The following is a 228,926-nucleotide window of genomic DNA, read 5'->3' on the forward strand; positions in this document are numbered from 1 at the left end:
TGCCGATCGCCGTCCAGACGTGGATGTTCAAGGCGGCGCCCCATTTGATGGAAGGCAGCAGCGCGCTGTTTGTCGCCATTGTGCAAGTATCGCTGGCGTCGGGCGCCTTGCTCGGCGGCATGGCCGTCGACCGGCTGGGCGTGTCGAGCGCGATGGTGGTGGGCGGCCTGTTCGCCCTCGGCTGCGCCTTGACGATCGCGCTGTTCGGCAAGCCGCAGGCCGCCGCCAAGGCCGGCGCGGCCTGCCCAGCGTCGTAGGACCGTGCCTTCAGATGCGGCCGCGGCGGAATTCGCCGAGGAATTTCGTCACTTCGGCCGGCGTCATGGGCACATCCGCATCGCCGTGATAGGCATACAGGAAAGGCGTGCCGCCCAGGCGGTCCGTCAGCTTGGCAAACAGTAAAAAGCGGCTGCCCAGCGGATAGCGCTGCAGGTCGACCAGGCGGCGCGAGCACTGCACGGCCAGTTCCGGCGAAAACGCCTGGCCCGGCACGGGGCGGATTTCCACGCGGCCATGAATCGCGCGCGATTCGACGGCAACATGCCGGTATGCATAAGTATCACGGGCCATGCCGCCACCTTAAATGAAATAAAGGCGCCATCTTAAGCGAAGACGGCGCCTGGCGTATTACCGCGGCACGATGCGCAGCAGGCGGCCATTGTCTTCGTCCGTCAGCGCATACAGGTAGCCATCCGGTCCCTGGCGCACGTCGCGCACGCGCGCGCCGATGTCCAGGCGGTCCTGCCCCGTCACCTTGCCGTTCGCATCGACGGCGATGCGGCGGATATCCTTGGCCGCCAGGCCGCCGCTGAAGATGCTGCCGCGCCAGGCGGCGATCTTGTCGCCCGTATAGACGGCCAGCCCCGACGGGGCCGGCGACGGCACCCAGGCCACGCTCGGATTGAGCATGCCGGGCACCTCATGCTTGCCGACGGGTTCATGCGTCTTGTAGTCGGCGCCGTAGCTTTGCAGGGGCCAGCCGTAGTTGCCGCCCGCCACCACCAGGTTCAGCTCGTCGCCGCCATACGGACCGTGTTCCGTGGCCCACACGCGGCCGGAAACAGGGTCGAGTGCCAGGCCCTGCACGTTGCGGTGGCCGTACGACCAGATTTCCGGCAAGGCCCCCTTGGCGGCCAGCGGATTGCCGGGCGCCGGTTTACCGTCTTGCGTCAGACGCAGGATGGAGCCCTGGTGCGTGGCGAGGTTTTGCGCCTGCTCGCGCGCCAGGCGGTCACCGATGCGCAGCGGCGGATTGCCGCCGTCGGCCACGCTCATCAGCAAAGTGCCGTCCGGCAGCCACAGCAGGCGCGAACCGAAATGCTGGCCGCCCCTCTTGTCGGTCGCCACCTTGAACAGGGTCTCGATGCCCGTCACCTTCTTGCCGTCGAACACGCCGCGCACCAGGGTCGTGCGATTCGCGTCATTCGTGCCCGTCGACACCGTCATGTAGACGCGCAGGTTCGGCTTGCCCGCATCCTGCGGATGCAGCACGATATCGAGCAGGCCGCCCTGCCCGCCCGTAAACACCTTGGGCATGCCTTCCAGCGCCACGTCCTCGAATGTCTTGCCAGTGAGCAGATGCAAGGTCCCCTGCTTGCTGGTGACGAGGGCGCGGCCCTCGCCCAGCCAGGCGATGCCCCACGGCTGGCGCACGCCCTGCGCGACGGTCTCGGCCTTCCAGCCCTGTCTGGCGGCGGGCGGCTCGCCCGTGGCTTGCAGTTCGGCCCAGGCCGCTGGTGCGGCAGTCAATGCCAGGGCAAGCAAGATGCTGCTACGGCGTAACTGGAACATGGCTACTCCTGTCGTTAATCGATCAATGGTTGGCGTCTCAGGCGCGCAGCAGCAGGGCCACCGCTTCTGCCGCGATGCCCTCTTCCCGCCCCAGGTAGCCCAGTTTTTCATTCGTCTTGGCCTTGATATTGACCTGGCCCACGGTCACACCGAGGTCTTCGGCCACGTTCGCGCACATGGCGGCGATGTGCGGCGCCATTTTCGGACGCTGGGCGATGATGGTGGCGTCGATATTGCCGATGATATAACCGGTCGCTTGCACGCGGCGCACGGCTTCGCGCAGCAGGGTGCGCGAATCGGCGCCTTTGAATTGCGCGTCCGTGTCGGGGAAGTGGCGGCCGATGTCGCCCAGGGCGGCGGCGCCGAAGATGGCGTCCGTAATCGCGTGCAGCAGCACGTCCGCGTCGGAGTGGCCGAGCAAGCCGAGGTGATGGGGAATTTTCACGCCGCCGATGATCAGGTCACGGTGCTCCACCAGCGCGTGGCAGTCATAGCCCTGGCCGATGCGAAATGGGAGGTCGGGAGTCGTTGTGTGCATGCAGGTCTTTCTGGAGTCAAGGATGGGCCAAATACAGCTCGGCCGTGTGGATGTCGCGCGGCAGGGTCACCTTCAGGTTGCGCGGATGGCCCTCGACCAGTTTCGGAGCCAGGCCCAGCGCTTCGACGGCGCTGGCGTCGTCCGTGATCGCCAGCGGATCGGGCGCTTCGGATAGTGCCCGGTGCAGCAGCGCATAGCTGAACATTTGCGGCGTCTGCGCCAGCCATAGATGATCGCGTGGCACCGTCTGCGCCGACAGGCTGCCCGGCCCGGCCCGCTTGACGGTATCGACCACGGGCAAGGCCAGCAAGCCACCGGCCGGGTGGTCGCCCACTTCCATGATCAGCTTTTCGATCAGCGCCGGCGTCAGACCGGGCCGGGCCGCGTCGTGCACCAGCACCTGGTCATGGGCATCGATGCTGCCGTGCACGGCGTGCAAGCCATTCAGGATGCTGTCCATGCGCGTGGCGCCGCCGCAGCGCAGCACGGTGACGCCATGCCCCGCGCCCTGCTCCGGCACGACGGCGTCGATCTGGCCATCCTCGGCGCTGACGACGACATACGTATGCGCGATCAGGGGGCTGGCGAGAAAGGCGTCGAGCGCGTGGCGCAGCATGGGTTTGCCGGCGATGGCCAAATATTGCTTGGGACTGCCCGCTTCCATGCGCGCACCCACGCCGGCGGCGGGGATCAGGGCAAAATAACGGACGGTGTTCGATGCTGCGGTCATGCCATTCCTTGTCTAGTTGGCGGGCGCTGTCTTGCCCGCCAGGATGTTCTGGATTTCGCCCTTGCACGCCTTGCCCAGGCGCGCATATTCTTGCGGCGAATCGATGGCGGCCTGCAAGGTTTCCACCTTGCGCATTTCCGCCTTGATATACGGCAACCAGCCCGTATCGATTTCGCGCGCCAGCGCCGCCTTGGCCGTGCCGCTGGGCGCGTACAGGGGCCGCGCCTCGAAGCGTCTGGCCAGCGCGGCGCGCACGGTCTTTTCCACGCGCGGCAGGTGTTCCATATAGGTTTTCATGTGCCGCAGCTCATGCGCGAGTATCTCATCATACGCGCACGTACCGGGGGCAAACTCGCGGCCGATATAGATCACCACGGGCGCATATGTCAGGCTCACGGTAATCTGCGGCGCCACGCATTCGTAGCCGCTGGCCGGGTCTTGCAGCATGGGACCGGCCAGCGCGATGGCCACGCGCGAATCCGTCTTCGTCAGGCCCAGCACCCAGGTGTTCGCGCGCGCCGTGCCCTTCATCACCGTCAGCGCCTTGTACGGCAGATGCGTGTCGATGCTGTAGCCGTTCTGCTGCACCGTCAGCACGGACACCGTCTTGCTGATCGTGTCTTCGCAGCGCACCTGGAACGGCGTGCGCGCCTGCGCCTGCGCACCCCAGGTGACACAGGCCAGCAGCAGAAAAAGCGCCGCGCGCATGTGCGGAATCAGGCCGCTTGCCAGGCGCCGCTGGTAATCTTGTCGAGCCAGAAGATACCGATGACGGTCTTCACGTCCGTGATCGTGCCATCCCTGACCCAGCCGAGCAGCTGCGGCACCGTGGCAGTAAACGTTTCCAGGAATTCACCCTCGTCGAGCTGGCGTTCGCCGGCCACGAGCCCGCGCGCCAGAAACAGTTCCAGGTGCTCGTCGGAATACGCGATGGCGTTGTGGATGGTGGAGACGAATTGCCAGTCGCTGGCCGTGTAGCCCGTTTCTTCCAGCAATTCGCGCTGGGCGCAGGCCAGGTGCGACTCGCCCGCATCGATTTTACCAGCAGGAAATTCGATGAAGACCCGGTCCAGCGGATAACGGTACTGGCGTTCCATCAGCACCGCGCCGTCGTCGAGCAGCGGCAGGATCACGACGGCGCCCGGATGCAAAACGAATTCGCGCGCCGTGATCTTGCCGTCCGGCAGTGCAACACGGTCGCGCTGCACGCGCAGGAAGCCGCCCTGGTAGACGAGTTCGCCGTCGACCTTGGTTTCAATCAGATTCGTATCCATGGAATTCCTTTATTCAATAAAAAACGGCGCCAGAGGCGCCGCTTTCGGTCGTTGTTGCTAACGGCGTTTGCGCAGGTAGCGTCCGACAAAGCCTGGGAAAGCCAGCACCAGGAACAGGCATCCCGTGATGGCATAGAACTCCCACGTCTGCGGGAAACCGTTGCCGATGCGCGCCTCGAGCGCGAACGCCACGGCGCCGACGATGAAGTACAGAATCACCATCTCCAGCAGGCGCAGCGCCAGCGGCTTGCGCCAGCCCTGCTCCGCTTGCGCCGCCTTTTTCAGCGGCACGGCGGCAAACAGTTTCTCGTTCAGGAAAGGCAGGTTGGCGCCCAGGATGCCCAGGGCGATCACCAGCCAGCTCGAGGCGGTGACATCCATCGATCAGGACGCCAGGGTCTTGGTGATGGCGGTCGCGCAGGCAGCCAGGATGCTGTTAGGCATCACACCAAGGGCCAGAACGAACACGCCGTTCAGGGCCAGCACGACGCGCATGTCGCCATGCACGACCAGCGCATTGCTGTCGGTCGGCTCGTCGAACCACATCATTTTCACGACGCGCAGGTAGTAGAACGCGCCGATCAGCGAGAACAGCACGGCGGCGATGGTCAGCCACAGCTGGCCCGTCGCCAATACCGAAGCGAGCACCGAGTACTTGGCCATGAAGCCCATCAGCGGCGGCACGCCGGCCAGCGAGAACATGAACAGGGTCATCACCAGCGCGAAGATCGGGCTGCGTTTGCCCAGGCCCTTGAAGTCGGCCAGTTCTTCTGCTTCGAAACCATTACGTGCCAACAACATGATCACGCCGAAGGTACCCAGGGTGGTAAACACGTAGGTGATGACGTAATACATCGAAGCGCCGTAGGCGGTGGCTGCGCCAGCCGCGTTCAGCGTGTTGTTCGGCGCGTCGACGGTACCGGACAGCAAGCCCAGCAGGACGAAGCCCATTTGCGCGATGGTCGAGTACGCCAACATGCGCTTCAAATTCGTTTGCGCGATGGCGGTGAAGTTACCGATGGCCAGCGACATCACGGCCAGCACCAGCAACATCTGCTGCCAGTCATGCGCCATCGGCAGCAAGCCTTCGGCCAGCAAGCGCAGGGTGATGGCGAAAGCGGCCAGTTTCGGGGCCGCGCCCAGCAGCAGGGTCACGGCCGTCGGCGAACCTTGATACACGTCAGGCACCCACATGTGGAATGGCACGACGCCCAGTTTGAAGGCCAGGCCGGCTACCAGGAACACCAGGCCGAAGACCATGATGGTGCCGTTGGTCTTGCCGTTTTCCAGCGCCACGCGCAATTCGCCCAGGTCCAGCGTGCCGGACGCGCCGTACAGCATCGAGATACCGTACAACATGAAACCGGAAGCCAGCGCGCCCAGGATGAAGTATTTCATGGCCGCTTCCGTGGCCTTGGCATTGTCACGGCGCAGAGCGATCAGCGCGTACAGCGACAGCGACATCAGTTCCAGACCCAGGTAGATGATCAGGAAGTTGTTGGCCGAGATCATGATCATCTGGCCCAGCAGTGCAAACAGGGCCAGCACGTAGAACTCGCCGCCCAGGTTACCCGACAGCATGCTGCGGTCGGTGGCATAGGCACGCGAGTAGATCAGGGTCAGCGCCACGGCGCCGTACGAGAACAGTTTCAGCAGCTGCGACATCGGGTCCGACACGAACATATTGTGGAACGTGTAGACAGTGGTGCCCGCGTTGAAGTCGCCCACGGTCAGCAAGGCGCAGCCGGCCAGGGTCAGCAAGGACAGCGCATAGGTGATCGAACGCTTCGCCGCAGGCAAGAACATATCGATCAGCAAGAGCGCCGACGTGGCGATCAGCAGAAAGATTTCCGCGTACAGCGGTACCAGATTAGGTGCATTAGTCATGTTATCGGTCTTCTATTTAAGGCAACTTGCTGATGGCGACATGCTGCAGCAGGTCGGCAACCGAAGTTTGCATCGTGTCGGTGAACGGGGCTGGGTACAGACCCATCACGAGCACGGCGATGGCCAGCACAGCAAGCATGAAGAATTCACGTTTGTTGATGTCGGTCAATTCGGCCACGTGCTTGTTCTTGATCTTGCCGAACACCACGCGCTTGGCCATCCACAGCGAGTACGCCGCGCCCCAGATCAGTGCCGTTGCAGCCAGCAGACCGATCCAGAAGTTGTATTTCACCGCGCCCAGGATCACCATGAACTCGCCGACGAAGCCGGACGTCGCTGGCAGACCGCAGTTGGCCATCGAAAACAGCACGAAGAAGGCGGCAAATTTCGGCATGCGGTTCACGACGCCGCCGTAGTCTGCGATGTTGCGGGTATGCATGCGGTCATACAGTACGCCGATGCACAGGAACATCGCGCCGGAGATGAAGCCGTGCGAGACCATCTGCACGATACCGCCCTGCACCGAAATGTCGTTGAACATGAAGAAGCCCAGGGTGACGAAACCCATGTGCGCGATCGACGAATAGGCGACCAGTTTTTTCATGTCGGTTTGCACCAGGGCAACCAGACCGATGTAGATGACGGCGATCAGCGACAAGGCGATCATGAAGCCCGACAGGTAGTGGCTGGCGTCCGGCGTGATCGGCAGCGAAAAACGCAGGAAACCATACGCGCCCAGTTTCAGCATGATGGCGGCCAGCACGGCGGAACCGCCCGTCGGCGCTTCCACGTGGACGTCCGGCAACCACGTGTGGACGGGGAACATCGGCACCTTGACGGCAAACGCCATCAGGAAGGCCAGGAAGATGAAGATCTGCTCGTTCATCGTCAGCTTGAACACATGCCAGGCCAGGATGTCGAAGGTACCCGTCACATTGCGCAGGTAGATGATGGCAACCAGGGTCAGCAGCGAACCGAAGAAGGTGTACAGGAAGAACTTGAACGACGCGTACACGCGGTTCGAGCCGCCCCAGATACCGATGATGATGAACATCGGGATCAGGGTTGCTTCAAAGAAGAAGTAGAACAGCAAGCCGTCCAGCGCGCAGAACACGCCGATCATCAGGCCCGACAGGATCAAAAACGAGCCCATGTACTGGGCGATGCGCTTCTCGATCACTTGCCAAGCCGAAATGACGACGATGACCGTGATGAATGCCGTCAGTGGCACGAACCACAGCGACAGGCCGTCGATACCCAGCGAGTACCAGATATTGAAGGTTGCTATCCACGGCGCTTTTTCGACGAATTGCATGCCGTGCGCGGCGTTGTCGAAATGCTGGATCAGCGGCAAGGTGCACAGCATGCTGAGCACGGCGCCAGCCAGCGACAGCCAGCGGGTAAAGCCCGCTTTGCTGTCACGGCCGAGAGCCAGGACCAGGACGCCGCAAATGATCGGCACCCAGATCGACAGACTCAGGTAAGGAGGTAGTGTAGAAATCGTAGACTGCATCATGGTTCTCAGTATTCTTTTATCAGGTCAGCTTACTTAGCGGGCCAGAATGGCAGGAAATAGATCAGGAAGCCCAGCACGCCCAGGATCATCACGAATGCATAGTGATAGATGTAGCCGGTCTGCAACACTCGCGACAGCGAGGACAGCCAGGCGACAACCTTGGCGCTGCCATTGACGACGAAACCGTCGATCAGCTTCTTGTCACCGAAGTTCCACAGGCCATTACCCAGCAAGCGGGCACCGCCGGCGAACACGACTTCATTGAACTTGTCCATGTAGTACTTGTTGTCCAGCAGGGTGTGGATCGCGTGGAACTTGGCAAAGAACCAGGCTGGTACGCGCGGGTTGACCATGTAGCAGTAGTAGGCTGCCACCACGCCGGACAATGCCAGCCAGAACGGTGCCGTCGACAGGCCGTGGATCGCCATCGCCATCGCGCCGTGGAATTCATGCGACAACTCTTCCATTGCCGGATGGTTTTCGCCGACAAAGATCACGCCCTTGAAGAAATCGCCATGCAGCATCGGGCCGATCGTCAGGTAACCGATGATCAAGGAAGGGATCGCCAGCATCACCAGCGGGAACCAGACGACGAACGGCGATTCATGCGGCTTCTGGCCAGGTTCCAGGCCGTGGTGCGCGTGGTCGTCTTCGTCTTCTTCATCGTGCGCGTCCGAATCATGCTTGGCAGCAGGCGCGTGATGGTCGTCATGACCGTGCGCATGTGCCTGGCCGAAACGTTCCTTGCCGTGGAAGACGAGGAAATACATGCGGAACGAGTAGAAGGCGGTGACGAACACGCCAGCCAGCACGGCGAACTGGGCAAAGCCAGCGCCCCAGATGTGCGTCGCTTCGACGGCTTCGATGATGCTGTCTTTCGAGTAGAAACCGGAGAACAGCGGCGTGCCGATCAGGGCCAGCGAACCGACCAGTGAGGTGATCCAGGTGATCGGCATGTACTTGCGCAGGCCGCCCATGTTGCGGATGTCCTGGTCATGGTGCATGCCGATGATGACGGAACCGGCGCCCAGGAACAGCAGTGCCTTGAAGAATGCGTGCGTCATCAGATGGAACACGGCCACGGAGTACGCGGACGAACCGAGCGCCACGGTCATGTAACCGAGCTGCGACAGGGTCGAGTAAGCGACGACGCGCTTGATGTCGTTCTGGATGATGCCCAAAAAGCCCATGAACAGCGCCGTGATGGAACCGATCACCAGGATGAAGGACAGTGCCGTGTCGGACAGTTCGAACAGCGGCGACATGCGCGAGACCATGAAGATACCGGCCGTCACCATCGTCGCGGCGTGAATCAGTGCCGAGATCGGGGTAGGACCTTCCATCGAGTCAGGCAGCCACACGTGCAGCGGGAACTGCGCCGACTTGCCCATCGCGCCGATGAACAGGCAGATGCAGGCCACGGTCAGCAGGGCCCAGTCGGTGCCCGGCATCGTCAGCAGTGCCAGTTCGTCTTTCTTGGCGAACACTTCCTGGTAGTTCATGGTGCCGGCGAATGCCAGCAGCAGGCCGATACCGAGGATGAAGCCGAAGTCGCCCACGCGGTTGACGAGGAAAGCCTTCATGTTGGCCACGATGGCCGTCGGACGCTGGTACCAGAAACCGATCAGCAGATAAGAGACCAGGCCCACGGCTTCCCAACCGAAGAACAGCTGCAGGAAGTTGTTGGCCATGACCAGCATCAACATCGAGAACGTGAACAGCGAGATGTAGGCGAAGAAGCGGTTGTAGCCTTCGTCGTCCTTCATGTAGCCGATCGTGTAGATATGCACCATCAGGGAGACGAAGGTGACCACGCACATCATCATCGCCGACAGCGAATCGATCTGGAAGCCCACTTCCATCTTCAGGGTGCCGATCGTCATCCAGTTATAGATCGTGCCATTGAATGTCGCGCCATCCATCACTGCCAGCAGTGTCTGCACGGACAGGATGAACGCAATCAGTACGCCCAGGATCGTCGCGGTATGCGACGTCTTGCGTCCGACCAAATTACCCAGGAACTGGGTGCCAAGCAAGCCTGCAATCGCGGCACCGGCCAGCGGCGCCAGCGGTACGGCAAGAAGGAGGTTAGGGTTGAGGAGTTGCCCCGCCATGATGAACCTTAATCGTTATTATTCGAGAGATCGAGTCTGAAAAACATCAGCCTTTGAGGCTGTCCAGGTCTTCGACGTTGATGGTATCCAGATTACGGAACATCACCACCAGAATAGCCAGACCGATAGCCGACTCAGCGGCGGCAACCGTCAGGATGAAGAAAACGAAGATCTGACCGGCCGCGTCGCCCATGAAATGGGAGAACGCGATGAAATTCATATTCACCGCCAGCAGCATCAATTCGATTGCCATCAGCAATACGATGATGTTCTTGCGGTTCAGGAAAATACCGACGATCGAGATTGCGAACAGGATCGCGCCCAGGACCAGAAAATGTGTGAGCGATAATGTCATGGTGCCTCCTTAACTTCCGGCTCAGCCGCAGGACGCTCGACGACCGCGTCCATCTTGATGATCTTCAGGCGGTCGTTGCGCTTGACGCGCACGGCATCGCCTGGAGCAAAATGCTTGGTGTCCTTGCGTTTGCGCAGGGTCAGTGCGACCGCGGCAACGATGGCCACCAGCAGCACGACGGCGGCGATCTCGAAGGCGAACACGTATTTCGTGTAGATCAGCAGGCCCAGTTCCTTGGTGCCGCCCAGGTTGACGTTCACCGGTGCGACGCTAGGCGCAAAGTTGCGGAAACCGTGCCACAGGACGGCGGCCATTTCCAGCACGATGATCACGCCCACCGTCACCGACAATGGCAGATAGCCCCAGAAGCCTTCGCGCATGCGGTCGATATTGATATCGAGCATCATGACCACGAACAGGAACAGCACCATCACGGCGCCGACATACACCAACACCAGCACGATGGCCAGGAATTCAGCTTGCAGCAGCATCCAGATGCCCGCTGCCGAGAAGAAGGACAGTACCAGGAACAGTACTGCGTGGACCGGATTACGGGCCGTGATGACGCGCGTCGCTGCCAGAATCAAGATCAGCGCGAAGGCGTAAAACAAAATTGTTTTAAAGTCCATAAAAAACCCAATAGACGTACAGATGAACGAGGGGCGCGCCGTAGCCTGGGGCTACGGCGCATCCATCAGCGATAAGGTGCGTCGGCGGCGCGCGCAGCGGCGATGTCATTTTCATAACGATCACCTACGGCCAGCAACATCTCTTTCGTGTAATACAAATCCCCGCGTTTCTCGCCGTGGTATTCCAGGATTTGCGTCTCGACGATCGAATCGACCGGGCAGGACTCTTCGCAGAAACCGCAGAAGATGCACTTGGTCAAGTCGATATCGTAACGCGTGGTACGGCGCGAACCGTCGTCACGCTGTTCCGATTCGATCGTGATGGCCATCGCCGGGCAAACCGCTTCGCACAGTTTGCAGGCGATGCAACGTTCCTCGCCGTTCGGGTAGCGGCGCAGCGCGTGCAAGCCACGGAAACGCGGCGAGATCGGTGTCTTCTCTTCCGGGAATTGCACCGTGATCTTGCGCGAAAACATGTACTTGCCTGTCAGCGCCATGCCCTTGATCAGCTCGCCTAACAAGAGGCTGCTGAAGAAATCTTTTACCTTATCCATTCGTATGCACTCTCTTACTTCCAAATATTCCAGGATGTCTGCATCCAGGCAGCGACGAAGACCAGGTAGACCAGCGTCAACGGGATAAACACTTTCCAGCCGAGGCGCATGATCTGGTCATAACGGTAGCGTGGGAAAGTACCGCGTACCCAGATGAACACCGACACGATGAAGAAGGTCTTGGCGAACAGCCAGAAGAAGCCGCCGAAACCACCCCAGAACTCAAGGAAAGCAAATGGTGCGGACCAGCCACCGAGGAACATGATCGAAGCCAAAGCGCCGATCAGGATCATGTTGGCGTATTCGGCCAGCATGAACATGGCGTAGGCCATGCCCGAGTACTCGACCATGTGGCCGGCGACGATTTCCGACTCGCCTTCGACGACGTCGAACGGGTGACGGTTGGCTTCAGCCAGACCCGACACCAGGTAGATGACGAACATCGGCAGCAGCGGCAGCCAGTTCCACGACATGAAATTGACGCCCTTGTCGGCGAAGAAGCCGATCTGCTGGCCGCCGACGATGTCGATGAAGTTCAGGCTGCCCGAGACCATCAGCACGATGACCATCACGAAGCCCATCGGGATTTCATACGAAATCATCTGTGCCGAAGCGCGCATGGCGCCCATGAACGAGTACTTCGAGTTCGAAGCCCAGCCGGCGATGATGATGCCGTAGACTTCCATCGAGGTAATCGCCAGCAGCATCAGCAGGCCGGCGTTGACGTTGGCCAGCACGGCTTGCGGACCGAACGGCACGACCGACCAGGCGGCCAGGGCAGGCATGATGGTCATGATCGGGCCGATCACGAACAGGCCTTTGGCGGCCTTGGACGGGATGATGATCTCTTTGAACAAGAGTTTCAGCGCATCGGCGATCGGCTGTAGCAAGCCCAGCGGACCCACGCGGTTCGGGCCCACGCGGATCTGGATCCAGCCGATCAGCTTGCGTTCCCACAAGGTCAGGTAGGCAACCAGGCCCATCAGCGGCAACAGCACGCACAGGATCTTGATCAGGGTCCAGAAGAACGGCCACGAGCCGCCCAGCAGATCCTGGCCGCTGCTGTTGATGACGTTTACAAATTCAGGCAGAGCCATCAGATTTTCCCCTCTGCTGTTTCAACTGTGATGTCACCGAACATGCCGCCCAGGCTGGCCGTCGAGGCATGCGCCGCCGACACTTTGACCACATTGGCTGGCAGGCCGGCATGAAGTGCCGCCACCAGGATGGCGCTGCCGGAGCCTTGCGCCACTTTGACCTTGTCGCCCGCCTTGATGCCCAGCTTCTCGGCCAATGCTGGCGACAGATGGGCTTGCGGCACGGCGCCGTCGACCGTGCGCAGCAGCGGTTCGGAGCGGCGGACCAGCGCGTCGGCGAAGTAGATCGGCACGTCGGCGATGCGTTGCAGCGCAGGCGATGCCGGTGCGTAGCTTGCCGCTTCCGGTACGTTCTTGGCGATATTGTTCAGCTGTGCCGACAGATCGGTCACGCCAGCGCCGAACGCTTCGTCGCGGATCGCTTCGGAGGTGTCGTAGTCGAAACCGGCCAGGCCCAGGATGTTGCCCAGGACGCGCAGCACTTTCCAGGCTGGACGGGTTTCCGCCAGCGGTTTCACGGTGCCGTTGAAGCTTTGCGCGCGGCCTTCGCAGTTGACGAAGGTGCCCGAGGTTTCAGCGAACGGAGCGATCGGCAGCAAGACATCGGCGTAATCCATGCCGTGCTTGAAGGCCGACATCGCCACGACCATGTCGGCGCCATCCAGGGCGGCGCGGGCCGCCTGCGGATTGGCGGCATCGAGTTCCGGCTCGGCGTGCAGCAGCACGTAGGCTTTTTTCGGCACGGCAAAGGCAGCTTGCACATTGGCGCGGGGCTTGGCGACCAGGTACGCGCCTACCGTGTTGGCCGCTTCCGTCAGGTAACCGAGCTTGGCGCCCGTCTGTTCGGCGATCCATTGCGCGGCAGCATGCAATTGCGACGCTTGCGGGTGTTGCGTTGCCGCGTTACCCAGCAGCACGGCGCCATGGTCGCCGGCCATCAGGCTGGCAGCGATGGCGACGGCCACGTCCGAAGCAACAACCGCTTCAAAACCGGCTGGCGCGGCGATTTCTTTCGCTTTAGCAACAGCGACGACCACTTCCGACAAGGCCGCCAGCCAATCGCTTGGCGCGACGATCATCTTGTTGGCGATGGTGATCAGCTGATCATCGTCGGAGGCGTGCAGGATCGACAGCTTGGCGCCGCCCTTGACGGACGCGCGCAAACGCGTGGCCAGCAATGGGTGATCCTTGCGCAGGAACGAGCCGATGACGAAGGCGCGCTTGATCTGGCCAAATTCGTTGATCGGCATGCCCAGCCATGGCTTCACGCTGGCGTCGAGCGCGAAGTCGGTCTGGCGCAGGCGGAAGTCGACGTTCTCGGAACCGAGGCCGTGGGCGACTTTTTGCAGCAGGACCAGCTCTTCGACGGTCGAATGCGGGGTGGCCAGCGCGGCGATGGCGTCAGCGCCATGCTCGTGTTTGATATTTTTCAAACCGTGCGCCACGTATTCCAGCGCGGTCTGCCAATCGACTTCTTTCCACTCGTTGCCTTGTTTCAGCATCGGGGACGTCAGGCGCTCGGCGCTGTCCAGCGCTTCGTACGAGAAACGGTCCTTGTCCGAGATCCAGCACTCGTTGACGGCTTCGTTTTCCAGCGGCAGTACGCGCTTGACCTTGCCAGCTTTCACTTGCACGATCAGGTTCGAGCCGAGGCCGTCATGCGGGCTGACCGATTTGCGGCGCGACAGTTCCCACGTACGGGCGCTGTAGCGGAACGGCTTCGAGGTCAGTGCGCCGACCGGGCACAGGTCGATCATATTGCCCGACAGTTCGGAGTCGACCGTCTGGCCGACAAACGACACGATTTCCGAGTGTTCGCCGCGGCCGATCATGCCCAGCTCCATCACGCCGGCCACTTCCTGGCCAAAGCGTACGCAGCGGGTGCACTGGATGCAGCGCGACATCTCTTGCATGGAGACCAGCGGACCGGCTTCCTTCGGCGTGACGACGCGCTTGTCTTCCTTGTAGCGCGATTCGCTCTTGCCGTAACCGACGGCCAAGTCTTGCAACTGGCATTCGCCGCCCTGATCGCAGATAGGGCAATCGAGCGGGTGGTTAATCAGCAAGAATTCCATGACCGACTTTTGCGCCTGCACAGCTTTATCGCTGGCGGAGCGCACGATCATGCCGGCACTGACCGGGGTCGCACAAGCGGGCAAAGGCTTGGGCGCCTTTTCCACTTCGACCAGGCACATGCGGCAGTTCGCTGCGATCGACAATTTCTTGTGATAGCAGAAGTGCGGAATGTAGGTTCCCAATTTGTTGGCGGCGTCCATCACCATGCTACCAGCAGGGACTTCGACTTTTTTGCCGTCTATTTCGATTTCAACCATGGTGATCGTTACCTGACGCAGCTTAGATATATGCGGGCACTAAGCAATGCTTGTGCTCGATATGATATTCAAATTCTTCACGGAAATTCTTAATGAAGGCCCGTACCGGCATGGCAGCCGCATCGCCCAGCGCGCAAATGGTGCGGCCCTGGATGTTGTCGGCGATCGAGTTGAGCATGTCCAGGTCGTCTGGACGACCCTGCCCCTGCTCGATGCGGTGCACCATGCGGTACATCCAGCCTGTGCCTTCACGGCAAGGCGTACACTGGCCGCACGATTCTTCAAAGTAGAAGTAGGACAGGCGTTCCAGCGCCTTTACCATGCAGCGTGTTTCGTCCATCACGATGACGGCGCCCGAACCCAACATCGAACCGGCTTTCGCGATCGAGTCATAGTCCAGGTCGGTCTGCATCATGATGTCGCCGCGGATCACCGGCGCGGACGAGCCGCCAGGAATCACGGCCTTGATCTTTTTGCCACCGCGCATGCCGCCTGCCAGTTCCAGCAGGGTCGCAAACGGGGTGCCGAGCGGCACTTCGTAGTTGCCCGGTTTTTCCACGTCGCCCGAGATCGAGAAGATCTTCGAACCGCCGTTGTTCGGCTTGCCCATCGCCAGGTATTTCTCTGGACCGATGTTCAGCACGAAAGGCACGGCCGCGAAGGTTTCCGTGTTGTTGATCGTTGTCGGCTTGCCGTACAGGCCGAACGAGGCGGGGAAAGGCGGCTTGAAGCGCGGCTGGCCTTTCTTGCCTTCCAGCGATTCGAGCAGGGCCGTTTCTTCGCCGCAGATGTAGGCGCCATAACCATGGTGCGCATGCAACTGGAACGAGAACTCGCTGCCCATGATCTTGTCGCCCAGGAAACCGGCGGCGCGCGCCTCTTCCAGCGCTTCTTCGAAACGCAGGTATTCCTGGAAGATTTCACCGTGGATATAGTTATAACCGACGGTGATGCCCATCGCATAAGCGCCAATGGCCATGCCTTCGATCAGGGCATGGGGATTGTAACGAATGATGTCGCGGTCCTTGAAAGTGCCCGGTTCGCCTTCATCTGTATTGCAGACGAGGTATTTCTGACCCGGGAACTGGCGCGGCATGAAGCTCCACTTCAAGCCGGTAGGAAAACCCGCGCCGCCACGGCCGCGCAAGGACGAGGCCTTGAGGTCGGCGATGATCTGTTCCGGCGTGATTTTCTCTTCCAAGATACGCCGCAGGGCCGAATAGCCGCCGCGGTTCACATAATCTTGCAAATGCCAGTTCTTGCCATCCAGATCCTTCAGGATCAATGGATCGATATGGCGGTTGTGAAGTGACGTCATTTCTTGAGTTCCTCCAGCATGGCGTCGATTTTCTCGTTCGACATCCAGCTGCACATGGTTTTATTACTGACCAGCAAGACCGGCGCATCGCCGCAAGCACCCATGCACTCGCCCTCAACCAGGGTGAACTGGCCATCTGCGGTGGTTTCGCGGAAATCGATACCGAGTTTCTGCTTCAGGTACTCTGCAGCGCGCACGCCGCCCGACAGGGCGCATGGCAGGTTGGTGCACACGGTGATCTTGTGCTTGCCCACGGGTTTCACGTTGTACATATTGTAGAACGTGGCCACTTCCTGCACGGCAATCGCCGGCATGCCGATGTAATCGGCCAGTTCCTTCATGGTTTCCGGTGCCAGCCAGCCCAGTTCATCCTGGGCATGGGCCAGCGCGGCCATGACGGCCGACTGACGCTGGTCGGCCGGGTACTTGGCCAGCTCGCGGTCAATTTTCTTATAGCATTGCTCTGATAACAACATACTTTTTGCCTCTTAGCGGTCAATACTGCCGAACACGATATCTTGCGTCCCGATGATGGTCACGGCGTCGGCAAGCATGTGCCCACGCGCCATCTCGTCGAGCGACTGCAAGTGGGCGTAGTCTGGCGCGCGCAGTTTCATGCGGTACGGCTTGTTGGCGCCATCGGACACCAGGTACACGCCGAACTCGCCCTTCGGATGCTCCACGGCGCTGTAGGCCTCGCCCGGCGGCACGTGGAAACCTTCCGTGAACAGCTTGAAGTGGTGAATCAGCGATTCCATGTTGGTCTTCATGTCGACGCGGCCCGGAGGCGCCACCTTGCGGTTGCTGGTCATGACAGGACCTTCATTGTTGCGCAGCCACTCCACGCATTGCTTGATGATGCGGTTCGACTGGCGCAGCTCTTCCACGCGGACCAGGTAGCGGTCGTAGCAATCGCCGTTGGTGCCGATAGGAATGTCGAAATCCATCAGGTCGTACACTTCGTACGGCTGTTTCTTGCGCAAGTCCCACTGCACGCCCGAGCCGCGCAGCATGGCGCCCGTAAAGCCCATGGCCAGCGCATCTTCCGGCGAGACCACGCCGATGCCGACGGTACGCTGTTTCCAGATACGGTTGTCGGTCAGCAGGGTTTCGTACTCGTCCACCGAGTTCGGGAAGCGGCGCGCGAAGTCTTCGATGAAGTCCAGCAGCGAACCCTGGCGGTTTTCGTTGAGCTTGCCGATGGCCTTGGCGTTGCGGATGATCGACGCCTTGTGCTGCGGCATCGCGTCCGGCAGGTCGCGGTACACGCCGCCCGGGCGGTAGTAGGCCGCGTGCATGCGCGCGCCCGAGACTGCCTCGTAGGCGTCGAACAAGTCTTCGCGGTCGCGGAAGCAATACAGGAACGGGCCCATGGCGCCGACGTCCAGCGCGTGGGTGCCGAGCCACATCAGGTGATTCAGGATGCGCGTCATCTCGTCGAACATGACGCGGATGTATTGCGCGCGCAGCGGCACTTCCAGACCCAGCATCTTTTCGATGGCCATCACGTACGCATGTTCATTGCACATCATCGACACATAGTCGAGACGGTCCATGTACGGCACGGATTGCAGATAGGTCTTCTGTTCGGCCAGCTTTTCGGTGGCGCGGTGCAGCAGGCCGATATGCGGGTCGGCGCGCTGGATGACTTCGCCATCCATCTCCAGCACCAGGCGCAGCACACCGTGCGCGGCCGGATGCTGTGGCCCAAAGTTCAGGGTGTAGTTCTTAATCTCAGCCATTATTTCATCCCGTAATGTTCTTCGCGGATCACGCGCGGCACGTTTTCCCGCGGCTCGATCGTCACGGGCTGGTAAATCACGCGCTTTTGTTCCGGATCGTAACGCATCTCGACATAGCCGGAGACGGGGAAATCCTTGCGGAACGGATGGCCGATGAAACCGTAGTCGGTCAGCAGGCGGCGCAAGTCGTTGTGGCCTTCGAAGAGGATGCCCAGCAGGTCGAATGCTTCGCGCTCGTACCAGTTGACGGCGCGCCAGATACCGACCACGGAAGGCAGCAGCGGCATGTCGTCGTCGGGCGCGAACACGCGCACGCGCACGCGCCAGTTGTGCTTGACCGACAGCAAGTGCGAAACGGCCGCGAAACGCAGGCCGTCCCAGCTGCCGTCGCCATAGGTCGAGTAGTCGACGCCGCACAGGTCGAGCAATTGCTCGAAATGCAGGCTCGGATCATCGCGCAAGGTCTGCATCACGGCCAGGTAGTCCTCGGCCTTGACCTGCAAGGTGACTTCGCCCAGCGCAACCGTCGTGCTAACGCGATCGCCCAGGGCAGTGCCGAGGGCGTTTTGCAATACTTCTAAATGTGTTGTCATAATCTGAAGCGGCCCGGTTAGCGTGCGATCGTGCTGGTACGCTTGATCTTGTTCTGCAACTGCATGATGCCGTACAACAAGGCTTCAGCGGTCGGCGGACAGCCAGGCACATACACGTCGACGGGCACGATGCGGTCGCAACCGCGCACCACGGAATAGGAGTAATGGTAGTACCCGCCGCCATTGGCGCAGGAACCCATCGAGATGACCCAGCGTGGCTCTGCCATCTGGTCGTAGACCTTGCGCAGGGCCGGCGCCATCTTGTTGCACAGGGTGCCGGCAACGATCATGACGTCGGACTGACGCGGCGACGGACGAAACACGACGCCGAAACGGTCCATATCGTAGCGGGCTGCGCCCACATGCATCATTTCGACCGCACAGCAGGCCAGACCGAACGTCATCGGGAACATAGACCCGGTGCGCGCCCAGTTGATCAGCTTGTCGGCCGAGGTGGTGATGAAACCTTCGCTTAATACGCCTTCAATAGCCATGGCTTATTCCCAGTCAAGGGCACCTTTCTTCCAAATGTACCAAAATCCGACCACGAATTCAGCGATGAACACCATCATCGTGACGAAACCGGCCCAGCCCAGGTCGCGCATTGCAACGCCCCATGGGAAAAAGAATGCCGTTTCCAGATCGAACAAAATAAACAGGATTGCGACCAGATAGTAGCGCACATCGAATTTCATGCGCGCGTCTTCGAATGCTTCAAAACCACATTCGTACGGGGAGAGTTTTGCTGCGTCAGGCTTGTTAGGACCTAACAGGCGCCCCAGGAGCTGGGGAGCGATACCGACACCGAGGCCGATAATAATGAACAGCAGGACGGGGAAGTAATTTTCGAGGTTCACGATTGATAAGCTTATATTGAACGATCGGTTAAATGAGGACGCTGCGATCATTTGCAGCGTATCTAACGCACGACCCCAATCAAAGCTAAGACCAGGATCGAACGACACATCCTCGTAAAAAAAGCCAGCAACTTTGTACGAGCCATGGCTCGTGCGCCGTTGCTGGCTTCTGATTTCTGGTGCCGACGACGAGACTCGAACTCGTACAGCTTGCGCCACTACCCCCTCAAGATAGCGTGTCTACCAATTTCACCACGTCGGCGGTAAGGCCCGTATTCTACTCTGCTTTGCCGCTAAAGTTAATGCACAAATGCATCAAAACACAGATAAAAACGATAAATTTTTACATCTTCCAGCGCGTCACGATTTTTTCCTGCCGCACTGCTGAAACATTGAGCAATAATCTGCCCGTAATGAGAATTACTCTCGATGAGGTATCGAGTTGCTACAGAATTACTTCGGAATCGCGCCTGCCGGGGTGCTGGCAACCGGTGCGGCCGCTGCCGGAGCACTGGCCGCCGGAGCTGCCGCAGGCACCGTCGTCGGGATCGCGCCCGCGCCGGTGACCGGCACTGGCTTGACGACTTTGTCCATCACGCCGCCGCCCACCGTGGTGGCGCGCTGATTGGCCATCAGCGACAGGGCCAGCGTGGCGCCGAAGAAGATCGCGGCGGCAACGCCCGTCGATTTCGACATGAAGTTCGACGAACCCGTCGCACCGAACAGGCTGCCCGAGGCGCCCGAACCGAAGGCGGCACCCATGTCGGCGCCCTTGCCGTGCTGCAGCAACACCAGCGCGATAATCGACAATGCCGAAATAACCTGTACTACCACTACCAGATTGAACATCATGTTCATTGCAATTCCATTCTCAGTTTAAATTAATTCAATCGGCGGCGTGAATAATCGCCAGGAAATCCGCCGCCTTCAATGCTGCTCCACCGATCAGACCGCCATCGATATCCGGCATCGCCATCAATTCTTTTGCGTTCTCCGGCTTCATGCTGCCGCCGTACAGGATCTGCACGCCGGCGGCCGCTACCGCATTCTTTTCTGCCAGCTGGGCGCGCAATACCTGATGCACGTCCTGCGCCATCTGCGGCGTGGCCGTCTTGCCCGTGCCGATGGCCCAGACCGGCTCGTAGGCCAGCACCAGCTTCGCCACGTCGTCGGCGGAAATGGCCGCCAGCACGGCACCCAGCTGCTGCGTCACGACCGCGTCGGTCTGGCCCGCTTCGCGCTGCGCCAGGGTCTCGCCGATGCAGACGATAGGCGTGATGCCTGCCGCCAGCGCGGCAACCGTCTTGGCCGCCACCTGCGCATCGCTCTCACCATGGTAGGCGCGGCGCTCGGAATGCCCGATCACCACATAGCCGCAGCCGAAATCCTGCAGCATGGCGGCCGAGATTTCGCCCGTGTAGGCGCCGCTGGCGTGCGCGGACACATCCTGCGCGCCCCAGCCCAGCGCCGTGCCTGCCAATTGCGCCTGGCACTGCGCCAGATACGGCGCAGGCACACAGACGGCGCTGGCGGCGCCAGAAGCAGCCAGGCCAGCCACTATTTCAGACAATAACACCGCGTTCGAGGTGCGACTGCCGTTCATTTTCCAATTTCCGACGACGAGTTTGCGACGCATAGTAGCCTAAATTCTTAATAACCCGTCATTCTAACTCCGGCACCGATGCCGGTCAAACAGGCAGTGCCCCGTTTCAGGCAACTTGCAACATGATCTTGCCCACGTGCGTGCTCGCTTCCATCAAGGCATGCGCCTCGTTGGCCTTTTCCAACGGGAAAGTTTGATAGATCACGGGCTTGATCTTGCCCGCCTCGATCAGCGGCCAGACGGTCGTGCGCAGGTGGTGCGCGATGGCCGCCTTGAAGGCGACGGAACGGGGGCGCAAGGTGGAACCTGTCACTGTCAGGCGGCGGCGCAGCAAGGCGCCCAGGTCCAGTTCCGCCTTGGTGCCGCCCTGCACGGCGATCAGGCCGATGCGGCCATCGTCGGCCAGGCAATCGATTTCACGCGGCAGGTAGTCGCCGCCCACCATGTCGAGGATGACGTCGACACCTTTGCCATCGGTCAATTCCTTGACGACGGCAACGAAATCCTCCGTGCGGTAATTGATACCGCGTTCGGCGCCCAGCGCCTCGCAGGCGCGCGCTTTCTCGTCGCTGCCCGCCGTGGCGAACACGCGGTGGCCGAGCGCGGCCGCCAATTGAATGGCCGTCACGCCGATGCCGGACGTGCCGCCCTGCACCAATAACGTTTCGCCATCGGCCAGCGCGCAGCGGTCGAACACATTGCTCCAGACGGTAAAGAAGTTTTCCGGCAGGGACGCGCCTTCCAGCGCCGTCAAGCCTTTCGGCAAGGGCAGGCACTGGCCGGCGGGTGCGGCGCAGTATTCGGCATAGCCGCCGCCCTGCACCAGCGCACAGACGAGGTCGCCCTTCTTGAATGCCGTGTTGCTGAAATCGCCATCGACGACTTCGCCCGCCACTTCCAGGCCAGGCAAGTCCGAGGCGCCCGCAGGCGGCGCATACTTGCCCAGGCGCTGCAGCACGTCGGGGCGGTTGATGCCGGCCGCATGCACCTTGATCAACAGTTCGCCCGCCTTATATTGCGGCGTGGGACGTTCGGCGATCTGCAAAACGTCGGCGGGACCTGGCTGGCTGATGGCAACTGCACGCATGGCGGGACTCTTTCAAGGGAAAACGGCGATTGTACGCCAAGCCATCCACCCTTGCAGGCCGCTACATAGCCTCTCAGCCACCGCCCGTTTTCGACTGGCGCGGCAAGGGCGTGCCCGGCTTCCATTGGGCCGACAGGGCCTGCCCTTCCTCGACCTGCTCATGCGTCATCTTGCGCACCACGGCGGCGCGCTGGTCGGCCGCATTCGCGTTGCCATTCGCGGCCGCCAGGTTCCACAGCATGTAGGCGATGACATTGTCCTGCTGCACGCCGCCCATGTGATAGCGGTACATCAGGCCCAGCACCTGCTGCGCCTCGGCATGGTTCTGCTCGGCCGCCTTGCGGAACCAGCTGACGGCCTGCTTGTGGTCCTGCAGCACGGCGTTGCCCGTGTAATACATGGCGCCCACCACGTACTGGGCGTCGGCCTTGCCCTGCTCGGCCGCCTTGCGGTGCCAGAACATGGCTTGCTTGTAATCCTGCGGCAAGCCCCGCCCCATGTAATACATCAAACCCAGCAAATGCTGGGCATCGGCATTGCCGGTCTTAGCAAGGGGCAATATTTCTTTGTAAGCCAGCGCGTAATTCTTGTTGTTGTAGGCGCTGGCGCCTTCGGCGAAGCCGGCCCGCGCGGGTAGCTGTATCGTCAACAGCATGAGTAATGTAATGATCAGTTTTTTCATCGGAATGGGATGTGGTCTGACAACTTATTCTTGTCCTGCAGAAGGCCTGCGGCAGGATGCTTTTACTTCCAGCTAACTTTGCCCAGGCCCTCGACGCTGACATCGCGATTGGCCGGCTTGCCGTACACCACCACCGAACCGAGTCCGCTCAGGTTCAGCTTGGCATTCGTATGGGCATTCACCGTAGCATTACCCAGGCCGCTCAATTCCAGGTTGACGGCATCGACTTCGAACTGCTGCGCGTTCAGGCTGCCCAGGCCGCCCAGGCTCGCTTTCAGCAGGCGTCCGCGTCCGCCCAGCACCACGGAACCGGCGCCCTGCAAGTCCAGCTCCGCGCGCTCATTGTTGCCGATCCACAGCTGCATGCTGCCCACGCCGCCCAGGCTGGCATTGAGCTTGCGGTAGTCGCCCACCAGCTTGATGCTGCCCGCCCCTTCCAGCGACAGGGTCAGTTCCTCGCCCTTGAAACCCGTGATGTCGGTGCTGCCGAAGCCTTCCGAGCTCAGTTCGCGCAGGTTCGGCAAGACCAGGTCGGCGCGGATCGACGAAGGGCCGAGCTTGAAGCCGCGCACTTCCGTTTCGATGTGCAGGGTGTCGCCGCTTTGCGCCGTGCTGACATCGGCGATGTAGCGCTTGTCGGCCGTGATGCTCAGCGAAGGCACGTTGCCCTGGCGGATGCGCACTTCCATTACGCCATCGAGCTTGACCCGCACCACGCGGGCGTCGACGTTGCGCATTTCCAGCAAGCGGGTCTCGGCGGCCACGCCGCGCACCAGGCCCAGTGTCGCCAGGAACAGCAGCGCCAGTTGCAGTATCTTTTTCATGTAGTGCATCCTCGGTATCTTGTTTTTATGTCTTGCGGCGCCCGCGTCGGGCGGCCGGCATTGCATCGCGCCTTGCACTCTAGCAGCGCGGAAAATGACTGGCAATCAATTATGCGAAACGGGCTTTTTCGGCCGCGTTCAGGCGCCTGGCCTTGACGACCACCACTTGCATGGCAGCCTTGTTTGCTGGCGCAGCCACGGTGGCCGTGGAACTGGCCACTTGCAGGGCCGGGGCGGCCGGAGCGATGGCGTAGCAGCCGGCGCCGAGCACGATGGCGGCGGCAATGGCGATGATTTCCATGTTTTTAGCGACGTTCATGTTGTTCTCCTCGGGTGTCTGGCAGTGGGCTTGCGGTATGGTGTCACTATAGCCATACCGCCCCCGCCAGACACGCCGATTGCGACGAACTGCGCTTTTGGCAGGCTGGCCTGACAAAAACGCGGATGAACGCGCAGATCGCTGCGCTTGCAGCTTAAAACTCTTCCCACTCGTCGGCGCCGGACTTGGCCGCCTTGACGGGCTTGGCCGGCGACAGCGCACGGGCCGGCGCGCGCGGCGCTGGCGCGGCCGGTTTCGCCTTGAGGCGCGCCACCGGTGCGGATGCCGCAGCAGGGCCAGCATCGCCCAAGCGGAACATGCCGACGGCTTGCGCCAGGTCCACGGCCTGTTCCTGCAGGCTTTCCGCGGCGGCCGCCGCTTGCTCGACGAGGGCCGCGTTCTGCTGCGTCATGGTGTCCATGTGCGTGACGGCCGTATTGATCTCGCCGATGCCGGCGCTCTGTTCGCGGCTGGCCACCGTGATCTCGCTCATGATGGTCGTCAGTTGCTGCACCGAGGCCACCACCTGGTCCATGGTCTGGCCCGCTTCATTGACGAGGCGGCCGCCCGCATCGACCTTCTCCACCGAATCGCCGATCAATTCCTTGATTTCCTTCGCCGCGCCAGCGGAGCGTTGTGCCAGGTTGCGCACTTCGGACGCGACCACGGCAAAGCCCCTGCCCTGCTCGCCCGCGCGCGCCGCCTCGACGGCCGCGTTCAGGGCCAGGATATTCGTCTGGAAGGCGATGCCGTCGATCACGCCGATGATGTCGACGATCTTGCGCGAGCTTTCCTGGATGCCGGCCATGGTGCCCACCACCTGCTGCACCACGCGGCCGCCCTTGGCCGCCACTTCCGAGGCGGACACGGCCAGTTCGTTGGCCGCATGCGCGTTTTCCGCATTCTGTTTCACCGTCGAGGTCAGCTCATCCATCGAGCTGGCTGTTTCCTCCAGCGCGCCCGCCTGTGCTTCCGTGCGCGAGGACAGGTCGGCATTGCCGGCGGCGATATCGGCCGATTCGCTGCGCACCAGGGTGCTGATGCTGCGGATCTGTACCAGCACGGTGGCGATCTTTTCGACGAACAAATTAAAGGCCTTGGCGATCTGCGCCAGCTCGTCCGAACCTTCCGCGTCAAGGCGGCTGGTCAGGTCGCCGTCGCCCGTGGCGATCGCTTCCATCGCATCACGGACCAGACCGAGGCGGCGCAAGGCGCGCGCGACCAGCACGCTCAAGACGGTGGCGGCCAGGGCCAGCACCAGCAAGGCCGTCAGGACCGAGGCGCGCAGCATGGAAGTCAATGCCTGCGTCGCTTCCGCCCGGTCGAGCACGGTAGCCAGCAGCCAGTCGCTGCCTGGCACTTTACTCACATGCAAGATGCCGTTACGGTCGCCCAGGCGGATGGCGGCGCCGTCGCCGCTCTTTTCGATATCGGCCAGCGCCTGCGCGCTCAGGCCCGGGTCGAGCTCGGCCAGCGGCTTCAGGGTCAGCTTGCCGTCCGGGTGGGCGATGATCTTGCCGCCGCCGTCGACAAGGAAGGCGTAGCTGGATGCCGTCGGCTTGATCGAAGCGACGTTTTGCACGACAGCATCCATCATCACATCGGCCGCCATCACGCCCGTCACGCTGCCCTTGCCGCCCAGCGGCTCGGCAAACGTCACCACCAGCTTGCCCGTGCTGGCGCCGATATACGGCGCCGTGATGATGGGGCCGCCCACTTCGGACGCCAGCTTGTACCAGGGCCGTGCCGTGGGATCGTAGTCGGCGGCGCGCTTGCGCTCCTGCGAAAAGACGGCGTGCTTGTCGGCAAAGCCGATATACGCCATGTCGAACGTGCCTGCCTGCTCGGCCGCCTTCAGCGCCGGCAAGGGATCGGCCGCCGTGGCGCCCTGCTTGAGCGAGCCCACGACGGCTTGCTTGGAACGCAGCCATTCGGCGATGGCTTGCGCATGGCTGTGCGACAACTGCAGCATCTGCGTGTCGAGCGCGGCCAGGGTACTTGCGCGCGTCGTGAAGAAATTGGCGATGGCGACGGCCAGCATGGCCAGCACGACGATGGAAACGGCGATGGCGATCAGCCGCGCCTTAAGGGAGGACAACATGGTGCATCCAATAAAAAAGAGAAAATCGGGAGGGATGCGCCATGGTCAGGGAATAAGATTTTGTCGTCAAGCAATACCGACTCTCGATTACCCATAAACAACAATTGATACCTTATATTAAGCACACGATAATAAAATACCAACTATATCTCGCCGCGCAGCTTGCGCAGAGCCGGCGAATCGCCGCCCGTCGCTTCGATGCGGAAGCGGGCAAACGCCTGCTCCAGCTCGGGGTACCGGCGCAAGCCGCCCTCCGTAAAATAGCGCCCGCCGGGGATATCGCCCCATGGCAGTGGTGCGCTCAAGGCGCCGCTGCCCGCCAGGGCCAGCAGCGGCTCGAGCGCGCTGCGCAGGTCGGCCACCTCGCCGTCGGCGCTCGCCAGGCGCGCCAGCAACTGCTCCAGTTCGGCGGCATGGGCTTGCAAACGCTGCTGATCCATCTTCTCTCCTCAATTCTTGATCGTGCCGATCAGCACGGGGGCCGACCACAAGCTGCGGTTGGGGAGCAAATACTGCTGCGCCCCGCCCTTGCGCCGCACCAGCCCGCCCAACTCTTCCGTCGGCGCGACCTGGCTGACGAACACGTTGACGGTGCCCTTGGGCATGATCTGATACACATCATACAGCGGCGCCTCGCTCTTCAAGGGCAAGCCGAAGCAGTCGGCCAGGGTGGCGCAGCGGCCCGATGCCAGCTGCAACTGCGCGCTGGTGGTGAAATATGGCGAATACGGCGACACATTCTGGCCATGCGGCACGATTTTTAACAGCGCGGCAGCCATGGGCTGCAGGTCCGGCAAGGTGCTGCCGGACGCGAGCTGCTCGACGGCCCGCGCATAGAGGGTGTCGGCCGAGGCGGCAGGATCGGCGGTGCGCAGTTCGCGCAAAAAATGCTGCCCTGGCCCGCTATCGAGATAGGAGTCGATAGCCTCACGCGGCAAGCCCGCCGTCCTGAAGGTGCTGAGGTCGTTGATTTCGCGCGCATGCACGGCGCGCAAGGCGTCGAGGTCTTGCGCCGGCATGGCCCCAGACGCGGCGGCGATGGGGATGGGCAGCGGCACCGGCGTGGGTGCGTTGTCCAGCTGTGCCCAGGCGCCGGGCGAAACGGCAAGCAGAAAGGCGGCGGCCAGCCCGCAGAATGTGCGCATGCTGCATCTCCTTGGAAGACTCGTTCGAGGGAAAATCCCACTTCGAATCTACAAGGCGCGGCAGCGGCCGATACGCGCTGGATCAAGGCCCGTGCACGCGTCGGCATACATCTTCGATACAGCGCAAACGCCGCGCATAAAAAAACCGCCAGGGCTTGCGCGCTGGCGGTTGTTGAGCATGCGGCCGAGGCCGCATTCAGGCGAACCCGAAGGAAATTAAGCGGCTGGCGCTTCGTTGCCTTCAGCAGCTTTCATCGACAGCTTCAAGCGGCCGCGGTCGTCCGTTTCCAGCACTTTGACGCGGACCAGCTGGCCTTCTTTCAGGTAGTCGGCCACGGCGTTGACGCGCTCGTTGGCGATCTGCGAGATGTGCAGCAAGCCGTCCTTGCCTGGCATGACTTGCACAATGGCGCCGAAGTCCAGCAGTTTCAGCACGGTGCCTTCGTAGGTCTTGCCCACTTCGACGGAGGCCGTCAGTTCTTCGATGCGGCGCTTGGCTTCCTGGCCGGCGGCAGCGTCAACGGAAGCGATGGTGACCACGCCTTCGTCGCTGATGTCGATCTGGGTGCCCGTCTCTTCGGTCAGCGCGCGGATCACGGCGCCGCCCTTGCCGATCACGTCACGGATTTTTTCCGGGTTGATCTTGATGGTGATCAGACGCGGTGCGAAATCGGACAGTTCGGTTTTGACGTGCGGCATGGCTTTTTGCATTTCACCCAGGATGTGCTCGCGGCCTTCCTTGGCTTGCGCCAGCGCCACTTGCATGATTTCCTTGGTGATGCCCATGATCTTGATGTCCATCTGCAGTGCCGTGATACCGTTGCGGGTACCGGCTACCTTGAAGTCCATGTCGCCCAGGTGATCTTCGTCGCCCAGGATGTCGGACAGCACGGCAAACTTGCCGCCTTCCTTGATCAGGCCCATGGCGATACCGGCCACGTGTTCTTTCATCGGCACGCCGGCGTCCATCAGTGCCAGGCAGCCGCCGCACACCGATGCCATCGACGAGGAACCGTTCGATTCCGTGATTTCCGATACCAGGCGCACCGAGTAGCTGAACTCTTCGGCTGCCGGCAGGGCGGCGATCAGCGCGCGCTTGGCCAGGCGGCCGTGGCCGATTTCGCGGCGTTTTGGCGTACCGACACGGCCCGTTTCGCCGGTGGCGAACGGAGGCATGTTGTAATGCAGCATGAACGAATCGGTGAACTCGCCCATCAGCGCATCGATCTTCTGGCTGTCGCGGGCGGTGCCCAACGTTGCCACGACCAGCGCCTGCGTTTCGCCGCGCGTAAACAGGGCCGAACCGTGGGTGCGTGGCAGCACGCTGGTGCGGATCGAGATCGGACGCACGGTGCGCGTGTCGCGGCCGTCGATGCGTGGCTCGCCGTCCAGGATCTGCGTACGCACGATCTTGGCTTCGATGTCGAACAGGATGTTGTTCACTTCAGCGCTGTCGATCGACGCGCCGCCGTTGGCAGCCGCTTCGGCCGACAGGTCGGCGATCACTTCCGACGTCGCTGCTTTCAGCTTGGCCGTACGCTCTTGCTTGTCCTTGGTTTGATACGCATCATTGATCTTGGCGTTGGCGAAATGCGCGACGCGGGCGATCAGTGCTTCGTTTTTCGGCGCAGGCGCCCATTCCACTTCCGGCTTGCCGCCGTCACGCACCAGGTCGTGAATCGCGTCGATGACGACTTTCATCTGGTCGTGGCCGAAGACCACGGCGCCCAGCATGATTTCTTCGGACAGCTGTTTCGCTTCCGATTCGACCATCAGCACGGCCGTTTCGGTACCGGCGACCACCAGGTCCATTTCCGACGTTTTCAGTTGCTGGACGGTCGGGTTCAGGATGTACTGGCCGTTGGCGTAACCGACGCGCGCGGCGCCGATAGGACCGTTGAAAGGCACGCCCGACACGCACAGGGCGGCGGAGGCGCCGATCATGGCGGCGATGTCCGGATCGATTTCAGGGTTGACCGACAACACGTGAATGATGACTTGCACTTCATTCAGGTAGCCTTCCGGGAACAGCGGACGGATAGGACGGTCGATCAGACGCGATGTCAGTGTTTCTTTTTCGGAAGGACGGCCTTCGCGCTTGAAAAAACCGCCCGGAATTTTACCGGCAGCATAGGTTTTTTCGACATAATCAACCGTCAAAGGGAAGAAATCCTGGCCTGGCTTGGCATCTTTGCGTGCCACCACCGTTGCCAGAACGACGGTATCTTCGATCGACACCAGCACTGCGCCGGATGCCTGACGCGCGATTTCGCCAGTTTCCAGGGTCACTTGATGTTGACCGTACTGGAAGGTTTTCGTAACTTTGTTAAACATGGGGTATCCCTTTTCTAATTGCCGACAGATTTTCAGGGGCTGTCGTTCACCTCACCACAGGCGGCGTAAAAATGCTGCCTTTACTTGTTACCACCTTTGCTACTTTACTTTTAAAACATGATATCGGTAGAGAATACTGTACTTCTCGACATAAATCCGGAATTCAAATGACAAAATGCCCGCGTCAGCGAACTGGCGCAGGCATTTCTGTATAAACCTTGTACGGCAAAAATTACTTGCGCAGACCAAGTTTAGCGATCAGGTCGCGATAACGGGTAGCGTCTTTAGCCTTCAGGTAGGACAACAGGCTCTTACGACGGTTGACCATCATGATCAGGCCGCGGCGGGAGTGGTGATCTTTCGAGTGGGCTTTGAAGTGGCCGTTCAGTTCGTTGATGCGAGCTGTCAGCAGTGCAACTTGCACTTCAGGGGAGCCGGTGTCGTTTTGACCACGTGCGTTGTCCGCGATAATAGCGGCTTTGTTGATGTTTTCTACTGTCATGATAAACCTTTCACATGCGGTGCACAGAGTCTGAACCCTATCCACCGTGAACTACGATTATTAAAATACTGGCCTAGGCTTCCAACCAGACGCGCAAGTATATCGGAAAAATGCCCGCCTGTATCCTGCCGTGCGGGCTTTTCTCGGTGCATGATAGGATTTTCCTGCATTTCAGGAGGTCCAACATGAAAAAAATGCTCAAATTAGCAACACCACTGCTGTTTGCCGTGCTGGCCGGCTGCGCCAGCTGGAACGTCCCGCCACCGCAGCCGGGCGAGCCGCGCAGCGCCGTGGAAGCACGCCTCGGCCGTCCGACGAATATCTACCAGTTGCCCACGGGGCCCGAACTCGAATACGCGACGGGGCCGTACGGCCAGTACACGTATATGGCCCGCTTCGGCCCCGACGACAAGCTCATTTCCTACGAACAGGTGCTCGACACGCCGGGCTTTGCCCGCATCAAGGTAGGCGTGTCGACGCAGCAAGACGTGCTGCACACCCTGGGCCGCCCGACGGAAACATCGTATCTGCCGCTGCCCAAGCTCCACGTCTGGTCCTACCGCTACAAGGAATCGGGCGTGTGGGATTCCATGATGCACGTGCACTTCGACCACGACGGCATCGTGCGCATGATGATGAACGGGCCCGATCCGGCCAAGGAAGAGCGGCGGTTTTTCTGGTGACGAGCGTCTTGCACCAAGACTAGCGCCTATCCCAAATGCAAATTCTGGGGTCAGACCCGGCGGGTCTGACCCCGGCTTACGGCTGCGGGTCGATGCGCTCGTCTTTCGCGTGTAATTTATTCAGCGCCGACAAATACGCCTTGGCCGACGCGACGATGATGTCGGGGTCGGCACCCACGCCGTTGACGATGCGCCCGTCGCGCGACAGGCGCATCGTCACTTCGCCCTGCGACTGCGTGCCCGTGCTGATGGCATTGACGGAGAACAAGACCAGTTCGGCACCGCTGGCGGCCGCGCTTTCGATGGCGTTGACGGTCGCGTCGACAGGGCCGTCGCCCTTGCCCTCGCAGCTGCGCTGTTCGCCGCCGACAAGAAATTCCACGCGCGCATGGGGCACGGCGCCCGTGGTCGACTGCTGGGCCAGGGAGATGAAACGGTAGTGCTCACTCTCCTGCGCCTGCTGCTCCTCGCTGACGAGGGCCATGATGTCTTCGTCGAAAATCTCGGATTTGCGGTCGGCCAGCTCCTTGAAGCGCAGGAAGGCGGCGTTGACTTCCGCCTCGGATTCGAGCGCGATGCCCAGCTCGTGCAGGCGCTGCTTGAAGGCATTGCGGCCCGACAGTTTGCCGAGGACGATCTTGTTGGCCGTCCAGCCCACGTCTTCGGCGCGCATGATTTCATACGTCTCGCGCGCCTTCAAAATGCCGTCCTGGTGGATGCCGGACGCGTGCGCAAAGGCGTTCGCGCCGACGACGGCCTTGTTCGGCTGCACGGCAAAGCCCGTAATTTGCGACACCATTTTCGAGGCGGCTACGATTTGCGTCGTATCGATACCCACCGTCAGGTTGTAATAGGCGGCGCGCGTGCGCAGCGCCATCACCACTTCTTCCAGCGCCGTGTTGCCGGCCCGCTCACCGAGGCCATTGACCGTGCATTCGATCTGCCGCGCGCCGCCGATCATGACGCCGGCCAGCGAATTGGCCACAGCCAGGCCCAGGTCGTTATGGCAATGGACGGACCAGATGGCTTTATCGGAATTCGGTATGCGTTCGCGCAAGCGCTTGATGGTATTGCCGAAGATTTCAGGCACGGCGTAGCCCACCGTGTCGGGGAAATTGATGGTGGTGGCGCCCTCGGCGATCACGCCCTCCAGCACGCGGCACAGGAAATCCTCGTCCGAGCGGCTGCCGTCTTCGGGGCTGAATTCGATGTCGTCCGTGAACTGGCGCGCGTAGCGCACGGCGTTCTGCGCCTGCAGCAGGACTTCCTCGGGCGTCATGCGCAGCTTCATCTGCATGTGCAGGGGCGAGGTGGCGATAAACGTGTGGATGCGCTTGCGCTCGGCGGGCGCCAGCGCTTCGGCGGCGCGGGCGATGTCGCGGTCGTTGGCGCGCGACAGCGAACAGATGGTCGATTCGCGCACGGCGCCGGCAATCGCCCGTATCGACTCGAAGTCGCCCTGCGAGGCGGCGGCGAAGCCCGCTTCGATCACGTCGACCTTCATGCGCTCGAGCTGCTTGGCGATGCGCAGCTTTTCCTCGCGCGTCATCGAGGCGCCCGGCGATTGCTCGCCGTCGCGCAAGGTGGTGTCAAAAATGATGAGTCGGTTGCTGGTGTTCATGGCTGCTCCTGGCTGGCTGAAGACTGGCGACGCTACCGACTCGCCGTATTAATGCTCGGGGTCGGTCTGGATGATGCTGACGGGCTTGCCCTTCGCCATGCGCCAGAAAAACACGGCGTAGCCGGACAAGCCATAGACGACAAAAATCGGGAACAGCACTTTCGGCGGATCGATGGAAATGAGCGCGAAGAACAATGCCAGCAGGAATACCACGATGAAAGGCACGGACTTGCGGAAATTCACATCCTTGAAACTGTAGAACGGCACGTTGGTGACCATGGTCAGGCCCGAGAACAGGGCGATCGTCCACGACACCCAGGCCAGCTGGTTGCCTGCAAATTCCAGGTCATTCATCAGCAGGATGAAACCGGCCACCATGGCCGCCGCCGCCGGGCTGGGCAAGCCCTGGAAGAAGCGCTTGTCGACCACGGCGATGTTCGTGTTGAAGCGGGCCAGGCGCAGGGCGGCGCCGGCGCAATACACGAAGGCGGCCAGCCAGCCCAGTTTACCCATGCCGCGCAGCGACCATTCGTAGATCACCAGCGCCGGCGCGGCGCCGAACGACACCATGTCGGACAGGCTGTCGTACTGGGCGCCGAATTCGCTCTGCGTATTCGTCAGGCGCGCGATGCGGCCATCGAGGCCGTCGAGGATCATGGCGATGAAGATGGCCCAGGCCGCGTGTTCGAATTTCTGGTTCATGGCCATGACGATGGCGTAGAAGCCGCAAAACAGGGCTGCCGTCGTGAAGGCGTTCGGCAACAGATAGATGCCGCGGCGGCGCAGGGTTTTCTTGCCAGTGCCATCGGTCACCGGCTGGCGCACGAATTTGCTGAAGCGGGACGCTTTGGATGCTGCGGGGGTGCCGTTCTTGCCTCTACGACGGGGGAAGTTTGCCATGTTGTTCCATATTTATGTACTGCGGGGGAATCGGTGCCAGATGGCAGGCGCATGACTGTCAGGGCATGCGCCTGCCGATGTTGTCATTATAGAGGAGCCGCCGCCAAAGAAAAGCGCGGCGGCGTCAAGCCGGCAATATTGACACCAATACTAGCCTTATTTGAACTTGACCTTGGCCACCAGGCCCATGTTGAGGGTCGTTTCGCCCGGTTCAAAGCTCGGTTCGGCCACCTGGCTGCCGCCGTAGCCCATGGAATCGGCGCTCATGGCGCGCGCGCCTGCCACGTTGGCGCGCTGCGCATAGTTGCCCGAACCTTCGAAATCGATGGTGTCGATCACGGCCTCATTGACGTTGCGGCCCATGGCGCCGGCGATGGCGGCCACGCGCTCGTTGAGGTTCTTGTAGGCGGCGGCGATGCGCTGGTCGTCGAGCTTGCGCACGGTGGCGGGCGCCAGGCCGAAGTTCAGGCGGTTCAGGGTCAGCACGCCTTGCGCGGCCGACACGGTTTTCGGCAAGGCGGCCAGGTTGGTCGTCGTCACCTGCAGGTACTGGCCTACGCGCCAGCCCGTCGGCACCCTTGGCTTGGCGGCGACGCCAGGCGGCAAGGGCGCCGTTTCCGGGTACACGGCATACGTGTAATAGCCCTGGGTCTTCAGCACGGCTTGCGGATCGGCTTTCTTGACGATGGCCGCGCCCTGGTTCATCTTCTGGTTGACGCGCGAGGCGGCGGCGGCCTTGTCCTTGTCCTGCTCTTCGATGGCCAGGGTGACGGTCACCTGGTCGTTCGCGTGCACCACTTCGCCATTGGCGGGCACCACCACGAGGGTGCCGGAGGTGGGCAAGGCCTGGGCTTGGGCGCCCAGGGCAACGGTAGCGACGGCTGCTGCCAGCAACGATTTCATGACGGTCATGGTGTTCTCCTGGAAAATAATGGGGCAAAAACGACCATGGGGCCAACAGCCCCATGATTTTTAAAACATGCTGACGCGGAAATTTTCCCGCCTCATTGATCAGCTTACTTCAGCTTACTTCAGCTTACTTGAACTTGACCTTGCCGACGACACGCATGTCGAGCGTGGTTTCGCCCGGCTCGAAGCTCGGTTCGGCGACGGTGCTGTCTTCGGCCATCTTGGCGCTGCGCATCATCATCGGCGCGGCGGCAGGACGGCTTTCCGTGGCGTAGTTGCCCGAACCTTCGAAGTCGACCGTATCGAGCACGGCGTCCGAGACGTTGCGGCCCATGGCCTTGGCGATGGCAGCCACGCGCTCGTTCAGGTTTTTATAGGTGGCGGCGATGCGCTGGTCGTCCAGCAAGCGGATGGTTTCCGGCTTCAGGCCGAAATTCAAGCCATTCAGGGTCAGCACGCCTTGCGCCGCCGACACGGTTTTTGGCAGGGACGCCAGGTTGGCCGTCGTCACTTCCAGGTACTGGCCGACGCGCCAGGCCGTCGGCAAACGCGGCTTGGCCACGGCGCCAGCCGGCAATGGACGCTCTTCCGGGTACACGGGATAGGTGTAGTAGCCGTACGATTTCAGTGCCGCCGACGGGTCGGCCTGCTTGACGATGGCGATACCCTTGTTCATCTTCTGGTTGACTCTCGACGCAGCGGCAGCCTTGTCCTTGTCCTGTTCTTCGACGGCCAGGGTAGCGACCACCTGGTCATTGACATGCTTGACTTCGCCAAATGCGGGTATGACCACCAGGGTGCCGGAAGTCGGCAAAGATTGGGCTTGCGCGCTCAGGGCAACGGTGGCTGCGGCGGCAACAAGGACGGATTTCATCACGGTCATGGGGGTACTCCTAGGTAGTTAATGTGGCTGACAGCCCGCGAAAGGGACGCTTTTGCCATCCCTTTCGCCTGAGAAACTTGTCAAACTGTGTAGATTCTAACGCCTCATTCATTCCCGTGGCGCAAATTAACAAATCGTCACAAAATGTGCTTGCCAGTCACATCTGCTCACATTTCAACACACTGTTATTCAAAATAACAATGTGTTAGTGACCCAGCACCGCGCCGCCGCTGCGCCGGCCCGGCTTGAAACTGTGGCGGTGCGCGCACCAGGCGATGGTCAAGGCCACCAGCAGCAAGGCCAGCATGGCCCACGGGAACGATGCCGCGCCATAGCCGTCGAGCAGCATGCCGCCCGCCAGGCCGCCGCCCGCGATGGCCACGTTCCAGATGGTCGCCACCATCGCTTGCGCCACATCCATGCCGTCGCCGGCCGCGTCCGCCGACGCCGTCTGCAGCAAGGTGCCGGCGCCGCCAAAGGTGATGCCCCAGATCGTCATGCTGACATAGATCACGGCGGGCGAGTCCATCGCCAGCCCCAGCGCCACCATCACGAGGGCAAAGGCGGCGATGCAGCCCAGCACGAGCGGGCGCAGCCAGCGGTCGATCAGCTGGCTGACCAGCCAGATGCCGGCCAAGGAGCCCACGCCATACACGAGCAGCACCAGGTCGACGCGGGGGCGCAAGCCGGACGGCGCCAGGAACGGCGCGATATAGGTATAGAGAATGTTATGCGCCAGCATCCAGGCGACGATCACCGCCAGAATCGGCCGCACGCCCGGCGTCATGAACACCTGGCGGATCGACAGACGTTCGCCGTTCTTTTGCCCCGGATAATCGGGCACGACCAGCAACACCCACGCGACCAGCACCACGGCCAGGCCGGACATGATGCCGAAGATGCTGCGCCAGCCCAGCACGCCACCCATCAGGGTGCCCAGCGGCACGCCCAGCGACAGGGCCAGCGGCGTGCCGATCATGGCGATGGCCATCGCCCTGCCCTGCTGCTCGACGGACACCATGCGGCGCGCGTAGCCGGCCATCAAGCCCCAGGCCAGGCCGGCCGCCATGCCCGTGACGAAGCGCGCGACCAGGGCGACGATGTAGCTGGGCGCCAGGGCCGTCGCCGTATTGAAGATCAGGAAGCCGATGATGGCCAGCAACAGGACATTGCGCCGGCGCCAGGTGCTGGTCAGCGCCGTCAGGGGGATCGCCGTCAGGATGGAACCGATGGCGTACACGGTCACAAGCTGGCCCGTCATGACTTCGGAAATATTCAGGTCGCGGGCAATCTGCGGCAGCAAGCCGGCCGGCAAGGTTTCCGACAGGAGGGCGAGAAACGCCGTCATGGCCAGGGCCAGCAAGGCCAGGATGGGAATGGAAGAGTCAACAGCAGCCTGCGAGGGCCCCGTGGCGGTGATACGGTCAGTCATGGAGGTCTTTCTGGTTGCGCAAGCGGCTAAAAAACTAGCGCCTGGCGTGCTACAAAAGCGGTGATGCGCGTTGCGGTCGGCAGATACCGAAACAGATGCAGTCCATGGGAAACTGCAAAGGAAGGGCGGGATTGTAAAGCAAACGCGCCAACAGCGTGTGCACGAAATCAACCGTGCTCAGGCTGGCGTCATGCAGGCATCATTGGCCGCCTTGCGTGGCGAAAACCAGGCATTCGATTTCGGACTGTACAGGAAGGCGCAGATAACGGCGAACATGAGCGCGCCAGGCAAGACGTTCATCTTCAGCGGCAAGGTCGCCAGACAGAACGCAATGTCGATCACGCCCCATACCAGATACACAGTGCGCGCGCCACGCTGCCTTTGCAGCATGGCCAGCGCTGTCACCAGGGTAAGGCCCAAGCTGAAGAGCATCGTCGCGTATTGCACCTCGGCAGGAATCACGCCGTGCCCCATGCCGGCCAGCATGGAGGGATCGTTGCGGCCAAGGTAAGCCGAGGCCAGCGATAACAACGAGCTGAGGACCAGAAACCAGCAGCTGATGGCAACCGAGACGGGGCGCTTGACCACATGAAGATTCCCGACAAAAACTTTAGAAAAAACGAGCATGATGCTGACGCTATGGTTGAATGGGCCTGATTGTAACGGATGTTGGCGGCCAAACGCCCGCGCAAAAAAAAGCCGGCTTGCGCCGGCTTCATGTGAAGAACGATTGCTGCTTAGTTCTTCGACTGGTCAACCATCTTGTTCTTGGCGATCCAAGGCATCATGGCGCGCAGTTTCGCGCCCACTTCTTCGATCTGGTGCTCGGACGTCAGGCGGCGGCGCGAGATCAGGGTCGGTGCGCCTGCCTTGTTTTCCAGGATGAAGCTCTTCGCGTATTCGCCCGTTTGAATATCTTTCAGGCATTGGCGCATCGCATCCTTGGTGGCCGAGGTGACGACTTTAGGCCCGGTCACGTATTCGCCGTATTCGGCGTTGTTCGAGATCGAGTAGTTCATGTTGGCGATGCCGCCTTCATAGATCAGGTCGACGATCAGCTTCAGTTCGTGCAAGCACTCGAAGTAAGCCATTTCAGGCGCGTAACCGGCTTCCGTCAGGGTCTCGAAACCGGCCTTGATCAGTTCCACGGCGCCGCCGCACAGCACGGCTTGTTCGCCGAACAGATCCGTTTCGGTTTCTTCACGGAAGTTCGTTTCGATGATGCCGGCACGGCCGCCGCCGTTGGCCGAGGCATACGACAGGGCGATATCGCGGGCGATGCCCGATTTGTCCTGGTACACGGCGATCAGGTGGGGCACGCCGCCACCCTGGGTGTACGTGGCGCGCACGGTGTGGCCCGGGGCTTTCGGCGCGACCATGATCACGTCCAGGTCGGCGCGCGGCACGACTTGGCCGTAATGCACGTTGAAGCCGTGGGCGAAGGCCAGCACGGCGCCTTGCTTGGCGAACGGCGCGATGTTTTCGTTGTAGACCTGGGCGATGTTTTCATCCGGCAGCAAGATCATGATGACGTCGGCCGCTTTCACGGCGTCGTTGACTTCCGCTACTTTCAAGCCGGCTTGCTCGACCTTGGTCCACGAAGCGCCGCCCTTGCGCAGGCCGACGGTGACGTTGACGCCCGAATCGTTCAGATTTTGCGCGTGCGCGTGGCCTTGCGAACCGTAGCCGATGATGGCGACGTTTTTGCCTTTGATCAAGGAGAGGTCAGCGTCTTTGTCGTAAAAAACTTTCATGGTATTTCCTATCATTTGATGATGCGTTGTTGTTTTAAATGCGGCCCCAGGGCCGCGTAGTGCTGCTTATATTTTTATACTTTGAGGATGCGTTCGCCGCGGCCGATGCCGGAACCGCCCGTGCGGACGGTTTCCAGAATGGCGGCGCGGTCGATCGAATCGATGAACGCGTCGAGCTTGACCTTGTTGCCGGTCAGTTCGATCGTGTACGTCTTTTCGGTGACATCGATGATGCGGCCACGGAAGATATCGGCGGTGCGCTTCATTTCCTCGCGCTCCTTGCCCACGGCACGAACCTTGATCAGCATCAGCTCGCGTTCGATATGCTGGCCTTCGGTCAGGTCCACCACCTTCACCACTTCAATCAGACGGTTCAGGTGCTTGGTGATCTGCTCGATGATGTCGTCCGAACCGCTGGTGACGATGGTCATGCGCGACAGGGTCGAGTCTTCCGTCGGCGCCACGGTCAGTGTTTCGATGTTGTAGCCGCGTGCCGAGAACAGGCCCACCACACGCGACAGGGCGCCCGCTTCGTTTTCCAGCAAGACAGAAATAATATGGCGCATATTAGAGATCCTCCGAACCGAGCATCATTTCGGACAGGCCTTTGCCGGCTTTCACCATGGGCCACACGTTTTCGGACTGGTCGGTAATGAAGTTCATGAATACCAGCCTGTCTTTCATGCCAAACGCCTCTTTCAGCGCGCCATCGACGTCGCCCGGTTTTTCAATTTTCATGCCCACGTGGCCGTATGCTTCGGCCAGCCTTTCGAAGTCGGGCAGCGAATCCATGTACGACTCGGAATAGCGCGAACCGTAATCGATTTCCTGCCACTGGCGCACCATGCCGAGGAAACGGTTGTTGAGCATGATGATCTTCGGCGTCAGGTGATACTGCTTGCACGTGGCAAGTTCCTGGATGCACATCTGGATCGAACCTTCGCCGGTAATACAAGCAACGGTGGCGTCCGGATTGGCCATCTGCACGCCCATGGCGTACGGCAAGCCGACACCCATGGTGCCCAGGCCGCCGGAATTGATCCAGCGGCGCGGCTTGTCGAAGCCATAGTATTGCGCGGCCCACATCTGGTGCTGGCCCACGTCGGACGTGATGAAGGCGTCGCCCTTGGTGATCTGGAACACTTTTTCCACCACCGATTGCGGCTTGATGACCAGGTCGGAAGTCGGGTATTTCAGGCATTCGCGGCCACGCCATTCGGCGATCTGCTTCCACCAGTTGCTCAAGGCATTGACGTTCGGCTTGGCTTCGGCCGCGTCGAGTTGCGCGAGGAACTCGATCAGCACGTCCTTGACGTTGCCGACGATGGGGATATCGACCTTGACGCGCTTGGAAATCGACGATGGATCGATGTCCACGTGGATGATCTTGCGCGGATGCGAGGCGAAATGTTTCGGGTTGCCGATCACGCGGTCATCGAAACGGGCGCCGATGGCGATCAGCACGTCGCAGTTCTGCATCGCCATGTTCGCTTCATAGGTGCCGTGCATGCCGGGCATGCCGACATACTGCTCGCTCGAGGCGCGGTAGCCGCCCAGGCCCATCAAGGTGTTGGTGCACGGGAAACCCAGGCGGTCGACCAGCTTGTTCAGCTCGGCCGAGGCATTTGCCAGGATGACGCCGCCGCCCGTGTAGATCATCGGGCGTTCGGCTTGCAGCAACAGCTGCACGGCCTTGCGGATCTGACCCGAATGGCCCTTGTCGACGGGACGGTAGGAACGCATCTCGACTTCCTTCGGATAATCGAAATGGCATTTGTGCATGCTGATATCCTTGGGGATATCGACCAGCACGGGTCCCGGACGGCCGGTACGGGCGATAAAGAACGCTTTCTTGATCGTCGCTGCCAGGTCCTTGACGTCCTTGACGAGGAAGTTGTGCTTGACGACGGGGCGCGTGATGCCGACCGTGTCGCATTCCTGGAACGCATCCTGGCCGATGGCGTGGCTCGGCACCTGGCCGGAGATCACGACCATGGGAATCGAGTCCATGTACGCGGTCGACAGGCCCGTGACGGCATTCGTGACGCCCGGACCGGACGTGACGATGGCGACACCGACTTTGTTCGAGCTGCGCGAATAGGCATCGGCGGCGTGGATCGCGGCCTGCTCGTGGCGTACCAGGATATGCTGGAATTTGTTTTGCTGGAAGATGGCGTCGTAGATGTAGAGTACGGCTCCGCCCGGATATCCAAAGACGTGCTCGACGCCCTCTTCAGCCAGACAGCGCACGACAATTTCTGCGCCCGTAATTGGTCCTGCTGCTGCTTCGGTATTCATGAAACATTCCTTTCAAGGTCCATTGGAGATTGATCGGATGTTCTTTCCTGACGAGGTACGCCTAACGCAACAGTGCTCCTGCTTCCCTTTTCATGCGGTCACGCAATTTCTTTGGGCACCCATAGATACCTTACAAAACAACGCTTAACGCAACTCGTTTGGCCGGAGTTTCTGTGGCGCCTGTACGAACCGCTCGCGCTTGTGGCGCGGGTTAGAACAAACTGCCTACAAATGAAAGCGCGTCTTGCCGCTGCTGGCCTTGTGTGCCGGTCGCGACCTGACCATAGGGCTTTGGGGTGTTCAAAGCGTTCCATACGTTATCGCGTTGCACCATGATGGTCAAGGAAAATGTCGGCCTCGCTGCATTTTTGCTCGCACAACGTGCAAAAACCCTGCGGAAACGCACATTTTTTGCTAGCATGCACGGGGTTGCAAAAAGCATACCCGCCCCCATTTCGCCCACCGCACCCCGCAGCCGCTAAGATCCCCATACCGCATGGCAACAGACAAAGAATTATCCGACTTTCTAGAAAATGTCGAGCGGCGCGCTTTCAAGCAGGCCGCCTACGCGGTCCGCAAGGAAGAATCGGCCCTCGACATCGTGCAGGACGCCATGATCAAGCTGGCCGAGAAATACGGCGACAAGCCGGCCGCCGAGCTGCCGATGCTGTTCCAGCGCATCTTGCAGAACACCATACTCGATTATTTCCGCCGTGAAAAAGTTCGCAACACCTGGGTCAGCCTGTTTTCCGGCATGAAGCCCTCGGGCGACGAACATGAAGATTTTGATATACTTGACACGTATGAATCGGAACAGGGCTCCAGCGCCGCCGAATCGTCGGCCGACCAGGTCGAACGCGCGCAAATCCTTGATTTGATTGATGCAGAGGTACAAAAACTGCCCTCACGTCAACGCGAAGCCTTCCTCATGCGTTATTGGCAGGACATGGATGTGGCTGAAACAGCGGAAGCGATGGGTTGCTCCGAAGGTAGCGTGAAAACACATTGCTCTAGAGCTACCCACACGCTCGCCGAATCGCTGAAAGCCAAGGGAATTAAATTATGAACACCGACGATCTCAATTTCGCTTACAAAGTGCGCCATGCACTGAACGAAAAACTCGACGACCTGCCCGCATCGACCACCGATCGCCTGGCAGCGGCACGCAAGCAGGCTCTGTCGCGCAAGAAAGCGGACGCACCCGCCGCCGTCACCGTGCGCCAGAATGTGTTCGCCGGCGTGGCCAGCAGCCTGTTCGTCGAGCCGCTGTCGTGGCTGGGCCGCATGAGCGTCATCATCCCCCTGCTGCTGCTGGTCGGCGGCCTGGTGGGCATCTATCAGTTTGAGCAGGAACAACATATTGCCGAACTGGCAGAAATCGACGCCGCCGTGCTGTCCGACGAATTGCCGCTCTCCGCGTACATGGACCATGGCTTCAACGCCTACCTGACGAAACGCGAGCAATAATGGCACGCACGAGCGTACGCAAAGGCTGGCTGGCCGGCGGCATCGGTCTGGGCGCCTGCGCCCTGGCCGGCGCCGCCTGGGTAGGCGCGCAACAACATCCCGCTCCCGCCGCGCCTCCCGTGGCGGCGGCGCCCGTGGTGGCGCCGGCCCCGGCCTCAGCCGCCAAGCCCGGCTCGCCCCGCACGGCCGGCAAGGGCGGCACGCCCAAGGCCAGCGAGAATCCGTCCTGGAACAAGCTGTCGCGCGCGCAGCAGGAAGCCCTGCAGCCGCTGGCGGGAGAATGGAACAAGCTGGAAGCCTTGCGCAAGCAGAAATGGCTCGATATCGCCAGCCGCTTCGCCTCCATGTCGCCCGACGAGCAAATCCGCGTGCACGAACGCATGCGCGAATGGATCAAGCTGACGCCGGAACAGCGCCGCCTCGTGCGCGAAAACTACACGCGCACGAAGAAGATTGATCCGGGTCAAAAAACCGCGCAATGGGAGCAATACCAGCAATTGCCGGAAGATCAAAAGAAAAAGCTGGCGACGGAACTCGTGCCGAAAAAACCGCTGGGCAAGGTGCCAGCGATCAATTCGACCACGAGCAAGCCGCCCGTGATCGTGCCGCCCGCCACGCCGGCAGCGCCTGCCGCCGCGCCCGTCCTGCCGCCAGCCGCTGCGCCAGCGGCGGTCGTGCCGCTGACGGATCCTGCCGCGCCCCCCGCCGCCGTGCCTCTCACGCCACCTGTTACGCCTGCCCCACTGCCGACCAATGTCAAATAGCACGCCCGCCGCCAGCATCACTTCCCATCCCACGATCAAGCGCCGCCTGATTTCCATGGTGTACGAGTCGCTGCTGGCCCTGGCCGTGCTGTTTCTGCCCTTCCTGCTGTTTGAACTGGCCGTGCAGGGCGCGCATACGCCGTTGACGGAACACATGCGCCAATGCCTGGCCTTCCTCGTCATGGGCGCGTATTTCATCCACCAATGGAGCCGCGAAGGGCAAACCCTGGCCATGAAGACGTGGCGCCTGAAAGTCGTGCTGCCGGGCCACGCCCACGTGCCGCTGCGCGTGGCTGCCTACCGCTACATCCTGTCATGGATGTGGCTGCTGCCAGCGCTCGTGGCGGCATATGCCTTCGACCTGCAGCACTGGACAGCGCTGGGCGCCATCGGCGTGGGCATCCTGGCCTGGTCGGCCACGGCCCTGTTCACCGGCAATGGCCAATTCCTGCACGACAAGCTGGCGGGCACGCAGATCGTGCAATTGCCGGCCCCGGCGAAAAAGTCGAAGAAAGTCGCCGCCTGAGTTTTTAGGCGGCTTGACCTGGGTCATTGAAGCGCCACGGGGGCTCTGCGATCATGGCATGCCATGAAGAATACCGCCCCCCTCCCCCACACGCGCTTCGCCCCCTACCGCGAGGAAGTCTGCAGCGAAGACGACGTCAAGCATCTCGTCCACACCTTTTATGCGGCCGCGCGCGACGACGCCATGCTGGGCCCCATCTTTGCCGCCGAGGTCAAGGATTGGGATGCCCACTTGGCAACATTGGTCGATTTCTGGTCGGGCTTGCTGCGCGGCACCATGCGCTACCACGGCAAGCCGCTGGCCCAGCACGCGAATATGGAAAACCTAACGCCGTGCATGTTCCGCCGCTGGCTGACCCTGTTCTTCGCCACGACCGAAAGCATGGGCAACCCGGCCCTGCAGGAGAAAGCCGATACCATCGCCTTGAATATTGCCGAACGGCTATGGAAAAGCTTTGCGGAAAACCACGCGAGCAAATGCAGCCCGCAGCAAACAGCCAGCCTCACGACGCCTGAGAAAACCGTAGCGAGCGGAAGCTAGTTGTGGCTAAGAAGCGCAACTGTACTCTAGTACAGTGAGCATCGCAGGCCGCAAATAGCGACGCGCAGTAGGTTTGCTCAGGCGTTCCTAGAATCGTTCGTAACCCTGGAGGTAACGCCATTGCCCCACGGGCATGGCGCCCATCGGGATGCGGCCGATGCGCAAGCGCTTCATGGCGACGACGTCCAGTCCCACCATCTTGCACATGTGGGCGATCTGGCCCGGCTGCACGTTTTTCAGGGCGAAGCGCAGGCGCGTCTCGTTCTGCCAGCTGACCTTGATCGGCGGCAAAGGCTTGCCATTGAAGGGCAAGCCGTGATTGAGCAGCGCCAGGCCGTTTTCAGCGATAGTGCCCGACACTTCCACGATGAATTCCTGCTCCACCGTTTTCGCTTCATCGACCAGCTTGCGGGCGACGCGGAAATCCTGCGTGAACACCAGCAGGCCGGACGCCATGGTGTCGAGCGGATTGGTGATGGTCAGGCCGATCAAATGGCGCTTGAGGAAGCGCGTGATGGAGCTGGGCGCCACGTTCTCCGGCGTAAAAATCTCTTCGGGACGCAAACAGCTCAGGGCCGGCTTGCCTTCCGCGCCGACGCCGCCATTGATGCCGGCCGGCTTGTGCAGCAGGATCGTCACGGGTGGCATTTCTTCCAGCGTGGCGTTCGGCAGCAGCACCACGGTCTGGTTGTCCGCCACGCGCGCGCCCGACTCTTCCACCAGCACGCCATCGACCGTCACCCAGCCGCCCTCGATATACAGCTCGGCCTCGCGGCGCGAACAGGGCACGTCTTCGGACAGGCGCTTGGCCAGGCGGACGGTGGGCATTTCAATAGGTGTGGTCATGGGGAGGCGCAAAAAGCAAGAGGAGGAGAAAGCCGGTATTGTAACCGACCCGCTCCTCCCCCTTTTTGCTGATTGCGCCGGAGATTGTCGGATTACGCTGCTGACTGTCGGATTACGCTGCTGATTGTCGGATTACGCTGCGCTAATCCGACCTACCCGACCTACCCGGGCTGCGCGGCCGTGACTGATTTGGTAGGTTGGCTTAGCGGCTAGCCGCGTAAGCCAACAATCAGGCCTGCGCCTTGGCCAATTCCTCGGCAAAGAAGCGGTGGCCCATCTCTTGCAGGCCCAAGGTCTGCAGCACTTCCTGCAGGCGCTCGGTGGGGCGCTGGCGCGGCAGGTTTTTGTAGCTGGCGATGATCAGTTCATTCTTCATCGAATGCTCCCAGCCCACCAGCTCCGTCACGCTGACCTGGTAGCCATGGGCTTCCAGCTGCAGACAGCGCAGCACGTTGGTGATCTGGCTGCCGAACTCGCGCGTGTGCAGCGGGTGGCGCCACAATTCCGTCAAGACGTTCTTGCCCAGGCTCTTGCCCTTGTTCTTCTTCAGGACGGAAGCGACTTCGGCCTGGCAGCACGGCACCAGCACCATGAACTTCGCCTTTTTCTTCAGGGCGAAGTGGATGGCGTCATCGGTGGCCGTGTTGCACGCATGCAAGGCCGTGACGATGTCGATCTGCTGCGGCAGCAAGTTCGATTCCGTCGATTCGGCCACGGACAGGGGCAAAAACGACATGCCGGGAAACTTGAATTTCTTCGCCAGCTCTTGCGAGCGCTGCACCAGCTCTTCGCGCGTCTCGATGCCGTAGATGTGCGAACCGTCGTTGCCGTTCTTGAAGAACAGATCGTACAGGATGAAACCCAGATACGACTTGCCGGCGCCGTGGTCGACCAAGGACACGCCGGGGTGGTCCAACTGCACTTCGCGCAGCAGCGGCTCGATGAACTGCGTCAGGTGGTACACCTGCTTGAGTTTGCGGCGGCTGTCCTGGTTCATCTTGCCGTCGCGCGTCAGGATGTGCAATTCCTGCAGCAAGGCGACCGACTGGCCATCCTTGATCTCGGGCATGTTGCTGGCGGCCGTGATGACGTCTTTCGGCGCAGCGGCTGCGGTGGCGGCGGGTGCCGCGCCCTTAGCGCGCTTCATCGATCCACGCCATCTGTATCGCTTCGAGCACTTTTTCGCCGCCGCGCGTGTGGTCATCGTCGAAGCCGTCCAATTCCACCACCCAGTTGTGCAGGTCGGTGAAACGCACGGTCAGCGGATCGATGTCCGGATGCTCGTCGAACAAAGCCTCGGCGATCGCGTGTATGTCGGACCATTTCATGTTAGTGACTGCCTTCGCTGACCTGGTTGATCGTGTATTTCGGGATTTCGACGACGAGGTCGGCGTCGGCCACGATGGACTGGCACGACAGGCGCGACACGGCTTCCAGGCCCCAGGCCTTGTCCAGCATGTCTTCTTCCAGTTCCGTCGCTTCGTTCAAGGATTCGATGCCTTCGCGCACCAGCACGTGGCAAGTGGTGCAGGCGCACGATTTTTCGCAGGCGTGCTCGATGTCGATGTCGTTTTCCAGCAGGATGTCGCAGATGGACTTGCCGCTTGGTGCTTCGATGACGGCGCCGTCCGGGCAAAGCTTGGCGTGCGGCAGGATAACGATTTGTGGCATGGTTTCTTCTTTCAGTCTGTCATTCGGAGCGCCGCCGCGGCGAGTGCCTGCGGCGTGCTGTTCAATTAGTGTTATACGACCTGATCCAGCGACTTGCCGGTGAGAGCAGTACGCACGCTGCGGTCCATGCGGCGCGAGGCGAACTCCTCGGTGCCGTCGGCCAGCGCCTCGATCGCCAGTTTTAATGCCTGGTGGTCGATGGCGCCGCTTTGCGACTGCGCAATGGCATCGCGCACCTTGGTCATCAAGCCATCGACAGCCACGCGCTCGGCGTCGTCCAGCAAGCCGCCGTCCTCGTCCAGCGCCGACTGCGTGGCCAGCAGGATGCGTTCCGCTTCCACCTGCTCTTCGCGCAGCGCGCGCGCCACCATGTCGGTGTCGGCGGAGGTGTAGGAATCCTGCAGCATGCGGGCGATGTCGTCGTCGCCCAGGCCGTAGGCCGGCTTGACGCTGATCGACGCTTCCACGCCCGAGCGCAGTTCGCGCGCCGAGACGGACAGCAAGCCATCCGCATCGACCTGGTACGTGATGCGGATGCGCGCGGCGCCCGCCACCATCGGCGGAATGCCGCGCAATTCAAAGCGCGCCAGCGAGCGGCAATCGCTGACCAGTTCGCGCTCGCCTTGCAGCACGTGCACGGCCAGGGCCGTCTGGCCATCTTTAAATGTCGTGAATTCCTGGGCGCGCGCGCACGGTATCGTCGAATTGCGCGGAATGATCTTTTCCACCAGACCGCCCATGGTTTCGATACCGAGCGACAGCGGAATCACGTCCAGCAACAGCCAGTCGTCGCCGGCGGCACGGTTGCCGGCCAGCAAGTTCGCCTGGATGGCCGCGCCCAGCGCCACCACTTTATCGGGGTCGATATTCGCGTGCGGCGTCGTGTGGAAGAATTCGCTGACGGCGCGCTGCACGTGCGGCATGCGCGTGGCACCGCCCACCATCACCACGCCGTCGACGTCGTCCGCATCCACGTTCGCGTCGCGCAAGGCTTTCTTGATGGCGTTCATGGTCTTGGCCACCAAGTGCTGCGTCATGGCGGCAAAGTCCGCGGCCGTGATGCGCAGGTGGATTTCTTCGCCCGAGTTCAGCTTGGCGTCTATCGTCGTTTCCGGCTTGGTCGACAGCGTTTCCTTGATCTCGCGCGCTTTCACCATCAGGATGGCCGTGTCTTCGTCCGACAGCGGCGCCAGCTTGGCCTGCTCGCTGATCCAGCAGAACAGGCGGCGGTCGAAATCGTCGCCGCCCAGGGCCGAGTCGCCGCCCGTGGACAGCACCTCAAACACACCCTTGCTCAGCTTCAGGATCGAGATATCGAAAGTGCCGCCGCCCAGGTCGTACACGGCGTACACGCCTTCGGAGGCGTTGTCGAGGCCATACGCGATGGCGGCAGCCGTCGGCTCGCTCAGCAGGCGAAGCACATTGATGCCGGCCAATTGCGCCGCATCTTTCGTCGCCTGGCGCTGCGCATCGTCAAAGTAGGCGGGCACGGTGATCACGGCGCCCACCAGGTCGTCGCCGAGCGAGTCTTCCGCGCGCTGGCGCAAGGTGGCGAGGATTTGCGCCGACACTTCGACGGGGCTTTTCACGCCGGCCACGGTTTTCAGCTGCACCATGCCAGGCGTATCCTGGAAGTCGTACGGCAGGTTTTCCGCGTAGGCGATGTCGGCCAGGCCGCGGCCCATGAAGCGCTTGACGGACACGATGGTGTTCTTCGGGTCGGTGGTTTGCGCGGACAGGGCCTTGTAGCCGATGTTGGCGTGGCCGTTCGGCAGGTAGCGCACGACGGACGGCAGCAAAGAGTGCCCTTCTTCGTCGTTGAGCACCTCGGGAATGCTGTTGCGCACGGTCGCGACCAGGGAATTGGTGGTGCCAAGATCGATGCCGACGGCCAGGCGGTGCTGGTGCGGCGCGGTCGACATGCCTGGTTCGGAAATTTGCAGAAGTGCCATTGTATTCGTGCCTCGATTAATTTTTTGCGTGATGCAGCTGATGCCTGGTGCGCATTATAAGACGGGGGCCGGACTGGCGCTTGGCACGCCGGTCAAGCGATCGCCGGGTCAAGCCTCGATGGCCTCATAGGCAAAACGCACTTCCTCGCCGAATTTGTCGAGGAACATCAGGGCGCGCACGCTTTGCGCCGCATTCACGTAGTCGGCGGCGTCCAGCTGGGCGGCCACCTGGGCCAGCAGTGCCTTGCGTTCGCCGCGCAGCTGGCGGTCCAGGGAGTCGAGCGCGTCGGCATCCTTGCCCGCGCGCGCATCGCCCAGTTCCTCGCGCCATTCCATCTGCTGCATCAGGAAGCTGACGGGCATGGCCGTGTTCGATTCCGTCTGCAGATCGACGCCATTGAGTTCGCACAGGTATTGCGCGCGCTTTTGCGGGCTTTTCAGGGTTTGGTAGGCTTCATTGGCGCGCGTGGCCCATTGCATCGCCACGCGCTTTTCAGCGCTGCTGGCGTTGATGAAACGGTCCGGGTGGACCTTGCCCTGCACGTCGCGGTAGGCCGCGTCCAGCGCGCTCATGTCGAGCCCGAACTGCGCCGGCAACTGGAATAATTCGAAGTGGTTTTGCATAATTGTCAGTGGTCGCTGTACCGCAATCGATGGGTACAGCGCACCGACCGGGGTCTTGCCAGCTGTTTAAATCCTGAAGGACTCGCCGCAGCCGCAGGCGTCTTTTTCGTTCGGATTGTGGAACTTGAAGCCTTCGTTCAAGCCTTCGCGCGCGAAATCGAGTTCCGTGCCGTCGATGTAAGGCAAGCTTTTCGGGTCGACGAAGACTTTCACGCCGTGCGATTCGAAGACGCTGTCTTCGGCCGCCGCCTCATCGACATATTCGAGCTTGTAGGCCAGGCCCGAGCAGCCCGTGGTGCGCACGCCGAAGCGCAGGCCCATGCCCTTGCCGCGCCGTTCGATATAACGGTTGATGTGTTTCGCCGCTTTTTCGGTCAGTGTGATCATGTATTTCTCCGTAACTGCCCCGGCCTTGCGGCTGGGGCGGGCTACCAACGATTAAGCTGCTGCCGGGTGACGCGTTTGATAATCCAATACCGCCGCCTTGATGGCGTCTTCCGCCAGGATGGAGCAGTGGATCTTCACTGGCGGCAGGGCCAGTTCTTCGGCGATCTGCGTGTTCTTGATGGCCAGCGCCTGGTCCAGGGTCTTGCCCTTGACCCATTCCGTTACCAGCGAGCTCGACGCGATGGCCGAACCGCAGCCATAGGTCTTGAATTTCGCGTCTTCGATCAGGCCATCGGCGCCGACCTTGATCTGCAGTTTCATCACATCGCCGCAGGCGGGCGCGCCCACCATGCCGGTGCCGATGGTTTCATCACCCTTGTCGAAAGCGCCCACGTTGCGCGGGTTTTCGTAGTGATCGAGTACTTTGTCCGAGTAAGCCATTTTGATGCTCCTTTAATATTCTTGCCGGCCCCATTCACGAGGCCAATTTATCTTCAAGTGCCTGGAAAACCGTAGCGAGCGGCAGTGAGTTGTGGCCGAGAAGCGGAACTGTGCTGTAGCACAGTGAGCATCGCAGGCCGCAAATCGCGACGCGCAGTAGGTTTAACAGGTGCTTTTAGTGGGCTGCCCATTGGATGGAGTTAATATCGATTCCCTCTTTGAACATGTCCCACAGCGGCGACAGTTCGCGCAATTTGTGTACTTTCGATTTCAGCAGGTTCACGGCGAAGTCGATGTCTTCCTCGGTCGAGAAACGGCCGATGGTGAAGCGGATCGAGCTGTGCGCCAGTTCGTCGCTGCGGCCCAGGGCGCGCAGCACGTACGATGGCTCCAGGCTGGCCGAGGTGCAGGCCGAACCGGACGACACGGCGATATCCTTGATCGCCATGATCAGCGACTCGCCTTCGACGTAGTTGAAGCTGACGTTCAGGTTGTGCGGCACGCGGTGGTCCATGTCGCCGTTGATGTAGACTTCTTCGATCTCTTGCAGGCCCTTGGCCAGACGGTCGCGCAAGGCCTTGATGCGGCCGATTTCGCTGTCCATCTCTTCCTTGGCGATGCGGAAGCTCTCGCCCATGCCCACGATCTGGTGCGTCGGCAGGGTGCCCGAGCGCAGGCCGCGCTCATGGCCGCCGCCGTGCATCTGCGCTTCCAGGCGCACGCGCGGCTTGCGGCAGACGTACAGGGCGCCCACGCCTTTCGGGCCGTAGGTTTTATGTGCCGTGAAGGTCATCAGGTCGACCTTGGTCTTTTGCAGGTCGATGACAACCTTGCCCGTCGCTTGCGCGGCGTCGCAATGGAAGATGATGCCTTTCGAACGGCAGAACGCGCCGATCTCGTCGATCGGCTGGATCACGCCGATTTCATTGTTCACCAGCATCACCGACACGAGGATGGTGTCCGGGCGCACGGCCGCGGCCAGCTGCTCGACGGTGATCAGGCCGTTGTCTTGCGGTTCCAGGTAGGTCGCTTCGAAGCCGATGCGTTCCAGTTCGCGCACCGTATCGAGCACCGATTTATGCTCGGTCTTGACGGTGATGATGTGCTTGCCTTTGGTCTTGTAGAACTGTGCCGCGCCCTTGATGGCCAGGTTGTTGCTTTCCGTCGCGCCGGAAGTCCAGATGATTTCGCGCGGATCAGCGTTCACCAGGGCCGCCACGTGGCCGCGTGCCTCTTCCACGGCTTTTTCCGCCGTCCAGCCGTACATGTGGCTGCGCGATGCCGGATTGCCGAACTGCTCGCGCAGGTAGGGAATCATCTTGTCGGCGACGCGTGGATCGATCGGCGTGGTGGCCGAGTAATCCATGTAGATCGGGAAATGCGGTGCGGTTTCAAAGTGCACTTGGCCTACGTTTTTTTCTGGGGCGTTCATCAATAACTCCTGCAATCAGCAACTTGGTATTTTGTTATGTTCAACCGAGGGCGGCGTGGTTACGGTGCATCACCATCACGCTTTGTTCGGCAATTTTTTGTCTCTGCTGGTCGACCAGGTCCTGCAAGGACACAGAATCCAGATAATCGACCATTTTTTCGTTGAGCGTGGACCACAATTCATGCGTCATGCAGCGCGCCCCCGTGGCCGCGTCGGCGCCGTGGCAATGTTCCTTGCCGCCGCACTGCGTGGCATCGAGCGGCTCGTCGACGGCGATGATGATGTCGGCCACCGTCACCTTGTCGGCACGGCGCGCCAGGCTGTAACCGCCGCCCGGGCCGCGGATCGATTCGACGATCTCATGGCGGCGCAGCTTGCCGAACAGCTGCTCCAGGTAGGACAGGGAAATCGACTGGCGCTGGCTGATGCCGGACAAGGTGACCGGTCCCTTGCCCTGGCGCAGGGCAAGATCAATCATCGCTGTCACGGCAAAACGGCCTTTTGTAGTCAGACGCATACATCCTCTGGTCAACTGGTTTAAAATATTGCGGTTTTTCAACTCCTCAAACCCTGAGTAGTTGAATGATTTAGTCAAGTATAACAAATTCGGCGGGGTTTGTCAGAGCGCCCCTCGATGACCACAGGGCTGGCAGGGGCATGGCCGGCCGCGCCAGGCGCGGCGGCATCAGGAAAACAACAATACTGCTCAGGCACGCAGAGCGCTGCGTACTTTCATTAACTCAAACCCCAGCAGGTTCAAGCCGTCCCAGCGGGCCGGATCGCCGATGCGCGGATTGTCCGACGCCAGGCCCACGCCCCAGATGCGGTCGACGGGACTGGCTTCGACGATGACGCGCTCGCCCGTGCCCAGCAAGAACTTGCGCAGCGCGGCTTTTTGCGAGAACTTGGCGAAGTTGCCATCGAAGACGATGCCCGCGCGCGCCGCCTCCCACGCCCTGGCGTCAAAATTGGCCACTTCGCGCCCCAGCTTCTTCACTTCCGACGGCCGGGCGGCCGCCACGATGCGCGCCTGCACGGCCGTGTCGCCGAACAGGGCCGCCTTTTGCGCCATCATGTAGTGCTCGGCCGTGGCATACGTCACGCCAGCGAGGCTGAACGGCGACGGAAACCACTGGCTGAAGCAGCTTTTGTCGGGCACCTGCGGCTGCGCCGGCGTGTGGCCCCAGAAATACAGATAGTCGGGCTCGCCGCCCGCCGCGATCCACGCCTTCAATTCTTCCACGTTACTGATTTGCATATTCCCCGCACTTCCGCCAGACAGGCGATGATTCAAGCTCAAGCACGCAACAGTTGCATCGGCCCAAACAGGGCCTGCATGTCGCTGTTGCCGATAAAGGACAGATTATACGGATGTTCCGCCGTCACCTGCGGCAAGGCTGCCGCCACCGGCAAGCGTTTGATGAGCTCGGCAATCTTGCCCCACAGCACCAGTTGCGGCAAGGCCGCCCCACCCTGCAGCGCCAGCGCTTCCAGCACCACCTGCAGGAAAGGCAGCCAGCCGCGCGCATCCTGCACGGGCGGCACGTGGGTACGGAATACCAGCGCCGCGTTGAGCAGCAAGAAGCCCTGCTCCGTCATCTTGCGCTGCAAGTCGGGCAGGGTCTGGATCACGCCGCTACCCGGCAGCTGCGCGGCGGCCGCCACGGGCGCCATGGCCACGCCGGACGTGTCGCCAGCCTGCAGCTGGCCATCGGCCACCAGCAGCATCTTCATGAAGTTGCGCAAGGAGGTGGCGCGGTTGACGGGTTTCGACAGGCCCGTCGCCGACCATAAGCTGCCGACGGCGCCATCCATGAAGCACACGCCCGTGGCGCTGTCGGCGCGCGGATACGGCCCCTCGCCCACCAGCACGTAGCGCACCCGCGCCAGCGGCAGGGCAAAGGCGGCGAACAGCCGGCCCTGCGTGGGCAGATAATCGTCGGCAGCCAGCGCCGGCAGGTAGGCGGGATCGGCCGCCATCACGGCGTGCAAGCCGCGCAGCAGGGCGGGACGCCAGGAAGCATGCGCCAGGGACAGGGCATCGGTGATGCTGGCAGGAACGGTTGTTGCGGTCATGGCGCGTCAGTAAAATATTTGGGCAAACGCAAATTGTAGCCTACCGGCAAGCAGGCATTGACTGCAAAAAATCAATTCCGCATAAAAAAGCCCCGGCCTGCATGCTGGCCGGGGCGGCTTACGTTTGATGCGGCTCAAACTTACTCGGCGTCAGGCTGCTGCGACGGATGTGCGGCGGCAAACGCCGGCAAGCCGGCGCAATGCGCGTGGATGCGCACCACGCGCGGGTAAGGCGCCAGGTCGATGGCGAAGCGCTGCGCATTGAATACCTGCGGTACCAGGCAGCAGTCGGCCATCGTCGGGCTGTCGCCATGACAGAACAGGCCAACTCCGGCCGGATCGCCCTGCGCCAGCAGCGCTTCCACGGCCGCCAGTCCCTCGGCCATCCAGTGGCGGTACCATTCCTGCTTGGCCTCGTCCGACAGCCCCAGGGTGTTTTTCAGGTATTTCAGCACGCGCAGATTCGTCAACGGATGGGCGTCGCAGGCGATCGCCAGCGCCAGCGCGCGCACGCGGGCGCGTCCCAGCGCATCCGCCGGCAGCAGCGGCACGGCTGGCCGCGTCTCGTCGAGGTATTCGAGCATGGCCAGCGACTGCGTCAGGATGGCGTCCTCGTCGTCGAGCGCCGGCACCAGGGCCGACGGGTTGACGGCGCGGTAGGCCGGCAGCAGCTGCTGGCCGCCGTCCTGCAGCAGGTGCACGGGGATGCTGTCGTAGGCGATACCCTTCAAATTCAAGGCAATGCGCACGCGGTAGGCGGCCGAACTGCGGAAATAGGTGTACAGCTTCATGGGGCGCCCTCCCCTCAGGCGCGGCCGGCGTACAGGGCCACGGTTTGCTCGATGCTGCCGAAGATGCTGGCGCCCGCCGCGTCGCGCATCTCGATGCGCACCGTGTCGCCGAACTTCAGGTACGCCGTCTTGGGCGCGCCGTGTTCGATGGTTTCATACATGCGCACTTCGGCCAGGCAGCAGTAACCCACGCCGCCGTTTTCGATGCTGGAGCCGAACAGGTTGCCCTGCTTGTTCGACACGGTGCCCGAGCCGACGATGCTGCCGGCGCCCAGTTCGCGTGTCTTCGCCGCATGGGCGACGAGCTGCGCAAAATTGAAGGTCATGTCTTCGCCCGCATTTGGTTTACCGAACGGTTTGTCGTTCAAGTCCACCAGCAGCGGCAGGTGCAATTTGCTGTCCGCCCAGTCGGCACCCAGTTCGTCGGGCGTGACGGCGACGGGCGAAAACGCGCTGGCCGCCTTCGACTGGAAGAAACCGAAACCCTTGGCCAGTTCGCCCGGGATCAGGTTGCGCAAGGAGACATCGTTGACGAGCATGACCAGGCGGATCGCTTTCGCCGCGTCGTCCACGCCGGCGCCCATGGCCACGTCGCCCGTGATCACCGCCACTTCCGCCTCCAGGTCGATGCCCCACTCTTCCGACAGGGCGAAGATGGGGTCGCGCGGCCCGATAAAACTATCGGAGCCGCCCTGGTACATCAGCGGGTCCGTGTAGAACGAGGCCGGCACTTCCGCGTTGCGCGCCTTGCGCACCAGTTCCACGTGGTTGATGTAGGCCGAACCGTCGGCCCACTGGTAGGCGCGCGGCAGCGGCGAGTGGCACAGATTGGCATCAAACGGCTGCGCGTCCGGCGCCTGGCCCGCGTTCAGGGCCGCGTAGGCGGTTTCGAGCTTGGGCGCCACAGCGTCCCAGTTGTCGAGCGCCGCCTGCAGGGTGGGGGCGATGGCGGCCACGCGCTGGTACTGGTGCAGGTCGCGGCTGACGACGATCAGGGCGCCGTCGCGGCTGCCGTTTTTCAGGGTTGCGAGTTTCATGGAGTGTGTTCCTTGTTAGGCGTAGTGTTCAGATGGATGCCGTGGGCGGCGCTCAGGCTTCGGCCGGCGCGTGCATCCAGGCGGCGTGCTTCGGCGCGCGGCGCGTCTGCGACCATTCTTCCAGCATTTCCCATTTGACGGCGTCCAGTTTGGCCATCATCTCGGGCGTGCCCACGTTGGCCGCCAGTTCCAGGCGGTGGCCGTTGGGGTCGAAGAAATAGATCGACTGGAAGATGGCGTGGTTCACCGGGCCAAGCACCTCGATGCCGGCGGCCACCAGGCGCTCCTTGGCGGCCAGCAGTTCCTCCATGCTGCCCACTTCCAGCGCCAGGTGCTGCACCCAGGCCGGGGTATTGCGGTCGCGGTCCATCGGCGGCTGCGTCGGCAGCTCAAAGAAGGCCAGCACATTGCCCTGGCCCGCGTCGAGGAAGACGTGCATGTACGGGTCCGGCGCCTTGGTCGACGGCACCAGGTCTTCGGCGATGGCGAGGACGAAATTCATGTTCAAATGCTTGACGTACCACTCGACGGTTTTCTTCGCGTCGATGCAGCGGTAGGCGACGTGGTGGATTTGCTTGATCTTCATGGTGTTTGTCTCCGATGGATGGCGGGTTTTTCAGCTTTTCACCATTAGAATCGAGTTACAGCTATCATACAAACAATTTTTAACCATCGATTTATCGGATTATCTTATGAGTCCCAGCCTGCGACAGATGCGCGCCTTCGTGGCGCTGGCCAAGACCGGCAGTTTTACCCTGGCCGCCGAATACCTGCACGTGACGCAGTCCGCCTTGAGCGGCTTGATCAAGGAACTGGAAAGCGTGCTGGGCGTGCGCGTGGTCGAGCGCAGCACGCGCAAGACGCAGCTGTCGGAAATCGGCCGCGAACTGTATCCGCTGTTTGAAAAGATGATCGAGGACCTCGACGGCGCCATGGCCGGCATCGCCCAGCGCAAGGCCCTGAAGACGGGCCTGGTGCGCATCGCCGCGCCGCAGATGATGGCGTGCACCCTGCTGCCGGAAGTGATCGCCGCCTACCGCCAGGCGCACCCGGAGGTGCAGCTGCGCCTGGTCGACTGCCCCGTGGAAAACGTGTCGGCGCGCGTCTTCAGCGGCGAAGTCGATTTCGGCATCGGCCCCGAGCGCGATCCGACGGCGGAAATCGCCGCGCAAGTGCTGTTCGAGATGCCCTTCGTACTGGTCTTCCCCGAGCAGCATCCGCTGCAGCAGAAAGAGCGCGTCACCTGGGCCGACGTGGGCGACTATCCGTTCATCTCGCTGCAGGGGCAATTTACGGAACGCCTGCTGCGCGACATGCACGGCGCGTTCCGCGAACTGTCGCTCAATCCCTATAACGAAGTGACCTTCATGACGACGGCGCTGGCCATGGTCAGCGCCAACCTCGGCATCACGGTCTGCCTGCCGTACGCGGAGCCGATGGTCAAACTCTACAAATTGCACATGCGCACCCTGCACGAGCCGGAACTGACGCGGCGCTTTTTCGTCTACACGAAGACGGGGCGTTCGCTGTCGCCGGCCGCCGAAAGCTTCATGGCCTTCCTGTTCCGCTTTGTCGAGACGCACGAGTGGAACGTGGGAGCGGGCGGCGGCACGGCCCGCGAGGCGCTGTCGGCCGGCGGCCCGGCCGGCGCCCCTTTATAATGGCGCATCGCCCCTTATCCACTTGCACCATGACCCAGCCTGACCAGCACGCCCTGTCTGCCACCGACGCCGCTACCATCGCCATCAACCAGCGCATGAACAAATTCGACGGCCATGAGCAGGTCTGGCTGTTCGGCTACGGCTCGCTGATCTACAAGGCGGACTTCCCCTATATCGAACGGCGCCCCGCCAGCATCGAAGGCTGGACGCGGCGCTTCTGGCAAGGTTCGCACGATCACCGGGGCACGCCGATGGCGCCGGGCCGGGTCGCCACCATCGTGCCGCAGGCGGGCGCCGTGTGCGACGGCATGGCGTATCTGATCACGCCCGAAGTCTTCGCCCACCTCGACCACCGCGAAAAAAACGGCTACCTGCGCCTGGCCACCGACATCACTTTCGACGATGGCAGCAAGGTCGAAGGCCTGGTGTACATCGCCAACGAGGAAAACGCCGCCTTCCTCGGTGCCGCCACGGAACTCGATATCGCGCGCCAGATCGCCCGATCAAACGGCCCCAGCGGTCCGAACAGTGAGTACCTGCTGCACCTGGCCAGTGCCCTGCGCGAACTGGGCAAGAGCGATCCGCACGTTTTTGCCATCGAGCAACATCTGGCGCAGATGCAAGCACAGGATAATGCCCACGATAGCACCGCAACGCCCTCCGGCGCCTGAGGTAGCCTGAGGTAGCCTGAGTCTAGCCTCTGCCTCCGCGTTTCCGGACGGCGGCGCCACTTCCGGCAAGCGACGGCACTCCTCCCAGCCGCAGACCAGCCTCGCCCGCATTGCTGCCCATGAGCGCAGCCCTGCGGCATCAGCGGTGACGCCGGTTTAACTTAAAACAAATCCAGCTGCCCCGCATTGCCTTTTTTTACTTTTGCACCCAGCGGCGGCACCACCAGCGGCCGGCGGAATTGCGTGCAATCGAGCTGCTTGAAGCGGCCGCCCTTGCCGTGCAGCCCCAGCCGGTGCACGGCCTTTTCAAAGCGCTGGCGGATGAGGTCAGCCCACACCCCCTCGCCGCGCATGCGCGCGCCGAACGCGCTGTCGTAATCCTTGCCGCCACGCATTTCGCGCACCCGGTTCATCACGCGCTGGGCACGCTCCGGAAAGTGCGCTTCCAGCCATTGCTGGAACAAGGGGCTCACTTCCCACGGCAGGCGCAGCACCACGTAATGGGCGTGGATGGCGCCCGCGTCGCGCACGGCTTCGAGCAACTGCTCGATTTCCGGCTCCGTCACGAACGGGATGATGGGCGCGATGCTCACACCCACGGGAATACCCGCCTCCGTCAGGGTGCGGATGGTGCGCAGGCGCCGCGCCGGGGCGGCCGCGCGCGGCTCCAGGGTGCGCGCGATGGCCGGGTCCAGCGTCGTGACAGTGACGGCCACGGCCGCCAGGCGCCTGGCCGCCATGGGCGCCAGTATGTCGATATCGCGCTCGATCAGCGATGACTTCGTGATCAGCGCCACGGGGTGGTCGCATTCGTGCAGCACTTCCAGCACGCGCCGCGTCAGCTGCCGTTCGCGTTCGCACGGCTGATACGCATCGGTATTGACGCCCAGGGCGATCGGTTCGGGCACATACGACGGCTTGGCCAGTTCGCGCCGCAACAGTTCGGGGGCGTTCACCTTGGCGTAGATGCGGCTTTCGAAATCCAGGCCCGGCGACAGGCCCATATAGCTGTGCGTGGGGCGGGCAAAGCAATAAATACAGCCATGTTCACACCCCCGGTACGGGTTCAGCGACACGTTGAAGGGCAAATCGGGCGAAGCGTTGCGCGTGAGAATGGTGCGCGCCTGTTCGTCGCTGACCTGCGTCTTCCATCCCGGCGCCGCCTCTTCCCCAGGCGCCTCGTCCAGGCCGCCCACGCTCCAGCCGTCATCGAAACCGGCGCGCGCATGCGTCTCGTGGCGCCCCTGCAAGTTCGAGATGGCCCCGCGCCCCTTTTGCGCTTTCAGCGATTGCGGCGGCAACATGGCTTGCCCGGCGAAGCTGTCATCGTGCTCTGGAATGATTGCTTTCATGAACGGCCCCATCAACTGTATATACGTACAGTATACTATGCCGCTGTGCGGCCAAGATCAAGGGCTACCGTGCTGTCGTTTCAAGCTTTTTCGCCATGCGGCATGACATAACTCAACTGCTGCGCCACAAAGCCGTCAAATGCCGTGATCAAGGGAACGAAGCGGGAAGCGTCCTGCTCCAACTGCATCAGGGCATAGCACGTCGCTTCCAGGGTCGATAACTGGTCTGGCGCATGCGCCTTGCGGATCAGATAATGGGAAGCGGGTGTATCGCGCAGCGGCAGGCGCGGCAGCTGTTGCAACAGGGGATTCAGATACAGCATCTTGCGGCTCTTGCGCCAGGTGGCGTCCAGCACCACCAGCCGCAATTGGCTCGAAAATCGGGCCGGATCGAGCAAGATGGACGGGTCGAGCGCTGGCGGCGGCGCGATGCCCAGCGAACGGTCGCCTGGCGTATCCGGGTACAGCAGCACATTGTGCTTGTCGGCCAGCAGTTCAGCGAGAGCCTCAGGGGCAAACTGTTCGCCCGTCAGCAGGCGGCTGTTGGGCAGGCTCAGATGCAGCAAGCGGGCGCTGCCCTTGGCGTTGTGGACTTCCAGCGGATGCTGGAGGATCAGCACGTCCACGGCGTGGGCGACGGGGGCAGTCCAGCGACAAATGCAGCTGGACGCAGCGCGCAGGCAAACCGGGCAGCGTGCGCGTTTGGCGGGTTCAGCCTGGAAGGAGGATGCGGCGCCAGGGCTGGCGATCGCGCTGGAAATAGAGCGGGAGGTACGGCGGGTGGTCATGGCGGAGCGCGTTCGCGGCTGTCTTCAAGCCGCGATTGTAGCGCCCACGCCATGCCAAGGGAAAGCTGCGCTTAAAACTCTTCCCAGTCGTCGGCACCGGATGCCACCGTCGTCTTCGGCGCGCGTGCGCGCACAGCGTCCGCTTGCGCCGCCTTGCCCGGCGCAGGCGCGGCCGCGGCGGGTGCCGGCGCACGGTGCTTGGCTGGCTGCACGGCCGGTCGCGTGGCAGTTTTCCCTCCTTGTGCCGACGCCGTCACGGACGGGCCAGCACTGGCCGAAACATAGCGCTGTGTGGCATCGAGCTTGAACACGCCCACCACGTCGGCCAGCTTGGCTGCCTGTTCCTGCATGGATTCGGCCGCCGCCGCCGCTTCTTCCACGAGGGCCGCGTTTTGCTGCGTTACCTGATCCATCTGGCCGATGGCCCGGTTGACTTGTTCGATGCCGGTGCGCTGCTCATCGCTGGCGTCGGTGATCTGGTTCATGATCTGCGTCACGTGGCTGATGCTTTGCACGATCTCGTCCATGGTGCGGCCCGCCTTGTCCACCAGTTGCGAACCGGCCTCGACCTTTTGCACGGAATCGTCGATCAAGCCCTTGATTTCCTTGGCCGCCGCGCTGGAGCGCTGCGCCAGGTTGCGCACCTCGGAGGCCACGACGGCAAAACCACGGCCCTGCTCGCCGGCGCGGGCCGCTTCGACGGCCGCGTTCAGGGCCAGGATATTCGTCTGGAAGGCGATGGCGTCGATGACGCTGATGATGTCGACGATCTTGCGCGAGGAATCGTTGATCGAGCCCATGGTGCTGACCACTTCCGAGACCACCACGCCGCCCTTGCTGGCGATCTGCGAGGCGTCGATGGCCAGCTGGTTGGCGCTGCGCGCATTGTCGGCGTTGAGTTTCACGGTGGAGGTCAGCTCTTCCATGGACGATGCCGTCTCTTCCAGCGAACTGGCCTGCTCTTCCGTGCGCGACGACAGGTCCAGGTTGCCGGCCGCGATTTCGCTCGACGCCGTGCTGATCGATTCGGTGCCGGCGCGCACCTGGCCCACGATACTGACCAGTTTATCGTTCATGTTTTTCAGCGCGTGCATCAATTGCCCCGTCTCATCGCGGCTTTCCACGACGATATGGCTGGTCAGGTCGCCGGCGGAAACGGCTTGCGCCACCTCGACTGCACGCGTGATGGGACGCGTGATCGAGCGCGTGATCCAGTAGGCGCAGGCAATGCCCAGCAAGATGGCCACCACGCCCAGCGAGATCAGCAGCAGACGGCCGTTTTCGTAGCGCGAACGGATTTGCGCAGCCGTTTCATCGAGCAATTTGGCTTCCAGCAGTTCCAGCTTCTTCAACGACGCCAGGTAGATGTCGCGCTTGGCGACCATGTCGCCTTCGTACAGGCGCTTGCCCAATTCCAGATCGCCCGCATTCTTGGCCTTGAACACATTCTTGCGTACTTCCGTGTAAGCCTTGCGCGTGCTCAGCACCTCCTGGTACAGCGATTGCTCTTCGGCATTCAGCTCGCTTTTGCCGATAGCGTTCTGAATTTCCGTGGCGCGTGCCGACGAGACGGCCATTTCCTGTTCAAACTGCTTCTGGTGTTCGGGATCGCCGACTTTCCAGGCCGCCGCCGTGCGCGCCGCGTTCACCTCGATGACCTTGGTCCATTCACCAATCAGGCGCTCGTTGCGCACCTTGACGTTGACCAGCGCATCGGTTTCCTTGCTGGCGCTTTGCATCTGCACGATGCCCACCACGGTCAGGGTCGTCAACAGGAGCAGGACGGCGGCAAAACCGCCACCGAGACGTACGCCGATTTTGAGGTTTTTCATTGCGTGATTCCTATCTGAAAAAAACAATGCACAGACGCCACGAAACCGACCTGCTGCTACGTATCAATATAGCAGGCATCTGCCGTGCGGCAATCACGAGCGGCGACGCAATGGCAGGCGCGTCACCAGAATGGCAGCACGCCGCAGCGCACCACTTTGGAGCAGATTGTGAGTGAATCAGAGTGGTATTGCAAGAAATAACATGCAGAAAAGCAACAGCCAGAAGACGGTTTGCCGCCACGAACGGGCGGCAGGCAAGCAAGGTCAGTTTTGCTTCACATAGATCAATTTTGATGTATCGAAACCCAAGCCGCCGGCTTTCTCGATCAAACGCCGCTGCAAGGCAGGATCCATGGTGGGCGTGCGCGACAGCAACCAGAAGTAGGACTTGTCGGGGCCGCTGATCATGGAATAGCTGTAATCTTGCTGGTCCAAATCAAACACGATGTAGGAACCATAGAAGGGCCCGAAAAACGACACTTTCAGGTAGCCGACGTCTTTCTTGTCGACGAAATACGCCTTGCCTTCCGCTTCCTTCCACTTCGCGTCCGCATCCTGGTAGCCGCGGTTGAGCACTTTCAGGCCGCCATCCTGGCGCAGGCTGTAGTCGGCCGTCACGTGGCTCAGGCCCCGCTCGAACGAGTGGTCGAGGCGCGCGATCTCATACCATTTGCCCAGATAACGGGTCGTGTCGAAATTGCTGACAGGTACAATATTCTCGGGCCGGCCTACGCAGCCGGCCAGCACGAGCACACATAGCAATAATATTCTTTTCATGTTTTTCTCCATCGGGTTGAATCAGTCAGGGCAGCAGCGCGCGGTCCAGGATGCGGCGGATTGCGCCATTGGCTTGCATGCGCACGATGGCGGCATTGAATTGTTCTATAAAGTCATCGCGATAAGGGTAGGCGGCAGGCCGGCGCTCCGTAAAACCCAGGTGGCCCTGCTGGCTGGCCAGCTGCGCGGTTTCCTGTATCGCTTGCATCGGCGTGCCCGGCGCACCCTCGCGCCGGATGCGCTGCAATTCCCACTGCGCCGACAGGCGGTCGCTGACATAGCAATCGATACGCCCGCGCATCAGCTTGAGCAGATTCGTGCGCGTGCCCTTGGCCGTATCGAACACGATGCTGGCCGCTTGCAGGGCTGCCGTCTGTTGCGCATCGCCCAGCAAAAAACCCGCGTTCACGCCGATGTGCAGGCCGCCGTAATCGGCGGGCCACTGCCGCAGCGTGCGCTTCGCCAGCACGTCCTGGTTGCACAGCACCACCAGCTGCTCCATCAGCAACGGCACGGAATAGCGCACGTACGGCCGCTCGCTGCGCCACGAATACGGCGGATACAGGGCAAACGCCTCGCCTGTCTGCAGCATCAGCACGCCCCGTTTCCACGGCACGGGACGCAGTTGCACCGCATATTGCGGCATCGATTGCACGGCTTCGCGCACGATCTCCGTGTAGATGCCTTTCAGCTGGCCGTTGTCGACGTAGGAGTACGGCGGATAATCGTCGTCGCCATAGATCACCAGCGGCGTCGCCCCCTCCGCCCGCGCACTGGCAGCGAGGAACAGGCATAGCGCGGCAGGCAGGATGAACATTCTGGACATGCCGGAAGATTAGCATGGAAGCGCGCAAACCGATCATCCGTTCGCGCTGTTCGTGCCCAGCATTTCGTCGAGTTGCGCCAGGGTGCTTGAATCCTTCACGACGGCGCGCAGCCACAGGTGCAGCGGCAGCTCGCCCCAGCTGGCAGCCTTGTCGGCCAGGTAGGCGACGGGGCTGTGCGGCTCCGTGCGGCGGAAAAAATCGGCCACCTGGCGCAGCTGGGCCAGCGCCTGCTGGCGCTGCACGATGGCGCTCCCGCCTGCGCCTGCGTCAGCGCCCTGGCCAGCGGCCCTCGGCGCGCCGGCAAAATCCGCATCCGGTGACAGCGGCGCGATGAAATGAATGGCATTTTCCAGCGCTTCGCGCGCGGCGCGAAAACTCGGACCGTCGACGCCGAAACGCGCGTCGACGCTGCGTTCGAACGCCAGCAGCGACTGCATGCAGTATTGGGCATCGGCCAGCAGGCCGTCGGAAAAGGCGCGCGAGTTCCTTTGCCGCGCCGCCTCCATCTGCGCCAGGGTCACGCCTTCGTCGTGGCGCGCATCGCCCCAGCCCTGCTCCGCTGCGCCCGGCACCAGGCTCGCGGCCGCACGCTGGCGCGCCGCATCGAAATCCTGCAGCGAAAACAGGCCGTCGGCGCCTTCGGTCAGCGGAATCTCGCGCAGCAGCTGCGGCGTGCGCGAGAGCAGCCAGAAGACATTGCCGATGCGCTGTTCCTGGTCGCCCTCTTCCGCCGGCGGATACAGGCCATCCCAATAGCGCTCGCACAGGCCGGCCAGCAGCGCGTAGCCGTCGCCCAAGCCGCGGAAATGGCGCGTTTTCGCGTGCGCTTCGGCCAGCCAGACGGCCACGCGCAAATCCTTGCTGTGCGTGGCGATCAGCTGTTCGCAGCGCGTCGCCACGAAAGGCCAGTCGGCTTCCTTCAGCGCCGTCACCCACTCGCCCTGGTCCAGGCTCGGGTCGTCGTGCTGGCGCGCGCGCGCGATGGCATCGAGCTCCTGGCTGAAGGTGATGTCTTCGCCGCAGGGACTGACGGCGCTGACGGGGTGCAGCAACTGCTCCAGATTGAACATGGTGCCCTCCGCGGGGTGACGTTACTTGCTGACGTTATTTGATGGTGTATTTGAACTGCCCCTGCTTATTTGCAGTGACGCGTATCGACGCGAGCGGCTCGCCTGCGGCCATGCGCGCCAGCACCGCTTCGGCGATCGCCGGCAGCAGGCTGCCGTTCAGAATTTGATCGACATTACGCGCGCCCGAATCGACCTCGGTGCAGCGCGCCAGCACGGCGTCGACCAGGCCAGCATCGTGACTGAACTGCGCCTGGTGGTTGCGCGCGATGCGTGCGCCTATCCTCGCCAGCTTCAGGGCGATGATTTCGGCCAGCACCGCGTCGTTCAGGGGATAAAACGGCAGCACTTTCAGGCGCCCCAGCAGGGCCGGCTTGAAGTGCGCCACCAGTTGCGGGCGCACCAGTTCTTCCAGCGCGGCCGGCGTGGGCAAGTCTTGCGCGACCCGGTTCAGGCAGGCGGCCATCATGGCGCCGGAACCCAGGTTCGACGTGGCGATGATGATGGTGTTGCGAAAATCGACTTCGCGCCCTTCCGCATCATCGAGCACGCCCTTGTCGAACACCTGGAAGAACAATTCGAGCACGTCGGGGTGGGCTTTTTCCGCCTCGTCGAGCAGCACCACGCTGTAGGGCTGGCGCCGCACGGCTTCCGTCAGCACGCCGCCTTCGCCATAGCCGACATAGCCGGGCGGCGAGCCTTTCAGGCCCGCCACGCTGTGCGCTTCCTGGTACTCGCTCATATTGATGGTAATGAGCTTGCGCTCGCCGCCGTACAGCAGATCGGCCAGCGCCAGCGCCGTTTCCGTCTTGCCCGTGCCCGACGGCCCCGTGAACAGGAACACGGCTTGCGGCTTGTTCGGGTCGTCCAGGCTGGCGCGCGCCGTGCGCACGCGCTGCGCCACCGCGTCGATGACGTGGTCCTGTCCCAGCACCCGTTCGCGCAGCGCGCCCTCCAGGGTCAGCACCGTGCGGATCTCGTCCTTGAGCATTTTTCCCAGCGGGATGCCGGTCCAGCCGGCGACGATGCCGGCCACCACCTGCGCATCGACTTCCAGCGGCGACAGCGGCGCCTCTCCCTGCAGGGCCGCCAGCTCTTCCTTCAGCGCCAGCAGGCGCGCCGCGCCGATCTCGCCCGGCCGCTCGCCGCGCAGCTGCGCGCGCAAGTCGCCAATCTGCGCCACCAGCGTTTTTTCGCGCTCCCAGCGCTGCGCCAGCGCCGCGATCTGCGCCTGTCCTTCGTCATGCTCGCGCCGCAGCTGCGCCAGGCGCGCGGCGCCGGCCTTGTCGGGCGCTTCGCCATCGGCCGCCTCGCGGCTCAGGGCGGCGATTTCCGCACCGATGCGTTCCTGCCGCCGGTGCGCGTTTTCCAGCTGCGCCGGCGTGGCGCGCTGGCCCAGCGCCACCTTGGCGCACGCCGTATCGAGCACGCTGATGGCCTTGTCGGGAAGCTGGCGCCCGCTGATGTAGCGGTGCGACAGGCGTACCGCCTCGACGATGGCGGCGTCGCGCACGCGGATGCCGAAATGGCGCTCCATCAGCGGCGCCATGGCGCGCAGCATGGCGCAGGCGATGTCTTCGCTCGGCTCTTCCACCTTCACCACCTGGAAGCGCCGCGCCAGCGCCGCATCCTTTTCAAAGTACTTTTTGTACTCGCTCCAGGTGGTGGCGGCGATGGTGCGCAGGGCGCCGCGCGCCAGCGCCGGTTTCAGCAGATTGGCCGCGTCGTTCTGTCCCGCCTGGCCGCCGGCGCCGATCATGGTGTGCGCCTCGTCGATGAAGAGGATGATCGGATGCGGGCTTTTCGTCACCTCGTCGATGACATTTTTCAGCCGGCTTTCGAACTCGCCCTTCACGCTGGCGCCGGCCTGCAGCAAGCCCATGTCGAGCGCGTGGATGTGCGCGCCCTGCAGCACCTCGGGCACGTCGCCGGCGGCGATGCGCAAGGCCAGGCCTTCCACCACGGCCGTCTTGCCCACGCCCGCCTCGCCCGTGAGTATCGGATTGTTCTGGCGCCGGCGCAGCAGGATGTCGACGGCCTGGCGTATCTCGGCCTCGCGGCCGATCACGGGATCGAGCTTGCCGTCGCGCGCCAGCTGCGTCAGGTCGGTGGTGAACTGGTCCAGCGCCGGAGTTTTTCTGGCCAGGGCGGCAACAGGATCTGCGGACAGGTCGGCAAGCTGCGGCACTGCCGCGCTTTCCTCTTCATCAGAACCTGCCGTCAGCTTGTCCGGATGGTGTTTCAACTGCTCCACGCTGAAGCGGGCGAACAGCTTCGAGCCGCGGTACGCGAGCTGCGACAGTTCCGGCTCCGTCAGCAGCGCCAGCAACAGATGGCGGCTGCGGATGGGCCCTGGCCGCGTCGTGTCCAGCGAAGCGATCAGCCAGGCGTGTTCGAACAGCAGCGGCAAGTGCCGCGAAAACACGGGCGTGCGCGCGCTGCCCGTCCTGAAGCCGCCGATCTCGCGGCGCAGGTCCGCCTCCAGCGCCGTCAGGCTGATTTCGCTGCGCCGCGCGATGGTGACGAAATCGCTGCGCTCCTGCTCCAGCAGCGCCAGGAACAGGTGCTCGACATCGACTTCGTACTGGCCCAGTCCCACGCAGATGGCGGCGGCGCGGGTGGCGGCCGTGCGCGCCGTGTCATTGAGTTTGGCGATCAAGGTTTTCAAATGATTGCTCATGCGGCGGCTCCCTTGCGGTTGATCGAATAGCGCAGCGACGACGGCTGCAGCACGGCGTCGAAATTCACCGCCTCGCCGCCGGCCATCACGGCCAGGGTGCCGCTGATGACGAAGCCGACGCGGTTGATGCTGCCCGCTTCGCGCTCCAGGCGGGCGCGCACATTGCGCAGGCGCGGTTCATGGCGTTCGATGGCCGCCTTCAGCGCGGCGCAGATGCGGGCGCGGTCATCGCTGCTGGACAGGCACATGCCGGCGAAATCGATGAGGCCATAGTTGACGATGGAGGCCGCGCATTCCGGATAGGCGTCGAGCGCGCCGGGCGGCAGGGCCACGCGCGTGTTGAGCAGTTCCTCCAGGTCGCGCGCCACCGCATCCTTCAATTGTTCCAGCGACAGGCGCACCGCCACGCCGCCCGCCGCACCGCCGCCGTCATCCATCAGGCGGTCAAACAGGCCAGGTACATAACTGTCCATGCGCTCTCCTGAAAAATCGGCGCGGCGCGCGGCGAAGGTGGCCGCCGCGCGCCGCGCACCATGGATCAAGCCACGCGGTTCGCGGCCAGGTCCCAGCCGCCCGAGGTATTGCCGCCGGCGCCGCCCGTCACTTTTTGCTGCGTGTATTTCCACTTCACTTTCGAGAATTTGAAGCCGACGTGTTCACCGAGGATGTCGCCTTCTTCCACATTCGGCGTCACGGCGCCGATCAATACGTTCTCGATTTCGATTTCAAAATACTTGACGCGCTCCCCCTGGCCGTCGGCGCGCATGAATTCGAAGCGCGCCTTGGGGATGGTCTTGCCGGCCGAGCAGGTCTGCAGCAGCACCGGCGAGGCCAGATCGGCCAGCTTGGAGATGACGATGTCCTTGTGTTCGCAGCGTTCGGCCGTGTGGCCGCCGCCCGTCGAAGCGGTGGCGGACTTCGGCTGCTCGACGCTCCAGCTGACCGATTTGCATTCGATCCAGTCCTTGTGCTTGTCATCGGTGGACTCGCCCTTGATGCCGTCTATCTGCAGATATACATCGATTGCCATGGTGTGCTCCTCTGGTTGAAAGATGGGTGATTCAGGAATTGGTCGACTTCGGCAACTCCGCGACCAGTCGGAGCGAAACGGATAATTCATCGAGCTGGAAGTGCGGCCGCAGGAACGACACGGCGCGGTACACGCCGGGCCGGCCCGGTACTTCATGCACCTGCACGGACGCTTCGCGCAGCGGGAACTGCGCCTTCTGTTCCTGGCTGGCGTTATCGTCGAGCAGCACGTACTGCATCAGCCAGCGGTTCAGAAAATCTTCCACGCTGGAGGCGGCGGCAAAGCTGCCGATCTTGTCGCGCATCATGGCCTTCATGTAGTGCGCGATGCGCGAGACGGCGAAGATGTACTGCAGCTGCGACGACAGCACCGCGTTGGCGTTGGCCGCGTCGCTGTTGTACTTGCGGCTTTTCTGCGCCGACTGCGCGCCGAAAAACGCCGCATACGCCGTGTTCTTGCAATGCACCAGCGAGATGAAGCCCAGGTCCGACAACTCCTTTTCGCGCCGGTCGGTGATCGCCACTTCGGCCGGGCATTTCAGGGCCACGTCTCCCTCGTCCGTCTTGAAGGTGTGGGTCGGCAGGTCGTCCACCAGGCCGCCGCCCTCCACGCCGCGGATGGCGGCGCACCAGCCGTAGTCGGCAAAGGCGCGCGTCAGCTTGCTGCCAAACGCATACGCGGCGTTACACCACAGGTATTTGTGATGGTCGCTGCCGTCGACTTCCTCGACAAAGTTAAAACCGTCGACCGTGGTGCCGTCGACAGGATTGAACGGCAGCCGGCCCAGGAAGCGGGGCAAGGTCAGGCCGACGTAGCGCGCGTCCTCGGATTCGCGGAAGGCTTTCCATTTCGCGTACTCGACGGTATCGAACACCTTGGCCAGGTCGCGCGGCTTGCCCAGGTCACCGTAGCTTTCCAGGCCAAACAGTTCCGGCGCAGCCGAGGCGATGAAGGGCGCGTGCGCGGCGGCGGCGACGTGCGACATCTGCTCGACGAAATACATGTCTTCCGGCTGGCGCGAGATGGCGAAGTCGCCCAGCAACGCGGCAAATGGCGCACCGCCGAAGGTGCCGAATTCCTCTTCATACACCTTCTTGAACATGCTGCTCTGGTCGAACTCCAGCGCGGCCTGGAAATCCTTCACCAGTTCGCGCTTGGTGGCGTTGAACATGCGGATCTGCAGGCGCGTGCCCGTGTCGGAATTGCCGACCAGGTAGCGCAACCCCGTCCAGCTTTGTTCGAGCTGCTGGAACGGCGCCGCGTGCATGATTTCGCTGAGCTGGGCCGAGATCAGGCGGTCGATCTCCGCCACGCGCGCGTCCAAGGTGGCCGACAGGCTGCTGGACATCAGCACCGTGCCGTCGAGCACCTGGGCCACCAGTTCCGAGATCAGGTCACGCGCGCGCGCATGTTCGGCACCGGACTTGGCGACGCGGCTTTGCTCGACGATCTGGTCGAGCAAGTCGGTCGCGGCCGGCGCGCCGGGCGTGGATACTGCTAGTGCCTCTGCCTGGGTACTCATCTCAATCCTCCTGCGCTGGGAACTGCGGTTTCAGGGTAGCCAGGCTGTCCGTGTTGTTCAGCACTTCCGTCAGCAAGTCTTCCAGCTTGTCGTTGCCGGCCAGCTTGTTGCGCAGGTCGGCCAGCTTGGTGCGCGCCTCGAGCAGCTTGTGCAAGGGATCGACCTGGCGCACCACCGATTCCGGGCGGAAGTCGTCCATCGAGCGGAAGTGCAGATCGACGGCGAACGTGCCGCCCGCCTCGCTGATACGGTTCGGCACGGCGAAACGGGCCACCGGCTCCACGCCGGACAGCACTTCGTCGAAATTGGCGCTATCGATGGAAACGAACTTGCGGTCCTTCAGGCGTTTTTTCTCGCTGTCAGGGTTGCCGCCAAAATCACCGAGCACGCCGACCACGAAGGGCAGCTCCTTGTTTTCAATCGCGTCGCCGATCTCGACGTCATAGGTCATTTGCACGCGCGGCGCGCGTACCTGCTTCAGGCGTTTTTGCACGCTGTCGGACTTGGACATGTCGCTTCCTTTGCAAGGAGATGGTGGGGATGCTCGCTTATTTCAGGCCGCTGAACGGGTCGGCCGCGCTGCCTTGCTGCGCCGCGCCCTTCGCCGCCGGCGTACCGGAACCGGCCGCGCGCTTGCCGGCCGCCGGCGGGCGCCTGGCCGGCGGCACCAGGACGTCTTCGCCTATGCTTGCGCGCAGCAGCTTGGCCAGGTCCTGCGCTTCCGAACGCAACGAACCATTCAGATTGTTTTGCCGCGACAGATCGGCCAGCGCCTTGCCGGAAAGGCGCAAGCCGCTGACGGCGACGATGCTGTTGGCCACCTTGTCGTCCGGGTCGCGCTCCAGCGCTTCAAGCGCATGGCCGATGGCGTCGCCGTACTGGCCGCGGTCGAACTTCATCTGCGCCATTTGCAGCCACGGCGCCTTGTCGGCGGGATAGCTCGCGCCGCCGCGCTGAAGCAGGGTCATGGCACGCTCGTACTGGCCGGCGCGCGCCGCCGCATCGGCGTCGCTCATCACTTGCGCCAGGCTCGGTGCGGCAGGTTTTAGGGACGCCGACTGATCCGGCGTGGCGCAGGCGGCCAGCAGCAAGGCGCTGGCAAGGCAGACAATACGGAGCGATATCGTGGCTGGCTTCATCGGGGTACTCCTTCACGTGGAGGACGCTACCGCTGGGAAAGATGGGCGGCGTGAAGACTATTATTAATCGGCAATTTTTTACCAAATTGAGATTAATCAGCAAAGAAGAAGTTCCACGCTACAGCCGCGCAGGACGACATGAATCCTGATCTGGCGCAGTAATTGTCTTGATCGCAGACCGATCTTGCGCCAACGCAAGCAGGTCGCCCGTGCATGCGTTTAAATGACTGCAACACTTTTGTTTCCACACTACATCTTGCAAAGGTCGCCCATGCCACCTGACGCCCTGGTCCGCCCGGCCCGCGCCACCGCGCTACCGCTGCTGGCATTGCTGCAAGCGTTGCTGCTGACCGGCTGCGCGGGCGGCGCCATCGGCACCCTGGCCAACGCGGCGCTGCAAATGGCCGGCGTGGCCAAGCCGCCGCCGGAACTGCCCGACGCGCAGCAGCCGCCGCGCAATGTCAGCATCCGCCTGCACGCGGCGCAGCGCCTGAACACCGATGCCGACGGCCGGCCGCTGGCGCTGGTGGCGCGCATCTACAAGCTGCGCCAGAGCGCCGCCTTCGAGCAGGCGCCTTACGACAGCTTCCTCGACGCGCAACGCGAAAAAGCGGCGCTGGGCGCCGACCTGATGGAAGTCAAAGAGGTGCTGCTGGTGCCGGGCCAGCGCTACGAAGTACAGGAAAAAGTCAGCAAAGAAGCGTATTTCATCGGCGTCGTGGCCCTGTTCCGCGCGCCTGCGACACAGCGCTGGCGCGCCACCTTTGCCGCCCCCGACGCGGAACGCAGCGGCATCACCGTCGGCCTGCATGCCTGCGCGCTCAGCATCAGCGGCACGTCCACGCTGTCGGCCCCGCGCTGCCAATAGCACCAACAGACACGCCACACATTCAAGGAGAAACGAGATGGGCATGGCAGCGAAAGTCTTGTGGGGAGAAGGCCTGTTCCTGCGGCCGCAGCATTTCCAGCGTCAGGATCAGTATCACGAAGCGCGCCTGCATCACACGGCCAGCGCGCTGCATCCCTACCTGTGGGGCGTGGCGCACATGGAGTGGGACCTGGCGGCGCTGAAGACGGGCACCCTGCGCCTGCAGGCCCTGTCGGCCATCTTCCGCGACGGCGAAGTGTTCGAGGCGCTGGGCGACGGCGCGCCCGGCAGCGATATCCTGCCCACGCCGGTGGACCTGGAAGCGCTGCCGCCTGCGGTGCAGGAAGTGACGTATTACGCGGCCCTGCCCATCCTCAACCGCGAAGGCATGAATTACACGGCGCAGGCGCCAAATGCCGGTACGCCGGCGGCCACGCGCTTCGCGCACGCCATGCGCGCCACGCCCGACCTGTTTACGGAGTCCGCCGTGGCCGACGTGGCCTATCTGAAAAAGACCGTGCGCCTGATTCCCGACAGCGAGGCGCGCGGCTCCTACGACTGCCTGCCGCTGATCGCCCTGCGGCGCACGGTATCGGGCGGCTTCGAACCCCTGCCCTCGTTCATGGCGCCCAGCCTGGCGATCGCCGGCGCGCCGCGCCTGCAAGGCGTGCTGGAACACCTGCTCGACGCCTTGCAGGCGAAAGTGAGCGCGCTGCACGGCCACCACCGCGAACCGAGCCGCAACGTGATCGAGTTCCGCTCGGGCGACGTGTCCTCGTTCTGGCTGCTGCACACGGTCAGCACGGCCGCCGCCGCGCTGATGCACTATGTGCGCCACCCGGCCCTGCATCCGGAGCGCCTGTACGAGGCGCTGCTGGGCCTGGCGGGCGGCCTGCTCAGCTACTCCAAGCACTACACCCTCGCCAGCCTGCCCGCCTACGACCACGCGCAGCCGGGCGCCTGCTTCGATGCCATTGACGCGATCATCCGCGAACTGCTCGACACCGTCATCTCGTCGAAGTATTTTTCCATCGCCCTGCTGGAAGACAAGCCCTCGTACTACCTGGGCAAGCTCGATTCGGGCAAGATCGACCAGCACACCACCCTGTACCTGGCGATATGCGCCGCCATGCCCGCCATCGAGCTGGTGGACGTGGTGCCGCTGCGGGTGAAAGTAGGCGCGCCCGACGACGTGGAAAAATGCGTGCTCACGGCCATGCCCGGCCTGAAACTGTCGCATGCGCCGCAAGTGCCGGCGGCCATTCCCGTGCGGCCCGACACCTATTATTTTGCGATTGAAAACCGCGGCGCGCTGTACGAGCAGATGCTCAAGGCGCAGTCGATTTCCGTCTACGTGCCGGCCGGCATACGCGACCTGCAGCTGGAACTGATCGCGGTGACGGCATGAGCCAGCTCATCGAACGGCGCGCGGCGCCCTCCCTGCTGGGACCACGCGGCGCCGCCCCGGCAGGCAGCAGCCGGCATGCGGGCAGCGCCCTGCTGGATCTGATGCACGAAGGCTTTTACATGCTGTTCATGCTGAAGCACGGTTCGGCGCCCGGCGACGAGCAAAGCTTCATGGACCGCATCACGGCCTTCCTCGACGACTTCGAACGCGAAGCGAAAAAGATCCGCGCCGATGGCGACGATATCGAGGCGGCCAAATATGCGTTCTGCGCGGCCGTCGATGAAATCATCCTCGCCTCGCCGTTCGCCCTGCGCAAACAGTGGGAGCGGCGCCCGCTGCAGCTCCTGATCTTCGGCGACCAGCTGGCCGGCGAACACTTCTTCGACCGCCTCGACGCCTTGCGCGGCAAGGGTGCCATGCGCGTGCAGGCGCTGCAGGTGTTCCACATGTGTTTATTGCTGGGATTCCAGGGCAAGTATGCGATCGACGGCGGCGAAAAACTCAGCTATCTGACGGCGCGCCTGGGCGACGAGATCGCCCACATCAAGGGCAAGAGCCGCGGCTTCGCGCCGCGCGCGGAACGCCCCGACCAGGTGGTCAACAAACGCGGCAGCGACGTGCCGCTGTGGGCGCTGTCGAGCTTTTTCGCCCTGCTGGCCATCTGCGCCTACCTCGGTCTGAAAACGCATCTGACGCGCGGCACGCAAACGACCCTGGCAGCGTATGCGGACCTGGTCAAGCTGGCGCCGCGGCCCGCGCACCTGACCATTACCTTACCCTGATCATCGCGCATGTCCCATTACGCGTGCTTCATTGAGCAATGCGGAACTCGATGCGCCGGTTCCTCGCCCGGCCATCGGCCGTGGCGTTGCTGGCCACGGGACGGTCCGGCCCCTGGCCCGACACCAGCACGGTATCGGCCGCGACGCCCTTGCTGGCCAGGTAGGCGCGCACGGCTTCGGCCCGTGCCTGGCTCAGGGCCACGTTGCTGGCGCGCAGGCCCGTGTCGTCCGTATGGCCGATCACCTCCACCTTGCGGCCCCGCAGCCTGAGCATGGCGGCCGCCATCTCGTCGAGGATGGCCTGGCCGGCCGGCGTGATGGTGGCCTTGCCGCTGTCGAATTCAATGATGCGTTTATCGAGCGCCGCATCGAGCAAGCCCTGCTCGGCCTCGGCCGCCTTGACACGCAAGCCATTGTTGACGGTGTAGGTGGGATTGAGGCTGGTGGCGATATCGCTGGCGATCTGCTGGCGCTGCGCCTCGTTCGCCACTTCGCCGCGCACGCTGACGTTGTTGCCGGCTATGCTGATCTGCCCCCGCGAAATTAGCTTCAGGTTCGGCGCGATCAGCTTTTGCACGTAGCCGTTCCAGTTGGCCGGCACCGCCACATTGCCGATGCTGATCTGGTCGACCACGCGCTCGGCGCCATACAGTTCGCGCAGGCGGGCCAGCACGGCCGCCTTGCCCGCCTCGTCGGCCAGGGTGCCCGTGACGAGGATCTGCCCCGGCATCGGCGTCTGCGGCGCCTGCGCCTGCGTCTGGGCGATGCAGGGAACGGCGGCGGCAAGCAGCAGGAAGAAAACGGTTGGTTTCATCGCAATCCTTCAGGCAAAGGTATCCGTGAACATGGCGCAGGCCGAGCGCAGCGACAGCTGCTCCTGCTGCAGGCAGGCGGACAACCGGCGCAGCGCCGCATCGCGTCCCAGCTGCTCCTCGACCCAGTCGAGCTGGTCGAAGATGATCAGCCGTTCGCTGCCGGCCTGCGGATCGATCAGCGCGCGCAAGCCGTGCGGGTCTGCGCCGCAAAAGCCGATCACCAGCACGGGCGCCTCGTCGAGGTGGGAAAAGAACAGCGCCAGTTCGAAATCGGCCTGGCGCAGAAAAGGCGCGATCAGGTGCAGCCAGAAGCTGGCCACCAGCTCGCGCAGCTGCGCGTCTTGCGGCAGCGGCAGCACCAGGCTTTTTTCCATGCGCGGCAAGCCGCTCCGGCGCACCGGCTGCAGCAGCAGGCCCAGGCCCAGCAGCAATTCGCGCACCGTCACGGGGAACGCGGGCGAAGCGAGCATCGTTTGCAAGCCATGCACGGTCTGCGCCTGCAAAAAGGCGGCCAGCCGTGCCGCGTGCTCAGGCGCGGCCGGTTCGACCTCCACCACGTTGCCGGCCAGCGCCAGCAAGGCCGGACCCGGCTCCGGGCTGGCCACGATGCCTTGCGACAGCTGCTCCAGGCGCTGCCACAGGGGCGCCAGCGCCAGCGGGCTGCAGCCGACAAAGGCCTCGGCGTCGTCGATTTCCAGCGCGCCCATGGCCATGAAGGGAAAGCGCCGCTGCGACTGGTCGTTGCTCGCTTCGAGGCGCCCGGCGATGGCGCGCCGGCTGCGCGTACCGACGAAGGCAAAGCGCAGCGGCGGCAAGGCGTCGTAATTGAGCTTCCAGCGCGGCTCCACCGTCAGCGCAGTCATGACCTGCGCCAGCCAGTCGTCGAGCAGCTGCACCAGCGCGTGATTGTCGCAAGCCTTGATGAAATCGCCGCGCGCGGGGATCTTGCCGAAGTAGCCGAGGCGCACCTGCTGTTGCGCGCGCATCATGGCGACACTCCCGCAGCCGCAGCGATGACCGGCACAGAAGCCGGAGCACCCACGATGGTTTCGGGCAGCTGCATGCCGCGAAAGCCCTGCTCCTGCACCGCCGCAGTTCCGCCCGCACCCGTCGCCGTCGTTTCCGCGCTGCTGGTGATTTTCAGGTCGACCGCCACGGCCACCTCGCCGCGCGCCCAGCGCAATTCGAACACGCCGCCGTCCTTGCGCTTTTTACTCGCCGCATCGATCATGCGCTTGAGGCCAAATTGTCCCGGCTCGTTGAACAGTTCCACCGTGCGCCCGTCGAAGGTGACGGCCGTGATGCGCGCCCCCTGCATGCCCGCCGCGCCCTGCGGCCCCGGATGGACCATGTTCGTCCACTGCGCCGGCGTGTTGCGGTAGCGCAGCTGCTGGCCGTCGATCTCCACCGTGTATTCCAGGGTGCCCGGTGCGGGCGACGGCTGGATCTGGAACACGGTTTGCGCCGCCGTCGACGTGGCCGCCACGCCGCCCGCGCCCAGCGGCGCGATCCAGCCGGGGAAGCGCGCCACCACCTGCGGCGACAGGCTGATGCCCATGTCGGCCCAGGTGCGCGGCGCCAGCACGTCGCCGCGCCGCACCACCAGGGGCCCCATGGACGTCGTGACGAATTTCGCCACCAGGCCTTCCGGGCCGAAGAACTGCCCGATCTCCAGGTTGCTCGCCTCAATGCGCGCGCTTGGGGCAAACGGATATTTGTTGGCCAGCGATTTCTGGAACGGTTCGTACACCTGCGCCGCCCAGGTCTTGTTGATATCGAGTTCGGCCGGCGCGACGATGACGGCAAAGGTCTGCATCAGCGGGCGCACGAGGATGGGGCGTATCGCCTGCTTTTGCGCGTCGCTCATCCCCGTGAGCAGCTGCTCGTCGACCAGTTTCAGGGCGTCGGCCAGCTCGGAGCCGCTGCCCTCCAAGGTCTGCTGCATGAACTGGCGCGCGCCCGGCCCTGCGTCGCCCTGGTTCTTCAGCAGGTTCAAGCGGCTGCGCAGTTTCGACAGCGCTTCCAGGTAGGCGCGCATCAGCGAGGCATTGTTGTCCCTGGCCGCCACCAGCTTGCCCACGCCGGCAAATTCGCGTCCCACGGGGCCCATCGGTTTGTCCAGGCGGGCCGGATCGAGCTGCGCATTGACGCCGGGACTGGCCGTCAGCTGCAACGGCGCGCGGCGCAGCACGGTTTCCTTGAACCACGCGATGATGCCCCGCTCGGCCTTGCGCAATTGGGCATTTTGCAGCGCCGGGTTGTCCCACGAAGTTTCTTCGTAAATCGTCGTCAGCAGTTTGGCGATCGGCGACGACTGCGGGTCGCCCAGGCGGTTCATCGCCTGCACGGCGCCGTCAAAACCTTTCAGGTCGGCGACGGCGACGCCCTGCACGAATTTTTGCCACTCGCGCGCGTAGTCGGCCTTGTACATGGCCACGAGGTTTTTCTCGATCTGCTCCGGACTGCCTTCCAGGGTCAGGTCGTCGGTGGAGGCGCTTTTCAGCACCCAGTCGGCGCTTTGCAGTTCGTGATTGGCGGCGTCGCGAAACGCGCCCTCGACGAACTTTTCCCAGGCCTGGCGCGTAAAGGCGCCGGAGACGGCATAGCTGCCCGCCAGCAGGGCCTGATCCTGTTCGCCGACGATACGCGCCACCGTCATGCCGGGAAAGCGCGTCGAGGCGCGCGCCTTAATGTCGGCATACACGCGCTCGCGCGCCGGCATGCCGCGCACCACGCGGCGCAGGTTTTCGCGCGCCTGGTCGACCAGCGCCAGCTTTTGCTCGATGCGCGGCCAGGACGGGTCGCCGATCTGCGCCAGGTAAAACGTCAGCAGCCGTTCGGCGCTGCGTATCATCTGCTCGCGCGGCATGGCGCCCCGGTTGCCCTCCAGCCAGCCGCGCCAGAAACGCGTCATCTGGTCGTTCAGGTGGCTGCTTTCCGCATGCGTCTTGTCGGCCAGCATCAGATAGGTTTTCAGCGCGTTGTAGGCGTCTTCCACATTCGTCGCGCTGGCCGCCTGGTATTGCACGTTGCGCGGCGCGGCGGGAGCCGCAGCGGGCGATGCGGCGCCCGGCGTCTGCGGCGTGCGCGCCGTGGGCTGCAGCTGGTCGGCGCTGGCGTTCATCTCGAACAGCAAGGCTTCCAGCGCGCCCGCCACGGGGGTCAGCATGATCTGGCGCGCGCCGGCGAAATATTCCTCGCGCAGCTTGCGCTCCAGTAAGTCGCCCTGGTACAGGCCCAGCCGCAAGGACCATGGCCTTTGCTCCCGGTACGCTTCCAGCTGCTCGATGCGGTCCTGCAGTATTTCGAGCGCTTCCAGGCGCGATTGCAAGTCCAGGCGTTTCTCCTGCAGCTTCACGACTTTATTCAGATCGGCTTCGACGTTGGCCACCAGTTGGCGGTTGCCCAGGTAGGACCAGCTCCAGCCGCCCAGGCAGGCGCCCAGCGACACGGTGGCGGCAAAGAACACGGCATATTTGAAGCGCAGCCTGGCGCGGTTGGCATAGGTGGCCACCAGGTGCTTGTCGGCAAAAATCACCTTGCGGAACAACTCCAGCAGGAAATAGCCATGCTGGCGCGCGCCCGATGGCGCCGTGGCCGGGGCCGGCGCGAAGGCCAGGTCGAAGCGGCGCGCCACCTGCTGCGAGGAGGCACTGACGGGCTCGCCCTCCTGCAGCGCGCTGGTCAAGTAAAAACCGCGGAACACGGGCTGGAACTGGAACGGGTTTTCCTCGAACAGGGTGGCGATGAAGGCGCGCAGGGCCGGCTTGATGGCGGCAAATTCCAGCGGGAAGGTGAACACGCCGGGCGCCATCGTCTTGCGTTGCCGGTGCGCCATGTTGGCCAGGCTCAGCTCCGTCAAGCCATCGTGCAATTCATCGAAGCTCTGGTCGAAAAAACTCAGCAAGTCCGCCGTGGGCAGCTTGCGCTGGTAGGGCATGGTGGCGCCCCATACGCGCTCGCGCTCGCTGCGTTCGGCGTCCGCGAAAAACTCCGTGAAGCCGGCGATCAGGTCCGCCTTGGTAAACACGATGTACAGGGGCGCGAACACTTCCAGGCGCTCGATGACGTCCTGCACGCGCTTGCGCAGGCTGCGCGCCAGCTGCATGCCGACATCGGGGTCGCCCTTCAATTCGGCGATGCTGACGGCGATGAGGATGCCGTTGATGGGCGCCTTGCGCCGGTATTTTTTCAGCAGGTCGAGAAAGCCGAACCACTCGCCCCGGTGCTCGTCGACGACGGAGTAGCGCCCTGCCGTGTCGAGCACGATGCCGTCCGTGGTGAAAAACCAGTCGCAGTTGCGCGTGCCGCCCACGCCCTGCACGATCTTGCCGTCGGCGAAAGGAAACTGCAGGCCCGAATGCAGGATGGCGCTGCTCTTGCCGGCGGCCGGATTGCCGATGATCATGTACCACGGCAATTCGTACAGGGCGGCGGCGCCCGACTTGAGGCCCAGCTTGGAGGTCTTGATGGTCTCGATGGCGGCCAGCATGCCCGTGCGCACGGCATCGAGTTCGCCCTGCTGCGTGTTGCTGGCCGTCGAGGACGAGGCCGCCTGCGCGGCGGCGATCTCGGCCTCGTTGAGGATGGCCTGGCCCAGCGCCTGCGCATTGCGCCGCGCGCGGCGACGGCGCCACAGCCACAGGCCCAGCCACGTGACAAAAGCCAGCAGCAGCAAGGCCAGCGCCCAGATCAGCGCCACTTCCAGCACCTCGGCGCCCAGGTACAGGGACAGTGCCAGCGCCACGAAGCCGAAGATGGTCAGATTGCGGCTGTCGGTGAGGAAATGCCAGAGTCGTCGCAGCATGATGAGCCCAGGGTGAGGTCGCAAAACAGGAGGAACGCCGCCGCGCAGCGAGGCGGATTCGGCCCATGCTGACAGCAATGCGGCGCGCCTTTGTTGACATACGACAAGTTCCAGGCGCCAGCGCGCGGCCCGCGCCGGTGTGCCATTGACGCTGCGCAAGTAAGCTTGCAGCGGTGAAATTCAGGCCGGTACGCGGCGCTAGAATGGCTGGCGCGGCTTACTTGCCCGGCCCGCGCGGTTGCGGCAATTCCGTGTGGCCGAAATCCATCATGGTCCAGCGCCCGCCCCAGCGCAGGCCTACCGATTCGGCCGTCACGCCATACAAACGGTAGCCGCGCATGGCCCAGGCATTTTTTTCAGAAATGATGAGTTTTCCTTCATGCATGAATGCGCAATCGGCGGCCAGGCCGTACTGGTGATAGCTTTGAAACGCCCTGGCGTTCGTCACGTTCGGCCCGGCCGCCGCCAGCTGGTCCTGGCGCGCGGGACTGCGGTAGCCTTCCAGCAAGACCATGTCGTAGCCATGCACCTCCTTCATGATCTTGAAGACCAGCAGCAGGCGCTGCGCGAAATCGTGGTCGAGCAATTGCCAGTTGCGGCTGGCGCCGCCCAGCAGCGGGCGCAGCTGCGTGACTTCGGCAGTGGAAAACAGCAGCGGCGGCAAGGTCGGTGGCGGTACCAGCTGTTCGCCCTTCAGCAAGTCGCTGACCTGGTCATTAATGACGTGTTGCTGGTCGGCATAGCCGCGCAGGGCGATGCGGTCGCTGGACAGCCAGGCCAGCAGCGGGGGCACGATGACCAGCACGCTGCCTGCCAGGCTCAGCCAGCGATGCCGCCACAGCAATTGCCAGGCGCGTGCCATGCCCGAGCCCGTGTGCTGCTGCACGCGCTGCCACTGCGCGCCGCCGCCCCGCTGCAGCACTTGCGCGCGCCGCTGCATGCGCCAGCCCAGGTTGACGAGCGTATGCAGCACGATGGCGCGGCCGCCGGGAAACAGCAGCAGCCAGCAAGCGAGACAGGCGAGCAGGAAATACATCAGGACCAGGGCGACAAACATGGGGCGCTCCGTGACGGGAATCGGCGGGGCCGGGCAATCCATTGCTCGGCGGTATCGTTAGATCGTAGGCGTCCGCGGCCCGCATGAGCGCGGTTTACATCAAGGTCAGTCGAATTTGATCCATTGCGGAGGTGATATTTTGTCTTTACTGAAAACCGGAGATGGCCAGGCGCGCGGTCCTGACCTGCTGAGCAAGGCCGGCGCGGCGGGCGCGCGCATCGAAGGCAAGGGCATCCTGTCGCAACTCGAGCACGGCGCCGCCGCGCCCGCAGCCATGCCGGCCCCGCGCTGGCGCCCCGGCTGGCGGTACGGCGCCGCCGGCGCACTGTGCCTGGCGGTGCTGATCATGGCCGTGCTTGCCTACGACACGGAGGTGCCGCCCCTGCCGCCGGCGCCCGTCACAGCCATGACCGAGATTCCGCCCGCGCCAGCAGCAACGGCGCTGCCGCACGCGGCACAGGCGGCCACCATCGTCAATACGGCGGCGCCGCCCTTGCCTGCTGCGGTCGCCGCGAACGCAAGCGCGCCGCCGAAGACGCCGCCGCCCGCGCGCCAGGCGGTCGCCCGCCCACAGGGAGCGAAACCGGCCGCCGCATCCGGCGACAGCGACGTCGCCTTGCTCACGGCGATGGTCGCGCATGCGCACCGGCAGGAAGGCATGGCGCCGCCCGTGCGCGACGTGGTGCTGCGCAGGCAGGAGCAGGGACAGGAACAGGACACGGCGGAACTGTTGCGGCGCTGTCAGCAGCTGGGCCTGATCGAAGGCATGCTGTGCCGTTCGCGCATCTGCTCAGGCCGCTGGGACAGCGATCCCGCCTGCCATTGAACGCCTGGGCGCCGCATGAAACCTCAGGCGCGCTCGGACACTTCGATCAGGTTACGGTCCGGGTCGCGCAGATACACGGAGCGGATGGGCCAATTGGCGCCCGTGCGGGACACTGGTCCTTCCTCGATGGCAATGCCCAGCGCCGCCAGATGGGCGATGAACACGTCCAGCGGCACGGCCGCGATGAAGCACAGGTCCAGCGCGCCGGGCGTGGGCAGGTCCGCCTTGGGCAGGAATTCCTTGCCGGCTTCATGCAGATTGATCTTTTGCGCGCCAAACTTGAAAGCATGGCGGCCGGTGCCGAACGTTTCCAGCTGCATGCCCAGCACGCGCGTATAGAAATCGATGCAGGCCGGTTTGTCGCGGGTGGTCAATACCAGATGATCGAGGTGGTCTATCATATAGTTTTCGGGTGAGCGGCCGCGTCCATGCGGCCTTGCAAGAAACCTTCCATCAGCGCCAGCAATGCCTGCGGCTGCTCCTGGTGCGGCGTATGCCCGCACTGCTCGACCATGGCGGGCATGGCGTTGAGGGCCTGCGCCACGATCGTGTCGACCTGGGCCGCGCTGCCGTACTGGTCCTCGCTGCCCTGCACCACCAGCGCCGGGCATTCGACGGAAGGCAGCAGGTATTCGATGTTCCAGAACTGGAAACCGTAGCTGAGCCAGGTGTCCGACCAGGCCTTGAAGATCGATTCCGTCTTGTCGCCATGGTATTTCGCCAGCGCCCGCAGCTTGCCCGCGCCAAACGCCGCGTCCGCCACGCGGATGCCATCGAGCGTGATGCCTTCGACAAACACGTGCGCCGCCTCGGTAATGATGCCACGCAAGCGCGGCGGCTGCTGCGCCGCATAGATCAGGGCGATGCTGCCGCCATCGGAGTGGCCGACGAGAAAATGGTCCTGCCCCGGCAGCAGTGCCGCCAGCACTTGCGGCAGTTCGCACAGCGCATAGTCGTGCAAATAATGGAGTTGGCGCCGCGCCGCCAGCGGCGACGACCGCCCATAGCCATGACGGTCATACAGCAAGCCGCGGCACCCCGTCGCCTGGCATAGCTGCGCGGGAAAATCTTTCCACATCGCACAGCAACCGAGTCCTTCGTGCAGGAATACCAGGCAGGGCTTGACGGGGTCGCCTTCGATCAGTTCGTAATAGATATCGGTTTCGGCACTCAGGTTCAGTATCGGCATGGGCTAGGCTCGCAACGGGTTCCGTATCGGCAGGTCGGCTGGGCCTATTGTGCCATTGTCCTGCGCCGCATGCGTGGCGGCCCCGTAAAAATAGCCTGGGGGAAAATATCTTGCCGCCTGCTTGCAAGGTGTTTGCGCCAGCACAATCGCACGCCGCTTTTCCGGCGGCCCAGCGCGCTTTCCGCCCCCGCGTATGCCTAGAATGAATTACTCCAACAGCATGGAGCAGGCGGCTACCTTATCAGCCAGGACGTGACACTGGCCGTCACGGCAGCACAGATAGGGCGTCTTGCCGCACGACGACAGGCGCGGCGTCCAAACTATCGATCAGGAGTACATCATGGAAATGAAAGTAGAACATCGCACCGGCAGCAACCTGGCACTGGATGAAACCGATACGCCGATGGAGCAGGAAGGCCAAAGCGCCCAAGGCGCGGCCGCACAGGACTTGAACCTGAGTCCCGCTGCCTTCACCACCTACTATACGTGGACGGCCAATGGCGTGCATCCTTCGGTCAACTTCGCCAATGCCAATGTGCACGCCAATTCGCGCGTATTTCTCAATATCAGCGAATATGGCGCGAATCCCCAGGACCGTTTCATCGGCGCCGCCCGCATGGCCGTGTATAACATCGCGCCATACAACGGCGGCTTCCGCGCCTGGGTAGAAATCTCCTGGGGCAGCCCGCTCAAGGTGCGCTTCGACGTGTTTGTCGATCCCTGATCCGGGCATCATTGCGCGTACCCCTGCCACCAGCGGGATGGCATCGTGCAGGCCGTTGATACACTGACGGCATGGCAAGCATGGATGAAAACCATGCGCACATGACAAAAGGGCCACGTGTTGCCACGTGGCCCTTTGCTGCTGCTTGTTCTGGCTCCCCGACCTGGACTCGAACCAGGGACCTGCGGATTAACAGTCCGTCGCTCTACCAACTGAGCTATCAGGGAAAGGAGGCCGAATTATATACGTCAAAATTTCCCATGTCCAGTCGTTACTACATGGTTGCCGCATGGCCAGCAAAACAGGCAGCCAGGGAGCATGCCTCGCCAGGCGGCGGGCCCCGTCTGCGCGCCGCCAGGCAAGATAGTAGAATAGCCATGCCTTGCCGATACGCAAGGCGCACAACGGCATGCCGGCAGCGGGGCGTCAACCACGCCGCCGCGCGGACATGCGCTTGCAAGGTTCGCCTTGCCCCTGGCTGACTGCTCTTACCCGACATGACAGAATCAAGCGCAACCCTGGTAGACAAGGCCGGCAGCGGCGACAGCTCGGCAGAAATTGCCGAACATATGGCGGCCGCCATCGTGGCGCGCCAATTGCCGCCCGGCACGCGGCTGCGCGAAGAGGCGCTGTGCCGGCTGTATGGCGTCAGCCGCACCAAGATCCGCGCCGCCCTGCTGATTCTCTCGAAAGACAAACTCATCCGCATGGTGCCCGACAAGGGCGCCTTCGTCAGCCAGCCCACCGAAGCGGAAGCGCGCGACATCTTTGCCGCGCGGCGCATCATCGAAGCGGCCCTGGCGCGCGAATTCGTCGCGCAGGCCAAACCTGCCGACTACAGGATGCTCGATCGGCACCTGAAAGCGGAACGCCTGGCGCTGGCGCAAGCGACGCCGCTGCGCTCGCAACTGCTGGGCGACTTCCACGTCTTGCTGGCCGATATCGCCGGCAACGCCGTTCTGCGCGACATCGTGCGCGAACTGGTGGGCCGCAGCTCGCTCATCACCATGCTGTACCAGTCGGGTCACGCGGCCGCCTGCTCGTGCGACGAACACGGCCGCTTTCTCGATGCGGCACGCAGCGGCGACGCCGATCTGGCGGCCCACCTGATGGTCGAGCACCTGGCGCACGTGGAAGCGGCCTTGCGCTTCGACGGCAGCGCCGGCGACGCCAAAAAAGACCTGGTCGCCGCACTGCTGATGTAAGCGGCGCCAAAAGCAAAAGGCCGCCCTGCTGATGCACGGGCGGCCTTGTCACTACTTGCAGGCAAACTTGCTATTCGCCCAGGTAGATGAACTTGAACAGGAAGATGGCAGCGATGATGTAGGCCACCACCGATACCTGCTTGCCCTTGCCCGTCAACAGTTTCAATACCGCATAGGTGATGAAACCAAAGGCCACGCCGCTGGCCACCGAATACGTAAACGGCATCATCAGCGCCGTGATGGCGGCCGGGATGCTTTCCGTGCTGTCATCCCAGTCGATGAAGGTCAGTTCGCGCAGCATCAGGCAGGCCACGTACAGCAGCGCGGGCGCCGTCGCGTACGGCGGCACCGTGTGCGCCAGCGGGGCGAAGAACAGGCTGCCCAGGAACAGCAGCGCGACGGCGACGGCCGTCAAACCCGTACGTCCGCCCGCTTGCACACCGGCAGCGCTTTCGACGAAGGCGGTGGTGCTCGACGTGCCCAAGCAGGCGCCGGCGGCAATCGCCGTGCTGTCGGCCAGCAAGGCCTTGTTCATGCGTTCCATCTTGCCGTCTTTCAACAAGCCGGCACGGTTGGCCACGCCCATCAGGGTGCCCGTCGCATCGAACAATTCAACCAGGAAAAATACCAGCACCACGTTGACGATGCCGATCGACAGCGCGCCCATGATGTCGAGCTTGAACAGGGTCGGTTCGATGGCGGGCGGCGCCGAGACGATGCCGTTGAACTGGTTGCCGCCGAAGAAGAAGCTGGCAATGGTGATGGTGAGGATGCCGATCAGGATGGCGCCCGGCACTTTCAGGCGGTCCAGCGCGACGATGATGAAGAAACCGAGGATGGCCAGGATGGGCGCCGCCTGGTGCAAGTCGCCCAGTGCGATGATGGTGGCGGGGTTCGACACCACCACGCCCGCGCTTTTCAGCGAAATGATGGCCAGGAACAGGCCGATACCCACCGTGATCGCCGTGCGCAGCGCGGGCGGGATGCTGTTGATGATCATCTCGCGTATCTTGAACAGGCTGACCAGAATGAACAGGCAGCCGGAAATGAAGACGGCGCCCAGCGCCACTTCCCAGCTCATGCCCATGCCCTTGACCACCGTGTACGAGAAATACGCATTCAAGCCCATGCCCGGCGCCAGCGCGATCGGGTAGTTCGCGTACAGGCCCATGATCAGGGTGCCGATGGCGGCCGCCAGGCAGGTGGCGACAAAAACGGAGTCTTTCGGCATGCCCGCGTCACCGAGGATGGACGGGTTGACGAAGATGATGTAGGCCATCGTCAGGAACGTGGTCAGGCCGGCCAGCAGCTCCGTGCGCACATTGGTCCCGTTGTCCTTCAGTTTGAAATAGCGTTCCAGGAACTGCATGATTAACCCCTTGTTTTGGTAAAACCGCGCGCCTGGTCTTGGACTATGCGCATCTTTTTTTCTTGCAACAACTACTTACTTGCTTACTTGCTTACTTGATTACTTGCCTGGCGCGCCGGCCGGCTTGAAGGCCCACCAGCGGCTGCCCGCGAAATTCCAGACCAGCCCGATGCCCGTCGCCAGCACCTGCGCCAGCCAGTAATACCAGCCCAGCTGGTGTACCAGCAGCCACATCAGCCCCGTATTGATGCACCAGCCGATGCCCAGCAAGGTGAAATACTTGCTGGCCGCCTCGCCATGGCCCTTGTCGCTTTTAAACGTGAAAAAGTAATTCAGGAGGTAGTTGACGACGGAACCGAGGATGTAGCCGATGCCGGACGCGGCGGCGGCGCTGATGCCCGCCCATTCCACACCGCCCCACAGCACGCTGTATTGCACGGCCGTGCCGGAAGCGCCGACGGCGGCGAAACGCAAGAATTGGTGATGCAGGGAATGGGACATTGTCAGTTTTCAAATGAACGATAGCAGGGTCGGGCCAGAATAAAAAATGGCTACGATTGCTCGTAACCATTTTTCAGCCTGCATTTTACTGCAAGTTGCGCCCAACGTTCATATTCGCCGCCGATACTCCACGGCTCCGATGCCTATTTCTTGACTTGACGGCGCCGGCGCAGCCACACGCACAGCGCGATCAGCAACAAGATGGCCGCGATGCCGCCCGGCAGCATGAACGGTTGCGCCCGCGCCAGCACGGGTTTTTCGCCGCCGCTGCGCGCCTGCGCCACGTAGGCAGGCGTCACCGACACCTCCGGGTTGCCGTACTGTTTCAGCACGTAATTGGCGATCGAGGCGATCTGCTCGTCCGTCAAGGGCTGCACGTACGAGCGCTGGTCGAAACGGGGCATGAACGCTTCGTGCTCTTCCCCTTCGATCTTGCGCTCGACGCCAAACAGGATGGCCGAGACCAGGTTGGCCGGCGTGTTGCCGCCCGTCGCCGTGTTGTTGAACAGGGCCGGATAACTTTGCCCCGTGCTGCCGGCGCCGCTGGCCGAATGGCAGCTGGCGCAATAGCCGGAAAACAGCACGGCGCCGCTATTCAAGGAATGGCGCTCGGTGGCAGCGGCCATGCCGCGCAATGCCGCTTCCTCGCTGGCGGCGCTGCCGTGGCTGAAGGCAGCCTTGGTCTGCCCCTGCGCGCGCACGGGCGGCACCGTGCGCAGCCAGGCGACGATGGCGGCCACGTCGTCGTCGCGCAAAAATTGCAGGCTGTTCTGGATGGCTTCGGCCATGCCGCCCGCCGCCTGCCCCTTGCCTTCCACGTGCCCCGTCTTCAGGTAGGCCGTCAGTTCCGCATCCGTCCACGCGCCGATGCCGCTGACCTTGTCGGACGTGATGTTCGGCGCATGCCAGGAGCCGAGCGCGGCACCCGCCAGGGTCTGGCTGCCGATTTCCGCCATCAGCGCGTTGCGCGGCGTGTGGCAGGCGCTGCAGTGCGCCAGCCCTTCGGCCAGGTAGGCGCCGCGGTTGATCTGTGCGCTCTTCGCCGGATCGGGCACGAAGCGTTTATTGTCGAGGAACAAGGTGTTCCAGCCCAGCATCGACAGGCGCACATTGAACGGGAATGGCAGGGCCGTCTGGCGCGCCGGCTCGTCGACGGGCTGGACGGCCTGCATGAAGTAGTAATACAGGTCGCCCACATCCGCATCCGTCAGCTGCGCATAGCTGGTGTAGGGCATGGCCGGATACAGATGACTGCCATCGGCGCGCACGCCTGCGCGCAGGGCGCGCGCAAAGTCGGCCTCCGTGTAATGGCCGATGCCGCCTTTTTTGGAGGGCGTGATATTCGTCGCATAGATCGTGCCCAGCGGCGAATCGATGGCGTAGCCGCCCGCATACGGCTTGCCGCCCGCCGCCGTATGGCAGGCCATGCAGTCGGCCGCGATAGCCAGGTAGCGGCCCCGCTCCAGCCGTGCATCGGGCTTGGCGGCTGTGCTTGCGGCCGGCGCGGCCGGACGGTCCGGCGTCAGGGTAACGGGCGGCGCCGGCGGCACAGGTGGTAAAGCACGCGCGGCCAGCGGCAAGCCGGCCGCCAGGGTCAGGCCCAGCAAGAAACGGCGCATCATGCTGCCTCCCTTGCCAGGGTGCGGGCGATGTCGTCGGCCGCGCGCAAGCCGAGCGCAGCCATGCTGAGGGTCGTGTTGACGACGCTGGCCGACGGCATGGCGCCGCCGCCCGGCAGCCACAGGTTGGCGTGGTCGTGGGCGCGGCAATTGCCGTCGACCACGGAGTCAAGACGGTTACTGCCCATGATGACGCCGCCCATGATGTGGTTATTCGCATTCAGGCTGTCGGTGATATGGAATTCCACGGCGCCGAACAGCTTGCCGATGTGCTCGAGCTGCGCATGCGCGGCCTTCGCGCCATCGCGCACGTAATCGCCCACGTCATAGTAGATGTCGGGACAGGCCAGGCCCAGCGGATCCTTGCGCGTCTTGCTCAAGGTCAGGCGGTTGTGCGCTTCAGGCAGCGGTTCCAGGCTGATCGACAGGTCGACGCCGAACGCGGCGCGGCGGCGGATCTCGTCGTCGAGATCCTTGCCCACCAGGCCCAGCTTCAACGACTGCTGCGTAGCAGGTCCGACCCGGGTGATATTGTTCAGGATCATCTTGTTGGCCGAATACTGTGCGCGGAAGGCGCCGTCGCGCGGGCCCACCAGGCAGCTGCTTTGCGCGGGGCCACGGCCCGTCCAGATCGGTTCATTGGCCAGGAAGGTACAGTGGAAACCCGAGTGGTCCATCATGTTGCGGCCGACCTGGTCCGAACTGTTGGCAATGCCGTTCGGATTGTTCTGGTTCGCCGCCAGCAGCAGCAAACGGGGCGTTTCGATGCCGTTACAGGCGATGACGAAGGCCTTGCCCGTCGCCATGTGCGACTGTTTCTTGGCGTCATACCAGTGCACGGCGGTGACGCGATTGTTCTGGTCCGTGTCGATGCGGTAGACGACGGCCTCGGCCAGCACGCCCGCGCCTTTCAGCTCGGCCCGCTCGACGTGGTGGATGCCGTTGTACATGGCGCCGATGGGGCAGATCGGCTGGCAATTGTTATTGCCGCAGCACGTGGGACGGCCCTGCCACGGACGCGTCGAGCGCCCTTGCGGAATCGGCACGGAACGGTAGCCGTGCGGGTTGACCACTTCGGCGAAGCGCTTGTCACCATAGCCCCAGGGCACCATGTCCATCGGGTACGGCGCGCTGCGCTCGCTGGGCGACTGCAAGGCGGGATCGTTGGGGCCGGCCACGCCCATTTCCTGCTCGGCGCGGCAATAGTAGGGTTCCAGTTCCTCATAGGAAATGGCCCAGTCGCGCCCGACGCCGTAATCGCTCTTCATGCGCATGTCCGACGGCAAATGGCGCCAGCACGACGCGGCCCAATGCCAGGTCGTGCCGCCCACCGTGCGCAGATAGCCCTGCTGGAAACTGCTGCCGCTGGGACCGGACAATTCCACATAGTTATTCTTCGGGAAATACAGGGGCGCGGGCGCATTGTCCGCCTGCGGATACAGGCCCTGGAAGTCGGAACCGACGCGGTTCTCGAACGGCATGTTGCGCCAGTTTTCCACGGCTTGTCCCCGCTCGATGCGCAGGCCCGCTTCCAGCATGATCACGGAATGGCCTTGCGCGGCCAGCTGGTCGGCCATCATGGCGCCGACGACACCCGTGCCGACGATGACAACATCGGCGACGACGTCGCCATTACTCTTGAATTGGGGGGATTTCATTTTGCTTGCTTGCCTTTCGGTTCGGGAGTGCCGGTGGTGGCCGGGGCCGGTACGGGTTTGGGCGCCACGGGCGCGGAGACGCGCACGGCCGGCGGCGCCTTCAGCCACCACAGAGGGCCGTAATTGCAATAGGTCGGCACGACCTGGCCATCGGCCACCGTGCGGTACATCAAGGCTTCCGCATACGCGACGACGATGGACTTCGTGCCCTGCTCAGGATGGCCGGCGACGGTGCCCGTGTACCAGGCGGCAACGATGGCCAGCGCCAGCTCACGCAAAGCCGCATCGGCGGCGCTGGCGGCGGCCAGCAGCGCCTTGGCTTCCTGGCCCGTGACGAGCAGCGCGCTCAGTTGCGGCAAGCGCTCGGCGAAGCCGGGCAGGTTCGTGCGCATGGCTTGCTCGATGCGCGCCGCCGTCGCGGCGGACAGATCGCGGTGGCCCGTGATGGTTTGCGACAAGGTGTAGAACAGCATCGTCGCGGGCGCCAGGCCGGGCGCCGGAGCGCTGGCTGGCGCCGGCATGGCGGCCGAGAGCGGATTGCTCCAGAAACCGGCCTGCGCCAGCAAGGCGGCCAGGCCGATCAGGGCGTGGCGGCGGCTGATGCGGGGAAGGGATGAAACGGATGTTGCAGATGGTTCGCTGCCTGGATAGTTCATGAGACTCCCGCAAGACTTGTTGTTTTATTGACTTCGATGATTGCGCCACATTGCATTTGCGCATAAATGGAACCGGTTCCACATTATCCTACAGAAGTAAATTGTCTGCCAATGTAGTATTACTATTGAGAATTTGCCCTGCGCGATGCCGGCATGGATGCCGGCTGGCTGCCCAGCAAGAACATGTGCTGGCCAGGGGCGAGATAGCGGCATCGCACGAGGGTGACGCCCGGCGATATCGATGGCCATACGGGCCTCGTGCCGGTCAGGCTGTACCACGATTTATGGGGCCGCTTGGGCATCGCCCCTATGCCGGCACAGCTGCAGGCGCTGCGCACGGGGCAATGCTCACGACGCCGCGGCATTTTCCTCGCGCCACTTGCGCACCATCTCGCTGCTGATTTCGCGTTCGTAGCAAATGGGGGCATAACCGCCCTTCCTGCTCCATGCGCTGCGTCCTCCGCAAGCGCTGCCATTCTTGGCGGCATGGTAGGGACAGGGGCAGCGCCCCGGATAGGCGGCAATCGATTCGGCGATGATCTGCTGCTTGACCTTCGCTTCGGACAAGGGCTGGCGTCCCTGGCCGCCGGCAAGGGGCGCATAGACGATGCCGGCGGCCAGCATCAGCACCAGGGCGCAGATATTCTTCATGGGAAGGCTTGTGTTCCTCGAGAGGCGGCAAATATGCCCTGCAAGTATGACAGATGCTTTTCGACACATCTGCGTGCAATGTCACAATGCAAAAAGCCCAACCGTAATGGCTGGGCTTTTCGATACTGCTGATGTTCTGGCTCCCCGACCTGGACTCGAACCAGGGACCTGCGGATTAACAGTCCGTCGCTCTACCAACTGAGCTATCAGGGAAAAGAGGCCGCATTCTATAGCGCAAATTTTCAGTTGTCCAGATTTACGCGAAAAAAATTATGCGCGGCATACCTCAGCCCGGATTTTCCTGCGGATGATAGTCGAACACGAGTACGCGGCCCAGCCATGGTTTAAGCAGCTCGACAAAAGCCTGGTGCGCGGCATGGGTCAGATACGCATCGCGCGCGCCCGTATCGGCAAAACTCAAGCTGAAGCAATCAGTAAAGCCGTCATCGAGGCCTTCCGGGCTGACGTTCGGCCCCCACTCGAATTGCAGCACGCCGGGGATGCGATGTTTAAGCTGGGAAAATTCATAGACCAGCTCGGCATGCTTGGCCGGTGTGATGTCCTCAAGAAAATCACAGAGAACGATATGGCGCAACGGGATAGAACAGGTCATGGTGGCAACTCTCCTATGGGGTTGCATTCAGGATAGCGCAAAACGGGAAAAGACACAGGCCGCAGCCCGCCATGGCGCCACTGCGGACGCGCTGCAGATATTTTTCATATGCAACATATTATTCGGATAACATCCTACATGGACACCCCATACCTGCCAGCAACCATCCATACCAGCCCATGACAAAAAACAGCATAATGGCCATGTTATTCATCGCCTTGATTCCATTTTATGCATGTAAAGCACAACCCGTTCCGCTTGCCATCGACGTGCTGCTGACTCCCGACATTGGCGGGATAAAGCAGTTTGTGGAAATCAAAACAGATGACTCCAACAAGCCTGCTCTTCTCTTTCTATCGGGCGGGCCGGGAAGTTCGATGATGAAGAATGCGGATGCGTTTACCGCCATCCTGAAAAAGAGATTTACGCTTGTGCAATGGGACCAGCGCGATGCAGGAAAAACCCTGAAACTGAATCCTTCGCCAAGCCAACCTTCCGTCGCGCAGATGGAGCAGGACACGTACCAGGTCATCACGTTTCTACAAAAAGAGCTCAAGCAGGAAAAAATATACTTGCTGGGCAGTTCCTGGGGCAACGTCCTGGGCTTTTATATCGTCAAGCATCATCCGGAACTGCTGCATGCCTATTTCGCGTCCAATCCTGTCGTGAGCCAGCTGGAAAGCGAGAAAGAATTGCTGAAAACCTTGAAAGTGCATTTCAAGGACAATGCCGTCGCCAGCCAGGAACTGGACAGCGTCAGTTTCCCGTTTGCAAGTGACGAAAGCATGTTTTATTTAAGGAAATGGCTTTTTTACAAGGATGGCAAGGAATTTGCCACAAGCGAGGGCTTCAAGACGGGCTTTCTTCAATGGTCGAAAACCTGGTCGCCAGTCTGGAACGAGGTCATGAACATCGATCTGCCCAGGACCTTGAAGAGCGTTGACTGCCCCGTGTATTTCTTCGTCGGCAAAAACGATATCCAGACCTCGACCAGGATCACGCAAGCGTATTTTGAAACATTGAAGACGCCAAAGAAGGGGCTGTTTTTCTTTGACCATTCCGGGCATCAAATTCACCAGGATGAACCGGTGCAGTTCCAGGAAGCCATCATCAAGACATTGGATGCGGCGCCGAAGTCCTGATACGACGCCCCGTCACGGGACACCAATCCCGGAAGCGGACAGGCTGGCCTGGTCGCCGGCAATGCCGGCGGCGGCCTTGCGGATCAGCGTCGCCACCGCATGGGCTTGCGAAATGTAAATGGCATGGCTGCCGGCGACTTCGACCACCTTCGAGCCCGCGCGTTCGGACATCTTGCGTTGCATCGCCGGCGCAATCATCTTGTCCTCAGTCGCCACCAGGTACCAGCTGGGCTTGCTCCTCCACGCTGGCGCGCTGACCACGCCGGTCAGCGCGGCCACTCCCCAGGGCACTTGCGATACCGCCATGAAGCGGGCCTTGTCCCTGGGCACATCGGCCGCGAAGGCGGCCGCAAACTTTTTCTGGTCGAGCAACAGGAAGCCATAGTGCGGCGGCAAGATCGGCGGCACCGGTGCGCCAGGCGGGGCATTCTTCAGCAAGGAATCGACGGACTCGCCTTGATCCGGCACAAACGCCGCGATGTAGACCAATGCCTTGACCTTGGGATCGTTCCCCGCTTGCGTGACCACGGCACCGCCATACGAATGACCAACGAGGACCACGGGACCCGGCGACGCGGCGATGACCCGTCCGGTCGCGGCCACATCGTCCGCCAGCGATAGCGTTGGGTTTTGCACAATGGCAACGTGACAACCCTCGTCACGCAGCGCCCGGTAAACGGCTTCCCAACCCGACCCGTCGACAAAACCGCCATGCACGAGCACGATCGTTGCCGACCCAACACTTGTGACCTCATCCATTTCAGCCCCTCCAGGAAGTTGAAGGCGATGACAGGCCTGCCGGCGCCTTGTCGCCTCCAGCATAGCGCCGGGTGCCTGGCGGCCTATGCGCGGGATCAAGAGTGATGACACGGATGCCTCATGCAGGCTCTGAAACGCGAAAAGCCCAACCGGTGAAGGCTGGGCTTTTCGATACTGCTGATGTTCTGGCTCCCCGACCTGGACTCGAACCAGGGACCTGCGGATTAACAGTCCGTCGCTCTACCAACTGAGCTATCAGGGAAAAGAGGCCGTATTATATAGGGCAAGCAAGCACATGTCCAGATTCCCCCAGGGAAATTTCTATTCCGGACAGCAGCTGCCCGCCGACAGCGCAAAAACAAAAAAGGCCACGTTTTTCAACGCGGCCTTTCGAATTCTGGCTCCCCGACCTGGACTCGAACCAGGGACCTGCGGATTAACAGTCCGTCGCTCTACCAACTGAGCTATCAGGGAAAAGAGGCAATATTATATGTCGCTTGTTCCATATTTGCAAGATGGATACTGCATCTTCACAAACACGGCCAGCGCCGACTTTCTATTGCCATCCGCGCCACACTTGCATGCAGCGCCGAAGAAGCAAGATCTTAAAGCACTTTGGCGATCGCGTCAATAACGATGTCGATGTTGCGCGAATTCAATGCTGCCACGCAGATACGGCCCGTGTCGACGGCGTAGATCGATTGCTCGCGCAGGGAAGCCACTTGTTCCTTGCTAAGGCCCGAGTACGAGAACATGCCGATTTGCTGGCGCACGAATTCGAAGTCGTGGCCTGGCGCCTTGGCTTTCAGCTTTTCCACGAAGGCATTGCGCATTTCGCGGATGCGCACGCGCATGCCGGCCAGTTCCTCTTCCCACAGCTGGCGCAGTTCCGGCGTGGCCAGGACGGTGGCGACCACCTTGCCGCCGTGGACTGGCGGGTTCGAGTAGTTGGTGCGCACGACGCGTTTCAATTGCGACAGCAGGCGGGCCGCTTCATCGGCGCTGGCGGCGACGACGCTCAGCGCGCCCACGCGCTCGCCGTACAGCGAGAACGATTTCGAGAACGAGTTCGACACCAGCAGCGGGCCGCCCGCGTCGGCAAAGCGGCGCACCACGGCGCCGTCTTCGGCGATGCCGTTGGCGAAGCCTTGATAGGCCATGTCCAGGAACGGCACCAGGCCGCGCGACGTGACGACGGCGATGATCTGGTCCCACTGGGCCACGCTCAGGTCGGCGCCGGTCGGGTTGTGGCAGCAGGCGTGCAGCACGACGATGGAACCGGCCGGCATGGCGTTCAGGCTGGCCAGCATGCCGTCGAAGTTCACGCCATGGGTGACGGCATCGTAGTAGGTGTAGTTATTCACAACGAAACCGGCGTTCTCGAACAGCGCGCGGTGGTTTTCCCAGCTCGGGTCGCTGATGTAGACCTGGGCACCCGGCGCGAAGCGCTGCAGGAAGTCGGCACCGATCTTCAGTGCGCCCGTGCCGCCGATCGCTTGCACGGTGATGGCGCGGCGCTCTTGAATTACGGCGCTATCGGCGCCAAATACGAGTTCTTGCACCGCCTTGTCGTAGGCAGCGAGGCCTTCGATCGGCAGATAGGTGCGTGGGGCGGCCTGTTCGATCAGGATGGCTTCCGCCTTGCGTACGCAAGCTAACAGAGGCACTTTACCGTTGTCGTCATAATAGACGCCAACGCCCAGATTGATTTTGGCGGGATTCTGGTCCGCGTTAAATGCTTCGGTGATGCCCAGGATCGGGTCGCGTGGGGCCATCTCGATGGCGCTAAACAGACTGGCAGAAACAGTTGGGTTCGTCATGATAAGATTGGATTCGATTGGAAGCAGGTTCACAGCGGAGTTGTAGACAGCGCCCCGAAATACAACGCCAGGGCCGCCAGCAGAGCACTATTCTAACAAAGGTCTGATTCACATGCCCGAATTATCTACCGCCAGCGAGGCGGAAAGCGCAATTATCTCTTTCCCGGACTCCCCCTTCAAGCTGCACCAGCCCTTCCCTCCGGCCGGCGATCAGCCCACGGCAATCGACCAGCTGTCAGAGGGGATTGCCGACGGACTGGCCTTCCAGACCCTGCTGGGCGTGACCGGTTCGGGCAAGACCTACACCATGGCCAACGTCATCGCGCGCATGGGCCGGCCCGCCATCGTCTTCGCGCCGAACAAGACCTTGGCGGCGCAGCTGTACAGCGAGTTCCGCGACTTTTTCCCGCAGAACGCCGTCGAATACTTCGTCAGCTACTACGATTACTACCAGCCCGAAGCCTACGTGCCGCAGCGCGACCTGTTCATCGAAAAGGACTCGTCGATCAACGAGCATATCGAGCAGATGCGTTTGTCGTGCACCAAATCGCTGATGGAGCGGCGCGACGTCATCATCGTCGCCACCGTCTCGGCCATCTACGGTATCGGCAATCCGAACGAATACCACCAGATGATATTGACCCTGCGCGTCAAGGACAGGGTCGCCCAGCGCGACGTCATCGCGCGCCTGATCCAGATGCAGTACACGCGCAACGAGGTCGATTTCGGCCGCGGCACCTTCCGCGTGCGCGGCGACACGATCGACATCTTCCCCGCCGAGCATGCGGAGCTGGCCGTGCGCCTGGAAATGTTCGACGACGAGATCGAATCGATCCAGCTGTTCGACCCGCTGACGGGCCGCGTACGGCAAAAGATCCCCCGCTTCACCGTGTACCCGGGTTCGCACTACGTCACGCCCCGCTCCACCGTGCTGCGCGCCGTCGAGACCATCAAGGACGAGCTGCGCGAGCGCCTCGAGTTCTTCCGCAAGGAAAATAAACTGATCGAGGAGCAGCGGCTGGAACAGCGCACGCGCTTCGACCTGGAAATGATGGCGGAGATCGGTTTCACCAAGGGCATCGAGAACTACTCGCGCCATCTGAGCGGCGCGCTGCCCGGCGAACCGCCGCCGACCCTGGTCGATTATTTACCGCCCGACGCATTGATGTTCCTCGACGAGTCGCACGTGCTGACGGGCCAGCTGAGCGCCATGTACAACGGCGACCGCTCGCGCAAGACGAACCTGGTCGACTACGGTTTCCGCCTGCCGTCGGCGCTCGACAACCGGCCCTTGAAATTCGAGGAATTCGAACAGAAGATGCGCCAGACCGTGTTCGTCTCGGCCACGCCGGCCGAATACGAAAAGACCCATTCTGACCAGGTGGTCGAACAGGTCGTGCGCCCGACCGGCCTGGTCGACCCGCAGATCATCGTGCGTCCGGCCAGCAGCCAGGTGGACGACCTGATGTCGGAAATTGTCGAGCGCATCAAGAAGGACGAGCGCGTGCTGGTGACCACCCTCACCAAGCGCATGTCCGAGCAATTGACGGAATACCTGGGCGACCATGGCATCAAGGTGCGCTACCTGCACAGCGATATCGAAACGGTGGAGCGCGTGGAAATCCTGCGCGACCTGCGTCTGGGCACCTTCGACGTGCTGGTGGGGATCAACCTGCTGCGCGAGGGCCTGGACTTGCCGGAAGTATCGCTGGTCGCCATCCTCGACGCGGACAAGGAAGGCTTTTTGCGCTCCGAACGCAGCCTGATCCAGACCATCGGCCGCGCCGCGCGTAACCTGAACGGCACGGCGATTTTGTACGGCGACCGCATCACGGACTCCATGCGCCGCGCCATCGACGAGACGGAACGCCGCCGCGCCAAGCAGATCGCCTTCAATACGGCCAACAACATCATCCCGATCGGTGTGAAGAAATCGATCCGCGAAATGATCGACGGCGTCTACAGCCCGCAGGAAGCGCGCGAGACCCTGCAGGTGGCGCAGGAAGCGGCGAAATTCGAAGCGATGAGCGAGAAACAGGTCAGCAAGGAAATCAAGCGCCTGGAAAAACTGATGGTCGACCACGCCAAGAACCTGGAGTTCGAAAAGGCGGCGCAAGTGCGCGACCAGCTGCACATCCTCAAGCAGCAGCTGTTCGGCGCGCCCGGCACCGACAATGTGGCGTCGATACTGGGCAAATAAGCCCCACGCGCTGGCATGGCGCAGGTCGGATTAGCTGGCTGACAGGCCAGCGCAATCCGACATCAGCACTTAAACCAACGCCAGCAATATTGTCGGATTACGCGGCGTGCCGCCGCTAATCCGACCTACGCGGCTTCATGCTTTCACATCCTCGATATACGCACGGATGATGCTGGCGAAATCCGCATCGGCCGTCAAGCCCAGCGACTCGGCCCGTGCCGTGTCCCAGGCGCCGGGCCAGCTCTTGACGATGCGCTCGACGGCCGGATCGGGCGCATAGCTGATGCGGGCAACGACGTCCGCGCCGGCGACTTGTTCCAGCGCGGCGATCATCTCGCCCACGCTCACGCTCAAACCCGGCAAGTTCACCGTGCGGCTGGCGCCAAAGGCCTCGCCCGCCAGTTCGTGGCCGGCGATCAGCGAGGCGATGGCGCCGCGCGGCGACAGCAGCCACAATCGCAAATCGGTGGACACAGGGCAGACGGCCGCCTCGCCATTCAACGGTTCGCGGATGATGCCGCTGGCGAAAGACGACGCCGCCTTGTTCGGCTTACCGGGACGCACGCTGATGGTGGGCAGGCGCAGCACGCGGCCATCGACAAAGCCGCGGCGGCTGTAGTCATTGAGCAGCAATTCGCCGATGGCTTTTTGCGCGCCGTACGACGATTGCGGGTTCAGCGCGGTGGTGTCCTGCACCACGTCCGGCAGCTTGCCGCCGTAGACGGCCACGGAGCTGGTGAAGACCACTTTCGGCTTGTGCCCCAGTTCGCGGCAGATATCGAGCAGCAAACGCGAGGCATCGAGATTGATGCGCATGCCCAGCTCGAAATCGGCTTCCGCCTGGCCGCTGACGATGGCGGCCAGGTGGAAGATCGACGTGGTCTGCGCATCGATGGTGGCGCGCATCAGGGCGCCATCGGCGATGTCGCCCGTGACGACCTTGACTCTCGCATCGTGGAAGTCATGCGCGGCCACCACATCGACCAGTACCAGCTCGCTGATCGCTTGCAACTGGCCGTGGCTGTCCGTCAGCTGGCCTTGCGCCAGCAACTGGCGCGCCAGGCGCTGTCCCAGGAAACCGGCACCGCCGGTAATCAGTACTTTCATCTTCATGCTCCTTGTTTGTTGTTGTATGCGGCAAGCCAGCCCAGGCCATCCTCGGTGCGCCCGCGCGGACGGTATTCGCAGCCGATCCAGCCCTCGTAGCCCAGCTCGTCGAGCAGGGTGTACAGGTATGGGTAATTGACTTCGCCATCGTCCGGTTCATTGCGGGCCGGGACGCTGGCGATCTGCACGTGGCCGATGCCGTCGAAGTTGTTTTGGAACGTCATGGCGATATCGCCCTCGACGATCTGCGTGTGATAAAAATCCATCTGCACCTTGACGTTGGGCGCGCCCGACTCCAGGCGCAGCGCATGGCCCTGCGCCTGCGTGACGAGGAAATAGCCGGGCATGTCGCGCCCGTTGATCGGTTCGATCAGGAGCTCGATGCCATGCTCGCCCACGGCTTTCGCCGCGTACCGCAGGTTGGCCAGGTAGGTGGCGCGGTGCAGATTGACGTCGGCGCCCACGGGCAGCAGGCCCGCCATCATGTGCACGCGCGGCGTGCCCAGCGCCAGCGCATACGCGATGCCCTGTGCCACGCCAGCGCGAAATTCCGCTTCGCGGCCCGGCAGCGAGGCGATGCCCCGCTCACCTGCCGCCCAGTCGCCCGGCGGCAGGTTGAACAGCACGTTCTGCAGCTTGTTTTCGCGCAGCCAGCCGGCCACTTCCTGCGGCGCGTGATCGTAGGGGAACAGAAATTCGACGCCCTGGAAACCCGCTTGCGCGGCGGCGGCAAAGCGCTGCGGGAAAGGCACTTCATTGAACATCATGGTCAGGTTGGCGGCAAAACGGGGCATGCGTGTCTCCTTGAATTCTATAGTTCGAGTTTGAATGTCTGCTTCAGGTCCGCGATCTGCGCCGCGTCGAGCGGGCGCGTGGGCACGTCGCGCAGCAGCAGGAACAGCTTGGCCGTCTCTTCCAGTTCCTCGGCCGCATACACGGCCGCTTCCAGGCTGGTGCCCGACACGACGGGACCGTGGTTGGCCAGCAGCACGGCCGAGTGCTTGCGCGCCATGGCGCCGATCGCGCCCGCCAGCGCCGGGTCGCCCGGACGGTGATACGGCACCAGGGGCAAGCGCCCCACCTTCATCACAAAGTATGGCGTGAGCGGCGGGATGCAGTCGTCATGGTTCAAGCCGCACATGCACGACACGGCGGCCGAATGCGTCGAGTGCAGGTGCACGATGGCGCCCGCGCTGCTCCGCTCTGCGTACATGGCGCGGTGCAGGAACGCCTCCTTGGACGGCGGCGCTCCGCTGATCAGCTTGCCATCCCAATCGAGCTTGGACAGCTGCGCCGGATCGAGCCGGCCCAGGCTGGCGTTCGTCGGCGTGAGCAGCCAGCCGTCGGACAGGCGCACGCTCAGGTTGCCGCTGCTGCCCGCCGTCAAGCCCCTTTCGAACAGGGACTTGCCGAAGTCGACGATCAGCTCGCGCTGGCGCGATTCCGTGGCGCTCATGCCAGCACCTGCCAGGCCTTGCTGAAGAAATCCACGGTGCCGAAATTGCCGGACTTGAGCGCCAGCGCCAACGGTGCCCTGCCTTCGTCGCCCGGCGCTGGCAAGGCTAGCGTCCAGGGCACGCCGGGGTCGATTTCGGGGCCGATGCGCAAGCCGGCAATGCCCAGCGCTTTCACCACGGCGCCCGAGGTTTCGCCGCCGGCGACGATCAACTGGCCCACGCCGAGGCGCACGAGCCCCTGCGCGATGGCGGCCAGGGCTTCCTCGACGAGGGCGCCGGCACGCTCCACGCCCAGCTGCGCCTGCACGGCGCGCACGGCGTCCGGCGTGGCCGTGGCATAGATCAAAATGGGGCCTTGCGCCAGGTGCTGATTCGCCCAGGCCAGCGCCTGCGCCACCACGGCGTCCACCACCTCGCCGCCCGCGGCCAGCGACAAAGGGTCGACGTGGAAGGACGGCGCCAGTTCGCGCAGGTGCGCCACCTGCTGCTGCGTGGCCACGGAACAGCTGCCCGAGATCACGGCGCGCAATCCGGAGGCCGGCGGCAAGCGCCCCGCCTGGCCCGCAGGCGATGGCGACAACTGGCCCCGCTGTCGAAAATTCTGCGGTAATCCCAACGCGATGCCGGAACCGCCCGTGATCAGTTTCAAGTCGGCGCAAGCGGCACCGATGGCTTCCAGGTCGCGGTTCGACACGGCATCGACGACGGCGAAATGGCAGCCCTGGCCGCGCAAGTCCGTGAAGCGCTGGGCGATGGCGGCAGCGCCCTTCTCCACCACACTGTAATCGGCCAGGCCCACCTTGGCCTGCACCTGCTGCTGCAGCACGCGCACCAGATTCGAATCCGTCATCGGCGTCAGGGGATGGTCGCGCATGCCCGACTCGGCCAGCGGCACGTCGCCGACGAACAGGTTGCCCTTGTAGATGGTGCGGCCATTCGCGGGAAACGCGGGGCAGGCGATCGTGAAGTCCGTGTCGAGCGCCCGCATCAGCGCTTCGGCCACGGGACCGATATTGCCGCGCGGCGTGGAGTCGAACGTGGAGCAGTACTTGAAGTAGAACTGGCGGCATCCGGCTTGCTGCAGCCAGGCCAACGCGGCCAGCGATTCGGCCACCGCCTCGTCCGGCGCATTCGTGCGCGACTTGAGGGCGATGACGACGGCATCGACGTCGGCTGGCGGCGGACCTTGCGGCACGCCGATCAGCTGCACCGTGCGCATGCCGGCCTTGACCAGCATGCCGGCCAGGTCGGTGCCACCCGTGAAATCGTCGGCGATACATCCCAGTAATACAGTCATGATGGTTCCTTTTGATTCAGTTACGCTTTCGCCGGCAGATCGATACCGGGGAAAGTTTTAATCACGGCCGAGTCGTCCTCGCCGCCAAAGCCAGCGGCCGACGCCTGCATGAACATCTGGTGCGCCGTGGCCGACAGGGGCAGTGGAAAGACGCTCTTTTTCGCGTAATCGAGCACGATGCCGAGGTCTTTCACGAAAATGTTCACGCTTGATAACGGCGTATAGTCGCCCTTCAAAATGTGCGGCACCCGGTTCTGGAACATCCAGGAACTGCCGGCGCTGTTTGAAATGACTTCGTACAAGGCATCGGCGTCGCAGCCGGCGCGCAAGCCCAGCGCCATCGCTTCGGCAGCGGCGGCGATATGCACGCCGGCCAGCAGCTGGTTGATCATCTTGACTTTCGAGCCCTGCCCCGGCTGCTCACCCAGGCGGTACAGCTTTGCACAGATGGCGTCAAAAATGCCCGTGCAAGCGTCGAACGCATCGGGCGCGCCGGCCGCCATCACGGACATCTCGCCGGCTTGCGCCTTGGCCGCGCCGCCGGAAATGGGCGCGTCGATGAAGCGCAGTCCCATGGCCGCCAGGCGAGCACCGAGCGCTTCGGCAAATTCGGGCGCCACGGTGGCGCAGGCGATGACGACGCTGCCCGGCGCCAGGGCGCTGGCCGCGCCGTCTTCGCCAAACAGCACGGTTTCCGTCTGCTGCGCATTGACGACGACGATCAGCAAGGCCTGCACCTGCGCCGCCAGCGCGGCCGGCGATTGCGCCGCATGGGCGCCCTTGTCGACCAGCGTTTGCACGGTTTCCGGGCGCACGTCGCAGGCATGCACTTCAAAGCCCGCGCGCAGCAACGATTGCGCGATGCCCATGCCCATGGCGCCCAGGCCGATCACGCCCACTTTTTTCATTTCCACGTTCATCTGCTACTCCAGTCTTATTTGTTCACCAGCTTGGCCGGCACGCGCATGATGATGAATGCGCCGATCACCAGGATGCCGGCCAGCAGGTAGATGGCGATGTCGGTCGATTGCGTCAGATCCTTGATGGAACCGATCATGTACGGCGCCGCGAAGCCGGCCAGGTTGCCCACCGAATTGATGGCGGCGATGCCCGCGGCGGCCGAGACGCCACCGAGGAAAGCCGTCGGCAGGCTCCAGAACATGGGCGAAGCGGCCAGGATGCCACCGGCGGCGATCGTCAGGAAGAAGATGGCCCAGCCCGTGTTGTGGGCGCCGGCCAGCGCGCTGCAGACGATGGCGGCGGCGCCGACCACCAGCGGGATGGCCATGTGCCAGCGGCGTTCGCGGTATTTGTCCGAGCTGCGGCCCAGCAGGATCATCGACGCCACGGCCACGGAGTACGGAATCGCCGTGAACAGGCCGATATTGAGCACGCCCGTCACGCCGGCCGCCTTGATCAGGCTGGGCAGCCAGAAGGTCAGCGAATACTGGCCCATCACGCAGCAGAAATAAATCAGGGCCATGACCCAGATGCGCGGGTCGGCGAACATGGCGCGGATCGACGGGTGCGATACCTTGCCCTGTGCTTCCGTGGCGATGCGCTGCTCGAGGATGACTTTTTCGTCTTCCGTCAGCCACTTCGCGGCGCGGATGCTGTTGTCGAGGTACAGCAGCACGGCCACGCCCATCATCGCGGCGGGTATCGCTTCGAGCACGAACATCCACTGCCAGCCCGCGTAGCCGTGCCAGCCGGCGAAGGTTTCCATGATCCAGCCCGACAGGGGGCCGCCGATCAGGCCCGCCACGGGAATGGCGGCCATGAAGGTGCACACCATGCGCGCGCGGCGCTCGGACGGATACCAGTAGGTCAAATAGAGAATGATGCCGGGGAAGAAACCCGCCTCGGCGATGCCGAGCAGGAAGCGCATGACGTAGAACTGGGTCGGCGTGGTGACGAACATGAAGGCGCCCGAGATGATGGCCCAGGTGATCATGATGCGGGCGATCCACACGCGCGCGCCGATCTTGTGCAGCATCACGTTGCTGGGCACTTCGAACAGGAAGTAGCCGAGGAAGAACACGCCGGCGCCCAGGCCGTACACGGTTTCGGAAAACTGCAGGTCGGCCAGCATTTGCAGCTTGGCGAAGCCCACGTTCACACGGTCGAGGTAAGCGACGATGTAGCACAGCATGAGGAAAGGGATGATGCGCCAGGTCACCTTGCGATAGACGGCGTCGTCGATGGTTTTCTGGCTGGCGGCCACGCCGGCCGCCTGTCCGGGCAATGCTTGTGATACGTCCATGCTTGTCTCCTGATCGCTGGGGGATCGACCGTGCCGGGTTTTTATGGTCCACCGGAGGTGGCTGGCAACTTGTCTTAAATTTGTATGGATGTATATTATGTGTGTGTTTTGTGTGTGTCAAGCTGTATATTCCATATAATGGCAAGCAGGCAAGCCCGCATAAAAACCGCTAGTACAAGGATGCATCCGATGGACCGCACGTTCCGCTTTACCCTTCCCCCGCCGGAGCCCGCCGCGGGCAGTTTCACCACCGGCACCCTGGGTGCGCGGGTGGCGGCACGGCTGCGCCAGCAGATTCACAACGACGGCCTGGCCGGCGGCACGCGTCTGCCGTCGGAGCAAGCCATGGCCAGCCACTTCGGCGTGAGCCGCACGGTGCTGCGCGAAGCCATCGCCCTGCTGCAGGCGGACGGCATCGTCGCCACGCGCAAGGGCAGCGGCACGTTCGTGTGCGCGCAGGATGGCGCGAAGACGGGAGAACGGGGCGACGAGCTTACGGAGCAGTCCGTGCAGTCGCTGCTGAATCTGATCGAGGTGCGCCAGGGACTGGAAGCGGAAATCGCCGCGCTGGCGGCCGTGCGGCGCACGCCGGGCCAGCTGGCCGACATCGAACACGCGCTGCGCCGCATCGAGGAAGCCGTGGCGGCCGGCGTCGACGGCGTGGAAGAAGACGTGCGCCTGCACCTGTGCATCGCCGAGGCGACGGGCAACCCCTACTGGCCGAAATTCGTCGCCATGTTCGCCGACCCGATCCGCTCGGCCGTCAAGGTGACGCGCGCGAATGAAGCGCGGCGCACGGACTTTTCCATCGAAGTGCGGCGCGAACATGAAAAGATCGTGCAGGCGATCGCGGATGGCGACCCGCAGCGGGCACGCCAGGCGGCCATGGAACACATGCAGCACGCGGCCGAGCGCGTGCGCCTGGCCGACCGCGAATTCTGGCGCGGCGACGGCGGCGCGCTGGCGCGCACGCTGGGGCGCGATCCCATCATGCAAAAATAAGATCTACGTCACCGCCTCACCTGCGCTGCGCTCATGCCCGCCGCCCCTGCTTTCCTATGCTCGCGCTCATCATGTCGAACAGGGTGCGTGACGCGGGCGGCATCGCGTGCTGATGCCGGCTGATCAAGCCCAGCGTGCGCTTGACGGCGGGATTGACGAGCGGCACGCCGACCACCGCGCCTTGCCGCTCCGGCAGAATCGACAGGCCCGGCACCGCCGCCACGCCCAGGCCCGACTCCACCAGCGCCAGGATGCCTGACACGTGGTTGATCTCGCACGAGATCCACGGGTGTTTTTCCACGCCGGCCAGCGCCGCATCGAGCACGCTGCGGTTGCCGCTCGACTTGGCCACCGAGATATAGCGTTCGTCGACCGTATCCTTCCAGCTCAGCTTCTTGCGCTTGGCCAGCCGGTGATCGGCCCGCATCGCCAGCACGTAGGTCTCGACGTAGATGGGCTGGAAATGGATCTCCGGATTTTCCGCGCCCGTAAAGCTGATGCCGAAGTCCGCCTCGCCAGACAGCACGAGGTTGAGCACGTCCTGCGCGCTTTCGTCATGCACGCGCACGCGGATTTTCGGAAACTGCGCGCTGAAGCGCTTGAGCACGTCCGGCAGGAAATGCCACACGGCCGAGGGCACGCAGGCAAACGTCACCGTCCCCGTGCGGTGCGCGGCCAGGTCGGCCACGCCCAGCACGGCATCTTCCAGGCCGTTGAGCGCATCGCGCACGTTCACCAGGAACACCTGCCCGACGTTGGTCAGCTGCACGCGCCGGGTGGTGCGCTCAAACAGCTTGACCCCCAGCGCATCCTCGAGTTTTTCGATGCGGCGGCTGAGCGCGGGCTGCGACAGGAACAGGTCCGCCGCGGCCTGGCGAAAGCTGTTGCGCTCCGCCACGGCCACGAAAGCCTGCAAATCATGAAGCTCGTAATTGATGCGCTGCATGCATTAATTCCCGGAAAAATTGCAATTATCAAATTATGCCATTTCAACGATGATGGGGTCTGAATGCTGAGCCTCGCCAAGAAGGCCTGAACTGAAAAAGGAGACATGATGCGACACCATTCCACGTTCGCGCTTTTACCGGCGGCCGGCGGCGCAACGCTGCCGGCGTCACGGAAACACACCTCAACAACCGCCACGGCACGGGCTTGACACCCGGCCTCATGAAAAAATTTTAACATCAGGAGAACCATCATGCCTCAGCATACTCTGCTGCAAACCTCGCGCCCGCTGCTCGCGGCGCTGGTGCTGCTGGCCGCCGGCGCGGCCCATGCCGCCGACATCCGCGTGGTCAGCTCGGGCGGCTTCGCCCAGGCCTACAAAAACCTGGCGCCCGCCTACGAACGCGCCAGCGGCGACCAGTTGCTGTCCGAATGGGGACCGTCGATGGGCACCACCAGGAATGCGATCCCGGCGCGGCTGGCGCGCGGCGAGCCGATCGACGTCGTCATCATGGTCGGCGACGCGCTCGACAAACTGATGCAGGAAGGCCGCCTGGTCCCCGGCAGCAAGGTGGTCCTGGCCAATTCGCCGATCGCCTGCGCCGTGCGCCACGGCGCGGCAAAGCCCGACATCAGCACGACCGAGGGCTTGCGCAGCGCTTTCCTGCAGGCGCACAAGGTGGCCTATTCGGACAGCGCCAGCGGCGAATACATCGAGAAGCAGCTGATGAAGACACTGCACATCGCGGAGCAGATGCAGGGCAAGGCCGCCAAAATTCCCGCCACCCCCGTCGGCGAAATCATCGCGCATGGCGAGGCCGATTTCGGCTGCCAGCAGCGCAGCGAGCTGCTGCCGGTCCAAGGCATCGACATCGTCGGCCTGCTGCCGCCGGAAGTGCAGTTGATGACGCAATTTTCGGCGGCGCTGGTCCCGGGCGGCAAGGAACCGGAAGCCGGCCGCGCCTTGCTGCGCTTCCTCGCCGCCCCGGCCAACGCCGGCGCGATCGAAGCGTCCGGACTGGAACCGGCATCGGCGCCAGCAACAGCAACGCACTAGGCGACGTCACTCATCTTTCATCGAGGTAAACCATGGCCATTCCATCGACCGCCGCGCCCCTCGCCGAGCCGACAGCGCCGCGCACACAGGCACGCCCTCCCTCGCGCATCGCCACCGTCATCCGGGTGACGAGCGGGAACTTCATCGAAATGTACGATTTTTTCCTGTTCGGCTTTTACGCGACGTATATTGCCAAGGCCTTCTTCCCCGCCACCAGCGAATACGCGGCCCTGATGATGACCTTCGCCACCTTCGGCGCGGGGTTTTTCATGCGGCCGCTGGGCGCCATCATCCTCGGCAGCTATATCGACCGCATCGGCCGGCGCAAGGGACTGGTGCTGACCCTGGCCATCATGGCTTCCGGCACGGCGCTGATCGCCTTCGTGCCCGGCTATGCGACCATCGGCTTGCTGGCGCCGTTCCTCGTGCTGATCGGGCGCTTGCTGCAAGGTTTCTCCGCCGGCGTGGAGCTGGGCGGCGTGTCGGTCTACCTGTCCGAGATGGCGACACCCGGCAACAAGGGCTATTACGTCAGCTGGCAATCGGCCAGCCAGCAAGTCGCCATCATCTTTTCCGCGGCGCTCGGCTACTATCTCAACGCAACCTTGAGCAAGGAATTCATCGCGGACTGGGGCTGGCGCATCCCGTTCTTCATCGGATGCTCCATCATCCCCGTGGTGTTCTACATCCGCCGTTCGCTGCAGGAGACCGAGGCCTATCTGACGCGCAAGTCGCATCCGACGTTCCGGCAAATGCTCAAGACCATCAGCCTCAACTGGCCGCTGGTCGTCAGCGGCGCGATGCTGATCGTGCTGACGACGGTGGCGTTCTATCTGATCACCGTCTACACGCCGACCTTCGGCAAGAGCGTGCTCAAACTGAGCACCGAAGACAGCCTGCTCGTCACCTTGTGCATCGGCCTGTCGAACTTACTCTGGCTGCCCGTCATGGGCGCGCTGTCCGACCGCATCGGGCGCTGGCCCATCATGGCCGCGTGCGCGGCGCTGACGATGCTGACCGCGTACCCGTCCCTGTCCTGGCTGGTCGCCCATCCCAGTTTCGAGCACATGCTGATGGTCGAGCTGTGGCTGTCCTTCCTGTACGGCAGCTACAACGGCGCCACCATCGTCGCGCTGACGGAAATCATCCCGGCCAGCGTGCGGACCACGGGCTTTTCGCTGGCCTACAGCCTGGCCACCGCGCTGTTCGGCGGCCTGACGCCGCTGGTGTCGACCCTGCTGATCGAGAGCACCGGCGACAAGGCGGCGCCAGGCTACTGGATGGCGGGCGCCGGCGCCATCAGCCTGCTGGCAACGTGGCTGATCTATCGCGGCATCGTCAAGGAGCGCCATCCAGTTCCGGCCTGAACCAGTACGGCCTGGCCAGACGGCGCATTACGGCCAGGCTGGCCGGCGCATGTGGAACAGGCTGGCCGGTCCGATCTCGAAATAATCGGCCGGGCCGCCGCCGCGCAATATCGGCGCGGCGGCGGCCGTGTCGTACACGCCGTCGGCCAGCAGATGGCGCGCGATGTGCACGCCCACCACTTCCCCCAGCACCAGCCAGCTGCCGACACCGTCGCCATTGACGCCTTGCAGCTCGATGATCTGCGTGCGCCGGCATTCGAAGGACACGGGGCTTTCGGCCACGCGCGGCACGTCCACGATGCGCGAGGCGGCCGGCGTCAGGCCGGCCAGCGCGAATTCGTCGACTTCGGGCGGCGCCGGCGCGCAACTGGCGTTCATGGCCTCGGCCAGCGGACGGGTCGCCAGGTTCCACACGAATTCGCCCGTCTGTTCGATATTGCGCAAGGTATCCTTGCGGCCGATGCTGGAAAAGCCGATCAGCGGCGGATGGTAATTGAAGGCGTTGAAAAAGCTGTACGGCGCCAGATTGAGCACGCCCGCACTGCTGCGCGAGGCGATCCAGCCGATGGGACGCGGCCCCACGATGGCGTTAAAGGGATCGTGCGGCAAGCCGTGGCCCTGCGCAGGTTCATAAAAATGGATGGGGTCAAGCACGCGGATTCCTGAAGTCAAAGGAAGTCAAAGGCTCCCGGGATGGAACGCCTGGAACGACAGCTTACTGGAATTGCCGCCACCGCGTTGCCAGCCCGCCGGCGCGCCGGGTGCGCTCGCGCACGCAGCGCGACAATTGTATGGCGCACGGCCCTTGGCCTCGCTTATGATGGGGCAACTCAACCCTTATCATTGCGCTATCGCCCATGCCTACCCTCACGCTGCACCAGAAAGTGTTCCTGCTCCTCTTGAGCATCGTCACCATCGGCTTCGGCTGGATATTGGCGCCGTATGCGGGCGCCATCTTCTGGGGCGTCATCCTGGCGATCCTGTTCGCGCCCGTGTACCGCTGGCTGCTGGCCAAAACCCGGGGCCGCGCCGGCCTGGCGTCGCTGCTGACCTTGCTGTTGATCATCGTCATCGTGATCCTGCCGCTGTCGCTCATTTCCGTGTCGCTCGTGAACCAGGCGGCCAGCGTGGTGGAGATGGTGCGTTCGGGCGAAATCACGGTCGCCATGTTCTTCAATAAAATCATGGCCGTGCTGCCGCAATGGCTGATCAACCTGCTCGAGCGCTTCAACCTGACCAGCCTGGCCAGCCTGCAGGACAAGCTGGCCGAGGGCGCCACGCAGGTAAGCCAGGTGGTGGCCGTCAAAGCCATCAATGTGGGCCTGTACACCTTCGAATTCCTCACCAGCCTGTGCATCATGCTGTACCTGCTGTTTTTCCTCATGCGCGATGGCTCTAGCCTGTCGGCCCGCATCAAGAACGCCGTGCCGCTGAGCCGCAAGTACAAGCAGCGCCTGTTCACCAATTTCACCACGGTGATCCGCGCCACGGTGAAGGGCAACATCCTCGTGGCGATCGCCCAGGGCGCCCTCGGCGGCCTGGCGTTCTGGTTCCTCGACGTGCCGGCGCCCCTGCTGTGGGCAGTACTGATGGCCTTCCTGTCGCTGCTGCCGGCCGTCGGCGCCGCCCTCGTCTGGGCACCCGTGGCAGCCTATTTCCTGGCCACGGGCGCCATCTGGCAAGGCGCAGGCCTGGCCGCCTTCGGCGTCTTCGTCATCGGCCTGGTCGACAACGTGCTGCGCCCTATCCTGGTGGGCAAGGACACGAAGATGCCCGACTACGTGGTGCTGCTGTCGACCGTGGGCGGCATGGCCCTGTTTGGTCTGAACGGCTTTGTCATCGGCCCCGTGGTGGCGGCCCTGTTCATCGCCTCGTGGGACCTGTTCGTCTCGGCCAGCGAATTCCAGGCTGAGGATTAAGGCCAGGCACCAGGCGGCCGGCATCGCATCGCCATCCCATTCTGCAGAAATAATCGTCCAGAATCCGGCGCTGCCGGCGGCGCCACTTGCGCTTCCCGCAACAGGCCGGAACAGCCTGGCGGCAGAGTGTCCGCCAGTGCCGGCCAGCCCCGGCGACTATCCACATGAGACTACATTTCATATCGACTATCATGTTGCAATGGTGCTAATTTAGCAACAAGTTCAAAAATATAGTTTTTGACGCAGTGGGCGCCGCAGCGTAGTGTCGGCCCTCCCGACAACCACGTAATGAGGAGCTTCCCATGGCAAATCCACTGTGCTTGATGATGCCGGTACTGCCCGACACCAATCCGATTTCCATCGCCGCAGCGTTGCAGGAATACCAGGCGAAGATCAATGCCGCCCTCACCGATATTGGTACCGTGCACTTTGCCCGCTTCACCCTGCTTGACCGCTCCCAGGCCAACCTGCTGCCCAACATTAACTCGGCGGGCGCTTCCAACACCCTCGTCATCGGCGTCATCACCGAGTACGACGGCAGTTTCAACGGCTACATCGAGGATTTCGTGGCCCAGTTGGGCGAGGTATTCGACGCGCTACTGCAGTTTGTCGTGGGCGGCAAGGCGCTGATGCCCGTTGCCAACCACGTGGCTGCTTTTGAAGCCTTCATCACCGCCAACGACGCTGCGCAGCACGTGCCCAATAACGGCCTGTATAGCGCCTATCCACAGACCGTCCAGCAAATCCTCGCTTCAGTCTGAACTCGACACCACGCCGGGGCTGCGCAAGCGGCCCCACCACCCTGCCAGTCACAACCCCAGCCCCCGGAGAGACAGCATGGCCGATCCCACCATCGATTACGACGACGTGCAAGGCACGATCCTGCGCGGCTACCGCGTCAACCTGGCGCGCCATTTCATCCTTAGCATCACGGATGCGGCGCAGGCGCGGCGTACCATCGCGGCCCTGCTCGACGGCAGCGACGGACTGCCGTCGATAACTACAGCGCGCCATATCCATCCCAAGCCGCCCTGCTTCCTGAACCTCAGCTTTACCGCTCCCGGCCTGTCCGCGCTGGGCGTTGCTGCGGCCAACCTGGCCACCTTCGACCAGGCGTTCCAGCGGGGCGCGGCCGACCCGGCCAGCGTCGCTGCCGTGGGCGACGTGGGCGACAGCGCCCCCGAACACTGGCTCGGCAACCTGGGGCCGGCCACCCAGCATGGCCAGGTGCATGCGCTGCTGAGCCTATGGGTCAGCGAATCGGAGGAAGTGCTGCAGGAGACCTCGGCCACACTGCGCCGCGCATTTGCCGCTGGCTGGCGTGAACTGTATGCACACGACGGCATGGCCCTGCCAGGCAACCGCGTGCATTTCGGCTACCGCGACAGCATCGCCCAGCCGGACGTCGATGGCGCCCCGCAGCGCAAGCACGAACACGACCCCGACCCGCTCAACAGCGTCAAGACGGGGGAATTCCTGCTGGGCTACCTGAATGAAAATGGCGGCACCTACCAGGTGCAGCCGCCGCAACTGTCCACCAATGGCAGCTATGCCGCCTTCCGCATCTTGGAGCAGGACGTGCCCCTGTTCGACAGCATCCTGAGCCAGGGCGCGGCCAGTTCCGGGCTCAGCACCGAGATGCTGGCCGCCAAGATGTGCGGGCGCTGGCGCAACGGCAATCCACTGGTGCTCAGGCCGGACCAGGCCGGCCCCGTGCTGCCGGACGACAGCCTGAACCGCTTTCACTATGTCGATGGCGCACAGCCGGAACTGGATGACACGCTGGGCCTGAAATGCCCGGTCGGCGCGCATATCCGGCGCAACAATCCGCGCGACGAAGGCGTCGTGGGCACCTCCGCCCGCCACCACCGCATCGTGCGGCGCGCCATGCCCTACGGCAGCGAATATGATCCGGCCGCACCCATCGCGCAGCAGCGCGGCCTGGTCGGCTATTTCATCAATGCCAGCCTGCGCAATCAATTCGAATTTCTGATGGAGCAATGGAACGACGACGATGCCTTCGTCAAATCGGCCGTCGGTCCGGCCGGTCCCGAGGCGGGCAATGCCACGTTCAATATCAGCGGCCAGGACGTGTTTTTGGGAATCAACGACCCTGCCGTCAGCTCCTTCACCCTGCCAGGCGTGGGCCCCAAGGGCAGCGGCAATACAAAACTGCAGCATTTCTCGCGCAGTGTCATCACGCGGGGCGGCGTGTATTGCTTTTTCCCCAGCATCACGGGATTGCGCTACCTGGCGAGCCTCGGTTAGACGGCGGGCGAGCCAGGAATGCAAGCGGAAACGGCCGGTGCACGATCGGCCCGGACCGCTTGCATTGATCCGGTGATTGCACTATCGTTGCTGCACGCGCGTGTTGCCAACCTTGCACAGGAGATCCCACCGTGTCGCTGATCCTCTACGGCCATCCCTTTTCCTCGTACACGCAAAAGGTGCTCATCGCCCTGTACGAAAACGCCATACCGTTCGATTTCCGCCGCCTGGCGCCGGACATGCCGCAGCACCTGCAGCAGTGGCTGGAACGCTGGCCGCTGCGCAAGTTTCCGCTGCTGGTGGATGGGGAGCGCAACGTCGCCGAGACCAGCATCATCATCGAATACCTGCAACTGGCCCATCCCGGCCCGCTGCGCCTGCTGCCGGACGACGCCATGCAGGCGCTGGACGTGCGCTTTCTCGACCGCTATTTCGACCTGCACGTCATGACGCCCGTGCAGCATGCCGTCGGCGCCGCCCTGACGGGCGCCTCGGCGAACACCGAGGAAGGCCGCGTGTTTGCCGGCAACAAGCTGGATCTCGCCTACGCCTGGCTGGAAACCCGCCTGGCCGGCAAGACATGGGCGACGGGCGAAGACTTTACCCTGGCCGACTGCGCCGCCGCTCCGTCGCTGTTCTATGCGGACTGGACGCAGCCGATTCCCGCCACGCTGCCCCTGCTGCACGCCTATCGCGCCCGCTTGCTGGCCCGTCCATCGTTCGCCCGCGCGGTGGACGAAGCGCGCCCGTACCGCCACCTCTTCCCCTTGGGCGCGCCGCAGCGCGACTGACCTTGTTCAGTAAACCTGTTCAGGCAAACACGGGGCGGAAAAAACTGCGCTCGTAGCTGACGATGCAGCGCGTCTCCTCGGCATAGCGAAAGGCGGCCTGGCATTCGGCGTCCTGCATCGAATCGCTGCGGTACTGCTCGTACAAGGCCAGGCTGGGGAACGAGAACATGGCCAGGGCCACATTGCTGGCGCCTTCCGATGGCAAAAAGTAGCCGTGGTGCTGGCCGCCGAAGCGTTCGACCAGCGGTATCCACAGCTTGCCGTAGGCTTCGAATTCCCGCAATTTGTACGGGTCGATGATGTAGCGCAGGTAACAGGTAATCATGCAGTCTCCTTGTGAGGGTTCAACTCCATCAGCATGCCGGATTCCCAGGAGCCGATGGCGGCCAATGGCGAGCCGGGCAAAAAATCCAGCGAGCAGGGATACATCAAAGCGTGTTGTGTCAGCACGTCGAGGCCCGGCCAGCCATACAACAGCAGCTTGCCCTTGCCGATGCGTCCCAGCGCGCTGCCGTCGGGCAGCCAGCGCAGGGCGTCGCCCGTGCCGCCGCCCACCTCCACCGGCACCGTGGCCAGCCGGCGGCCATCGGCCAGCGCATATACCGACAGGAACTCCTCGCCGCCCGCGTGATGCAGCACGGCCAGGGATGCTCCGTCGGGCGATGGCACGCACGACTTCAGTCCTGGCAGCGACAGCACCTTGCGCCCGCCGCCCGCCCGCAGGGGCCAGTCCCATACGCTGCAGTAGTCGGGCGGCTGCACCTGCCCCTCGTCCACCGATTTGACGCCGTGCAGGAGCAGCAAGCGCCGCCCGCCGTCGATAACGTGGACACCGCGCAGCATCTCGCCCGGGTGCTCCTGCATGAAGCGCACCTCGCCCGTCTGCGCGTCGCGTAGCCGCAGGCGGCCATCCCAGCCGCCGTCGGCAAGATACTGCCCGCACGGCGACCACGCGGTGCCGCAGCCTTCGCCATCCTTCTTGTTCTGGAAATTGAGCAGCAGTTGTCCCGCCTGGGCATCCACCACGGCCAGCTGGCCCGTCGTGCTCTTGATGGCCAGCCGGCCACCGTCGGGCGAAAAGGCAAGGTCCGACATGTGCGCGATGAATTTGCCGCGCCACAGTTTCTGGCGTGCCGCCACGTCCCACAGGACCAGGTCGCGCCCCAGCACCGCCAGGCGCGTGCAATCGGGCGAAAACCGCACGCCGTAGCTGCAGCCCAGCTTCAGGGGCTTGCGCGCTGCCGTCATGGGCGCGCCAGGCGGTAGACGACGCTGTCGATATCGTAATGGCGTTCCATGCCCACATATTGCATGCCCAGGCGCGTCATGACCTTGATCGAGGCGGCGTTGTCGGGATGGGCCACGGCCACCACTTCCGGTGCGCCGACGACGTCGAACGCATGCGCGACGATGGCGGCCGCCGCCTCGCTGGCATAGCCCTGCCCCCAGCCCGTACGCGCCAGGCGCCAGCCGATTTCAAGGGGATTGGCCCTGTCGCCGGAGAGGTGCTGCAGGCAGGCCATGCCCACCAGTTCACCGTCATCGAGGCGTATCAGCGCCCACCACGAATAACCCCATTCGACCCAGCGGCCCATGGTGCGCGCGATGGCCGCGCGCGTCACCTCTTCGGTCTCGGGCTGGCCCGCGTTCAGGTAGGTCATCACCTCGGGATCGGTGTTGAGCGTGCGCATGCGCTCGTAGTGGCTCTCGTTGATCGGTTCCAGGCGCAGCCGCGCCGTCGTCAGTATGGTCATCGCATTTCCTTGGACGAAAAAAAAGACGATACACGATCGTCTTTTTTTTGCAAGCGCGCACGCAATTACTTGCCTGCCTCGCCCTTCTTGATCCACGCCGCCAGCTGGTGCGGACGCAGGCCGTCGTAGTCTTCGAACGGCTGATGGATCCACGGATTGTGCGGCAGTTCGTCGAGGAAGTAATCGGGACGCACGACGGAGCAGCCCTTGAGCCAGATCACGGCCGATTTGACTTCGGTCACGTCAGGGAAGTTTTCCTTCAGGTGACGCGTGACCTTGTCCAGCGTGACGCCGGAATCGGCCAGGTCGTCGACCAGCAGGATGCGGCCGGCCAGCGGGCCCTTGGTCATGGTCATGTACTTGGCGATATCGAGGTCGCCGCGCACCGTGCCCGCGTCTTCGCGGTAGGAGCTGGTCGACAGGATGGCCAGCGGCAAATCAAAGATGCGCGAGAACACGTCGCCAGGACGCACGCCGCCGCGCGCCAGGCACAATACCTGGTCGAATTTCCAGCCCGATTCGTAGACCTTGAGCGCCAGGCGCTCGATCAGGCGGTGGTACTCTTCCCAGTTGACCCAGAGATGTTGATCGTTCGATTGTGGGGTAGTCATGATAGTGAAATCTTATTATTAGCGTGATTAAAAAAATCCGCCTTGCGGCGGATTGTGTCCAGCAGCTTACTCGAATGGGTGGCGCAGCACGATCGTTTCTTCACGATCCGGACCGGTCGAAACCATGTCCACCGGTACGCCGACCAGTTCTTCGATGCGCTTGATGTAGGCGCGCGCCGTGGCAGGCAGGGCCGCCAGCGATTTCGCGCCGACCGTGCTTTCCGTCCAGCCCGGCATCTCTTCGTACACGGGCACGCAACGGGCGGCTTCTTCAGCGCCCGATGGGAAGATGTCCGTGGCCACGCCGTCGATGGTGTAGCCGGTGCACAGTTTCAGCGTTTCGATACCGTCGAGCACGTCCAGCTTGGTCAGGCACATGCCCGTCACGCCGTTGATTTGCACGGAGCGGCGCAGCAAGGCGGCGTCGAACCAGCCGCAGCGGCGGGCACGGCCCGTGACGGTGCCGAATTCATGGCCGACTTGCGCCAGATGGTGGCCAACGCCTGCATCCGTTGGCAGTTCCGACGGGAACGGGCCGGAACCGACGCGCGTCGTGTAAGCCTTGGTGATGCCCATGATGTAGTGCAGCATGCCAGGACCGACGCCCGAACCGGCGGCGGCATTGCCGGCCACGCAGTTCGACGAGGTGACGAACGGATAGGTGCCGTGGTCGACGTCGAGCAGGGAACCCTGCGCGCCTTCGAACAGCAGATTCGCGCCGGCCTTGTGCGCCTTGTACAGTGCGCTCGACACGTCGGTGACCATCGGACGCAGACGCGGCACATAGGCCAGCGCGTCGTCGAGGGTCTTCTGATAGTCGACTTTCGGCGCCTTCAGGTAGTTTTCCAGCACGAAGTTGTGGTAATCGAGGTTTTCGGCCAGCTTTTCGGCAAAGCGCTTCTCGTTGAGCAGGTCGGCGATACGGATCGCGCGGCGCGCCACTTTGTCTTCGTAGGCCGGGCCGATGCCCTTGCCGGTGGTGCCGATCTTCGCATCGCCACGCTTGGCTTCACGCGCCAGGTCGATCGCGGTGTGGTAAGGCAGGATCACGGGTGCCGCGTCCGACACTTTCAGGCGCGAGGCGACTTCGACGCCGACCGCTTCGAGCTTGTCGATTTCGCGCAGCACGTCCGGCACGGAAACGACCACGCCGTTACCGATGTAGCAGGCGACGCCTGGACGCATGATGCCCGACGGGATCAGCTGCAGTGCGGTTTTGACGCCGCCGATGACCAGCGTGTGGCCTGCATTGTGGCCGCCCTGGAAGCGCACCACGCCTTGGGCGTGATCGGTCAACCAATCGACGATCTTGCCTTTACCTTCATCGCCCCATTGGGTGCCGATGACAACAACGTTCTTTGCCATAATTTTCTTTGACATCACTCAACCTAAGTTTTTAAGAATCCAGCTACTACCATTATCGGCAAGTACCAGCACGCGATCGCACTCGAACTCGTCTTGTTCATTACTGTGACCCGGCATACTCTGGATCACGACCTCGCCCGCCTTGCGCAACTCGGCGATTTTTTCCTTCAATTCTGGCGCGCTGCCCCACGGCGCGCGGATCGAATGCTTCCGTTCTGCGGTCGGCAACAGGCGCGCCAGTTCGCGCAAATCGAGCGAGAAGCCGGTCGCGGGACGTGCCCGGCCGAACGCTTCGCCGACGTGGTCATAACGGCCGCCGCGCGCAACCGCGTTCGGCAAGCCTGGTACATACAGCGCAAACATCGCGCCGCTTTCATATTGGTAGCCGCGCAGGTCGGCCAGGTCGATCGCCACTTCGGCGCGGCCCAGGGCCGATCCTGCCAGCGCGGCCAGTTCGGCCAGCGCCTTGAGCACGCCCGGCAGCGGCGGCAGCACTTCGCGCGCACGCGCCAGCACATCGATGTCGCCGTACAGGTTCGGCAAGGCCAGCAGCGCATCGCGCGTGACGGCGTCGTAACCGGCAGTCAGGGCACGCAGGCCCGGCGCATCTTTCGCGCGCAGCAAGGCGTACAGCGCAGCTTCGTCGCGCCCGGCGGCGGCGTCTTGCGCAATGATAGCGCGCAACAGGCCGACGTGCGACAGATCCAGGCGCACGCTGTCGAAACCGGCCAGTGCCAGCGAAGCGAGCGCCAGTTCCTGGATCTCGGCATCCGCTTCCAGGCCGGCGTGGCCATAGATTTCGGCGCCGATCTGCAGCGGTTCGCGGGTGGCGTGCAGGCCCGACGGACGGGTATGCAGCACGCTGCCGGCGTAGCACAGGCGGGTGACGGTGGCACGGTTGAGCAGGTGGGCGTCGATACGCGCCACTTGCGTCGTCATGTCGGCGCGCAGGCCGAGCATGCGGCCCGACAGCTGGTCGACCAGTTTGAACGTGCGCAGGTCGGTATCCTTGCCAGCGCCGGTCATCAGCGATTCCAGATACTCGAGCAGCGGCGGCATCACCAGTTCATATCCGTACAGACGGAAATTATCCAGCATGAGGCGGCGCAGCTCTTCGATCTTGCGCGCTTCCGACGGCAGAACATCGGCAATATTTTCGGGCAAAAGCCAATTCGGCATGAGGGAGCGAGATACGGAAGAAAGTTGAAAAAATGCATCATGCGAGGCAGCGGCGCGCGCGCCAGGCAAGAGGCCGAACCTGATATTTTACGCGAAAACACGGGCCTTTAGGGATAAGTTGTCCGAAACGCTGCCGCACGGCCCTAAAAACACCGCATTTTACGCCTTCCCGCAACAACTAGACGGGCACAAAAAAACGGGGCCGGCATCGATGCCGGCCCCGCTGCTGCCGCCCCCGTCCTTGCGGCCGGGTGCAGTGCGATGCTGTCTTACTTCTTGGACGGAGCGGCCGTGCCGTTACCCTTGAAGTACTTGAAGAATTCCGAGCTCGGATCGACCACCATCACGTCGCCCTTGTCCTTGAACGTGGCGCGGTAGGCTTCCAGGCTGCGGTAAAACTTGTAGAACTCCGGATTCTTGCCAAACGCTTCCGCATACACCTGCGATGCCTTGGCATCGCCCTCGCCGCGGATCTTCTCGGCTTCGCGATACGCTTCGGCCAGGATCACCGTGCGCTGCTTGTCGGCGTCGGCGCGGATCTTCTCGGAGTCGGCCGAACCGGTGGAACGCAGTTCATTGGCCACGCGCACGCGCTCGGACTTCATGCGCTCGTACACGGAGTTGTTGATCTGCTCGACGTAATCGACGCGCTTCAGGCGCACGTCGACGATGCCTACGCCGATGGCCTCGGCCTCGGCCGCCACCTTGGCCTTGATCGCCTGCATCACCTTGCCACGCTCGCCCGAGATCACTTCGCGCACCGTGCGCTTGGTGATTTCATCGTTCAGCGCCGCCTTGACGATTTGCGACATGCGGTTGCGCGCACGGCTTTCATCGCCGCCGAAGCTGCGGAAATAGGTCTTCGGATTGACGATGCGCCACTTCACATACGCGTCGACGAGGATATTCTTCTTCTCGGCCGTGATGAAGCGTTCCGGTTCCGGCGTGTCGAGCGTCAGGATACGCTTGTCCAGGTAGATGACGTTCTGGAACGGCGGCGGCAGCTTGAAGTACAAGCCTGGCTTGCTGATCTCGTCCTTGACTTCACCGAGGGCGAAGACGATGGCGTATTTACGCTGATCGACCACGAACACGGTCGAGGAAAGGAGCATGATCGCGATGAAGCCCGCGATCAGGGCGGCAACGATACGGTTCATTAGCGGCTCTCCCGTTCACGCGAAGAGCGGCTGTCACGGCGCTGATTGACTTCTACTGTCGGCATGGCTTCCTGTGGCAAAACGGTGTTGGCTGCGGGTGTCGCGGCAGCACGGGCGGCGGCAGCGGCAGCATCGGTGGCAGCCGTCTGGGCGATCAACTTGTCGAGCGGCAGATACAGCAGATTGCTGCCCGTCTTGGCGTCAACCATGACCTTGCTGGCACTGCTGAACACTTGCTGCATCGTTTCCAGGTACATGCGGTCGCGCGTGACGGCCGGCGCCTTCTGGTACTCGACCAGCACCTGCTTGAAGCGCGACGCGTTACCTTCGGAGTTCTCGGTCACCATGGCACGGTAGGCCTCTGCTTCCTGCACCAGGCGGAATGCTGCGCCGCGGGCTTTCGGAATGACGTCATTGGCGTAGGCCTGGCCTTCATTCTTCTGGCGTTCACGGTCCTGGCCTGCCTTGACGGCATCGTCGAAGGCGGCTTGCACCTGCTCCGGCGGCTGCACGGCCTGCATCGTCACGTTGTTGATCAACACGCCAGCCTTGTAATCTTCAAGAATCTGCTGCATCAATTTCTGCGTATCAAAAGCCACTTTTTCGCGGCCTTCATACAGCACGAAGTCCATCTTGCTGCGGCCGACCACTTCGCGGATCGCCGTTTCGGCGACCTGGCGCAAGGTGTCTTCCTGGTCGCGCAGGCTGAACAGCCATTCCACGGGATCTTTCAGGGTGTACTGCACCGCGAACTGGATGTCGATGATGTTTTCATCATCCGTCAGCATCAGCGACTCGCTGGCCTGCTTGTTGCGCAGCGAGGTGCGATAACCCACTTCCACCGTGCGCACCTGCGACACGTTGACGGTTTCATCGGTCTGGAACGGATACGGCCAGCGCCAGTTGAGACCGGCCGGCGCCGTGCGCGTGTATTGGCCAAACGTCAGCACCACGCCGCTCTGGCCCTCTTGCACGATGAAGGCGCCGCTGGCGAGCCAGATGAAGACGGCGATCACGCCAACGACGCCGGCGGTGATGCCGGCGCCCTTCATGTCGGGGCGCGGGCCACCGCCGCCACCGTTGTTATTGCCGCCGTTGTCGGGACGGTTCTTCTGTCCGAAAAAGGCGTTCAGGCGCTGATTGAAATCGCGCCACAACTGATCGAGGTCCGGCGGACCTTCGCCGGGCTTTTTGCCTTCTTGGGCTTTCTTGCCGTCGTCCTTGCGATTGCCCCAGCGGGGATCGTTCAGGGACAACTTCAAGCCTGTTTTTTTGAGTAGGGAGACAAGCATAACTATCGTGTTCCGACTTGGGAGTGGGTGGAAATCCTATCGTCCTCGCCAGGCTCTTCGTCCTGGTCCGGGGCGGCGCCATCGTGCTGGTCGTACTGACCGTCAAACTGATCTTCCTGCGGTGCTTCGTCGTTCTGATACAGGTGGGCAGAACGGGGCGCCTTCCTGGCCATCTCGACGATCGCATCGCGCAGCAGGTCGAGCCCGCTGCCCTTCTGCGCACTAACGAACACGCGACTGATCGTAGCATATTCGTCGCGCTCCACCGAAGGCTCCAGCCCGGCCGCATCGATCTTGTTCCACACGAGGATTTGCGGAATATGATCGGCGCCGATCTCTTTCAAGACCAGGTTGACCTGCTCGATCTGCTCCATGCGCACCGGCGACGCGGCGTCGACGACGTGCAGCAGCAGATCGGCATGGATGGTTTCTTCGAGCGTGGCGCGAAAGGCAGCCACCAGCTGGTGCGGCAATTCGCGTACGAAGCCGACCGTGTCGGAGATCACCACGTTGCCCACTTCCTGGCCCAGGTAAACCCGGCGCGAGGTGGTGTCGAGGGTGGCGAACAACTGGTCGGCGACATACACGCCGGCCTTGGTCACGGCATTGAACAGGGTCGACTTGCCGGCATTGGTATAACCGACGAGGGACACCGAGAATGTGTGATTGCGGCCGCGCGCGCGGCGCTGCGTTTCGCGCTGCTTGTGCAGTTTTTCCAGGCGCGCGCGCAGGGCCTTGACACGGTCGCCGATCAGCCGGCGGTCGGTCTCGAGCTGCGTCTCGCCGGGACCGCGCAAGCCGATACCGCCCTTTTGCCGTTCCAGGTGGGTCCAGCCGCGGATCAGGCGCGTGGCCAGATGCTGCAGCTGGGCCAGCTCGACTTGCAGCTTGCCCTCGTGGCTCTTGGCGCGCTGCGCGAAGATGTCGAGGATCAGGCTGGTACGGTCGAGCACGCGCACATTCAGGCGCTTTTCCAGATTGCGCTGCTGGGCGGGCGAGAGGGCGTGATTGAAGATGACGATTTCCAGGCCATCGTTGACGACGACGTCGCCAATTTCATCGGCCTTGCCGCTGCCGACGAAATACGCGGAATCGGGACTGGAACGCTTGGCCGTGATGGTGGAAATCGGGTCCGCGCCAGCCGAACGCGACAACAGCATGAGTTCCTCCATGCTGGCGGCGAAGTCGCTGTGACCGAAGTCAACCCCGACTAGTGCCGCGCGCATGATGGCATCTGATGAGTTGCGGCGAACGCCGACGCCGATGCAAACGCATCAGCGCCGCTGGCGCGGACGGGGGCGATGGAGGGTGAAAGGCGCTGGGCCGTCAAGCTCAACGCTTTACTCCGCTTCAGATTCAATATTGAGATTGACGGCACGGGCCGGCACCACTGTCGAGATGGCATGCTTGTACACCATCTGTGTCACCGTATTGCGCAGCAATACGACATATTGATCGAACGATTCGATATGGCCCTGCAATTTAATGCCATTGACCAGGTAGATCGAGACAGGAACATGCTCTTTGCGTAATGCATTGAGGAATGGGTCTTGTAACAGTTGCCCTTTGTTGCTCATAACAGCTCCGTTGTTTATGTTGTTGTGTAAGAATTGGAGGCGACTCGCTTGATTTCAAGTGCTCTCACACCTTTCAAAGAAAGAAAGATGCGTCATAGCTACTGTAACCTGTTTTCGCGATCGCTGTCGCGCATGGCGCATTAACACTTTATTATTTCCGTGCAAATAACCATTGAATTGGCTGTCGGCGCCGCATTATCTCCGCGGCGCCTTAATATGCACTTAATCCAGCTGTTAACTCATTACTTGCTTGGCGTGCGTGCAAACGGGTTTTTACCCGTACGCAATTCGATGCGCAGCGGCGTGCCGACCAGGGCAAACGTATCGCGGAAATGTTTTTCCAGATAACGCTTGTAGGGATCGCCAACGGCGTCGAGCGCATTGCCGTGAATAACGATCACAGGCGGGTTCATGCCGCCCTGGTGGGCATAGCGCAGCTTCGGACGGATCGAACCCTTGCGGCGCGGTTCCTGCTTCTCCACGGCTTCGATCAAGGCGCGCGTCAGCTTCGGCGTCGACAGGTCGCACATGGCGGCCGCATACGCGGCGTTGAGCGACTTCATCAATGGACCGATGTTGGTGCCCTTCAGCGCCGAAATGAAATGCATCTGCGCGAACGACAGGAAATCGAGCTTGCGGTCGATATCGATCTTGATTTCATCGCGCTGGTGCGATTGCAAGCCATCCCATTTATTCACGGCCACGACCAGCGCGCGGCCCGATTCCAGGATAAAGCCGGCGATATGCGCGTCCTGCTCCGAAATATCCTGCTGCGCGTCGAGCATCAGCACGACCACGTTGGCTTCGGAAATCGACTGCAGGGTTTTCACCACCGAGAATTTCTCGATCGCTTCAAACACCTTGCCGCGGCGGCGGATACCGGCCGTGTCGATCAGGGTGTATTGCTGGCCATCGCGTTCGAACGGGATTTCGATCGAATCGCGCGTCGTGCCCGGCATGTCGAAGGCGATCACGCGCTCTTCGCCCAGCAGGGTGTTGATCAAGGTCGACTTGCCCACGTTCGGACGGCCGACGAGGGCGATCTTGATGCCGCGGTCGGTCTTTTCCAGCTCTTCAGGCTCATCCGGACGCTGCGCGAACGCCAGGTCCAGCATCACTTCGACGAGGTCGTTGACGCCGTCACCGTGCGCCGACGAGATCGCATACGGATCGCCCATGCCCAATTCATAGAATTCGGACACGACGGCCGTGTAGCGCATGCCTTCGCTTTTGTTAACCACCAGCAAGACCGGGCGACCGCTCTTGCGCAGGAAGTCGACGATGGTCTTGTCATGCGGGGTCAGGCCCTGACGGCCGTCCACGATGAACACCACCACGTCGGCCTCGGCCACGGCCTGCTTGGTCTGCAGTGCCATCTGGTGCATGATGCCTTCCTTGGCGACGGGTTCGAAACCACCCGTATCGATGACGAGGAAGGGACGTTCGCCGACACGGCCTTCGCCATAGTGACGATCGCGCGTCAACCCAGGCAAATCCGCCACCAGCGCATCGCGCGAGCGGGTCAGACGATTGAATAAAGTCGATTTCCCAACATTGGGTCGACCTACTAGTGCAATTACCGGCTTCATTGTATTACTCGACCGCGAGAGCGGTCACTGTCCCTGATTGGGTTTGAAAAATCAAATTCGAACCGGCAACGACGGGAGCCGAAACAATCGGGCTACCGTCGGTGCTGACACGACCTATTAATGCGCCATCTTCCCGTGACAGGAAGTGGATATAACCTTGATAGTCGCCGACGGCGACGCTGCGGCCGTAGGAGGCCGGCGTCGACAGGCGGCGGCGCGCCAGCGCCTCATTCTTCCAGGCGCTCTGGCCGGCTTCGCGGCTGAACGCCACCACGGCACCCTGGTCATCGGCAACAAACACGAAACGCTGGTCGACGGCCACGCCCACATCGGACGAAATCGGCTTGGTCCAGCGCGGCACGCCGGTGGCGGCGTCGAAGCAGCCCGCCTTGCCCTGATACGTAACGGCGCACACTTCGCCTTCGAACACCACCGGCGTGCCGGCGATGTCGGAGACGCGCTCCAGTTCGGTGGCACCGCGCGGTTCGCTGACGACGATCTCCCAGCGTACCACACCGGTCGCTGCCGTCAGTGCCAGCAGCTTGCCGCCCGGCTGGGCCACGTAGATGTTCGCGCCGCCCAGCACCATGCCCGGCGCATTGCGCAAGGTCAATGCCGGCGTGGCGCGCTGCACCGTCCATTTGCGTTCGCCCGTCTTGGCGTCGAAGCCGACGATGCGGTTGTCCACGCTGCGCACCACGACCACGCCCTGCCCCACGACGGGCGCCGTCAATACTTCGCTGGACGCCTGCGCCTTCCACAGCTGCTTGCCATCGGCGTCAAACGCCAGCACGGCGCCCTTGGCTGCGCCCACGGCGACGACGGCGCCATCGCTGCCGGCGCCCGAGGTGATGTCGCTGCCGGCCTTGATGCGCCACGTTTCACGGCCGCTGGCCGCATCCAGGCGCGCCAGCGCGCCATCGGCGCTGACCACGTACAGGCTGCTGCCGGCCAGCGCAGGCGTCAACGCGTACACGCCGGCCTTGCCGATCGAATACTTCCAGGCGTCGCGCACGGCAATGCTCGATTTTAACTCGACCAGCTTGGCCGGCTCGACTTTCGGATCTTTCGAGGCGAACGGGTTCCAGGACGAGCAACCGGCCATCAGGGCCAACAGACTTGCAGCTACCAGCTTTTCAGTGACACGCATAAGTGTTATCCAACCTTTTTCTTGTACTTGTAAGGGCAAGGCAGGCGGCGCACAACGCCGCGCGGCCGCACCACCATCAGTGTTCCTGTCAGGCGGCGGCCTTGTCAGCCTTGGCCTTGTCTTCCGGTACCGTGCCGCCGATCGCTTCCAGTTTGACCTGGATCAGTTGACGGCCTGGATTGTTCTTGTCCGTCGCGGCTATCGCGGCCAGGTAGGCCGTGCGGGCATCGGCCAGCTTGTTTTGCGCCACCAGGATGTCGCCCTTGCGGTCGGCCACGGCACCGGCAAATTGCGCCACGGTGGCCGTCGCCAGCACCTTCAGCGCTTCATCGTAGGCTTTTTCGTCCAGCAGGACGCCGGCCAGACGCAACTTGGCGATGGCCTTGTACTCTTCCGTACCATGCTCGGCCACCCATTGCAGCTGGGTCTTGGCCGTTTTCAGGTCGTTCGCGTCGAACGCCACCTTGGCCGCGGCCAGGGCGCTCATCTGTGCATATGCCGTACCGCTGAAACGCGACTGCATGTCGCTGGTCGCGCGCATCACCTTGGCCGTGTCCTTGGCGGCGATGGCGTTCTGCAGTTCGTCGTACAGCTGGCCCGCTTGCGCGGCCTGCGTGCGCTGGTAGTACTGCCAGCCAGCCCAGCCGCTGTAGCCGGCCAGCGCCACGATCAGGACCCAGGAGGTCAGATTGCCATTGCGCTGCCACCAGGCCTTGAGGGTTGCCAGTTGTTCTTGTTCTTCGTGATCGTATGCCATGGGTCGTCAGTTTGAATGAGTAGTTGATCGAGGGTAGTACGGTCTTGCTGCAAATTAATGGTGGTGATGCACGTGGCCGCCAGGACCGTGGTCGTGGCCGCAATCGTGGTCGCCGATGATCTGGTCCACCACGTAATCGACGACATCGTCGAACGGCACCGTGCTCTGCTGCGCGCCCGCATCGGCTTCGCGCATGGCTTTCACCGTCGCGACGTTGTTGGCGATTTCATCGTCGCCCAGGATCACGGCAAACGCCGCGCCGCTGGCATCGGCCTTTTTCATTTGCGTCTTGAAGCTGCCGCCGCCGTTGCTCGCTGCGCAATGTAGCACAACGTCCAGGCCCGCATCGCGAATCCGCTCGGCCAGCACGAACGCTTGCAAGCCTGCCTGCTCGCCCTGGTGCACCAGGTAGACGTCGCACTGGGCCGGCGCTTCCGGCTCGGCCGCATCCTTCATCAGCAGCACCAGGCGTTCGACGCCCATGCCGAAACCGACGGCGGGCGTCGATTTGCCGCCGAACATTTCCACCATGCCATCATAGCGGCCGCCGGCGCAGACCGTGCCTTGCGCGCCCAGCTTGTCGCTGACCCACTCGAACACCGTGCGGTTGTAGTAATCGAGGCCGCGCACCAGGCGTGGGTTGATGGTGAACGGGATATTGTTGTGGTTCAAGATCTTCTGCACGCCGTGGAAATGGGCCAGCGATTCCTCGCCCAGGTAATCGAGCAGCTTCGGCGCGCCATTGACCAGGTCCTGCATGGCAGGGTTCTTGGTGTCGAGGATGCGCAGCGGATTGCTGTGCAGGCGGCGCTTGGCTTCTTCGTCGAGCAGCTCGCTGTGGCTTTCCAGGTAGGCGATCAGGTCGGCGCGATGGCGCAGGCGCTCGGCCGCGTCGCCGATCGAGTTCAGTTCCAGGCGGATGCCTTCCAGGCCCAGGTCATCCCACAGGCGGCGCGACAGCATGATGATCTCGGCGTCGATATCCGGGCCCGTGAAACCGATGGCTTCCACGCCGAACTGGTGGAACTGGCGGTAGCGGCCTTTCTGCGGGCGCTCGTGACGGAACATCTGGCCCTTGTACCACAGGCGTTTCGGGCCTTCGTAGACGAGGTTGTGCTCGACGACGGCGCGCACCACGCCGGCCGTGCCTTCCGGGCGCAGGGTCAGGTTGTCGCCGTTCATCGAATCGGTGAACGAATACATTTCCTTTTCCACGATATCGGTCACGGCGCCGATGGCGCGCGCGAACAATTTCGTCTCTTCCACGATCGGCGTGCGGATCTGCTGGAAACCGTAGCTTTGCAGAACGGACTGGGCCGTGTTTTCAAACAATTCCCACAGCGGGGCGTCGGCGGGCAGGATATCGTTCATGCCTTTGACGGCGGTGATTTTATCGAGCTTTTTATTTTCGGACATAGTGTTCTTCTTTGCTTTAACTTGATTGCCGGATTACGCGCGTAGCGCTAATCCGACCTACGCTGCTGCGCCGTAATGGCTTTTAACATAATTGAGGACGATGTCCTGGAATTCCTCGACGATGCGTTCGCCGCGCAGGGTGACGACTTTTTCGCCGTCGACAAACACGGGGGCGGCTGGCGACTCGCCCGTGCCGGGCAGGCTGATGCCGATGTTCGCATGCTTCGATTCGCCGGGACCGTTGACGATGCAGCCCATGACGGCCACGTTCATCGCTTCCACGCCCGGATACGATTTCTTCCACTCCGGCATCTGCTCGCGCAGATACGTCTGGATGTTGTCGGCCAGCTCCTGGAAGGTGGTCGACGTCGTGCGGCCGCAACCGGGACAGGCGATCACCATGGGCGCGAACTTGCGCAAGCCCATGGTTTGCAAAATTTCCTGGCCGACGATGACTTCGCGCGTGCGGTCGCCGCCCGGTTCCGGCGTGAGCGAAATGCGGATGGTGTCGCCGATGCCCTCTTGCAGCAGCACGGCCAGGGCCGCCGTCGAAGCGACGATGCCCTTGCTGCCCATGCCCGCTTCCGTCAAGCCCAGGTGCAGCGGATAGTCGCAGCGCTGCGCCAGTTCGCGGTACACGGCGATCAAATCCTGCACGCCCGAGACTTTGCACGACAGAATGATCTTGTCGCGGCCCAGTCCCAGCTCTTCCGCACGCACGGCGTTTTCGATCGCCGACGTCACCAGCGCTTCATACATGACGGCTTGCGCCGGCCACGGTTCGGCGCGGCCCGCGTTCTCGTCCATGATGCGCGCCAGCAAGGCCTGGTCCAGGCTGCCCCAGTTCACGCCGATGCGCACCGGCTTGTCATACTTGCACGCCGCTTCGATCATTTGCGCAAATTGCGTGTCGCGCTTGGCGCCCTTGCCCACATTGCCCGGATTGATGCGGTACTTCGACAGCGCGCGCGCGCAATCGGGGTAGTCGTTAAGCAGGGTATGGCCGTTATAGTGGAAATCGCCCACCAGCGGCACGTCGATGTCCATCTTGTCGAGCTGCTCGCGGATGTAGGGCACGGCCGCAGCCGCTTCGGGACGGTCCACCGTCAGGCGCACCAGTTCCGAACCGGCACGCGCCAGTTCCTTGATCTGGATCGCCGTGCCGATGGCGTCGGCCGTATCCGTATTCGTCATCGACTGCACCACCACGGGGGCGTCGCCGCCCACCCAGATCTGGCGCTGGCCGTGCGCGATCAGCACCTTGCGGCTGTCGCGGCGGCCGGAAGGGCCGGAGCCGATCGCTGTTTTCGAGGTAGCCATAATATTATCTTCTGAGTTTGCTTGAACGATTACTGCAATTATTTGATGCTGACACGCGAGATCGTGCCGCCGGCCACGGTCGGCAGCTCCAGCTTGGCGCCGCGCAAGGTTGCCTGCACAACACCCGGCTTGCCCACCACCAGAGTGGCCGGACCCGTGATATCGAACGTTTCCGTGCTGCCCGCCTTGACCATGCGCGAAATCAGCGGAGAAGCGCCGGGACGGCGGATCTCGACCCAGGAATCCTGCTCCACCTTCAGCACCAGCGCATTCGCGCCCACGGCAGGGGCAGCGGCAGCAGCGGGCGGCGTGACGGCAGCCGTCGCCGCTGTCGCCGGAGCTGGCACGGCGGCTGGCGGCACGGCGGCGGCCGGCGCCGAAGCGGCGGCAGCGGCAGGTGCGCCCGTCTGCGTATCGTTGCCTGGCGGCGGCGGCACGGAAATCAGGGGCACGGACGGCGTCTGCACGGGCGTCAAGTCCTGGCCCGGCTTGATCAGGGTCGTTTCCACCGGGCCCACTTCCGCATGCGCGGTTTCCTTCCCGGCCTGCGCGGACAGCAGGCTGGCCGGCACGTAGCCGAGTTTATAGGCGCCAAAGGCGGCCGCCACGACGACGGCCACGGCGCCGGCGATCCAGATTGGCGTCTGGTTCGACGAACGCTGCGTCATCGACGGGAAACGCGATTCCGAGAACGTGGCGGAAATCTCGCGCCGCACGGGCGCGGCCGGGTCTTGCGCCGGCGCCGGATGGACTTCGATCATGGCCACCAGCGGCGCCGCGTCGAGACGCACCACCTTGGCGTAGGCGCGCACGAAACCGCGCACCACGGCCACGTTTGGCAAAGCCGCCATGTCGCCCTCTTCCAGCGCGATCACCTGGCGCGGCGCCAGCTTGAGCTGGTCGGCCACCTGCTCCACGGGCCAGCCCAGCGCTTCGCGCTGCGCCTTCAACTGTGCGCCTGCCAACGCAAGATTGCCCTGGGGCTGCTGCTGAGGCGTTTCTGCCCACTCTGAATTCATTGGTATCCCTGTCTCACTCATCAAACGCCCCATTTTGATAAGCAGCATATTCGGGGGAGCCGGAATGGTGGTTGCGCAAATGCGCCCCCAGGCCAGCTTCCGCACCCGCATCCCCGAGCTTATGCTGCACCTTGATCCCGAGCCACAGCACATCGGCCGTCTGGCTCTCCATTGTCGCTACTTTACCGAGCCGCTCAAGGTAATGAGCCGCTTGCCGGTAGTCTTGCTGTTGGTAATACACGCGCACCAGGCCGGCATACGTGATTGCCGCGCCAGGTGCGATGCGCTCCGCCTTGAGCCAGTAGTCAGCGGCACGCGGGTAATCTTTCATGACCAGGCTGCACGCCGCCGCATTATGCAGCGCCAGTTCAGGCGTGCCATAGGCGGCATCTTGCAATGCGGCATCGAAATACGCCAGCGACTGCGCCGCGCGCCCGGTCTGGCACAGAAACTGGCCATAATTATTGCTCAACTCGGGATTGTGGGGCGCGAGGCGCAATGCGTAAAGAAAATCTTTTTCAGCAGCCCCAGGTTGGCGCAGGGCAGCAAGAATCAGGGCCCGCATGCCGCGCGCCTGGACATTGTCCGGCACCAGCTGCACCGCCTGCTCTGCTTCGGCCAACGCCACCACAAACTGATCCTGCATATAATAGGCGCTGGCCAGCTGCAAGCGCAAGGCGGCGCGCTGCTCGACAGATGCAGCTTGCTCCTTGTCTGCGGTGGAAGCACAGCCGACCAGCAGCACAGCCAGGCAAACAGCGGCCACAGCAAGCGAGCGTTGGTAAGCCATGCCTTCCCTCATCAGGAGCGGATCTCCACGATCTTGCCGAAATTGGCGCCAAATTTCTGTTGATACTCAGTCATCTTTTCCATGCGTTCCTGCACCCGCGTGCGGTCCTTGACTTCGCCGGCCAGCTGGCCGCAGGCCGCATCGATATCGTCGCCGCGCGTCTTGCGCACGGTGGTGATGATGCCGCCATCCATCAGCACCTGGGCAAACGCCTTGATGCGCGGGTTTTTCGAGCGGAACAGGCCCGACTCGGGGAACGGGTTGAACGGAATCAGGTTGAACTTGCAGTTCACGCCGAACTCGCGGTCTTGCACCAGCGCCAGCAGTTCGCGCGCGTGCTCGTCGCTGTCGTTGACGCCGTCCAGCATGCAGTATTCGAAGGTGATGAAATCGCGCGGCGCGAATTCCAGGTAGCGCTTGCACGCCGCCATCAATTCCTTCAGCGGGTATTTCTTGTTCAGTGGAATCAGCCCGTCGCGCAAGGCGTCGTTCGAGGCGTGCAGCGAGACGGCCAGGGCCACCGGAACTTCCTGCGACAGCTTGTCCATCATCGGCACCACGCCCGACGTCGACAGGGTCACGCGGCGGCGCGACAGGCCGTAGGCGTTGTCGTCAAGCATCAATTTCAGGGCCGTGACGGTCGGCTCAAAGTTCAGCAGGGGCTCGCCCATGCCCATCATCACCACGTTGGTGATCTGGCGCTCGCCTTTCGGGCCCGGTTCGATGCCCTTGGTGCGGCGCAATTCAAATTCCGCCATCCACAGCTGGCCGATGATTTCGCCGACGCTCAGGTTGCGGTTAAAGCCTTGCTTGCCCGTCGAGCAGAAACGGCAGTTCACGGCGCAGCCGGCCTGGGTCGAGATGCACAGGGTGCCGCGGTTTTCTTCCGGGATGAACACGGTTTCCACGGCATTGCCATTGCCCACGTCGACCAGCCACTTGCGCGTGCCATCCGTCGACGTGTGGTCACTGATGATGGCAGGGGCGCGCACTTCGGCGCGCGTAGCCAGCTTGTCGCGCAGCGACTTGGCCAGGTCCGTCATGGCGTCGAAGTCGGAAGCGCCGAACTGGTGTATCCAACGTTGCAATTGTTTCGCACGAAACGGTTTCTCTCCCAACTCGGCGCAGTAAGCGATGAGTTGCGCGGGATCGAGGTCCAGCAAGTTGGTGAGGGTCGTCGTATTCATGATCTTGTCTATTCTAAAAATCCGTCCCCGCGCGCATCAGGGGCAAAGCACCACAGCGCAGCGGGAACAGGGGGTGATAAGTTATTTCACAGATAACGCCAGGAAATAACGTTATCTAAGGCAATTAAGCCTTCAGTTCTGGGAAGAAGTAAGCGATTTCCACTTTAGCAGCTTCGACAGCGTCGGAACCGTGTACGGCGTTAGCGTCGATCGAATCGGCGAAATCGGCGCGGATCGTGCCTTTTTCTGCTTTCTTCGGATCGGTCGCGCCCATCAGGTCACGGTGGGCCAGAACGGCGTTTTCGCCTTCCAGGGCCTGGATCATGACTGGACCGGAAACCATGAAGTCGACCAGATCCTTGAAGAAGCCGCGCTCTTTGTGCGCTGCGTAGAAGCCTTCAGCTTGTTCGCGCGACAGTTGGGTCATGCGTGCTGCAACGATTTTCAGGCCAGCGTTTTCAAAACGGGTGTAGATTTGACCGATTACGTTTTTTGCAACTGCGTCTGGTTTGATGATCGACAGGGTGCGTTCGATTGCCATGTGTGAAAACTCCAATAAAAGTAAGGTTTAAAACGGTAAATTGATAACTCAATCAACCTTTGATTTTACCATACTCCACCCCATATCACCCAGACGGGCAGGGGCATCTTGCCGCCCTGTCCCTGTTTAATGAAATCTTAAGCTGCTTTTTTGGCAAATTCCGCCCCCCATGCTATCCTTGGGTAAAGCAGTAATTTGAATTGACAACACGGAGGCACTATGAATCAGAACATGCAACGCACCTTTGACCTGTCGGGGGGCATGCAGCAAGTCCGCCACCAGGTCTTGCGCAACACTTACTGGCTGCTGGCACTGTCCATGATACCGACCGTGCTGGGCGCCTTCATCGGCGTGCAAATGCATTTGCCGATGCTGACCGGCGGCATGGGCTTCATCATCTTCATGGCCGTCGCATTCGGCTTCATGTACGCGATCGAGAAAACCAAGAACTCGGGCCTCGGCGTCGCCGTCCTGCTGGGCTTTACCTTCTTCATGGGCCTGATGCTCACGCCTATCCTGACGCGCACGCTCGGCTACTCGAACGGCGGCATGCTGATCATGACGGCATTCGGCGGCACGGCCACCATCCTGGCCGTGATGGCGACGATCGCCACGGTCTCGAAGCGCGATTTCTCGGCGATGGGCAAATGGCTGTTCGCCGGCGTGATCGTGCTGATCCTGGCATCGGTGGCGAACATCTTCCTGGGCCTGTCGGCACTGTCGATCGTGATCTCCATGGTCGCCATCGCCATCTTCTCGGCCTACATCCTGTATGACGTGCAGCAAATCATCAACGGCGGCGAGACCAACTACATCTCGGCCACCCTGCGCATCTACCTGGACGTGTACAACATCTTCACCAGCCTGCTCTCCCTTCTGGGCTTCGCTGGCGGCAGCCGCGACTAAGCGCTAACGCAAAAACGCCCAGGGCGGCGTTGCAGTGCTTTGCCCTGAACGTTTTATGCGCTGCGCTTATGCGCCAGAGCATGAAAACAAAAGCCGACCCGCGGGTCGGCTTTTTTACGTCTGTCGAATCTCTACTTGATTCTGTCCGCCACCTCCAGCAGGCAGGCGCGGGCGCGGTCCAGGGGCGGGTTGTCGCGCTGGGCCGCATACACGGCGTAGGCGGAATGCGAGAATTCGGGCGCGTCGCGCACGCGGTACAGCAAGCCCCCATCGAGATACGGCTGCGCGCTGCCGATACGAAAATAACTGGCGCCGCCCACTTCCAGCAGGTACACGAGGGCCAGCGGGCCCAGCGAGATCGACACGGGCGGGCTGCTCAGTTCAGGATACGCCGCCTGGTGGTTCGCCGCGAAGCTGGGCCCCCAGTCCACGTACACATAGGTATCGGCCTGCATCTGCCCGTCGGCGCGCGTGGTCACCATCACCAGCTTTTCCTCGGCCAGCAATTCGCTGGCCAGACCCGGGCGCTGCGGCGGGTTGTACAGCACGGCGAGGTCCAGCGAGCCGTCGTGCACGGCGTCGAGCAGGCGCGCGGGACTGTCGACTTCAGCGCGCAAGGCGATTTCGGGACAATCGCGGCTCATGCGTATCAGCCAGTCGCCGAGCAGCGGCTGCCACAGGCTCAGTTCGCAGCCGATGCTGACGGCGTCGTCGCGCCCCGGCGGCAAGGCCACCTGGTGGCGCGCCCGCTCCCACACCTGCACCATGGTGGCCGCATGGCGCATGAAGCGCTCGCCGGCCGGCGTCAGGCGCGCGCCCGCCTTGTTGCGCACGAACAGCTGGCGCCCCAGCTGCTGCTCCAGGGTGCGGATGCGGGCGCTGACGGCCGTCTGCGTCACGTGCATGCGCTCGGCCGCCATGATGAAGCTGCCGCAGGAAGCCACTTCGAGGAAGGTACGCGCCTGATTGATGTCCATCAAGCCATCATATCAGCTGACGCGATCATAGCCACCGAGCACGCCCTGCTTCGACAAGACCCATTGCCACAGCTGCAGGTCGCGCGCGCGGAAGGCGCCCGCGCAGGACAGCAAATAATACGACCACATGCGATGGAAGCGCTCGCCCAGCTGGGCCGCAAACTGCGGCCACGCCTGCTCAAAGTTCGCATGCCAGGCCATCAGGGTCTTGTCATAGTCGGCGCCGAAGTTGTGCAAGTCCTCGGCGATAAATAAATCATCGATGGCGTCGCCGATCTGGCCGATGGAGGGCAAGTCGCCATTCGGGAAGATGTACTTGTCGATCCACGGATCGCATGCGGAATCGCGCTTGTTCTTGCCGATCGTGTGCAGCAGGAACAGGCCGTCGTCTTCCAGGCAGCGGTGCGCCACTTGCATGAAGGTGCGGTGATTCTTGTGCCCCACATGCTCGAACATGCCGATGCTGACGATGCGGTCGAATTTTTCATCGGTGTCGCGGTAATCCTGCAGGCGGAAGTCCAGGTTTTCTCCGCCCGGCATGCCGCGCGCGTAGGCGACCTGCTCTTGCGAAATCGTCACGCCCACGCATTGCACCTGGTATTTTTCCGCCGCATAGCGCATGAAACTGCCCCAGCCGCAGCCGATGTCGAGCACGCGCATGCCCGGTTCCAGGCGCAGCTTGCGGCAGACCAGATCGAGCTTGGCTTCCTGCGCCTCGGCCAGGCTGCCGGCGTCCTTCCAGTAGCCGCAGGTATAGGTCATGCGCGGATCGAGCATGGCCGCATAGAAGGCGTTGCCCAGGTCGTAGTGCTCCTTGCCCACCATCCACGCGCGTCGCTCCGTCTGCAGGTTGAACAGGCGCGCGTACAGCGCGTGGAAGGCCAGGCGCATGGGGCGCACATCGTCGGCCACCCTGGCGCGCAGCAGATGGCAAAAGAATTCGTCGAGCTGCTGCGCATCCCAGTCGCCATCCATGTACGCTTCGCCCAGGCCCAGGTTGCCGCTGGCAAAAGCCCGCTCGGGCACGCCCGGCTTGCGCAGCTGCATGTCCCAGGCGGCGCGGCCATTCAAGTGGATATCGGCCCTGGCCAGCAGCTCGGCCGCTTCGCGGGTCAGCCGCGTGTCGAGCTGGAGTTCCGTACTACTTGCCGGTGCTTGCTGTAACTGTGTCATTTGCTGCGTGTTCATGCCCTGCCGCCTCCAGATGGTTGTCGGTGCCGGTGCGCACCGGCAAGCCCGCTCAGAGGCCCGGCGCCGCGCCAGCCATCAAATTATCCGCCCGCCATGACCAGCTGGATAATGAAACATCATGGCGATTCATATCAAAATAATTGCTGCAAAATGATTTCAATCAATTATTTTATGGAAATATCTTATACAAGAAGCACACCGTACAATGAAAAAAGCCGCCTGTTCGGCGGCTGTTCCCTGCGCGTTCGCGGCAATCCGCGCGACGATCAAAAGTCGTGATTCGGCGGATACTTGCTGTAAAAATCGTTATCCCATTTGAAGTTGGTAAACGCCACCGTCATCGATACGTCGAGCGCTTCGACGAAATGCCAGCAGCCGACGGGCAAAAACAGGATCTCGCCCGGTGCCAGCACGCATTCGCGCACCTGCACGTCGGCCATCAGCGGATAGCGCCGCAGGTCGATGGCGCGTCCGTCGACGGGTGTAAAACAGTGGCGCTGGTTGTACACGCGCGCCACCTCGCAGGCGGCCATGATGCGCAACCGCTTGCGCCCTTTGACTTGCGCCATGAAGTTGTTCGTCAGGTCGTGGTGGAACGGCGTCACCGTACCAGCCGGGCCGAACCATAGAAAACCCGTCGGGCCGCCACTCTGCTCCAGGTACTCGGGCAGCTGGCCGATATCGTCCCACAGCTCGCGCAAGGCTTGCCGGTTCTGCGAATTGTTATTTGCCGTCATATAGAAATCATTGGTTGCACCGCTGCCCTCGACCAGGCTCGCGTACTCGCCGAACGCCATCTTGCGCTTGTGCGCCACGCTGTTCATTTCATACTGGGCATCCGCTTCGCGGCCGAACTGCACTTCCACTTCACGCTGCGCAAAATGGTCGCGGAAGTAGGCCGGGCTCCACTTGGCCAGGGCGGGCCAGTCATCCATCATGCCCGTGATGATGACGGGCTGGTTGGTCGAATAGTATTCGTCGAGGAATTCCTGCGCGGACAGCTTGTCGCGGCGGGGAATCTCGGGCGGGCGCAGCTGGTTCAGCTTGCGCTGGATATCGATCACCCAGTCGCGCTTGGCCAGGCGGTTCGACAGGCGCACGGCGCCGGCCAGGTAGGGACTATGCAGCGCCAGCTCCACTTCGCGGCGCGCCAGCGGCTCCGCAATGCCGGCCTTTTGCAGCACCGGCATCAGCGCAGACGGGTGGCTGCCCAGCATGAGGTTTTCCGCGATCCAGCTGCGCCACTCGCGGCTCAATTCCTGTTCCTGATGTTTGACTCCCAATGTCGATACTGCCGCCATCACCCGTCTCCTCTTTTTTTATGTGAACAAGCGGCCGGGCAGCAATGCCGCCCGGCCGCATCCTGCGACGCTAGCACACGGTTAGCGTACCTTCCACACCTCGGTCGCCAGCACGCCGTTCGCGTCGCCATCGAGTTCCCACGAGAACGCGCCGCGCAAGCCCTGGTCCTTCACGTATTTCACCTTGGTGCCGATGACGGTCGGATCGTCATAGCTCCACCACTGGCCGCCCGCCCCCGTGTACAGGTACAGCTGCTTGGTCACGGGATGGTAGTAGCGCGTGCCGGCTTTGGCGACGAGGATTTTATAGTCCTCAATGCCCGACTCGTAGGTGCCCGGCGCCGTGCCCGTGGCCGCCTGGTACAGGCCATCGCCGTTCGGTCCCGGCGCCACGCCCGTCCAGCCGCGGCCATAGAACGGTATGCCCAGCAGCAGCTTGTCGCGCGGCACGCCGGCGGCAATCATGTACTGCACCGCCTTGTCGCCCACATATTCGCGCGCCATGCCCGTTGACGGATCGGCAGGGTCGGCAAACAGCTGGGCGTTGAAGTTGGTGCTCGTTTCCCAGCCGCCGTGGAAGTCGTACGTCATCAGGTTGATCCAGTCCATGTACTGCGAGTACAGGGCCGGTTCCGTGTTGTCGATCTTGTCCTTGCCGGCACCGACAGCGGCCGTCAACAGGTAGCGCTTGCCGTTGGCGGCGCCGAGCGCATCGAGCTGGCTGCGGAATTCCGCCATCAGCAAGGTGAAGTTGCGCTTGTCGTTGGGGCTGACCGTGTTGTACGGCTGGCCGCCGCCGACCGGGTATTCCCAGTCGATGTCGATGCCGTCAAAGATGTTGGCCGCCGCACCCACGCCGCCGCGACCGCCCTGCACCGGCAGGTTGCCCTTGATGTAGATATCGATACACGAGCGCACCATCTGCTTGCGCAGCGCATCGGTGGCCGAACCGACGGAGAAGTTCTTCGACCAGCTCCAGCCGCCCAGCGAGATGAATAATCTCAGGTTAGGATGCGCCGCCTTCAGCTTTTTCAGCTGCAGGAAGTTGCCCGACAACGGTGCGTCCCACGGAATGGCCTGGCCATCGACGGTGCGCTTCGGCGTGCGGATGTAGTCGGCCTCGGCATCGCCGCCCGTGCCCGCGTCCGGCGAATTCGGATTCGTCGCGCCTGGCTCGGCCTTGGTGATCATGCCGCATTCGTAGCCGCCGTTTTTCGGATAGATATTGCCGAAAGCGTAGTTGATGAAGGTCAGCTTGTCGGCCACGCCGCTGGAATGCACGTTCGCCACTTCGTAATCGCGGCCATACACGCCCCATTGGGCGAAATAGGAACCGACTTCGCGGCCGGTTGGCGTTGGCGTCGGGGTTGGGGTAGGTGTCGGGGTAGGTGTCGGGGTTGGCGTTGGAGTTGGCGTTGGAGTCGGCGTTGGAGTCGGTGTCGGCGTTGGCGTCGGGGTTGGAGTCGGCGTGGTGCTGCAGATCTCCAGGCTGGTCCATGGTTTGCCCGTGCCGGCGGCGCCGCTGCTGGTCGACGGGTTGTCGCCCTGCGTCCAGTAGTTGGCGCGGTAATTCGTGCCCGCATAGCTGACGGTGGCGCCCGCGCTGTAAGCCGTGCCGGCCACCCATGCCAATGCGCAGGTGCCGCCGGTTGGTGTCGGCGTCGGAGTGGGTGTCGGGGTTGGATTCGGCGTCGGGGTGGGCGTCGGGGTTGGCGTGGGAGTCGGTGTCGGGGTCGGCGTAGGAGTTGGCGTAGTTCCGCCATCGCACGTGCCGCCGGCGCTCCACAGGCTAGGCGTGGAAACGGGGTTCCAGCCCGAGCCCACGTGGTCGGTCTGCGTCACCAGGGCCGTGTAATTGGCGCCCAGGTAAGTGACCACCGTGCCCGCGTTGTACGTGCCGCCCTCTTGCCACGGCACGCAGGCGACCACCGTGCTGGCCGCCAGCAATTGCGAGCCAGCCGGCGCGCTGGCATCGCCGCCACCGCCGCAAGCCGCCAGCACGCCACCGCTGGCCAGACATATCATCATGTTCCTGATCGTTTTTTTGAGTATTAAATTTTCCACGCTGTCTCCTGTTCAGGTTTGCGGAAATACCACTCTGCTTCGATAAAAAGCTACCCTGTGATTTTGTTTTTCTGCAGTTGCAAGAACAGCATGCTGCTGAAAAAATAGGCGGTCAAGTGGTTTTGAAGTGGCCTCTAAGTGGGCAATACCACTTCGCACAAAAAGCGCAGCGGCTTATGCGAACGGCGTGTTGTCCTACTGGACAATCAAAAAACGGCAGAGGGAGGATGAAAAAAGACGCTGGATCGGGAAAAGACAGACCAGTTTTTTAATACGCTGTAAGTGGTATTGCTGTTGCTTGCTACGCCGTTGAATACGGCAGCGGCGGGTGCCTGCAAAGCCACCCGCCGAGCCAGGCAGAATTATTGAGGCAAATCAAACACTGCCATGGATTCCACGTGCGAGGTATGCGGGAACATATTCACCACGCCCGCCTTGCTCAATACATAACCCGCTTCCAGCGCCAGGATGCCGGCGTCGCGCGCCAGGGTCGACGGGCTGCACGACACATACACGATACGCTTGGGCAGCAGGTCCGGACGCACTTGCGACAGGCCGACAAGCGCCTGGCACAGGGCCATGGCGCCATCGCGGGGTGGGTCGACGAGGATGCGATCAAACCGGCCCAGCGCGATCAGGTCGTCCGTCGTCACTTCGAACAGGTTACGCGTCGAGAACGAGGTTTTTTGCGCCAGGCCATTGGCCAGCGCGTTTTCCAGCGCCCGCTCCGTCAGGGTGGTGCTGCCTTCAATACCGACCACTTCGCTGCCTTGCGTGGCCAGCGGCAACGTAAAATTGCCCAGGCCGCAGAACAGGTCGGCCACGCGGTCGGTCGGCTGCACTTCCAGCAAACGCAGGGCTTTCGATACCAGCACGCGGTTGATGTGGTGGTTCACTTGCGTAAAATCAACAGGCTTGAACGGCATCTTGACGCCGAATTCCGGCAGCAGGTAGTGCAATTGCTTGTCCAGCGGATAGAACGGCACGGCCGTTTCCGGGCCCTTCACCTGCAGCCACCATTGCACGCCGTACTCGTCGGCAAAAGCCTTCAATTTCGTTTCATCGTCCGCCGTCAATGGCGCCATGATGCGCAAGACCATGGCGGTGACATCTTCGCCGACAGCCAGCTCGATCTGCGGCATCTGGTCGAAGATCGACAGCGACGCAATCAAGCCGCGCAGCGGCAGCAGCATGGCCGAGATGTGCGGCGGCAGGATTTCACAGCTATCCATGTCGGCGACAAACGCCGATTTCTTTTCGTGGAAGCCCACCAGCACGGCATCTTTCTTCTTGACGTGGCGCACGGACAGGCGCGCGCGGTAGCGGTAGCCCCAGGTCGGACCATACATGGGGCGCATGATGCTTTGCGGACGTACCTTGCCGATATGCCACAGGTTGTCTTCCAGCACGCGCTGCTTGATCGCCACCTGCGCTGATGGTTCCAGGTGCTGCATCGAGCAGCCGCCGCAATTGTCGAAATGCTTGCACTTGGGCGTCACGCGCATGGACGATTCGCGGTGCAGCGCCGTCATGCGGGCCATTTCCCAGTTTTTCTTCTTCTTGAACGTCACAAAGCTGACGCGCTCGCCTGGCAGCGCGCCTTCGACAAACACGACCTTGCCCGGCGAGCCGTCTTCGTTCTCAATATGGCCAACGCCACGGGCGTCCATGTCGAGCGATTTGATTTCGATGATATTTTCTTGCATAGCGATCAATAGGTAAGAGTGGGCCAGGACGCAGGGCCGCGCTGGAACTTGCAAACAATGGGGGAAAGGTCAGGCGCCGCGAGCGGGGCGTATGATAGCAGATGCAGCCCCGGAAATACCGGGACCGGGCGTCCTAGAGCAGAGAGTCGCGCACGACGCCGCGCGCGGCCATAGCCCGTTTGAGTTTAATCAACGCTTCCTGCTGGATCTGGCGCACGCGCTCGCGCGTCACGCCCATTTCCTCGGCCAGGGTTTCCAGGGTGGCCGGATCGTCGTTGTCGAGGCCGAAACGGCGCATGATGACGACGCGCTGCTTGTCGGGCAGCTTGGTCAGCCAGTCGCGCACCAGCACCGTCATTTCATGGTGTTCCGCGCGCGCGTCGGGGCTGTCTTCGCTGGCGCCGGGCAACATGTCCATCAAGGACGACTGCGGATCGTTGTCGAGCGGCGCGTCGAGCGACGTGGCATGCTCGGACAGGGCCAGGATATCCTGCACCTCTTCCACGGGACGGCCCACGAGGTGGGCGATGTCTTCCGCGGTGGCATCCTTGCCGTCGTGGTGCTGGGCTTCCAGGTGGTATTTGCCGCGCAAGATTTGATTCAGTTCGCGCACCATGTGCACGGGCAGGCGCACCGTGCGCGCCTGGTTCATGATGGCGCGCTCGATGCTCTGGCGTATCCACCAGGTGGCGTAGGTAGAGAAACGGAAACCGCGCTCGGGCTCGAACTTGTCGATGGCGCGCATCAGGCCGATGTTGCCCTCCTCGATCATGTCGAGCAGGACCACGCCGCGGTTGATGTAATGCTTGGCGATCGACACGACCAGGCGCAGGTTGTGCTCGATCATGGTTTGCCGGGCTTCGAAATTGCCCTGCTTGGCCAGGGTGGCGTAATGCACTTCTTGCGCCGCCGTCAGCAGGGGCCGCGTGCCGATCTGGTTCAGATAGTGCTGCGTGGTATCGGTCGACAGCTCGGCCGCCAGCACCTTTTTCAGTTCATCGACACTTTCGACCACCACGCTGACGCTGGCTACCTCGCCGCCCTCGCCCGCGTCGACGGCGTCAATGCCGTCGAGCTCGCCGGCATCGTCCGTCACGACTTCGTCTGCCCCGTCTTCCGGCAGTTCCGGGTCATCGTCCAGCTGATCGTGCGGCGCGTGTGTCATTGCTTTACCTAACGGTTAGGCAGGAATTTCGAAGGGTCGACAGGCTTGCCCTGCTGGCGAATTTCAAAGTGCAGCTTCACGCGGTCGGCATCAGAATCGCCCATTTCAGCGATGGCCTGGCCTTTGTTGACGTTCTGCCCTTCCTTCACCAGGATGCTGCGGTTATGCGCATATGCCGACAATAAACTATTACTGTGCTTCACGATGACAAGATTACCATAACCACGGATTCCGCTCCCGGCATACATGACTTTTCCCGCGCCTGCGGCCACCACTTGCTGGCCGGCCTTGCCGGCGATATCGACGCCCTTGTTCTTGCCTTCGTCAAAAGTGCCGATGACCTTGCCTTCGGAAGGCCACATCCAGCTGATCCTGTCGTCGCCAGGCGCCGATGCGGCAGGGGCTGCAGCGGCGGCGGCCGGTGCGGCGGCGACAGTTGCTGCCGGCGCGGGCGCCGGCTTGGCGTCGCCGCTGCCGCCATCGGCGCGCAGCTCGGCCAGGGTGGCGTCGGAATACGCGCGCTTCTCGCCGCGCGGGCCCGTTTTCTTCGGCACGGCAGGCGCGGCCGGCTTGATTTCCGTCGACGGCGGCATCACGACGGCCGACGTTTGCGCGCCGCCTGTGTCGCCAGTCGGCGGCAGCACGCGCAACACCTGGTCGACCTTGATGTCGTTCGGGTTGCTCAAGTCGTTCCAGGCCACCAGGTCGCGGTAATTCTGGCCGTGCTCGAGGGCGATGCGCAACAGGGTGTCGCCGCGCTTGACCGTGTAATAGGCCGGGTCGCGGTCGCGCGGATCGCTGGCGGCGGCACTGCTGCTCGATGGATGGCGCTCAACGACGGGTGCCTGGACGCCCGTCGTGCCGCAACCGCTCAACAGCGCGGCCAAGGTGATGCTACATAGAAGTATGTTACTTTTCTTAATCATTCGCATGTAATTATATGTCCTGCTTGCTAGCTGATCCGGGGATCATATGGTGCCCGGGCGCAAAGGCACGAAATGGCAATCTTCCAGGGTTTGGCTGGTCCATTCCGTTTTCCCCACCCGGGTAATGAGTTGTAAGTGTTGCAATTTAGCCCCCACCGGCGCAACCAGACGCCCGCCGGGCGCCAGCTGTTCCAGCAAGGCTTGCGGGACTTCCAGGCCGGCTGCGGCAAGGATGATCCCGTCGAAGGGCGCCGCCTGCGGCAGGCCAAGCATACCATCTCCGTACTGCAAGCGCAGATTCGACACGCGCAGCGGGCGCAGATTGGCCTTCGCCAGCTCGTGCAGGGGCCGGATGCGCTCGATCGAATACACCTCCTTCGCCACCAGCGACAGCACCGCCGCCTGGTAGCCGCAACCCGTACCGATTTCCAGCACGCGCTGCAAGCTGCCGCCCTGGCGCATCACCTCGATCATGCGCGCGACGATATACGGCTGCGAGATGGTCTGGTGATGGCCGATGGGCAAGGAGGCGTCGATGTAGGCTTGCGACGCCAGCGCCTCGTCCATGAACAGGTGGCGCGGCACGGCTTGCAGGGCGTCGAGCACCACCTGGTCCTTGACGCCCTGCTTCGCCACGCGCGCCACCATGGCCCGGCGCACGGCCTCCGAGACGAGCGGGTTTTGCCGCGGCGGCGACACCACGGCCGGCTGCGCCCGCTCATTGGCGATGGCTTGCGCGCGCGATGGCGCGATGGCCGCGTGCGCGCCATACGGCTGCGCCACGCCGCGCGCCGCGTTTTGCGCCGCATTCTGCGTGGCCGTCTGCGGCGTGGCGATCCTGGACTGGGCCAGCGACTGCCCCCCGCCCTGCCTGGCGGGCTTGCCGGCCAGCGAATCGAGGGAAAGGGGGAAGGTACGCGGCTTGTCAGTCATAGTGAGCGGTCATGCCAGGCCTTTCGCCAGTGCATCGAGTTGGGTGGTATGGGTCAGGTCGATCTGCAGCGGCGTGATCGATACTTGTCCATGTTCAACAGCATGGAAGTCCGTGCCCGGACCGCCTTCCTTGGCCGCGCCGGCGGGGCCGATCCAGAAGATTTCACGGCCACGCGGGTCGAGCGCGCGGATGACGGGCTCGGCCGAATGGCGCTTGCCCAGGCGCGTGGCCGCCATGCCTTGCAATTGCTCGTAAGGAATGGCGGGGATATTCACGTTCAGCAAATACGGTTTCTGCAGGGCGTCGAACTGGCGCTCGACGATTTCCCGCGCCACGCGGGCAGCCGCGTCCAAATTGGCCCAGCCGAACTGCGACTGGGAAAAGGCGATGGAGGGAATGCCGAACAGATAGCCTTCCGTGGCGGCGGCCACGGTGCCCGAATACAGGGTGTCGTCACCCATGTTGGGGCCGTTGTTGATGCCCGAGACCACCAGGTCGGGGCGCTCGATGAGCATGCCCGTCAACGCCACGTGCACGCAGTCGGTGGGGGTGCCGTTGACAAAATAAAAGCCGTTGGCGGCCTTGTGCACGGACAGGGGCCGGTCCAGCGACAGCGAATTGGACGCGCCCGAACGGTTGCTGTCGGGCGCCACCACCACGATGTCGGCAATGGGCGCGAGCGCGTCGGCCAGGGCCGCCAGGCCTGGCGCCAGGTAACCGTCGTCGTTACTGATAAGGATTCTCATAACGAGATTTTACCTGAAGCAATGCCCACACTGCGCATGCCGCACGCCGATAGGCAGCATTTTTTGTGCCGCCGCGCGAACCTGGCGCGCAAGCTCAGCGCTGCTCGATGCGCGCTTCCGACAGCGCCCCTTCCAGCGCCTGCACCTCATCCTCCTGCAAGGCCAGCAAGGCATTCAGGTCGCCTTGCAACTTGTACATTCTTTTCAGCTGCGCCATGCCGCGCCTGCGCAGCTTGCCCGGCACGCCCGGGCGCAGCAGGCAAGACTTCAAATGTTCGGCCAGTTCGCCCGCCTGCGCATACTGTTCCCGTTCGATCATGCCTTGCAACATCGAGATCATGCTGGCCAGGGTGTCCGGCTCGGCCGCATCCTGTTCGTTGGCGCGGCCGGCCAGGATGGTTTCCTGCAAATGCCGCGCACCGTCGAGCACGCTGTCCGCATGCCCCGTGACGGGCGCATTCAAGAGCCGGTCGCTGCCGCTGAGCACGGCGTCTTCCAGCAGGCGCGCCGCCTCGCTGTCGCCCTGCTGCTGCAGGGTGCCAGCCAGTTGCTTCTTGCTGTGCAAGGTATCGAGGTGGTCTTCGCCCAGCAGGCGCGCATGCACTTCCAGCACCTGCTCCTGCACGCTGCGCGCCGCATCGAGTTCACCGCGCCGCAGCAGCGCCTCGGCCAGCTTGCGCTGGCTCATCAGGGTCTCCGGATGGTCGAGCCCGCGCGTGCGCTCGCGCGCGGCCACCTGGTCTTCGTGCAGCTGGCGCGCGCCGGCCCAGTCGCCCTGCCCGGCCACGATATCGGCCAGCAAGTCGCGCGTGGACAGCGTGGCCGCATGGTCGCCGCCCAGGCGCCGCTCCTGCACCCCGAGCACGGCGGCGAGCAGGCGCCGCGCGCCCTCCAGGTCGCCTTCGCGTCCCAGCGCCTGCGCCAGGGCCAGCTTGCTGCGCAAGGTATCGCCATGCTCGGCGCCAAACAGGCGCTCGCGCGCCGCCACCACCGTGCCCAGCAATTGCCGCGCCTGCGCCAGCCTGCCCATGCGCAACAAGGTGGCGGCGCGGCCATCCATCGCTTCCAGGGTCAGCGGATGCTCGCCGCCCAGCTGGCGCACATAGGTGGCCAGCACCGTATCCTGCAGCAGCAGCGCCGCCGCCAGCTCGCCCTGCAGCAACAGGGTTTTCGCCAGGCAAGCCCGGGCGGCCAGGGTATCGGGATGCTCGCTGCCCAGCACGCGCTCGCGCACGTCGAGCACGTCTTCTTCCAGGAAGCGCGCTTCATCGAGCTTGCCCAGCTGGCGCAGCAGGCGTGCCATGCCGCTCTTGCACGCCAGGCTGTCGGGATGCTCCTCGCCCAGCAGGCGCACGCGGATCTCGACGCTCTGGCGAAAGGCGTCGAGCGCCTGCGCGCTGCGTCCATCCTTGCGGTACAGCTCGCCCAGACGGGCCAGATCGCGCGCCAGCGGCAGGGCCACGGCGCGGCCCGGTTCCAGCTGCAAGGCCTGGCGCGCTTCGCTGATGGCGCCCAGCAAGGCGATTTCGCGGCTCGACTGCCAGGGGAAATAGCCGCCCGTCAGCCAGTGCAAAAAGGCTTCGAAGGTGCGCGTGAGGGAAAAGCGGTCGCCGCCCTGGTCGATGCGCACGGCCAGCTGCTCGCCATAGGCAAAGGTTTTCGTCTGCTGCAGCTGGACTTCGTCGAAATAGCTGTCGAGGGCGATCTGCGGCAAGCCGTAGGACGTGCGCAGCAGGCGCTCGAACATGGGCTGAAAACCGGCGATGCCCTTGTGTGCGTCGCCGCGGCGCCACTCGGCACGCTGCGCCCCGTCGCCCATTTCTATGCGCGACGGCAAGGGGTACACGAGCAGCGGACGCTGTTCATCTTCATGGCTGCGGCGGTACTCGATGGCCCGCGTGACGAGCGCGTCGACGCCTTCCAGGCTTTGCCGGTTCGGCGTGAAGACCACCACCAGCTTTTTCGGCAGCAAGGTGGTGCAGATGCCGGCGCTGTCGGTGCGCCCCGTGCGCGAATCGACGAGCACATAGCGGAAATGCTGGGCCAGGGTATCGGCAAAGCAGCGGAACAGGGCCGGGCAGCTGTCGAACAGCTGGTCCCAGCGCATCTGCGCCAGGCGCTCGCTGTAGCTGGCGTCGAAGCGCCCCGCGCGCATCAGGTACAGGGGACTGCCCTGGTCGACGCGCACCACGTACTGCTGCCAGTCGATGGCGTCGAGCACGCGCTGGGCCAGCGCCGCGTCCTCGCGGCCCCCATCTTCGCGCCCACCGGCCTGCCCGCCAGCGCGCGCGCCCGCCGTTTCCAGGCTGATACGCTCGATCTGCTGGCGGCACGCCTCGAAGAACTCGAGCACGCCCGGCCGCTCCTCGTGCTGCTCGAAATAATGGTGCAGGCCCGGCGCTTCCATGTCCCAGTCCAGCATCAGCACGGGCACGCTGGCGTTTTCACGGCGCGCCAGCAGGACGGCGATGTTCGACAGAGCCATGGTGCGGCCGGTGCCGCCCTTGTAGGAATAGAAGGTGACGACTTCGCCAGGGGCGCTCAAAGGTGGCAGGGAGAGGCGTTGGCATTCCATGACGGGACCTTTTACGTGATTAACGTGGAAAGTGGGGAGGCGGAATGGCGCGCCATTCCGGTGGAATATCGGGCAACACGAAACGGCTGCAATCGTGGCCGGGCGGTGTTGACCGCTTGAGCAAGTGGTAATGCGTGGCGATGCGCTGCACGATGCGTTCGATGTCGGGCAGGTATTGCGGATTCGACTTCAGGTCGCCGCTGGCCAGCGTATAGCCGGAAAAATCGACGTACAGACCCGACTCCGTGATTTGCGGCGGCAAGCCGTCCGGATGGCGCGTCATGATGATGGGAATGATCAGGTGGCTGGGCAGCTCATACCAGGCGCGGCGCTCCTGTTCGATCAGCTGCATGGCGGCAAATTCGCGCCGCGTATAGCCATGCGCTTCATATTTCGGCGTGTACAGCACGATCATGCAGACGCTCTGGCACATGGCGCGCGCCACGCGCTGGTCGATATCGTCGCCGCCGCCCAGTTGCTCGCTGTCGATGAACAGGACTTCCTCGCGGTCGAGGTGCGGCTCCAGATAGCACGCCAGCGCCTCGATGAGGTCATTCTTGAACTTGTTCATGAACGCATATTGGCCGTGTGCATAACTCAAGAAACAGCCGTAGCGGATCTCCATGGCATCCCCCTGTTCCCCGTGCGGCCCTGCCATCGCCGCGCCTCATCCTGCAAGGCATGAGCTCACTGTAGACTGCCCGGCAACAAGACTGTTTGCGCTGGCACAAAGATGTGTCTGGCGTCCTGGACACGCGTCACAATGCCAGAAAATGGCGTGATCGCGCCGCTTTCTGGCATACCGGGCGCGCAGGCACGCAGCGCGCGAAAAACGCTACTCGCTTGATAACAAAGGGAAATAAGCCGGCGCACGGATGGCGCCGGCAAGCAAGGCTAGGCGCCCTTGGCGGGCAGGTTGCGGAAGAACTCCACCACTTCAGCCGTGTCGCGCGTGCGCTTGAACGGCGGCAGGCTTTGCCAGATGCGCTTGCCGTATGGCTTGGAGATGAGGCGCGGATCGCAAATCATCAGCACGCCCCGGTCGCCCTCGTCGCGGATCAGCCGGCCCGCGCCCTGCTTCAGGTTGATGATGGCTTCCGGCAGCGAGTGGTGCATGAAGCCATTCTTGCCCTGCTTTTCCATCACTTCGATGCGCGCGGCCAGCACCGGGTCGTCCGGCGGCGCGAACGGCAGCTTGTCGATGATCACCAGGGACAAGGCATCGCCGCGCACGTCGACGCCTTCCCAGAAGCTCTGGCTACCGATCAGCACGCCATTGCCGGCCGCGCGGAACTGATCGAGCAATTCCGTGCGGCCCCTTTCTCCCTGCACGAACAGGGGAAAGTTCAGGCCGCGCTGCTTGAATTCGTCGGCCAGGCGCTCGGCGGCCCGCTTGACGGCGCGCAAGGTAGTGCACAGGAAGAAGGTGCGCCCGCCCGCCGCCTCGATGATGGGCAGGGCGCAGTCGATGACGGCATCCGTGTAGCCCAGCGCGTTCGGTTGCGGCAGGTTTTGCGGCACGAACAGCAAGCCTTGCTGGCCATAGTCGAACGGACTCGGCCACGTATGCGACGGTTCGCCCGTCAAGCCCATCTGTTCGGAAAAATGCTTGAAATCGTTCTTCACGGCCAGGGTGGCCGACGTGAAAATCCAGCTGCGCGGCGTGCCTTCGCGCTGGTTGTTGAAGATCGGCGCGATCGACAATGGCGTTTTATGCAACTGCAAAGAGCTGGAAAACGCTTCCACCCAGAACACGGCTTCTTCGCCGGCCGCCACTTTCGCCTTCGGATCAAACTTCCAGCCGCTCAGCTGCTGCGCCAGTTCGACGCCGCGCACACGGCACTGCTCCAGCGTCTCCGCCCGTTCCGCCTGCGTTTCCAGCACGGCCACCATGCCGTCAAGCTCATCTTTGAGGGTGTCGAGCGCGGGGAAAAAGTCGCTCGACGGGGCGATCTGCGGCAGGGACAGGCGCACGATATCCTGCGGGAACGTCAAACGCAGGTCGCGCGCCGCCTTTTCCACCACGGTGACGGTCTTGGCCCAGTCGATGCCGCGCGCGTGCGCGAGCCCCTCGGCCAGCACGTCGCGGCACAGTTCCAGGATTTGCGAGGTCGACACTGTGTTACCGAAGAACAAAGTGGCCGTATCGGGCAGCTGGTGCGCCTCATCGAAGATGATGGTATTGGCCGAAGGCAGCAATTCCGCCACGCCCGTGTCTTTCAGGGCCACGTCGGCAAAGAACAAATGGTGGTTGACCACCACCACGTCGGCCTGCTGCGCTTCCTTGCGGGCCTTCATGACGAAGCAATCCTGGTAATACTGGCACTCGGCACCCATGCAGGTGTCGCGCGTGGACGTCACCAGGTTCCAGATCATGGCGTTTTCCGGCACCTTGGTCAGTTCGGCCTTGTCGCCGGAGCTGGTCATCTTGATGAAGCGCGAAATTTCGCGCAGATGGCCCACGTCGTCGCGCGAGGTCATGCGCCCGTTCTGCAGCGTGCGTTCCAGGTGATAGTGGCAGACGTAGTTCGAGCGGCCCTTCAGCAGGGCGACGGAGACGGGCGCCTGCAGCGCGGCGCGTACGGTGGGGATATCGCGCAGGAACAATTGATCCTGCAAGTTCTTGGTGCCGGTGGAAACAATAGTCTTGCCGCCCCACATCAGGGCCGGTACCAGGTAGGCGAAGGTCTTGCCGGTGCCCGTGCCCGCCTCGGCGATCAGGGTCGTCTGGCTGTCAATGGCGCTGGCGATGGCCTTGGCCATGTCCGTTTGCGAACGGCGCGGCTTGTAGCTGCCCACGGCCGGACCGAGCGGGCCGCCGGCGCCAAACAGGCGCTCGATGTCGGCATCGTGCTTGCCAGGCGCCGCCTGCGGTTCGGCCGGCGGACTGGCTTGCAGATCGGTCGGCTGGCCATCCGGGTTTACTGGCAATAAATTGTGATCGGTCAAAATATACTTAAGTGAAGGCTGGACTGGACGCTACTGGCGCCCCTCAGGCGGGAACGTCGGGCACCAACTGCATTTTCAGCAAGGTGATGTGATCCTTCAATTGCAATTTGCGCTTTTTCAGGCGGCGCAGCTGCAGCTCATCATGGTGACCATCGAGTATCAGCAACTCGATGACGGCATCGAGGTCGCGGTGCTCCACGTTGAGTTCAATCAGGCGCCGCTCTATTTGCTGTGCATCGCTCATGTGTTGCGTTCCAGGCAGTGTTGGTAACAGTGTTGGGAAACCGGCGCGGCGCGCGCAGGCAGCCATGGTGCATAGTTTAACCTGCCGCGCGCGTTAGGGCACGCCATTTCCGGCGTGCCCCTGCGCGGCGGTGTTATTTGACCGGCGGCACAGGCACGGCAGCCGCCGGCGCGCTGGCAGCGGCGGCTGCCTTGGCGGCCTTGGCATCGGCCTCGGCCTGGCGCTCGGCCAGGCGTTGCGCCACGCGTTTCTGGCGCGCCACGGCGTCAGCCTGTTTCTTCGCATAGGCTGCTTCGCGGGCGGCGCGGCGCGGCGCCTCGGCCGCATCGTCGGCGGCTTGTTTCGCCACTTTCGCCGCTTGCTCAGCCTCGCGCTCGGCAACGCTCTTGCCTTGCGGCTTGGGCGGCGCCGGATCGGGCGTGACCACTTTCACGGGCTTGGGCACGGCCGCGGCCCGCTGCTCGGCATCGAGGCGCGCGCTTTCCTGCGTCCTGGCCAGGTCGATATCGCGCAGGCGCACGGACTCGGCGCGCTTGAAATAATTCGCTTCCGCGTCGATGGCGCGCAGGCGCACGAGGATCAGACGGCGCTTTTCCTTGGCCTTGTCGAGGCAATTATTCACGAAAAACTTGTTGTAGCACTCGATTTCGCGCGCGGCAAACTCGTTTTCCGCCGCTTCGCGCTCGCTGGCCGACTGCTTCAGCTTGGCGTCCGCCTCTTCCACGGACAAGGTGGCGGGCACCTGCGGTGCGCCGACCTCATCCAATGCCGCGGTACCCTTGTGCGCGCAGGCGGACAACGCCAGAACCAGGCCCAGCGCCGCACCCAGCTTGTATAGTGTATTTGCCATCATGTTCCTTATCCCTGCCTCAAACGATCGCGTCGGCCGCGCCGCGCTGTTCTTTTTCCATGTATTCGCGCGATTGCATCTCGATGATACGCGAAACGGTGCGGTGAAACTCGTTGGCCAGCATGCCGTTCGTGTACAGCTCATCAGGCGGCACTTCGGCCGACATGATCAGCTTGACCTTCTGGTCATAAAACACGTCGATCAGCCAGGTGAAGCGGCGCGCCTCGGACGACTGCGCCGCCGACATGGCCGGTATGCCGGACAATATCACCGTATGGAAGCGGCTGGCGATTTCCAGGTAGTCATTTTGCGAGCGGGGCCCGCCGCACAGGGTGGCGAAATCGAACCAGATGATGCCGCCGGCGCGGCGCAGGCAGTGGATTTCGCGGCTTTCGATGCGGATGCGCGCATCTTCGTCGGCCGTCTCGGCGATGCGCGTGTAGGCGTCGCGCAGGGCCCGGTCCGTGTCCGCGCCCAGCGGCGTATAGTAACTCTCCACCTGCTCCAGCGCACGGCCGCGGTAATCGACGCCGGCGTCGACGTTGATCACGTCGAGCTTGTCCTTGAGCAGCGCGATGGTCGGCAGCATGCGGTCGCGGTGCAGGCCGTCCGGATACAGCAGGTCGGGGTCGTAATTCGAGGTCATGATGAAGGACACGCCATTGGCGAACAGGGCCGACAGCAGGTTGTACAGGATCATCGCGTCGGCGATGTCCGAGACGTGGAATTCATCGAAACAGATGAGGCGGTATTTCTTGGCGATGCGCTTGGCCACCTCGTCGAGCGGATCGGCCACGCCTTTCAATTCATCGAGCTGCTGGTGCACGCCGCGCATGAATTCGTGGAAGTGCAATCGCGTCTTGCGCACCAGGGGCACGACCGAGTAAAAACTGTCCATCAGGAACGATTTGCCGCGCCCCACCCCGCCCCACATGTACACGCCCTTCGGCACGGCGGGACGGTTGATCAGACGCTTGAAGGTGCTCGAGCGCTGGCCCTTGTAGGCCACCCACTCGTCATAGCACAGCTGCAGGCGGTCGACCGCGCGCCGCTGGGCGGCGTCGGCCTTGAAATCACGCTTCTGCAACGCGTGCTGGTAAAACTCTTCTACGTTCATGGGATTCGCTTTAACGCACAAGGGCGCCGGCGGAAAAAATCCGCGAGCGCCCCTGCTGGACTAACTACAATTAGAAGTTCAAGGTACGCTTGTCAACCGCCAGTGCCGCTTCCTTGGTCGCTTCGGACAGCGATGGGTGAGCGTGGCAGATGCGCGCGATGTCTTCGGCCGAGGCCTTGAATTCCATCGCCACGACGGCTTCGGAAATCAGTTCGGACGCCATCGGGCCGACGATGTGCACGCCGAGAATTTCATCGGTGGTCGCATCGGCCAGGAATTTCACCATGCCCGAGGTGTCGCCCAGCGCGCGCGCACGGCCGTTGGCCATGAACGGGAAGGTGCCGGCCTTGTAGGCGATGCCTTCGGCCTTCAGGGTTTGCTCGGTCTTGCCGACCCACGCGATTTCCGGCGAGGTGTAGATTACCCAAGGAATCGTGTTGAAGTTGGTGTGGCCATGCTGGCCGGCGATACGCTCGGCCACGGCAACGCCTTCTTCTTCGGCCTTGTGCGCCAGCATCGGGCCGCGCACGACGTCGCCCACCGCCCACACGTTCGGCAGGTTGGTCTTGCAGTCGCCGTCGACGGCGATGAAGCCGCGCTCGTCCAGCTGCAGGCCGACCTTGTCGGCGCCCAGGCCGTTCGTGTTCGGCGTGCGGCCGATCGAGATGATCAGCTTGTCGAACACGGCTTTTTGCGCTTCGCCCTTGGCGTCCACGAATTCCACGGTGACGTCTTTCTTGCCTGGCGTGATCGCACCGATCTTGCAACCGAGGTTGATCTTCAAGCCTTGCTTGGTAAACAGTTTCGACGCTTCCTTGGCGATCTGCTCGTCCACGGCGCCCAGGAAGACCGGCAGGCCTTCGAGCACGGTGACGTCGGAACCCAGGCGGCGCCAGACGCTGCCCATTTCCAGGCCGATCACGCCGGCGCCGATGACGCCCAGCTTGGCGGGTACGGCGTCGATGGCCAGTGCGCCCGTGTTCGACAGGATCAGCTTCTCGTCGAATGGCGCGCCCGGCAGTTCGCGCGCGTTCGAACCCGTGGCGATGACCACGTGCTTGGCCGACAAGGTTTCGTTGGCTTCGCCCGTCACGCTGATGTCATACGCGCCAGCGGCGGCGGCAGCGAAAGCGGCACGGCCGTGGAAGAAGGCGATCTTGTTCTTCTTGAACAGGTACAGGATGCCGTCGTTGTTCTGCTTGACGACGGTGTCCTTGCGCTTGAGCATCTGGCCCAGGTTCAGCTTCAGGCCGGCGACGTCGATGCCGTGCTCGGCGAAGCTGTGGCCCGCGTGTTCGAAATGCTCGGACGATTGCAGCAGCGCTTTCGACGGGATGCAGCCGACGTTGGTGCAGGTACCGCCAGGAGCGGCGCCGCCCTTGGCGTTCGACCACTCGTCGACGCAAGCGACGGAAAAGCCCAGCTGCGCTGCGCGGATGGCGGCGATGTAGCCGCCAGGGCCCGCACCGATGACAACTACGTCAAATTGTTTAGTACTCATGTTTTGTTATTCCAATCTCTTCGTCTGGTACGAAAATCCACAATAGAAGGTAAATCACCACGCCGAAGCCGAAGGTCAATGTAAACAGGACGAAGACGAGGCGCCAGATCCACGCTTCCATACCGGAAGCGCGGCCCAGGCCGCCGCAGACGCCGCCAAGCCAGCGGTCGTCGCGCGAACGGCGCAGGCGGTTGAATTCCTGCACCAGGTCGTTCGCCGGGCCGGCAGCGGCACCGGCGCCGGACGTGCTGTCCGGCTTGTCCAGGTTGATATTGCTCAGGAGCTTGGCTTTCGCTTGCGCGAATTCCGCGTCGCTCAGGGCGCCCGCCAGGTGCAACTCGTGCAGACGCTTGATTTCTTCAGAGATGTTCATAGGAATCCTCTTTCATTGAGATCAGCCAGCTGCGTCTTCTGGCAAGGGGTATCAGCTACATTGCCCCGGCGGCTACGCCGGGGGACTACAGTGCTTACAGGTCCAGCAGCAGGCGTGCAGGATCTTCCAGCGCTTCTTTCATCGCCACCAGGCCCAGGACGGCTTCGCGGCCGTCGATGATGCGGTGGTCGTAGGACATGGCCAGGTAGTTCATCGGACGCACCACGATCTGGCCGTTTTCGACGACGGCGCGGTCCTTGGTCGCATGCACGCCCAGGATGGCCGATTGCGGCGGGTTGATGATCGGGGTCGACAGCATGGAGCCGAAGGTGCCGCCGTTCGAGATCGAGAACGTACCGCCCGTCAGGTCGTCCAGGGTCAGCTTGCCTTCCTTGGCTTTCGCGCCGAATTCACCGATTTTTTTCTCGATGTCGGCGATCGACAGCTGGTCCGCGTTGCGGATGATAGGCACGACCAGGCCGCGCGGCGAACCGACGGCGATACCGATGTCGAAGTAGCCGTGGTAAACGATGTCGTTGCCGTCAACGGAAGCGTTGATGATCGGGTACTTTTTCAGGGCAGCGACGGCGGCCTTGACGAAGAAGGACATGAAGCCCAGCTTGACGCCGTGCTCTTTCTCGAACTTGTCCTTGTACTTGTTGCGCAGGTCGATGACCGGCTGCATGTTCACTTCGTTGAACGTGGTCAGGATGGCGTTCGTCGATTGCGATTGCAGCAGGCGCTCGGCGATACGTGCGCGCAGGCGGCTCATCGGCACGCGCTCTTCAGGGCGGTCGCCCAGGTTGGCGGCCGACGGCGTGGCAACTTGTTGCAGCGCCGGCTTGGCGGCGGCTGGCGCCAGCGGCGCAACGGCTGGCTTGGCGGAAGCGGCCAGGGCGTCGCCCTTGGTCACGCGGCCGTCTTTGCCCGAACCGGCGACGTCGCCGGCGGACAGGCCTTTTTCGGACAGGATCTTGGCGGCGGCAGGCATGGCGACATCGCCTTTGGTCGCAGCAGCTGGCGCCGAAGCGCTGGCGGTGTCTTGGGCAGCGGCAGCCAGGGCTGGCGCAGGCACGGCGGAGACTTCCATCGGGCTGACCTTGGCCGAGCCGTCGGTATCGATGATGGCGATGACTTCGCCGGCAACGACGGTGGCGCCGTTATCCTTGATGATTTGCACGATCACGCCAGCGGCCGGCGCCGGCAGTTCCAGCACTACTTTATCGGTTTCGATGTCGATCATGTTTTCGTCGCGCGCGACTGCTTCGCCGACTTTCTTGTGCCATGCCAGCAGGGTCGCTTCCGCAACCGATTCCGACAACTGGGGAACTTTGACTTCGATTTGTGCCATGTAAAACTCCGTTTATTTTGTTATTGCGGCGCCGCCCTGCGTAGCAAGGGCGGCGCTCCGTCATGATGTATGCGAGCAGGCGCCATGCACTCGCATGGCGCCCCTTATCGAGCCACTTACTTGGTCAGGATAAAACCTTTCAGCTTCGAGAATGCCGTTTCCAGCAGGTCTTTTTGCTGGGCGTAGTGCTTGTCATAGTAACCGACAGCAGGCGACGCCGAAGCAGGACGGCCGGCGTAGGCCAGACGCTGACCCGATTCCAGGCCTTCGAAGATGTTGTGCTGGATCTGGAACCAGGCGCCCTGGTTTTGCGGCTCGTCCTGTGCCCAGACGACTTCGACCAGGTTCGGGAACTTCTTCAGTTCAGCAGCGAACGACTTGTGCGGGAACGGATACAGCTGTTCCAGGCGCACGATGGCCGTGTCGGTCTGGCCACGGGTCTTGCGTGCGTTGACCAGGTCGTAGTAGACCTTGCCCGAGCAGGCGACCACGCGCTTGACTTTCTTGGCGTCGATTTTGTCGTCGACTTCGCCGATGACGGTCTGGAAACCGCCCTTGGCCAGGTCGGTCAGCGGCGAACCGGCATCCTTGTTGCGCAGCAGCGACTTCGGCGTCAGGATGACCAGCGGCTTGCGGAACTGGCGCACCATCTGGCGGCGCAGCAAATGGAAGATCTGCGAAGCCGTCGTCGGCTGCACCACTTGCATGTTGTTGTCTGCGCACAGCTGCAGGAAACGCTCGGGACGCGCGGACGAGTGCTCAGGACCCTGGCCTTCGTAACCGTGCGGCAGCATCATGACCAGGCCCGAAGCGCGGCCCCACTTCACTTCGCCGGAGCTGATGAATTGGTCGATCACCACTTGCGCGCCGTTGGCGAAGTCGCCGAACTGGGCTTCCCAGATCGTCAGGGTGTTCGGTTCAGCGGTCGAGTAGCCGTATTCGAAGGCCAGTACGGCTTCTTCGGACAGCACCGAGTCGATGACGGTGAACGGCGCCTGGTTGTCCGACACGTTTTGCAGCGGAATGTAGGTACCTGCATCCCAACGCTCGCGGTTCTGGTCATGCAGCACGGCGTGGCGGTGCACGAAGGTGCCGCGGCCGGCATCCTGGCCCGTCAGGCGGATGGCGTAGCCGGACGATACCAGCGATGCGTAGGCCAGGTGTTCGCCCATGCCCCAGTCCAGGTTCATTTCGCCGCGGCCCATGGTGGCACGGTCGCCCAGCACTTTTTCCACCAGCGAGTGGACCTTGAAGTCTTCCGGCACGGTGGTGATGCGGGTGGCCAGGCGTTTCAGTTCCGTCATCGGCACGGCGGTGTCGGCCGAATCGGTCCATTTCTTGTTCAGGAACGGCAGCCAGTCGACGGCGTACTTGTTCTTGAAGTTCGAGATGACCGGATCGACGGTGTGCTTGCCGGCGTCCATGGCGTCGCGGAACGCGGCCACCATCTTGTCGCCGCCATCGGCAGGGATCACGCCTTGCGCCACCAGCTTGTCCGCGTACAGCTTGCGGGTGCCTGGATGCTGGCCGATCTTCTTGTACATCAGCGGCTGCGTCAGTGCCGGCGTATCTTGCTCGTTGTGGCCAAGCTTGCGGTAGCAGATGATGTCGAGGACGATGTCCTTCTTGAATTCCATGCGGTAGTCGAGCGCGATCTGCGTCGCCAGTACCACGGCTTCCGGATCATCGGCGTTGATGTGCAGGACCGGTGCTTCGATCATCTTGACGACGTCCGAGCAGTACAGGGTCGAGCGGGCATCGCGCGGATCCGAGGTGGTGAAACCGATCTGGTTGTTGATCACGATATGCACCGTGCCGCCGGTATGGTAGCCGCGGGTTTGCGCCAGATTCAGCGTTTCCATGACCACGCCCTGGCCGGCGAAAGCGGCATCGCCGTGCACCAGGATAGGCAGCACTTGCGCGCCCTGCGCGTCGCCGCGGCGGTCCATGCGGGCCTTGACGGAACCTTCGACCACAGGGTTGACGATTTCCAGGTGCGACGGGTTGAACGCCAGCGACAGGTGGACCGGGCCGCCTGCGGTGGAGATGTCCGACGAGAAGCCCTGATGGTATTTCACGTCGCCGGCTGGCAGGTCGTCGCCATGCTTGCCTTCGAATTCTTCGAACAGTTCCTGCGGCGCCTTGCCCAGGGTGTTCACCAGCACGTTCAGGCGGCCGCGGTGGGCCATGCCGATCACGATTTCCTGCACGCCTTTTTCGCCGGCGCGCTGGATGGTCTCATCCATCGAGGCGATGAAGGTTTCGCCGCCTTCCAGGGAGAAGCGCTTCTGGCCCACGTAGCGGGTGTGCAGATAGCGTTCCAGGCCTTCAGCCGCGGTCAGGCGGTCGAGGATGTGGATTTTTTTCTCTGGGGTGAAATTCGGGGTGGAGCGGATCGATTCCAGTTTCTCTTGCAGCCAGCGCTTTTCGGCCGGATCGGAGATGTACATGAATTCGGCGCCGATCGAACGCGTGTAGGTATCGCGCAGATAGTTGAGCAGATCGCGCAGGGTGGCGGTCTCGGGGCCAAAATAGGTATTGCTGATGTTGAACACGGTGTCCATGTCCGCATCGGTGAAACCGTAGAAGCTCGGCTCGAGCTCAGGGATCATCGGACGTTCCTGGCGTTGCAGCGGATCCAGGTTGGCCCAGTGCGAACCGAGGTAGCGGTAAGCGGCGATCAGCTGCGTGGCGGCGACGCGCTTGCGGCCCATTTCAGCATCGAAGGAAGCGGTCACTGTGCGGATCGGACCTGCTTTTGCGCGCTCGGCGAACGAGGCGACGACGGAGGCATGTGCCACGTCAGGCTTGTTGGTGCCATCGACGGCAGGCACGTGCTGCATTGCGTCGAAGTAGGAACGCCAGTTATCGGGTACCGAGCCTGGATTGTTCAGATACGCCTCGTACAGGTCTTCCACGTACGGAGCATTCCCACCGAACAGGTAGGAGTTGGTCGTTAATTGCTGCATATATTGCTCACCTTTCTTCGCGCTTCGCGAGGAATTAGCGGGTTAATCTAACCTTCCGCGACACGGCCTGACCGGTTAGCGGATTGCACATCAAGTTGTGGGGAAGGGCTTTTTTATTGCACCAGCATTCTGCATACCGTCATTTAGAATAGCACGCGGTATTGTAACGCAACAACTGCAAGTTGAATTTTATTTGGCAAGCAAATGTAAGCTGTGTTGTTGATTTTCCCGGGCTTGCAAGCCTGTCACTGTTGTGCTTACGGCACATCGGCGGACCTGCCGGCGTGCCGCTTGCGCCCGACTGGTCTGCCCGGCAACGGCCCCGCCGCGATGGCCGCCAGCCAATCGGGATCGCCGGCAAACCACTCGACCAGGAAGTCGAGCATGGTGCGCAGCAGCGGCGACATGTGCTGGCGCGAAGTGTAGACACCATAGATGCCCATGTCCTGCGGCACGTAAGCGGGCAGCAGTTCCACCAGCTGTCCGCTGGCGATCAGCGGCGCGGCCGAATAGCGCGGCTGCATGGCGATGCCCGCCCCCGCCACCGTGGCCACCAGCAGGACCAGCGACTCATTCGCCGACAAACGGCCGCTGACGGGGACAGTGAGCGCTTCCCCGTCATGCGTAAATTGCCACAGGCTCTTGCCGAAATACGTATAGGTCAGGCAGTTGTGCAAGGCCAGGTCTTGCGCCCGGCGCGGCGTGCCGTGCGCCGCCAGATACGATGGTGCGGCGCACACCACCGACGCGCAGCTGGCCAGCTGGCGCGCGATCAGGTTCGGTTCAAGCGCGTTCGTGATGCGGATCGCCAGGTCGATGCGCTGTTCCACCAGGTTGACGGCGCGGTTCTCCATCTGCAGGTCGACGGCGGCGCGCGGGTAGCGCCGCAGGTAAGCGGTCACTGCGCCAGCGAGCGCCGTCTGCGCCAAGGATTGCGAGCAGGTGATGCGCAACAAGCCGTGCGGCGTGTCGACGCCCTCGGGCGAGGTGACGGCCATGGCGCCGGCCACTTCCAGCATCTGCCGGCAGCGCGCCAGGGTGGCGTCGCCCGCATCCGTCAGGCTCAGGCGGCGCGTGGTGCGATGCAACAGGCGCGCCCCCGCCCACTCTTCCATTTCGGCCAGGTAGCGCGTCACCATGGCGCGCGACATGTCGAGCGCCTCGCTGGCGGCCACCATGCTGCCCCGCTCGGCGATGGCGACGAATACTTGTGCGGCGGTGATACGGTCCATGCGCTACTCCTTGATTCATCCGATCCATGCAACTAAGTATTGCAATCTACCCTATTTGTCGCGCCTGGTCGAAAGGATAATATGCGACATGAGCACCTAATGCAGAAAGAATAATATGTTTGCACGCGCCGCCCTTCCCTCCCGTACCTTGGAAACCTTCCAGCTCGATGTACTGGGCCGCGCACCGTCCACTTCGCTGCTGCTGAGCGGCGTGGCCGACGCCATCCTCGTCAATGCCCAGTTCCTGCGCGACGATGCGGCGCAGTTAGCGCACACCATCGCCGCCAGCGGCAAGCGCCTGATCACCATCTATATCAGCGCGGCCGAACCGCAAGCGTACTTCGGTCTGGGCGTGCTGCGGCTAGCCTTTCCGCAAGCCCGCATCCTCGCCAGCGGCGCCACGGTCGAGGCGATCCGCCGCCAGGCCGGCGCCAGGGTCGCCCACTGGGGCGGCATCCTCAAGCACAATGCGCCGCGCTGCATCGTCATGCCCCAGCCCTATGAAGGCAGCAGCCTGCAGCTGGAGGGGCGGCAGGTCGCGCTGCGCCAGCTCGAAGCAGCGCTGAACTGAGGCCGCTCGGCCGGTTCTACAACGCAGCCAGGAAGCGCTCATACTCTTGCGCGCTGCGCGCCAGCCGCTCGGCATAGCCCGTTTCCTTCGGCCCGTCTTCCGCGCCATAGAAGGCGAAGAAGCGGCCATTGTCGGCGCCGATATACGCCAGGGTGACATCGAACGGCGCCAGCAGCTGCGCCAGGGTGACGTGCCACTTGCCTTGCGGCGTGAAGTCTTCCTCGCGGATGCCTGCCGTGACGGCCAGCGCCACCTTGCGGCCCCTGAAGGCGTCGCCGCCCGAGCCATAGGCCCAGCCATACGCCAGCACCTCGTCGAGCCACCGCTTCAGCAGGGGCGGGCAGTTGAACCAGTACACGGGGAACTGCAAGACCACGTGGGCGTGCGACTCCACCAGCGCTTGCTCGCGCGCCACATCGATGTGCCCGTCCGGATAAGCCTGGTGCACGTCGTGGATGGTATAGCGGTCGGGATACCGCGCCAGTTCCTGCAGCCAGCGCTTGTTGGCCACCGACGTGGCGAGGGAGGGATGGAAGACGATCACAAGGGTTTTCATCATGCTGCTTTCCTGAAAATGAAAGGGACGCACCGGCCCCGCCTTTCAAAAAAGCAGGCAAGCCGATGCCCTGCCCCATGGCGCACCGCACGTGGCCGTGCGCCTCCAAGGGCAGAAACAGCATAGCCATGCTGGGTACTTTTCACAAGTACGCACATTAACTACCCATACCACACAAAAAGTAAGTTACCTGACTGTGAAAAAGCGCCTTGCCATGCGCATCCATATCAGACCGGCTGGTGCCGCTCGCCCCACTCGCAGAGGGTATGCAGCACAGGGATCAGCGAGTCCCCCTTGCTGGAGAGCGAGTATTCCACCTTGGGCGGTACTTGCGGATACTCCTTGCGGACGATCAGCGCGTCCGCCTCCAGCTCCTTGAGCACGACGCTGAGGGTCTTGAAGGCGATGCCGCCCAGATGGCGCTTGAGTTCGTTATGCCGCAGCACCTTGTTTTCCGCCAGCGCGTACAGGATCAGCATCTTGTATTTCCCGCCGATCAGCGACAAGGTATAGCCAAATGCAGTATCGCCGAGGGCCACGCCGCTGGGGGCGCAGGTTTCTTCATTCATCGCATTGTGCTTCCTGTTGGTCAGAGTGCGAGCATAACAGCCCGGCGGCCCCGGCTTGCGTCGAGCACGCGCATAAAAAAACGGGCCGAAGCCCGTTTTTTGTTTGCGCGATACCGCTCTGGATTAACGCTTGTCCAGTGGCAGTACTTCACGCGTGGTCGAACCGACGAACAGCTGGCGCGGACGGCCGATCTTTTGCTCTGGGTCGGCGATCATTTCGTTCCACTGGGCGATCCAGCCGATCGTACGGGCCATAGCGAAGATACCGGTGAACAGCGACACAGGGATGCCCAGCGCCGATTGCACGATGCCCGAGTAGAAGTCGACGTTCGGGTACAGTTTGCGCGACACGAAGTATTCGTCGTTCAGCGCAATCTTTTCCAGTTCCATCGCCAGCTTGAACAGCGGATCGTCTTGCAGACCCAGTTCTTGCAGCACTTCGTAGCAGGTTTCACGCATCAGCTTGGCGCGTGGATCGAAGTTCTTGTACACGCGGTGGCCAAAGCCCATCAGCTTGACGCCCGAGTTCTTGTCCTTGACTTGCGCGATGAAGGCAGGGATGTTCTCGACGGTGCCGATTTCTTTCAGCATGTTGAGTGCCGCTTCGTTGGCGCCGCCGTGGGCAGGGCCCCACAGGCAGGCGATACCGGCAGCGATACAGGCGAACGGGTTGGCGCCCGACGAACCGGCCAGACGGACGGTCGAAGTCGATGCGTTTTGCTCGTGGTCCGCATGCAGGATCAGGATGCGGTCCAGGGCGCGCACCAGCACGTCGTTGACCTTGTACTCTTCGCACGGGTTGGCGAACATCATGTGCATGAAGTTGGCGCTGTACGACAGGTCGTTGCGTGGGTACACGAACGGCTGGCCGACCGAGTACTTGTAGGTCATGGCGACCAGGGTTGGCATCTTCGCGATCAGGCGGATGGCCGACACTTCGCGGTGACGCGGGTCGTTGATGTCCAGCGAGTCATGGTAGAACGATGCCAGCGCGCCGACGGTGCCCACCAGGACCGACATCGGATGCGCGTCGCGGCGGAAGCCGCGGAAGAAGAATTGCATCTGTTCGTGCACCATCGTGTGCTTGGTGACGGTGTCGACGAACTTGGCTTTCTGCGCCGCGTTCGGCAGTTCGCCGTTCAGCAGCAGGTAGCACGATTCCATGAAGTCGGCGTTGACGGCCAACTGCTCGATCGGGTAACCACGGTACAGCAGCTCGCCCTTGTCGCCGTCGATGTAGGTGATCGACGAGTTGCAGGCGGCCGTCGACATAAAGCCTGGGTCGTAGGTGAACTTGCCGCTACCGGCGTACAGTTTGCGGATGTCGATGACGTCCGGGCCAACCGTGCCTTTGTAGATTGGAAATTCAAGCGATGGGCTGCCATCGGAGAACGACAGGGTAGCTTTTGTGTCAGAGATATTCATGGGCTCTTCCTTCTCGGGAGTGAGTCGAAATTAAAATCAAAAATTCTGGCTGCAATTCGCACCGCATTCGGCAGTGCTACAGCGCGCCACTCGCACCGTTTGCAATATATCGCCCAGGCGTCTAGGCAATGCGCAGTCGTTGCAGCAGTGCGCGCACATGCGGCAGATCGACTTCGCCTTCCGGCTCTTTACGGGCCAGTACCAGATCCATTAACGCATTGTCCGATAAATCCAGCAAACGCGTCAGCGCGTCAACTTCTTCATCGGTCAATTCGGTTTCATACGCATCGAGAAAACGGGTCAGGATAATGTCGTTTTCCAGCAGGCCACGGCGTGAACGCCAGCGCAGGCGGGCGCGGTTGGCCGGGTCGGCCTGATGCGAGGACAAAATTGATTCTGTCATTTGGTTTACCACTTTACGTGTGCCTCGCGGCACGGTGCTGCTTTGCAGGCGCCGCCTGCAGGCAAGAGAGGATACCCTCTTCCGGCAAACGGCGCCCGGCGGACGCGATCAGGAGGATCAGATCGCGCGGCGGACCATCAATTCCTTGATCTTGCCGATCGCCTTGTTCGGGTTCAACCCTTTCGGGCAGACGTCGACGCAGTTCATGATCGAATGGCAGCGGAACAGGCGGTACGGGTCTTCCAGGTTGTCCAGACGCGCACCCGTGGCTTCGTCGCGCGAATCGGCGATGAAGCGGTAGGCTTGCAGCAGGCCGGCAGGACCGACGAACTTGTCCGGATTCCACCAGAACGACGGGCACGACGTGGAGCAGCATGCGCACAGGATGCACTCGTACAGGCCATCGAGTTCTTCGCGCTGTTCCGGCGATTGCAGGCGTTCTTTTTCAGGCGGGATCGAATCGTTGATCAGGAAAGGCTTGATCGAATCGTACTGCTTGAAAAATTGCGTCATGTCGACGATCAGGTCGCGGATGACCGGCAAGCCTGGCAACGGACGCAGCACGATAGGTTCCGACAGTTCGTTCAGGTTGGTGGTGCATGCCAGGCCGTTCTTGCCGTTGATGTTCATCGCGTCCGAACCGCACACGCCTTCGCGGCACGAGCGACGCAGGGCCAGCGAGTCATCGACGTCCGCCTTGATGCGCTGCAGTGCGTCGAGCAGCATCTTGTCGGTGTCTTTCAGTTCGACCGTCAGGTCTTGCATGTACGGCTTGGCATCCTGGTCAGGATCGTAGCGGTAGATTTTGAATTTAAGAGTGCGTGCCATGGTATAGCCTTAGAAAGTACGTGGTTTCGGTTTGAAGGTATCAACCGTCAGCGGCTTGGTCACGACCGGCTTGTATTCCAGTCGGTTGCCTTCCGAATACCACAGAGTGTGCTTCATCCAGTTCTCGTCGTCGCGTTGCGGATGGTCGTCCTGGGCGTGCGCGCCGCGCGATTCCTTGCGGGCCGCTGCCGAAACGATGGTCGCTTTCGCCGTTTCGATCAGGTTGTCCAGCTCCAGCGCTTCCACGCGGGCCGTGTTGAAGACCATCGATTTATCCTTGAAGGAGACGTGCTTGCGGCGCTCGTCGAGCTTCATGATTTCTTCGACGCCCTTGTTCAGCATCTCGTCGGTACGGAACACGCCGCAGTACTTCTGCATCGTTGCGCGGATGTCGTTGGCCACGCCCTGCACGGTTTCCGTGCCGGTCGAGTTTTCCAGGCGCGCCAGGCGGCCCATGGCAAAGTCGGCAGCATCGGCTGGCAAAGGCTTGTTTTCCTTGGCTTTCAGGCCGCTGTTGACGATGTGGTTGCCGGCCGCGCGGCCGAAGACCACCAGGTCGAGCAGCGAGTTCGTGCCCAGGCGGTTGGCGCCGTGCACGGAGACGCAGGCGCATTCGCCGATCGCGTACAGGCCGTTGACGACCTTGGCCGAATTGTCCGGGCCGGTCGGGGTGACGACCTGGCCGTGGATGTTCGTCGGGATGCCGCCCATCTGGTAGTGAATCGTCGGCACGACAGGAATCGGTTCCTTGGTGGCGTCGACGTTGGCGAACTTGTGGCCGATTTCCAGGATCGACGGCAGGCGCTTGGCGATGGTGTCGGCGCCGATATGACGCAGGTCCAGCATCACGTGGTCCTTGTTCGGACCGCAGCCGCGGCCTTCCTTGATTTCCTGGTCCATCGAACGCGAGACGAAGTCGCGCGGCGCCAGATCTTTCAGGGTCGGTGCATAGCGCTCCATGAAGCGTTCGCCTTCGCTATTGATCAGGATGCCGCCTTCGCCGCGCACGCCTTCGGTGATCAATACGCCCGCGCCGGCGACGCCGGTCGGGTGGAACTGCCAGAATTCCATGTCCTGCAGCGGCAGGCCGGCGCGTGCCGCCATGCCCATGCCGTCGCCGGTATTAATGAACGCATTCGTCGACGCGGCGAAGATGCGGCCTGCGCCGCCCGTTGCCATGACCGTCGTCTTTGCTTCCAGGATCATGCATTCGCCGGTTTCCATTTCCAGCGCGACAACACCGATCACGTCGCCTTCGGCGTCACGGATCAGGTCAAGTGCCATCCATTCGACGAAGAAGTGCGTACGGGCACGCACGTTGCGCTGGTACAGCGTGTGCAACAGGGCGTGACCGGTACGGTCGGCTGCCGCGCAGGCGCGCTGCACCGGCTTTTCGCCGAAGTGGGCCGTGTGGCCGCCGAACGGACGCTGATAGATGGTGCCGTCAGGGTTGCGGTCGAATGGCATGCCGAAGTGTTCCAGTTCGTACACGACCTTCGGTGCTTCGCGGCACATGAATTCGATGGCATCCTGGTCGCCCAGATAGTCGCCGCCCTTGACGGTGTCGAACATGTGCCAGAACCAGTTGTCTTCGGCCATGTTGCCGAGCGACGCGCCGATACCGCCCTGCGCTGCCACGGTGTGCGAGCGGGTCGGGAAGACTTTCGACAGAACTGCGACGTTCAGACCGGCTTCAGCCAGCTGCAACGACGCGCGCATGCCGGAACCGCCGGCGCCAACGATAACCGCATCAAAGCGGCGGGTAGGGATTGCAGATTTATATGCTGCCACGATTACACACTCCAGAGTATCTGTACCGTCCAGCCGGCACAAGCGATCAACCACAGCATGGTGGCAATTTGCAGGGTCAGACGGAGGCCAGCGCTTTTCACGTAGTCCATCCAGATGTCGCGTACGCCGACCCATGCGTGGTAGAACAGGGCGACGAAGGTCACCAGGCTGAACAATTTAAACCACTGCTGTGCGAACAGACCAGCCCAGCCTTCATAGCTGAAGTTGCTGCCAGTCAAGAAAGAAATAAGCAGGATGGCAACATACGCCACCATGACGATGGCGGTGACGCGCTGCGCCAGCCAGTCGCGCAAGCCGTAATGGGCACCGACGACGAGGCGTTTCGGTCCGATATTATTGTCTGCCATGTTTAAAATACTCCAAACAGTTTCAAAGCGACCAAAGCCGTCAACACCAGGCTCACGACCAGCACGGACGACGCGGTCTTGCGGGCCGAATCTTTTTCGATGGCGACGTGCACATCCATGAACAGGTGACGGATACCGGCGCAGAAGTGGTGCAGGAAGGCCCAGACCAGACCCAGGGTGATCAGCTTGACGAACCAGTGCGAGGCGATGCCCTGGAAGTAGGCATAGGACATTTCGGAACGCAGGCTCAGTTCCAGCATGTACAGTATGCATGGCAGCAAGGCGAAAATGATGAAACCGCTGATGCGATGCAGGATCGAGACGATGGCGCCGACAGCCATGCGGTAGTTCGACAATTCGGTAACATGAATGTTACGGAATTGCGGCCGTTCTTTTTTTGGTACTTCTCTTACGGCTTCAGACATAACAAAAACCTCCCCTTTGAATTTCAACTAAATATTGAAGCCGCGATTTTCGCCGATTTTCGCAACCCATACCAATATCTATTGTTACATATAACCAAAATGGTTTTTTACTACAAAATACCGCGCTACTTTCCGTAGTTCACGTAATTTAATTACAGAATCGCTGGCAAAACACGGCCCGCCGGGGGCGGGCCATGTTGTCGCTGCGCTTTCCGTTGTCTCCGTTGCCCGCCTTGCGGCAGGCATCTTGCAAGCGATGCACTTCAGCCTTGCCGCTTGTGCGGGCGCCCGCAGGCGCCCCGCAGCTTCAGCTGAGTTCATTCTGATAATGGTGGCGACTGGTCAGGTACAAGCCCCGGCGCAGTTCGACCGGCTTGTCGCCGTAGGTAAACGACACGCGCTCGGAACTGAGCAAGGGCGTGCCGAGGTCGATATTCAACAGTTGCGCGGCGCCCGCGTCGGCGCACACGGCGCGGATCTGCTCGGACGCGCGTATCATGCGCGTGCCGAATTCCGTTTCGAACAGGCCGTACATGGGCCCCTTGTATTCAACCAGGCGCTCGGCCGTCAGGCCCTTGAAGATCAGGCCGGGCAGCCACAGCTCTTCGACGATGGTCGGCACGCCGTCGAAATACTGGACACGCTTGATGAAGATGACGGCGTCGCCGGACTTCAAGTCCATCAGGCGCGCCACGTCGGCCGGCGCGCGCACGCGCTTGACTTCGATGAATTTGCTTTCGGGATAATGCGGCACGCCTTCGTCCGGCACCAGGCGCAGGAAGCGGAAATGCGCGCGCGCCTCATGGTGGGTGGAAACGAAAGTGCCCTTGCCCTGGCGGCGCATGACGAGATTCTCGGCGGCCAGTTCATCGATGGCCTTGCGCACCGTGCCCTGGCTGACCTTGAAGCGGCCGGCCAGCTCGACCTCGCTGGGAATGAGTTCGCCCGGTTTCCATTCGCCCGATTGCAGGCTTTGCGTGATGAGCGCCTTGATCTGCTGGTACAGGGGACTGAAGGTGGGCGAAGCAGTGACTGCAGGCACGGCGGAAGCAGTGGTATTGCTGGCGGCCGTCACGGTGACTGGCGTACTGGCCGCCGCGGGGACGGGCGTGGCCGGGGTGCCCGCGGTCGGACTGACCGCCCCGCTTGCAGCAGTGGCATTGTTGGTCAGATTGGACGAGGCGGAATTCATAGTCCGACATTTCAACACAAATCACTGCCCGCGTCCAGTAAAACAGACGCGGTTATCTGTCTTATATAAGACATAAGATATGATTGACAGATAGAGATCGGAGGCCTAAACTGCCCTCGATAAAACATGTGAGCCCGCGTTTTATGTTGTCGGCCAGCCACTCTGGCTTCGTGCAGCACGAGCGTGACGGCAGCGTACACCAGCAATTCGGTGGCGCGGGCCGGTTTTGGTATCATTATAGTTTTTCCGGATAAGCGTAAGCCCAGCTTCAAGCCCGTTTTCTTTCCCATTTTTGGAGATTCATCATGGCTAAAACCCCAATGCGTGTTGCAGTGACCGGCGCCGCCGGCCAGATCGGCTACGCCCTGTTGTTCCGCATCGCCAATGGCGACATGCTCGGCAAAGACCAGCCTGTCATCTTGCAACTGCTTGAAATCCCGGACGAAAAAGCCCAGAAGGCGCTCAAGGGCGTGATGATGGAAATCGACGACTGCGCCTTCCCGCTGCTGACGGAAATGACCGCCCACTCCGATCCGCTGACCGCCTTCAAGGATGTCGACGTGGCCGTACTGGTTGGCGCGCGTCCACGCGGCCCAGGCATGGAACGCAAGGACCTGCTGGAAGCGAACGCGCAGATCTTCACGGTGCAAGGCAAGGCGCTCGACGCCGTCGCTTCGCGCAACGTCAAAGTGCTGGTGGTCGGCAACCCTGCCAACACCAACGCCTACATCGCCATGAAATCGGCGCCATCGCTGCCGGCGAAAAACTTCACCGCCATGCTGCGCCTGGACCACAACCGCGCGCTGTCGCAAGTCGCTGCCAAGACCGGCACCGCCGTGAAAGACATCGAAAAGCTGACCGTGTGGGGCAACCACTCGCCAACGATGTACGCCGACTACCGCTTCGCCACCGTCAACGGCAAGGCTGTGAAAGACCTGATCAACGACCAGGAATGGAACGCCAACGTGTTCCTGCCAACCGTCGGCAAGCGCGGCGCTGCCATCATCGAAGCGCGCGGCCTGTCGTCGGCAGCGTCGGCAGCGAACGCCGCCATCGACCACATCCATGACTGGATGCTGGGCACGAACGGCAAGTGGACCACCATGGGCGTTCCTTCGGATGGCTCGTATGGCATCCCGGAAGGCACCGTGTTCGGCTTCCCGGTCACCACCGACAACGGTGAGTACACGATCGTTCAAGGTCTGGAAATCGATGCATTCTCGCAAGAGCGCATCAACCTGACCCTGAAAGAACTGACCGAAGAGCGCGAAGGCGTGAAACACCTGCTGGCCTAAGTCCAGTTCTGGCGGCGCGGCGCAAACGTGCCGCCCGCCACGAAGGCCGCCCCGCGAGATTCGCGGCGCGGCTGTTTTATCAAGTAGTCTTTACCTGCAGAAATGCCTTAAGCATGCACCCTTCCGAGGTTTTATTCCAAGGCAAACGCCAGCCGCTGTTGCTCGCCGCTTGCGACCACTACGCCGGCTCTGAAAAGCTGATGCGTAAATCGATTGCTTTGCAACAAGAGCTTGGTCCCCTGTTCGACATCACGTTCGACTGCGAAGACGGCGCCAGCGCCGGCAATGAAGAATCCCACGCCCTGATGATCGCCGGCCTGCTGGCCAGCGACGACAACCAGTTCAACCGCATCGGCGTGCGCGTGCACGACGTCGACAGCGCGTTTTTCGCGCGCGACGTGGAAATCATCTGCACGGCCGCATCCCGCCTGGCCTACATCGCCGTGCCCAAGGTGGCCGGCGTGCAGGACGCCATGCTGGCCATCGACCTGATCAACCTGCACGCGCGCCGCGCCGGCCGCGACAACCTGCCCGTGCACATCCTGATCGAGACGCACGGCGCGCTGCGCGACGCCTATGCGATCGCCGCCCTGCCCCAGGTCGAATGCCTGTCCTTCGGCATCATGGATTTCGTCTCGGCCCACTACGGCGCCATTCCCGCCGCCGCCATGCGCACGCCGGGCCAGTTCACGCACCCGCTGGTGGTGCGCGCCAAGCTCGAAGTGGCGGCCGCCTGCCACGCGCACGGCAAGGTGGCGTCGCATAACGTGACGACGGACGTGCGCGATTCGGCCGTGGTGGCCAACGACGCCCAGCGCGCGACAGCCGAGTTCGGCTACACGCGCATGTGGAGCATCCACCCGGACCAGATCAAGCCCATCATCAAGGCCTTTACGCCGCGCCTGTCCGAAGTCAACGAGGCCAGCAACATCCTCAACGAAGCGCTGCGCGCCAACTGGGGGCCGATTGCGCAAAATGGCCGCTTGCACGACCGCGCCAGCTACCGATATTATTGGACCGTTTTGCAACGCGCCAAACTGGCGGGCCTCGGCCTGCCCGAGGCGGCTGCTGCATTACTCAACACCCCCTCTTCCAGCACCACTGAAAACTGACAGGAATTACACGATGTCCCTCTCCAAATTAGCAATTGCCTGCAGCGTCGCGCTGGGCGCCATGACCCTCACGCTGGCGCCAGCCAGCTTCGCCGCCACGGCAGAGGCAAATCCCAAGGCCGTCAAGGCCAAGCCAAAGGCCAAGGCCGCCAAGGCAAAAGCTGCCGCCAAGGAAGCCCATCCGCTCGCCATGTCGGTCGCCGACAAGGAAGAAGCCGATGAACCGAACACGGCAGGCTCGGCCTCCACCGATTTCAATTGTGAACTTGGTAATAAAATTACCATCTACACCAATGCTACTGACGACAAACACATCGCCCTGCGCTGGAAGAAGCGCCTGCACCGCCTGAGCCGCGTTGGCACCACCACCGGCGCCAACCGCTTCGAGAACCGTCTGTATGGTCTCGTGTGGATCGGCATCCCGGCCAAAGGCATGCTGCTCGACTCCAAGCAGGGCCGCCAGCTGGCCAATGAATGCAAGGATGCGGAGCAAGCCAAGCCGGCGGCAGTGGTGGAAGCCGCGCCATCGCTGGGCGTGCTGCCGGCGACCGGCGGCTGATGTGCGTAGCAAGGGCCTCTTCGGGGGCTCAGTCATGTTTTGTAATTTGAATAATCAATAATAGACGATACCCAACAAGGAGAGGTCATGTCCCGCAACACTCTGAACACGCTCAAGGACTTTAATATTTCGGACAGCAAGAAGGGCAAGCTGTATTCCCTGCCTGCGCTGGAAAAAAGCCTGGGCATCAATGTCTCCCGCCTGCCAGTGTCGATTCGCATCGTGCTCGAATCGGTATTGCGCAACTGCGACGGCAAAAAAGTCACCGAAGAACACGTCAAGCAATTGGCGAGCTGGGGCCCGACCGCCGAGCGCACCGACGAGATCCCGTTCGTAGTGGCGCGCGTCGTGCTGCAAGACTTCACCGGCGTACCGCTGCTGGCCGACCTGGCAGCGATGCGCAACGTGGCCGCCAAGATGGGCATCAACGCCAAGAAGATCGAACCTTTGGTGCCGGTCGATCTGGTGGTCGACCACTCGGTGACCATCGATCACTACCGCGAAAAGAAAGCGCTGGACCTGAACATGAAACTGGAATTCTCGCGTAACAACGAGCGTTACCAGTTCATGAAATGGGGCATGCAGGCATTCGACACCTTCGGCGTCGTGCCGCCGGGCTTCGGCATCGTCCACCAGGTCAACCTGGAATACCTGGCGCGCGGCGTGCACCACGCAGGCAAGAAAGCCGGCGACGTGTACTACCCCGACACCCTGGTCGGCACCGACTCGCACACCACCATGATCAACGGCATCGGCGTAGTCGGCTGGGGCGTGGGCGGCATTGAGGCGGAAGCCGGCATGCTGGGCCAGCCGGTCTACTTCCTGACGCCGGACGTCATCGGCGTCAACCTGTCGGGCGCATTGCGCGAAGGCTGCACCGCCACCGACCTGGTACTGACGATTACCGAACTGCTGCGCAAAGAGAAAGTCGTCGGCAAGTTCGTCGAATTCTTCGGCGAAGGCACTGAGTCCTTGACCCTGACCGACCGCGCGACGATCGCCAACATGGCACCGGAATACGGCGCGACCATGGGCTTCTTCCCCGTCGACGAAGCGACCATCGACTACTTCAAGGGCACCGGCCGCAGCAAGGCTGAAATCGCCGCGTTCGAAGGCTACTTCAAGGCGCAGAACCTGTTCGGCGTGCCAAAAGCGGGCGACATCGACTACACCCGCGTGGTGGAACTGAACCTGGCGTCGGTCGCTCCGTCGCTGGCCGGCCCGAAACGCCCGCAAGACCGTATCGAAATCGGCAACGTCAAGGCCAACTTCGCCGAGCTGTTCGCCAAGCCGACGACCGAAAACGGCTTCAACAAGAACCCGGCCGACCTGGCTGCCGTGTACGAAACGACAAACGGCGTGAAAGTGTCGAACGGCGACGTGCTGATCGCCGCGATCACCTCGTGCACCAACACCTCGAACCCGAGCGTGATGCTGGCTGCCGGCCTGCTGGCCAAGAAAGCCGTGGAAGCCGGCCTGAAGGTCGCTCCGCACATCAAGACCTCGCTGGCTCCTGGCTCGCGCGTCGTGACCGAATACCTGACGGCCGCCGGCCTGCTGCCCTACCTGGAAAAACTGGGCTTCGGCGTGACCGCCTACGGCTGCACCACCTGTATCGGCAATGCGGGCGACCTGACGCCCGAGCTGAACGCAGCGATTGCCACGCATGACATCGTCGCCTCGGCCGTGCTGTCGGGCAACCGCAACTTCGAAGCGCGTATCCACCCGAACATCCGCTCGAACTTCCTCGCTTCGCCACCGCTGGTCGTCGCTTACGCCATCGCCGGCAACATGACGCGCGACCTGATGACGGAACCTGTCGGCAAGGGCAAGGGCGGCAAGGACGTCTACCTGGGCGACATCTGGCCGACCTCGGCTGAAGTGTCGGCCATGATGAAGTTCGCCATGAACGCCAAGGTATTCAAGGACAACTACGCCGACGTCAAGGGCGCGCCAGGCAAGCTGTGGGAAAAAGTCACCACCGTGTCCGGTCAAGTCTACAACTGGCCGAAATCGACCTACATCGCGGAACCGCCGTTCTTCGACAACTTCTCGATGACGCCAGCGGCAGTGGCCACCGGCATCGAAGGCGCGCGCGCACTGGGCGTGTTCGGCGATTCCATCACCACCGACCACATCTCGCCAGCCGGCTCGATCCAGGAAAACGGTCCTGCAGGCAAATGGCTGAAGGAAAACGGCGTCCTGAAAGCGGACTTCAACTCCTACGGCTCGCGTCGCGGCAACCATGAAATCATGATGCGCGGCACGTTTGCCAACGTGCGTATCAAAAACCGCATGATCCCTGCCAAGGCGGACGGTTCGGCGGTCGAAGGCGGCATCACGATCCACCAGCCTTCCGGCGAGCAAATGTCGATCTACGACGCAGCGATGAAATATGTTGCTGAAGGCACGCCAACCATGGTCTTCGGCGGCGAAGAGTACGGTACGGGTTCGTCGCGCGACTGGGCAGCCAAGGGCACCCAGCTGCTGGGCGTGAAAGCCGTGATCACCCGTTCGTTCGAGCGCATCCACCGCTCGAACCTGGTGGGCATGGGCGTGTTGCCGCTGCAATTCATCGGCGACGACAGCGTGCAGACGCTGGGCATCACCGGCAATGAAACCTTCGACCTGAAAGGCCTCGAAGGCGAAATCAAGCCACAGCAACTGGCTACCCTGGTGATCCACCGCGCCGACGGCAGCAGCCAGGAAGTCAAAGTCCTGCTGCGCATCGATACGCCGATCGAAGTCGATTACTACAAGCATGGCGGTATCCTGCCATTCGTGTTGCGTCAACTGCTGGCCGAGTAATCAGCCCAGCTGTGAGGTAAGATCAAAGCGCCGGTTCCGACCGGCGCTTTTTTTCGTCCCTGCGCCCCGTTCCGACTTGAAATTTCGACTATTGGCATGATCTAAGGACAGCTTACGTATTGCGTGCGGCTGAATCCTCTACAATACGGTTATAAGGGTTTATCATTGTTTGACTGATCCATTTTTTTCACTTTCCGAGACTCTTATCCCGCTATGCGTCGTCCTTCCAAAGATTCATCCCATAAACTGACTGCCGACAGCCAGCGCCTGGTCACCTTTGCCCAGGCGATCGTACAGGCAGCCAGCCGTCTCGAAGAGCGGTCCTGGGAACACAGCCTGGATACGCAGCTCCAGAAATTACTCAAAACCGGCCACCAGGACACCATCGACAACACCCTGGGCAGCCTGTTCAAGGAAGACTTGAACGCCTACGACGTGCTGATGGACTGCGTTGAAGCCATCAGCGAATCGACCGTCGTCACGCATGAAGACGTGCGCTACGACGCCCTGCTCGTCGCCGTGCCCATCCTCGCGTGGACGCGCTTTTCCATCGCTTCCGGCCCCATGGCCGGCGACGCGCACGGCGTGCTGTCCGCGCATTTCGCCGCCCACCTGCTGGCCGACGGCACGAAGATGGCCATGGCGCCCACCCTGTATTCGATCGACCAGTTGCCGCGCAGCCACGTCGAGACCTATGCCAAGACGCAGAAGCTGGCCCTGGCCGCCCTGAAGGGCACGGCCGTCAAGCCCTCCAGCAAAGAAGCGGAAACGGCGCCCTTCCTGGCCGATACGCGCTACTTGCTGGTGGCCGTGGTCGCGCCTGCCGGCGCACCGCTGTTCCGCTGGCAGACGCCTTCGAGCCAGCTCGACTTCATCGCCGAGCGCAGCGCCGCCCTGGAACAATGGCGCACGCAGGCGACGCCGACCATCGCCCGCCTGCTGCCCGGCTGCGGCCTGGAATTGCTGCTGCCGGAAGCGTACTACGTGGCTTGCCGCGAGGCGGACAAGCTGATACGCCCCGTCTCCGTGCGCGCCGCCGTGCACTACCTGACGCACACGCTGGCCATCGAACCGTCGGAACTGCGCGCCGTGATCGCCGGCTTCGGCGAAGAGGCGGCCGACGGCCAGGTCGACGAGTACCGCATCGCCTTCACCCTGCGCCAGGCGCCGGACGTCATCTACGGCATCGTCTGGCCCCTGTACGGCCAGGAAGACGAGGATGGCACGCCGATCGAAGGCCTGATCCAGGTCGGCATCGCCGCACTGGACAAGCAAAAGACGCCCGTCGATGAAATCATCGAACACCTGAACGCCGCCGGCGTGACGCAGATCAAGCGCCACGCGGAACGTTTTGTCGGAGAGTATTGCGACGACTGCGGCGCCCCCCTGTTTGCCGACCCGGTCGGCGAACTCGCGCATGCGGAAATGCCGGAAGATACGCCGCAGGGCACCGAGCATTTCCATTGATGCGGGCTTGTCGGAGTACGCGCGCAGCGCTAATCCGACCTACGATGCCGGCATAGGCCGTAGGTCAGATTAGCCGGAACGGCGTAATCCGACAACAGCGTTGGCGCATAAAAAAGGCGGAACCCCGGTTCCGCCTTTTTCATTTCAACGTCATTTAAAACACTATCACCACTGCGAGAACGGGTGGCGGATCAGGTTGGCATTGTAGTAGCGCGCATCGCCCGACACTTCCGCGCCTATCCATTCCGGCTTCTCGAAGGGCTGGTCTTCCGAGGCCAGTTCGATCTCGGCCACGAGCAAGCCCGCATTGACGCCCAGGAACTCATCGACTTCCCATACCATGCCCGCGTGTTCGATGCGGTGGCGGTACTTTTCGATCAGCGGCTGTTCGCACAGGCCGTCGAGCAGTTCGACGGCGTCGGCCAGCGGGATCGGATACTCCCACTCGCCACGCGTCGCCCCCACATTGGCGCCCTTGATGGTCAGCATCGCCTGTTCGCCCTCGATGCGCACCCGCACCACGCGCTCGCGCGCGGACGACAGGTAGCCCTGGCGCAGCAGTACTGTCTGCCCCAGGCCGCGCCAGGCATCGCCTTGCAGCAGAAATTTACGCTCGATCTCGACGCCCATGATCAACGCCGCTCAATCCAGCGACAGCAGGATAGGCTGCAGCATGGCCGCACCCAGGGCCGCGCTGCGCGCGCCGTTCCAGCCCACGGCCGGATCCGGCAAGTCGGCATTTTCCTTGAACGGCATTTCCAGGGTCAGCGCCAGGCAGCCGAAGTGGTGGCCGATGTATTTCGACGCCAGGGTCAGCATGTCCGACTTGTACTTGCTGGCCGCATAGCCGAACTTGTCCTGGAAGTCGGGGCTGGCCTGCTTGTAGCGCTCGATGAAGGCTTTCTGGTGCGCCGCTTGCGCCGGCGTGAAGTTTTCCAGCATTTCGTTGCCGGCCACAAAGTTGTACGGCAGCGCCTCATCGCCGTGGATGTCGAAGAACATGTCGACGCCCGTTTCGTGGATCTTGTTTTTCACGCACAGCACTTCCGGGCTCGATTCCAGCGATGGCGTCATCCATTCGCGGTTCAGGTTGGCGCCAGCCGCATTCGTGCGCAGGTTGCCGCGAATCGAGCCGTCCGGGTTCATGTTCGGCACGATGTGGAACACGGCGCGCTGCAAGAGTTTGCGTGCGATCGGGTTGGCGTCGTCGAGCAGCGAGTCGATCAAGCCTTCGACGAACCATTCGGCCATCGATTCGCCCGGATGCTGGCGCGCGATGACCCAGATTTTCTTTTCCGCCTGCGGATTGCCGATGGTAACCATGTTCATGTCGCGGCCATCGACCGTGCTGCCCAGGTCCGATACGCGCGCCAGCGGATGCTCGGCCACTTCGCCCAGCAGGCGCAAATGGCGTTCCCACGAGTACGGTTCGAAGTAGGCGTAGTACACGCTGTCAAGTTCCGGCGTGTGCGAGATCGTCATGACCTGGCCGTCGAACGTCGTCGGCACGCGGAACCAGTTTTCGCTGTCGTAGCTGGCCACGGCCTGGTAGTCTTCATAGCCGGCCGGATAGGTGGCCTGGCCCGCGTTCAGGAAGCGCATCGTGCATGCCTGGCCGCGCGCGCCCTGCAGGCGGAAGTGGAACCACTGGTGGATGTCGGCGTGGCTATCCTTGCGCAAGTTCAGGTCGATGGCGCCGGCGCTGGTGGCGCTCACCACGTCGATGGCGCCCGAGTCGAAGTTCTGGCTGATTTTAATGGTCATGTAATGATCCCGTCCGAATGTAAGTGTGCCGGCGTCGCCTCGCGGGCGGCCGCCGTTGCGCTAAACGCAGTGTAAGCTATCCCTCTATTTTCCGCCCTTTGTCCCCGTTCGCAAAGCCTGGCCGGCCGATTCGTGCACCATTCCGGGGCATCGATGGAAAAGCGGGGGTCAAAAGCGCGAAAAATCGGTCTACTGTCGCATCCACCGGACAAAAAACTGAATTGTAACAATGCCAGACACATTAGCGGGCCATCGCGCCCCTATAATTCCTGCTTTCATAGAGTCGCCAGGAAAGAGTCGTGGACAAGAAGTTGACCAATATTCAGGAAAGAAAGTTGCGCGAGGCGCAGGCGCGGCGCGAACACATCATCGACGTCGTCAAAGACCTCATCAAAAAGGGTGGCGCGCGCGCCGTCTCCATCCGCAAGGTGGCCGAGGCGGCAGGATTTTCCACCACCGTCGTGTACGCCCTGTTCCGCGACAAGGCCACCCTGATCGCCCAGGCCATGGACAAGGATTTGCTGGAACTGGTACGCGCCATGCGCACCGCCTGCGCCAACAGCATGGACCCATGGGAACGCATCAGCCTGGTCGGCCGCGCTTACATCGAGTACGGCTTCCAGCATCCCGACGAGTATTCGCTGATCTTCATGGAGCTGCGTCCGCACGCGGAAGTCGACGCCGTCGAAGTGGAACACGGCAATATCGAGCAAGACCCCTATGCCTACGCGCTGCACCTGTTCGGCGAACTGGCGCAGGCGGGCCAGGTACGCCAGGACGAGCCGGCGCTGCACACGATGACGCAAATCTTTTGGCAGTCTCTGCACGGCCTCGTGTCCCTGCGCATCGTCATGGATGCGGGCGACCCATGGACGCCGCACCTGGAAATGAACGCACATATCGACGACTTGCTGGCCGTCGTCACGGCAGGCATCCGCCTGCGCTTTGCACCGTCCTCGTGACGTTTGACCCAGCGCAAACCGCCCGGACGGAAAAGGCGGACAGTGGGGTGACGCCGCCTGCGCTGGTGCAGCGCGGCTCGCGCGAAGGAGTGCGAGATGAACGAAGCCTATGCCACGGACCGGCTTGACAAACAGCAAAGCGCGAACAATGCTGTACGCATGGAAGCGCGCCTGACAAAACTGGAAACGGACCGGGAACATGACCGGCTATGGTTCAAGACCCTGGAACAGCGTCTTGGCGAAGGCCTGGACAACGTGCGTGCGGAATTGCGCGACGAGTCGCAGCTGCTGCGGGCCGACCTGACGCAATTTCGCGGCGACCTGCGCGGCGACTGCCACGCCTTGCGCACGGAATTGGGCGACATCCGCAAACACATGCACACTCACTTCCTGTGGTTCATGGGCATCCAGGCCACCACCACGTTTGCCCTGCTGGGCCTGGGCGCCAAGGCGCTGCATATGTATTGAATAGTGAAAAAGGCTGGCGCGGTGCCGCACCGCCCTGCCCTGTGTTTACGCTGACGCAAACTACTGCGCTGCCAGCATGCTCTGCGTTTCCTGATAGCGCGTATGCCACGACAGCGCCTGTTCCAGGATGTGCGGCGTATGGCCGCCGCGCTGGCATGCCGCGTCGTAATACGCGCGCAATTGATCGCGGTAAGCGGGATGCGTGCAGCGCTCGATGATCAAGGGCGCCCGTTCGCGCGGCGCCAGGCCGCGCAAGTCTGCATAGCCCCACTCCGTCACCAGCACGTCGACGTCATGCTCCGTATGGTCGACATGCGAGACCATCGGCACGACGCTGGAAATGCGCCCGCCCTTGGCCGCCGATTTCGACACGAACATCGACACTTGCCCGTTGCGCGCGAAGTCGCCCGAGCCGCCGATGCCGTTCATCATGTGCGTGCCGCACACGTGCGTGGAATTGACGTTGCCGTAGATATCGAACTCCAGCGCCGTATTCAGGGCGATGATGCCCAGGCGGCGCACGATTTCCGGATGGTTGCTGATCTCTTGCGGACGCAGCACGATTTTCGAGCGGTAATGGTCGATATTGTCCATCAACTTCTGGTGCACGGCGGCCGACAGGGTGATCGACGAAGCCGAGGCAAACGCCAGCTGGCCCGAATCGAGCAGTTCGATGGCGCTGTCCTGCAGCACTTCCGAATACATCGTCATGTTCTGGAAGGGCGAACCGATCAGGCCGTGCAGCACGGCGTTGGCGATGGTGCCGATGCCCGCCTGCAGCGGCAGCAATTCCGGCCCCATGCGCCCGGCCGCCACTTCGCCTTCGAGGAAGGCAATCACATGGCCGGCGATCGCTTGCGTTTCCGCGTCGGGCGGCAAGGCGTTCGACGGGCTGTCGGGGCTGTCCGTGATGACGATGGCGGCAATGCGGGCCGGGTCGATGGCGATGGCTGTGCTGCCCAGGCGCTGGTCGACACGCGTGAGGGGAATCGGTTCCCGGCCCGGCAAGGTATGCGGAATATAGATGTCGTGCAAGCCTTCCAGCGCCAGCGGCGTGGACAGGTTGATTTCGATGATGACTTGCTTCGCCTGCTGGGCGAAGGCGGCGGAGTTGCCCACCGACATGGTCGGGATGATGGCGCCGGCCGCCGTGATGGCCGTCGCTTCGATGACGGCGATGTCGACGGCAGCCAGGTTGCCCGAGCGCAGCTGCTCAGCCGTTTCCGACAGATGCTGGTCGATGAACATGACTTCGCCCTTGTTGATCTTGCCGCGCAAGACAGGGTCCACCTGGAACGGCATGCGGCGCGCCAGCACGCCCGCTTCGGCCATCAGGCCGTCGCTGCCATTGCCCAGCGAAGCGCCAGTGATCAGGGTCAGGCTCAAGGGGTCTTGCAGGGCACGCTCGGCCAGGGCGCGCGGCAAGGCCTTGGCGTCGCCGGCACGGGTAAAGCCGCTCATGCCGACACGCATGCCGCTGTGGAACAATTTGGCTGCCTCGTCGGCGCTCATGATTTTGCTGAGCAAGCCTGGGTGGCGGATACGGTCCTCGTACATCGTGATGCTCCTGATATTCTTAATATTCTCAAACTGGATGGCTGTCATACACCAACCTCATAAGTGGTTTCAGTATAAAATCCCGCTTACATGCATGGCATGAATTAATTTCGCCACATCCAGTCGATATTTTCATGTCGCGCCACTGCCGAGCACCCTCTTGGATATCCGTTCCCTGCGCTATTTCGTCGAAACCGTGCGCCTGTCGAGCTTTACGCAGGCGGCCGAATCGCTGCACCTGACCCAGTCGACCATCAGCAAGATGGTGCGCCAGCTGGAAGACGAGGTGGGCGCGCAGCTGCTGGTGCGCGACGGGCGCAAGCTGACCTTGACGGACACGGGCCGCATCGTCTACCAGCACGGCCAGGAAATGCTGGCAAACATGCGCCAGCTGACCCTGGAAGTGCGCGACACCCAGGCCTTGCAGCGCGGCAGCCTGACGGTGGGCATCCCGCCCATGATCAATGTGCTGTTTACCCCTGTATTAAAAGCCTTCCGCGCGCGCCATCCGCACATCAGCCTGACCCTGCAGGAAGACACGGGCCAGCAGATCGAACGCAAGGTGGCGGCCGGCGAGCTGGAAATCGGCATGACGGTGCTGCCGGCAGACCCGGAACTCGACCTCGTAGCCGTGGAAGTGGCCAGCTACCCGATCTGGGCCCTGGCCGAGCCGGGCACGTTCCAGAAAAACCGCACGACGCTGCCCTTCAAGGCGCTGGCCGAGCTGCCGCTGGTCTTACTCAAGGATGATTTCGCGCTGACGCGCAGCCTGCGCCAGCATTTCGCGCAGGCGGGCTTCGCGCCAACCATCGCCGCGCAGAGCGGCCAGTGGGACTGGCTGGTGGCGATGGCGTCGGCCGGCCTGGGCGTGGCCCTGCTGCCCGAGCCGTTCATCCACCGCCTGGCCGGCGAACCGTTGGAGACGGTGCGCATCGTCGAGCCGGAAGTGGCGTGGCAGGTGGCGCACGTCTGGAGCGGGCGCTATCTGTCGCACGCGGCGCGCGCCTGGCTCGAGGTGTGCCAGGACGTGCTGGGCACGCAATTCGCGCACTGACGTAAAAAAGGGTGGCCGAGGCCACCCTTTATGTTGATAACGCTACCTTGTTTACTTGGCGTCGTCGCTGTACATGCTCGCGTACTTCCAGCCGAAGTACAAAATAAACGTGTAGCACAGGGCCGGCACGAGGAACGACAGTTGCAGGTTGATGTGGTCGGCCAGGAAGCCCTGGATGAACGGCACGATGGCGCCGCCGACGATGGCCATGCACAGGATGCCCGAACCTTGCCCCGTTTGCGCGCCCAGCTTGTTCAAGGCCATGCTGAAGATGGTCGGGAACATGATGGAGTTGAACAGGCCGACGGCGATCAATGCCCACATGGCCGTGTGACCGCTGGAGAACACGGCGACGAGGATCAGCGCGATGACGACGGCGGCGTTGAAGGCCAGGGTCTTGCCCGGGCTGACATAGCGCATCACGGCAAAGCCGACGAAGCGGCCCAGCATGGCGCCGCCCCAGTAATAGCTGACGAAATAGGCGGCGTCTGCGTGGCTCAGGCCCGCGATGTGGCTCTCGCCCAGGAAGTTGATCAGGAAGCTGCCGATGCTCACTTCACCGCCCACGTACAGGAAGATGGCCAGCGCGCCCAGCACCAGGTGGCGGTGCAACCAGATCGAGACCTTGTTGCCGTCCTGCGCCAGGGCGGCCGCATCGTCGGCATGCGAAATCTTCGGCAGTTTGGCCAGCGCGAACAGCACGGCCAGGATCACCAGGGTGGCGGCCAGTACCAGGTACGGGCCTTGCACGGAAGCGGCTTCCTTGGCGCGGTAGGCCAGTTGCTCGGCCGCCGGCAGCAGGTCGAAGTGCTGCACCGTCAGCACGGTGCCGGACAAAATCAGCATGCCGCCCAGCGCAGGCGCCACGGTGGTGCCCAGCGCATTGAACGCCTGCGTCAGGGTCAATCGGCTCGACGCCGTCTGCGGGTCGCCCAGTTCCGTCACATACGGGTTGGCGGCCACCTGCAGCACGGTGATGCCGGCCGCCAGGATGAAGAAGGACAACAGGAACAGCGCATAGCTGCCGGTCGAGGCCGGGTAGAACATGGCGCAGCCGGCGGCGGCGATCAGCAGGCCGGCGACGACGCCGCGCTGGTAGCCGATTTTCTTGATCAGCATGCCGGCGGGCAGCGAAACGATGGCGTAGGCGCCAAAGAAGCAGAACTGCACCAGCATCGCCTGGACATAGGTCAAGGTGTAGATCGAGCGCAGATGGGGAATCAGCACATCATTGAGCGAGGTCAGCAATCCCCACATGAAAAACAGGACCGTGACAATGATCAGGGCGCCTGTATTGTTTTGCGTGCCGGCCTGCGCGGACTGGACGCCCTGGCCTTGCTTTACGTATTCCATACCTTCTCCATTTTTCAATTCCAAGTTGATCTTGCCAGGCATGGAAGCGTTTCCACCCGGGCAGCACCAGGACGCGCAAGCGCCACGCAGATATCAGCGTGGGCCATGACTGCCATCAACGAAATGGGGCAGGCTTGGCGCTTCTTGCGCGCGGCAGGCGCACGGCCGACCGTTTCTCGCCAGAATGATGTCTTGTGAGCGCGGCACGCCTGCGGGCTGCGTCTGAAAACAACATTCGGGACAAAACAGTCTTGTAGTAAAACTACGGTACAGCGCCCGCATTATGCCTTAAAGCCCCGTATTGCGCAGCTTTCCCGCCTGTTATTTCAAAATTGAATAGCTGACATTTGAAATCAAAAGTAGCCTTATAACTTGGAATCGCTATACTTATATTGCAGTGCAGCACAACGCGGCACGCCACATAAGGAGTCTGCCATGTCTACCGCATTTACCTACCACACCACGCAAAACAGCAATATCGTCGCCACCCTGGTCCACGCCGCAAAACGCGTCGGCGCCTGGCTGAACCAAAGCAGCGACCGTCGCGAGCGCGCTTACGAAGAAGCCTACCTGGCCGAATCGACCGACCGTTACGATCTGGAATACCGCATGCGCGAACTGGCCCGTGCCAACCCGCAGCCAAGCTGGATGAGCGGTCTGAGCCGTTAAGAGTGCAGTAGTACCCAGCCACTCATCACAGCCCGTCATCGGCTGTTGCAACATCGATAGCGCCATCCTGCTCGCCTTGCGCTTGAGCACAGGATGGGCTATACAGGCGGGATGCAAACGCCCATTACCATCCTCGCCATCGCCGGCAGCCTGCGCGCCGCCTCGCTGAACACCGCCCTGCTGCGCGCCATTGCCCAGCTTGCCCCGCCGTCATTCGACATCCGCATCCATCCGGGAGTCGGTGAACTGCCGCTGTTCAATCCTGACCTCGACGCCGACAGCCTGCCCGCCGTGACGGGTCTGCGCGACGCCATCCTGGCGGCCGACGTGCTGATGCTGGCCAGCCCCGAGTATGCGCACGGCGTGAGCGGGCCCATGAAGAATGCGCTGGATTGGATGGTGGGAAATGAATCGTTCATCGACAAGCCGCTGGTGCTGCTGAACGCCTCGCCGCGCGCCACGCACGCGCAGGCGGCCCTGCGCGAAACGGTGCGCACCATGTCGGCGCGCTTGATCGACGAGGCCTGCATCAGCCTGCCCCTGCTGGGGTCGGGACTCGATGCGGACGGCATCGCCGCAGACCCGGCATTGCGCCGGGCCATCCTCGATATGTTGCAGCGCATCAGGTCATTTTCATGACCGTCTGCACGTTTTACTATCAATTCATCTAGTTTTACTACGTACTTCTACGGACCGCTCAATGCGGGATCATGCCGGTGAACACATAGGCTTGCAGCATGGTGATGATGCCGATGATCACGGCAAACAACAGGCTGTGCTTCAAGGTAAAGCGGAACAGGTCCGATTCCTTGCCCACCAGCCCCGTTGCCGCGCAGGCGACGGCGATCGACTGGGGCGAGATCATCTTCGCCGTCACGCCGCCCGTCGTATTGGCCGCCACCATCAAGGTGTCGGACACGCCGATCTGGTGCGCCGTGGTGTTTTGCAGTGAGCAGAACAGGGCGTTCGACGACGTGTCGGAGCCCGTCAGGAAGACGCCCAGCCAGCCCAGGAATGGTGAGAAGAACGGGAATGCGGCGCCGCTGCCGGCCAGCAGCAGGGCCAGCGTGGACGACATGCCCGAGTAATTGGCAACGAAGGCAAACGCCAGCACCAGGCCGATCGACAGCACGGGACGGCGCAACTCCGCCACGGTTTCCACGAACGCCTTGACGCCATCGCGCGGCTTCATGCGCAGCATCAGCATCGACAATACGGCCGTCAGCAAGATCGCCGTGCCCACGGCCGACAGCAGATCGAGCTTGAACACGGCGTCATACGCCTTCGGCTCCGCCACGATGGGCATCGTCTTCATCACCAGTTTATCGAGATAGGGCACGTGGATCTTGATGACCAGGCCTGACAGCGCGCCGCCGGCGGCAAACAGCGCCTTGAAGCCGGGCAGGCTCCACACGGTGACGATGGCCGTCAACAGGCCGAACGGCGCCCAGGCACGCATGGTCTGCACCGTCGTGTAGGGCGAAGCGGCGCGGTTGCCGCCGCCGCGCAGGTCCGCGGCACCGCCCGCGCCGCCAAAACCGGACAGCGCGGCCGTGCCGCCGCCGACGGCATGCGCCACTTTCGCATTCTTCGGCTGCCACACTTTCAGGAACAGGGTCAGCGAGACCAGGCTGACGAGGGCCGAGGTGATGTCCGGCAGTTCAGGGCCGATATGGTTCGACGTGAAATACTGGGTCACGGCAAAGCTCAAACCCGTCACCAGGGCGGCCGGCCACACTTCGCGCACGCCGCGCAAACCATCCATCATGAAGACCAGCCAGAACGGCACCAGCAGCGACAGCAACGGCAACTGGCGGCCCGCCATGGCGCCGATCAGGAATGGGTCGATGCCCGTCACCTGGCCCGCCACGATGATGGGAATGCCCATGGCGCCGAAGGCCACGGGCGCCGTATTGGCGATCAGGCACAGGCCAGCCGCGTACAGAGGGTTGAAGCCCAGGCCCACCAGCAGCGCCGATGTGATGGCGACGGGCGCGCCGAAACCGGCCGCCCCTTCCAGGAAGGCGCCGAAGGCAAAGCCGATCAAGAGCACCTGCAGGCGCTGGTCGTCCGTCACCGACAGCACGGAGGCACGGATGATCTCGATCTGCCCCGTCTTGACGACGATTTTATACAGGAAGACGGCCGTGACGATGATCCAGGCGATGGGCCACAAGCCATACGCAAAACCGTAGCCGGCCGCCGCCAGCGCCTGCGGCACGGGCATGCCATACGCGAAGATGGCCACCGCCAGCGCCAGCGCCAGGGTGACGGCGGCCGCCACATGTCCCTTGATGCGCAGCGCCGCCAGGGCGATGAAGAAGAAAATAATGGGCACGGCTGCCGCCAGCGACGACAGCCACAAGCTGCCGAGCGGTGTATAAAGTTGGGTCCAGGTTTGCATGTCGGGTCTCCTCCGGTGGATGCGGGTTAAGTAAAAAACGGCTTTTGATGTAATTGTGTGCAGCGTGTTTTTTGCGGTATGGGGGGGGCGTCGCTATTCTTCCTGCCCCCGTGCGTTGAGCAGGTCGGCCAGGCTGCGCGGCGCCGGCGTCAACGGCTTGCGGTGCTGCGTCCAGCCCAGTTGCGCGCGCGGCGTCAGCAGCCGCAGCCGCGTGGCGGCCCAGCGGAACAGGCGGTAGCTGGCGGGGCGCGCGAAGGCGCCGCTCCAGAAGCGCCAGATCAGGCTTTCGCCGCGGCTGAACTTGGCCCCCTGCCCGCGCAGCGGATGCGCCACCTGTTCGTCAGGATTGCGGTTCGCCTCCGTGCGCAGGCGCACCAGCAGCTGTGGAATCGGGATGCGCACGGGGCACACTTCGCCGCAGGCGCCGCACAGGCTCGACGCGGTGGCCAGGTCCGCCGTCGCGTCCAGCCCCAGCAAATGGGGCGAGATGATCTTGCCGATCGGTCCCGGATACGTGGTGCCGTAGGCGTGGCCGCCAATGCGCGTATAGACGGGGCAGTGGTTCATGCAGGCGCCGCAGCGTATGCATTGCAGGGTGGCGCGCAGCTGCTCGTCGGCATAGGCCTGGCTGCGGCCGTTGTCGAGCAAAACCAGATGCACTTCGCGCGGGCCATCTAGTTCACCGGCGCGGCGCGGGCCGGAAATCAGGTTGAAATACGTGGTGATGGCCTGGCCCGTCGCCGAACGCGTCAGCAGGCTGGCCAGCGGCACGATGTGTTCGAGCCTGGCCACCACTTTTTCCATGCCCATGATGGCGATGTGGACCTCCGGCACGGACGTCGTCAGCCGGCCATTGCCCTCGTTTTCCACCAGCCACAGGGTGCCCGTGTCGGCCGCCGCAAAGTTCACGCCCGACAGGCCGATGTCCGCCTCAACGAAAGCCTGGCGCAGGGCGCGTCGGCCCGTCTGGATCAGGCTGTCGACGTCTTCCGTGTAGGGCGCATCGGGAATGTGCTCGGCGAACAGGCCGGCGATGTCGGCCTTGGTCTTGTGGATCGCCGGCATGACGATGTGCGACGGCTTTTCGCCTGCCAGCTGGACGATGTACTCGCCCATGTCCGACTCCAGGCAGCGCATTCCGCGCGCTTCCAGGTAGTGATTGAGCTCGATTTCCTCGCTGGCCATCGACTTGCCCTTGATGAAGCGCGTCGCCTGGTTGCGCTGTGCGATGGCGTGGATGATGGCGTTGGCCTGCTCGCCATCCTCGGCCCAGTGCACCTGCACGCCGGTCGCTGTCAGCCGCTCCTCCAGCTGCACCAGCAAATCGGGCAGACGCGCCAGCGCGTGCCGGCGTACGGCTTCGCCGATGTCGCGCAGGCGTTCCAGCTCGTCGCCGTCGGGAAATTGGGCGCTGCGCTTGTCCTGTAAAAAATCCATGGCGCCGCGAAAGCTCTGGCGCAGTTTCGGGTCGTCCAGCGCGGCGCGGGCGCGCGCATGAAAGTCCGCCGGCTTGACGAATTGCAGGGGCTTGGCGTTCATGGCTGGCCTCCTTCGTGGGCTGGCAAGTCGTCGATGATCAATACCCACAGCCAGCGCGGGCCATGCGCGCCATACGCGAGGGTTTGCTGGATATCCGACGTTTTCGAGGGCCCCGACACCAGCACCAGGTTGGCCGGCATGCCGTCCGCCCAGCGTTCGGCGCGCGCCGCCGCGTGCAAGTCCACGTGCAGGCTGCTCGCATACACGAGGCAGATGTGCAAGGGCGGCGCCAAGGACACCGTGCGCGGCGTGGCCGCATCGGGCGCGATGACCAGGGTGCCCGTGGCGGCGATGCCGGAGCGCGCGACGGTCAACCCCGCGTCGACGGTGTCGAACAGCTCTCCCTTCCACTGCGCCAGCGGACGGTCAAAAGACAGCGCTGCCACGCCCTGCGGCAAGGCGGCGTGCAAGGCCTGCCCTTCGGCGCTGCCGGTATCGAGCAGCAAACGGCGCACGCCGTGTTCACCGAGGCGCTGCGCCAGCAGGGCCGGCCAGGCATCCGCGCTCACGCAGTCGACTTCCGCGTGCGCAGCGCGCAAGGCTGCCTGCATGGCGGCTATCCTGTGCCGTGCCGGCAGCGGCGCGGCAGCGCGACGGGCCTGGTAATGATTGTCGATGGCCGTATCGATGGCATTCACCGCTTCGGGCGCCGAGGGCGCGGCGGCGCGCAAACGCCCCAGCATGCGTTCGCGGGCAGTCAATGCCGTACTCATGGCGCGCCTCCCGTGCGGCGCCACAAAAAGCTGGCCAGGTGCTCGACGGGCAGCGGTGCGCCCTGGTGCTGGGCGGCGTGGCCGATATTGAGCAGGCAGCCGCAGTCGGCCGAGACCAGCCGGTCGCAGCCCGTGGCGCAGGCCGAAGCGATCTTGTCGCTGACCATGGCGCCGGAAATGTCCGGATGTTTTAGTGAAAACGTGCCGCCGAAGCCGCAGCATTCCGATTCGCGCTGGTGTTCGATTCGCGTCACGCCGGGCAAGGCGTCGACCAGGGCCACGCCGTGGGTGCGCGTGCCCATTTCGCGGCGCGCCCCGCAGGAGGTATGCAGCACCACGTTTTCATCGGCCTGCCCGGCGCCGGCCAGGGCCGGGCCCGCCAGGTCAAGCTGCAGCACGCAGACGAGAAACTCGCTCAGTTCGTACACGCGCTCGGCCAGTTCCAGCGCCTTGGGACCGGCCACCGGGTCGTCCTGGAACAGCTGCGGCCAGTGGTGACGCATCATGCCGGCACAGGAACCGGACGGCACGATCACGGGCCAGGGCTGCGCAAACAGGTCGAGCTGGGCGCGCGCCACGGCACGCGCCTGTTCCGGGTTGCCGCTGCTGTAGGCGGGCTGGCCGCAACAGCTCTGGCCGCGCGGATAATGCACCAGCAAGCCTTCCCGTTCCAGCAGGCGCACCGCGTCGAGCCCCGCCTGCGGCACGAACAGGTCGACCAGGCAGGTGGCGAACAGGTACACCTCGTGTGGTGATGGCGGATAGTGGCGCGGCTGGCGCGGGTCTGGCTGCATGAGTGTGTCTCCAGGCGCTCTGTGTGTTGCTGCGGCGCCGCTGTATGTTGTTAAGAATGACCGGTTCACGCATAATTCCAGCTTCCGCAAGCCACTTCAAATTGCTCGGACCACTTTAAAACAACACCGGAAGACATCGATGGCGACAGGCATGCAAACGCGGGGCAGGGTCGAGATGGTGATGCGCAGGCTGGAGACGGCCCTGCTGGACGGCAGCTTGCCGGCGGGCGCGCAATTGCCGGCCGAGCGCCTGCTGGCGCTGCAATATGGGGTCTCGCGCAACACCGTGCGCGAAGCGGTGCAGCGGCTGGCGGCGCGCGGCCTCGTGCGCAGCCGGCGCGGGGCCGGCGTGTTCGTGACCGATCAATTGCGCACCGGCATGGCGTCACCGTGGAGCCAGCTGGTGGCCGACCACCCCGCCCTGCGCGACGACATCCTGGAATTTCGCCGCGTGCTGGAAGGGGCGACGGCCTATTTCGCGGCGCAGCGGGCCAACGGCGACGAGCGCGCGCAGATCATGGCGCTGCTGGCCGAACTGGAGCAGGCACGCGCCAGCGACGACAAGCACGGCGAGGCGCAGGCCGACGCGCGCCTGCATGAAGTCATCGCGCAGGCGTCGCACAACACCATGTTCCTGCACTTGCACACCAGCATCATCGGCATGCTGCGCGAACACATCACCATCAATGGCACGGGCTTGCGCCAGCAGGACGACGCGACCTCGCTGCAGCTGCTGTCGCAGCACCGCACGCTGTGCGAGGCCATCTGCGCCAGCCAGCCCGAGGAAGCGCGCACGGCCATGCAAAGCCACATCGATTTCGTGCGCACGCGCGTCACCAGCGATGACGACTGACGCCACTGGTAGGACCACAGTCCATGGCCACAGCGGCGGCGAAAGCTGCTAACATCGCGCGCCGCCATTGACTTCCTCCTGCCATGACCGTCCTCGTCCACACCCACCCGCTGGTGCTCCAGCTGGAAAACGACTTGCTGCCCCTGTTCCGCGCCGCCCTGCCCGCACTCGCGGCGGCGGCCCCACGGGCGCTCGCCTCCGTATTCGCCTTTTCCAGCGGCACGGCCAGCGCCTTCCACGATTATCATTTCGGCATTTCCTGCCTGCTCGAGGACGTGCCCGACAATGCCCCAGAAGAAGTCGCCCTGCTGGTCAGCGTCACGGGACTCGAGTCGGGCGCCCGGCTCAGCGCACAGGTCGTCTGGGGCCAGCCTTCGGGCCGGGTGGAAACGCAGGCCGAACTGTCGGCGGGCGACCTGCCTGCCTTGCACGCGGCCCTGCCCGGCTTGCTGGCCAGCCTGCAGGAGGCAGCCAGCCGTAGCGGGCCGCGAATGTAACAAGCGCATGTGACAGGCACATGAAAAAGTGCCGGGAAACAACAACTTACGTTTTCCGTAGCGCAACTTTGTTGACTTCCACTAGTCCCAACCCCTATCCTTTCAGTTAAGTTTAGCGAGAATATCTGCCCGTTCATGCGAGCCTGCAGGCAGGGTCCGCCTTGCCTCCACAAAAGTCCATTCCGCATTTTTATTGCAACCATCAGGGCAACGTGCCTGGACGGCCGCTGCCAGCAAATACGGAGCTGACTGCCATGCCATCGCACCACTATTTTCCTGGAACATCCTTGCTCGGCTGCCTCTTCCTGCTGGCCGCCCTGCCCGTGCAGGCGCAAAACACGGACAGCCCTGCCGCCACCTTCAGCGCCAATGCCAGCCTCACTTCCCAGTACATTTCGCGCGGCTTTCGCCAGACCTGGGGCAAGCCGGCGCTGCAGGCGGGGGCCGACTACGCGCACCCGAGCGGCTGGTCGCTCGGCACCTGGGCTTCCACCGTCAGCGACCGCTACATTCAAGACGCCACGGTCGAATGGGATCTGTACGGCGGCTACAGCGGCACGGTGGCTGAACTGGGCTACAGCGTGCTCGCGTATTACTACAAGTATCCGGGCGCCGTCTACCGCGCCACAGGCGTCAAGTATGACTATGGCGAACTGTCGCTGGGCCTCAGCTACAAGATGCTGTACGCCAAGTACAACCATACGGTCACGCCGGACTTCTTCGGCATCACGCATGCGCGCGGCACGGGCTACCTGGACGTGGGCGCAAATGTCGACCTGGGCAATGCCTGGACCTTGAACCTGCACGCCGGCAATGGGCGGGTGGCGGGCACGGGCAATGCCATCTGGAACTGGCGTGACGCCAAGGTGGGCGTCACCAGGGCCTTCGACGGCGGCTGGAGCGCCAGCGCGGCCGTGACGCGCGCCTGGGGCGCCACCGACGCCTACGACCATTACACGCTGGGCATCCCGAATGCGGCCGGCCAGTTCGACACGTCGAACCCGGCCGCGGCCACGCTGGTCGTGGCCATCAGCAAGACGTTCTAGGCGCGCCACCCGCGACGCCCATGGCACCGATACCCCTTCCCATCAAGGAATAGCATCATGCAACTCTCACTGAACAGTAAAATCTGCGTCGCCGCCACCGCGCTCGCCGTCCTCAGCCTCGGCGTCACGGCGGCGGTGATCGGCTACAAGAGCAGCGCCAGCGCGGAAGCGGCCGCGCTGGACCTGGCGCGCACGTCGGCGCGCGAAGTGGCCGGCGCGCTGCAGGCGCGCATCGCCAGCAACCTGTCCAGCGTTTCCAGCCTGGCCGGCGCCATGCGCGGCACCAAGAGCGCCAGCCTGCCCCTGCAGCGCGAGCAGATCAATGAACTGACCAAGGCCACCCTGACCAGCTCGGAAGACTTGCTGGGCGCGGCCGTGACGTGGGAGCCGAACGCGCTCGACGGCAAGGATGCGGATTTCGCCAACCAGAAGCCGTACTACGACGCCAGCGGCCGCTTCATGCCCTACTGGACGCGGGGCGCCGGCGGCAAGCTGCAAGTCGAACCCATCGTCTTCGACCCGAAACCGGGCGCCAACGACTGGTATGACGTGCCCAAGCGCACGGGCAAGACTTACTTTACGGAACCGTACATCTACCCCGTCGACGGCAAGAATGTACTGATGGCCTCGCTGGTGGCCCCCATCATGATCGACGGCGGCTTCAAGGGCGTGGCCAGCGCCGATTTCATGCTCACGCGCCTGGCGAAAATCCTGGCCGACCTGAAAGTGATCGAGGGCGGCAAGCTGGCCCTGATCTCGAACGGCGGCCTGTACGCGAGCCATCCCGTGCCCGAGCGGCTGGGCAAGAAGGCCGACGACGTGCCTGCGGCCGGCCTGGAAAAAGTGCGCCAGGGCCAGCCGTACGAATATGAAGACGGCCAGGGCTATATCCATTTGCTGCAGCCGCTGCAGATCCACCCCGATATCGCGCCCTGGAGCGTGGAACTGAACTTCCCGAAAAGCGTCGCCATCGCCTCGGCGCGCGACCTGATGATCTATACACTGATCGTCGCCCTGCTGTGCGCGGCGGCCACGGCCGGTATTTTGATCCTCGTCGTCAACCAGCTGACGCGCCCACTGCGCACCCTGGGCCGCACCATGACGGACCTGTCGAGCGGCGACGCCGACCTGCGCGTCAAGCTGGAAGTCAAGGGGACCGACGAGCTGGCCGTCATCGGCAAGGGTTTCAACGCCTTCGTGGAAAAGATCCATGCCGTGCTGCTGCAAGTGCAAGCCAGCGCCGACAACGTGGCCCGCGCCAGCGCGGAAATTGCGCAAGGCAATAACGACCTGTCGGCCCGCACGGAGCAGCAAGCCAGTTCGCTCGAAGAAACGGCCGCTTCGGTGGAAGAACTGACGGGCACCGTCAAGGAAAACGCCGACCATGCGCGCCAGGCGAATCAACTGGCCGCTTCCGCATCGAGCGTGGCGCAGAAGAGCGGCGAAGTGGTCGGCAAGGTCATCGAAACGATGACCTCGATCAACGACTCGTCGAACAAGATCGTCGACATCATCAGCGTGATCGACGGCATCGCCTTCCAGACGAATATCCTGGCCCTGAATGCGGCCGTGGAAGCGGCGCGCGCGGGCGAACAGGGCCGCGGTTTCGCCGTCGTCGCCACGGAAGTACGCAATCTGGCGCAACGCTCGGCGGCGGCGGCCAAGGAAATCAAGCTGCTGATCGACGATTCGGTGGGCAAGGTCGCGGCCGGCAGCAAGCTCGTCGATGAAGCGGGCGCCACCATGGAACAGGTGGTCGACAGCGTGCGCAAGGTGACCGCCATCATGGCCGACATCAGCGTCGCCACCAACGAACAAAGCGACGGCATCGCCCAGGTCAACCAGGCGCTGGCGCAGATGGATGGCGTGACGCAGCAGAACGCGGCCCTGGTCGAGGAAGCGGCGGCGGCCGCCGAAAGCCTGCAAGACCAGGCCAGCCATCTGGCCGAGGTGGTCAGCGTGTTCAAGCTGGGCGAGCAGGTGCGCCAGACGGCGCCGACAGCAACGCCGGCGGCAGCCGTGGCAACACCACGCGCCGCGCCGCCAAAGACAGCATCACCGGCCAAGCGCCTGACCGTTGCCAAGCCCCCAGCGGCACAGCACGCGCCGGCCAAGGCACCGGCAGGAGATGACTGGGAAGAGTTTTAAGCCTGCCTTGCCTGGTCATTGCACTCTATCCTTGATGTAAATCAAGTGGCAAATACATTCGGTGAGAATTGCCCCTGAGCCATCCTTTTATACTGTTGCCGCGTCTACGGCACGCATGTTTGCCGGCATAAAAGGATGGGCATGAAAAAAATCGTAGCAGTATTATTGACATCAAGTACCGCACTGCTGGCTGGCTGCGGCGGTGGCGGCGGCGGCGGCGGCAGTGATGCAGGCAATGTCAATGCCGGCTCGACGCTGGCGCCCTACGTCGGCACCTGGCAAGCGCCATGCGACGAGCATGAACGCCAGACCATGGTCGTCGCAGCCAAAGCCGACGGCAGCGGCGCGATGGAACTGACCTCCACCACCGAAACCTATCTCAAGACCGGCTGCAGCGGCACCTTGCTGGGCACGGAAACCATGACCGCGAAAATCACGGCGACACCGGATGGCGTGGCTGACGTTCTCGTCAAACTGACGGAGAATGGGGCCGCGAGCAACGTGCGCATCGACAAACTGAACCTGTCCATCCCCGCCTATAGCTTCAACGTCACGGGGCCCGGCGTGCAATACGTGAAGAAAGATGGCAAACAGCAATGGTGCATCGAATATGAAGGCGGCTCCACTTGCCTGCTCGACGAAGGCACGCTCCCCGCGCAAACCATCAAAGGCGGCATCGTCTTGCGTGACAACACCCTCTACACCTTCTCGCACAACGGCAGCAGTTACGTGCCTGACATGCTGTATGTAAAAAAATAGGCTCAGTCATCGGCAAGTAGGGGAAATGACGGAATCTTCCCTTGGCGGTGCTGTCTGACTCTGCATATTCACCATGCGACTGGCTGCGGCCGTTTCACGGCGTGGCCACGCGCTACCTGCCGAACTACCTGGGCTGGCGCTGAATACCCGACGCCAGGCGCATCCGTTCACCAGAAACGTTACTGAAGGCAACACTGGGAGCGTTCCCACACCTGACGGTGACATAGCCCAAAAATAAACGCACGAGTAGCCGTGGGGCCGCCCGGCCCCGCAGCTTGGCGCGGCGGCGCCATCTCGCCCACCGCCTCGTAGACTCGAGTCCGTTAGCGAGCGTATGTGTAGAATCGAACATACTTTGCGTAAATAGAAAGCTATTCTGTTGAAAAACAGGAGCTTGCCATGTCGTCCCACGCTTTCCCCCTGCCGTCCCACGCTGCACTGAGCGCCCTGCTGCAGCAGCAGGACAGCGCCTTTCTCCCCATCGAAGGCTTGCGGCGCCTGCGCGATGCGGGCTTGGACCAGCTGCCCCTGCCCGGCCACGGCGCCACCCTGCTGCGCTGGCAAATGCTGGCCGCCATCGCCGCCATCGACCTGTCCCTGCTCAAGCTGTATGAGGGCCATACCGATGCGCTGGCCATCCTGGCTGAAATCGACGGCCCCGGCGTGCCGGCCGGCAGCAGCTGGGGCGTATGGTGCGCGGAAATGCCGGGCGCGCGCGTGCAATTGCAGCAGGCGGCCGATGGCCGCTATGTGCTTGATGGACGCAAGGCTTGGTGCTCCGGTGCGCATGGCCTCAGCCATGCCTTGGTCAGCTGCTGGAATGAGGACGGCCAGGCTTGCCTGGCCTCGGTAGCCCTGTCGCAGCCGGGCGTGCACGTCACGGACCAGGGCTGGCAAGCCGTCGGCATGGCCGCCTGCGCCAGCGTCGAGGTGACCTTTTCCGCCGCGCGCGCCTTTCCCGTGGGCGCGCCGGGCGCATATCTGGCCCGTCCCGGCTTCTGGCATGGCGGCGCCGGCATCGCGGCCGCCTGGTACGGCGCCGCCTGCACCATCGCCAGCCACCTGCACGCACGCGCGCAGCACGCCGCCCCCGATGCCGTGCGCCTGGCTCAGCTGGGCCAGATCGACTGTGCGCTGCGCGCCGCTGGCGCCCTGCTGCGCGAAGGCGCTGCGGAAATCGACGCCCATCCGCAGCGCGACGCCATGGGACTGGCCCTGCGCCTGCGACTGGCCGTGGAAGATACCGCCACGCTGGCCCTGCTGCTGACCACGCGCGCGCTGGGCGCCGGCCCCCTGTGCCGCGATGCCCGTTTCGCGCGACTGGCGGCCGACCTGCCCGTGTTCCTGCGCCAGAGCCATGCCGAGCGCGATCAGGCCGTGCTCGGCGGTATTGTCGCCGGCGCCGAAGACCATCCGTGGGCGCTATGACATGCTGACCCTTGCCGATACGCATGCGCGCCGCATCGAAGGTTGCGGCACGCCGGACCATGTGTGGCAATCCTGGCCGGGGCTCAACGAGCTACCCGCAATCAGCGCCCACGCCCTGGTGCCGCTGGGGGCGCGTGCCGTCATCGTCGCGCCCCATCCCGACGATGAAATCCTCGCCTGTGGCGGCTTGCTGCAACTGCTGGCGGCGCAGGGCAGCGAACTGCTGTTCGTCGCCGTCACCGACGGCGACGCCAGCCACCCGGGCTCGCCACTCTGGCCGCAGGAACGCCTGCGCCAGGTGCGTCCGCAGGAATCGGCGCTAGCGCTGCAGGCACTGGGATTGGCGCTGCCCGCGTGGCTGCGCCTGCACCTGCCCGATGGCGGCGTGGCCGGCAGGACGCCGCAGCTGAGCGCCACATTGGCAGCGCAGCTGCGGCCCGGCGACATCGTCTTCACCACCTGGCGCCTGGATGGCCACCCGGACCATGAAGCGTGCGGCTGGGCCTGCGCTTCGGCCTGCTCGGCCAGCGGCGCCACCCTGGTGGAAATGCCCGTCTGGGGCTGGCACTGGGCCGTGCCGGGCGACGCGCGCGTACCCTGGCACCGCGCGCGCCGGCTGCCATTGCCGGCCCCCCTCCTGCAGCGCAAACGCGCCGCCCTGCGTTGCTTCGCCAGCCAGATGCAGGATGACCCGTCGACGGGCAGCCCCGCCATCGTGGCAGGCGACGCCTTGCAGCGCCTGTTGCACGCGTGGGAGGTGTATTTTCTATGAGCGCCATTTCCACGCCCGACGACCAGCGCCGCAGCTATTTCGAACAACTGTATCGCCAGGATGCCGACCCGTGGCTGGTGCGCCAGCGCTGGTACGAGGAGCGCAAGCGCGCCCTGTTGCTGGCCAGCCTGCCGCAGCAACGCTACCGCCACGCATATGAACCGGGATGCGGCAATGGCGAGCTGACACTGGCGCTGGCACGGCGCTGCGAGCGCCTGCTGGCGGCCGACCTCTCGGCCGAAGCGCTGGGGCTCACGCAGCAGCGGCTGCTCGACGCCGGAGGCGGCGGCAACGTCAGCCTCGCGCAGCACCGGCTGCCGCAGGACTGGCCGCGCATCCTGCCCGGCGCCGACAAGTTTGACTTGATCGTCCTCAGCGAGATCGCCTATTACCTGTCGCCGGAAGAGCTGGCGCGCGTGGTCGAACACTGCATCGCCAGCCTGGCGCCGGGCGGCAGCATCGCCCTGTGCCACTGGCGCGCGCCATTCGCGCAACGCATCATCTCGACCGTGCGCGTGCATGCGGCGTTCGAGGATGCGCCCGGCCTGCACCGCGTGCTGCGCCACGAAGAGACCGACTTCCTGCTGGGGATCTGGTCGAACGATGCGCGCTCGGTGGCGCAGCGCGAGGGCTTTGCATGATCGGCGTCGTGGTGCCCGTACATGACGAGGAAGCGTGCCTGGATGCCTGCCTGGAGGCATTGCGCCTTGCCGTCACCTGCCCCCGACTGTCCGGAGAAGCGGTGTGCATCGTCATCGTGCTCGACGCCTGCAGCGACCAGTCGCAACGCATCGTGCTGACGCACGCCATGCAGACGGACCTGCGCTGGCGCCTCGACTGTATCGCCGTCAATGTGCGTAACGTGGGCAGCGCGCGCGCCGCGGGCGCGCAGGAGCTGCTGCAACGCGGTGCCCGCTGGCTGGCCTTCACGGATGCGGATACGCGCGTCTCGCCATCGTGGCTGAGTACACAGCTGGGCCTGAATGCCGATGCCGTCTGCGGCACGGTGGCCGTGGACGACTGGTCGCCGCACGGCGACAACGCCGGGGCGCTGCTTGCCCACTTCAGCCGCACCTATACCGATGCCGACGGCCACCGCCACATCCATGGCGCCAACTTCGGCGTGTGCGCCAGCGCCTACCTGCGCGCCGGCGGCTTCGCGCCACTGGCTTGCAGCGAAGACGTGGCCATGGTGGCCGCGCTGCAAGCGTGCGGCGCGCACATCGCCTGGAGCGCCGCGCCGCGCGTCACCACCAGCGCCCGCCGCCATGCCAGGGCACGGGGCGGCTTTGGCGATACCTTGCAGCAGGTGGTGGCGGAGATGGAAGCGTCACCACACCTGACTTAGAACCTGTCCCAGCGGATGCATACATCCCCTGGGACAGGCTCTTAGCGCATCGCCTCCTGCAAGCCCGGCGCAAACTCGGCGCCATGCTTGACCTGCGCGGTGGATGCCTTCAGGGTGGCCCCGATCGGCTCGGCGCGGCCCGCCAGGCATTGCCCCAGGAAGTTTTCCGTCACGGCATTGAAGGCGATGTTGTTGACGGGCCGGGCAAAGCCATGGCCCTCATCGGGGAACAGCACATAGGTGACGGGAATATTCTTCGCCGCCATGGCCGCCACGATCTGGTCCGACTCAGCCACGTTGACTCTCGGGTCGTTGGCGCCCTGGCCGATCAGCAGCGGGCGCTGGATGTTCTGCGCAAAGTTCAGCGGCGAGCGTTCCTTGAGCAGCGCCTTGCCCTCTTCCGTGGTCGGGTCGCCCATGCGTTTGTAGAACTGCTGCTTGCCCGCTTCCCAGTACGGCGGGATGGTTTGCAGCAAGGTAAACAGGTTCGACGGGCCGACGATGTCGACGCCGCAGGCAAACGTCGTCGGCGTGAACGCCATGCCGGCCAGGGTGGCGTAGCCGCCGTAGGAGCCGCCCATGATGGCCACCTTGTCGGCGCTCGTCACGCCGCTTTTCACCGCCCATTGCACCGCGTCGAGCAAATCGTCATGCATCTTGCGGCCCCACTGCAGGTCGCCGGCCGAGATGAACTGCTTGCCGAAGCCCGTCGAGCCGCGGTAGTTCACCGACAGCACGGCATAGCCGCGGTTGGCCAGCCACTGATGGTAACCGTTGTAGCCATAGGTGTCGCGCGCCCACGGTCCGCCGTGCACCAGCAGCACCATCGGCACCGCCTGCGTGGCCTTGCCGCCGGCGCTCGCCTTCGACGCCTGCGGCAGGGTCAGGTAAGACACGAGGTTCAGGCCGTCGCGCGCCTTGATTTGCTGCGGATACATGCGCACCAGCGGCGCGCCTTCCAGTTCCGGACGCGTCACGTACAGCCGCGTGAGCTTTTTGGTCTTGCGCTCGTATATCCAGCTCGATGGGGGCGCCGTGACGGCATCGACATTCACCAGCCATTTATCGTCGGCATCCGTGCGCGAGGTCACCGTGAACTGGCCCTGGGTATTTTTCTTCAGGAAGTCCAGGTCGGCATTCAGGTCGTCCGCCAACGGCAGATATTCCTGCTGCAGATAATTGACCGTATAGGCCTGCACCCGGCCCGTGCGCGTGTCGTACAGCGCATCGGCGATGTCGGCGCGCGGGTCTTGCGCCATGACCGTGGTCTTGCCGCTGGCCACGTCCTGCGCCAGGAGCGCCGAGGTATTGCGGCCGCGCGAATCGGTCCAGTACAAGGTCTTGCCGTCGACCGTAAACGCCAGCGGCGCCGTCGTCTGCGAGTCTTCCAGACCGACTTCGGTCAGCGGCGTGCTCTCGACCTTGCCGTCCGTCAGGCGGAAATACTGCATGCCGCCATCGGCGCGCGCCTTGCTGGCGATACGCAAATTGAGCAATTCATCGGCCAGGTAGCCGCCATAGCCATCGTTCTGCTGCACCAGGGTCAGCTTGCCGCTGGCCAGGTCCAGGCTGTACACGTCGTGCCAGCGCGCATCGCGGTTATTGATGCCGACGAGAATCCGGTCCTTGACCTTGCTGCTGATCTGGACGATGCGCACGCGCGTCTTCTCGAACGGCGTGTAATTGATCTGCTTGCCAGTCGCCACGTTCACGCCGTACAGCAGGAAATTCTCGTCGCCGCCCTTGTCCTGGATGAACAGCAGGGTTGTCGAATCGGGCGACCAGAAGCTGCCGCGGATGGGCCGCACCTTTTCGTCCGTCAGCGGCCGCGCCTGCGCCAGATCGCCGGCCGGCGCCACCCACACATTGAGCACGCCATCGCGCGGCGCGATCCACGACAGCCACCGTCCATCGGGGCTGAGCTTGCCGCCGGACTTGCTGGGATTGCCGAACAGCTTGGTGCGCTCGATCAGCGGCGTTTCCTTGACAGGGGCTTGGGCATGCGCCGGCAGGGCGCTGGCGAACAACAGGGCAGGCAGGACATAGCGAATCATGGACACCTCATGGTTGTGGGATGAAGGAAAACATAATCATGGTGCATGTGCCAGCAAATCATAGGTCAAAGCCGTGCTGCCAGGTTGATGACAGCGACAGGGAACGAAAATCGGGGCACAGGATGGTGGAAAGGAGGGATGAACTGCATAGCAGATGATGCATGCACGCATGGCGACGGCGGACAGTTCGGATGTGGCTTACGTTCAACCGTGCAGCACCGGGGCAGCGGTCGCACCGTGCTGCGGCAGCTCCACGCGAACTTTTAAAGCGATAACGAGAGCGGCGAACAGCATCACAACGCCAGCAATCATGAAAACGCCTGTCACGCCACCAAAGCCGAACATAATGCCACCCAATGCAGCGCCGGCAGCTATTGACGATTGCACCGCAGCGACGACCATGCCGCCTGCTGTCTCCGCTTGATCCGGGACAGCACGGGCTACCCAGTTGGACCAGGCGACAGGTACGCCGCCGAACGCCAGGCCCCACAGAGCGACCAAAAACATCAGGCCTGTTCCTTGGACTGGCAGCAGGATCATGCCGAATGCCGCCAAGCCCACCAGCGCAGGCATGAGCACTAAAGTGGCACGCAGGCTACGCTCCATTAGCCAGCCGGCCAGCAGCGTGCCAACGAAGTTGGCGACACCAAAACCCAGGAGCATCAGAGACAAACCATTTACATCTATATGGACAACGCTTTCAAGAGCGGGGCGAATATAGGTGAACAATGCATATTGCCCGGTATGGGCCAGCACGCAGCCCAACATCCCGATCCCAATCCCCGGGCGACGGAGCAATCGCAGCACCGATGTGGTACGCGTCATCGTGCGCGGCGCCATACGGGGCAGCGTGAACAATTGAAACAAAAGTGTCAGCCCTCCGACAGCCGCGGCTGCTATAAATGCACTGCGCCAGCCATATATCCCCCCTAAGTAACTGCCCAGCGGTACGGAAACGACCGTCCCGACGGCGATGCCACTGAATATGATGGATAGCGCTCGCGGCACCAGCATTGCCGGCACCAGTCGCATGGCCACGGCTGCCGCCATGCTCCAGAAGCCTCCTAACGCGACGCCCAGAAGAATGCGCATCACCAATAATACTGTCAAGCTTGAGGACAACGCCACCAGCAAGTTGGAGGCGATCATCAGCACCGTGAAAGCCAACAAGACGACACGCCGGTCAAAATTACGCGTTAGAACTGGCACCGACAGCCCGGCGAACATGGCCACTACGGCCGTCACCGTCACTGCCTGACCAGCTAGTGCCTCCGATACGCCAAGATCGAAGGCCATCGGGGTCAGCAGACTGGCTGGCAGGTACTCCGCCGTCAGTAAACCGAAAACCCCCATGGCCAGGGAAAACACTGCCATCCATGCCGCTGTCGCTGGCTCTAGAACAGACACATCGTTCGCGTTGGGCGTTTGCTCGGTAGCAAAAACATCGTTGTTCATCTCTAAAATCCCTAAAACAATCGGAGTCGAAAGTCTAGAGGTAAAATGCAGGATGATCTATGATGGCAAGTCCGGATGTTTTGATCGAAACACCTAAAATGAGCAAGCAAAATCAAATTTTTCCATTATCTAATCTCGTCAATGAACTATTGACAGGCATGCGCCTGCGTGGAGTCCAGTACCGGCGTATTCAGACCGGTCCAGTTTTCGGCATAGGCTTTGAAGACAAGCCAGGCCACGCCTACTTCCACTTCCTCGCTGTTGGCACTGCCTTCCTGTGTACCGATGATGGTGAGTTGCATAAGCTGTCCGCCGGTAGCGCGGTGTTCATGCCTCACGGCAGGAGACATCAGCTTCTATCGGATGCGGGTATTGCATTTCAGGACATCGAAAAGTTCGATGTCGCGCCCCTGGGTGAATCCGTTAGCGGAGTAGACACATGTCCCAGTACGCACCCCGTGCCCAGTGCAGTTATTTTTTACGGCTGCATGGAATTCGATCTCGGCGGGATGCAAGGGATCGGCAAGCTGATGCCAACTGTCATGGTGGCCGACACGCAAGCGCAAGGCTATCCCGGGTTGCTGCCTGTTCTTGATTCAATGAAGCGTGAAATCTGTGCCGGCCGTATTGGATTCGCAGGCATTCTGGCTCGCCTGGCGGAGGTCGCGGCAGCAATGATCGTGCGCGGCTGGATTGAATGCGGTTGTGAAAACGCTTCCGGTCTCCTCGCCGCCTTGCGTGATCCGCGCCTTGCTCGCGCCATATTGGCGCTGCACCGCCAGCCTGGTCGTGAATGGACAGTTGCGCAGTTGGCTGCGGAGTGCCATATCTCCCGCTCTGTTTTCGCCCAACGCTTTGAAACCACCATCGGGGTGCCGCCCCTGCGCTATGCCACGGAATTGAGAATGCGCCTTGCCAGACAATTGCTCACTCACGAAAGAGTGTCCATCGACGTCGTCGCCCGACGCCTTGGCTATACATCGCAAGCCGCGTTCAGTCGTGCTTTTAAGCGCGTCATCGGCAAGCCGCCGGGTGCCTGTCGGCAAATGCTTTGAGGAGAATAGCTGAGGGAAGCGCTGATCAATCCATTTTTCAGCGACATTGGCGCGCGAAGTGGCCGGACAGCACATCGATCAAGGGCATTTCTGGACTGGACGATTTGACCAGGATCATCGCGCAGCAGAATGCTTATGTCGAGCCCCATAACCGCACGGTGCGTTACGACTGGTTGGCCCATTATTTGTTTGAAACGCTCGAGGATATCGAGGATTTTGCAACCCGCTGGCTGTGGACTTGCAATCACGACCGGCCCAACATGGCACTTGGCGGCATCACGCCAAAACAGAAGCTTGCCATGGCCGCTTAAGCTCTACTTTTAACGCGCTCAAAAAATAGGGGGATTACCATCCATGCCTGCGAAGGGAAATGGCCGAATAGACGGCACACCTCTTCGGGAATGAGGTCGTCGCCAAATAATCGTAGCGACGCTTCACATCTGTTGATGAAGCCCATCTGTCTCCCTGTTCACGACTGACCGCTTGTGGCCGGAGGCTGCTTAAAAGGCATCACCTAAGCATAGCGGACGCGCAGCGTCTCACTTTACAAGCGCTCGTCGTTAGAACCATGGATCGAAGTACTCGGGAGCAGAAGCCTTGCCTCCCTCATTGGCGCACCAAACCGTAACACGGCGCCTGACGTTGACAGCACCAACACCAAGCCGCCCTTGATTGTTATTTGATCAAATGGATTGGATTGATCCGAAACAAACGTCCAAACAGGTTCATGATTTTGCAGCGATTCCAAAACGACTACGCCGATTGAGCCGTGTTCCGCAGCCTCTCCGCACTTAACTATGTACTGTCCACCATACAACTCTTCTTGCGCCAGAATCGCGACATTGAGCCAACCGCCAAGTTCCCGTTTTTCACGTACCCTGGCCATTCTGGTTGCGTGCACGTCGTAGAGATCACCATTGCTGCACAGAAGGCCAATGCAGCTTCGCACCTCCTGGTTCTTCCACTTTGTTGCCATCACCGTCATTGATTCCATACTTAGAAATGGGCAACTGCATGCCCTGAATTAAACAAGCTCTATTCTATCGGGCGGCTGCTCTTGCAGTCGTTAGCGTCGCTGAAAGCAGCCCGGGAAAATTCGACGCAAAATCGACTTGCGTTCAGAATCGTTGAAGACGATTGTGTTCTTGCCCGTAAAGGCAGGCAAGCAGCAGCGCATGCCTGTTCAACGTCCGCTCCCGGCCAACAGCAGCTTTCCAATATCTTTTTCTGCGCACTTAATCAATGCCCATTTCATCCAGCCAAGATTCAAGTCCGAGTTCTTTTGCGGTTTGGATAAGGCATTTCTTTTCCTCGACGGAAGTTTTTTTCAACTCCGCTGAAATCTCTTCAAGTACCGCGACATCGTCGTCCAAGGCGTCGCCGGCTCGACTATTTATATATTGTGTGGCGAAAATTATGGCGCGTGCAAGTGTTTTGATATGACTCTCCGTGAATCGAAAAATATGCTCATCGGCGTCCGTCTTTGGCCGCTAGCGGCCCATGAGCATAACGACTTAGCAAGCGAGAAAAGTCACGTATTGTCACGTCAACGCGAATGACTGTTCCTGGCCGATGTCAGCCCTACGGCGTACGGCAACTGTCGCCCCAGAGCAGAGGCAGAGCGCCACATGTTTAATCGTGCAAAACAATCTGAACTTCGATGCTTCGCGTTGTCGCAAGCGCGCGGAGAAAGGTGCGGAGCATTCGAATCTCATCGCCAATCGCGCCGCTAGCACTTGGCAGGCCACAGACTAACACCCGCGCAGGTAATGCACACTCGCTGGCATTACAGAGCATATCTTGAAGAAAGACCCAAGTTATTTCCGTATCGATTGGCACGCCAAAAGCGACCGCAACGGATTGACGAACGAACAAAGCATTCTTGGCGTAGGTAAGATCTATCGTTACTTGCTTGGTGCACATATTTGTCGAGTCAATCATGGCCTGGCGCAGCTCTAACGCAGCGTCCGCTTCTGTAAACGGAAAAACCCAGCACCGATATTATACAAACGTATAATAAACAGTACTGGGTTTCTATACAGCTTGCGCTGTAACTCCTTGAATCTAATGGTCGGGGCGAGAAGATTCGAACTTCCGACCCCATGCACCCCATGCATGTACGCTACCAGGCTGCGCTACGCCCCGACGAGGTGGGAATTATAGCAGACGCTTTTAGGTTTTTGCCATGCTTTTGCGCGCGATTCATGTCGATCTGCGCAAACTTTTTTGCATGGGCCGCTCAAGCGCCCTATTCGCTCAGCAGCAGCGCCGTCAGGACGATGCGAAAGCCCGCGATCAGCGGTTCGACCTTCACGTCCGGATGATGAATGAAGCGCACGGGCAAGCCCTGATACAGCGCCACCAGGGCATCGAGGCGCCCCTGCAACATTTCCTCGTCGGCCGGCAAGCCGCGCTTGATGCGCGCATCCCGGATGATGGAGAGAAATAACTGGCGCGAACGCCGGTCCGAGCATTGCAGCATTTCCGCGATCGCCGGATTGCGCGACGCTTCGGCAAAGATTTCCAGCGGCATCATCCACGTGGTCGGGTCCAGCGCTTCGAGCACATGCTCGCCCGCATTGTCGATCACGGCCTGCAGCGGGTCTTCGCGCTGCGCCAGGTCCTGCATCAAATTGGAGACGCGCTCCGTATTCTGCATGACGAAGGCGGCGATGATCGCATCCTTGCTGTCAAAATAATTATAGATGTGGCCCGCGCTCATGCCGGCCGCCTTCGATATCTCGGCCATGCTGGCGCCGTGGAAACCGCGGCGGCTGAAGCAGCTTTCGGCCGCATCGAGCACCTGCTTGCGCCGCGTGTTGGCGCGCTCGGGATCCGGATGCTTCTTTTCAACTTGGTTCATGACTTTTCCAGTAGCGCGCCGGCCCTGCCCTTGCGGGCAAGGCCGGCTTCGGCGTCCCCGTGATTATTGGGCGCCGCCAGCCGCCGCGACGGCTGTCTGCTCAGGCTGCCAACCGCCGCCCAGCACCTTGTACAAGGTGACCAGGTTGGTCGATTTGGCCAGGCGCGCCGTGATCAGGCTTTGCTGCGCCGTGTACAGCGCGCGCTGGGCCACCAGGGCGTTCAGGTAGGACTCGGCGCCCTGCTTGTAGCGCGCATCGTGGATGGTGTAGCTCTTCGTCGACGCCTCGACCAGCGAGACCTGCGATTGCAGGCGCTCGTCGATGGTGCCGCGCTGGGCCAGCGCATCGGACACTTCGCGGAAGGCGACCTGGATCGCCTTTTCGTATTGCGCCACGGAGATTTCACGCTGTACCTTGGCGATATCGAGGTTGGCGCGGTTCACGCCGCCATCGAAGATCGGCAAGCTGATCTGCGGCAAGAAACTCCACGTGCCGCTGCCCGCCTTGAACAGGCCCGACAGGTTGTCGCTGACCGAACCGGCCGTGGCCGTCAGCGAAATGCGCGGGAAGAAAGCCGCGCGCGCCGCGCCGATGTTGGCGTTGGCGGCGCGCAAGGTGCGCTCCGCCGCCAGCACGTCGGGACGGCGTTGCAGCACGTCCGACGGCACGCCGGACGGAATGTCCGTCAGCGCCGTCACGGTGCCGAACTCGGCCGGCGGCAACAGGTCGGCCGGCACGGGGCCGCCCACCAGCAAGACCAGCGCGTTCTGGTCCAGCGCCACCTGGCTCGTATAGACAGCCACGTCGGAACGGGCCGACTCGACGCTGGTCTGGGCATCGTACTTGTCTAGGCCCGAGGTGGCGCCCGCGCTGAAGCGGCGCACGGCCAGGTCATACGACGACTGCTGGCTCTTCAGGGTGTCCTGCGCCACGCGCAGACGCTGCTGGTCGGCCACCAGGTTCAGATAGGTGCTGGCCACTTCGGCCACCAGGCTGATCTGCTGCGCACGGCGTGCTTCTTCCGTGCCCAGGTATTGTTCCAGCGCGCTGTCGGACAGGCTGCGCACGCGGCCGAAGAAGTCCAGCTCGTAGGCCGACACGCCCAGGTTCGCCGTGTACTGGCGGTTGATGGACGCTTCGCCCGTCGGGCTGGCATTTTTCGAAATGCGCGTGGCCGACTGGCCGCCCGATGCCGACAGGGTCGGGATCAGGGCGGCGCGTTCGATGCCGTAGGTGGCACGCGCCTTCTCGATATTCAGGATCGAGACGCGCAGGTCGCGGTTGTTGGCCAGCGCCAGTTCCAGTACCTGGCGCAGGCGCGCATCGGCAAAGAACTCGCGCCAGGCGACGTCCGCCACCGGCTTGGCGTCGGCGGCGGCCGTGTCGGCCTTGTAGGAAGGGCCCGTCGGCCACGCCGTCGGCGCCGGCGCTGCCGGACGCTCGTACGTGGGAGCCAGGCTGCAACCGGCCAGCAAGGCCAGTGCCGCCATGGAGAGTAGTGATTTTTTCATATTAATGTGCATCCTTGGAAAGCGTGACGGCTGGCGAACCAGGCGTCGCCGGCGTGGCGGGCGCGTCCGGCTTCGAGAAGAAGCCGCGCACCAGCACGAAGAACACCGGCACGAAGAAGATACCGAGGAACGTGGCCGTCAACATACCACCCAGCACGCCGATACCGATGGCGTTCTGGCTGCCGGAACCGGCGCCGCTGGAAATGGCCAGCGGCAACACGCCCAGGCCGAAGGCAATCGAGGTCATCAGAATCGGACGCAGACGCAGACGCACCGCGTGCAAGGTCGCGTCCAGCAGCGACATGCCCGATTCCTGCATTTCCTTGGCAAATTCCACGATCAGAATGGCGTTCTTCGCCGACAGACCCACCACCGTGAGCAAGCCCACCTGGAAGTACACGTCGTTCGACAGGCCGAACAGCCACGTGCCGAGCACGGCGCCGATCACGCCCAGCGGCACGACCAGCAGCACCGAGAATGGAATCGACCAGCTTTCATACAGCGCAGCCAGGCACAGGAAGACGATCAGCAGCGACAGCGCGTACAGCTGCGGCGTCTGCGAACCGGATTCGCGCTCTTCCAGCGACACGCCGGTCCAGCTGAAGCCGATGCCAGGCGGCAGCTTGGCCACCATCTCTTCCATCGCGTTCATGGCGGCGCCCGTGCTCTGGCCCGGTGCCGGCGTACCGAGGATCTCTACCGACGGCAAGCCGTTGTAGCGTTCCAGGCGTGGCGACGCGTAAATCCACTTGCCGGTGGCAAAGGCGGAGAACGGCACCATCTGGCCAGCCGTGTTGCGCACGAACCACTTGTTCAAGTCTTCCGGCAGCATGCGCGATTCGGCATTGCCTTGCATGAACACTTTCTTCACGCGGCCACGGTCGAGGAAGTCGTTCACATACGAGCTACCCCAGCCCACGCTCAGCACGCGGTTGATTTCCGATATCTGCAAGCCCAGCGCGGTGGCTTTCTGCTGGTCGATGTCGATCTTGTATTGCGGCGTATCTTCCTGGCCGTTCGGGCGCACGCCCACCATGGCCGGGTTTTGCGACGCCATGCCCAGCAACTGGTTACGCGCCGCCATCAGGGCGTCATGGCCGACACCGCCGATATCCTGCAGCTGCATGTCGAAACCGGTGGCGTTACCCAGTTCCAGCACGGCAGGCGGGGCGAACGTAAACACCATCGCATCCTTGATCTGCAACAACTTGCCCATGGCGCGGCCGGCCACGGCCGGCGCTTTTTGCGCCACGTCCTTGCGCAGCGACCAGTCTTTCAGGCGCACGAAGGCGATACCCGTATTCTGGCCGTTACCGCCGAAGCTGAAGCCGGCGACGGCAAACACGGAAGCGACGTTGTCCTTCTCGCTGTTCATGAAGTGGTCTTCGACCTGTTCGATCACTTTCAGGGTGCGCTCTTGCGTGGCGCCCGTCGGCAATTGAATCTGCGTAAACAGGATGCCCTGGTCTTCTTCCGGCAGGAACGAAGTCGGCAGGCGCATGAAGATGAACACCAGGCCAGCCAGCAGCAGCACGTACAGCAGCATCGAGCGGAAACGGTGCGTGATCATGGCGCCGACCCAGCCCTGGTATTTATTGCTGCTGCGGTCGAAGCTGCGGTTGAACCAGCCGAAGAAACCCTTGTTCGTCGCGTGATGGCCCTTCTCGACCGGTTTCAACAGGGTGGCGCACAAGGCTGGCGTAAACACCAGCGCGACGACGACGGACAGCACCATCGACGACACGATCGTGATCGAGAACTGGCGGTAAATCACGCCCGTCGAACCGCCGAAGAAGGCCATCGGCACGAACACGGCCGACAGCACCATGGCGATACCGACCAGCGCGCCCGTGATCTGCGTCATGGACTTGCGCGTCGCTTCCAGCGGCGACAAGCCCTCTTCGCTCATCACGCGCTCGACGTTTTCCACCACCACGATCGCATCATCGACCAAGAGACCAATGGCCAGCACCATGGCGAACATGGTCAGCGTATTGATCGAATAGCCGAAGGCATTCAGGATGCCGAAGGTACCGAGCAGCACGACCGGCACGGCCATGGTCGGAATCAGGGTGGCGCGGAAGTTTTGCAGGAACAGGTACATCACCAGGAATACCAGGATGACCGCTTCGACCAGGGTCTTGACCACTTCCTCGATCGACAGTTTCACGAACGGGGTGGTGTCGAACGCCACCTGGTAGCTCATGCCTTCAGGGAATTGCTTGCTCAAGTTGCCCAGCATGGCTTTCGCCGCATTGGCCGTATCGAGCGCGTTGGCGCCCGTCGCCAGCTTGATCGCCACGCCGGTGGCCGCATGGCCGTTGTAGCGGGCCACGGTGTTGTAGTTCTCGCGGCCCAGTTCCATGCTGGCCACGTCCTTCAGGTACACCATGGCACCGTTGGTCGTGGTTTTCAGCAAGATGGCGCCGAACTGCTCCACCGTTTGCAAACGGCTTTGCGCCGACACGGTGGCGTTCAGCTGCTGACCCTTGACGGACGGCGTGCCGCCCAGTTCACCGGCCGACACTTCCGCATTCTGCGCCTGCACGGCCGTGATCACGTCCGCCGGGGTCAGGTTAAAACTTTGCAGCTTGGCCGGGTCGAGCCAGATACGCATGGCGTACTGCGAACCGAACAGGGTCACGTCGCCCACGCCGGCAACACGGCTGAGCGGATCGACGACGTTGGCGGCCACATAGTCGCTCAAGTCGGTCTGGTCCATCTTGCCGTTTTCGGAAATGAAGCCGAACACCATCAGGAAGTTCTTCGTCGCTTTCGACACGACAAGACCCTGTTGCGTGACAGCCGTCGGCAGCAGTGGCGTGGCCAGCTGCAGCTTGTTCTGTACCTGCACCTGGGCGATGTCGGGATTGGTGCCGCTGGTAAACGTCAAGGTGATGCTGATGCCGCCAGTCGCATCGCTCGACGAGGACATGTAGCGCAAGCCGTCGATACCCTTCATCTTTTGTTCGATGACTTGGGTGACCGCATCTTCCACGGTCTTGGCGGAGGCGCCAGGGTAGGAGCCGCTGATCGAAATCGACGGCGGAGCGATGCTCGGGTACTGCGCGATCGGCAGGCTGAGGATCGAAATCACGCCGGCAAGCATGATGACGATCGCGACCACCCAGGCAAAAATCGGGCGGTCAATGAAAAAACGGGCCATTAATATTCTCCTGAATTAGTGGGCGCTGGCAGCCGATGCGGCGGCAGAAGCGGCAGCGGCGGGCGCTGGCGCAGGAGCAGCTTCGGCCTTGGCCGGCACGGCAACGGCTGGCGCGCCTGGCTTGACTTTTTGCAAGCCTTCCACGATCACGCGGTCGCCTGCGGCCAGGCCGGACGTCACCAGCCAGTTGGTGCCGACGGTGCCGCTGGTGGTCAGCACGCGCTGCTCGACCTTGTTTTCCTTGTTCAGGATCAGGGCCGTGGCCTGGCCCTTCTGGTTGCGCGTCACGCCCACTTGCGGCACGGTAATGGCTTTCTCATCGACGCCCGTTTCCAGCTGCGCACGCACGTACATACCTGGCAGCAATTCGCCTTTCGGGTTCGGGAACAGCGCGCGCAAGATCACGTTGCCGGTGGTCGGATCGACCGTCACGCCGGCAAACTGCAGCTTGCCCGATGCGCCGTACTTGCTGCCGTCCGGCAGGATCAGGTCGACCTTGGCCTGGCCTTCGCCCACTTTCTTCAGTGAGCCGTCGGCCATCTGGCGCTTCAGGCGCAGCAGGTCGGTGCTCGACTGGGTCACGTCGACATAGATCGGATCGAGTTGCTGCACGGTGGTCAGCGCTTCGGCCTGGCCTGCCGTCACCAGCGCGCCGGCCGTCACGGTCGAGCGGCTGGTGCGGCCGCTGATCGGCGCCGTCACGGTGCTGTAGCGCAGGTTGATGTTCGCCGATTCCAGCGCCGCGGTGGCGGACTCGACGTCTGCCTTCGCTTGCTCGAACGCGGCGACGGCATCATCGTACTCTTGACGGCTGACGCCTTCGATGGCCACCAGTTCCTTGTAGCGCGACGCTTTCGGACCGGCCGTCAGCAGGTTGGCCTTGGCTTTCGACAGGGCGGCCTTGGCCGAATTGGCGGCGGCTTGGTAAGTAGCGGAATCGATCTGATACAGGGCCGTGCCCGCTTTCACATCGCTACCCTCGACGAACAGGCGCTTCTGGATCAAACCGCCCACTTGCGGGCGCACATCGGCGACCTGGTAGGCATTCGTGCGGCCGGGCAATTCGGCGCTCATCGGCAACGCGGCCGGATTAACAGTAAACACGACCACCTGCGGCGCTTGCTGCGCGTGAGGTGCTTCCTGTTTTTTACTGCAGCCGGCCATGATTACAGTGGCGCACAGAACGGCAATAGCGCCGCTCGTACGCGGCGACGTCAGGGAAAAGGTTGGTTGCATCTTGGACTTTCTGAAAAAGAAGCTGGCTAGTGTCGTTAGAAATGACTAAATTTATTAACGCAGATCAAAGAATGAACGATCATTCTAAAATCGTCAAGCAGCGTTACAATTGAAACAAAGTAACCTTTAAGCGTTTTTTGTTGCTAATGATGCAATTAAATGGCGACAACAACAGCAGGTGCGCACCAGCAGGATCCATCGGAAATTCAGGCCGGCGGCGGCAAAACGGCAAAGCGGGAGAGTTGGATTGAATCAATACTTTAGCAGGGTCAAGATTTCTTTGCTGAGCCTGACGACAAGTGTGCAACACTGCCGGCCCCGGCTTGCATGGCGCCCGTGATTATTTACCAATGGTATCGAAAAGACATGCCGCAGCGGACGCGCTAATATATTGACCACAGCGTGGCGAAGCGAGGACGCGATGACGACAGCACAGGCGCAAGGAACGGCGCAAGACGATGGCGCGGGCGGCCTGGACGCGCCGCCACTGCTGTCGACGGGCATCCCTGGCCTCGACACCATATTGACGGGCGGCCTGCTGCCCGAGCGCCTGTACCTGCTCGAAGGCGTGCCAGGCACAGGCAAGACCACGCTGGCGCTGCAGTTTCTGGCCGAAGGGGCGCGCAAGGGCACGCCCGTGCTGTATATCGCCCTGGCCGAATCGGAAATCGAGCTGCGCGCCGCGGCCCTGTCGCACGGCTGGGACCTGGCCGGCATCGCCATCGAAGAAGTGGCGCCCAGCGACGATATACTCGACCCCGAGCGCCAGTACACGATCTTCCACCCGTCGGAAATCGAACTGGCCTCGACCAACCAGCGCATCCTGGCCGCCATCGAAAAGCACCGTCCGGCCCGCCTCGTGCTCGATTCGCTGTCCGAACTGCAGCTGCTGGCGGAAAACCCCTTGCGCTACCGGCGCCAGGTCGTGGCGTTGAAACAATACCTGGCCAGCCGGCACTGCACCACCGTGCTGATCGACGACCGCTCCGCGCTGGACGACGGCTTGCAAGTGCGTAGCGTGGCCCATTGCGTGATCTCGCTGGAGCTGCAAAACCAGGACTATGGCAATGACCGGCGCCGCGTGCGGGTGGTGAAATACCGGGGCGTGGCGTTTCGCAGCGGCACGCACGACTACAAGATCGCCCGTGACGGCCTGGTCGTCTATCCCCGTCTGGTGGCGGCCGACACACGCCGCGATGGCGGCCATCGGCGCCTGTCGAGCGGCGTGCCCGAACTCGACGCCATGATAGGCGGCGGCCTGGAAGAAGGCATGAGCACGCTCCTTTCCGGCCCCGCCGGCAGCGGCAAGTCCACCCTGGCGGCGCAATTCGTGCACGCGGCCACCGCGCGCGGCGAACCGTGCGCCATGTTCCTGTTCGAGGAAGCGCGCAGCAAGCTCCTGACCCGGGCCGACAGCGTGGGCATGCGCCTGCAGGAGGCGCTCGACACGGGTTTGCTGAGCGCACAGCAGATCGATCCGGCCGAGATGACACCGGGCGAATTCGCCCAGGCCGTGGTCGACGCAGCGCAGCGGGGCGCCAGGGTGATCGTCATCGATAGCCTGAACGGCTACATGCATGCGGTGCCCGATGAACGCTTCCAGAGCACCTACCTGCATGAACTGCTCAATTACCTGAGCCAGCACGGCGTGGCCACCCTGCTCGTCGGCGTGCAGCAAAACATGCTGGGCACCTCGATGACGACGGCGGCCGACGCCAGCTACCTGGCCGACAGCGTCATCATGCTGCGCTACTACGAAACGGAAGGCGAGGTGCGGCAAGCCATTTCCGTCTTCAAGAAACGCGACAGCGCGCACGAGCGCACCATCCGCCGCTTCGAGATCAGCCCGCAGGGCATCCGCATCGGCCCGGCCCTGGCTGGCTTTCACGGCATCCTGTCGGGCTTGCCCACCATCGGCGGCACGCCTTTCCCTTAGGACTACCATGGAGCAGCGCATCCTGATCTACGCGCCTGCCGGCCAGGATGCCGCCCTGGCCGGCACGGTATTGGCGGGCAGCGCCATCGCCAGCCACGCCTGCCGCTCGCCCGGCGAACTGGCCGAGCAGCTGGCGCTGGGCGCCGGCGGCGTGCTGACGGTGGAAGAGGCGCTGCATGCTGGCGTGTACACCGTGCTCGACGCCTATGCCCGGCAGCAGCCGGACTGGTCCGACTTGCCCATCATCCTGCTGACGCACGCGGGACTCGATTCCCTGCCCGTGCGGCAAGCTATTTCCACCCTGGGCAACCTGACCCTGCTGGAACGCCCCGTGCACATCCTGACCCTGATCACCTCGGCGCACGCCATGCTGCGCGCGCGCCAGCGCCAGTACCAGTTGCGCGAGACGCAGCGGCGCAAGGACGAATTCATTGCCAGCCTCGGCCATGAACTGCGCAATCCGCTGGCGCCCATCAAGTCGTCGGTGACCCTGCTCAAGCACCTGTTTCCGGCATCGGCACAGGTCGGCAAGGTGAGCGCCGTGATCGAGCGCCAGGTGACGCACCTGACACGGCTGGTGGACGACTTGCTCGACGTGGCGCGCATCAGCAGCGGCAAGGTCCTGCTGCAGCGCAAGGAGTTTGAGTTACAGCAAGTGCTCGAGCATGTCATCGAACTATGCCTGCCTGCGGCCAGCAGCCGGCACATCCGCATCACCGTCGATCTACCGCCGCATGCCGTGACATTGCACGCCGACTATGCCCGGGTGGTGCAGGTCTTTGCCAATATCGTCTCGAATGCCGTGAAATTCACGCCGGACGGCGGGCTCATCCACATTACGGCACGCCTGGCGCAGGGCCAGTTGCACGTGATGATCGAAGACAATGGCATCGGCATCGACCCGGACGCCATCGCGCGCATCTTTTCCATGTTTGAACAGGGACGCACGGTGGCGGGCCAGATGACCAGCGGCCTGGGCATCGGCCTGAGCCTGGCGCGCCAATTTGCCGAAATGCATGGCGGCAGCATCGAGGCCTACAGCGACGGCCCCGGACGTGGCAGCCGCTTCATCGTCACCCTGCCGGCCAGCGCCGGCGGTCCCGCGCCCGCCACGCCGTCCGCCGCCGGAGGCGGCACGCCCGCCGGCGCGGGCCAGCCCGTGCCAGTGCTGGTGGTGGACGACAACCGCGACGCGGCCGATTCCCTGCAAAGCCTGTTCCAGCTCGAGGGCTATGCGGCCCAGGTCGCGTATGGCGGCGCGCAGGCGCTGGCGGCCGTCGACAGGATATGGCCGCAACTGGTGGTGATGGATCTGGGCATGCCGGACATGGATGGCTACGAGGCGGCGGGCCAGATCCGCCAGCGCGCGCAGGGGCGCGACGTGCTGATGATCGCCTTGACTGGCTGGGGCCAGGGCGAGGCGCGCGCGCGCACCGAGCAAGCCGGTTTCGACCATCACCTGACGAAACCCGTGGATTTCGACGCCATCACCGCCCTGCTGCGCGCGCACCTGGCGCGGCAGGAAGGGACGGCTACGCAAACGCCATAGCGCTTATTTCCACTTGCCGCGCAGTTCCTGCACCTTTTGCTGCAGCAGTTCCGGCGTGGCGGCCTCGGGCGCCACGGGCATGCCCACGGCCAGCGACAGACGCGAGCGCAAGCCCGCCTTGAAGGCGCGTTCGAACAAATGGCCGTTGCGATGGCTCAACAGATGACCCCACAAGCCGCGCAGCGCCAGCGGAATCACGGGCACCTTGCTGCGCTCGACGATCTTGGCGATGCCGCCCTTGAATTCGCTGATCTGGCCCGTGCGGGTCAACTTGCCTTCGGGGAAAATGCAGACGAGTTCGCCTTGATGCAGCGCTTGCGCGATATCGATGAAGGCTTTTTCCATCAGGAAAGGATCTTCCTTGGCCGGCGCGATGGGAATCGCCTTGGCCGTGCGGAAAATCCAGCCCATCAGCGGCATCTTGAAGATGCGGTGGTCCATGACGAAGCGGATCGGACGGGGGCTGGCCGCCATGATGACGATGGCGTCCACATAGCTGACGTGGTTGCAAACCAGCACGGCCGCGCCTTCCGCGGGGATGCGCTCGCCATCGACGACTTTGACCCGGTGCACGGTCTGGATGAGTATCCACGCCAGGAAGCGCATGAGGAATTCCGGCACCAGCGAGAAGATGTAGGCGGCCACCAGCGCATTCAGAATCGCCGTGACGAGGAACAGCTGGGGTATGGTGAAGCCTCGTCCCAGCAGCACGATGGCCACGCCGGCGGCCGCCACCATGAACAGGGCGTTCAGGATATTCATGCCGGCGATCGTGCGCGAAATGTGTTTCGGGTCGCAGCGGGTCTGGATCAGCGCGAACAGGGGCACGATGAAAAAGCCGCCGAACACGCCGATCATGACGATGTCGATCAGGATGCGCGGCACGCCCGCCTGGCCCACAAACGCCAGCGCGTCGACCACCTGCGTGTTGACATACGCATTGCTGGCGAAATACAGGTCGATGCCGAACAGCGACAGGCCGATGGAGCCGAACGGCACCAGGCCGATCTCGATCTTGTGGCCCGACAGCCGCTCGCACAGCAGGGAACCCGTGCCGATGCCGACGGAAAACACCGTCAGCAGCAGCACGAACACGCTGTGGTCGCCATGCAGGAAATCCTTCGAATACACGGGAAACTGGGCCAGGATCAGGGCGCCGTAAAACCAGAACCAGGAGTTGCCCAGCATGGCCAGGAAGACGGGACGGTTCTTGCGCGAAAAATTCAGGTTGCGCAACGATTCGGCGACAAAATTCAGACTCACCTTCAAGTCCGGCTCGGGCGCGGGCGTGCGCGGCACGCGGTAGCTGGCGATCAGACCGAAGACAGCCACGGCGATGGTCGCGCCGGCCACCAGTTCCACGCCCAGCGGCTTGTGCACGATCAGCACGGCGCCGAGGATTTCACCCAATAAGATGCCGACAAAGGTGCCCATCTCGATCAGGCCATTGCCACCCACCAATTCCTCGGGTTTGAGCTGCTGCGGCAGATACGCATACTTGACGGGACCGAACAGGGTCGAATGCACGCCCATGCCCACGACGGCCGCCACCAGCAGCCACAGCGTGTGCGTCATCCAGCCGGCGGCGGCCACGGCCATGATGGCCAGCTCCATCCATTTGACGAGACGCGCCAGGCCCGCCTTTTCAAACTTGTCGGCCAGCTGGCCGGCCGTGGCCGAAAACACGACGTAGGGCAGGATGAACAGGCCGGGAATCAGATTCGTGATGGTGGACGGGTCGAGCGTGGTCCAGCTCAGCGCATCGTAGGCGAGGATCACCATCAGGGCCGTCTTGAACAGATTGTCGTTGAAGGCGCCAAAGAACTGGGTCCAGAAGAAGGGCCCGAAACGGCGCTGCGACAATAAGGAAAACTGGCTGCTTTGACTCATGGCATGGGGAACCGGCAATTAAGGAATTGCTAAAATACAGCACTATCTTGCGCGCGACAATCTGAATGTCGTCATATTGCTTGGCGTCAATACGGGAAACAGCCTGCCACGCCATGCTGGCCATGTCTTCCTGATGCCGCCCCTGGCACTTGCCCTGACGCAACAGAAATCGCCAGTCTCTTGATAATAAGGTAATGTGCGCATACTTCGGGCGCCTTCGCCCTGCCCTTCCAGGAAAGCTACTCCATGTTTGGATTGATCACGCTGTTCATCCTAGGCTTGCTGATTACCGCCTTCGTGCTGGCATTGCAATACCGCAGAAAGGTGGCCGATCTGGAGCTGCTGACGGCGCGCCTGCGCAAGGAAGTCAACGGCATCCAGCAGCGCCTGCAAGCGCTGGAAGGCCAGGCCGACGCGCCAGTTGCCCCGCGCGCCGTAGAGAGTGTTGTGCCTGTGCCTGTGCCTGTGCCTGTTTCCGTGCCGACGCCGGTGCCCCAAGCGGCCATGACCGAGCCGGTCGAACTGGCAAAGGCGGCGCCGGCAGTGCCGGCGCCAGCCCCGCCCAAGCCTGCGCCGCCCGCCGCGCCGGCTCCCGCCAAACCTGTCCCCGCCGCCCCGAATACCCCGTCCTGGATCGCGCGCCCGGATGGCCTGTTTGCCAAGGCGAAGAACTGGCTGTTTACCGGCAACCTGGTCGCCAAGCTGGGCTTGCTGATCCTCTTCCTCGGCGTCAGCTTCCTGCTCAAGTATGTGTCGGCGCAGGTCACGCTGCCCATCGAACTGCGCCTGGCCGGCATCGCGCTGGCCGACATCGCCCTGCTGGCCTGGGCCTGGCGCATCCGCGTCAAGCGTCCCGGCATCAGCTTGCCGCTGCAGGGAACGGCGCTAGCGATATTGATGCTGGTGACGTTCGGCGCCTTCCGCCTGTATGAACTGATCCCGGCCGGCCTGGCGTTTGCCGTGCTGTTCGTGCTGACGGCGTTCACGTGTTTGCTGGCCGTGCTGCAAAACGCCGTCTGGCTGGCCGTCTTCGGCATCGTCGGCGGCTTTGCCGTGCCCTTGCTCGTGTCGACGGGCAGCGGCAACCATATCGGCCTGTTCAGCTATTACGCGCTGCTCAATGCGGGCGTCTTCGCCATCGCCCTGAAACGCGCCTGGCGCGTCCTGAATGTGCTGAGCTTTGGCTTCACCTTCGTCGTCGCCACCACCTGGGGCCTGCTGCGCTACACCTCGGACGACTACCTGTCGACGCAACTGTTTTTGATCCTGTTCGTGCTGTTCTATATCGGCATCGCGATCGCCTACTGCGCACGCCAGGCGCCGCGCCTCAAGCACTACGTGGATGGCACGCTCGTGTTCGGCACGCCGCTGGCCGCCATGGGCCTGCAATACAGCCTGGTCTGGAATTTTAAATTTGGCCTGGCGTTTTCCGCCCTGGTCGCCGGTTTGACGTACACGGGGCTGGCCGTGGCCCTGTGGCGCAGGAACGGCTTCAAACTGCTGGCCGAAGCCTTCCTCGCGCTGGGCATCGTCTTCGGCACGCTGGCCATCCCGTTCGCCCTCGATGGCCGCTGGACGTCGGCCGCCTGGGCGCTGGAAGGCGCGGGCATCGTCTGGGTCGGCTTGCGCCAGCGCCAGACCCTGGCTTGGGCCTTCGGCCTGCTGGTGCAGGGGGCCGCGTGGCTTGCCTTCCTCATCGCCATGCAGCAACTCAATACGGCATTGGCCCTGCAGGCCAACATCTGGCTCGGCTGCGCGCTGCTGGCCGCCGCCGCGCTGGTGATGGCCTACAATTTCCGCCGCCATGGCAGCCCCTTGCATCCGGAGTTCATGAGCAGCATGTCCGTGCTGTTCCTGACAGCCGCCACGGTCTGGCTGCTGGGCGGTATCTGGAGCGAGATCCTGCTGCGCACGGACGCAGCCACGCAACTGAACCTGCTGACGATCAGCGCGCTGGCCGTGGCGGCCCTGCTGGCCTGGGTAGCGCGGCGCGAACAATGGCATGCGCCGCGCGCGCTGCTGCTGGCCGTGCAGGTACTGGCCGGCATGGTCATGCTCAGCCGCGCCAGCTGGGCCTGGGACCAGCATCCGGCCAGCCTGTTCGGCGGTTCCTTCCTCAGCGCCCTGCTGCTGGGCGCCGGCGCCTTTGCCAGCGCCCGTTTCCTTGCGCTGCGCGCGCGCGGCGGCGACGAACTGCTGGCCCTGGTAGCGCGCCCCCTGCTGGTCTGGAGCGGCTTGCTGTGGTTTGCCGCCATCCTCGTGCCGCTCGTCAGCTGGCTGCTGCGCCTGATCGACGGCGACCTGACCATGCAGCCGCACGCGGGCGAACACTGGCTGGCGCTGTATCTGATCGCCGTATCCGTCACGACGCCCGTGTTCGCCATCCTGGCCCGGCGCCTGGACTGGCCGCAACTGCGCTGGTTGACCGTGGCCGCCTGGCTCGGCCTGGGCCTGTGGAGCGCCAACCTGCTGCTGGCGCTGTATGTGCGCGATTACCTGCCGACGGGCTTGAGCTGGCTGGCGCTGGCCTGCGCGCTGGCGGCCGGCGAATACCTGCTGCGGGCTTGGCCGCAAGCGAGCTGGCCACTCGACGTGCGGGCGCTGCGCCTGCTGCACACGCTGCGCACGGCCGCGCCATGGCTGATGTTGTGGCCCGTGGGCGCCATGCACGTCGGCGCCTGGCTGGCACACCATGAAGACAGCGTCAGCCCCGCCTGGGCCCGCTACTTGCCGGCCTGGGCCATGATGCTGGTACTGGCCTGGCTGATCCGCCGCTGCCGCGCGGGCGCCTGGCCGGTGGCGCCGATTGCCGCGTGGTACCAGCGCACCCTGATACCGCTGGGCGCGCTGTGGTCGCTGCTGCTGATCGCCGCATGGAACGTCTTTGACGACGGCGCCATGGCACCGCTGCCCTACTTGCCGCTGCTCAATCCGCTGGACCTGAGCACGGGCTTTGCCGTGCTGCTGGCCATTGCCAGCTACCGTTTATTCCCGGCCGGACAGATCCCGCTGCCGCCCCTGTGGCAGGCGCGCTTGCCCGTCGTGGCCGCGTGCTTGCTGTATGGCTGGTTCAACCTGATGCTGCTGCGCACGGTCTCGCACTACCTCGGCGTGCCCTACACCTTTGACGCCATGCTGGCCTCGCAGTTCGTGCAAGCGATGCTGTCGCTCGTGTGGAGTGTCACGGCCCTGCTGCTGATGCGCCATGCGGCCCGCCAGCAGCGGCGCCAGCAATGGAGCATGGGCGCCGTGCTGCTGGGACTGGTTGTCTTGAAACTGTTCCTGATCGACCTGTCGAACGTGGGCGGCATCGAACGCATCATCTCTTTCGTGGGTGTCGGCTTGCTGATGGTCTTGATCGGCTACCTGGCACCTTTTCCCAAGGCTGCCGCGACAGCGCCGGCCGAACCGCATCCGGGAGCCGCATGAAACCCATATTGATCTGTTGCAGCCTGCTGCTGGCGGGCGCCGCGCTGGCCGCGCCCGGCCAGGACCGGCCGCAGGACTATCGCTGGAGCATGCCCATCCAGGTGCCGGCCGGCGCGGGCATCGTCCAGCTATCGTTGCCCAGGGAAGTCTACCTGCACGCCAGCTCGGCCAGCCTGGCCGACCTGCGCCTGTTCGACGCCGACGGCAAGCGCCTGGCCTATGCCATCGGCGCGCCGCCCGCGCAATCGGCCACGCAGCGCACGAACATTCCAGCCCGTATCTTCCCCGTGACGGGCACGCCGGCAACTGGCGATGGCTTGCAAGGCATCGATATCCGCACGGCCGACGATGGCCGGCTGCTGTCGGTCAGCACGCGCGCCGGCACGGCAGCGGCGACGACGGCGCTGCAGGCGCTGATCCTCGACCTGGGCAAGCAAGCGCAAGACAAGCGCATCTCCGCCCTGCGCTTCACGCCGCCGGCCCGCACGGACAATTACAGTGCACAAGTGCTGCTGGAAGTAAGCGACGACCTGAAGCAATGGGACGCCATCGGTACCACCACCTTGAATTGGCTCAGCAACAGCGACACGCAAACCCTGGCCAACGACAGCATCGCCTTTGCGCCGCGCGCGTTTCGTTATGCGCGCCTGAGCTGGCAAGCGGGCGAACCGCTGGCCTTTGCCGCGATCACGGCGCAAGCCGTCAGCGAAACGGACATCGCCGCGCCGCGCGCCAGCGTCGTGCTGCAAGGTGCGCCCGGCAAGCAGGACAATGAATGGAGCTACGCCACGCCCCTCGCCATTCCCGCCGACAGCATCGCCCTGCAATTGACGCAGACCAATACGGTGCTGCCCGTGACCCTGGGCGTGTATCGCCAGAACAGCTATGTTCCCCGGCACCGGCTGCACCTGCGCCAGCAGGCGCGTCCCGCGCAAGGCGCGTATTTCGATCCCCTGCTGAGCACGACGTTTTACCGCATCGGCCTCGATGGCAAGGAACGGATTTCGGGCGACTTGGCCATGCCCGTGACGCAGACCAGCGAATGGGTGCTGCAGACATCCACGGAACACCCGCTCTCCGCCGGCGATGCACCCGCCTTGCGCCTGGGCTGGACACCGGCCACCGTCGTCTTCCTGGTCAACGGCAAGCCGCCCTATCAGCTGGCGTTCGGCAACAGCAACGCCGCCGCCGTCGCGCAGCCGCTGTCGCAAGTGGCGCCCGGCTTCAAGGCAGACGAATTGCTGACGCTGAAGACGGCCAGCGCCGGCCCGCTCCAGACCAACGCCGGCGCTGAAGCCCCTCCACGCGTCACCAAGGACGGGGCACCGTGGCGCCTGGCCGCACTGTGGGCCGCGCTTCTGCTGGGCGTGGCCGTACTGGGCTTTTTTGCGTGGCGTTTGCTGACGCAAATGAAAGAGGAACAAGGCAGTCCGGACAAGCAGGAACATTAGCCGCTTGGCCGCGACATTGCTGCCTCACTGCCGCAGCAGCGCCTTGAACGTCTGCGGCATCCAGGGACGTGCCGCCAGCATGAAGCTGATGGCCAGGCGCTCGTCACCAGGCAGACGCGCGTCTTCCTGGTGCTGCTGCGAAAATTCCACCGCCACTTGCTTCAGGCGCTCCAGCAAGGCTGCCGTGGATTTCTTCGACAGCATCACGTTCACCAGGCGCAGCAATTCCGTTTCGCCATCGAATTGCGAATTCAGGTAGTCGCCATAGGCTTCCTTTTTGAAATACGTGTGGATGGGACCGTTCGGTATCCACGCAAACGTGCGCGCCACCAGCAGTTTGACCCGGTTATTCGGCAGCAGTTCCAGAAAACCTATCTTGTCGAGGCGCAGCAGGTATTTCACGGCTTGCGCTTCGCTGATGTCGTAGATAGCGACGATCTGTTCCAGCGGCAGCAGGTTCAGGGCGGAGACGGCCACCACGAACAGCCGGGTGTCTTCGATGATTTCCTTTTCCTGCGCATACGTCAGGCCCGTGATCAGGGTGGGCGCGGCCTGGGCTGACTGCACGGCCAGCGCCAGCTGCTGGAAATCGCTGCCGATGGCCACCAGTATCTGGTCGAGCCGCTGCAGGGTAAATTGCTTCTGCGAAAACATCCGCTTGACGCTGGCTTCGGACACGCCGATGCGCTGGGCCAGTTCGGCATACGTGACGGAACGCGCTTTCAACAGGCGTTTCAGGGCCTCGATCAGGGCGTGGGTTTGCGGCATGCACTTCCTTTATAAAAATAGCATTGATTCAGACGGCAAAAAGTAGCGCAATACGCTACCTGCGGTATGCCTGCCCGCTACGAGTAGCGTTTTCATTGACCAATTGCCCACAGTCTACAATGATGGCGTTGCCACTTGGCACACTTGAAGGAGAAACACATGAAACGCCTGCTGCCCCTCTGCCTGTCCCTGTCGCTGCTGACGCTTTCCGTGGCCGCCCCCGGCCTGGTCCACGCCGCCGCCTCGGAGAACCTGTCGAATAGCTCGCAAAACCTCAGCCAGGGTTCCGCCATCGTCGTCGCCGGATCCATGTCGATGCTGGTCGCCTCCGGCCAGGTCGTCGTTGCCAGCGTGGAAACAGTGGGCGAAGGCATCGTCATCGTGCTGAAAGGCGCTTCCGAAGCAGGCGGCGCGTCCATCCAGATGAGCACGCAAGCGGCCAAGGGCCTGTCGCTGGCGGCCGGCACCGTGGTCAATGTGGTGGCACTGTCCACCGGCCACATGCTGGTTCTTTCCGGCAAGGCCATCGCCTTCATCCCGAACGAATTGGGCAAGGCGCTGCTGCACCACTCCAAAGTGTAACCACCATGAAGAACGGAAATTCCATGAAACAGTTGCTCGCCATGACCCTGCTGTGCGCCGCCACCATGGCGCCGCTGGCCCAGGCCAACTCCGATACCACCAACGCGTCCGACAACGCCAGCATGGCCTCGGCCATCGTGCTGGTCGGCTCCATGTCGGTGCTGGCCGCCGCCGGTGAAATCGTCATCGACAAGGTGGAAGACGTGGCCGACGGCAGCGTGCTCGTGCTCAAAAGCGCGGCCAACGGTGCCTCGCAGGCGGCTACGGCTTCCGTCAAGCTGAGCCAGAAAGCCATGCAAGGCCTGTCGCTGTCAGCCGGCACGGTGGTCAACATCGTGGCCGTCTCGACGGGCCACATGCTGATGCTGTCGGGCAAGGCCATCGCCTATGTGCCGAACGCGGCCGGCAACGCCATCCTCCACCATTCGAAAGCGTGAACCCCATGAAACGCCTGACCGTCATTGTTCTCAGCCTGGCCCTGGCCGGCACCGCCCATGCGGGGCGCTCGTGCGAGGAAAAGCAAACGGATGCGACTACCCTCGTCAAATCGATGGACCTGGCGCAAAAGACCCTGCAGGCGCTCGACGCCTCGGGCGCGCAGGTGGCGCTGGTGGCGCGCGCCGGCCAGGACCTGTCGAAGTACCATTTGCGCTACTCGCACATGGCGCTGGCCTGGCGCGACCACCCGAAAGGCCGCTGGCTGGTGGTGCATGAACTCAATGAATGCGGCACGGCGCAGTCGTCGCTGTACAACGAAGGCTTGGGCAATTTCTTCATGGATGACGTGTTCATGTACGAAACGCTGATCCTGATTCCCGGCCAGGATACGCAGCAGCAACTGGTGCGCCTGCTGACCAGCAACACGCCCAAGCGCCTGCATGAGCCGCACTACAATATGCTGGCCTACCCGTTTTCCACCAAGTACCAGAACTCGAACCAGTGGGTGCTGGAAACCCTGGCCGCCGCCAGCAACGAGCCTGGCAAGATCGAAACGCGCACCGAAGCGCAAGGCTGGCTGCGCAGCGCCAGCTACGCACCGCAAACGCTGAGCATCCCCGCCGCCACGCGCCTGGGCGCGCGCATGTTCCGCGCCAATATCGCCTTCGACGATCACCCGTTCGAGCGCCGCATGACGCGCCAGATCGACGTCGTCACCGTCGACTCCATCGTGCGCTTCATGCGCCAGCGCGAACCGCAAGTGCAGGAAATCGTCGTACGGAACTAAGGGCGCTGCAGCAGGCGGAACAGCGGCCCCGTCAGCAATACCAGCACCACCATGCGCGCCACGTGAAACGCCGTGACGATGGGCACGCCCAACTGCAGGGTCTTGGCCGTCAGCGACATTTCCGCAATGCCGCCGGGTGAAGTGGCCAGGATGGCCGTGCCCGGGTGGATGCCCAGCCAGTGCGCCAAGCCCAGCCCGAAGGCGGCCGCCAGCAGCAGCATCAGGACACTGCACAGGGCAACGCCGGCCAGGTAGCGGGGAGCGGCATGCAGGAAGGCGGGACTCAAGCGCGTGCCCAGGGCGATGCCGATGAACAGCTGGCCCGCGCGTATCATCCATTCTGGCAGGCGCGACAGATGGATACCGCACGCCGTCAGCAGCAGCGCGGCCAGCAGCGGGCCGATGACCCAGGCATTGGGCAACTGGCCCCGTTTGAAGGCAAGGGCCGCCAGCACCGTGATGCCGACCAGCAGCGTCAGCCCGCCATAGTCGACCAGCGCGGCGCCCGGCACGAAGCTTTCATGCCCCGCGGCCAGACCATGGCTGCCCCAGTAGCGCACGCCGAAGGGAATAGTCGCCACCACCAGCATCATACGCAAGCTGTGCGCGGCGGCGACCTTGCCCACATCGGCGCCATGGCGCTCGCTCTGCACCGCCATCTCCGACGCGCCACCGACGGCCATGGCAAAAAAGGCGGTGGCCTGGTCGACGCCGGAAAGGCGCCGCAGCAGCATGGCGCCGGACGCCCCCAGCGCCAGCGCGAACAGCACGGCGCCGGCGATCCACGGCATATAGAAAATGAGGACGGCCAGCACGGGCGCCGTGAAATACAGGCCCAGGGCCGTGCCGATGGCCCACTGGCCCGCCTCGCGCGCACGCACGGGGCAGACCAGTTCGCGCCCTGCCAGGCGCAGGCCGGCCGTGGCAAACAGGGGGCCGATCATCCACGGCAGCGGCGTGTGCAGCCACAGGCAGATGGCGGCGCCCGCCAGCCCGGCGGCCAGCGCGGCAGCAAAGGCGCGCCAGCGCGGCCACCACGGCACCGTTAAAACACCCAGAGCTTATCGGCCGGCATGTGCAGCCAGTACTTGCCCGCGTCGAGCTTGTGGCGCGAATACGCGCGCAGGCTGATGTTCTCGGCGCCGCCGCGCTCGAACAGGCATTCCCAGCGGTCGCCCAGGTACATGCAGGTCAGCAGCGGCAGCTCGATGGCGTTGTCCACCTGCGTGGCGCTGATCTTCACTTCCTCGACGCGTATCATCGTCGTCACTTCCGTGCCCACGTTGGCCCCGCGCGCCACGCCCTGCATGGAAGCGCCATCGACCAGCAGGCGCACGGCGCTGCCATCGCGCTGCACCACCTTGCCCGGCAGGCGGTTGTTACTGCCCATGAACTCGGCCGTAAACAGGGTGTCGGGCGTTTCATACATGCTTTGCGGCGTGCCCTGCTGCTCGATCTTGCCGTTATTGAGCAGCAGGATGCGGTCGGAAATGGCCATCGCCTCGCCCTGGTCATGCGTCACCATCAGCGCGGACAGCCCCAGGCGCACGATCAGCTCGCGCAGGAAGGCGCGCGCTTCTTCGCGCAGCTTGGCGTCCAGGTTCGACAGCGGTTCGTCGAGCAGGATCACGGGCGGGTTGTACACCAGCGCGCGGGCGATCGCCACGCGCTGCTGCTGGCCGCCGGACAGCTGGTGCGGATAGCGTTCGCCCAGGTGCCCCAGGCCCAGCTGCGTCAGCACTTCCTTGATGCGCGCGGCGATCTCCGTGCTGCCCATCTTGCGCAATTTGAGGCCATAGGCGACGTTGTCGAACACGGTCTTGTGCGGCCACAGCGCGTACGACTGGAACACCAGGCCCAGGTTGCGGTGCTCGGCCGGCATCTCGAAATGCTGCGCGCCGTCGAAGACATTGCGCTCGCCGATCTGGATCGTGCCCGCCTTCGGGCTTTCCAGTCCCGCCACGGCGCGCAGCAAGGTGGTCTTGCCGCTGCCCGAAGGCCCCAGCAGGGCGACCACTTCGCCTTTTTGCAGGTGCATCGATACACCCTTCAGTATCTGGTTGGCGGCAGCGCCCGTGCCGTAGTCCAGGTGCAATTCATTGACGGTCAATTCATTCATGATGTGGTCTCATTTTCTAATTAGTTATGCAACTTCACGCCGAAGCGCAGCGCGATGCCCAGGCCGATGGCCACCAGGGTGATATTGATGAAGGACAGCGCCGCCACCAGGTCGGTCGAGCCGCCTGCCCACAGCGACACCAGCATGGCGCCGATCACTTCCGTGCCCGGCGAGAGCAAGTACACGCCCGTCGAATATTCGCGCTCGAAGATCAGGAACACCATCAGCCAGGCGCCCAGCAAGCCGTATTTGATCAGCGGCAGGGTCACGTCGCGCGTCACCTGGCCGCGGCTGGCGCCGACGGCGCGCGCCGCCTCTTCCAGCTCCGGCCCCACCTGCAGCAGCGCCGTGGAAATGAGGCGCATGCCGTAGGCCATCCACACCACCGAATACGCGAGCCACAAGGCGAAAATCGTCGAGCGCACTTCGCGCAGCACGGGGATCACATGACCGCTCAGCCACAGGGCCACGCCGTTGTCCATGCCTTTCAAGATGCCGTCCAGCCAGGCCGGCACGAACAGGAAGACCCACAGGAACGACAGGCCGGCCAGCAGGCCCGGCACGGCGCGCGGCACCAGCACGCTGTAGTCGAGCAGGCGCGTGATGCCGTCCTGCTTGCGGTGCATGGCCAGCGCGATGAAGCTGTAGCAGCCGACGGCCAGCGCGCCGCCGACGACGCCGATCAGGATGGTGTTGACGATGCCGCGCACCAGCGACGGCTGGTCGAAAATGTCGCGGAAATGCTGCAAGGTCAAGACGTCGGCCAGGTGCACGCCCTCGCCCCAGTACTGCACGAAGGAGCGCAGCACGATACCCGTCAATGGCAGGATGATGGTGAAGATCAGCCAGCCGGCCAGCAAAGCGAACGCCAGCCACTTCCAGCGGCCCAGCGGCATGGCCTTGCTGCGCGCGCCCTTGCCCTTGATCGACACATACTTGTTGGCCGATTTCAGCAGCCAGCGCTGTATCATCACCAGCGGCATGGTCACCATCACCAGGCAGACGGCGACGGCGGCCATCAGGTGATACGACGGCGTACCGAGCTTGTTCGTCAGTTTGTACAGATAGGTCGGCAGCACCAGGTGGCCTTCCGGATCGCCGAGCACCAGCACCAGGCCGAACACCTCGAAGCCGAGGAAAAATACCAGCACGCCCGCATACGCCAGCGCCGGCATGATCATCGGCAGCGACACGTTGAGCATCACCTGGATCGGCGAGGCGCCGGCCACGCGGGCCGCTTCCTCGACGTCCGAACCCAGGCTTTTCAGGGCCGACGAAGCGTACAGGTAGACGTGCGGCACGTGCGTCAGGCCGGCGATGATGACGATGCTGGTGAAGGAATAAATATTCCACGGCACGAAGCCGAGCAGCTCCTTGGCCCAGATCGAATAGAAGCCCACGGGCCCCATCGAGACGACGTAGCCGAAGCCCATCACCATCGGCGACACAAAGATCGGCACCAGCAGCATCGGGGCCACCCAGCCGCGGCCAGGCAGGTCCGTGCGCACCATCAAAAAGGCCAGCATGCCGCCCAGCGGCACGGCGATCACGGTCAGACCGAAGGCCAGCATCAGGCCATTCTTGAAGGCCATGGCGAAATCGGGATCATCGAAGATGAAACGGTAGGAATCAAAGCCAAATTCGCGCACGGGCATGAAAAACGGCGCGTTCAAAAAGCTCTGGTAAAAAATCAGGAACAGCGGCAGGAAGATGGCGACCAGCGTGATCGCCACGACCACGCCGCGCGGCCAGTTCAGGCGCGACAAGGGAGAGCGCGACCGTGCAGGCAGCGGCAAGATAGCAGTTTGCATGATGAATCCAATGAATGAAGGGTGCGGCGTGCGCCCGCAAGCCAGGCTCGCGGGCGGCCAAGACGGCATTGGCTATTTTTACTTCTTGCCGGCGGTCTCTTTCCACTGCTTCAGGAACGCCATGCGCTTGGCAGGTCCCAGAAATTGCAGGATGATCGGGTGCACGGGAATCGGCTTGACGTTGGCCGCGCCGATTTCCTTGATCAGTTCCGCCGATGTCGTTTCGCCCGTGACGTCGGCGCGGATGGCGAACAGCTTGGCGCCGTTGGCGATGATGGTCTGGCCGCGGTGCGACAGGATGTAATCGAGCCACAGCTTGCTGGCGTTGACGTTCTTCGCATTCTTGTTGATGAACTGCACGCGCGACAGGATCAAGGTGTAATCCTTGGGCAGCACCACGCCGATCGACGGATCGGTCTTGGCGCGCACCAGGGCGTAGGAGCCGAGCACGTTGTAGCCGATCAGGTTTTCACCGGACGAGATGCGCTCCATCATGGTGCCCGTCGACGACTGCACGCGCACCTTGGCCGTGCCGAACGCGTTTTGCAGCGCCAGGAACTGCGGATATTCCTTCGCATCCTGCGCCATGAACATGAAGCCGACACCCGACTTTTCGATATCGTAGGTGGTGACCTTGTCCTTGAATTTCGGCGTGGCGATCAGCTTGACGAAGTCGTCGTGATTCTTCGGCACTTCCTTCGGATCGAGCAGGCGCTTGTTGTAGACGATGGCGGCCGGCTCGAACGTGGTGCCGTAGGCCTGGTCGTCCCACATGGCCCAGCCGGGGATCTTCGCCGCTTCGACCGACTTGTATTTCAGGGCGTAGCCGTCGGAGGCCAGGCGCATCTGCAAGTCCATCGCCGACGACCACATCACGTCGGCCGTATTGCCGCCGGCGGCCACTTCGGAAATGAAGCGGTTGTACACTTCCGTCGAATTCATGTCGTTGTATTCGACCGAGATGCCCGGATACAGCGCGCTGAAATCCTTGATCAGGGGCGCGGCGGCCTTGCTGTCGGTGGCGCTGTAGATCACCACCTTGCCTTCCTTCTTGGCCGCGTCGATGATCTTCTGGTAGTCGGCCGGATAACCTGCCGGCACCTGGGCGAAGGCGGCGCCGGTGGTACCCGCGAAAGCGGCTGCCAGGGCGATGGCGAGTATGGTCTTGGTTTGCATGGTTTGTCTCCGTCTGTGATTGTTGTATGGTTTGCTATTGGCTTCAGCGCATCAGGCCCAGTTCGGCGGCCTGCCTGGAATAGCGTTCGACCGCCTGGTTCACGTACTGCGTCAATTTGTCTCCCGTCAGCGCGAACGGATACATGCCCGCCTGCGTGCGCCACTGGGCAAACTGCGGCGTGGCCATGGCGCGTTCAAAACTGGCCACCCAGCGCTGGTAATCCGCTTCCGGCACCTGTGGCCCCATCCACACGCCGCGGATGATGGGCCACACCACATCGATGCCCTGCTCGCGCGCCGTCGGTACGCCGGCCAGCACGCCGGGCAGGCGCTTTTCCGACAGCACCGCCAGCACGCGCGCATGGCTGTCGCCCGCATTCAGGGTCGCTTCCGAGGTGTCGCCCGACATCACCTGCACGTAATCGGCCTGCATCGCCGTGAATATCTCGCCGCCGCCTTCCAGTGCCACGAAGCGCAGCACTTTCGGGTCGATGCCGGCCTTGCGCGCCACCAGCGCCATCTTCAGCCAGTCCTGGCTGCCGATGGTGCCGGACACGCCGATCAACACCTTGTCGGGGTGGCGCTTGAGCGCGGCGATCAGGTCGGCCAGGGTCTTGTAGGGCGAGTCGCTACGCACGGCGATCATGCCGTAGTCGGCGCCCAGCGCCGCCACCCAGCGCACGTCGCCCGTCTTGGCGTTGCCAAACTTGCCTTGCGCCAGGTTCAGCAGCGAACCGCCCGAAAACACCACCAGGGTGTTGGCTTCGGCACGCCGGCGCTGCGAGCCCATCGAACGCCACGCCACCGCGCCGATGCCGCCGGGCAGATAGCTGATGCGCACCGAGGACGCGAACGGCGCTGCCGCCGCCGGATCGGGCTGCAGCAGCCCTTTCTGCGCCAGCTTGCAGGTCAGGTCCATGGCGCCGCCCGGTTTGGACGGCACCACGCAATCGACTTCAGGCGCGGCGGCTGTTGCCGGCGCGGGCAGCAGCGCCGACAACAGCAGCAGCGACAGGAACGCGGTGCGCGGCATCGTCATGCCTTAGAAGCGGTGCTGGATGCCGGCGATCAGGCCGCGCTGCGTGTCGCCGAAACCGGCATCGTCACGCGACAGGCTGACCAGCTGGTTGTGCTTGGCCTTGGCATAGGCGCCGGCCACGTACAGGTCCGTGCGCTTGGACAGGGCATAACGCACGCGCGCCACGTACATGATCGGATCGGCATTGAGGTTGGCCGCCACGTTTTTCACGTCCTGGTAGTAGACCACGCCCGTCAGGGTGATGACCGGCGTGGTCTTGTAGCTGACGCCGCCCCAGTACAGAGTGCCGCGCACGTCGGCCTTGCCGGCTGCTGCCGGATCGAGCTTGTAGTCGCGCGCCGCCGCCTGCACTTTCCACGGGCCGTCGTCGTACATAGCGCCCAGGTGGTACACGGTGGTCTTGTCGCGCGCGCCGCCGGCGATGGCATTGCCGTTCACCTGTTCATACGTGGCCAGCAGGCTGACGGGACCCGTCTTGTAGGTAACGGCCGTCGACAGCTTGGCGCTGTCCGAGCTGCCCGTCGACTGTTCGCCGAAGCCGTACGATGCGCCGTAGCTGAAGTCGCCCGTCTTGCCCGAGTACTTGACCATGTTGTCGAAGGCCGTCGTCATGCCATACTTGCTCGGACCCGTCGCGTTGGCCGAGGTGGCCCACGAATAGAACGGCGCATAGGCCATCGGATCGAATGGCAGCACGAAGTCGTACACGGTGGTGAACGAGCGTCCCAGCACGACGCGGCCAAATGCGCCTTCCAGGCCCACGTTGGCCTGGCGCTTGAACAGCGCGCCGTCGGCCGCGCCCGTGTCGACCAGGATGCCGCCTTCCAGATTGAAGACGGCTTTCAGGCCGCCGCCCAGATCTTCGCTGCCCAGGATGCCCCAGCG

The 228,926-nt window shown here is 62.9% G+C and carries 217 protein-coding genes, 6 tRNA genes and 2 pseudogenes (2 of these 225 running past the window's edge); 55 read left to right on the forward strand and 170 right to left on the reverse strand.

Features of this window, described 5'->3' with window-relative positions; translation table 11 throughout:
- On the forward strand, positions 1–257 hold the final stretch of the coding sequence (locus JAB4_RS21265; protein WP_070224097.1) for an MFS transporter. 958 nt of this gene lie to the left of the window's left edge; 257 of the gene's 1,215 nt are visible here — the last part of the coding sequence; its start codon lies off the left edge, out of view; its stop codon occupies positions 255–257.
- Between the two features lie 10 nt (positions 258–267).
- Here the strand turns inward: JAB4_RS21265 and JAB4_RS21270 are convergent, their stop codons facing one another.
- From JAB4_RS21270 to rpsO, 33 genes are all read right to left on the reverse strand, one after another.
- The gene (locus JAB4_RS21270) at positions 268–570 is read right to left on the reverse strand and encodes a hypothetical protein (RefSeq protein WP_070224098.1); all 303 of its coding nucleotides are present in this window, start codon (positions 568–570) and stop codon (positions 268–270) included.
- Between the two features lie 57 nt (positions 571–627).
- Positions 628–1,791, reverse strand: a complete 1,164-nt coding sequence (locus tag JAB4_RS21275; RefSeq protein ID WP_070224099.1) for a PQQ-dependent sugar dehydrogenase — start codon at positions 1,789–1,791, stop codon at positions 628–630.
- A 37-nt stretch (positions 1,792–1,828) separates the two neighbouring features.
- Complete coding sequence (gene ispF, locus JAB4_RS21280; protein WP_070224100.1) at positions 1,829–2,329, reverse strand: 2-C-methyl-D-erythritol 2,4-cyclodiphosphate synthase; 501 nt, start codon at positions 2,327–2,329, stop codon at positions 1,829–1,831.
- A 16-nt stretch (positions 2,330–2,345) separates the two neighbouring features.
- Entirely contained in the window at positions 2,346–3,059 is a 714-nt protein-coding gene (ispD, locus tag JAB4_RS21285; RefSeq protein ID WP_070224101.1) for a 2-C-methyl-D-erythritol 4-phosphate cytidylyltransferase, read from the reverse strand.
- A gap of 12 nt (positions 3,060–3,071) precedes the next feature.
- Positions 3,072–3,767, reverse strand: a complete 696-nt coding sequence (locus JAB4_RS21290; protein ID WP_070224102.1) for a hypothetical protein — start codon at positions 3,765–3,767, stop codon at positions 3,072–3,074.
- An 8-nt stretch (positions 3,768–3,775) separates the two neighbouring features.
- Positions 3,776–4,333, reverse strand: coding sequence for an NUDIX hydrolase (locus JAB4_RS21295; protein ID WP_070224103.1), 558 nt, complete (start codon positions 4,331–4,333; stop codon positions 3,776–3,778).
- A 57-nt stretch (positions 4,334–4,390) separates the two neighbouring features.
- The gene (locus tag JAB4_RS21300; protein ID WP_070224104.1) at positions 4,391–4,714 is read right to left on the reverse strand and encodes a DUF2818 family protein; all 324 of its coding nucleotides are present in this window, start codon (positions 4,712–4,714) and stop codon (positions 4,391–4,393) included.
- Between the two features lie 3 nt (positions 4,715–4,717).
- A complete protein-coding gene (gene nuoN, locus JAB4_RS21305) occupies positions 4,718–6,220 on the reverse strand; it encodes an NADH-quinone oxidoreductase subunit NuoN (protein WP_070224105.1) in 1,503 nt (500 codons plus the stop codon).
- A 16-nt stretch (positions 6,221–6,236) separates the two neighbouring features.
- Positions 6,237–7,736 (reverse strand): NADH-quinone oxidoreductase subunit M, encoded by a 1,500-nt coding sequence (locus JAB4_RS21310; RefSeq protein ID WP_070224106.1) that lies wholly within the window; start codon positions 7,734–7,736, stop codon positions 6,237–6,239.
- A gap of 29 nt (positions 7,737–7,765) precedes the next feature.
- Complete coding sequence (gene nuoL, locus JAB4_RS21315; protein WP_070224107.1) at positions 7,766–9,850, reverse strand: NADH-quinone oxidoreductase subunit L; 2,085 nt, start codon at positions 9,848–9,850, stop codon at positions 7,766–7,768.
- Positions 9,851–9,896: 46 nt separating this feature from the next.
- Entirely contained in the window at positions 9,897–10,205 is a 309-nt protein-coding gene (gene nuoK / locus JAB4_RS21320; protein ID WP_010399724.1) for an NADH-quinone oxidoreductase subunit NuoK, read from the reverse strand.
- Positions 10,202–10,834 (reverse strand): NADH-quinone oxidoreductase subunit J, encoded by a 633-nt coding sequence (locus JAB4_RS21325; protein WP_070224108.1) that lies wholly within the window; start codon positions 10,832–10,834, stop codon positions 10,202–10,204. The genes nuoK and JAB4_RS21325 overlap by 4 nt, the downstream gene beginning before the upstream one ends.
- Positions 10,835–10,899: 65 nt before the next feature.
- Positions 10,900–11,388 (reverse strand): NADH-quinone oxidoreductase subunit NuoI, encoded by a 489-nt coding sequence (gene nuoI / locus JAB4_RS21330; protein WP_010399726.1) that lies wholly within the window; start codon positions 11,386–11,388, stop codon positions 10,900–10,902.
- A 14-nt stretch (positions 11,389–11,402) separates the two neighbouring features.
- The gene (gene nuoH, locus JAB4_RS21335; RefSeq protein ID WP_070224109.1) at positions 11,403–12,485 is read right to left on the reverse strand and encodes an NADH-quinone oxidoreductase subunit NuoH; all 1,083 of its coding nucleotides are present in this window, start codon (positions 12,483–12,485) and stop codon (positions 11,403–11,405) included.
- Positions 12,485–14,818, reverse strand: coding sequence for an NADH-quinone oxidoreductase subunit NuoG (gene nuoG / locus JAB4_RS21340; RefSeq protein ID WP_070224110.1), 2,334 nt, complete (start codon positions 14,816–14,818; stop codon positions 12,485–12,487). Before nuoG ends, nuoH begins: the two co-directional genes overlap by 1 nt.
- 22 nt (positions 14,819–14,840) lie before the next feature.
- A complete protein-coding gene (nuoF, locus tag JAB4_RS21345; RefSeq protein WP_010399729.1) occupies positions 14,841–16,136 on the reverse strand; it encodes an NADH-quinone oxidoreductase subunit NuoF in 1,296 nt (431 codons plus the stop codon).
- Positions 16,133–16,612 carry an NADH-quinone oxidoreductase subunit NuoE gene (nuoE, locus tag JAB4_RS21350; protein ID WP_035820520.1) on the reverse strand — a complete coding sequence of 160 codons (480 nt, stop codon included), beginning with the start codon at positions 16,610–16,612 and terminating at the stop codon, positions 16,133–16,135. Before nuoE ends, nuoF begins: the two co-directional genes overlap by 4 nt.
- A 12-nt stretch (positions 16,613–16,624) precedes the next feature.
- Positions 16,625–17,878: an NADH-quinone oxidoreductase subunit D gene (locus JAB4_RS21355; protein ID WP_034749992.1), complete on the reverse strand. Its 1,254-nt coding sequence runs from the start codon at positions 17,876–17,878 to the stop codon at positions 16,625–16,627.
- Complete coding sequence (locus tag JAB4_RS21360) at positions 17,878–18,471, reverse strand: NADH-quinone oxidoreductase subunit C (protein ID WP_070224111.1); 594 nt, start codon at positions 18,469–18,471, stop codon at positions 17,878–17,880. The genes JAB4_RS21355 and JAB4_RS21360 overlap by 1 nt, the downstream gene beginning before the upstream one ends.
- Positions 18,472–18,488: 17 nt before the next feature.
- On the reverse strand, positions 18,489–18,965 hold the full coding sequence (locus JAB4_RS21365) for an NADH-quinone oxidoreductase subunit B (protein WP_010399733.1): 477 nt from the start codon (positions 18,963–18,965) through the stop codon (positions 18,489–18,491).
- Between the two features lie 3 nt (positions 18,966–18,968).
- Positions 18,969–19,328: an NADH-quinone oxidoreductase subunit A gene (locus JAB4_RS21370; RefSeq protein ID WP_010399734.1), complete on the reverse strand. Its 360-nt coding sequence runs from the start codon at positions 19,326–19,328 to the stop codon at positions 18,969–18,971.
- A 177-nt stretch (positions 19,329–19,505) separates the two neighbouring features.
- Positions 19,506–19,590 (reverse strand) — tRNA-Leu (locus tag JAB4_RS21375).
- 191 nt (positions 19,591–19,781) lie between these two features.
- Positions 19,782–20,186: a preprotein translocase subunit SecG gene (secG, locus tag JAB4_RS21380; protein ID WP_034749996.1), complete on the reverse strand. Its 405-nt coding sequence runs from the start codon at positions 20,184–20,186 to the stop codon at positions 19,782–19,784.
- 28 nt (positions 20,187–20,214) lie between these two features.
- The gene (gene tpiA, locus JAB4_RS21385) at positions 20,215–20,964 is read right to left on the reverse strand and encodes a triose-phosphate isomerase (protein WP_071650267.1); all 750 of its coding nucleotides are present in this window, start codon (positions 20,962–20,964) and stop codon (positions 20,215–20,217) included.
- Positions 20,965–21,037: 73 nt separating this feature from the next.
- On the reverse strand, positions 21,038–22,018 hold the full coding sequence (locus JAB4_RS21390; RefSeq protein ID WP_070224113.1) for an NAD(P)H-quinone oxidoreductase: 981 nt from the start codon (positions 22,016–22,018) through the stop codon (positions 21,038–21,040).
- Positions 22,019–22,091: 73 nt separating this feature from the next.
- Positions 22,092–22,700: a tetratricopeptide repeat protein gene (locus JAB4_RS21395; RefSeq protein WP_070224114.1), complete on the reverse strand. Its 609-nt coding sequence runs from the start codon at positions 22,698–22,700 to the stop codon at positions 22,092–22,094.
- A gap of 62 nt (positions 22,701–22,762) precedes the next feature.
- Positions 22,763–23,524, reverse strand: coding sequence for a DUF2807 domain-containing protein (locus JAB4_RS21400; protein ID WP_070224115.1), 762 nt, complete (start codon positions 23,522–23,524; stop codon positions 22,763–22,765).
- A gap of 109 nt (positions 23,525–23,633) precedes the next feature.
- Entirely contained in the window at positions 23,634–23,843 is a 210-nt protein-coding gene (locus JAB4_RS21405) for a hypothetical protein (RefSeq protein ID WP_070224116.1), read from the reverse strand.
- A gap of 154 nt (positions 23,844–23,997) precedes the next feature.
- A complete protein-coding gene (locus JAB4_RS21410; protein WP_070224117.1) occupies positions 23,998–25,944 on the reverse strand; it encodes a methyl-accepting chemotaxis protein in 1,947 nt (648 codons plus the stop codon).
- A gap of 143 nt (positions 25,945–26,087) precedes the next feature.
- Positions 26,088–26,384, reverse strand: a complete 297-nt coding sequence (locus JAB4_RS21415) for a hypothetical protein (RefSeq protein ID WP_070224118.1) — start codon at positions 26,382–26,384, stop codon at positions 26,088–26,090.
- A 9-nt stretch (positions 26,385–26,393) separates the two neighbouring features.
- On the reverse strand, positions 26,394–27,089 hold the full coding sequence (locus JAB4_RS21420; RefSeq protein ID WP_070224119.1) for a hypothetical protein: 696 nt from the start codon (positions 27,087–27,089) through the stop codon (positions 26,394–26,396).
- A 216-nt stretch (positions 27,090–27,305) separates the two neighbouring features.
- Entirely contained in the window at positions 27,306–29,423 is a 2,118-nt protein-coding gene (gene pnp, locus JAB4_RS21425) for a polyribonucleotide nucleotidyltransferase (RefSeq protein ID WP_070224120.1), read from the reverse strand.
- Between the two features lie 232 nt (positions 29,424–29,655).
- Complete coding sequence (gene rpsO / locus JAB4_RS21430; RefSeq protein ID WP_010399743.1) at positions 29,656–29,925, reverse strand: 30S ribosomal protein S15; 270 nt, start codon at positions 29,923–29,925, stop codon at positions 29,656–29,658.
- 185 nt (positions 29,926–30,110) lie between these two features.
- On the opposite strand from rpsO, the gene bamE reads away from it, so the two are divergent.
- Positions 30,111–30,608 carry an outer membrane protein assembly factor BamE gene (gene bamE / locus JAB4_RS21435; RefSeq protein ID WP_070224121.1) on the forward strand — a complete coding sequence of 166 codons (498 nt, stop codon included), beginning with the start codon at positions 30,111–30,113 and terminating at the stop codon, positions 30,606–30,608.
- A 76-nt stretch (positions 30,609–30,684) separates the two neighbouring features.
- Here the strand turns inward: bamE and JAB4_RS21440 are convergent, their stop codons facing one another.
- The 9 genes from JAB4_RS21440 to JAB4_RS21480 form a co-directional block, all read right to left on the reverse strand.
- The gene (locus tag JAB4_RS21440) at positions 30,685–32,229 is read right to left on the reverse strand and encodes a 2-isopropylmalate synthase (RefSeq protein WP_070224122.1); all 1,545 of its coding nucleotides are present in this window, start codon (positions 32,227–32,229) and stop codon (positions 30,685–30,687) included.
- 48 nt (positions 32,230–32,277) lie between these two features.
- Entirely contained in the window at positions 32,278–33,129 is an 852-nt protein-coding gene (gene pssA / locus JAB4_RS21445; protein WP_070224123.1) for a CDP-diacylglycerol--serine O-phosphatidyltransferase, read from the reverse strand.
- Between the two features lie 156 nt (positions 33,130–33,285).
- On the reverse strand, positions 33,286–34,041 hold the full coding sequence (locus JAB4_RS21450; protein ID WP_070224124.1) for an SIMPL domain-containing protein: 756 nt from the start codon (positions 34,039–34,041) through the stop codon (positions 33,286–33,288).
- Between the two features lie 124 nt (positions 34,042–34,165).
- Entirely contained in the window at positions 34,166–34,921 is a 756-nt protein-coding gene (locus JAB4_RS21455) for an SIMPL domain-containing protein (RefSeq protein WP_070224125.1), read from the reverse strand.
- A 205-nt stretch (positions 34,922–35,126) separates the two neighbouring features.
- Positions 35,127–36,353, reverse strand: a complete 1,227-nt coding sequence (locus JAB4_RS21460) for an MFS transporter (protein WP_070224126.1) — start codon at positions 36,351–36,353, stop codon at positions 35,127–35,129.
- A gap of 177 nt (positions 36,354–36,530) precedes the next feature.
- A complete protein-coding gene (locus JAB4_RS21465) occupies positions 36,531–36,941 on the reverse strand; it encodes a hypothetical protein (RefSeq protein WP_070224127.1) in 411 nt (136 codons plus the stop codon).
- Positions 36,942–37,090: 149 nt separating this feature from the next.
- Positions 37,091–38,107: a ketol-acid reductoisomerase gene (ilvC, locus tag JAB4_RS21470; RefSeq protein ID WP_034750044.1), complete on the reverse strand. Its 1,017-nt coding sequence runs from the start codon at positions 38,105–38,107 to the stop codon at positions 37,091–37,093.
- 74 nt (positions 38,108–38,181) lie between these two features.
- Positions 38,182–38,673, reverse strand: a complete 492-nt coding sequence (gene ilvN / locus JAB4_RS21475; protein WP_010399754.1) for an acetolactate synthase small subunit — start codon at positions 38,671–38,673, stop codon at positions 38,182–38,184.
- A gap of 1 nt (position 38,674) precedes the next feature.
- Complete coding sequence (locus JAB4_RS21480; protein ID WP_071650268.1) at positions 38,675–40,405, reverse strand: acetolactate synthase 3 catalytic subunit; 1,731 nt, start codon at positions 40,403–40,405, stop codon at positions 38,675–38,677.
- A 496-nt stretch (positions 40,406–40,901) separates the two neighbouring features.
- On the opposite strand from JAB4_RS21480, the gene JAB4_RS21485 reads away from it, so the two are divergent.
- The 5 genes from JAB4_RS21485 (at position 40,902) to JAB4_RS21505 (ending at position 43,702) form a co-directional block, all read left to right on the forward strand.
- Positions 40,902–41,471 (forward strand): RNA polymerase sigma factor, encoded by a 570-nt coding sequence (locus JAB4_RS21485; RefSeq protein WP_034779551.1) that lies wholly within the window; start codon positions 40,902–40,904, stop codon positions 41,469–41,471.
- Positions 41,468–41,872, forward strand: a complete 405-nt coding sequence (locus JAB4_RS21490) for a DUF3619 family protein (RefSeq protein ID WP_070224128.1) — start codon at positions 41,468–41,470, stop codon at positions 41,870–41,872. The genes JAB4_RS21485 and JAB4_RS21490 overlap by 4 nt, the downstream gene beginning before the upstream one ends.
- Complete coding sequence (locus JAB4_RS21495; RefSeq protein WP_070224129.1) at positions 41,872–42,636, forward strand: DUF3106 domain-containing protein; 765 nt, start codon at positions 41,872–41,874, stop codon at positions 42,634–42,636. The genes JAB4_RS21490 and JAB4_RS21495 overlap by 1 nt, the downstream gene beginning before the upstream one ends.
- Complete coding sequence (locus tag JAB4_RS21500) at positions 42,626–43,162, forward strand: RDD family protein (protein ID WP_070224130.1); 537 nt, start codon at positions 42,626–42,628, stop codon at positions 43,160–43,162. Before JAB4_RS21495 ends, JAB4_RS21500 begins: the two co-directional genes overlap by 11 nt.
- Before the next feature lie 63 nt (positions 43,163–43,225).
- Positions 43,226–43,702, forward strand: coding sequence for a group III truncated hemoglobin (locus JAB4_RS21505; RefSeq protein ID WP_070224131.1), 477 nt, complete (start codon positions 43,226–43,228; stop codon positions 43,700–43,702).
- 87 nt (positions 43,703–43,789) lie between these two features.
- Here the strand turns inward: JAB4_RS21505 and JAB4_RS21510 are convergent, their stop codons facing one another.
- The 15 genes from JAB4_RS21510 to JAB4_RS21580 all read right to left on the reverse strand — a co-directional run bounded on the left by JAB4_RS21510 (position 43,790) and on the right by JAB4_RS21580 (position 55,545).
- A complete protein-coding gene (locus JAB4_RS21510) occupies positions 43,790–44,548 on the reverse strand; it encodes an rRNA pseudouridine synthase (protein ID WP_070224132.1) in 759 nt (252 codons plus the stop codon).
- A gap of 229 nt (positions 44,549–44,777) precedes the next feature.
- The gene (locus JAB4_RS21515; protein ID WP_227742182.1) at positions 44,778–45,617 is read right to left on the reverse strand and encodes an SAM-dependent methyltransferase; all 840 of its coding nucleotides are present in this window, start codon (positions 45,615–45,617) and stop codon (positions 44,778–44,780) included.
- A 64-nt stretch (positions 45,618–45,681) separates the two neighbouring features.
- Complete coding sequence (gene iscX, locus JAB4_RS21520; protein WP_070224134.1) at positions 45,682–45,876, reverse strand: Fe-S cluster assembly protein IscX; 195 nt, start codon at positions 45,874–45,876, stop codon at positions 45,682–45,684.
- Position 45,877: 1 nt separating this feature from the next.
- Positions 45,878–46,219: an ISC system 2Fe-2S type ferredoxin gene (fdx, locus tag JAB4_RS21525; protein WP_070224135.1), complete on the reverse strand. Its 342-nt coding sequence runs from the start codon at positions 46,217–46,219 to the stop codon at positions 45,878–45,880.
- A gap of 71 nt (positions 46,220–46,290) precedes the next feature.
- Entirely contained in the window at positions 46,291–48,171 is a 1,881-nt protein-coding gene (hscA, locus tag JAB4_RS21530) for a Fe-S protein assembly chaperone HscA (protein WP_070224136.1), read from the reverse strand.
- Between the two features lie 108 nt (positions 48,172–48,279).
- Complete coding sequence (gene hscB / locus JAB4_RS21535; RefSeq protein ID WP_070224137.1) at positions 48,280–48,795, reverse strand: Fe-S protein assembly co-chaperone HscB; 516 nt, start codon at positions 48,793–48,795, stop codon at positions 48,280–48,282.
- A gap of 66 nt (positions 48,796–48,861) precedes the next feature.
- Positions 48,862–49,182, reverse strand: a complete 321-nt coding sequence (gene iscA, locus JAB4_RS21540) for an iron-sulfur cluster assembly protein IscA (protein WP_034750079.1) — start codon at positions 49,180–49,182, stop codon at positions 48,862–48,864.
- Positions 49,183–49,233: 51 nt separating this feature from the next.
- Positions 49,234–49,623 (reverse strand): Fe-S cluster assembly scaffold IscU, encoded by a 390-nt coding sequence (gene iscU, locus JAB4_RS21545; RefSeq protein WP_034779562.1) that lies wholly within the window; start codon positions 49,621–49,623, stop codon positions 49,234–49,236.
- 175 nt (positions 49,624–49,798) lie between these two features.
- Positions 49,799–51,025: an IscS subfamily cysteine desulfurase gene (locus JAB4_RS21550; protein WP_275527873.1), complete on the reverse strand. Its 1,227-nt coding sequence runs from the start codon at positions 51,023–51,025 to the stop codon at positions 49,799–49,801.
- 70 nt (positions 51,026–51,095) lie between these two features.
- Complete coding sequence (iscR, locus tag JAB4_RS21555; RefSeq protein ID WP_034779566.1) at positions 51,096–51,572, reverse strand: Fe-S cluster assembly transcriptional regulator IscR; 477 nt, start codon at positions 51,570–51,572, stop codon at positions 51,096–51,098.
- Between the two features lie 189 nt (positions 51,573–51,761).
- Positions 51,762–52,313, reverse strand: a complete 552-nt coding sequence (locus JAB4_RS21560; RefSeq protein WP_070224139.1) for an NADAR family protein — start codon at positions 52,311–52,313, stop codon at positions 51,762–51,764.
- A 38-nt stretch (positions 52,314–52,351) separates the two neighbouring features.
- Positions 52,352–53,131 carry a uracil-DNA glycosylase gene (locus JAB4_RS21565; protein WP_070224140.1) on the reverse strand — a complete coding sequence of 260 codons (780 nt, stop codon included), beginning with the start codon at positions 53,129–53,131 and terminating at the stop codon, positions 52,352–52,354.
- A gap of 140 nt (positions 53,132–53,271) precedes the next feature.
- Positions 53,272–53,922 carry a maleylacetoacetate isomerase gene (gene maiA / locus JAB4_RS21570; RefSeq protein WP_070224141.1) on the reverse strand — a complete coding sequence of 217 codons (651 nt, stop codon included), beginning with the start codon at positions 53,920–53,922 and terminating at the stop codon, positions 53,272–53,274.
- Between the two features lie 14 nt (positions 53,923–53,936).
- Positions 53,937–54,959: a fumarylacetoacetate hydrolase family protein gene (locus JAB4_RS21575; RefSeq protein ID WP_070224142.1), complete on the reverse strand. Its 1,023-nt coding sequence runs from the start codon at positions 54,957–54,959 to the stop codon at positions 53,937–53,939.
- Positions 54,960–55,011: 52 nt separating this feature from the next.
- On the reverse strand, positions 55,012–55,545 hold the full coding sequence (locus JAB4_RS21580) for a VOC family protein (RefSeq protein WP_070224143.1): 534 nt from the start codon (positions 55,543–55,545) through the stop codon (positions 55,012–55,014).
- 106 nt (positions 55,546–55,651) lie between these two features.
- On the opposite strand from JAB4_RS21580, the gene JAB4_RS21585 reads away from it, so the two are divergent.
- A complete protein-coding gene (locus JAB4_RS21585) occupies positions 55,652–56,620 on the forward strand; it encodes a LysR family transcriptional regulator (RefSeq protein ID WP_070224144.1) in 969 nt (322 codons plus the stop codon).
- Between the two features lie 29 nt (positions 56,621–56,649).
- Positions 56,650–57,291 carry a gamma-glutamylcyclotransferase gene (locus tag JAB4_RS21590; RefSeq protein WP_070224145.1) on the forward strand — a complete coding sequence of 214 codons (642 nt, stop codon included), beginning with the start codon at positions 56,650–56,652 and terminating at the stop codon, positions 57,289–57,291.
- A 161-nt stretch (positions 57,292–57,452) separates the two neighbouring features.
- On the opposite strand, the gene JAB4_RS21595 is transcribed toward JAB4_RS21590, so the two are convergent.
- The 12 genes from JAB4_RS21595 to JAB4_RS21650 all read right to left on the reverse strand — a co-directional run bounded on the left by JAB4_RS21595 (position 57,453) and on the right by JAB4_RS21650 (position 70,305).
- A complete protein-coding gene (locus JAB4_RS21595) occupies positions 57,453–58,595 on the reverse strand; it encodes a PA0069 family radical SAM protein (RefSeq protein ID WP_070224186.1) in 1,143 nt (380 codons plus the stop codon).
- A 128-nt stretch (positions 58,596–58,723) separates the two neighbouring features.
- Positions 58,724–59,431: a tRNA-uridine aminocarboxypropyltransferase gene (locus JAB4_RS21600; RefSeq protein ID WP_083286951.1), complete on the reverse strand. Its 708-nt coding sequence runs from the start codon at positions 59,429–59,431 to the stop codon at positions 58,724–58,726.
- A gap of 71 nt (positions 59,432–59,502) precedes the next feature.
- Positions 59,503–61,263, reverse strand: coding sequence for a methyl-accepting chemotaxis protein (locus tag JAB4_RS21605; RefSeq protein ID WP_070224146.1), 1,761 nt, complete (start codon positions 61,261–61,263; stop codon positions 59,503–59,505).
- Between the two features lie 264 nt (positions 61,264–61,527).
- Positions 61,528–62,040 (reverse strand): lipocalin family protein, encoded by a 513-nt coding sequence (locus tag JAB4_RS21610; protein ID WP_070224147.1) that lies wholly within the window; start codon positions 62,038–62,040, stop codon positions 61,528–61,530.
- A 25-nt stretch (positions 62,041–62,065) separates the two neighbouring features.
- Positions 62,066–62,866, reverse strand: coding sequence for an ABC transporter substrate-binding protein (locus JAB4_RS21615; protein ID WP_070224148.1), 801 nt, complete (start codon positions 62,864–62,866; stop codon positions 62,066–62,068).
- A gap of 33 nt (positions 62,867–62,899) precedes the next feature.
- On the reverse strand, positions 62,900–63,937 hold the full coding sequence (gene tssA, locus JAB4_RS21620; RefSeq protein WP_070224149.1) for a type VI secretion system protein TssA: 1,038 nt from the start codon (positions 63,935–63,937) through the stop codon (positions 62,900–62,902).
- A 34-nt stretch (positions 63,938–63,971) separates the two neighbouring features.
- Positions 63,972–66,614 (reverse strand): type VI secretion system ATPase TssH, encoded by a 2,643-nt coding sequence (gene tssH / locus JAB4_RS21625; RefSeq protein ID WP_070224150.1) that lies wholly within the window; start codon positions 66,612–66,614, stop codon positions 63,972–63,974.
- Positions 66,611–67,087, reverse strand: coding sequence for a type VI secretion system baseplate subunit TssE (gene tssE, locus JAB4_RS21630; protein ID WP_070224151.1), 477 nt, complete (start codon positions 67,085–67,087; stop codon positions 66,611–66,613). Before tssE ends, tssH begins: the two co-directional genes overlap by 4 nt.
- A 65-nt stretch (positions 67,088–67,152) precedes the next feature.
- Positions 67,153–67,644 carry a type VI secretion system tube protein Hcp gene (locus JAB4_RS21635; protein WP_034750126.1) on the reverse strand — a complete coding sequence of 164 codons (492 nt, stop codon included), beginning with the start codon at positions 67,642–67,644 and terminating at the stop codon, positions 67,153–67,155.
- Positions 67,645–67,675: 31 nt separating this feature from the next.
- The gene (gene tssC / locus JAB4_RS21640) at positions 67,676–69,166 is read right to left on the reverse strand and encodes a type VI secretion system contractile sheath large subunit (protein ID WP_070224152.1); all 1,491 of its coding nucleotides are present in this window, start codon (positions 69,164–69,166) and stop codon (positions 67,676–67,678) included.
- A 1-nt stretch (position 69,167) separates the two neighbouring features.
- Complete coding sequence (tssB, locus tag JAB4_RS21645) at positions 69,168–69,677, reverse strand: type VI secretion system contractile sheath small subunit (RefSeq protein WP_070224153.1); 510 nt, start codon at positions 69,675–69,677, stop codon at positions 69,168–69,170.
- Positions 69,678–69,714: 37 nt separating this feature from the next.
- The gene (locus tag JAB4_RS21650; RefSeq protein ID WP_070224154.1) at positions 69,715–70,305 is read right to left on the reverse strand and encodes a hypothetical protein; all 591 of its coding nucleotides are present in this window, start codon (positions 70,303–70,305) and stop codon (positions 69,715–69,717) included.
- Between the two features lie 271 nt (positions 70,306–70,576).
- On the opposite strand from JAB4_RS21650, the gene tssJ reads away from it, so the two are divergent.
- From tssJ to icmH, 3 genes are read left to right on the forward strand one after another with little or no spacing between them, the layout of a single operon-like run.
- Positions 70,577–71,173: a type VI secretion system lipoprotein TssJ gene (tssJ, locus tag JAB4_RS21655; protein WP_070224155.1), complete on the forward strand. Its 597-nt coding sequence runs from the start codon at positions 70,577–70,579 to the stop codon at positions 71,171–71,173.
- 37 nt (positions 71,174–71,210) lie between these two features.
- On the forward strand, positions 71,211–72,581 hold the full coding sequence (gene tssK, locus JAB4_RS21660) for a type VI secretion system baseplate subunit TssK (RefSeq protein WP_070224156.1): 1,371 nt from the start codon (positions 71,211–71,213) through the stop codon (positions 72,579–72,581).
- On the forward strand, positions 72,578–73,363 hold the full coding sequence (gene icmH, locus JAB4_RS21665) for a type IVB secretion system protein IcmH/DotU (protein ID WP_070224157.1): 786 nt from the start codon (positions 72,578–72,580) through the stop codon (positions 73,361–73,363). Before tssK ends, icmH begins: the two co-directional genes overlap by 4 nt.
- Positions 73,364–73,391: 28 nt before the next feature.
- Here the strand turns inward: icmH and JAB4_RS21670 are convergent, their stop codons facing one another.
- From JAB4_RS21670 to JAB4_RS21685, 4 genes are all read right to left on the reverse strand, one after another.
- Complete coding sequence (locus JAB4_RS21670) at positions 73,392–74,177, reverse strand: OmpA family protein (RefSeq protein ID WP_070224158.1); 786 nt, start codon at positions 74,175–74,177, stop codon at positions 73,392–73,394.
- A 9-nt stretch (positions 74,178–74,186) separates the two neighbouring features.
- A complete protein-coding gene (gene tagF, locus JAB4_RS21675) occupies positions 74,187–75,167 on the reverse strand; it encodes a type VI secretion system-associated protein TagF (RefSeq protein ID WP_070224159.1) in 981 nt (326 codons plus the stop codon).
- Entirely contained in the window at positions 75,164–78,985 is a 3,822-nt protein-coding gene (gene tssM / locus JAB4_RS21680) for a type VI secretion system membrane subunit TssM (protein ID WP_070224160.1), read from the reverse strand. The genes tagF and tssM overlap by 4 nt, the downstream gene beginning before the upstream one ends.
- Before the next feature lie 217 nt (positions 78,986–79,202).
- Positions 79,203–80,042, reverse strand: coding sequence for a M15 family metallopeptidase (locus JAB4_RS21685; protein ID WP_070224161.1), 840 nt, complete (start codon positions 80,040–80,042; stop codon positions 79,203–79,205).
- Between the two features lie 139 nt (positions 80,043–80,181).
- Here JAB4_RS21685 and JAB4_RS21690 point away from each other — a divergent pair, with 139 nt between their 5' ends.
- Entirely contained in the window at positions 80,182–80,868 is a 687-nt protein-coding gene (locus tag JAB4_RS21690; protein ID WP_227742011.1) for a hypothetical protein, read from the forward strand.
- A 23-nt stretch (positions 80,869–80,891) separates the two neighbouring features.
- On the opposite strand, the gene JAB4_RS21695 is transcribed toward JAB4_RS21690, so the two are convergent.
- Entirely contained in the window at positions 80,892–81,269 is a 378-nt protein-coding gene (locus JAB4_RS21695; RefSeq protein ID WP_070224162.1) for a VOC family protein, read from the reverse strand.
- Positions 81,266–82,057, reverse strand: coding sequence for an alpha/beta hydrolase (locus JAB4_RS21700; protein WP_070224163.1), 792 nt, complete (start codon positions 82,055–82,057; stop codon positions 81,266–81,268). The genes JAB4_RS21695 and JAB4_RS21700 overlap by 4 nt, the downstream gene beginning before the upstream one ends.
- Before the next feature lie 340 nt (positions 82,058–82,397).
- On the opposite strand from JAB4_RS21700, the gene JAB4_RS21705 reads away from it, so the two are divergent.
- Positions 82,398–82,781, forward strand: coding sequence for a hypothetical protein (locus JAB4_RS21705; RefSeq protein WP_227742012.1), 384 nt, complete (start codon positions 82,398–82,400; stop codon positions 82,779–82,781).
- A 151-nt stretch (positions 82,782–82,932) separates the two neighbouring features.
- Here JAB4_RS21705 and JAB4_RS21710 read toward each other — a convergent pair.
- Positions 82,933–83,008: transfer RNA gene (locus JAB4_RS21710), tRNA-Asn, on the reverse strand.
- Positions 83,009–83,278: 270 nt separating this feature from the next.
- Between JAB4_RS21710 and JAB4_RS21715 the strand changes: the two genes are divergently transcribed.
- Positions 83,279–83,986, forward strand: coding sequence for a GntR family transcriptional regulator (locus JAB4_RS21715; RefSeq protein WP_070224164.1), 708 nt, complete (start codon positions 83,279–83,281; stop codon positions 83,984–83,986).
- A gap of 70 nt (positions 83,987–84,056) precedes the next feature.
- Here the strand turns inward: JAB4_RS21715 and JAB4_RS21720 are convergent, their stop codons facing one another.
- The 8 genes from JAB4_RS21720 to JAB4_RS21755 form a co-directional block, all read right to left on the reverse strand.
- Positions 84,057–85,355, reverse strand: coding sequence for an NCS2 family permease (locus tag JAB4_RS21720; RefSeq protein ID WP_070224165.1), 1,299 nt, complete (start codon positions 85,353–85,355; stop codon positions 84,057–84,059).
- A gap of 99 nt (positions 85,356–85,454) precedes the next feature.
- Positions 85,455–85,856, reverse strand: a complete 402-nt coding sequence (locus JAB4_RS21725) for a GtrA family protein (protein WP_070224166.1) — start codon at positions 85,854–85,856, stop codon at positions 85,455–85,457.
- Between the two features lie 143 nt (positions 85,857–85,999).
- Complete coding sequence (locus JAB4_RS21730) at positions 86,000–87,478, reverse strand: c-type cytochrome (protein WP_227742013.1); 1,479 nt, start codon at positions 87,476–87,478, stop codon at positions 86,000–86,002.
- Positions 87,475–89,133, reverse strand: a complete 1,659-nt coding sequence (locus JAB4_RS21735) for a GMC family oxidoreductase (protein WP_070224167.1) — start codon at positions 89,131–89,133, stop codon at positions 87,475–87,477. Before JAB4_RS21735 ends, JAB4_RS21730 begins: the two co-directional genes overlap by 4 nt.
- On the reverse strand, positions 89,130–89,789 hold the full coding sequence (locus tag JAB4_RS21740) for a sugar dehydrogenase complex small subunit (RefSeq protein ID WP_070224168.1): 660 nt from the start codon (positions 89,787–89,789) through the stop codon (positions 89,130–89,132). Before JAB4_RS21740 ends, JAB4_RS21735 begins: the two co-directional genes overlap by 4 nt.
- A 348-nt stretch (positions 89,790–90,137) precedes the next feature.
- Positions 90,138–90,440, reverse strand: a complete 303-nt coding sequence (locus tag JAB4_RS21745) for a hypothetical protein (protein ID WP_217494573.1) — start codon at positions 90,438–90,440, stop codon at positions 90,138–90,140.
- A 137-nt stretch (positions 90,441–90,577) separates the two neighbouring features.
- Positions 90,578–90,653: transfer RNA gene (locus tag JAB4_RS21750), tRNA-Asn, on the reverse strand.
- 73 nt (positions 90,654–90,726) lie between these two features.
- Entirely contained in the window at positions 90,727–91,053 is a 327-nt protein-coding gene (locus JAB4_RS21755; protein WP_070224169.1) for a Dabb family protein, read from the reverse strand.
- Positions 91,054–91,256: 203 nt separating this feature from the next.
- Between JAB4_RS21755 and JAB4_RS21760 the strand changes: the two genes are divergently transcribed.
- Positions 91,257–92,195, forward strand: coding sequence for an alpha/beta hydrolase (locus JAB4_RS21760; protein WP_070224192.1), 939 nt, complete (start codon positions 91,257–91,259; stop codon positions 92,193–92,195).
- A 12-nt stretch (positions 92,196–92,207) separates the two neighbouring features.
- Here JAB4_RS21760 and JAB4_RS21765 read toward each other — a convergent pair whose 3' ends face one another.
- From JAB4_RS21765 to JAB4_RS21780, 4 genes are all read right to left on the reverse strand, one after another.
- Positions 92,208–92,954, reverse strand: coding sequence for an alpha/beta hydrolase (locus tag JAB4_RS21765; protein ID WP_070224170.1), 747 nt, complete (start codon positions 92,952–92,954; stop codon positions 92,208–92,210).
- A gap of 186 nt (positions 92,955–93,140) precedes the next feature.
- Positions 93,141–93,216, reverse strand: a tRNA-Asn gene (locus JAB4_RS21770).
- Between the two features lie 136 nt (positions 93,217–93,352).
- Positions 93,353–93,428, reverse strand: a tRNA-Asn gene (locus JAB4_RS21775).
- A gap of 131 nt (positions 93,429–93,559) precedes the next feature.
- On the reverse strand, positions 93,560–94,774 hold the full coding sequence (locus JAB4_RS21780) for an amino acid aminotransferase (protein WP_175444695.1): 1,215 nt from the start codon (positions 94,772–94,774) through the stop codon (positions 93,560–93,562).
- 112 nt (positions 94,775–94,886) lie between these two features.
- Between JAB4_RS21780 and uvrB the strand changes: the two genes are divergently transcribed.
- On the forward strand, positions 94,887–96,974 hold the full coding sequence (gene uvrB / locus JAB4_RS21785; protein ID WP_070221947.1) for an excinuclease ABC subunit UvrB: 2,088 nt from the start codon (positions 94,887–94,889) through the stop codon (positions 96,972–96,974).
- Between the two features lie 135 nt (positions 96,975–97,109).
- Here the strand turns inward: uvrB and denD are convergent, their stop codons facing one another.
- The 6 genes from denD to JAB4_RS21815 are packed head-to-tail and all read right to left on the reverse strand — an operon-like array spanning position 97,110 to position 103,098.
- Positions 97,110–98,081, reverse strand: coding sequence for a D-erythronate dehydrogenase (gene denD / locus JAB4_RS21790; RefSeq protein WP_070221944.1), 972 nt, complete (start codon positions 98,079–98,081; stop codon positions 97,110–97,112).
- Positions 98,082–98,083: 2 nt separating this feature from the next.
- The gene (otnI, locus tag JAB4_RS21795) at positions 98,084–98,875 is read right to left on the reverse strand and encodes a 2-oxo-tetronate isomerase (RefSeq protein WP_070221942.1); all 792 of its coding nucleotides are present in this window, start codon (positions 98,873–98,875) and stop codon (positions 98,084–98,086) included.
- A 17-nt stretch (positions 98,876–98,892) separates the two neighbouring features.
- Positions 98,893–99,537: a 3-oxo-tetronate 4-phosphate decarboxylase gene (gene otnC, locus JAB4_RS21800; protein WP_070221939.1), complete on the reverse strand. Its 645-nt coding sequence runs from the start codon at positions 99,535–99,537 to the stop codon at positions 98,893–98,895.
- Positions 99,534–100,835 (reverse strand): 3-oxo-tetronate kinase, encoded by a 1,302-nt coding sequence (gene otnK, locus JAB4_RS21805; protein ID WP_070221937.1) that lies wholly within the window; start codon positions 100,833–100,835, stop codon positions 99,534–99,536. Before otnK ends, otnC begins: the two co-directional genes overlap by 4 nt.
- A gap of 20 nt (positions 100,836–100,855) precedes the next feature.
- The gene (ltnD, locus tag JAB4_RS21810; RefSeq protein ID WP_083286949.1) at positions 100,856–101,755 is read right to left on the reverse strand and encodes an L-threonate dehydrogenase; all 900 of its coding nucleotides are present in this window, start codon (positions 101,753–101,755) and stop codon (positions 100,856–100,858) included.
- A gap of 14 nt (positions 101,756–101,769) precedes the next feature.
- Positions 101,770–103,098, reverse strand: coding sequence for an MFS transporter (locus JAB4_RS21815; protein WP_070221935.1), 1,329 nt, complete (start codon positions 103,096–103,098; stop codon positions 101,770–101,772).
- Between the two features lie 189 nt (positions 103,099–103,287).
- Between JAB4_RS21815 and JAB4_RS21820 the strand changes: the two genes are divergently transcribed.
- A complete protein-coding gene (locus JAB4_RS21820) occupies positions 103,288–104,100 on the forward strand; it encodes a FadR/GntR family transcriptional regulator (RefSeq protein WP_070221971.1) in 813 nt (270 codons plus the stop codon).
- Between the two features lie 31 nt (positions 104,101–104,131).
- Here JAB4_RS21820 and JAB4_RS21825 read toward each other — a convergent pair whose 3' ends face one another.
- A complete protein-coding gene (locus tag JAB4_RS21825) occupies positions 104,132–105,046 on the reverse strand; it encodes a LysR family transcriptional regulator (protein ID WP_070221933.1) in 915 nt (304 codons plus the stop codon).
- A 252-nt stretch (positions 105,047–105,298) separates the two neighbouring features.
- Here JAB4_RS21825 and JAB4_RS21830 point away from each other — a divergent pair, with 252 nt between their 5' ends.
- Both JAB4_RS21830 and JAB4_RS21835 read left to right on the forward strand, forming a co-directional pair.
- Positions 105,299–106,102 (forward strand): substrate-binding domain-containing protein, encoded by an 804-nt coding sequence (locus tag JAB4_RS21830; RefSeq protein WP_139143552.1) that lies wholly within the window; start codon positions 105,299–105,301, stop codon positions 106,100–106,102.
- Between the two features lie 32 nt (positions 106,103–106,134).
- Entirely contained in the window at positions 106,135–107,469 is a 1,335-nt protein-coding gene (locus tag JAB4_RS21835; RefSeq protein ID WP_070221931.1) for an MFS transporter, read from the forward strand.
- 27 nt (positions 107,470–107,496) lie between these two features.
- On the opposite strand, the gene JAB4_RS21840 is transcribed toward JAB4_RS21835, so the two are convergent.
- Positions 107,497–108,123, reverse strand: coding sequence for a flavin reductase family protein (locus JAB4_RS21840; RefSeq protein ID WP_070221929.1), 627 nt, complete (start codon positions 108,121–108,123; stop codon positions 107,497–107,499).
- Between the two features lie 203 nt (positions 108,124–108,326).
- Here JAB4_RS21840 and JAB4_RS21845 point away from each other — a divergent pair, with 203 nt between their 5' ends.
- From JAB4_RS21845 to JAB4_RS21860, 4 genes are all read left to right on the forward strand, one after another.
- Positions 108,327–109,388: an AI-2E family transporter gene (locus JAB4_RS21845; protein ID WP_070221928.1), complete on the forward strand. Its 1,062-nt coding sequence runs from the start codon at positions 108,327–108,329 to the stop codon at positions 109,386–109,388.
- A gap of 302 nt (positions 109,389–109,690) precedes the next feature.
- The gene (locus tag JAB4_RS21850; protein WP_070308399.1) at positions 109,691–110,149 is read left to right on the forward strand and encodes a hypothetical protein; all 459 of its coding nucleotides are present in this window, start codon (positions 109,691–109,693) and stop codon (positions 110,147–110,149) included.
- A gap of 76 nt (positions 110,150–110,225) precedes the next feature.
- Complete coding sequence (locus JAB4_RS21855) at positions 110,226–111,656, forward strand: hypothetical protein (RefSeq protein ID WP_070221926.1); 1,431 nt, start codon at positions 110,226–110,228, stop codon at positions 111,654–111,656.
- Between the two features lie 131 nt (positions 111,657–111,787).
- Entirely contained in the window at positions 111,788–112,447 is a 660-nt protein-coding gene (locus JAB4_RS21860; protein ID WP_070221925.1) for a glutathione S-transferase family protein, read from the forward strand.
- Between the two features lie 19 nt (positions 112,448–112,466).
- On the opposite strand, the gene JAB4_RS21865 is transcribed toward JAB4_RS21860, so the two are convergent.
- The 19 genes from JAB4_RS21865 to ndk form a co-directional block, all read right to left on the reverse strand.
- On the reverse strand, positions 112,467–112,772 hold the full coding sequence (locus JAB4_RS21865; RefSeq protein ID WP_034752016.1) for an NIPSNAP family protein: 306 nt from the start codon (positions 112,770–112,772) through the stop codon (positions 112,467–112,469).
- Complete coding sequence (locus JAB4_RS21870; protein ID WP_070221923.1) at positions 112,769–113,695, reverse strand: WD40 repeat domain-containing protein; 927 nt, start codon at positions 113,693–113,695, stop codon at positions 112,769–112,771. The genes JAB4_RS21865 and JAB4_RS21870 overlap by 4 nt, the downstream gene beginning before the upstream one ends.
- Entirely contained in the window at positions 113,692–114,201 is a 510-nt protein-coding gene (locus tag JAB4_RS21875; RefSeq protein ID WP_070221921.1) for a GNAT family N-acetyltransferase, read from the reverse strand. Before JAB4_RS21875 ends, JAB4_RS21870 begins: the two co-directional genes overlap by 4 nt.
- Positions 114,202–114,266: 65 nt before the next feature.
- Positions 114,267–114,812, reverse strand: a complete 546-nt coding sequence (locus tag JAB4_RS21880; RefSeq protein ID WP_034752020.1) for a phosphoribosyltransferase family protein — start codon at positions 114,810–114,812, stop codon at positions 114,267–114,269.
- 66 nt (positions 114,813–114,878) lie between these two features.
- Complete coding sequence (locus JAB4_RS21885) at positions 114,879–116,192, reverse strand: adenylosuccinate synthase (RefSeq protein ID WP_034752021.1); 1,314 nt, start codon at positions 116,190–116,192, stop codon at positions 114,879–114,881.
- Positions 116,193–116,195: 3 nt separating this feature from the next.
- On the reverse strand, positions 116,196–117,356 hold the full coding sequence (locus tag JAB4_RS21890; RefSeq protein ID WP_070221919.1) for an ATP phosphoribosyltransferase regulatory subunit: 1,161 nt from the start codon (positions 117,354–117,356) through the stop codon (positions 116,196–116,198).
- A 269-nt stretch (positions 117,357–117,625) separates the two neighbouring features.
- Complete coding sequence (gene hflC, locus JAB4_RS21895) at positions 117,626–118,513, reverse strand: protease modulator HflC (RefSeq protein ID WP_070221917.1); 888 nt, start codon at positions 118,511–118,513, stop codon at positions 117,626–117,628.
- Positions 118,513–119,805, reverse strand: a complete 1,293-nt coding sequence (hflK, locus tag JAB4_RS21900; RefSeq protein ID WP_070221916.1) for an FtsH protease activity modulator HflK — start codon at positions 119,803–119,805, stop codon at positions 118,513–118,515. The genes hflC and hflK overlap by 1 nt, the downstream gene beginning before the upstream one ends.
- A gap of 2 nt (positions 119,806–119,807) precedes the next feature.
- Positions 119,808–121,031 (reverse strand): GTPase HflX, encoded by a 1,224-nt coding sequence (hflX, locus tag JAB4_RS21905; RefSeq protein WP_046685708.1) that lies wholly within the window; start codon positions 121,029–121,031, stop codon positions 119,808–119,810.
- 114 nt (positions 121,032–121,145) lie between these two features.
- Positions 121,146–121,382, reverse strand: a complete 237-nt coding sequence (gene hfq, locus JAB4_RS21910; protein ID WP_008450615.1) for an RNA chaperone Hfq — start codon at positions 121,380–121,382, stop codon at positions 121,146–121,148.
- Positions 121,383–121,624: 242 nt separating this feature from the next.
- The gene (der, locus tag JAB4_RS21915; RefSeq protein WP_070221915.1) at positions 121,625–122,971 is read right to left on the reverse strand and encodes a ribosome biogenesis GTPase Der; all 1,347 of its coding nucleotides are present in this window, start codon (positions 122,969–122,971) and stop codon (positions 121,625–121,627) included.
- A 4-nt stretch (positions 122,972–122,975) separates the two neighbouring features.
- A complete protein-coding gene (gene bamB / locus JAB4_RS21920) occupies positions 122,976–124,121 on the reverse strand; it encodes an outer membrane protein assembly factor BamB (RefSeq protein ID WP_070221914.1) in 1,146 nt (381 codons plus the stop codon).
- 88 nt (positions 124,122–124,209) lie between these two features.
- Complete coding sequence (locus tag JAB4_RS21925) at positions 124,210–124,878, reverse strand: tetratricopeptide repeat protein (protein WP_070221913.1); 669 nt, start codon at positions 124,876–124,878, stop codon at positions 124,210–124,212.
- Positions 124,879–124,932: 54 nt separating this feature from the next.
- Positions 124,933–126,294 carry a histidine--tRNA ligase gene (gene hisS / locus JAB4_RS21930; RefSeq protein WP_070221912.1) on the reverse strand — a complete coding sequence of 454 codons (1,362 nt, stop codon included), beginning with the start codon at positions 126,292–126,294 and terminating at the stop codon, positions 124,933–124,935.
- A 57-nt stretch (positions 126,295–126,351) separates the two neighbouring features.
- Positions 126,352–127,614, reverse strand: a complete 1,263-nt coding sequence (gene ispG / locus JAB4_RS21935; protein ID WP_070221911.1) for a flavodoxin-dependent (E)-4-hydroxy-3-methylbut-2-enyl-diphosphate synthase — start codon at positions 127,612–127,614, stop codon at positions 126,352–126,354.
- Positions 127,615–127,652: 38 nt separating this feature from the next.
- A complete protein-coding gene (locus tag JAB4_RS21940; RefSeq protein WP_343216120.1) occupies positions 127,653–128,579 on the reverse strand; it encodes a helix-turn-helix domain-containing protein in 927 nt (308 codons plus the stop codon).
- Positions 128,580–128,646: 67 nt separating this feature from the next.
- Entirely contained in the window at positions 128,647–129,423 is a 777-nt protein-coding gene (gene pilW / locus JAB4_RS21945; RefSeq protein ID WP_070223384.1) for a type IV pilus biogenesis/stability protein PilW, read from the reverse strand.
- Positions 129,424–129,434: 11 nt separating this feature from the next.
- A complete protein-coding gene (gene rlmN / locus JAB4_RS21950; RefSeq protein ID WP_034752035.1) occupies positions 129,435–130,610 on the reverse strand; it encodes a 23S rRNA (adenine(2503)-C(2))-methyltransferase RlmN in 1,176 nt (391 codons plus the stop codon).
- A 124-nt stretch (positions 130,611–130,734) separates the two neighbouring features.
- Entirely contained in the window at positions 130,735–131,151 is a 417-nt protein-coding gene (ndk, locus tag JAB4_RS21955; RefSeq protein ID WP_070223377.1) for a nucleoside-diphosphate kinase, read from the reverse strand.
- Positions 131,152–131,370: 219 nt separating this feature from the next.
- On the opposite strand from ndk, the gene JAB4_RS21960 reads away from it, so the two are divergent.
- Positions 131,371–132,057 carry a Bax inhibitor-1/YccA family protein gene (locus tag JAB4_RS21960; RefSeq protein ID WP_034752039.1) on the forward strand — a complete coding sequence of 229 codons (687 nt, stop codon included), beginning with the start codon at positions 131,371–131,373 and terminating at the stop codon, positions 132,055–132,057.
- Between the two features lie 131 nt (positions 132,058–132,188).
- Here the strand turns inward: JAB4_RS21960 and JAB4_RS21965 are convergent, their stop codons facing one another.
- The 20 genes from JAB4_RS21965 to JAB4_RS22060 form a co-directional block, all read right to left on the reverse strand.
- Positions 132,189–133,034: a LysR family transcriptional regulator gene (locus JAB4_RS21965; protein ID WP_070223375.1), complete on the reverse strand. Its 846-nt coding sequence runs from the start codon at positions 133,032–133,034 to the stop codon at positions 132,189–132,191.
- A 12-nt stretch (positions 133,035–133,046) separates the two neighbouring features.
- The gene (gene cfa / locus JAB4_RS21970) at positions 133,047–134,222 is read right to left on the reverse strand and encodes a cyclopropane fatty acyl phospholipid synthase (RefSeq protein WP_227742014.1); all 1,176 of its coding nucleotides are present in this window, start codon (positions 134,220–134,222) and stop codon (positions 133,047–133,049) included.
- 269 nt (positions 134,223–134,491) lie between these two features.
- Positions 134,492–135,526 (reverse strand): cupin-like domain-containing protein, encoded by a 1,035-nt coding sequence (locus JAB4_RS21975; RefSeq protein ID WP_070223373.1) that lies wholly within the window; start codon positions 135,524–135,526, stop codon positions 134,492–134,494.
- Positions 135,527–135,607: 81 nt separating this feature from the next.
- A complete protein-coding gene (locus tag JAB4_RS21980; RefSeq protein WP_265334675.1) occupies positions 135,608–137,554 on the reverse strand; it encodes a glycosyl hydrolase family 18 protein in 1,947 nt (648 codons plus the stop codon).
- 398 nt (positions 137,555–137,952) lie between these two features.
- On the reverse strand, positions 137,953–139,296 hold the full coding sequence (gene rlmD / locus JAB4_RS21985) for a 23S rRNA (uracil(1939)-C(5))-methyltransferase RlmD (protein ID WP_070223371.1): 1,344 nt from the start codon (positions 139,294–139,296) through the stop codon (positions 137,953–137,955).
- Positions 139,297–139,429: 133 nt separating this feature from the next.
- A complete protein-coding gene (gene rpoS / locus JAB4_RS21990; RefSeq protein ID WP_070223369.1) occupies positions 139,430–140,461 on the reverse strand; it encodes an RNA polymerase sigma factor RpoS in 1,032 nt (343 codons plus the stop codon).
- A gap of 8 nt (positions 140,462–140,469) precedes the next feature.
- Entirely contained in the window at positions 140,470–141,387 is a 918-nt protein-coding gene (locus JAB4_RS21995) for a peptidoglycan DD-metalloendopeptidase family protein (protein WP_083286948.1), read from the reverse strand.
- A 42-nt stretch (positions 141,388–141,429) separates the two neighbouring features.
- Positions 141,430–142,320: a protein-L-isoaspartate(D-aspartate) O-methyltransferase gene (locus JAB4_RS22000; protein WP_070219203.1), complete on the reverse strand. Its 891-nt coding sequence runs from the start codon at positions 142,318–142,320 to the stop codon at positions 141,430–141,432.
- Between the two features lie 9 nt (positions 142,321–142,329).
- Positions 142,330–143,067: a 5'/3'-nucleotidase SurE gene (surE, locus tag JAB4_RS22005; protein WP_070219202.1), complete on the reverse strand. Its 738-nt coding sequence runs from the start codon at positions 143,065–143,067 to the stop codon at positions 142,330–142,332.
- Positions 143,068–143,161: 94 nt separating this feature from the next.
- Positions 143,162–145,642, reverse strand: a complete 2,481-nt coding sequence (locus tag JAB4_RS22010; RefSeq protein WP_071653872.1) for a tetratricopeptide repeat protein — start codon at positions 145,640–145,642, stop codon at positions 143,162–143,164.
- 19 nt (positions 145,643–145,661) lie between these two features.
- Entirely contained in the window at positions 145,662–146,267 is a 606-nt protein-coding gene (locus JAB4_RS22015) for a toll/interleukin-1 receptor domain-containing protein (RefSeq protein WP_070219201.1), read from the reverse strand.
- A 269-nt stretch (positions 146,268–146,536) separates the two neighbouring features.
- Complete coding sequence (locus tag JAB4_RS22020) at positions 146,537–148,540, reverse strand: ATP-dependent DNA helicase (protein ID WP_070219213.1); 2,004 nt, start codon at positions 148,538–148,540, stop codon at positions 146,537–146,539.
- 94 nt (positions 148,541–148,634) lie between these two features.
- Positions 148,635–148,835 (reverse strand): DUF465 domain-containing protein, encoded by a 201-nt coding sequence (locus JAB4_RS22025; protein WP_034752051.1) that lies wholly within the window; start codon positions 148,833–148,835, stop codon positions 148,635–148,637.
- 133 nt (positions 148,836–148,968) lie between these two features.
- Positions 148,969–149,688: a hypothetical protein gene (locus JAB4_RS22030; protein ID WP_071650167.1), complete on the reverse strand. Its 720-nt coding sequence runs from the start codon at positions 149,686–149,688 to the stop codon at positions 148,969–148,971.
- Positions 149,689–149,704: 16 nt separating this feature from the next.
- Complete coding sequence (zapE, locus tag JAB4_RS22035; RefSeq protein ID WP_070219199.1) at positions 149,705–150,802, reverse strand: cell division protein ZapE; 1,098 nt, start codon at positions 150,800–150,802, stop codon at positions 149,705–149,707.
- A 70-nt stretch (positions 150,803–150,872) separates the two neighbouring features.
- Positions 150,873–152,303: a dihydrolipoyl dehydrogenase gene (lpdA, locus tag JAB4_RS22040; protein ID WP_070219198.1), complete on the reverse strand. Its 1,431-nt coding sequence runs from the start codon at positions 152,301–152,303 to the stop codon at positions 150,873–150,875.
- Positions 152,293–152,676, reverse strand: a complete 384-nt coding sequence (locus JAB4_RS22045; protein WP_070219197.1) for a PspC domain-containing protein — start codon at positions 152,674–152,676, stop codon at positions 152,293–152,295. Before JAB4_RS22045 ends, lpdA begins: the two co-directional genes overlap by 11 nt.
- A gap of 94 nt (positions 152,677–152,770) precedes the next feature.
- A complete protein-coding gene (gene odhB / locus JAB4_RS22050; protein WP_070219196.1) occupies positions 152,771–154,027 on the reverse strand; it encodes a 2-oxoglutarate dehydrogenase complex dihydrolipoyllysine-residue succinyltransferase in 1,257 nt (418 codons plus the stop codon).
- A 116-nt stretch (positions 154,028–154,143) separates the two neighbouring features.
- Positions 154,144–156,996 carry a 2-oxoglutarate dehydrogenase E1 component gene (locus tag JAB4_RS22055; RefSeq protein WP_046685725.1) on the reverse strand — a complete coding sequence of 951 codons (2,853 nt, stop codon included), beginning with the start codon at positions 156,994–156,996 and terminating at the stop codon, positions 154,144–154,146.
- A gap of 257 nt (positions 156,997–157,253) precedes the next feature.
- Entirely contained in the window at positions 157,254–158,228 is a 975-nt protein-coding gene (locus tag JAB4_RS22060) for a LysR family transcriptional regulator (RefSeq protein WP_070219195.1), read from the reverse strand.
- A gap of 115 nt (positions 158,229–158,343) precedes the next feature.
- On the opposite strand from JAB4_RS22060, the gene JAB4_RS22065 reads away from it, so the two are divergent.
- The gene (locus tag JAB4_RS22065) at positions 158,344–158,799 is read left to right on the forward strand and encodes a hypothetical protein (RefSeq protein ID WP_139143551.1); all 456 of its coding nucleotides are present in this window, start codon (positions 158,344–158,346) and stop codon (positions 158,797–158,799) included.
- A gap of 16 nt (positions 158,800–158,815) precedes the next feature.
- On the opposite strand, the gene JAB4_RS22070 is transcribed toward JAB4_RS22065, so the two are convergent.
- The 9 genes from JAB4_RS22070 to JAB4_RS22110 all read right to left on the reverse strand — a co-directional run bounded on the left by JAB4_RS22070 (position 158,816) and on the right by JAB4_RS22110 (position 166,356).
- Positions 158,816–159,358, reverse strand: a complete 543-nt coding sequence (locus JAB4_RS22070) for an NAD(P)H-dependent oxidoreductase (RefSeq protein WP_070219193.1) — start codon at positions 159,356–159,358, stop codon at positions 158,816–158,818.
- 224 nt (positions 159,359–159,582) lie between these two features.
- The gene (locus JAB4_RS22075; RefSeq protein ID WP_070219192.1) at positions 159,583–159,924 is read right to left on the reverse strand and encodes a helix-turn-helix domain-containing protein; all 342 of its coding nucleotides are present in this window, start codon (positions 159,922–159,924) and stop codon (positions 159,583–159,585) included.
- Between the two features lie 123 nt (positions 159,925–160,047).
- The gene (gltA, locus tag JAB4_RS22080; protein ID WP_034752071.1) at positions 160,048–161,349 is read right to left on the reverse strand and encodes a citrate synthase; all 1,302 of its coding nucleotides are present in this window, start codon (positions 161,347–161,349) and stop codon (positions 160,048–160,050) included.
- A 121-nt stretch (positions 161,350–161,470) separates the two neighbouring features.
- Positions 161,471–161,752 carry a succinate dehydrogenase assembly factor 2 gene (locus JAB4_RS22085; RefSeq protein WP_034752073.1) on the reverse strand — a complete coding sequence of 94 codons (282 nt, stop codon included), beginning with the start codon at positions 161,750–161,752 and terminating at the stop codon, positions 161,471–161,473.
- Between the two features lie 117 nt (positions 161,753–161,869).
- Entirely contained in the window at positions 161,870–162,580 is a 711-nt protein-coding gene (locus tag JAB4_RS22090) for a succinate dehydrogenase iron-sulfur subunit (protein ID WP_034752075.1), read from the reverse strand.
- 9 nt (positions 162,581–162,589) lie between these two features.
- Positions 162,590–164,371 carry a succinate dehydrogenase flavoprotein subunit gene (gene sdhA, locus JAB4_RS22095; RefSeq protein WP_070219191.1) on the reverse strand — a complete coding sequence of 594 codons (1,782 nt, stop codon included), beginning with the start codon at positions 164,369–164,371 and terminating at the stop codon, positions 162,590–162,592.
- Positions 164,372–164,373: 2 nt separating this feature from the next.
- A complete protein-coding gene (gene sdhD, locus JAB4_RS22100; protein WP_034752078.1) occupies positions 164,374–164,739 on the reverse strand; it encodes a succinate dehydrogenase, hydrophobic membrane anchor protein in 366 nt (121 codons plus the stop codon).
- A gap of 2 nt (positions 164,740–164,741) precedes the next feature.
- Positions 164,742–165,164, reverse strand: coding sequence for a succinate dehydrogenase, cytochrome b556 subunit (gene sdhC, locus JAB4_RS22105; protein ID WP_034752080.1), 423 nt, complete (start codon positions 165,162–165,164; stop codon positions 164,742–164,744).
- A 307-nt stretch (positions 165,165–165,471) separates the two neighbouring features.
- Positions 165,472–166,356: a GntR family transcriptional regulator gene (locus JAB4_RS22110; RefSeq protein WP_083286946.1), complete on the reverse strand. Its 885-nt coding sequence runs from the start codon at positions 166,354–166,356 to the stop codon at positions 165,472–165,474.
- Positions 166,357–166,661: 305 nt separating this feature from the next.
- Here JAB4_RS22110 and JAB4_RS22115 point away from each other — a divergent pair, with 305 nt between their 5' ends.
- The 5 genes from JAB4_RS22115 (at position 166,662) to JAB4_RS22135 (ending at position 173,597) form a co-directional block, all read left to right on the forward strand.
- On the forward strand, positions 166,662–167,651 hold the full coding sequence (locus JAB4_RS22115) for a malate dehydrogenase (RefSeq protein ID WP_070219190.1): 990 nt from the start codon (positions 166,662–166,664) through the stop codon (positions 167,649–167,651).
- Between the two features lie 113 nt (positions 167,652–167,764).
- Positions 167,765–168,763 (forward strand): aldolase/citrate lyase family protein, encoded by a 999-nt coding sequence (locus JAB4_RS22120; RefSeq protein WP_070219189.1) that lies wholly within the window; start codon positions 167,765–167,767, stop codon positions 168,761–168,763.
- A 13-nt stretch (positions 168,764–168,776) separates the two neighbouring features.
- On the forward strand, positions 168,777–169,322 hold the full coding sequence (locus JAB4_RS22125; protein ID WP_070219188.1) for a hypothetical protein: 546 nt from the start codon (positions 168,777–168,779) through the stop codon (positions 169,320–169,322).
- A gap of 87 nt (positions 169,323–169,409) precedes the next feature.
- Positions 169,410–172,130 (forward strand): aconitate hydratase AcnA, encoded by a 2,721-nt coding sequence (acnA, locus tag JAB4_RS22130; RefSeq protein WP_070219187.1) that lies wholly within the window; start codon positions 169,410–169,412, stop codon positions 172,128–172,130.
- Between the two features lie 213 nt (positions 172,131–172,343).
- Positions 172,344–173,597 (forward strand): DUF2863 family protein, encoded by a 1,254-nt coding sequence (locus JAB4_RS22135; RefSeq protein WP_070219186.1) that lies wholly within the window; start codon positions 172,344–172,346, stop codon positions 173,595–173,597.
- Between the two features lie 165 nt (positions 173,598–173,762).
- On the opposite strand, the gene JAB4_RS22140 is transcribed toward JAB4_RS22135, so the two are convergent.
- Both JAB4_RS22140 and JAB4_RS22145 read right to left on the reverse strand, forming a co-directional pair.
- The gene (locus tag JAB4_RS22140; RefSeq protein ID WP_070219211.1) at positions 173,763–174,227 is read right to left on the reverse strand and encodes a CYTH domain-containing protein; all 465 of its coding nucleotides are present in this window, start codon (positions 174,225–174,227) and stop codon (positions 173,763–173,765) included.
- Positions 174,228–174,239: 12 nt separating this feature from the next.
- On the reverse strand, positions 174,240–175,361 hold the full coding sequence (locus JAB4_RS22145) for a M14-type cytosolic carboxypeptidase (protein WP_070219185.1): 1,122 nt from the start codon (positions 175,359–175,361) through the stop codon (positions 174,240–174,242).
- 299 nt (positions 175,362–175,660) lie between these two features.
- On the opposite strand from JAB4_RS22145, the gene JAB4_RS22150 reads away from it, so the two are divergent.
- Together JAB4_RS22150 and JAB4_RS22155 are read left to right on the forward strand one after the other, a co-directional pair.
- Positions 175,661–176,323, forward strand: a complete 663-nt coding sequence (locus tag JAB4_RS22150; protein ID WP_070219184.1) for a TetR/AcrR family transcriptional regulator — start codon at positions 175,661–175,663, stop codon at positions 176,321–176,323.
- Positions 176,324–176,419: 96 nt separating this feature from the next.
- Complete coding sequence (locus JAB4_RS22155) at positions 176,420–176,791, forward strand: hypothetical protein (protein WP_070219183.1); 372 nt, start codon at positions 176,420–176,422, stop codon at positions 176,789–176,791.
- 60 nt (positions 176,792–176,851) lie between these two features.
- On the opposite strand, the gene JAB4_RS22160 is transcribed toward JAB4_RS22155, so the two are convergent.
- Positions 176,852–178,348 (reverse strand): succinate CoA transferase, encoded by a 1,497-nt coding sequence (locus JAB4_RS22160; protein WP_070219210.1) that lies wholly within the window; start codon positions 178,346–178,348, stop codon positions 176,852–176,854.
- Positions 178,349–178,508: 160 nt separating this feature from the next.
- Here JAB4_RS22160 and JAB4_RS22165 point away from each other — a divergent pair, with 160 nt between their 5' ends.
- The gene (locus JAB4_RS22165; protein ID WP_070219182.1) at positions 178,509–179,402 is read left to right on the forward strand and encodes a LysR substrate-binding domain-containing protein; all 894 of its coding nucleotides are present in this window, start codon (positions 178,509–178,511) and stop codon (positions 179,400–179,402) included.
- A 51-nt stretch (positions 179,403–179,453) separates the two neighbouring features.
- Here the strand turns inward: JAB4_RS22165 and fucP are convergent, their stop codons facing one another.
- Positions 179,454–180,755, reverse strand: coding sequence for an L-fucose:H+ symporter permease (fucP, locus tag JAB4_RS22170; protein ID WP_070219209.1), 1,302 nt, complete (start codon positions 180,753–180,755; stop codon positions 179,454–179,456).
- A 435-nt stretch (positions 180,756–181,190) separates the two neighbouring features.
- Here fucP and JAB4_RS22175 point away from each other — a divergent pair, with 435 nt between their 5' ends.
- Both JAB4_RS22175 and JAB4_RS22180 read left to right on the forward strand, forming a co-directional pair.
- Complete coding sequence (locus tag JAB4_RS22175; protein WP_080698581.1) at positions 181,191–181,424, forward strand: DUF3563 family protein; 234 nt, start codon at positions 181,191–181,193, stop codon at positions 181,422–181,424.
- Positions 181,425–181,535: 111 nt separating this feature from the next.
- Positions 181,536–182,063: an NADPH-dependent FMN reductase gene (locus JAB4_RS22180; RefSeq protein WP_070219208.1), complete on the forward strand. Its 528-nt coding sequence runs from the start codon at positions 181,536–181,538 to the stop codon at positions 182,061–182,063.
- A 58-nt stretch (positions 182,064–182,121) separates the two neighbouring features.
- Here the strand turns inward: JAB4_RS22180 and JAB4_RS22185 are convergent, their stop codons facing one another.
- The 4 genes from JAB4_RS22185 to JAB4_RS22200 form a co-directional block, all read right to left on the reverse strand.
- Positions 182,122–183,828 carry a lactate permease LctP family transporter gene (locus JAB4_RS22185; protein WP_070219181.1) on the reverse strand — a complete coding sequence of 569 codons (1,707 nt, stop codon included), beginning with the start codon at positions 183,826–183,828 and terminating at the stop codon, positions 182,122–182,124.
- A 93-nt stretch (positions 183,829–183,921) separates the two neighbouring features.
- Positions 183,922–185,367 (reverse strand): LutB/LldF family L-lactate oxidation iron-sulfur protein, encoded by a 1,446-nt coding sequence (locus JAB4_RS22190; RefSeq protein WP_070219180.1) that lies wholly within the window; start codon positions 185,365–185,367, stop codon positions 183,922–183,924.
- A complete protein-coding gene (locus JAB4_RS22195; protein WP_070219179.1) occupies positions 185,364–186,080 on the reverse strand; it encodes an LUD domain-containing protein in 717 nt (238 codons plus the stop codon). Before JAB4_RS22195 ends, JAB4_RS22190 begins: the two co-directional genes overlap by 4 nt.
- Positions 186,077–186,874, reverse strand: a complete 798-nt coding sequence (locus JAB4_RS22200) for a (Fe-S)-binding protein (RefSeq protein WP_070219178.1) — start codon at positions 186,872–186,874, stop codon at positions 186,077–186,079. Before JAB4_RS22200 ends, JAB4_RS22195 begins: the two co-directional genes overlap by 4 nt.
- Before the next feature lie 139 nt (positions 186,875–187,013).
- Between JAB4_RS22200 and JAB4_RS22205 the strand changes: the two genes are divergently transcribed.
- From JAB4_RS22205 to JAB4_RS22250, 10 genes and pseudogenes are all read left to right on the forward strand, one after another.
- Positions 187,014–187,727 carry a FadR/GntR family transcriptional regulator gene (locus JAB4_RS22205; RefSeq protein ID WP_070219177.1) on the forward strand — a complete coding sequence of 238 codons (714 nt, stop codon included), beginning with the start codon at positions 187,014–187,016 and terminating at the stop codon, positions 187,725–187,727.
- Positions 187,728–187,810: 83 nt separating this feature from the next.
- Entirely contained in the window at positions 187,811–188,224 is a 414-nt protein-coding gene (locus tag JAB4_RS22210; RefSeq protein ID WP_070219176.1) for a hypothetical protein, read from the forward strand.
- A 287-nt stretch (positions 188,225–188,511) separates the two neighbouring features.
- A complete protein-coding gene (locus tag JAB4_RS22215) occupies positions 188,512–189,270 on the forward strand; it encodes a TorF family putative porin (RefSeq protein WP_083286945.1) in 759 nt (252 codons plus the stop codon).
- A gap of 57 nt (positions 189,271–189,327) precedes the next feature.
- The gene (locus tag JAB4_RS22220; RefSeq protein WP_070219174.1) at positions 189,328–191,418 is read left to right on the forward strand and encodes a methyl-accepting chemotaxis protein; all 2,091 of its coding nucleotides are present in this window, start codon (positions 189,328–189,330) and stop codon (positions 191,416–191,418) included.
- Between the two features lie 141 nt (positions 191,419–191,559).
- A complete protein-coding gene (locus JAB4_RS22225) occupies positions 191,560–192,177 on the forward strand; it encodes a hypothetical protein (RefSeq protein ID WP_139143550.1) in 618 nt (205 codons plus the stop codon).
- An 80-nt stretch (positions 192,178–192,257) separates the two neighbouring features.
- Positions 192,258–192,404: pseudogene (locus tag JAB4_RS22230) on the forward strand (IS1595 family transposase); the annotation flags it as partial.
- Between the two features lie 172 nt (positions 192,405–192,576).
- On the forward strand, positions 192,577–193,605 hold the full coding sequence (locus JAB4_RS22235) for an acyl-CoA dehydrogenase (protein ID WP_070219172.1): 1,029 nt from the start codon (positions 192,577–192,579) through the stop codon (positions 193,603–193,605).
- 1 nt (position 193,606) lies between these two features.
- Positions 193,607–194,377, forward strand: coding sequence for a PIG-L family deacetylase (locus tag JAB4_RS22240; RefSeq protein WP_070219171.1), 771 nt, complete (start codon positions 193,607–193,609; stop codon positions 194,375–194,377).
- Positions 194,374–195,018, forward strand: coding sequence for a class I SAM-dependent methyltransferase (locus JAB4_RS22245; protein WP_070219170.1), 645 nt, complete (start codon positions 194,374–194,376; stop codon positions 195,016–195,018). Before JAB4_RS22240 ends, JAB4_RS22245 begins: the two co-directional genes overlap by 4 nt.
- Positions 195,015–195,725, forward strand: a complete 711-nt coding sequence (locus tag JAB4_RS22250; RefSeq protein WP_070219169.1) for a glycosyltransferase family 2 protein — start codon at positions 195,015–195,017, stop codon at positions 195,723–195,725. Before JAB4_RS22245 ends, JAB4_RS22250 begins: the two co-directional genes overlap by 4 nt.
- A gap of 41 nt (positions 195,726–195,766) precedes the next feature.
- Here JAB4_RS22250 and JAB4_RS22255 read toward each other — a convergent pair whose 3' ends face one another.
- Positions 195,767–197,779: a S9 family peptidase gene (locus JAB4_RS22255; protein ID WP_070219168.1), complete on the reverse strand. Its 2,013-nt coding sequence runs from the start codon at positions 197,777–197,779 to the stop codon at positions 195,767–195,769.
- Positions 197,780–197,983: 204 nt separating this feature from the next.
- Positions 197,984–199,234 carry an MFS transporter gene (locus JAB4_RS22260; RefSeq protein WP_070219167.1) on the reverse strand — a complete coding sequence of 417 codons (1,251 nt, stop codon included), beginning with the start codon at positions 199,232–199,234 and terminating at the stop codon, positions 197,984–197,986.
- A gap of 59 nt (positions 199,235–199,293) precedes the next feature.
- On the opposite strand from JAB4_RS22260, the gene JAB4_RS22265 reads away from it, so the two are divergent.
- Entirely contained in the window at positions 199,294–200,289 is a 996-nt protein-coding gene (locus tag JAB4_RS22265) for an AraC family transcriptional regulator (protein WP_070219166.1), read from the forward strand.
- A gap of 122 nt (positions 200,290–200,411) precedes the next feature.
- Positions 200,412–200,600: pseudogene (locus JAB4_RS22270) on the forward strand (integrase core domain-containing protein); the annotation flags it as partial.
- A gap of 233 nt (positions 200,601–200,833) precedes the next feature.
- On the opposite strand, the gene JAB4_RS22275 reads toward JAB4_RS22270, so the two are convergent.
- The 8 genes from JAB4_RS22275 to JAB4_RS22310 all read right to left on the reverse strand — a co-directional run bounded on the left by JAB4_RS22275 (position 200,834) and on the right by JAB4_RS22310 (position 209,066).
- Positions 200,834–201,274: a hypothetical protein gene (locus JAB4_RS22275; RefSeq protein ID WP_070219164.1), complete on the reverse strand. Its 441-nt coding sequence runs from the start codon at positions 201,272–201,274 to the stop codon at positions 200,834–200,836.
- A gap of 250 nt (positions 201,275–201,524) precedes the next feature.
- Positions 201,525–201,662, reverse strand: a complete 138-nt coding sequence (locus tag JAB4_RS22280; protein ID WP_162995750.1) for a hypothetical protein — start codon at positions 201,660–201,662, stop codon at positions 201,525–201,527.
- A 259-nt stretch (positions 201,663–201,921) separates the two neighbouring features.
- Positions 201,922–202,230 (reverse strand): hypothetical protein, encoded by a 309-nt coding sequence (locus JAB4_RS22285; RefSeq protein WP_070219163.1) that lies wholly within the window; start codon positions 202,228–202,230, stop codon positions 201,922–201,924.
- Positions 202,231–202,357: 127 nt separating this feature from the next.
- Positions 202,358–202,434 (reverse strand) — tRNA-Pro (locus JAB4_RS22290).
- A 103-nt stretch (positions 202,435–202,537) separates the two neighbouring features.
- Positions 202,538–203,152, reverse strand: coding sequence for a TetR/AcrR family transcriptional regulator (locus JAB4_RS22295; protein ID WP_070219162.1), 615 nt, complete (start codon positions 203,150–203,152; stop codon positions 202,538–202,540).
- 63 nt (positions 203,153–203,215) lie between these two features.
- Entirely contained in the window at positions 203,216–204,664 is a 1,449-nt protein-coding gene (adeC, locus tag JAB4_RS22300; protein WP_070219161.1) for an AdeC/AdeK/OprM family multidrug efflux complex outer membrane factor, read from the reverse strand.
- A gap of 1 nt (position 204,665) precedes the next feature.
- Complete coding sequence (locus JAB4_RS22305; protein WP_070219160.1) at positions 204,666–207,830, reverse strand: efflux RND transporter permease subunit; 3,165 nt, start codon at positions 207,828–207,830, stop codon at positions 204,666–204,668.
- 15 nt (positions 207,831–207,845) lie between these two features.
- Positions 207,846–209,066: an efflux RND transporter periplasmic adaptor subunit gene (locus tag JAB4_RS22310; protein WP_070219159.1), complete on the reverse strand. Its 1,221-nt coding sequence runs from the start codon at positions 209,064–209,066 to the stop codon at positions 207,846–207,848.
- A 421-nt stretch (positions 209,067–209,487) separates the two neighbouring features.
- Between JAB4_RS22310 and JAB4_RS22315 the strand changes: the two genes are divergently transcribed.
- Together JAB4_RS22315 and JAB4_RS22320 are read left to right on the forward strand one after the other, a co-directional pair.
- Complete coding sequence (locus JAB4_RS22315) at positions 209,488–211,002, forward strand: ATPase domain-containing protein (protein ID WP_083286944.1); 1,515 nt, start codon at positions 209,488–209,490, stop codon at positions 211,000–211,002.
- Between the two features lie 7 nt (positions 211,003–211,009).
- Entirely contained in the window at positions 211,010–212,551 is a 1,542-nt protein-coding gene (locus tag JAB4_RS22320) for an ATP-binding protein (protein WP_070219158.1), read from the forward strand.
- 3 nt (positions 212,552–212,554) lie between these two features.
- Here the strand turns inward: JAB4_RS22320 and JAB4_RS22325 are convergent, their stop codons facing one another.
- Positions 212,555–214,441, reverse strand: a complete 1,887-nt coding sequence (locus JAB4_RS22325; protein ID WP_070219157.1) for an MFS transporter — start codon at positions 214,439–214,441, stop codon at positions 212,555–212,557.
- 246 nt (positions 214,442–214,687) lie between these two features.
- Between JAB4_RS22325 and JAB4_RS22330 the strand changes: the two genes are divergently transcribed.
- Together JAB4_RS22330 and JAB4_RS22335 are read left to right on the forward strand one after the other, a co-directional pair.
- On the forward strand, positions 214,688–217,870 hold the full coding sequence (locus JAB4_RS22330; RefSeq protein ID WP_070219156.1) for a DUF2339 domain-containing protein: 3,183 nt from the start codon (positions 214,688–214,690) through the stop codon (positions 217,868–217,870).
- Positions 217,867–219,321, forward strand: a complete 1,455-nt coding sequence (locus tag JAB4_RS22335; protein ID WP_070219155.1) for a DUF3999 family protein — start codon at positions 217,867–217,869, stop codon at positions 219,319–219,321. The genes JAB4_RS22330 and JAB4_RS22335 overlap by 4 nt, the downstream gene beginning before the upstream one ends.
- A gap of 24 nt (positions 219,322–219,345) precedes the next feature.
- Here JAB4_RS22335 and JAB4_RS22340 read toward each other — a convergent pair whose 3' ends face one another.
- Complete coding sequence (locus tag JAB4_RS22340) at positions 219,346–220,089, reverse strand: helix-turn-helix transcriptional regulator (protein ID WP_070219154.1); 744 nt, start codon at positions 220,087–220,089, stop codon at positions 219,346–219,348.
- 159 nt (positions 220,090–220,248) lie between these two features.
- Here JAB4_RS22340 and JAB4_RS22345 point away from each other — a divergent pair, with 159 nt between their 5' ends.
- From JAB4_RS22345 to JAB4_RS22355, 3 genes are read left to right on the forward strand one after another with little or no spacing between them, the layout of a single operon-like run.
- A complete protein-coding gene (locus tag JAB4_RS22345; protein ID WP_070219153.1) occupies positions 220,249–220,671 on the forward strand; it encodes a hypothetical protein in 423 nt (140 codons plus the stop codon).
- 23 nt (positions 220,672–220,694) lie between these two features.
- Complete coding sequence (locus JAB4_RS22350) at positions 220,695–221,108, forward strand: hypothetical protein (protein ID WP_070219152.1); 414 nt, start codon at positions 220,695–220,697, stop codon at positions 221,106–221,108.
- A 5-nt stretch (positions 221,109–221,113) separates the two neighbouring features.
- Positions 221,114–221,896, forward strand: a complete 783-nt coding sequence (locus tag JAB4_RS22355; protein WP_070219151.1) for a DUF2145 domain-containing protein — start codon at positions 221,114–221,116, stop codon at positions 221,894–221,896.
- Here the strand turns inward: JAB4_RS22355 and JAB4_RS22360 are convergent.
- The 6 genes from JAB4_RS22360 to JAB4_RS22385 form a co-directional block, all read right to left on the reverse strand.
- Complete coding sequence (locus JAB4_RS22360) at positions 221,893–222,939, reverse strand: AbrB family transcriptional regulator (RefSeq protein WP_070219150.1); 1,047 nt, start codon at positions 222,937–222,939, stop codon at positions 221,893–221,895. The genes JAB4_RS22355 and JAB4_RS22360 overlap by 4 nt on opposite strands.
- Positions 222,940–222,941: 2 nt before the next feature.
- Positions 222,942–224,015: an ABC transporter ATP-binding protein gene (locus tag JAB4_RS22365; RefSeq protein ID WP_070219149.1), complete on the reverse strand. Its 1,074-nt coding sequence runs from the start codon at positions 224,013–224,015 to the stop codon at positions 222,942–222,944.
- Positions 224,016–224,035: 20 nt separating this feature from the next.
- Positions 224,036–225,826, reverse strand: coding sequence for an iron ABC transporter permease (locus tag JAB4_RS22370; protein WP_070219148.1), 1,791 nt, complete (start codon positions 225,824–225,826; stop codon positions 224,036–224,038).
- 78 nt (positions 225,827–225,904) lie between these two features.
- Complete coding sequence (locus tag JAB4_RS22375) at positions 225,905–227,002, reverse strand: ABC transporter substrate-binding protein (protein WP_070219147.1); 1,098 nt, start codon at positions 227,000–227,002, stop codon at positions 225,905–225,907.
- Positions 227,003–227,045: 43 nt separating this feature from the next.
- Positions 227,046–228,041, reverse strand: coding sequence for a tripartite tricarboxylate transporter substrate-binding protein (locus tag JAB4_RS22380; protein WP_070219146.1), 996 nt, complete (start codon positions 228,039–228,041; stop codon positions 227,046–227,048).
- Between the two features lie 3 nt (positions 228,042–228,044).
- A protein-coding gene (locus tag JAB4_RS22385; protein WP_070219145.1) for a porin crosses the window boundary here: on the reverse strand, positions 228,045–228,926 show its 3' portion. It continues 180 nt past the right edge of the window; the window shows 882 of its 1,062 coding nt (coding positions 181–1,062); its start codon lies off the right edge, out of view; it ends in the stop codon at positions 228,045–228,047.

This window comes from Janthinobacterium sp. HH102 (assembly GCF_001758625.2).
GTDB lineage: Bacteria > Pseudomonadota > Gammaproteobacteria > Burkholderiales > Burkholderiaceae_D > Janthinobacterium.

Coding starts and splice junctions, on each gene's coding strand:
- JAB4_RS21270 (WP_070224098.1), bottom strand. CDS start 570: ATGGCCCGTGATACTTATGCATACCGGCATGTTGCCGTCGAATCGCGC.
- JAB4_RS21275 (WP_070224099.1), bottom strand. CDS start 1,791: ATGTTCCAGTTACGCCGTAGCAGCATCTTGCTTGCCCTGGCATTGACT.
- ispF (WP_070224100.1), bottom strand. CDS start 2,329: ATGCACACAACGACTCCCGACCTCCCATTTCGCATCGGCCAGGGCTAT.
- ispD (WP_070224101.1), bottom strand. CDS start 3,059: ATGACCGCAGCATCGAACACCGTCCGTTATTTTGCCCTGATCCCCGCC.
- JAB4_RS21290 (WP_070224102.1), bottom strand. CDS start 3,767: ATGCGCGCGGCGCTTTTTCTGCTGCTGGCCTGTGTCACCTGGGGTGCG.
- JAB4_RS21295 (WP_070224103.1), bottom strand. CDS start 4,333: ATGGATACGAATCTGATTGAAACCAAGGTCGACGGCGAACTCGTCTAC.
- JAB4_RS21300 (WP_070224104.1), bottom strand. CDS start 4,714: ATGGATGTCACCGCCTCGAGCTGGCTGGTGATCGCCCTGGGCATCCTG.
- nuoN (WP_070224105.1), bottom strand. CDS start 6,220: ATGACTAATGCACCTAATCTGGTACCGCTGTACGCGGAAATCTTTCTG.
- JAB4_RS21310 (WP_070224106.1), bottom strand. CDS start 7,736: ATGATGCAGTCTACGATTTCTACACTACCTCCTTACCTGAGTCTGTCG.
- nuoL (WP_070224107.1), bottom strand. CDS start 9,850: ATGGCGGGGCAACTCCTCAACCCTAACCTCCTTCTTGCCGTACCGCTG.
- nuoK (WP_010399724.1), bottom strand. CDS start 10,205: ATGACATTATCGCTCACACATTTTCTGGTCCTGGGCGCGATCCTGTTC.
- JAB4_RS21325 (WP_070224108.1), bottom strand. CDS start 10,834: ATGGACTTTAAAACAATTTTGTTTTACGCCTTCGCGCTGATCTTGATT.
- nuoI (WP_010399726.1), bottom strand. CDS start 11,388: ATGGATAAGGTAAAAGATTTCTTCAGCAGCCTCTTGTTAGGCGAGCTG.
- nuoH (WP_070224109.1), bottom strand. CDS start 12,485: ATGGCTCTGCCTGAATTTGTAAACGTCATCAACAGCAGCGGCCAGGAT.
- nuoG (WP_070224110.1), bottom strand. CDS start 14,818: ATGGTTGAAATCGAAATAGACGGCAAAAAAGTCGAAGTCCCTGCTGGT.
- nuoF (WP_010399729.1), bottom strand. CDS start 16,136: ATGACGTCACTTCACAACCGCCATATCGATCCATTGATCCTGAAGGAT.
- nuoE (WP_035820520.1), bottom strand. CDS start 16,612: ATGTTGTTATCAGAGCAATGCTATAAGAAAATTGACCGCGAGCTGGCC.
- JAB4_RS21355 (WP_034749992.1), bottom strand. CDS start 17,878: ATGGCTGAGATTAAGAACTACACCCTGAACTTTGGGCCACAGCATCCG.
- JAB4_RS21360 (WP_070224111.1), bottom strand. CDS start 18,471: ATGACAACACATTTAGAAGTATTGCAAAACGCCCTCGGCACTGCCCTG.
- JAB4_RS21365 (WP_010399733.1), bottom strand. CDS start 18,965: ATGGCTATTGAAGGCGTATTAAGCGAAGGTTTCATCACCACCTCGGCC.
- secG (WP_034749996.1), bottom strand. CDS start 20,186: ATGAACATGATGTTCAATCTGGTAGTGGTAGTACAGGTTATTTCGGCA.
- tpiA (WP_071650267.1), bottom strand. CDS start 20,964: ATGCGTCGCAAACTCGTCGTCGGAAATTGGAAAATGAACGGCAGTCGC.
- JAB4_RS21390 (WP_070224113.1), bottom strand. CDS start 22,018: ATGCGTGCAGTTGCCATCAGCCAGCCAGGTCCCGCCGACGTTTTGCAG.
- JAB4_RS21395 (WP_070224114.1), bottom strand. CDS start 22,700: ATGAAAAAACTGATCATTACATTACTCATGCTGTTGACGATACAGCTA.
- JAB4_RS21400 (WP_070224115.1), bottom strand. CDS start 23,524: ATGAAAAAGATACTGCAACTGGCGCTGCTGTTCCTGGCGACACTGGGC.
- JAB4_RS21405 (WP_070224116.1), bottom strand. CDS start 23,843: ATGAACGTCGCTAAAAACATGGAAATCATCGCCATTGCCGCCGCCATC.
- JAB4_RS21410 (WP_070224117.1), bottom strand. CDS start 25,944: ATGTTGTCCTCCCTTAAGGCGCGGCTGATCGCCATCGCCGTTTCCATC.
- JAB4_RS21415 (WP_070224118.1), bottom strand. CDS start 26,384: ATGGATCAGCAGCGTTTGCAAGCCCATGCCGCCGAACTGGAGCAGTTG.
- JAB4_RS21420 (WP_070224119.1), bottom strand. CDS start 27,089: ATGCGCACATTCTGCGGGCTGGCCGCCGCCTTTCTGCTTGCCGTTTCG.
- pnp (WP_070224120.1), bottom strand. CDS start 29,423: ATGTTTAACAAAGTTACGAAAACCTTCCAGTACGGTCAACATCAAGTG.
- rpsO (WP_010399743.1), bottom strand. CDS start 29,925: ATGACAGTAGAAAACATCAACAAAGCCGCTATTATCGCGGACAACGCA.
- bamE (WP_070224121.1), top strand. CDS start 30,111: ATGAAAAAAATGCTCAAATTAGCAACACCACTGCTGTTTGCCGTGCTG.
- JAB4_RS21440 (WP_070224122.1), bottom strand. CDS start 32,229: ATGAACACCAGCAACCGACTCATCATTTTTGACACCACCTTGCGCGAC.
- pssA (WP_070224123.1), bottom strand. CDS start 33,129: ATGGCAAACTTCCCCCGTCGTAGAGGCAAGAACGGCACCCCCGCAGCA.
- JAB4_RS21450 (WP_070224124.1), bottom strand. CDS start 34,041: ATGACCGTCATGAAATCGTTGCTGGCAGCAGCCGTCGCTACCGTTGCC.
- JAB4_RS21455 (WP_070224125.1), bottom strand. CDS start 34,921: ATGACCGTGATGAAATCCGTCCTTGTTGCCGCCGCAGCCACCGTTGCC.
- JAB4_RS21460 (WP_070224126.1), bottom strand. CDS start 36,353: ATGACTGACCGTATCACCGCCACGGGGCCCTCGCAGGCTGCTGTTGAC.
- ilvC (WP_034750044.1), bottom strand. CDS start 38,107: ATGAAAGTTTTTTACGACAAAGACGCTGACCTCTCCTTGATCAAAGGC.
- ilvN (WP_010399754.1), bottom strand. CDS start 38,673: ATGCGCCATATTATTTCTGTCTTGCTGGAAAACGAAGCGGGCGCCCTG.
- JAB4_RS21480 (WP_071650268.1), bottom strand. CDS start 40,405: ATGAATACCGAAGCAGCAGCAGGACCAATTACGGGCGCAGAAATTGTC.
- JAB4_RS21485 (WP_034779551.1), top strand. CDS start 40,902: ATGGCAACAGACAAAGAATTATCCGACTTTCTAGAAAATGTCGAGCGG.
- JAB4_RS21490 (WP_070224128.1), top strand. CDS start 41,468: ATGAACACCGACGATCTCAATTTCGCTTACAAAGTGCGCCATGCACTG.
- JAB4_RS21495 (WP_070224129.1), top strand. CDS start 41,872: ATGGCACGCACGAGCGTACGCAAAGGCTGGCTGGCCGGCGGCATCGGT.
- JAB4_RS21500 (WP_070224130.1), top strand. CDS start 42,626: ATGTCAAATAGCACGCCCGCCGCCAGCATCACTTCCCATCCCACGATC.
- JAB4_RS21505 (WP_070224131.1), top strand. CDS start 43,226: ATGAAGAATACCGCCCCCCTCCCCCACACGCGCTTCGCCCCCTACCGC.
- JAB4_RS21510 (WP_070224132.1), bottom strand. CDS start 44,548: ATGACCACACCTATTGAAATGCCCACCGTCCGCCTGGCCAAGCGCCTG.
- JAB4_RS21515 (WP_227742182.1), bottom strand. CDS start 45,617: ATGCCCGAGATCAAGGATGGCCAGTCGGTCGCCTTGCTGCAGGAATTG.
- iscX (WP_070224134.1), bottom strand. CDS start 45,876: ATGAAATGGTCCGACATACACGCGATCGCCGAGGCTTTGTTCGACGAG.
- fdx (WP_070224135.1), bottom strand. CDS start 46,219: ATGCCACAAATCGTTATCCTGCCGCACGCCAAGCTTTGCCCGGACGGC.
- hscA (WP_070224136.1), bottom strand. CDS start 48,171: ATGGCACTTCTGCAAATTTCCGAACCAGGCATGTCGACCGCGCCGCAC.
- hscB (WP_070224137.1), bottom strand. CDS start 48,795: ATGCAAAACCACTTCGAATTATTCCAGTTGCCGGCGCAGTTCGGGCTC.
- iscA (WP_034750079.1), bottom strand. CDS start 49,182: ATGATCACACTGACCGAAAAAGCGGCGAAACACATCAACCGTTATATC.
- iscU (WP_034779562.1), bottom strand. CDS start 49,623: ATGGCTTACTCGGACAAAGTACTCGATCACTACGAAAACCCGCGCAAC.
- iscR (WP_034779566.1), bottom strand. CDS start 51,572: ATGCGTCTGACTACAAAAGGCCGTTTTGCCGTGACAGCGATGATTGAT.
- JAB4_RS21560 (WP_070224139.1), bottom strand. CDS start 52,313: ATGCAAATCAGTAACGTGGAAGAATTGAAGGCGTGGATCGCGGCGGGC.
- JAB4_RS21565 (WP_070224140.1), bottom strand. CDS start 53,131: ATGACCGCAACAACCGTTCCTGCCAGCATCACCGATGCCCTGTCCCTG.
- maiA (WP_070224141.1), bottom strand. CDS start 53,922: ATGAAGCTGTACACCTATTTCCGCAGTTCGGCCGCCTACCGCGTGCGC.
- JAB4_RS21575 (WP_070224142.1), bottom strand. CDS start 54,959: ATGAAACTCGCAACCCTGAAAAACGGCAGCCGCGACGGCGCCCTGATC.
- JAB4_RS21580 (WP_070224143.1), bottom strand. CDS start 55,545: ATGAAGATCAAGCAAATCCACCACGTCGCCTACCGCTGCATCGACGCG.
- JAB4_RS21585 (WP_070224144.1), top strand. CDS start 55,652: ATGAGTCCCAGCCTGCGACAGATGCGCGCCTTCGTGGCGCTGGCCAAG.
- JAB4_RS21590 (WP_070224145.1), top strand. CDS start 56,650: ATGACCCAGCCTGACCAGCACGCCCTGTCTGCCACCGACGCCGCTACC.
- JAB4_RS21595 (WP_070224186.1), bottom strand. CDS start 58,595: ATGTTGCCGCCGCAATCGCTGAAAGCGCAAAAGGGGCGCGGGGCCATC.
- JAB4_RS21600 (WP_083286951.1), bottom strand. CDS start 59,431: ATGACCACCCGCCGTACCTCCCGCTCTATTTCCAGCGCGATCGCCAGC.
- JAB4_RS21605 (WP_070224146.1), bottom strand. CDS start 61,263: ATGAAAAACCTCAAAATCGGCGTACGTCTCGGTGGCGGTTTTGCCGCC.
- JAB4_RS21610 (WP_070224147.1), bottom strand. CDS start 62,040: ATGAAAAGAATATTATTGCTATGTGTGCTCGTGCTGGCCGGCTGCGTA.
- JAB4_RS21615 (WP_070224148.1), bottom strand. CDS start 62,866: ATGTCCAGAATGTTCATCCTGCCTGCCGCGCTATGCCTGTTCCTCGCT.
- tssA (WP_070224149.1), bottom strand. CDS start 63,937: ATGTTCAATCTGGAGCAGTTGCTGCACCCCGTCAGCGCCGTCAGTCCC.
- tssH (WP_070224150.1), bottom strand. CDS start 66,614: ATGAGCAATCATTTGAAAACCTTGATCGCCAAACTCAATGACACGGCG.
- tssE (WP_070224151.1), bottom strand. CDS start 67,087: ATGGACAGTTATGTACCTGGCCTGTTTGACCGCCTGATGGATGACGGC.
- JAB4_RS21635 (WP_034750126.1), bottom strand. CDS start 67,644: ATGGCAATCGATGTATATCTGCAGATAGACGGCATCAAGGGCGAGTCC.
- tssC (WP_070224152.1), bottom strand. CDS start 69,166: ATGAGTACCCAGGCAGAGGCACTAGCAGTATCCACGCCCGGCGCGCCG.
- tssB (WP_070224153.1), bottom strand. CDS start 69,677: ATGTCCAAGTCCGACAGCGTGCAAAAACGCCTGAAGCAGGTACGCGCG.
- JAB4_RS21650 (WP_070224154.1), bottom strand. CDS start 70,305: ATGAAGCCAGCCACGATATCGCTCCGTATTGTCTGCCTTGCCAGCGCC.
- tssJ (WP_070224155.1), top strand. CDS start 70,577: ATGCCACCTGACGCCCTGGTCCGCCCGGCCCGCGCCACCGCGCTACCG.
- tssK (WP_070224156.1), top strand. CDS start 71,211: ATGGGCATGGCAGCGAAAGTCTTGTGGGGAGAAGGCCTGTTCCTGCGG.
- icmH (WP_070224157.1), top strand. CDS start 72,578: ATGAGCCAGCTCATCGAACGGCGCGCGGCGCCCTCCCTGCTGGGACCA.
- JAB4_RS21670 (WP_070224158.1), bottom strand. CDS start 74,177: ATGAAACCAACCGTTTTCTTCCTGCTGCTTGCCGCCGCCGTTCCCTGC.
- tagF (WP_070224159.1), bottom strand. CDS start 75,167: ATGATGCGCGCGCAACAGCAGGTGCGCCTCGGCTACTTCGGCAAGATC.
- tssM (WP_070224160.1), bottom strand. CDS start 78,985: ATGCTGCGACGACTCTGGCATTTCCTCACCGACAGCCGCAATCTGACC.
- JAB4_RS21685 (WP_070224161.1), bottom strand. CDS start 80,042: ATGTTTGTCGCCCTGGTCCTGATGTATTTCCTGCTCGCCTGTCTCGCT.
- JAB4_RS21695 (WP_070224162.1), bottom strand. CDS start 81,269: ATGATAGACCACCTCGATCATCTGGTATTGACCACCCGCGACAAACCG.
- JAB4_RS21700 (WP_070224163.1), bottom strand. CDS start 82,057: ATGCCGATACTGAACCTGAGTGCCGAAACCGATATCTATTACGAACTG.
- JAB4_RS21705 (WP_227742012.1), top strand. CDS start 82,398: ATGGAAATGAAAGTAGAACATCGCACCGGCAGCAACCTGGCACTGGAT.
- JAB4_RS21715 (WP_070224164.1), top strand. CDS start 83,279: ATGACAGAATCAAGCGCAACCCTGGTAGACAAGGCCGGCAGCGGCGAC.
- JAB4_RS21720 (WP_070224165.1), bottom strand. CDS start 85,355: ATGCAGTTCCTGGAACGCTATTTCAAACTGAAGGACAACGGGACCAAT.
- JAB4_RS21725 (WP_070224166.1), bottom strand. CDS start 85,856: ATGTCCCATTCCCTGCATCACCAATTCTTGCGTTTCGCCGCCGTCGGC.
- JAB4_RS21730 (WP_227742013.1), bottom strand. CDS start 87,478: ATGATGCGCCGTTTCTTGCTGGGCCTGACCCTGGCGGCCGGCTTGCCG.
- JAB4_RS21735 (WP_070224167.1), bottom strand. CDS start 89,133: ATGAAATCCCCCCAATTCAAGAGTAATGGCGACGTCGTCGCCGATGTT.
- JAB4_RS21740 (WP_070224168.1), bottom strand. CDS start 89,789: ATGAACTATCCAGGCAGCGAACCATCTGCAACATCCGTTTCATCCCTT.
- JAB4_RS21745 (WP_217494573.1), bottom strand. CDS start 90,440: ATGAAGAATATCTGCGCCCTGGTGCTGATGCTGGCCGCCGGCATCGTC.
- JAB4_RS21755 (WP_070224169.1), bottom strand. CDS start 91,053: ATGACCTGTTCTATCCCGTTGCGCCATATCGTTCTCTGTGATTTTCTT.
- JAB4_RS21760 (WP_070224192.1), top strand. CDS start 91,257: ATGTTATTCATCGCCTTGATTCCATTTTATGCATGTAAAGCACAACCC.
- JAB4_RS21765 (WP_070224170.1), bottom strand. CDS start 92,954: ATGGATGAGGTCACAAGTGTTGGGTCGGCAACGATCGTGCTCGTGCAT.
- JAB4_RS21780 (WP_175444695.1), bottom strand. CDS start 94,774: ATGACGAACCCAACTGTTTCTGCCAGTCTGTTTAGCGCCATCGAGATG.
- uvrB (WP_070221947.1), top strand. CDS start 94,887: ATGCCCGAATTATCTACCGCCAGCGAGGCGGAAAGCGCAATTATCTCT.
- denD (WP_070221944.1), bottom strand. CDS start 98,081: ATGAAAGTACTGATTACCGGCGGTGCCGGTTTCCTGGGACAGCGCCTG.
- otnI (WP_070221942.1), bottom strand. CDS start 98,875: ATGCCCCGTTTTGCCGCCAACCTGACCATGATGTTCAATGAAGTGCCT.
- otnC (WP_070221939.1), bottom strand. CDS start 99,537: ATGAGCGCCACGGAATCGCGCCAGCGCGAGCTGATCGTCGACTTCGGC.
- otnK (WP_070221937.1), bottom strand. CDS start 100,835: ATGACTGTATTACTGGGATGTATCGCCGACGATTTCACGGGTGGCACC.
- ltnD (WP_083286949.1), bottom strand. CDS start 101,755: ATGAACGTGGAAATGAAAAAAGTGGGCGTGATCGGCCTGGGCGCCATG.
- JAB4_RS21815 (WP_070221935.1), bottom strand. CDS start 103,098: ATGGACGTATCACAAGCATTGCCCGGACAGGCGGCCGGCGTGGCCGCC.
- JAB4_RS21820 (WP_070221971.1), top strand. CDS start 103,288: ATGGACCGCACGTTCCGCTTTACCCTTCCCCCGCCGGAGCCCGCCGCG.
- JAB4_RS21825 (WP_070221933.1), bottom strand. CDS start 105,046: ATGCAGCGCATCAATTACGAGCTTCATGATTTGCAGGCTTTCGTGGCC.
- JAB4_RS21830 (WP_139143552.1), top strand. CDS start 105,299: ATGCCTCAGCATACTCTGCTGCAAACCTCGCGCCCGCTGCTCGCGGCG.
- JAB4_RS21835 (WP_070221931.1), top strand. CDS start 106,135: ATGGCCATTCCATCGACCGCCGCGCCCCTCGCCGAGCCGACAGCGCCG.
- JAB4_RS21845 (WP_070221928.1), top strand. CDS start 108,327: ATGCCTACCCTCACGCTGCACCAGAAAGTGTTCCTGCTCCTCTTGAGC.
- JAB4_RS21850 (WP_070308399.1), top strand. CDS start 109,691: ATGGCAAATCCACTGTGCTTGATGATGCCGGTACTGCCCGACACCAAT.
- JAB4_RS21855 (WP_070221926.1), top strand. CDS start 110,226: ATGGCCGATCCCACCATCGATTACGACGACGTGCAAGGCACGATCCTG.
- JAB4_RS21865 (WP_034752016.1), bottom strand. CDS start 112,772: ATGATTACCTGTTACCTGCGCTACATCATCGACCCGTACAAATTGCGG.
- JAB4_RS21870 (WP_070221923.1), bottom strand. CDS start 113,695: ATGACGGCAGCGCGCAAGCCCCTGAAGCTGGGCTGCAGCTACGGCGTG.
- JAB4_RS21875 (WP_070221921.1), bottom strand. CDS start 114,201: ATGACCATACTGACGACGGCGCGGCTGCGCCTGGAACCGATCAACGAG.
- JAB4_RS21880 (WP_034752020.1), bottom strand. CDS start 114,812: ATGACTACCCCACAATCGAACGATCAACATCTCTGGGTCAACTGGGAA.
- JAB4_RS21885 (WP_034752021.1), bottom strand. CDS start 116,192: ATGTCAAAGAAAATTATGGCAAAGAACGTTGTTGTCATCGGCACCCAA.
- JAB4_RS21890 (WP_070221919.1), bottom strand. CDS start 117,356: ATGCCGAATTGGCTTTTGCCCGAAAATATTGCCGATGTTCTGCCGTCG.
- hflC (WP_070221917.1), bottom strand. CDS start 118,513: ATGAACCGTATCGTTGCCGCCCTGATCGCGGGCTTCATCGCGATCATG.
- hflK (WP_070221916.1), bottom strand. CDS start 119,805: ATGCTTGTCTCCCTACTCAAAAAAACAGGCTTGAAGTTGTCCCTGAAC.
- hflX (WP_046685708.1), bottom strand. CDS start 121,031: ATGCGCGCGGCACTAGTCGGGGTTGACTTCGGTCACAGCGACTTCGCC.
- hfq (WP_008450615.1), bottom strand. CDS start 121,382: ATGAGCAACAAAGGGCAACTGTTACAAGACCCATTCCTCAATGCATTA.
- der (WP_070221915.1), bottom strand. CDS start 122,971: ATGAAGCCGGTAATTGCACTAGTAGGTCGACCCAATGTTGGGAAATCG.
- bamB (WP_070221914.1), bottom strand. CDS start 124,121: ATGCGTGTCACTGAAAAGCTGGTAGCTGCAAGTCTGTTGGCCCTGATG.
- JAB4_RS21925 (WP_070221913.1), bottom strand. CDS start 124,878: ATGGCATACGATCACGAAGAACAAGAACAACTGGCAACCCTCAAGGCC.
- hisS (WP_070221912.1), bottom strand. CDS start 126,294: ATGTCCGAAAATAAAAAGCTCGATAAAATCACCGCCGTCAAAGGCATG.
- ispG (WP_070221911.1), bottom strand. CDS start 127,614: ATGGCTACCTCGAAAACAGCGATCGGCTCCGGCCCTTCCGGCCGCCGC.
- pilW (WP_070223384.1), bottom strand. CDS start 129,423: ATGGCTTACCAACGCTCGCTTGCTGTGGCCGCTGTTTGCCTGGCTGTG.
- rlmN (WP_034752035.1), bottom strand. CDS start 130,610: ATGAATACGACGACCCTCACCAACTTGCTGGACCTCGATCCCGCGCAA.
- ndk (WP_070223377.1), bottom strand. CDS start 131,151: ATGGCAATCGAACGCACCCTGTCGATCATCAAACCAGACGCAGTTGCA.
- JAB4_RS21960 (WP_034752039.1), top strand. CDS start 131,371: ATGAATCAGAACATGCAACGCACCTTTGACCTGTCGGGGGGCATGCAG.
- JAB4_RS21965 (WP_070223375.1), bottom strand. CDS start 133,034: ATGGACATCAATCAGGCGCGTACCTTCCTCGAAGTGGCTTCCTGCGGC.
- cfa (WP_227742014.1), bottom strand. CDS start 134,222: ATGAACACGCAGCAAATGACACAGTTACAGCAAGCACCGGCAAGTAGT.
- JAB4_RS21975 (WP_070223373.1), bottom strand. CDS start 135,526: ATGGCGGCAGTATCGACATTGGGAGTCAAACATCAGGAACAGGAATTG.
- JAB4_RS21980 (WP_265334675.1), bottom strand. CDS start 137,554: ATGATGATATGTCTGGCCAGCGGTGGCGTGCTGGCGGCTTGCGGCGGT.
- rlmD (WP_070223371.1), bottom strand. CDS start 139,296: ATGCAAGAAAATATCATCGAAATCAAATCGCTCGACATGGACGCCCGT.
- rpoS (WP_070223369.1), bottom strand. CDS start 140,461: ATGACACACGCGCCGCACGATCAGCTGGACGATGACCCGGAACTGCCG.
- JAB4_RS21995 (WP_083286948.1), bottom strand. CDS start 141,387: ATGATTAAGAAAAGTAACATACTTCTATGTAGCATCACCTTGGCCGCG.
- JAB4_RS22000 (WP_070219203.1), bottom strand. CDS start 142,320: ATGACTGACAAGCCGCGTACCTTCCCCCTTTCCCTCGATTCGCTGGCC.
- surE (WP_070219202.1), bottom strand. CDS start 143,067: ATGAGAATCCTTATCAGTAACGACGACGGTTACCTGGCGCCAGGCCTG.
- JAB4_RS22010 (WP_071653872.1), bottom strand. CDS start 145,642: ATGGAATGCCAACGCCTCTCCCTGCCACCTTTGAGCGCCCCTGGCGAA.
- JAB4_RS22015 (WP_070219201.1), bottom strand. CDS start 146,267: ATGGAGATCCGCTACGGCTGTTTCTTGAGTTATGCACACGGCCAATAT.
- JAB4_RS22025 (WP_034752051.1), bottom strand. CDS start 148,835: ATGAGCGATGCACAGCAAATAGAGCGGCGCCTGATTGAACTCAACGTG.
- JAB4_RS22030 (WP_071650167.1), bottom strand. CDS start 149,688: ATGATGGCAAATACACTATACAAGCTGGGTGCGGCGCTGGGCCTGGTT.
- zapE (WP_070219199.1), bottom strand. CDS start 150,802: ATGAACGTAGAAGAGTTTTACCAGCACGCGTTGCAGAAGCGTGATTTC.
- lpdA (WP_070219198.1), bottom strand. CDS start 152,303: ATGAGTACTAAACAATTTGACGTAGTTGTCATCGGTGCGGGCCCTGGC.
- JAB4_RS22045 (WP_070219197.1), bottom strand. CDS start 152,676: ATGAACATCTCTGAAGAAATCAAGCGTCTGCACGAGTTGCACCTGGCG.
- odhB (WP_070219196.1), bottom strand. CDS start 154,027: ATGGCACAAATCGAAGTCAAAGTTCCCCAGTTGTCGGAATCGGTTGCG.
- JAB4_RS22055 (WP_046685725.1), bottom strand. CDS start 156,996: ATGCAGCAATTAACGACCAACTCCTACCTGTTCGGTGGGAATGCTCCG.
- JAB4_RS22060 (WP_070219195.1), bottom strand. CDS start 158,228: ATGGACCGTATCACCGCCGCACAAGTATTCGTCGCCATCGCCGAGCGG.
- JAB4_RS22065 (WP_139143551.1), top strand. CDS start 158,344: ATGTTTGCACGCGCCGCCCTTCCCTCCCGTACCTTGGAAACCTTCCAG.
- JAB4_RS22070 (WP_070219193.1), bottom strand. CDS start 159,358: ATGATGAAAACCCTTGTGATCGTCTTCCATCCCTCCCTCGCCACGTCG.
- JAB4_RS22075 (WP_070219192.1), bottom strand. CDS start 159,924: ATGAATGAAGAAACCTGCGCCCCCAGCGGCGTGGCCCTCGGCGATACT.
- gltA (WP_034752071.1), bottom strand. CDS start 161,349: ATGAATATCTCTGACACAAAAGCTACCCTGTCGTTCTCCGATGGCAGC.
- JAB4_RS22085 (WP_034752073.1), bottom strand. CDS start 161,752: ATGACAGAATCAATTTTGTCCTCGCATCAGGCCGACCCGGCCAACCGC.
- JAB4_RS22090 (WP_034752075.1), bottom strand. CDS start 162,580: ATGGCACGCACTCTTAAATTCAAAATCTACCGCTACGATCCTGACCAG.
- sdhD (WP_034752078.1), bottom strand. CDS start 164,739: ATGGCAGACAATAATATCGGACCGAAACGCCTCGTCGTCGGTGCCCAT.
- sdhC (WP_034752080.1), bottom strand. CDS start 165,164: ATGTCTGAAGCCGTAAGAGAAGTACCAAAAAAAGAACGGCCGCAATTC.
- JAB4_RS22110 (WP_083286946.1), bottom strand. CDS start 166,356: ATGAATTCCGCCTCGTCCAATCTGACCAACAATGCCACTGCTGCAAGC.
- JAB4_RS22115 (WP_070219190.1), top strand. CDS start 166,662: ATGGCTAAAACCCCAATGCGTGTTGCAGTGACCGGCGCCGCCGGCCAG.
- JAB4_RS22120 (WP_070219189.1), top strand. CDS start 167,765: ATGCACCCTTCCGAGGTTTTATTCCAAGGCAAACGCCAGCCGCTGTTG.
- JAB4_RS22125 (WP_070219188.1), top strand. CDS start 168,777: ATGTCCCTCTCCAAATTAGCAATTGCCTGCAGCGTCGCGCTGGGCGCC.
- acnA (WP_070219187.1), top strand. CDS start 169,410: ATGTCCCGCAACACTCTGAACACGCTCAAGGACTTTAATATTTCGGAC.
- JAB4_RS22135 (WP_070219186.1), top strand. CDS start 172,344: ATGCGTCGTCCTTCCAAAGATTCATCCCATAAACTGACTGCCGACAGC.
- JAB4_RS22140 (WP_070219211.1), bottom strand. CDS start 174,227: ATGGGCGTCGAGATCGAGCGTAAATTTCTGCTGCAAGGCGATGCCTGG.
- JAB4_RS22145 (WP_070219185.1), bottom strand. CDS start 175,361: ATGACCATTAAAATCAGCCAGAACTTCGACTCGGGCGCCATCGACGTG.
- JAB4_RS22155 (WP_070219183.1), top strand. CDS start 176,420: ATGAACGAAGCCTATGCCACGGACCGGCTTGACAAACAGCAAAGCGCG.
- JAB4_RS22160 (WP_070219210.1), bottom strand. CDS start 178,348: ATGTACGAGGACCGTATCCGCCACCCAGGCTTGCTCAGCAAAATCATG.
- fucP (WP_070219209.1), bottom strand. CDS start 180,755: ATGGAATACGTAAAGCAAGGCCAGGGCGTCCAGTCCGCGCAGGCCGGC.
- JAB4_RS22175 (WP_080698581.1), top strand. CDS start 181,191: ATGTCTACCGCATTTACCTACCACACCACGCAAAACAGCAATATCGTC.
- JAB4_RS22180 (WP_070219208.1), top strand. CDS start 181,536: ATGCAAACGCCCATTACCATCCTCGCCATCGCCGGCAGCCTGCGCGCC.
- JAB4_RS22185 (WP_070219181.1), bottom strand. CDS start 183,828: ATGCAAACCTGGACCCAACTTTATACACCGCTCGGCAGCTTGTGGCTG.
- JAB4_RS22190 (WP_070219180.1), bottom strand. CDS start 185,367: ATGAACGCCAAGCCCCTGCAATTCGTCAAGCCGGCGGACTTTCATGCG.
- JAB4_RS22195 (WP_070219179.1), bottom strand. CDS start 186,080: ATGAGTACGGCATTGACTGCCCGCGAACGCATGCTGGGGCGTTTGCGC.
- JAB4_RS22200 (WP_070219178.1), bottom strand. CDS start 186,874: ATGCAGCCAGACCCGCGCCAGCCGCGCCACTATCCGCCATCACCACAC.
- JAB4_RS22205 (WP_070219177.1), top strand. CDS start 187,014: ATGGCGACAGGCATGCAAACGCGGGGCAGGGTCGAGATGGTGATGCGC.
- JAB4_RS22210 (WP_070219176.1), top strand. CDS start 187,811: ATGACCGTCCTCGTCCACACCCACCCGCTGGTGCTCCAGCTGGAAAAC.
- JAB4_RS22220 (WP_070219174.1), top strand. CDS start 189,328: ATGCAACTCTCACTGAACAGTAAAATCTGCGTCGCCGCCACCGCGCTC.
- JAB4_RS22225 (WP_139143550.1), top strand. CDS start 191,560: ATGAAAAAAATCGTAGCAGTATTATTGACATCAAGTACCGCACTGCTG.
- JAB4_RS22235 (WP_070219172.1), top strand. CDS start 192,577: ATGTCGTCCCACGCTTTCCCCCTGCCGTCCCACGCTGCACTGAGCGCC.
- JAB4_RS22240 (WP_070219171.1), top strand. CDS start 193,607: ATGCTGACCCTTGCCGATACGCATGCGCGCCGCATCGAAGGTTGCGGC.
- JAB4_RS22245 (WP_070219170.1), top strand. CDS start 194,374: ATGAGCGCCATTTCCACGCCCGACGACCAGCGCCGCAGCTATTTCGAA.
- JAB4_RS22250 (WP_070219169.1), top strand. CDS start 195,015: ATGATCGGCGTCGTGGTGCCCGTACATGACGAGGAAGCGTGCCTGGAT.
- JAB4_RS22255 (WP_070219168.1), bottom strand. CDS start 197,779: ATGATTCGCTATGTCCTGCCTGCCCTGTTGTTCGCCAGCGCCCTGCCG.
- JAB4_RS22260 (WP_070219167.1), bottom strand. CDS start 199,234: ATGAACAACGATGTTTTTGCTACCGAGCAAACGCCCAACGCGAACGAT.
- JAB4_RS22265 (WP_070219166.1), top strand. CDS start 199,294: ATGATGGCAAGTCCGGATGTTTTGATCGAAACACCTAAAATGAGCAAG.
- JAB4_RS22275 (WP_070219164.1), bottom strand. CDS start 201,274: ATGACGGTGATGGCAACAAAGTGGAAGAACCAGGAGGTGCGAAGCTGC.
- JAB4_RS22285 (WP_070219163.1), bottom strand. CDS start 202,230: ATGATTGACTCGACAAATATGTGCACCAAGCAAGTAACGATAGATCTT.
- JAB4_RS22295 (WP_070219162.1), bottom strand. CDS start 203,152: ATGAACCAAGTTGAAAAGAAGCATCCGGATCCCGAGCGCGCCAACACG.
- adeC (WP_070219161.1), bottom strand. CDS start 204,664: ATGAAAAAATCACTACTCTCCATGGCGGCACTGGCCTTGCTGGCCGGT.
- JAB4_RS22305 (WP_070219160.1), bottom strand. CDS start 207,830: ATGGCCCGTTTTTTCATTGACCGCCCGATTTTTGCCTGGGTGGTCGCG.
- JAB4_RS22310 (WP_070219159.1), bottom strand. CDS start 209,066: ATGCAACCAACCTTTTCCCTGACGTCGCCGCGTACGAGCGGCGCTATT.
- JAB4_RS22315 (WP_083286944.1), top strand. CDS start 209,488: ATGACGACAGCACAGGCGCAAGGAACGGCGCAAGACGATGGCGCGGGC.
- JAB4_RS22320 (WP_070219158.1), top strand. CDS start 211,010: ATGGAGCAGCGCATCCTGATCTACGCGCCTGCCGGCCAGGATGCCGCC.
- JAB4_RS22325 (WP_070219157.1), bottom strand. CDS start 214,441: ATGAGTCAAAGCAGCCAGTTTTCCTTATTGTCGCAGCGCCGTTTCGGG.
- JAB4_RS22330 (WP_070219156.1), top strand. CDS start 214,688: ATGTTTGGATTGATCACGCTGTTCATCCTAGGCTTGCTGATTACCGCC.
- JAB4_RS22335 (WP_070219155.1), top strand. CDS start 217,867: ATGAAACCCATATTGATCTGTTGCAGCCTGCTGCTGGCGGGCGCCGCG.
- JAB4_RS22340 (WP_070219154.1), bottom strand. CDS start 220,089: ATGCCGCAAACCCACGCCCTGATCGAGGCCCTGAAACGCCTGTTGAAA.
- JAB4_RS22345 (WP_070219153.1), top strand. CDS start 220,249: ATGAAACGCCTGCTGCCCCTCTGCCTGTCCCTGTCGCTGCTGACGCTT.
- JAB4_RS22350 (WP_070219152.1), top strand. CDS start 220,695: ATGAAACAGTTGCTCGCCATGACCCTGCTGTGCGCCGCCACCATGGCG.
- JAB4_RS22355 (WP_070219151.1), top strand. CDS start 221,114: ATGAAACGCCTGACCGTCATTGTTCTCAGCCTGGCCCTGGCCGGCACC.
- JAB4_RS22365 (WP_070219149.1), bottom strand. CDS start 224,015: ATGAATGAATTGACCGTCAATGAATTGCACCTGGACTACGGCACGGGC.
- JAB4_RS22370 (WP_070219148.1), bottom strand. CDS start 225,826: ATGCAAACTGCTATCTTGCCGCTGCCTGCACGGTCGCGCTCTCCCTTG.
- JAB4_RS22375 (WP_070219147.1), bottom strand. CDS start 227,002: ATGCAAACCAAGACCATACTCGCCATCGCCCTGGCAGCCGCTTTCGCG.
- JAB4_RS22380 (WP_070219146.1), bottom strand. CDS start 228,041: ATGACGATGCCGCGCACCGCGTTCCTGTCGCTGCTGCTGTTGTCGGCG.